This is a genomic window from Mesorhizobium sp. YM1C-6-2 (assembly GCF_003666685.1).
Lineage (GTDB): Bacteria > Pseudomonadota > Alphaproteobacteria > Rhizobiales > Rhizobiaceae > Mesorhizobium_K.
Window position 1 is genome coordinate 788,282 of the sequence record NZ_RCIZ01000001.1, and the last position, 229,003, is coordinate 1,017,284.

Annotated in this window: 209 protein-coding genes, 2 tRNA genes, 1 other RNA gene, 2 pseudogenes and 2 riboswitches (2 of these 216 cut by a window edge); of the genes and pseudogenes, 123 read left to right on the top strand and 91 right to left on the bottom strand. The window is 64.1% G+C overall.

Annotation, left to right across the window (positions count from 1 at the left end; translation table 11 throughout):
• A protein-coding gene (locus D8676_RS03815; protein WP_348628995.1) for a hemerythrin domain-containing protein crosses the window boundary here: on the top strand, positions 1–456 show its 3' portion. The gene continues 42 nt to the left of window position 1, outside the view; only the last 456 of its 498 coding nucleotides appear in the window; its start codon lies beyond the left edge, outside the window; its stop codon occupies positions 454–456.
• Between the two features lie 5 nt (positions 457–461).
• Here the strand turns inward: D8676_RS03815 and D8676_RS03820 are convergent, their stop codons facing one another.
• Complete coding sequence (locus D8676_RS03820; protein WP_183096963.1) at positions 462–1,184, bottom strand: Crp/Fnr family transcriptional regulator; 723 nt, start codon at positions 1,182–1,184, stop codon at positions 462–464.
• Between the two features lie 348 nt (positions 1,185–1,532).
• On the opposite strand from D8676_RS03820, the gene D8676_RS27210 reads away from it, so the two are divergent.
• The 5 genes from D8676_RS27210 (at position 1,533) to D8676_RS03840 (ending at position 5,034) form a co-directional block, all read left to right on the top strand.
• Complete coding sequence (locus tag D8676_RS27210) at positions 1,533–1,703, top strand: hypothetical protein (RefSeq protein WP_183096964.1); 171 nt, start codon at positions 1,533–1,535, stop codon at positions 1,701–1,703.
• A 70-nt stretch (positions 1,704–1,773) separates the two neighbouring features.
• Positions 1,774–3,009, top strand: coding sequence for an aromatic ring-hydroxylating dioxygenase subunit alpha (locus D8676_RS03825; protein WP_121579482.1), 1,236 nt, complete (start codon positions 1,774–1,776; stop codon positions 3,007–3,009).
• 61 nt (positions 3,010–3,070) lie between these two features.
• Entirely contained in the window at positions 3,071–3,268 is a 198-nt protein-coding gene (locus D8676_RS03830; RefSeq protein WP_121579483.1) for a ferredoxin, read from the top strand.
• A 42-nt stretch (positions 3,269–3,310) separates the two neighbouring features.
• Positions 3,311–4,513 (top strand): FAD/NAD(P)-binding oxidoreductase, encoded by a 1,203-nt coding sequence (locus D8676_RS03835; protein ID WP_121579484.1) that lies wholly within the window; start codon positions 3,311–3,313, stop codon positions 4,511–4,513.
• Between the two features lie 50 nt (positions 4,514–4,563).
• On the top strand, positions 4,564–5,034 hold the full coding sequence (locus D8676_RS03840) for a hypothetical protein (protein ID WP_121579485.1): 471 nt from the start codon (positions 4,564–4,566) through the stop codon (positions 5,032–5,034).
• A 25-nt stretch (positions 5,035–5,059) separates the two neighbouring features.
• Here the strand turns inward: D8676_RS03840 and D8676_RS03845 are convergent, their stop codons facing one another.
• Positions 5,060–6,007 (bottom strand): LysR family transcriptional regulator, encoded by a 948-nt coding sequence (locus D8676_RS03845; RefSeq protein ID WP_121579486.1) that lies wholly within the window; start codon positions 6,005–6,007, stop codon positions 5,060–5,062.
• A gap of 264 nt (positions 6,008–6,271) precedes the next feature.
• Between D8676_RS03845 and D8676_RS03850 the strand changes: the two genes are divergently transcribed.
• From D8676_RS03850 to D8676_RS03910, 13 genes are all read left to right on the top strand, one after another.
• The gene (locus D8676_RS03850; RefSeq protein WP_121579487.1) at positions 6,272–7,534 is read left to right on the top strand and encodes a DUF1116 domain-containing protein; all 1,263 of its coding nucleotides are present in this window, start codon (positions 6,272–6,274) and stop codon (positions 7,532–7,534) included.
• A complete protein-coding gene (locus tag D8676_RS03855; protein WP_121579488.1) occupies positions 7,534–9,102 on the top strand; it encodes an amidase family protein in 1,569 nt (522 codons plus the stop codon). Before D8676_RS03850 ends, D8676_RS03855 begins: the two co-directional genes overlap by 1 nt.
• Positions 9,099–9,479, top strand: coding sequence for a DUF2237 domain-containing protein (locus D8676_RS03860; RefSeq protein WP_121579489.1), 381 nt, complete (start codon positions 9,099–9,101; stop codon positions 9,477–9,479). The genes D8676_RS03855 and D8676_RS03860 overlap by 4 nt, the downstream gene beginning before the upstream one ends.
• A 47-nt stretch (positions 9,480–9,526) precedes the next feature.
• Positions 9,527–10,285, top strand: a complete 759-nt coding sequence (locus tag D8676_RS03865) for an enoyl-CoA hydratase-related protein (protein WP_121579490.1) — start codon at positions 9,527–9,529, stop codon at positions 10,283–10,285.
• A gap of 37 nt (positions 10,286–10,322) precedes the next feature.
• A complete protein-coding gene (locus D8676_RS03870; protein ID WP_121579491.1) occupies positions 10,323–11,057 on the top strand; it encodes an aspartate/glutamate racemase family protein in 735 nt (244 codons plus the stop codon).
• 69 nt (positions 11,058–11,126) lie between these two features.
• Entirely contained in the window at positions 11,127–12,509 is a 1,383-nt protein-coding gene (locus D8676_RS03875; RefSeq protein WP_121579492.1) for an amidohydrolase, read from the top strand.
• A 46-nt stretch (positions 12,510–12,555) separates the two neighbouring features.
• Positions 12,556–15,699: a molybdopterin cofactor-binding domain-containing protein gene (locus D8676_RS03880; RefSeq protein ID WP_245426545.1), complete on the top strand. Its 3,144-nt coding sequence runs from the start codon at positions 12,556–12,558 to the stop codon at positions 15,697–15,699.
• Positions 15,696–16,199, top strand: a complete 504-nt coding sequence (locus D8676_RS03885; RefSeq protein WP_121579493.1) for a (2Fe-2S)-binding protein — start codon at positions 15,696–15,698, stop codon at positions 16,197–16,199. The genes D8676_RS03880 and D8676_RS03885 overlap by 4 nt, the downstream gene beginning before the upstream one ends.
• A 676-nt stretch (positions 16,200–16,875) precedes the next feature.
• Positions 16,876–17,991, top strand: coding sequence for a BMP family ABC transporter substrate-binding protein (locus D8676_RS03890; protein WP_121579494.1), 1,116 nt, complete (start codon positions 16,876–16,878; stop codon positions 17,989–17,991).
• Between the two features lie 21 nt (positions 17,992–18,012).
• Entirely contained in the window at positions 18,013–19,608 is a 1,596-nt protein-coding gene (locus tag D8676_RS03895; protein WP_245426590.1) for an ABC transporter ATP-binding protein, read from the top strand.
• A gap of 2 nt (positions 19,609–19,610) precedes the next feature.
• Positions 19,611–20,657 (top strand): ABC transporter permease, encoded by a 1,047-nt coding sequence (locus D8676_RS03900; RefSeq protein WP_121579496.1) that lies wholly within the window; start codon positions 19,611–19,613, stop codon positions 20,655–20,657.
• Positions 20,658–20,672: 15 nt separating this feature from the next.
• Positions 20,673–21,608, top strand: a complete 936-nt coding sequence (locus D8676_RS03905) for an ABC transporter permease (protein ID WP_121579497.1) — start codon at positions 20,673–20,675, stop codon at positions 21,606–21,608.
• A 164-nt stretch (positions 21,609–21,772) separates the two neighbouring features.
• Positions 21,773–23,125 carry an 8-oxoguanine deaminase gene (locus tag D8676_RS03910; protein ID WP_121579498.1) on the top strand — a complete coding sequence of 451 codons (1,353 nt, stop codon included), beginning with the start codon at positions 21,773–21,775 and terminating at the stop codon, positions 23,123–23,125.
• Between the two features lie 83 nt (positions 23,126–23,208).
• On the opposite strand, the gene D8676_RS03915 is transcribed toward D8676_RS03910, so the two are convergent.
• Positions 23,209–23,937, bottom strand: coding sequence for an SDR family oxidoreductase (locus tag D8676_RS03915; RefSeq protein ID WP_121579499.1), 729 nt, complete (start codon positions 23,935–23,937; stop codon positions 23,209–23,211).
• Positions 23,938–24,236: 299 nt separating this feature from the next.
• On the opposite strand from D8676_RS03915, the gene D8676_RS03920 reads away from it, so the two are divergent.
• Positions 24,237–24,809, top strand: a complete 573-nt coding sequence (locus D8676_RS03920) for an NADPH-dependent FMN reductase (protein WP_121579500.1) — start codon at positions 24,237–24,239, stop codon at positions 24,807–24,809.
• A 62-nt stretch (positions 24,810–24,871) separates the two neighbouring features.
• Here D8676_RS03920 and D8676_RS03925 read toward each other — a convergent pair whose 3' ends face one another.
• From D8676_RS03925 to D8676_RS03975, 11 genes are read right to left on the bottom strand one after another with little or no spacing between them, the layout of a single operon-like run.
• Positions 24,872–27,238 carry a xanthine dehydrogenase family protein molybdopterin-binding subunit gene (locus D8676_RS03925; protein WP_121579501.1) on the bottom strand — a complete coding sequence of 789 codons (2,367 nt, stop codon included), beginning with the start codon at positions 27,236–27,238 and terminating at the stop codon, positions 24,872–24,874.
• Between the two features lie 3 nt (positions 27,239–27,241).
• Positions 27,242–27,700, bottom strand: a complete 459-nt coding sequence (locus D8676_RS03930) for a (2Fe-2S)-binding protein (RefSeq protein WP_121579502.1) — start codon at positions 27,698–27,700, stop codon at positions 27,242–27,244.
• Positions 27,701–27,728: 28 nt separating this feature from the next.
• Entirely contained in the window at positions 27,729–28,592 is an 864-nt protein-coding gene (locus D8676_RS03935) for an FAD binding domain-containing protein (protein ID WP_121579503.1), read from the bottom strand.
• 46 nt (positions 28,593–28,638) lie between these two features.
• Positions 28,639–29,670 carry an ABC transporter permease gene (locus tag D8676_RS03940; RefSeq protein ID WP_121579504.1) on the bottom strand — a complete coding sequence of 344 codons (1,032 nt, stop codon included), beginning with the start codon at positions 29,668–29,670 and terminating at the stop codon, positions 28,639–28,641.
• Positions 29,670–31,181 (bottom strand): sugar ABC transporter ATP-binding protein, encoded by a 1,512-nt coding sequence (locus tag D8676_RS03945; RefSeq protein WP_121579505.1) that lies wholly within the window; start codon positions 31,179–31,181, stop codon positions 29,670–29,672. The genes D8676_RS03940 and D8676_RS03945 overlap by 1 nt, the downstream gene beginning before the upstream one ends.
• A 59-nt stretch (positions 31,182–31,240) precedes the next feature.
• Positions 31,241–32,311 (bottom strand): TMAO reductase system periplasmic protein TorT, encoded by a 1,071-nt coding sequence (gene torT / locus D8676_RS03950; protein WP_121579506.1) that lies wholly within the window; start codon positions 32,309–32,311, stop codon positions 31,241–31,243.
• 56 nt (positions 32,312–32,367) lie between these two features.
• On the bottom strand, positions 32,368–33,339 hold the full coding sequence (locus tag D8676_RS03955; RefSeq protein ID WP_121579507.1) for a biotin-dependent carboxyltransferase family protein: 972 nt from the start codon (positions 33,337–33,339) through the stop codon (positions 32,368–32,370).
• Positions 33,329–34,204 (bottom strand): allophanate hydrolase subunit 1, encoded by an 876-nt coding sequence (locus tag D8676_RS03960; protein WP_121579508.1) that lies wholly within the window; start codon positions 34,202–34,204, stop codon positions 33,329–33,331. Before D8676_RS03960 ends, D8676_RS03955 begins: the two co-directional genes overlap by 11 nt.
• Complete coding sequence (locus D8676_RS03965; protein WP_121579509.1) at positions 34,204–35,586, bottom strand: acetyl-CoA carboxylase biotin carboxylase subunit; 1,383 nt, start codon at positions 35,584–35,586, stop codon at positions 34,204–34,206. Before D8676_RS03965 ends, D8676_RS03960 begins: the two co-directional genes overlap by 1 nt.
• Positions 35,586–35,825: an acetyl-CoA carboxylase gene (locus tag D8676_RS03970; protein WP_121579510.1), complete on the bottom strand. Its 240-nt coding sequence runs from the start codon at positions 35,823–35,825 to the stop codon at positions 35,586–35,588. Before D8676_RS03970 ends, D8676_RS03965 begins: the two co-directional genes overlap by 1 nt.
• The gene (locus D8676_RS03975) at positions 35,822–36,628 is read right to left on the bottom strand and encodes a 5-oxoprolinase subunit PxpA (RefSeq protein WP_121579511.1); all 807 of its coding nucleotides are present in this window, start codon (positions 36,626–36,628) and stop codon (positions 35,822–35,824) included. The genes D8676_RS03970 and D8676_RS03975 overlap by 4 nt, the downstream gene beginning before the upstream one ends.
• Before the next feature lie 287 nt (positions 36,629–36,915).
• Between D8676_RS03975 and D8676_RS03980 the strand changes: the two genes are divergently transcribed.
• Positions 36,916–37,821, top strand: a complete 906-nt coding sequence (locus D8676_RS03980; protein WP_121579512.1) for a LysR family transcriptional regulator — start codon at positions 36,916–36,918, stop codon at positions 37,819–37,821.
• A 45-nt stretch (positions 37,822–37,866) separates the two neighbouring features.
• Here D8676_RS03980 and D8676_RS03985 read toward each other — a convergent pair whose 3' ends face one another.
• A complete protein-coding gene (locus D8676_RS03985) occupies positions 37,867–39,483 on the bottom strand; it encodes a trimethylamine methyltransferase family protein (protein ID WP_121579513.1) in 1,617 nt (538 codons plus the stop codon).
• Between the two features lie 334 nt (positions 39,484–39,817).
• On the opposite strand from D8676_RS03985, the gene D8676_RS03990 reads away from it, so the two are divergent.
• Both D8676_RS03990 and dmeF read left to right on the top strand, forming a co-directional pair.
• Positions 39,818–40,090 carry a metal/formaldehyde-sensitive transcriptional repressor gene (locus tag D8676_RS03990; RefSeq protein ID WP_121579514.1) on the top strand — a complete coding sequence of 91 codons (273 nt, stop codon included), beginning with the start codon at positions 39,818–39,820 and terminating at the stop codon, positions 40,088–40,090.
• Positions 40,087–41,055, top strand: a complete 969-nt coding sequence (gene dmeF, locus D8676_RS03995) for a CDF family Co(II)/Ni(II) efflux transporter DmeF (protein WP_121579515.1) — start codon at positions 40,087–40,089, stop codon at positions 41,053–41,055. The genes D8676_RS03990 and dmeF overlap by 4 nt, the downstream gene beginning before the upstream one ends.
• On the opposite strand, the gene D8676_RS04000 is transcribed toward dmeF, so the two are convergent.
• A complete protein-coding gene (locus tag D8676_RS04000; RefSeq protein ID WP_121579516.1) occupies positions 41,052–42,545 on the bottom strand; it encodes a PLP-dependent aminotransferase family protein in 1,494 nt (497 codons plus the stop codon). The genes dmeF and D8676_RS04000 overlap by 4 nt on opposite strands.
• 260 nt (positions 42,546–42,805) lie before the next feature.
• Between D8676_RS04000 and pgi the strand changes: the two genes are divergently transcribed.
• Both pgi and D8676_RS04010 read left to right on the top strand, forming a co-directional pair.
• Positions 42,806–44,440 (top strand): glucose-6-phosphate isomerase, encoded by a 1,635-nt coding sequence (gene pgi, locus D8676_RS04005; protein WP_121579742.1) that lies wholly within the window; start codon positions 42,806–42,808, stop codon positions 44,438–44,440.
• Between the two features lie 45 nt (positions 44,441–44,485).
• Positions 44,486–45,196 carry an HAD family hydrolase gene (locus D8676_RS04010; protein ID WP_121579517.1) on the top strand — a complete coding sequence of 237 codons (711 nt, stop codon included), beginning with the start codon at positions 44,486–44,488 and terminating at the stop codon, positions 45,194–45,196.
• Positions 45,197–45,211: 15 nt separating this feature from the next.
• On the opposite strand, the gene D8676_RS04015 is transcribed toward D8676_RS04010, so the two are convergent.
• The 5 genes from D8676_RS04015 to D8676_RS04035 all read right to left on the bottom strand — a co-directional run bounded on the left by D8676_RS04015 (position 45,212) and on the right by D8676_RS04035 (position 49,900).
• On the bottom strand, positions 45,212–46,141 hold the full coding sequence (locus D8676_RS04015) for a phosphatidate cytidylyltransferase (protein ID WP_121579518.1): 930 nt from the start codon (positions 46,139–46,141) through the stop codon (positions 45,212–45,214).
• Positions 46,138–46,821 carry a lysophospholipid acyltransferase family protein gene (locus tag D8676_RS04020; protein ID WP_121579519.1) on the bottom strand — a complete coding sequence of 228 codons (684 nt, stop codon included), beginning with the start codon at positions 46,819–46,821 and terminating at the stop codon, positions 46,138–46,140. The genes D8676_RS04015 and D8676_RS04020 overlap by 4 nt, the downstream gene beginning before the upstream one ends.
• Entirely contained in the window at positions 46,818–47,453 is a 636-nt protein-coding gene (locus D8676_RS04025) for a CDP-alcohol phosphatidyltransferase family protein (protein ID WP_121579520.1), read from the bottom strand. Before D8676_RS04025 ends, D8676_RS04020 begins: the two co-directional genes overlap by 4 nt.
• A gap of 76 nt (positions 47,454–47,529) precedes the next feature.
• On the bottom strand, positions 47,530–48,081 hold the full coding sequence (locus D8676_RS04030) for a flavin reductase family protein (protein ID WP_121579521.1): 552 nt from the start codon (positions 48,079–48,081) through the stop codon (positions 47,530–47,532).
• Between the two features lie 64 nt (positions 48,082–48,145).
• Positions 48,146–49,900, bottom strand: a complete 1,755-nt coding sequence (locus D8676_RS04035) for a long-chain-fatty-acid--CoA ligase (protein WP_245426547.1) — start codon at positions 49,898–49,900, stop codon at positions 48,146–48,148.
• A 335-nt stretch (positions 49,901–50,235) separates the two neighbouring features.
• Here D8676_RS04035 and D8676_RS04040 point away from each other — a divergent pair, with 335 nt between their 5' ends.
• The 6 genes from D8676_RS04040 to D8676_RS04065 all read left to right on the top strand — a co-directional run bounded on the left by D8676_RS04040 (position 50,236) and on the right by D8676_RS04065 (position 58,716).
• Positions 50,236–51,831 (top strand): ABC transporter substrate-binding protein, encoded by a 1,596-nt coding sequence (locus D8676_RS04040; RefSeq protein WP_121579523.1) that lies wholly within the window; start codon positions 50,236–50,238, stop codon positions 51,829–51,831.
• A gap of 114 nt (positions 51,832–51,945) precedes the next feature.
• On the top strand, positions 51,946–52,950 hold the full coding sequence (locus D8676_RS04045) for an ABC transporter permease subunit (RefSeq protein WP_121579524.1): 1,005 nt from the start codon (positions 51,946–51,948) through the stop codon (positions 52,948–52,950).
• Between the two features lie 8 nt (positions 52,951–52,958).
• Positions 52,959–53,873 (top strand): ABC transporter permease subunit, encoded by a 915-nt coding sequence (locus D8676_RS04050; protein ID WP_121579525.1) that lies wholly within the window; start codon positions 52,959–52,961, stop codon positions 53,871–53,873.
• Between the two features lie 3 nt (positions 53,874–53,876).
• On the top strand, positions 53,877–54,749 hold the full coding sequence (locus D8676_RS04055; protein ID WP_121579526.1) for an ABC transporter ATP-binding protein: 873 nt from the start codon (positions 53,877–53,879) through the stop codon (positions 54,747–54,749).
• Positions 54,746–55,579, top strand: a complete 834-nt coding sequence (locus D8676_RS04060; RefSeq protein WP_121579527.1) for a dipeptide ABC transporter ATP-binding protein — start codon at positions 54,746–54,748, stop codon at positions 55,577–55,579. Before D8676_RS04055 ends, D8676_RS04060 begins: the two co-directional genes overlap by 4 nt.
• A gap of 89 nt (positions 55,580–55,668) precedes the next feature.
• Positions 55,669–58,716, top strand: a complete 3,048-nt coding sequence (locus D8676_RS04065; RefSeq protein ID WP_121579528.1) for a PAS domain S-box protein — start codon at positions 55,669–55,671, stop codon at positions 58,714–58,716.
• A gap of 232 nt (positions 58,717–58,948) precedes the next feature.
• Here D8676_RS04065 and D8676_RS27215 read toward each other — a convergent pair whose 3' ends face one another.
• From D8676_RS27215 to D8676_RS04090, 5 genes are all read right to left on the bottom strand, one after another.
• Entirely contained in the window at positions 58,949–59,110 is a 162-nt protein-coding gene (locus tag D8676_RS27215; RefSeq protein ID WP_183096965.1) for a hypothetical protein, read from the bottom strand.
• Between the two features lie 142 nt (positions 59,111–59,252).
• Complete coding sequence (locus D8676_RS04075; protein WP_245426549.1) at positions 59,253–60,155, bottom strand: mechanosensitive ion channel family protein; 903 nt, start codon at positions 60,153–60,155, stop codon at positions 59,253–59,255.
• 274 nt (positions 60,156–60,429) lie between these two features.
• The gene (locus D8676_RS04080) at positions 60,430–60,714 is read right to left on the bottom strand and encodes a helix-turn-helix transcriptional regulator (protein WP_281034270.1); all 285 of its coding nucleotides are present in this window, start codon (positions 60,712–60,714) and stop codon (positions 60,430–60,432) included.
• A gap of 141 nt (positions 60,715–60,855) precedes the next feature.
• The gene (locus D8676_RS04085; protein WP_121579531.1) at positions 60,856–61,815 is read right to left on the bottom strand and encodes a DMT family transporter; all 960 of its coding nucleotides are present in this window, start codon (positions 61,813–61,815) and stop codon (positions 60,856–60,858) included.
• A gap of 186 nt (positions 61,816–62,001) precedes the next feature.
• A tRNA-Thr gene (locus tag D8676_RS04090) sits at positions 62,002–62,077 on the bottom strand.
• Positions 62,078–62,245: 168 nt separating this feature from the next.
• Here D8676_RS04090 and D8676_RS04095 point away from each other — a divergent pair.
• The 3 genes from D8676_RS04095 to D8676_RS04105 all read left to right on the top strand — a co-directional run bounded on the left by D8676_RS04095 (position 62,246) and on the right by D8676_RS04105 (position 65,384).
• Complete coding sequence (locus tag D8676_RS04095) at positions 62,246–63,031, top strand: ThuA domain-containing protein (RefSeq protein WP_121579744.1); 786 nt, start codon at positions 62,246–62,248, stop codon at positions 63,029–63,031.
• Between the two features lie 10 nt (positions 63,032–63,041).
• A complete protein-coding gene (locus D8676_RS04100; protein WP_121579532.1) occupies positions 63,042–64,175 on the top strand; it encodes a Gfo/Idh/MocA family oxidoreductase in 1,134 nt (377 codons plus the stop codon).
• A 78-nt stretch (positions 64,176–64,253) separates the two neighbouring features.
• On the top strand, positions 64,254–65,384 hold the full coding sequence (locus D8676_RS04105; RefSeq protein ID WP_121579533.1) for a hypothetical protein: 1,131 nt from the start codon (positions 64,254–64,256) through the stop codon (positions 65,382–65,384).
• A 15-nt stretch (positions 65,385–65,399) separates the two neighbouring features.
• Here the strand turns inward: D8676_RS04105 and D8676_RS04110 are convergent, their stop codons facing one another.
• Together D8676_RS04110 and D8676_RS04115 are read right to left on the bottom strand one after the other, a co-directional pair.
• Positions 65,400–67,001, bottom strand: coding sequence for a cisplatin damage response ATP-dependent DNA ligase (locus tag D8676_RS04110; RefSeq protein WP_121579534.1), 1,602 nt, complete (start codon positions 66,999–67,001; stop codon positions 65,400–65,402).
• Positions 67,001–68,011, bottom strand: coding sequence for a ligase-associated DNA damage response exonuclease (locus D8676_RS04115; RefSeq protein ID WP_121579535.1), 1,011 nt, complete (start codon positions 68,009–68,011; stop codon positions 67,001–67,003). Before D8676_RS04115 ends, D8676_RS04110 begins: the two co-directional genes overlap by 1 nt.
• 129 nt (positions 68,012–68,140) lie before the next feature.
• Here D8676_RS04115 and D8676_RS04120 point away from each other — a divergent pair, with 129 nt between their 5' ends.
• From D8676_RS04120 to pdeM, 4 genes are all read left to right on the top strand, one after another.
• Positions 68,141–69,052 (top strand): methyltransferase domain-containing protein, encoded by a 912-nt coding sequence (locus D8676_RS04120; protein WP_245426553.1) that lies wholly within the window; start codon positions 68,141–68,143, stop codon positions 69,050–69,052.
• Positions 69,053–69,123: 71 nt separating this feature from the next.
• Positions 69,124–69,603, top strand: coding sequence for a hypothetical protein (locus tag D8676_RS04125; RefSeq protein WP_121579536.1), 480 nt, complete (start codon positions 69,124–69,126; stop codon positions 69,601–69,603).
• Positions 69,604–69,675: 72 nt separating this feature from the next.
• On the top strand, positions 69,676–72,213 hold the full coding sequence (locus tag D8676_RS04130; protein ID WP_121579537.1) for a ligase-associated DNA damage response DEXH box helicase: 2,538 nt from the start codon (positions 69,676–69,678) through the stop codon (positions 72,211–72,213).
• Positions 72,214–72,227: 14 nt separating this feature from the next.
• Positions 72,228–72,929, top strand: a complete 702-nt coding sequence (gene pdeM / locus D8676_RS04135; RefSeq protein ID WP_121579746.1) for a ligase-associated DNA damage response endonuclease PdeM — start codon at positions 72,228–72,230, stop codon at positions 72,927–72,929.
• Here the strand turns inward: pdeM and D8676_RS04140 are convergent.
• The 3 genes from D8676_RS04140 to D8676_RS04150 form a co-directional block, all read right to left on the bottom strand.
• Entirely contained in the window at positions 72,926–73,774 is an 849-nt protein-coding gene (locus D8676_RS04140) for a TIGR02186 family protein (protein ID WP_121579538.1), read from the bottom strand. The two genes, pdeM and D8676_RS04140, sit on opposite strands and share 4 nt — an antisense overlap.
• Position 73,775: 1 nt before the next feature.
• The gene (locus D8676_RS04145; protein WP_121579539.1) at positions 73,776–74,696 is read right to left on the bottom strand and encodes a sulfite exporter TauE/SafE family protein; all 921 of its coding nucleotides are present in this window, start codon (positions 74,694–74,696) and stop codon (positions 73,776–73,778) included.
• 189 nt (positions 74,697–74,885) lie between these two features.
• Positions 74,886–78,641, bottom strand: a complete 3,756-nt coding sequence (locus D8676_RS04150) for an SEL1-like repeat protein (RefSeq protein ID WP_121579540.1) — start codon at positions 78,639–78,641, stop codon at positions 74,886–74,888.
• Positions 78,642–79,124: 483 nt separating this feature from the next.
• On the opposite strand from D8676_RS04150, the gene D8676_RS04155 reads away from it, so the two are divergent.
• From D8676_RS04155 to D8676_RS04205, 11 genes are all read left to right on the top strand, one after another.
• Complete coding sequence (locus D8676_RS04155; protein WP_245426555.1) at positions 79,125–79,583, top strand: MerR family DNA-binding transcriptional regulator; 459 nt, start codon at positions 79,125–79,127, stop codon at positions 79,581–79,583.
• 231 nt (positions 79,584–79,814) lie between these two features.
• A complete protein-coding gene (locus D8676_RS04160; RefSeq protein ID WP_121579541.1) occupies positions 79,815–81,611 on the top strand; it encodes an acyl-CoA dehydrogenase C-terminal domain-containing protein in 1,797 nt (598 codons plus the stop codon).
• Positions 81,612–81,637: 26 nt separating this feature from the next.
• Entirely contained in the window at positions 81,638–81,877 is a 240-nt protein-coding gene (locus D8676_RS04165; RefSeq protein WP_121579542.1) for a hypothetical protein, read from the top strand.
• A 4-nt stretch (positions 81,878–81,881) separates the two neighbouring features.
• Positions 81,882–83,051, top strand: coding sequence for an acyl-CoA dehydrogenase family protein (locus D8676_RS04170; RefSeq protein WP_121579543.1), 1,170 nt, complete (start codon positions 81,882–81,884; stop codon positions 83,049–83,051).
• 8 nt (positions 83,052–83,059) lie between these two features.
• Positions 83,060–83,545, top strand: coding sequence for an OsmC family protein (locus tag D8676_RS04175; protein ID WP_121579544.1), 486 nt, complete (start codon positions 83,060–83,062; stop codon positions 83,543–83,545).
• Positions 83,538–84,746 carry an acetyl-CoA C-acetyltransferase gene (locus tag D8676_RS04180; RefSeq protein WP_121579545.1) on the top strand — a complete coding sequence of 403 codons (1,209 nt, stop codon included), beginning with the start codon at positions 83,538–83,540 and terminating at the stop codon, positions 84,744–84,746. Before D8676_RS04175 ends, D8676_RS04180 begins: the two co-directional genes overlap by 8 nt.
• Positions 84,747–84,755: 9 nt before the next feature.
• Positions 84,756–85,424, top strand: coding sequence for an FMN-binding negative transcriptional regulator (locus D8676_RS04185; RefSeq protein ID WP_121579546.1), 669 nt, complete (start codon positions 84,756–84,758; stop codon positions 85,422–85,424).
• Positions 85,421–87,640, top strand: a complete 2,220-nt coding sequence (locus D8676_RS04190) for an FAD-dependent oxidoreductase (protein ID WP_121579547.1) — start codon at positions 85,421–85,423, stop codon at positions 87,638–87,640. The genes D8676_RS04185 and D8676_RS04190 overlap by 4 nt, the downstream gene beginning before the upstream one ends.
• A 143-nt stretch (positions 87,641–87,783) precedes the next feature.
• Positions 87,784–88,341, top strand: coding sequence for a thioesterase family protein (locus D8676_RS04195; RefSeq protein WP_121579548.1), 558 nt, complete (start codon positions 87,784–87,786; stop codon positions 88,339–88,341).
• A 104-nt stretch (positions 88,342–88,445) separates the two neighbouring features.
• Positions 88,446–89,099 carry a helix-turn-helix transcriptional regulator gene (locus D8676_RS04200; RefSeq protein ID WP_121579549.1) on the top strand — a complete coding sequence of 218 codons (654 nt, stop codon included), beginning with the start codon at positions 88,446–88,448 and terminating at the stop codon, positions 89,097–89,099.
• A gap of 27 nt (positions 89,100–89,126) precedes the next feature.
• Positions 89,127–90,119, top strand: a complete 993-nt coding sequence (locus D8676_RS04205) for a thermonuclease family protein (protein ID WP_183096966.1) — start codon at positions 89,127–89,129, stop codon at positions 90,117–90,119.
• 6 nt (positions 90,120–90,125) lie between these two features.
• Here D8676_RS04205 and D8676_RS04210 read toward each other — a convergent pair whose 3' ends face one another.
• Positions 90,126–91,778, bottom strand: a complete 1,653-nt coding sequence (locus D8676_RS04210) for a lysine--tRNA ligase (RefSeq protein ID WP_121579550.1) — start codon at positions 91,776–91,778, stop codon at positions 90,126–90,128.
• Between the two features lie 163 nt (positions 91,779–91,941).
• On the opposite strand from D8676_RS04210, the gene D8676_RS04215 reads away from it, so the two are divergent.
• Both D8676_RS04215 and D8676_RS04220 read left to right on the top strand, forming a co-directional pair.
• Positions 91,942–92,355 (top strand): tellurite resistance TerB family protein, encoded by a 414-nt coding sequence (locus D8676_RS04215; protein ID WP_121579551.1) that lies wholly within the window; start codon positions 91,942–91,944, stop codon positions 92,353–92,355.
• Positions 92,356–92,448: 93 nt separating this feature from the next.
• Positions 92,449–92,799, top strand: a complete 351-nt coding sequence (locus D8676_RS04220; RefSeq protein ID WP_147448147.1) for a hypothetical protein — start codon at positions 92,449–92,451, stop codon at positions 92,797–92,799.
• Positions 92,800–92,811: 12 nt separating this feature from the next.
• Here the strand turns inward: D8676_RS04220 and D8676_RS04225 are convergent, their stop codons facing one another.
• A complete protein-coding gene (locus D8676_RS04225) occupies positions 92,812–93,660 on the bottom strand; it encodes a transporter substrate-binding domain-containing protein (RefSeq protein ID WP_121579553.1) in 849 nt (282 codons plus the stop codon).
• A gap of 280 nt (positions 93,661–93,940) precedes the next feature.
• On the opposite strand from D8676_RS04225, the gene D8676_RS04230 reads away from it, so the two are divergent.
• The 4 genes from D8676_RS04230 (at position 93,941) to D8676_RS04245 (ending at position 97,898) form a co-directional block, all read left to right on the top strand.
• Entirely contained in the window at positions 93,941–94,666 is a 726-nt protein-coding gene (locus D8676_RS04230) for a LuxR family transcriptional regulator (RefSeq protein ID WP_121579554.1), read from the top strand.
• 102 nt (positions 94,667–94,768) lie between these two features.
• Positions 94,769–95,407: an acyl-homoserine-lactone synthase gene (locus tag D8676_RS04235; RefSeq protein WP_121579555.1), complete on the top strand. Its 639-nt coding sequence runs from the start codon at positions 94,769–94,771 to the stop codon at positions 95,405–95,407.
• Entirely contained in the window at positions 95,404–96,189 is a 786-nt protein-coding gene (locus D8676_RS04240) for an enoyl-CoA hydratase-related protein (RefSeq protein ID WP_121579556.1), read from the top strand. Before D8676_RS04235 ends, D8676_RS04240 begins: the two co-directional genes overlap by 4 nt.
• Positions 96,190–96,347: 158 nt before the next feature.
• Positions 96,348–97,898, top strand: coding sequence for a glycosyltransferase family 2 protein (locus tag D8676_RS04245; protein WP_121579557.1), 1,551 nt, complete (start codon positions 96,348–96,350; stop codon positions 97,896–97,898).
• A gap of 124 nt (positions 97,899–98,022) precedes the next feature.
• Here the strand turns inward: D8676_RS04245 and D8676_RS04250 are convergent, their stop codons facing one another.
• Together D8676_RS04250 and D8676_RS04255 are read right to left on the bottom strand one after the other, a co-directional pair.
• Positions 98,023–98,562: a thermonuclease family protein gene (locus D8676_RS04250; RefSeq protein WP_348628996.1), complete on the bottom strand. Its 540-nt coding sequence runs from the start codon at positions 98,560–98,562 to the stop codon at positions 98,023–98,025.
• Positions 98,563–98,733: 171 nt separating this feature from the next.
• On the bottom strand, positions 98,734–98,988 hold the full coding sequence (locus D8676_RS04255; RefSeq protein WP_281034267.1) for a NirD/YgiW/YdeI family stress tolerance protein: 255 nt from the start codon (positions 98,986–98,988) through the stop codon (positions 98,734–98,736).
• Positions 98,989–99,629: 641 nt separating this feature from the next.
• Here D8676_RS04255 and D8676_RS04260 point away from each other — a divergent pair.
• The 4 genes from D8676_RS04260 to D8676_RS27220 all read left to right on the top strand — a co-directional run bounded on the left by D8676_RS04260 (position 99,630) and on the right by D8676_RS27220 (position 100,661).
• On the top strand, positions 99,630–99,839 hold the full coding sequence (locus tag D8676_RS04260) for a GNAT family protein (RefSeq protein ID WP_348628998.1): 210 nt from the start codon (positions 99,630–99,632) through the stop codon (positions 99,837–99,839).
• Positions 99,840–99,942: 103 nt separating this feature from the next.
• Positions 99,943–100,182, top strand: coding sequence for a hypothetical protein (locus D8676_RS04265; RefSeq protein ID WP_121579560.1), 240 nt, complete (start codon positions 99,943–99,945; stop codon positions 100,180–100,182).
• A gap of 15 nt (positions 100,183–100,197) precedes the next feature.
• Positions 100,198–100,428 carry a hypothetical protein gene (locus D8676_RS04270; protein ID WP_121579561.1) on the top strand — a complete coding sequence of 77 codons (231 nt, stop codon included), beginning with the start codon at positions 100,198–100,200 and terminating at the stop codon, positions 100,426–100,428.
• A gap of 65 nt (positions 100,429–100,493) precedes the next feature.
• Positions 100,494–100,661 carry a hypothetical protein gene (locus tag D8676_RS27220; protein ID WP_183096967.1) on the top strand — a complete coding sequence of 56 codons (168 nt, stop codon included), beginning with the start codon at positions 100,494–100,496 and terminating at the stop codon, positions 100,659–100,661.
• Positions 100,662–100,904: 243 nt separating this feature from the next.
• Here the strand turns inward: D8676_RS27220 and D8676_RS04275 are convergent, their stop codons facing one another.
• Positions 100,905–101,213 (bottom strand): hypothetical protein, encoded by a 309-nt coding sequence (locus D8676_RS04275; RefSeq protein ID WP_121579562.1) that lies wholly within the window; start codon positions 101,211–101,213, stop codon positions 100,905–100,907.
• A 130-nt stretch (positions 101,214–101,343) separates the two neighbouring features.
• On the opposite strand from D8676_RS04275, the gene D8676_RS04280 reads away from it, so the two are divergent.
• The 4 genes from D8676_RS04280 to D8676_RS04290 all read left to right on the top strand — a co-directional run bounded on the left by D8676_RS04280 (position 101,344) and on the right by D8676_RS04290 (position 102,622).
• On the top strand, positions 101,344–101,670 hold the full coding sequence (locus D8676_RS04280; RefSeq protein WP_121579563.1) for a hypothetical protein: 327 nt from the start codon (positions 101,344–101,346) through the stop codon (positions 101,668–101,670).
• Positions 101,670–101,789 carry an SOS response-associated peptidase gene (locus tag D8676_RS27615; protein WP_245426559.1) on the top strand — a complete coding sequence of 40 codons (120 nt, stop codon included), beginning with the start codon at positions 101,670–101,672 and terminating at the stop codon, positions 101,787–101,789. Before D8676_RS04280 ends, D8676_RS27615 begins: the two co-directional genes overlap by 1 nt.
• A gap of 87 nt (positions 101,790–101,876) precedes the next feature.
• Positions 101,877–102,362 carry an SOS response-associated peptidase gene (locus tag D8676_RS04285; protein WP_245426561.1) on the top strand — a complete coding sequence of 162 codons (486 nt, stop codon included), beginning with the start codon at positions 101,877–101,879 and terminating at the stop codon, positions 102,360–102,362.
• Positions 102,359–102,622 (top strand): hypothetical protein, encoded by a 264-nt coding sequence (locus tag D8676_RS04290; protein ID WP_121579564.1) that lies wholly within the window; start codon positions 102,359–102,361, stop codon positions 102,620–102,622. Before D8676_RS04285 ends, D8676_RS04290 begins: the two co-directional genes overlap by 4 nt.
• A 165-nt stretch (positions 102,623–102,787) precedes the next feature.
• On the opposite strand, the gene D8676_RS04295 is transcribed toward D8676_RS04290, so the two are convergent.
• Positions 102,788–103,030, bottom strand: coding sequence for a hypothetical protein (locus D8676_RS04295; protein ID WP_121579565.1), 243 nt, complete (start codon positions 103,028–103,030; stop codon positions 102,788–102,790).
• Positions 103,031–103,032: 2 nt separating this feature from the next.
• Positions 103,033–103,896 (bottom strand): RNA ligase family protein, encoded by an 864-nt coding sequence (locus D8676_RS04300; RefSeq protein ID WP_147448148.1) that lies wholly within the window; start codon positions 103,894–103,896, stop codon positions 103,033–103,035.
• 105 nt (positions 103,897–104,001) lie between these two features.
• Between D8676_RS04300 and D8676_RS04305 the strand changes: the two genes are divergently transcribed.
• Positions 104,002–104,217, top strand: a complete 216-nt coding sequence (locus D8676_RS04305) for a DUF3606 domain-containing protein (protein ID WP_121579748.1) — start codon at positions 104,002–104,004, stop codon at positions 104,215–104,217.
• Between the two features lie 214 nt (positions 104,218–104,431).
• Positions 104,432–104,641 (top strand): hypothetical protein, encoded by a 210-nt coding sequence (locus tag D8676_RS04310; protein WP_245426563.1) that lies wholly within the window; start codon positions 104,432–104,434, stop codon positions 104,639–104,641.
• A 674-nt stretch (positions 104,642–105,315) separates the two neighbouring features.
• Here the strand turns inward: D8676_RS04310 and D8676_RS04315 are convergent.
• Positions 105,316–105,633 carry a hypothetical protein gene (locus tag D8676_RS04315; RefSeq protein WP_121579567.1) on the bottom strand — a complete coding sequence of 106 codons (318 nt, stop codon included), beginning with the start codon at positions 105,631–105,633 and terminating at the stop codon, positions 105,316–105,318.
• A gap of 282 nt (positions 105,634–105,915) precedes the next feature.
• On the opposite strand from D8676_RS04315, the gene D8676_RS04320 reads away from it, so the two are divergent.
• Both D8676_RS04320 and D8676_RS04325 read left to right on the top strand, forming a co-directional pair.
• Positions 105,916–108,714 (top strand): PAS domain S-box protein, encoded by a 2,799-nt coding sequence (locus D8676_RS04320; protein WP_183096968.1) that lies wholly within the window; start codon positions 105,916–105,918, stop codon positions 108,712–108,714.
• 207 nt (positions 108,715–108,921) lie between these two features.
• Positions 108,922–109,461 (top strand): recombinase family protein, encoded by a 540-nt coding sequence (locus D8676_RS04325; protein ID WP_121579569.1) that lies wholly within the window; start codon positions 108,922–108,924, stop codon positions 109,459–109,461.
• An 18-nt stretch (positions 109,462–109,479) separates the two neighbouring features.
• Here the strand turns inward: D8676_RS04325 and D8676_RS04330 are convergent, their stop codons facing one another.
• Entirely contained in the window at positions 109,480–109,923 is a 444-nt protein-coding gene (locus tag D8676_RS04330) for a MucR family transcriptional regulator (protein ID WP_121579570.1), read from the bottom strand.
• A 651-nt stretch (positions 109,924–110,574) separates the two neighbouring features.
• Complete coding sequence (locus tag D8676_RS04335; RefSeq protein ID WP_121579571.1) at positions 110,575–113,427, bottom strand: autotransporter outer membrane beta-barrel domain-containing protein; 2,853 nt, start codon at positions 113,425–113,427, stop codon at positions 110,575–110,577.
• Positions 113,428–114,277: 850 nt separating this feature from the next.
• Between D8676_RS04335 and D8676_RS04340 the strand changes: the two genes are divergently transcribed.
• Positions 114,278–114,913 carry a recombinase family protein gene (locus D8676_RS04340; protein ID WP_121579572.1) on the top strand — a complete coding sequence of 212 codons (636 nt, stop codon included), beginning with the start codon at positions 114,278–114,280 and terminating at the stop codon, positions 114,911–114,913.
• A gap of 412 nt (positions 114,914–115,325) precedes the next feature.
• Complete coding sequence (locus D8676_RS04345; protein WP_121579573.1) at positions 115,326–115,994, top strand: response regulator transcription factor; 669 nt, start codon at positions 115,326–115,328, stop codon at positions 115,992–115,994.
• Positions 115,995–116,195: 201 nt separating this feature from the next.
• Here D8676_RS04345 and D8676_RS04350 read toward each other — a convergent pair whose 3' ends face one another.
• The 4 genes from D8676_RS04350 to D8676_RS04365 form a co-directional block, all read right to left on the bottom strand.
• Entirely contained in the window at positions 116,196–117,527 is a 1,332-nt protein-coding gene (locus tag D8676_RS04350; RefSeq protein WP_121579574.1) for an HlyD family type I secretion periplasmic adaptor subunit, read from the bottom strand.
• A gap of 35 nt (positions 117,528–117,562) precedes the next feature.
• Positions 117,563–119,905, bottom strand: a complete 2,343-nt coding sequence (locus D8676_RS04355) for a cadherin-like domain-containing protein (protein ID WP_121579575.1) — start codon at positions 119,903–119,905, stop codon at positions 117,563–117,565.
• On the bottom strand, positions 119,902–121,671 hold the full coding sequence (locus tag D8676_RS04360) for a type I secretion system permease/ATPase (RefSeq protein ID WP_121579576.1): 1,770 nt from the start codon (positions 121,669–121,671) through the stop codon (positions 119,902–119,904). The genes D8676_RS04355 and D8676_RS04360 overlap by 4 nt, the downstream gene beginning before the upstream one ends.
• An 80-nt stretch (positions 121,672–121,751) precedes the next feature.
• Positions 121,752–129,098: a peroxidase family protein gene (locus D8676_RS04365; protein ID WP_121579577.1), complete on the bottom strand. Its 7,347-nt coding sequence runs from the start codon at positions 129,096–129,098 to the stop codon at positions 121,752–121,754.
• 406 nt (positions 129,099–129,504) lie between these two features.
• On the opposite strand from D8676_RS04365, the gene D8676_RS04370 reads away from it, so the two are divergent.
• Entirely contained in the window at positions 129,505–130,815 is a 1,311-nt protein-coding gene (locus D8676_RS04370; protein ID WP_147448149.1) for an ATP-binding protein, read from the top strand.
• Positions 130,812–131,459: a response regulator transcription factor gene (locus D8676_RS04375; protein ID WP_121579579.1), complete on the top strand. Its 648-nt coding sequence runs from the start codon at positions 130,812–130,814 to the stop codon at positions 131,457–131,459. The genes D8676_RS04370 and D8676_RS04375 overlap by 4 nt, the downstream gene beginning before the upstream one ends.
• A 295-nt stretch (positions 131,460–131,754) precedes the next feature.
• On the opposite strand, the gene D8676_RS04380 is transcribed toward D8676_RS04375, so the two are convergent.
• The 8 genes from D8676_RS04380 to D8676_RS04415 all read right to left on the bottom strand — a co-directional run bounded on the left by D8676_RS04380 (position 131,755) and on the right by D8676_RS04415 (position 136,507).
• Positions 131,755–132,276, bottom strand: a complete 522-nt coding sequence (locus tag D8676_RS04380; RefSeq protein ID WP_147448150.1) for a hypothetical protein — start codon at positions 132,274–132,276, stop codon at positions 131,755–131,757.
• 120 nt (positions 132,277–132,396) lie between these two features.
• Complete coding sequence (locus D8676_RS04385; RefSeq protein ID WP_121579581.1) at positions 132,397–132,618, bottom strand: hypothetical protein; 222 nt, start codon at positions 132,616–132,618, stop codon at positions 132,397–132,399.
• Positions 132,602–132,808, bottom strand: a complete 207-nt coding sequence (locus D8676_RS27225) for a hypothetical protein (RefSeq protein ID WP_183096969.1) — start codon at positions 132,806–132,808, stop codon at positions 132,602–132,604. Before D8676_RS27225 ends, D8676_RS04385 begins: the two co-directional genes overlap by 17 nt.
• A gap of 29 nt (positions 132,809–132,837) precedes the next feature.
• Complete coding sequence (locus D8676_RS04395) at positions 132,838–133,581, bottom strand: hypothetical protein (protein ID WP_121579583.1); 744 nt, start codon at positions 133,579–133,581, stop codon at positions 132,838–132,840.
• Positions 133,578–133,952: a hypothetical protein gene (locus tag D8676_RS04400; protein ID WP_121579584.1), complete on the bottom strand. Its 375-nt coding sequence runs from the start codon at positions 133,950–133,952 to the stop codon at positions 133,578–133,580. Before D8676_RS04400 ends, D8676_RS04395 begins: the two co-directional genes overlap by 4 nt.
• Position 133,953: 1 nt before the next feature.
• On the bottom strand, positions 133,954–134,136 hold the full coding sequence (locus D8676_RS04405; RefSeq protein WP_121579585.1) for a helix-turn-helix domain-containing protein: 183 nt from the start codon (positions 134,134–134,136) through the stop codon (positions 133,954–133,956).
• A gap of 86 nt (positions 134,137–134,222) precedes the next feature.
• Positions 134,223–135,032, bottom strand: a complete 810-nt coding sequence (locus D8676_RS04410) for a hypothetical protein (protein ID WP_121579586.1) — start codon at positions 135,030–135,032, stop codon at positions 134,223–134,225.
• Positions 135,033–135,235: 203 nt separating this feature from the next.
• Complete coding sequence (locus D8676_RS04415; protein WP_121579587.1) at positions 135,236–136,507, bottom strand: integrase family protein; 1,272 nt, start codon at positions 136,505–136,507, stop codon at positions 135,236–135,238.
• Between the two features lie 177 nt (positions 136,508–136,684).
• Here D8676_RS04415 and D8676_RS04420 point away from each other — a divergent pair, with 177 nt between their 5' ends.
• Complete coding sequence (locus D8676_RS04420) at positions 136,685–137,119, top strand: hypothetical protein (RefSeq protein WP_121579588.1); 435 nt, start codon at positions 136,685–136,687, stop codon at positions 137,117–137,119.
• Position 137,120: 1 nt separating this feature from the next.
• Here the strand turns inward: D8676_RS04420 and ppk2 are convergent, their stop codons facing one another.
• Positions 137,121–138,020 (bottom strand): polyphosphate kinase 2, encoded by a 900-nt coding sequence (gene ppk2 / locus D8676_RS04425; RefSeq protein WP_121579589.1) that lies wholly within the window; start codon positions 138,018–138,020, stop codon positions 137,121–137,123.
• A 47-nt stretch (positions 138,021–138,067) separates the two neighbouring features.
• Here ppk2 and D8676_RS04430 point away from each other — a divergent pair, with 47 nt between their 5' ends.
• Positions 138,068–139,336: an ATP-binding protein gene (locus D8676_RS04430; protein ID WP_121579590.1), complete on the top strand. Its 1,269-nt coding sequence runs from the start codon at positions 138,068–138,070 to the stop codon at positions 139,334–139,336.
• Between the two features lie 3 nt (positions 139,337–139,339).
• Here D8676_RS04430 and D8676_RS04435 read toward each other — a convergent pair whose 3' ends face one another.
• On the bottom strand, positions 139,340–140,086 hold the full coding sequence (locus D8676_RS04435) for an SDR family NAD(P)-dependent oxidoreductase (protein WP_121579750.1): 747 nt from the start codon (positions 140,084–140,086) through the stop codon (positions 139,340–139,342).
• A 227-nt stretch (positions 140,087–140,313) separates the two neighbouring features.
• On the opposite strand from D8676_RS04435, the gene phoU reads away from it, so the two are divergent.
• Complete coding sequence (gene phoU / locus D8676_RS04440) at positions 140,314–141,042, top strand: phosphate signaling complex protein PhoU (RefSeq protein ID WP_121579591.1); 729 nt, start codon at positions 140,314–140,316, stop codon at positions 141,040–141,042.
• Positions 141,043–141,131: 89 nt separating this feature from the next.
• Here the strand turns inward: phoU and D8676_RS04445 are convergent, their stop codons facing one another.
• Entirely contained in the window at positions 141,132–141,641 is a 510-nt protein-coding gene (locus D8676_RS04445) for a GcrA family cell cycle regulator (RefSeq protein WP_121579592.1), read from the bottom strand.
• Between the two features lie 403 nt (positions 141,642–142,044).
• On the opposite strand from D8676_RS04445, the gene D8676_RS04450 reads away from it, so the two are divergent.
• The 3 genes from D8676_RS04450 to D8676_RS04460 all read left to right on the top strand — a co-directional run bounded on the left by D8676_RS04450 (position 142,045) and on the right by D8676_RS04460 (position 145,284).
• Entirely contained in the window at positions 142,045–143,241 is a 1,197-nt protein-coding gene (locus D8676_RS04450; RefSeq protein WP_121579593.1) for an aspartate aminotransferase family protein, read from the top strand.
• A 13-nt stretch (positions 143,242–143,254) separates the two neighbouring features.
• Positions 143,255–144,172 carry an ornithine carbamoyltransferase gene (gene argF, locus D8676_RS04455; RefSeq protein ID WP_121579594.1) on the top strand — a complete coding sequence of 306 codons (918 nt, stop codon included), beginning with the start codon at positions 143,255–143,257 and terminating at the stop codon, positions 144,170–144,172.
• A 101-nt stretch (positions 144,173–144,273) separates the two neighbouring features.
• Positions 144,274–145,284 carry an Hsp33 family molecular chaperone gene (locus tag D8676_RS04460; protein WP_121579595.1) on the top strand — a complete coding sequence of 337 codons (1,011 nt, stop codon included), beginning with the start codon at positions 144,274–144,276 and terminating at the stop codon, positions 145,282–145,284.
• 99 nt (positions 145,285–145,383) lie between these two features.
• Here the strand turns inward: D8676_RS04460 and D8676_RS04465 are convergent, their stop codons facing one another.
• The 3 genes from D8676_RS04465 to D8676_RS04475 form a co-directional block, all read right to left on the bottom strand.
• The gene (locus tag D8676_RS04465) at positions 145,384–145,842 is read right to left on the bottom strand and encodes a GFA family protein (protein WP_121579596.1); all 459 of its coding nucleotides are present in this window, start codon (positions 145,840–145,842) and stop codon (positions 145,384–145,386) included.
• A 19-nt stretch (positions 145,843–145,861) separates the two neighbouring features.
• The gene (gene apaG, locus D8676_RS04470; RefSeq protein WP_121579751.1) at positions 145,862–146,254 is read right to left on the bottom strand and encodes a Co2+/Mg2+ efflux protein ApaG; all 393 of its coding nucleotides are present in this window, start codon (positions 146,252–146,254) and stop codon (positions 145,862–145,864) included.
• 113 nt (positions 146,255–146,367) lie between these two features.
• On the bottom strand, positions 146,368–147,825 hold the full coding sequence (locus D8676_RS04475; protein WP_121579597.1) for a hypothetical protein: 1,458 nt from the start codon (positions 147,823–147,825) through the stop codon (positions 146,368–146,370).
• A 118-nt stretch (positions 147,826–147,943) separates the two neighbouring features.
• Between D8676_RS04475 and D8676_RS04480 the strand changes: the two genes are divergently transcribed.
• Positions 147,944–148,273 (top strand): MmcQ/YjbR family DNA-binding protein, encoded by a 330-nt coding sequence (locus D8676_RS04480; protein ID WP_121579598.1) that lies wholly within the window; start codon positions 147,944–147,946, stop codon positions 148,271–148,273.
• 731 nt (positions 148,274–149,004) lie between these two features.
• On the opposite strand, the gene D8676_RS04485 is transcribed toward D8676_RS04480, so the two are convergent.
• Complete coding sequence (locus tag D8676_RS04485; protein WP_121579599.1) at positions 149,005–150,192, bottom strand: O-succinylhomoserine sulfhydrylase; 1,188 nt, start codon at positions 150,190–150,192, stop codon at positions 149,005–149,007.
• 56 nt (positions 150,193–150,248) lie between these two features.
• Positions 150,249–150,326, bottom strand: a riboswitch (SAM riboswitch).
• A 98-nt stretch (positions 150,327–150,424) separates the two neighbouring features.
• On the opposite strand from D8676_RS04485, the gene D8676_RS04490 reads away from it, so the two are divergent.
• On the top strand, positions 150,425–151,534 hold the full coding sequence (locus D8676_RS04490; RefSeq protein ID WP_183096970.1) for a 2'-deoxycytidine 5'-triphosphate deaminase: 1,110 nt from the start codon (positions 150,425–150,427) through the stop codon (positions 151,532–151,534).
• A gap of 32 nt (positions 151,535–151,566) precedes the next feature.
• Here D8676_RS04490 and D8676_RS04495 read toward each other — a convergent pair whose 3' ends face one another.
• From D8676_RS04495 to D8676_RS04510, 4 genes are all read right to left on the bottom strand, one after another.
• Positions 151,567–154,242, bottom strand: a complete 2,676-nt coding sequence (locus D8676_RS04495; protein WP_121579600.1) for a sensor histidine kinase — start codon at positions 154,240–154,242, stop codon at positions 151,567–151,569.
• Positions 154,242–154,514 carry a hypothetical protein gene (locus D8676_RS04500; protein ID WP_121579601.1) on the bottom strand — a complete coding sequence of 91 codons (273 nt, stop codon included), beginning with the start codon at positions 154,512–154,514 and terminating at the stop codon, positions 154,242–154,244. Before D8676_RS04500 ends, D8676_RS04495 begins: the two co-directional genes overlap by 1 nt.
• On the bottom strand, positions 154,511–154,894 hold the full coding sequence (locus D8676_RS04505) for a response regulator (protein ID WP_121579602.1): 384 nt from the start codon (positions 154,892–154,894) through the stop codon (positions 154,511–154,513). Before D8676_RS04505 ends, D8676_RS04500 begins: the two co-directional genes overlap by 4 nt.
• A 182-nt stretch (positions 154,895–155,076) precedes the next feature.
• Positions 155,077–156,552 (bottom strand): XRE family transcriptional regulator, encoded by a 1,476-nt coding sequence (locus D8676_RS04510; protein ID WP_121579603.1) that lies wholly within the window; start codon positions 156,550–156,552, stop codon positions 155,077–155,079.
• A 189-nt stretch (positions 156,553–156,741) separates the two neighbouring features.
• On the opposite strand from D8676_RS04510, the gene D8676_RS04515 reads away from it, so the two are divergent.
• From D8676_RS04515 to D8676_RS04535, 5 genes are all read left to right on the top strand, one after another.
• A complete protein-coding gene (locus tag D8676_RS04515) occupies positions 156,742–158,073 on the top strand; it encodes a substrate-binding protein (protein ID WP_121579753.1) in 1,332 nt (443 codons plus the stop codon).
• Between the two features lie 74 nt (positions 158,074–158,147).
• Positions 158,148–159,173, top strand: coding sequence for a branched-chain amino acid ABC transporter permease (locus tag D8676_RS04520; protein ID WP_121579604.1), 1,026 nt, complete (start codon positions 158,148–158,150; stop codon positions 159,171–159,173).
• A gap of 3 nt (positions 159,174–159,176) precedes the next feature.
• On the top strand, positions 159,177–160,331 hold the full coding sequence (locus D8676_RS04525) for a branched-chain amino acid ABC transporter permease (RefSeq protein ID WP_121579605.1): 1,155 nt from the start codon (positions 159,177–159,179) through the stop codon (positions 160,329–160,331).
• 4 nt (positions 160,332–160,335) lie between these two features.
• A complete protein-coding gene (locus D8676_RS04530; RefSeq protein WP_121579606.1) occupies positions 160,336–161,097 on the top strand; it encodes an ABC transporter ATP-binding protein in 762 nt (253 codons plus the stop codon).
• Positions 161,097–161,846: an ABC transporter ATP-binding protein gene (locus tag D8676_RS04535; protein ID WP_121579607.1), complete on the top strand. Its 750-nt coding sequence runs from the start codon at positions 161,097–161,099 to the stop codon at positions 161,844–161,846. The genes D8676_RS04530 and D8676_RS04535 overlap by 1 nt, the downstream gene beginning before the upstream one ends.
• Positions 161,847–161,988: 142 nt before the next feature.
• Here the strand turns inward: D8676_RS04535 and D8676_RS04540 are convergent.
• From D8676_RS04540 to D8676_RS04550, 3 genes and pseudogenes are all read right to left on the bottom strand, one after another.
• Positions 161,989–162,062 (bottom strand) — tRNA-Gly (locus D8676_RS04540).
• Between the two features lie 339 nt (positions 162,063–162,401).
• A pseudogene (locus tag D8676_RS04545) lies at positions 162,402–162,521 on the bottom strand (IS3 family transposase); the annotation flags it as partial.
• Between the two features lie 80 nt (positions 162,522–162,601).
• Positions 162,602–163,267, bottom strand: coding sequence for a GntR family transcriptional regulator (locus D8676_RS04550; RefSeq protein ID WP_210210697.1), 666 nt, complete (start codon positions 163,265–163,267; stop codon positions 162,602–162,604).
• A 286-nt stretch (positions 163,268–163,553) separates the two neighbouring features.
• Here D8676_RS04550 and D8676_RS04555 point away from each other — a divergent pair, with 286 nt between their 5' ends.
• The 9 genes from D8676_RS04555 to D8676_RS04595 all read left to right on the top strand — a co-directional run bounded on the left by D8676_RS04555 (position 163,554) and on the right by D8676_RS04595 (position 173,285).
• Complete coding sequence (locus D8676_RS04555) at positions 163,554–164,183, top strand: DUF1989 domain-containing protein (protein ID WP_121579608.1); 630 nt, start codon at positions 163,554–163,556, stop codon at positions 164,181–164,183.
• 150 nt (positions 164,184–164,333) lie between these two features.
• Complete coding sequence (locus D8676_RS04560; protein ID WP_183096972.1) at positions 164,334–165,371, top strand: ABC transporter substrate-binding protein; 1,038 nt, start codon at positions 164,334–164,336, stop codon at positions 165,369–165,371.
• Between the two features lie 60 nt (positions 165,372–165,431).
• Positions 165,432–166,307, top strand: a complete 876-nt coding sequence (locus D8676_RS04565) for a branched-chain amino acid ABC transporter permease (RefSeq protein WP_183096973.1) — start codon at positions 165,432–165,434, stop codon at positions 166,305–166,307.
• The gene (locus D8676_RS04570; protein ID WP_121579611.1) at positions 166,304–167,326 is read left to right on the top strand and encodes a branched-chain amino acid ABC transporter permease; all 1,023 of its coding nucleotides are present in this window, start codon (positions 166,304–166,306) and stop codon (positions 167,324–167,326) included. The genes D8676_RS04565 and D8676_RS04570 overlap by 4 nt, the downstream gene beginning before the upstream one ends.
• Before the next feature lie 28 nt (positions 167,327–167,354).
• The gene (locus D8676_RS04575; protein ID WP_121579612.1) at positions 167,355–168,116 is read left to right on the top strand and encodes an ABC transporter ATP-binding protein; all 762 of its coding nucleotides are present in this window, start codon (positions 167,355–167,357) and stop codon (positions 168,114–168,116) included.
• A gap of 8 nt (positions 168,117–168,124) precedes the next feature.
• Positions 168,125–168,829: an ABC transporter ATP-binding protein gene (locus tag D8676_RS04580; protein ID WP_121579755.1), complete on the top strand. Its 705-nt coding sequence runs from the start codon at positions 168,125–168,127 to the stop codon at positions 168,827–168,829.
• 48 nt (positions 168,830–168,877) lie between these two features.
• On the top strand, positions 168,878–170,305 hold the full coding sequence (locus D8676_RS04585) for an amidase (protein ID WP_121579613.1): 1,428 nt from the start codon (positions 168,878–168,880) through the stop codon (positions 170,303–170,305).
• 62 nt (positions 170,306–170,367) lie between these two features.
• Positions 170,368–171,714: a malonyl-CoA decarboxylase gene (locus D8676_RS04590; protein WP_121579614.1), complete on the top strand. Its 1,347-nt coding sequence runs from the start codon at positions 170,368–170,370 to the stop codon at positions 171,712–171,714.
• Between the two features lie 53 nt (positions 171,715–171,767).
• Positions 171,768–173,285, top strand: coding sequence for a malonyl-CoA synthase (locus D8676_RS04595; protein WP_121579615.1), 1,518 nt, complete (start codon positions 171,768–171,770; stop codon positions 173,283–173,285).
• Positions 173,286–173,499: 214 nt separating this feature from the next.
• Here the strand turns inward: D8676_RS04595 and D8676_RS04600 are convergent, their stop codons facing one another.
• Together D8676_RS04600 and D8676_RS04605 are read right to left on the bottom strand one after the other, a co-directional pair.
• Positions 173,500–174,591: a helix-turn-helix transcriptional regulator gene (locus D8676_RS04600; protein ID WP_121579616.1), complete on the bottom strand. Its 1,092-nt coding sequence runs from the start codon at positions 174,589–174,591 to the stop codon at positions 173,500–173,502.
• Positions 174,592–174,764: 173 nt separating this feature from the next.
• Positions 174,765–175,115, bottom strand: coding sequence for a hypothetical protein (locus D8676_RS04605; protein ID WP_121579617.1), 351 nt, complete (start codon positions 175,113–175,115; stop codon positions 174,765–174,767).
• Positions 175,116–175,248: 133 nt separating this feature from the next.
• Here D8676_RS04605 and D8676_RS04610 point away from each other — a divergent pair, with 133 nt between their 5' ends.
• Positions 175,249–175,491, top strand: coding sequence for a hypothetical protein (locus D8676_RS04610; protein WP_147448152.1), 243 nt, complete (start codon positions 175,249–175,251; stop codon positions 175,489–175,491).
• Between the two features lie 286 nt (positions 175,492–175,777).
• Positions 175,778–176,257, top strand: a complete 480-nt coding sequence (locus tag D8676_RS04615; RefSeq protein WP_121579619.1) for an anthrone oxygenase family protein — start codon at positions 175,778–175,780, stop codon at positions 176,255–176,257.
• Here the strand turns inward: D8676_RS04615 and D8676_RS04620 are convergent.
• Positions 176,254–176,580 carry a SelT/SelW/SelH family protein gene (locus tag D8676_RS04620; RefSeq protein WP_121579620.1) on the bottom strand — a complete coding sequence of 109 codons (327 nt, stop codon included), beginning with the start codon at positions 176,578–176,580 and terminating at the stop codon, positions 176,254–176,256. The genes D8676_RS04615 and D8676_RS04620 overlap by 4 nt on opposite strands.
• The gene (locus D8676_RS04625; RefSeq protein WP_121579621.1) at positions 176,577–177,326 is read right to left on the bottom strand and encodes a YebC/PmpR family DNA-binding transcriptional regulator; all 750 of its coding nucleotides are present in this window, start codon (positions 177,324–177,326) and stop codon (positions 176,577–176,579) included. The genes D8676_RS04620 and D8676_RS04625 overlap by 4 nt, the downstream gene beginning before the upstream one ends.
• A 218-nt stretch (positions 177,327–177,544) precedes the next feature.
• Here D8676_RS04625 and D8676_RS04630 point away from each other — a divergent pair, with 218 nt between their 5' ends.
• Entirely contained in the window at positions 177,545–178,375 is an 831-nt protein-coding gene (locus D8676_RS04630) for an MBL fold metallo-hydrolase (RefSeq protein WP_121579622.1), read from the top strand.
• On the opposite strand, the gene D8676_RS04635 is transcribed toward D8676_RS04630, so the two are convergent.
• The gene (locus D8676_RS04635; protein ID WP_121579623.1) at positions 178,376–178,699 is read right to left on the bottom strand and encodes a metalloregulator ArsR/SmtB family transcription factor; all 324 of its coding nucleotides are present in this window, start codon (positions 178,697–178,699) and stop codon (positions 178,376–178,378) included.
• A 50-nt stretch (positions 178,700–178,749) separates the two neighbouring features.
• Between D8676_RS04635 and D8676_RS04640 the strand changes: the two genes are divergently transcribed.
• Both D8676_RS04640 and D8676_RS04645 read left to right on the top strand, forming a co-directional pair.
• On the top strand, positions 178,750–179,241 hold the full coding sequence (locus D8676_RS04640) for an SRPBCC domain-containing protein (protein ID WP_121579624.1): 492 nt from the start codon (positions 178,750–178,752) through the stop codon (positions 179,239–179,241).
• Between the two features lies 1 nt (position 179,242).
• Entirely contained in the window at positions 179,243–179,605 is a 363-nt protein-coding gene (locus D8676_RS04645; RefSeq protein ID WP_121579625.1) for a hypothetical protein, read from the top strand.
• A 23-nt stretch (positions 179,606–179,628) separates the two neighbouring features.
• Here D8676_RS04645 and D8676_RS04650 read toward each other — a convergent pair whose 3' ends face one another.
• The 4 genes from D8676_RS04650 to ssrS all read right to left on the bottom strand — a co-directional run bounded on the left by D8676_RS04650 (position 179,629) and on the right by ssrS (position 182,119).
• Positions 179,629–180,396 (bottom strand): TerC family protein, encoded by a 768-nt coding sequence (locus tag D8676_RS04650; RefSeq protein ID WP_121579626.1) that lies wholly within the window; start codon positions 180,394–180,396, stop codon positions 179,629–179,631.
• A 73-nt stretch (positions 180,397–180,469) separates the two neighbouring features.
• Positions 180,470–181,294: a TIGR00282 family metallophosphoesterase gene (locus D8676_RS04655; protein WP_121579627.1), complete on the bottom strand. Its 825-nt coding sequence runs from the start codon at positions 181,292–181,294 to the stop codon at positions 180,470–180,472.
• A gap of 7 nt (positions 181,295–181,301) precedes the next feature.
• Complete coding sequence (locus tag D8676_RS04660) at positions 181,302–181,889, bottom strand: 5-formyltetrahydrofolate cyclo-ligase (protein ID WP_121579628.1); 588 nt, start codon at positions 181,887–181,889, stop codon at positions 181,302–181,304.
• A 73-nt stretch (positions 181,890–181,962) separates the two neighbouring features.
• A non-coding RNA gene (gene ssrS / locus D8676_RS04665) (6S RNA) lies at positions 181,963–182,119 on the bottom strand.
• A 214-nt stretch (positions 182,120–182,333) separates the two neighbouring features.
• Here ssrS and D8676_RS04670 point away from each other — a divergent pair.
• The 5 genes from D8676_RS04670 to D8676_RS04690 all read left to right on the top strand — a co-directional run bounded on the left by D8676_RS04670 (position 182,334) and on the right by D8676_RS04690 (position 188,410).
• The gene (locus D8676_RS04670; protein ID WP_121579629.1) at positions 182,334–183,107 is read left to right on the top strand and encodes an outer membrane beta-barrel protein; all 774 of its coding nucleotides are present in this window, start codon (positions 182,334–182,336) and stop codon (positions 183,105–183,107) included.
• A 223-nt stretch (positions 183,108–183,330) separates the two neighbouring features.
• Positions 183,331–184,152, top strand: coding sequence for an outer membrane protein (locus D8676_RS04675; protein ID WP_121579630.1), 822 nt, complete (start codon positions 183,331–183,333; stop codon positions 184,150–184,152).
• A gap of 178 nt (positions 184,153–184,330) precedes the next feature.
• Entirely contained in the window at positions 184,331–185,503 is a 1,173-nt protein-coding gene (locus D8676_RS04680; protein WP_121579631.1) for a phosphoserine transaminase, read from the top strand.
• A 55-nt stretch (positions 185,504–185,558) separates the two neighbouring features.
• The gene (serA, locus tag D8676_RS04685; protein WP_121579632.1) at positions 185,559–187,157 is read left to right on the top strand and encodes a phosphoglycerate dehydrogenase; all 1,599 of its coding nucleotides are present in this window, start codon (positions 185,559–185,561) and stop codon (positions 187,155–187,157) included.
• A gap of 92 nt (positions 187,158–187,249) precedes the next feature.
• Positions 187,250–188,410, top strand: coding sequence for a fumarylacetoacetate hydrolase family protein (locus tag D8676_RS04690; RefSeq protein WP_121579633.1), 1,161 nt, complete (start codon positions 187,250–187,252; stop codon positions 188,408–188,410).
• Position 188,411: 1 nt separating this feature from the next.
• On the opposite strand, the gene D8676_RS04695 is transcribed toward D8676_RS04690, so the two are convergent.
• Positions 188,412–189,311 (bottom strand): DMT family transporter, encoded by a 900-nt coding sequence (locus D8676_RS04695; RefSeq protein ID WP_121579634.1) that lies wholly within the window; start codon positions 189,309–189,311, stop codon positions 188,412–188,414.
• Between the two features lie 190 nt (positions 189,312–189,501).
• On the opposite strand from D8676_RS04695, the gene D8676_RS04700 reads away from it, so the two are divergent.
• Both D8676_RS04700 and D8676_RS04705 read left to right on the top strand, forming a co-directional pair.
• Positions 189,502–190,797: an adenylosuccinate synthase gene (locus D8676_RS04700; RefSeq protein ID WP_121579635.1), complete on the top strand. Its 1,296-nt coding sequence runs from the start codon at positions 189,502–189,504 to the stop codon at positions 190,795–190,797.
• Positions 190,798–190,869: 72 nt separating this feature from the next.
• Complete coding sequence (locus D8676_RS04705; RefSeq protein WP_121579636.1) at positions 190,870–192,408, top strand: hypothetical protein; 1,539 nt, start codon at positions 190,870–190,872, stop codon at positions 192,406–192,408.
• A gap of 15 nt (positions 192,409–192,423) precedes the next feature.
• Here the strand turns inward: D8676_RS04705 and D8676_RS04710 are convergent, their stop codons facing one another.
• Positions 192,424–194,241 (bottom strand): ABC-F family ATP-binding cassette domain-containing protein, encoded by a 1,818-nt coding sequence (locus D8676_RS04710; RefSeq protein WP_121579637.1) that lies wholly within the window; start codon positions 194,239–194,241, stop codon positions 192,424–192,426.
• Between the two features lie 8 nt (positions 194,242–194,249).
• On the bottom strand, positions 194,250–194,894 hold the full coding sequence (locus tag D8676_RS04715; protein WP_121579638.1) for a thiamine diphosphokinase: 645 nt from the start codon (positions 194,892–194,894) through the stop codon (positions 194,250–194,252).
• Between the two features lie 99 nt (positions 194,895–194,993).
• Positions 194,994–195,096, top strand: a riboswitch (TPP riboswitch).
• A gap of 44 nt (positions 195,097–195,140) precedes the next feature.
• Between D8676_RS04715 and thiB the strand changes: the two genes are divergently transcribed.
• The 4 genes from thiB to D8676_RS04735 all read left to right on the top strand — a co-directional run bounded on the left by thiB (position 195,141) and on the right by D8676_RS04735 (position 200,191).
• Positions 195,141–196,142, top strand: coding sequence for a thiamine ABC transporter substrate binding subunit (gene thiB, locus D8676_RS04720; protein ID WP_121579756.1), 1,002 nt, complete (start codon positions 195,141–195,143; stop codon positions 196,140–196,142).
• Positions 196,118–197,788: a thiamine/thiamine pyrophosphate ABC transporter permease gene (gene thiP / locus D8676_RS04725; RefSeq protein ID WP_121579639.1), complete on the top strand. Its 1,671-nt coding sequence runs from the start codon at positions 196,118–196,120 to the stop codon at positions 197,786–197,788. Before thiB ends, thiP begins: the two co-directional genes overlap by 25 nt.
• Before the next feature lie 68 nt (positions 197,789–197,856).
• Positions 197,857–198,540, top strand: coding sequence for an ATP-binding cassette domain-containing protein (locus tag D8676_RS04730; RefSeq protein ID WP_121579757.1), 684 nt, complete (start codon positions 197,857–197,859; stop codon positions 198,538–198,540).
• Between the two features lie 214 nt (positions 198,541–198,754).
• Positions 198,755–200,191, top strand: a complete 1,437-nt coding sequence (locus D8676_RS04735) for a M48 family metalloprotease (protein ID WP_245426592.1) — start codon at positions 198,755–198,757, stop codon at positions 200,189–200,191.
• Between the two features lie 6 nt (positions 200,192–200,197).
• Here D8676_RS04735 and D8676_RS04740 read toward each other — a convergent pair whose 3' ends face one another.
• The gene (locus D8676_RS04740) at positions 200,198–201,058 is read right to left on the bottom strand and encodes an RNA polymerase factor sigma-32 (protein WP_121579641.1); all 861 of its coding nucleotides are present in this window, start codon (positions 201,056–201,058) and stop codon (positions 200,198–200,200) included.
• 261 nt (positions 201,059–201,319) lie between these two features.
• Here D8676_RS04740 and D8676_RS04745 point away from each other — a divergent pair, with 261 nt between their 5' ends.
• The 3 genes from D8676_RS04745 (at position 201,320) to D8676_RS04755 (ending at position 204,033) form a co-directional block, all read left to right on the top strand.
• Entirely contained in the window at positions 201,320–202,234 is a 915-nt protein-coding gene (locus D8676_RS04745; protein WP_121579642.1) for a sugar phosphate isomerase/epimerase, read from the top strand.
• Positions 202,235–202,323: 89 nt separating this feature from the next.
• Positions 202,324–202,590, top strand: coding sequence for a DUF6460 domain-containing protein (locus D8676_RS04750; RefSeq protein WP_183096991.1), 267 nt, complete (start codon positions 202,324–202,326; stop codon positions 202,588–202,590).
• 108 nt (positions 202,591–202,698) lie between these two features.
• Complete coding sequence (locus tag D8676_RS04755) at positions 202,699–204,033, top strand: MATE family efflux transporter (protein WP_245426567.1); 1,335 nt, start codon at positions 202,699–202,701, stop codon at positions 204,031–204,033.
• Here D8676_RS04755 and D8676_RS04760 read toward each other — a convergent pair.
• Positions 204,030–205,124, bottom strand: coding sequence for a quinone-dependent dihydroorotate dehydrogenase (locus tag D8676_RS04760; RefSeq protein ID WP_121579644.1), 1,095 nt, complete (start codon positions 205,122–205,124; stop codon positions 204,030–204,032). The genes D8676_RS04755 and D8676_RS04760 overlap by 4 nt on opposite strands.
• Positions 205,121–205,468, bottom strand: a complete 348-nt coding sequence (locus D8676_RS04765) for a DUF952 domain-containing protein (protein WP_121579645.1) — start codon at positions 205,466–205,468, stop codon at positions 205,121–205,123. The genes D8676_RS04760 and D8676_RS04765 overlap by 4 nt, the downstream gene beginning before the upstream one ends.
• Positions 205,469–205,615: 147 nt before the next feature.
• Between D8676_RS04765 and D8676_RS04770 the strand changes: the two genes are divergently transcribed.
• A complete protein-coding gene (locus tag D8676_RS04770) occupies positions 205,616–206,077 on the top strand; it encodes a hypothetical protein (protein ID WP_121579759.1) in 462 nt (153 codons plus the stop codon).
• A 102-nt stretch (positions 206,078–206,179) separates the two neighbouring features.
• Positions 206,180–206,842 carry a response regulator transcription factor gene (locus tag D8676_RS04775; RefSeq protein ID WP_121579646.1) on the top strand — a complete coding sequence of 221 codons (663 nt, stop codon included), beginning with the start codon at positions 206,180–206,182 and terminating at the stop codon, positions 206,840–206,842.
• A gap of 8 nt (positions 206,843–206,850) precedes the next feature.
• Here the strand turns inward: D8676_RS04775 and D8676_RS04780 are convergent, their stop codons facing one another.
• Complete coding sequence (locus D8676_RS04780; RefSeq protein WP_121579647.1) at positions 206,851–210,345, bottom strand: PAS domain-containing hybrid sensor histidine kinase/response regulator; 3,495 nt, start codon at positions 210,343–210,345, stop codon at positions 206,851–206,853.
• Positions 210,346–211,021: 676 nt separating this feature from the next.
• On the opposite strand from D8676_RS04780, the gene mscL reads away from it, so the two are divergent.
• Positions 211,022–211,447 carry a large conductance mechanosensitive channel protein MscL gene (gene mscL / locus D8676_RS04785; RefSeq protein ID WP_121579648.1) on the top strand — a complete coding sequence of 142 codons (426 nt, stop codon included), beginning with the start codon at positions 211,022–211,024 and terminating at the stop codon, positions 211,445–211,447.
• A 104-nt stretch (positions 211,448–211,551) separates the two neighbouring features.
• Entirely contained in the window at positions 211,552–212,718 is a 1,167-nt protein-coding gene (locus D8676_RS04790) for a pyridoxal phosphate-dependent aminotransferase (protein WP_121579649.1), read from the top strand.
• A gap of 114 nt (positions 212,719–212,832) precedes the next feature.
• On the opposite strand, the gene hemA is transcribed toward D8676_RS04790, so the two are convergent.
• Positions 212,833–214,110 carry a 5-aminolevulinate synthase gene (gene hemA / locus D8676_RS04795; protein WP_121579650.1) on the bottom strand — a complete coding sequence of 426 codons (1,278 nt, stop codon included), beginning with the start codon at positions 214,108–214,110 and terminating at the stop codon, positions 212,833–212,835.
• A gap of 276 nt (positions 214,111–214,386) precedes the next feature.
• Here hemA and galE point away from each other — a divergent pair, with 276 nt between their 5' ends.
• The 4 genes from galE to D8676_RS04815 all read left to right on the top strand — a co-directional run bounded on the left by galE (position 214,387) and on the right by D8676_RS04815 (position 219,598).
• Entirely contained in the window at positions 214,387–215,406 is a 1,020-nt protein-coding gene (gene galE, locus D8676_RS04800; RefSeq protein WP_121579651.1) for a UDP-glucose 4-epimerase GalE, read from the top strand.
• A 127-nt stretch (positions 215,407–215,533) separates the two neighbouring features.
• Complete coding sequence (gene speB, locus D8676_RS04805) at positions 215,534–216,487, top strand: agmatinase (protein ID WP_121579652.1); 954 nt, start codon at positions 215,534–215,536, stop codon at positions 216,485–216,487.
• A gap of 31 nt (positions 216,488–216,518) precedes the next feature.
• Entirely contained in the window at positions 216,519–217,769 is a 1,251-nt protein-coding gene (locus D8676_RS04810) for a D-amino acid dehydrogenase (RefSeq protein WP_121579653.1), read from the top strand.
• Between the two features lie 2 nt (positions 217,770–217,771).
• Positions 217,772–219,598, top strand: coding sequence for an alanine racemase (locus tag D8676_RS04815; protein WP_121579654.1), 1,827 nt, complete (start codon positions 217,772–217,774; stop codon positions 219,596–219,598).
• Between the two features lie 8 nt (positions 219,599–219,606).
• Here the strand turns inward: D8676_RS04815 and D8676_RS04820 are convergent, their stop codons facing one another.
• From D8676_RS04820 to D8676_RS04835, 4 genes are all read right to left on the bottom strand, one after another.
• Positions 219,607–220,038 (bottom strand): cupin domain-containing protein, encoded by a 432-nt coding sequence (locus tag D8676_RS04820; protein WP_121579655.1) that lies wholly within the window; start codon positions 220,036–220,038, stop codon positions 219,607–219,609.
• A gap of 386 nt (positions 220,039–220,424) precedes the next feature.
• On the bottom strand, positions 220,425–223,604 hold the full coding sequence (locus D8676_RS04825) for a multidrug efflux RND transporter permease subunit (protein ID WP_121579656.1): 3,180 nt from the start codon (positions 223,602–223,604) through the stop codon (positions 220,425–220,427).
• Complete coding sequence (locus D8676_RS04830; protein ID WP_121579657.1) at positions 223,601–224,788, bottom strand: efflux RND transporter periplasmic adaptor subunit; 1,188 nt, start codon at positions 224,786–224,788, stop codon at positions 223,601–223,603. The genes D8676_RS04825 and D8676_RS04830 overlap by 4 nt, the downstream gene beginning before the upstream one ends.
• A 198-nt stretch (positions 224,789–224,986) precedes the next feature.
• Entirely contained in the window at positions 224,987–225,322 is a 336-nt protein-coding gene (locus D8676_RS04835; protein WP_121579658.1) for a hypothetical protein, read from the bottom strand.
• 167 nt (positions 225,323–225,489) lie between these two features.
• Here D8676_RS04835 and D8676_RS04840 point away from each other — a divergent pair.
• A pseudogene (locus D8676_RS04840) lies at positions 225,490–225,629 on the top strand (F0F1 ATP synthase subunit A); the annotation flags it as partial.
• 97 nt (positions 225,630–225,726) lie between these two features.
• Positions 225,727–226,047 (top strand): multidrug efflux SMR transporter, encoded by a 321-nt coding sequence (locus D8676_RS04845; protein WP_121579659.1) that lies wholly within the window; start codon positions 225,727–225,729, stop codon positions 226,045–226,047.
• Between the two features lie 57 nt (positions 226,048–226,104).
• Here the strand turns inward: D8676_RS04845 and D8676_RS04850 are convergent, their stop codons facing one another.
• Entirely contained in the window at positions 226,105–226,656 is a 552-nt protein-coding gene (locus tag D8676_RS04850; RefSeq protein WP_121579660.1) for an NADPH-dependent FMN reductase, read from the bottom strand.
• A 64-nt stretch (positions 226,657–226,720) separates the two neighbouring features.
• Positions 226,721–227,668 (bottom strand): ring-cleaving dioxygenase, encoded by a 948-nt coding sequence (locus tag D8676_RS04855; RefSeq protein WP_121579661.1) that lies wholly within the window; start codon positions 227,666–227,668, stop codon positions 226,721–226,723.
• A gap of 138 nt (positions 227,669–227,806) precedes the next feature.
• Between D8676_RS04855 and D8676_RS04860 the strand changes: the two genes are divergently transcribed.
• Entirely contained in the window at positions 227,807–228,715 is a 909-nt protein-coding gene (locus D8676_RS04860) for a LysR family transcriptional regulator (protein ID WP_121579662.1), read from the top strand.
• Between the two features lie 57 nt (positions 228,716–228,772).
• Here D8676_RS04860 and D8676_RS04865 read toward each other — a convergent pair whose 3' ends face one another.
• Positions 228,773–229,003: the final stretch of a LysR family transcriptional regulator gene (locus D8676_RS04865; RefSeq protein ID WP_121579663.1), read on the bottom strand. Its footprint extends 723 nt past the window's final position; 231 of the gene's 954 nt are visible here — the last part of the coding sequence; its start codon lies beyond the right edge, outside the window — the gene reads right to left on this strand; its stop codon occupies positions 228,773–228,775.

A 229,003-nucleotide genomic window follows, 5' to 3' on the forward strand; every position in this document is an offset into this window, starting at 1 on the left:
GAATGCGTGGCGAGCGGCGCATGCTCGCCGGCGCGGTTCGTTCCGTGCATCGACATGGCGAGGGCGCATAGGCAGAAGCTGAAACTTTGCGATACGCTGGAGGCGATAGCGGACGATCTTCCGTCCCGGGTCGATCGGCTGCAATGCCTGGCGGTTGCGAACAGTCTCGTGCCGCTGCTCAGGGAATGCCATCGCTTCGAGGAGGAGATCGTCTTTCCGGCCTTCGCGCGAATGCACGGCGCCGACAAGATCGTCGCCAGGCTCATCGCGGAGCATCTCGAGGATGATTGCGCCGCCGAGGACCTCAGCGAGGTCCTGCTGGCGCACGGCCACGGGCAGCCGATCGAGAATCCGGAAGCCTTCGGCTACATGCTGCGCGCGCTTTTCGAATCGATGCGCCGCCACATCGCCTTCGAACGTGACCATGTGCTGCCCGCCGTGAGCAGCGTCGACTGAACGGTTCAGCCGCCGGCGCGCGCGGCTAGCCGTCCGAGGTCGTCGACGATTACGTGGCGGGTGTGCTCGATCCGGATCACGCCGTCGCTGCGCAGCCGCGTGAACTGCCGGCTCACCGTCTCGATCGTCAGCCCGAGGAAGTCGGCGATCTCGGCCCGCGACAGCGGCAGGTCGAATGCGGTGCTGCGCTGTCCGGCTTCGGCGGGGTCGATGTTACGGGCGATCATCAGCAGGAAGCTCGCCACCTTCTCCGCCGCCGTCTTGCGGCCGAGCGTCACCATCCAGTCACGCGCCTCGTCGAGCTCCTTCAGCGTCTGCTGCAGCAGACGGTGCTTGAGGTCGGACTGGTCGGCCATCATCCGTTCCATGACCCCGCGCGGGAAGGAGCACAGCTCGACCCCGGTCGCCGCCTCCGCGGTCACCACACTCTCGGTCTTGAACGGCCGGCCGAGGAAATCCGGCGCGAACTGCAGGCCGACGATCTGCTGGCGGCCGTCGGAGAGGGTCTTGGTCAGCTTCACCACGCCGGACAGGACGTTCGAATAGCTTTCGATGTTTTCGGCGTCGCCGATCAGCTCCTCGCCTTCGCCGGCCCTGTGCTTGGTCGAGGACTTGGCGAGCGAGACCAACTGGTCGGGCGTCAGCGCGCCACAGACTCCCCTATGCCGCGCCTCGCAGGAGGCGCAGAGCACGGGAATCCCTTTTGTGTGAACATCTTCACGCACCATGGTTTTCTTATACCGGGCTTGCCCGCAGCGCACCACGAGGGGTTGCATGCCGCGGTGTCGCAGGGCCTTGAGCGCTCGCCGCCTGCATCCAGGCTTGGGCGAAGGGCGCGTGCATTGCACTGCGTGTGGCATGGCGGGCGCGAGGAACGGCACGGATCTAGCACCGCAGTTTCCGTTCAGCCGATTCGAGAACGGCCTCGAGCGCCGTCGACGGCAATGCGATCGGAAGGCGCTCTGTCGTTCACATAACTGAACGCAACGTTCAATTGCGGCGACTATCCCGAACGCCCGATTCTCCCTAGTCTTCAATTGCCCGGACGTACTTCGGTTAGTCTCCGAAGGTTCCCGGTGCAGAAGTATGAAGTCTCGCAGGTCGAATATGGAAGCCAAGAAGCCACCTTTCGACGTTCGGTCGCGCCGTCTTTCCAGTCGCAGGGCTGGAGTCGCCGGGCCGCTCTCGACGCCATCCGCGATGACGGGCGCAACCGCATCGAGATAGAGGCGAACGGCGTCCGGTAGCCTCCGGATTTGCAACGCCTTCACCCGAAAAACACTAGCCAGCAGCACGAGAAAAATCTGGAGGAAGCAGGTGGACTGCAAGCACAACGGCAATGGGAGGGCCAGAAGCCCAGGCGTATCCGACCGCATCCTGAAGGTCCTCGATCAGATCGAGTCGGGCGTGAAAGACATGCAGAGCGGCTGGAATCTGCCGCGCGAATGCTACGTCGACCAGGAATTCTACGACTTCGAACAGGAAGCCATCTTCATGCGGAGCTGGCTGTGCCTCGGCCGGGTCGACGAGATCAAGAATCCCGGTGATTTCGTCCGCATCGACATGGGCGACGAGCCGCTCGTCATGGTGCGCGACCAGAACATGGAGATCCGCGTCTTCTCGCCGATCTGCGCGCATCGCGGCCATCTGCTTTGCGAGGGCTCCGGCAACACCGGCCGCCTGTTCCGCTGCCCCTTCCACGCCTGGGCCTATGGCCTGGACGGGCACCTGATCGCTGCGCCATCGATGAACGACACGGTCGGATTGAAGGCGCTCAAGGCCGAGGCGCATCTGCCCTCGCACAAGGTCGAGATCTGGAACGGGTTCGTCTTCGCCAATCTCGACCCCAACGCCAAGCCGCTGACGCCGACGCTGCACAAGCTCACCAAGACGCTCGAGCCCTATCATATCGACGAGATGGTCTCGATGCCGGTGGCCGAGATCAAGGGTTGCGACTGGAACTGGAAGCCGCAGCTCGAGAACGGCATCGAGCCGTATCACAGCGCCTATCTGCACGGCATGCTGCACGACTTCGCGCATGTGCGCCTGACCAGCTTCGTCGACTACGACGAAGATGACGGCGCGGTCTACCATCCGACCGGCTTCTACTACCCGGATGCCGGCTTCAATCCGACCGGCAAGGCGTTGATGCCGATCATCCCGACGCTCGGCGAGAAGGAGCGCAACGAGGTCATCTTCGCCAGCATTCCTCCGAACCTCGGCTTCGGCGCGGTGCCGGAAGGCCTGTTCTACTACCTCGTGCTGCCGGCCGGGCCGGGCGCCATCAACCTGCGCATCGGCCATCTCTATCCGGAGTCGAGCACCAAGCTGCCGCTGTTCGAGCATCTCTACAAGATCGCCCAGGATGGCCTCGTGGTCTTCCACAACCAGGACGCCGCCTCGACGGCCTCGGTGCAGCGCGGCAACCGCTCGCGGTTCCGCAAGCCGGGCCGGTATTCCTTCCAGGAGGAATCGCTGCTGCAGTTCTATCAGTGGCTGCAGAAGCGCTACCGCGAATACGCTCAGGAAGCCCGCCAGGAACAGCCTGCATAGGTTCCAAGGGGCCGCGCGTCAGGCGCGGCCCTGCCTTGCCAAAACTTAGGGAGAGAACAAAATGAAGATCATCGTCGATCGCCAGCGTTGCGACGGCAACGGCGTCTGCATGGGCATCGCGCCCGAGGTCTTTGACGTCGATGACGACCTCTATCTGCACGTGGCCGAGAACATCCCCGAGGATCCGGAGCTCCGTGCCCGGGTACGGCAGTCCGTCACCTCCTGTCCGATCCTGGCGCTGAAGCTGGTCGAGGACTGACATATCGACGCCGGCTCGACTGACGCAACGAAGGCAAACTCCATGGGCGGCATGAGGCAACGTATCGTCGTGGCCGGCGGATCGCTGGCCGGCCACTCCGCGGTGACGGAACTGGTCGGTCTCGTCCCCGAGGCGGAGATCGTCTGGGTGACGGGCGAACAGCACCGGACCTACAGCAAGCCGGCGCTGTCCAAGGAGTTCATGCAGGCGCGCAACGAGCTGTCGGAGCTCATGCTGCCTGACATCGGTGGCGATCTTAGCAACCTGAGGATCGTGCGCCGTTCATGTGCGTCGCTCGATACGGCGAACCGGACCGTCACTTTGGACGACGGCGAGAAAATCGCCTTCGACCAACTGCTGATCGCCACCGGCGCGCAGGCAAGGATGCCCGGCATGCTGCGCGGCGTCGGCGGCGTGTTCCCCTTGCGGACGCTCGACGATGCCGTCGCCATCCGCGAGAGTCTCGCCGGCAGACCCAAGGTTCTGGTGGTGGGAGGCGGGCTTATAGGCTGCGAGCTGGCTGCCTCGATGCGTACGCTCGGTCTCGAGGTGACGCTCGTCGAGCGCCTGGATACGCTTCTCGACAGGCCGTTCGGCGGCGCGTTCGGCTCATACTTCCTCGATCTGCACCGCGCCAACGGAGTCGATCTCGTCATGGACGCCATGGTCGAGCGGGTGTCGCTCAACGACGGCCGCGTCGCGGCGGTCGAACTGGCCGACGGAGCGAAGATCGAGACACAGCTTGTGGTCGTTGGTGCAGGCTCGGAGCCATGCACGCAATGGCTGGAGGGATCGGGGCTCATCGTTGCCGACGGCGTCGTGTGCGATTCCTATCTCGCGACATCGATGCCCGGCATCTTCGCAGCCGGCGACGTCGCGCGCTGGACGAACCCCATCTACGACCTTCAGATGCGCGTCGAACACTGGACGAACGCGTCGGCGCAGGGCCGCGCGGCGGCGCGCAACCTGGCCGCATCGGCGACCGGTCGCCAGGAACTGCGCAAGCCGTTCGCCGACGTGCCCTATTTCTGGTCGGATCAGTATGGCCAGAAGATCCAGATGGTGGGGTGGCACCAGGGCCATGATCGAGTCGAACTCGACCGGTCAGCCGATGCGCCCGGCCCGCTTGCGCGTTTCTACCGCGACGGCCGGATGATCGCAGCGGCGGGTGTCAATGTCCCGCGCATCGTCATGCGGTTGCGCAGGCAGATCGAAGAGGAAGCGCGCGCGCAGGAAGCGGCTTAGGCGCCCCATTCCGCGCCGACGGTTCCACACGCAAGTCAGGGAGAGCAAGGATGGCCGATCAGGCGGAGTTCGACGAGAAGGTTCGGGACGACATCTGGACGATCCTCAGCCGGAAGTACAACACCGTGCGCCGCGGCGGCCATCCGGTGGATACCGATGAACATCTGCACGAGCGCAGCTTCTGGCCCGACATGCGCTTCCACAAGGTCGAGACCATCGACGGCCCCAACGGACGTCAGATCCGATTGACTTTCACGCCCAAGGTCGAGCCGTCGGCGACCTACGGCTACAGGGTCGACGTGGACAAGGCGGCAGCCGCCTGGAGCGAGAAGGTTGGCATCCGCGACCCCCACCAGAACCCGTCGATGTTCGCCGCGGAACTGATCTGGTACATGGTCGCCTATATTGGCTCGATGAAAATCGAGACCTGTCCGGAAGACGATACCGGCGTGCGTTGGATCAACACCGGCGCCGACGTTTTCGAGCCGCTTCCGGATGCCGAAGCGCACCACCATCATTGACCGTCGAGCCGGCTGAATTGGCCGGCTATCCCTGGCCGTAGTCGATGCGGACCGCCCGATAGCCCGGCGAACGGACGAATTCGTCGAACTGGCTGCACATCGAATCGACCAGCTTCATGATGCGCGGGTTGCGGTGCCGGTGCTGCGGGTAGACGGCGTAGACCGGCGCGTCGTCGGAGCGCCACTCGGGCAGGATCGGCACCAGCCCGCCCTGCTCGACCTCGTAGCGGACGAAGAAATCAGGCAGATAGCCGATCACCAGGCCTTCGACGGCGAAATATTTGGCCATCCAGTATTCGTTGACGTTGAAGCGCGCGTGCGGGTTGAGATTGACCGATCTCTTGCCGTTGCGGACGTGCCAGCGCTCGGGCAGGCCATTGCGCATGTACACGACGCCGTTGCAGCCGTTCACTTCCTCCAGCGTTGCCGGCATGCCGTTCTGCTCGATGAACAGCGGGCTGGCATAGAGGCCGAACGAGACGTTGCCCATCTTGCGCCTGAGCAGGCTCGAGGTCGGCGGATCGCCGACGAAGATCATGCAGTCGAAGTCGAACTGGCCGGCGATGATCTTGTCGTTGGGATACATCTGCAGGTCGAAGTCGATCTGCGGATTGTGGACGGCGAAATAGTGCGCCGCCGCACCGATCAGCGAGGTGCCGAACGCCGAGCTGGCGACGATGCGGATGCGGCCGCTGATGGTGGAGTGGGCGCGCTGCGCGGCGCTGACGGCGTTCTCGCAGGAATCGAAGATGATCGAGGCGTGGTCGAGGAACTCCTTGCCGGCGTCGGTGAGTTCCAGGCCCTTGGCCTTGCGAACGAAGAGCTCGACATGCAGCGCGTCCTCCAGGCGGCGCAGATGGTGGCTAAGCGTCGCCTTGGGGATGTTGTAGGTCGCGGCAGCCCGCGAAATGCTTCCTGCACGTGCGATCGACAGGAAACAACGGATATCTTTCAGCTCGTATTGGTCGCTCATGATTGTCCAAGAATCGGAACGGTAGGTTCACTACTTCACTCTATCTTGGAACTTACCCGGACCTATAATCCGTATCAACAATGATGAGGCACCTAAAAGGCACCCAGGGGAAAAAATGCGCGCACGCACCACGCGTGCCCATCGCAACATCTTGTTTCAAATCAAGAAAAGCGCCTGTAGCGGCACAGTACGGAGATCGGGATTCCGGTGTCCGGCTGCGGGCGCCGTGACGTCGACCTATCGGACGGACTGGAACCAGCAGGCATGCCCGTGAACGCAGAACTTACCCTCACCACCACCGACGATGCCGCCGCGCAAAAGTCGGTCGCGGCCCTCGATTCGACGAAGGTCAGGCTGGAGCGCGTCTGCACGGCGCGCGAGGTGACGTCCAAGGTCGGGCCCCGCAGTTTCCTGCACGCCGGTCCGCCGATCCGACTGGACCAGATTCCCGGACCCATGCGCGGCGCCATCATCGGCGGGCTGCTGTTCGAGGGTGAGGCGAAGGACGTCGCCGAGGCGGAAGCCATCATCGACGGCGGCGACATCGAGATATCACCGTGCCACGACGCCGGCGGGCTTGGCGCGATGGCGGGGATCATCACGCCGAACATGCCGGTCGCCGTCGCGCGTTCCGACCGGCACACCACTTTCGCGCCGCTGAATGAGGGCACCGATGGGGCGGTGCGCTACGGCTCCTATGACGACAAGACGCTGGCGCGGTTGCGCTGGATGTCGACCGACATGGTGGCTGTCCTCGACGAGGCGGTGCAGGGCGGGGAGCCGATCGACCTGGTCGACCTGATCGCCGAAGGTCTGCGCCGCGGCGACGAATGCCACAACCGGCTGATCGCCACGACCGCAAATCTGATCGTCCGCTTCGCGCCCTCCTTCATCCGGTCGAAGCGCAGCGACGCGGCGGAGAAGGTCGCGGCCTTCATGGCCGGCAACGGTCATTTCGCGCTGCCTTTCGCGATCTCGATGGCGAAGGCGCTGACGCTGGCCGCAGCCGACGTTTCGGGCAGCCCGGTCGTTACCGCCATGTCGGCCAACGGCCGCGAGTTCGGCATCCGCGTCAGCGGCACCGGCGACCGCTGGTTCGTGGCGCCGTCGCCGATCGGCGAGCCGAAGCTCGTGCCCGGCGCCCGCATCGAGGACATCACGCCGACCATGGGCGATTCGATGATTTCTGAGACGGCCGGCTTCGGCGCTTTCGCGATGACCGCGGCGCCGGCGATCATGTCCTTCGTCGGCGGCACGGCCGAGCAGGCGAAGGGTTTTGTCGACGAGATGCGTAGTATCTGCGCCGGCACCAGTTCGCGTTTCCTGATCCCGGTCGAGGAGCATCGCGGCGCGCCTGTCGGCATCGACGTGCACAAGGTGCGCGAGACCGGCATCGCACCGGTGATCAACAACGGCATGGCGCACCGCCTGCCGGGCCATGGCCGCATCGGCGCCGGCATCACACGCGTGCCGATCGAGCCGTTCCTCGCAGCCAGCGAGGCGCTGTCGGCCGGAGCCCGCTCATAATGAGCACGAAGGCAGCCGACCGCGATCGCCTGCTGGCGCGCTGGGGCGTCGACGCCGATGGCATTGATGGGCTCGACGCGCTGCTCGACGGCACGCGCGCGACCTATGCTCGCGTCGAGGCACTGGCGGAAGAGCATGGCCCGGAAAGCCCCGCGACGCCTCCATGGGACGTTGAGAGGGTGGCCGGCGCGGATCCGCTCCATGCCTGGATGCACCGCACGCGCAGCCGCTCACAGAAGGCAGGGCAGGGTCTGCTCGGCGGCATGCGCCTGGCGGTCAAGGATTCCATCGCGGTCGCCGGCGTGCCGATGACCGCCGGCAGCGCGTTCCTGCGCGGGTTCACGCCGAAGCGCAGCGCCGTCGCCGTCGAGCGGGCGCTCGATGCCGGGGCGGAACTCGTCGGCACGGCGGTCTGCGAGGACCTCTGTTATTCCGGCTCGAGTTTCACGAGCGCGACGGGTCCGGTGCTCAACCCCTACGATCCCGAACGCTCGGCCGGCGGCTCGACCAGCGGCTGCGGCGCGCTGCTCGCCACCGACCAGGCGGATATTGCCATGGGCACGGATCTCGGCGGATCGGTGCGCAACCCGGCGGCCTGGTGCGGCGTGACGGCGCTGAAGGCCACCTTCGGCGTCGTGCCCTATGCCGGGGCGATGCCGACAGAGTTCAGCATGGATCACCTCGGGCTGATGGCGCGCACGCCGCTCCAGCTGGCGAAGCTGCTGGACGCGATGGCAGGGCATAGCGCGGAGGACCCGCGCCAGGCAGGCGTCGGCGCCCTGAAAGGTTCGGCGGACGGGATCGAGGGCGACATCTCCGGCTTGCGCATAGGCATCGTGCGCGATGGCTTCGGCTGGCCCGACCGCTCCGATCCGCGCGTCGACGCCGTCGTGAGGGAAGCGGCTGCCGCCCTGGCGCGGCTGTGCGCCGGCGCGGAGGACATGTCGATCGACCTGCACCGGCATGCCCGCGACATCCATGTGCCGATCTCGTGCGAGGGCGGCCTTGCGACCGTGTTCGAGCAGAACATGCAGGGCAGCAACCATGCCGGTTCCTACGATCCCGACCTCGCGCGCGCCTTCGGCGAAGCGCTGGACACGGGCATCGAGAACCTGCCGCTGAACGGGAAGGTCTCGCTGATCGCCGGCACCATGCTCAGGCACGAGACGAAGGGTCGCGTCATGGCGCTGGCGCAGGAGTTGCGGAAAAAACTCCGCGCGCAGTACGACGCCGCGCTGGAGCGCTTCGACCTGCTCGTCATGCCGACCGTGCCGATGCTGCCGCACCGGCTGCCGGCCGGCCCGCTCGCACCGGCGGCGCACCAGAAGCTCGCCTTCGAGATGCATGACAACAACTGCGCCACCAACCTCACCGGCCATCCCGCGCTCAGCGTGCCTTGCGGGATGATCGACGGGCTGCCGGTCGGCATGCTGCTGATCGGGCGCCACCTGGACGACCATAGTCTGATCAAGGTCGCGCACCGGTTCCAGAAGGAAGTCTTCACGCCGCCTCCGCCGCCCCGCTGGCAGGCGGAAAGCCACGACGCCAAACAGGGAGTTCTCGCATGACCGGCAGACGCAACATACTCGGCGGCCCGCTCGATCCGTGCGGTTTCGAGCCGATGACCGGCTATACGCGAAACGGCTGCTGCGATGACGGCCCTGATGATCCCAACCCGCATACGGTCTGCGCGATCGTCACCAAGGAATTCATCGCCTTCCAGGACGGCATCGGCAACAACCTGTCGGTTGCCGAGCCCGACAAGCGTTTTCCCGGCCTGGTGCCCGGCAACCGCTGGTGCGTGCTGACGGCCAAATGGTACGAGGCCTACCAGAACGGTGTCGCCTGTCCGGTCGTGCTGTCGGCGACCAACAAGGCCGCGCTCGACATCATTCCCCTCGAGGTGCTGATGGAACACGCCGTGGACAGGCCGGCCAAGGCCTGACGCCGCCGGAACCATAGTCCGGACGCAGACTGTCGAGGGAGGAAGACATGTCCGTTGTGCTGCTCGAGAACCCCCGTCCGGGGGTGGCGGTGATCAGGTTGAACCGGCCGGAGGTCAGGAACGCGCTGACCACCGAGGTCAGGCGGCTGATCGAGAAGCATGTCAACGAGATCGCCGAGGACGACGCCGTCAAGGTGATCGTGCTTACCGGCAACGATGCGGTCTTCGCCGTCGGCGCCGACCTTAGGGAACAGTCCGGCCGAGACGTGGTCGGCGCGATCAATACCTTCACCACCCATGCTCTCTGGCGCTCGCCAAAGCCGGTGATCGCCGCGGTCAACGGCGACGCCTTCGGCGGCGGCTGCGAGCTTGTCCTGCAATGCGATTTCGTCATCGCCTCCGACCGCGCGCGTTTCGCCCAGCCTGAGGTCAATGTCGGCTTCGTGCCGGGCGGCGGCGCCACCCAGCGCCTGCCGCGGGTGATCGGACGGCAGAACGCCATGTACGCGCTGCTCACCGGCACGCCGATCCCGGCAGCCGACGCGCTACGCATGGGGCTGGTCGCCGAGGTGGTCGAGGGGGATGCGCTTGTCCGCGCGCTCGACATCGCCGAGCAGATCGCCTCGCGGCCGCCGATCGCGGTCAGGCAGATCAAGGAGATTGTGCGCCTAGGTCTCGACGCGCCGGCGGATGTCGGACTCGCGCTTGAGCGGCGCGGCTGGCAGCTCATGTTCGGCACCAGGGACCTGCACGAAGGCATCAATTCCATTCTTGAGAACAGAGCGCCGACAGTCCGCGGCGAATAACGCCGCGCGGGCCTCGCATCGATCGGAGGAAGACACCATGGCTCTCAAGCGCACGCTGCTCGGCATGCTCACACCGTCGTCCAATACCGTGCTGGAGCCCTATATGGGCGCCATCCTGCACGGGCTCCTGCCGGAGGTGACGGTCCATTTCCAGCGCTTCACCGTCCGGGAGATATCGCTCGGCGACAAGGCGATGGCGCAGTTCAAGAACGAGCCGCTGATCGAGGCGGCCAAGACCCTCAGCGACGCCCGCATGGACGTGATCGCCTGGGCAGGCACGGCCGCCGGCTGGCGCGGCTTCGACGTCGACCGGGAACTCTGCGCCGAGATCACCGAGGCCACCGGCGCGCCGTCGACGACCAGCGTGCTCGCCCTGAACGAGATCCTCGACCGCACGAATGTGACGCGCCTCGGCCTGATCACGCCCTATCTCGACGAGGTGCAGAAGCAGATCGTCGCCAACTACGCGGCCGCCGGCCACCCCGTCACGACCGAACGCCATCTCGGCGACAAGGGCAACTTCTCCTTCTCGGAATATGACGAGCCGACCATCGCCGAGATGATCCGCGACGTCGCCAGGGACAAGCCGGAAGCCATCATCGTGCTCTGCACCAACTTCCGTGGCGCGCCTTTGGTCGAGGAACTCGAGAAGGAGATCGGCATCCCGATCTACGATTCCGTCAGCGCGACCGTCTGGAAGGCCCTGTCGATGACCGGCCACGACCCGGCCAGGATCACCGGTTGGGGCAGGCTGTTCCAGGAATTGCGCTGACATATCGGATAGGCAGGTCCGCCCGTGCTGCTGACGGCTGCGGGCGGGATTGAGAATAGAGGGTACGGAATGACACGCCAGAAGATGATCCTTGCCGCGGATGCGCTGCTGACCATGGACGCCGACAACCGCGTCCTGCGCAATGGCGCTGTGTTGGTCGAGGACGGTGTCATCGCCGCGGTGGGCACGGCGGCCGAACTCGGCGCCGCCAATCCCGGCGTCGAGACGAAGGCGCTGCGCAACGCCGTGCTGCTGCCGGGGCTGGTCAACACGCATGTGCATTCCGGCTTCCTGCGCGGGACGGCCGAACACCTGCCCGTGTGGGACTGGCTGACGCAGCACATCAACCCGATGCACCGCGTATTGCAGCCACACGAGGCGGAAGCCGCGTCTTGGCTGTGCTACGCCGAGTCGCTGCTCGGCGGCACGACCACTGTGGTCGACATGTGGCGCTACATGGAAGGCAGCGCCAAGGCGGCCGAAACGATCGGCAACCGCCTCGTCGCCGTGCCCTATGTCGGCGAGCATCCGGACTACAATTATTTCGACACGCTCGACATGAACGAGGCGATGATCGAGGCGTGGCACCGCAAGGCCGACGGGCGCATCAACGTCTGGGTCGGGCTGGAGCATCCCTTCTATTCGGACGACGCCGGTTATCGTCGTGCGATCGAAATGGCCAAGCGCCACCGGACCGGCTTCCACACGCATTGCAGCGAGGCCCGCGTGGAGGTCGACGGTTTCATCAAGCGCTACGGCAAGCGGCCGATGTTCGTTTTCGACGACATCGGCTTCTTCGATACGCCGCTCACCATGATCGCGCACGCCGTCTGGCTCGATCCCGAGGAGATCGCGTTGATCGCCGGCAAGCGCGCATCGGTCGCCCACAATCCCGTCTCCAACATGAAGCTCGCCAGTGGCATCGCCAATGTCCGCGAGATGCTCGACGCGGGCGTCCCGGTCGGCGTCGGCACCGACGGCGAGAAGGAGAACAACAATTTCGACATGTTCGAGGAGATGAAGGTCGCCTCCCTGCTCGGCAAGCTGCGCTACGACACGGTGCAGCCGCTCGACAGTTGGGAAGTGCTGCGCATGGGCACGATCACCGGCGCGAAGGCCATCGGCCTCGATCACGAGATCGGTTCGATCGAGCCGGGCAAGCGCGCCGACATCATCGCGGTGCGCACCGACACGCCGCGCATGACGCCCTTCTTCGCCGAGGGGCCGTATTTCAATCTCCACCACAACATCGTCCACGCTGTGCGCGGAGGCGACGTCACGCTCACCATGGTCGACGGCAAGATCCTGGTCGAGGATGGCGAACTCAGGACGGCGGACATCCAGGCGATCATCGCCGAGGTGCACAAGGTGGCGCCCGGCCTCTTCGAGCGCCGCGCCGCCTTCCTGGCCGCAAACCAGGGCGACATGGTGCAGTGGACGACCAGCAACTGAGCGGCGCGGGCCGACGCCGGAGCGCGACAGGATCGAACAGGTCGAGATGATGGAGGTTCTTCACCCGTCGACCCTTGAGGAGGCGCTGGCGCTCGCGGCGGGCGACGAAGACACCTATTTCGTGGGCGGCGGCACGCTCGTCCAGCTCGACTGGGCGCGGGGTCTGCGGCTGACCGACCGCATCGTGTCGCTCGGCCGTATCGAAGGGTTGCGTGACATCGAGGCCAGGCCGGATCACATCCGCATCGGCGCGCTGACGACGCTGGCCACGCTCGAACGGCACGTGCTCGTGGCGGAGAAGCTGCCGATGCTGCACACGGCGATCAAGGGCATCGCCGCGCCTTCGGTTCGCGGCATGGGTACCATCGGCGGCAATGTCGGCGGCCGCCGCGGATGCCTCGTTCCGGTGCTGCTCGCGCTCGACGCGCAACTGGACGTGGCGCGGACCGGCTTTCGCCAGCGCGTGTCCCTGGTCGACTGGCTTGCCATGCCGCGCGACCCCGACTGCATCATCGAAGCGGTTATTTTGCCGGCCTTGCCTGAGCCGGAGCGCTACGCCTACCGCAAGATAGGTCTTCGCGCCGCTTTCACGCCTGGCGTGATCGGCGTGGCGGGTCGGATATGGGTGTCGGAAGGGCGCGTAACAAACTGCCGCCTGGCCGTCGGTGGCGGCGTCGCCGCCATGCGGCTCTTCGAGGTCGAGGCGCTCCTGACCGGGGAAGTCCTGGACGCGGTAGACTGGCCGCAGGCCCACGACGCGCTGGTCGAGGCCATCAAGGGGCCGGAGGATGCGCACCGCAGCACCCGCTACCGCCGCAAGGTGGCGGCAAATGCATTGGTGCATGGCCTCAGCGGCCGCTTTCCTGGACGGCAGGTGTCGCGTTCGCAGCCGGCCCACGCGCCGGCCGACTGCCTTGCCGACGAGATCCGGCTTGGCCGTGCCGTCTCCGGCGAACGCTGGCATGTCCGTCCCGACGGTCCGGCCAAGATCGCCGGCCGGCTGACCTATCTCACCGACGTCCGCGAAGAAGGCATGCTGGTCGCCCGCATCCTGCGCGCGGGCGTTCCGCACGCCCGCATCATCGACATCGACACGTCCGAAGCGGAGGCGCTGCCGGGGGTCGCGGCGGTCGTCACGCACCGCGACATCAAAGGCAGCAACGGCTTCGGCATCGTCGTCCAGGATCAGCCCGCGATGTGCTCCGACAAGGTGCGCTACGTCGGCGATGCCGTTGCGGCGGTTGCGGCGGTCAACGCAGAGGTCGCGGCGCTGGCGTTGACCCGTATCAAGGTGTGCTACGAACCGCTGCCGGTGGTCACGGATGCAGAGCGGGCCCTCGATCCGGGCACCGAGGCTGTCCACAGTTCCGGCAACCTGCAGAGCGAGCTGCATTTCGAGCGGGGCGATGTCGCCGAAGCGTTCGCCGATGCGGCCCACGTGATCGAGGCCGAATACAATACGCCGCGGCAGATGCATGGTTTCATGGAGACGGAGGGCGGTTACGCCTTCGTCGACGATGCCGGAATGCTCAATGTCTGCGCCGGCGGCCAGCACGGCCGGCGCGATCAGATGCAGTTGTCACGCATCCTGGACCTCCCGCTCGAGAAGATCCGGGTCGTCAGCAGCCCGACCGGCGGCGCCTTCGGCGGCAAGGACGAGCTGACCGTGCAGCCCGCCCTGGCGCTGCTCGCGCTGAAGACGGGCAAACAGGTGCGCATCCAACTCGAACGGGCCGAATCCGTGGCGGCCGGCACCAAGAGCAGCCCGATGCGGATCCGTATGCGCACGGCCTGCGACGCCAAGGGTCGGCTGGTGGCTCAGCAGGTCGATCTGCTTGCCGATGCGGGCGCCTATGCCTCGCTCAGCCCCGCCGTGGTGGAGACGGCGCTGGAGCACGCCTGCGGCCCCTACGACGTTCCGAGCGTTCGCTCCCACGCCCGTCTCGCTTACACCAACAACGGCACCTGCGGCGCTCTGCGCGGCTTCGGTTGCAACCAGATGTCCTATGCGGTGGAGTGCCAGGTGGACCGGCTGGCGGCGGCCTGCGGTCTTGATCCGGTGGAATTCCGCGCCCGCAACCTGCGCAAGGCCGGCACCCGCGGCTATCTCGGCCAGGCCGTCGCTCCAACCGAGCGACTGAACGAGATGCTGGCTGCCGCAGCCGCCGATCCGATCTGGAAGAAGCCGCGCGGGATTTCGGCTGACGGCGCCGAATATATCGGTGTCGGCATGGGTATGAACTATCAGGGAAATGGGCTCGGCACCCTGCCGCCCGATCCGGGCGGCGGCGAACTCAGGCTGGCGCCCGACGGCATGATCGAGGCGGCCTACGGCCTCGACGAGCTCGGCCAGGGCCTTCTGGCTGCGATCCGCAACACCGTCGCCGCCGAACTAGGCTGCGGCTATGCCGACATAAGGCCGCTGGCCGGCGATACGGCCAAGGCGCCGGAATCCGGCTCCACCACGGCGTCGCGCGGAACCTACGTCGTCTGGCGCGTCGCCAGGGAAGCTGCGCCGCGCTTGGCCGAAGAACTCGTGGCCGCCGCCGCCCGCCTTCTCGGCAGGGCTCCGGACTCGCTGGTCGTCGTGCCGGGGGGGGTGGCCGAACGCGCCTCCAACAGCGGCGAATTGCTGATCAGCTTCGGTGATCTCGCGAAGGCGCTCGCCCCGCACGAACTGCCTCGCGCCGAGACGAAGTTCGACTTTCCCACCTCCGATTATTTCCAGGGCAATGCGCGACTGATCTTTGCCTTTGGCGCGACGCTGGCGCGCGTGGCGGTCGACCGCGTCACTGGGCAGGTGCGCGTGCTCGATGTCTCCCAGCATACGGCAGCCGGGCCGGTTCTCGACCATGCGGCCTATCTCGGCCAGATCGAGGGGGCCAGCGTGCAGGGCGTGGGATTCACAACGATGGAGGACGCGGTCCTCCTCGAGGGGGAATACCTCACCTGGAACCTCGACACCTACATGATCCCGAGCATCCGCGATGCGCCTCAGTCGATGGCGGTGTTCGCGCTCGAAGGGCTGGAGGCCGATGACGCGTTCGGCCCGCGGGGCGTCGGCGAACTGGGTATCGGCGCCGTCACGCCGGCGATCGCCAATGCGGTGGCGGACGCGATCGGCTTCTGGCCCGAGCGGGCGCCGATCGAGCCGGAACGGATACTCGATGCGCTGGAGAGGGCGTCATGACCCAGGCAATCCGCTTCAGCCTGAACGGAACGGCGCGCGAGCTGAAGGTTCCAGCCAGCAGCCGCCTGATCGACGTGCTGCGCGACGAGCTCGACGCCACCTCCAGCAAGAAGGCGTGCGGAATCGGCCGCTGCGGCGCCTGCATGGTGCTCAGGAACGGGACGCCGGCAAACGCCTGCCTGCTCATGATGTGGCAGGTCGAAGGGGCCGACATCGTCACGCCCGAAGGGCTGGATGCCGTGCCGGACAGTGTCTTCGTGCGGCAGGGGCTGACGGAAGAGAACGCGTTCCAGTGCGGCTACTGCGCTCCCGGCTTCACCGTCACCCTGACGGCGCTGCTGCGCGACGTTGCCAGTCCGACCGAGGCTGACATCCGTGAAGCGCTGAGCGGCAACCTGTGCCGTTGCACCGGATATCATTCGATCATCCGTGGAGCGCTTCGGGCGGCCGACCTCAAGCAGGCGGATTCGCGTGCCGGAGCGCCGGATTCACTGGCCTGACGGGCGCAAAACCGTTCCAAATCTCACATTCCTGTGAGGGCTCGGAGGCGCTTGCGCGCGCGCCGGGTCCGCCGGCATCGCTTTCGCGCAGTGATTGCGGCCGCGAACGTGCGGGCGGGCGAAAACCGAGGAAATCTGCGGAAAATCGGCGCTGGAAAGCCTATTCATCGTTCAAGAAAACAAACGGTACGTTCAAATCGACGGGCTATTCTGATCGCTCAAAGGCCCATACCGTTTGATAAATCCAAGCGGCCAACCTCCTCCGGCTCCCGCATCGGCGGGCCGGAGACAGCGAGCCGCCTGTCGAGGAACGACCATGGAAGCCATAGAGCCACCTGTCGATGTTCGCTGGACATTTGATCGTAGCGTCGACCTCGGCCGTTTCCTATCCTCGCATGCCGTGGGCTTCCAACAACCCGATTCGACTGCCGCGACGCCGCTGTCGGCTTGCGGCTCGTGGTTGTGATTTTGCCTGATTGAGTGGGCGCGCCGCCTGGCCGGCTGCGACTGGAACGACAAGGACCCCGGGGCCGGGATCCGCCGCAGGAGGTACCGGACTTTTATTTAGAGCCGCACGGGAGGAACGTCGCGTTTGGGGCGCGATGCCGGCGGTAGTCAACGGGCATAAGCCGCGCCAGCTGGACGGCCGATGCCAGACAAACACTGGAGGAGAACAATGATCGACATCCGCAATCTTTCCCGCCGCCGTTTTCTCGAACTGAGCGGCGCCGCCGGCGTCTCGCTGGGCCTGTCCCAGGCCGGCCTGATCGGCACCGCCCGCGCCGCCGATCCGCTGCCGGCCGTGGCCGAGGAGGACGCGGTCATCGCCTTTGGATATGTCGGGCCGACCTCCGACGAAGGCTGGACCTGGACGCACGAACAGGGCCGTCAGGCCGTGCAGGAAGCCTTCCCCAAGGCCAAGACCATCTTCGTGGAGAACATCCCGTATTCCGCCGACGCGTCGCGCACCTTCCGCCAGTTCGTTTCGGAGGGGGCCAACATGGTCATCACCAATTCGAACTACGGCGACTTCATGTACGATATCGCTAAGAACGCGCCGGAGACCGCCTTCCTGCATTGCGACGACCGCACGATGATGGACAATATGGGCGTGTTCTATCCGTCGCACTGGTATCCGAGCTACGTCACCGGCGTCGCCGCGGGCATGATGACCAAGACCAACAAGCTCGGCTACATCGCCTCCTTCCCGGTGCCGACGACCTTCACCGGCAGCAACGCCTTCCTGATGGGTGCCCGTTCGGTGAAGCCGGACGCGACGCTGCAGGTCATCGTCATCAACTCGTGGTTCGACCCCCAGGCCTCCACCCAGGCGGCTCGCGCGCTGCTCGACAACGGCGCCGACGTCCTGTTCGGCATCATGGACGAGCCCGGCTACCTGCAGGTCGCCGAGCAGCGCGGCGCCAAGGCGGTGATGCTGAACACCGACAGCCGCAAATACGGGCCGAACGCATATGTCAGCTCGATCATGTTCGACTTCCGCAAGTTCTACGTGGATCAGGTGAGGGCGCGCCTCGAAGGCAAGTGGACCCCGGGCCAGTATCTGCTGCCGTTCGGTGACGGCACCGATCGCGACGTGTGGGGCGAGACCGTGCCTGCGGATGCGGCAAAGGCCGGCGACGAGGCGCGCGAGAAGATCCTTGGCGGCTGGAAGCCGTTTGTCGGCGAGCTCAAGGACAACAAGGGCGAGGTCAAGATCGCTGCCGGGCAGGAAATGACCGAGACCGATCTCTATAATTGGAACTGGTCGATTGACGGCATCAGCGGTCTCTAGTTCGCTCGAGATCCGATGACGATGAATGTGATGCTGAATGCGGAGGAGACGATCGCGTCTGGATCGCCGATCCAGCCGATCGTCCGCCTCAGGGGAATTGCCAAACACTTCCCCGGAGTCGTGGCCAACCAGGACGTGGATTTCGACCTCCTGCCGGGCGAGATCCATGCCTTGCTGGGCGAGAACGGCGCCGGCAAGTCGACGCTGATGAACATCCTGACCGGTATCTACCGACAGAACGAGGGTGACGTCATCGTCGATGGCCAACTCGTGACCTTCGCGTCGCCGCTGGACGCGATCGCGGCCGGCATCGGCATGGTTCATCAGCATTTCAAGCTGGTGAAGGCATTCACCGTCGCGGAGAACATCCATCTCGGATGGAACGAAACGCCGCGCCGCATCAGCCGGGAACTGCTCGAGGCGAGGACGGCGGAAATCGCCGCCTCGCTGAACCTCGCCGTCAAGCCGGCAGCCCGGATCAGCGATCTCTCGACCGGCGAGCAGCAGCGCGTCGAGATCCTGCGCGTGCTGTCGCGCAAGGCGCGCGTGCTCATCCTCGACGAGCCGACGGCGGTGTTGACGCCGGCCGAGGCCGCCGAACTCTTCAAGGCGCTCCGTCAGTTTGCCGCGCGCGGCAACGCGGTGATCTTCATCAGCCACAAGCTCGACGAGGTGCTGGAGATTTCCGATAGGGTCACGGTGCTGCGCGGCGGCCGCAAGGTCACCACCAGGCCGACCCATGAATGCGACAAGCGCATGCTGGCCCGCCTGATGGTGGGCCAAGAGGTCGTGCTGAGCAACATGCGGGAACGCCGGCCAGACGCGAAGCCGGTTTCCGCCGAGCCGGTGCTCAGCCTGCGGGACGTCTCGGCGCATGACGATCTCGGCAACATGTCGCTGAAACGCATATCGCTCGACCTGAGGGCGGGCGAGATACTCGGCATCGCCGGCGTCGCCGGCAACGGGCAGAAGGAGCTGTCCCAGGTGCTGACCGGCATCCGGCCGCTCGTGTCCGGGCGCCTCCAGGTCTGCGGCAGGGATCTTTCGGCACGCGGAGCGGAGGAGTTCGCAGCCTTCGGCGTCGGACACATTCCCGAAGACCGGCTGCAAAGCGGGCTCGCGCCGGCGCTCAGCATCACCGACAATGCCGTCATCCGCGAATACGGCAAGGCGCCGCTGTCCAGGGGCTGGCTCTACCGTCCTTCGGCGGCCGCCGCCCTGGCGCGCTCCATCGCGGAAGCCGCATCGGTGACGGTGCCCGATTTCGCGATGCCGGTGCGCAACCTTTCCGGCGGCAACCAGCAGCGGCTGGTCGCGCGGCGCGAGATGCGCATCGCCTCGAACGTCCTGATCGCGGCCTATCCCTGCCGGGGTCTCGACGTCGGCGCCATCAATGCGATGATGCGTTATTTCACCGAATTGCGCGACGCTGGCGTCGGCGTGCTGTTCGTCTCGGAAGAACTCGACGAGCTGTTCAAGCTGTCTGACCGCATCGCCGTGATGTTCCATGGCGAGATAATGGGCGTCGTCGATACGTCCGACGTCGACATCGAAACGATCGGTCTGATGATGGGTGGGCAACGCCGTTCCGCGGCGGACCTCGCCGGGGAGAATTGACGATGGCCATCCGCATCCAGCGCGTGCCGTCCGAGAACCTCGGAGGCGGCGTCGCAGCGCGACTGATCGCGATCTTGCTGGCATTGCTCGTCGCCGCGGTGATCTTCTCGCTCAACGGCGCCGACCTCGGCGCGCTCGGCGCGCATGTCCTGAAGTCGACCTTCGGCTCGAGGTTCGGCCTGATGGATATCGGCCTGATCATGACACCGCTGATCCTGACCGGCCTCGCGGTGATGATCGCCATGAAGGTGGGAGCCTGGAACATCGGCGCCGAGGGCCAGTTCTGCGCCGGCGCCTTCGCGGCGACCGCCGTGGCGCTGTTCGTGCCGGGTCCGACCGTAGTGATCGTTCCCCTGATGTTTGTCGCTGGCGCGCTCGGCGGCATGGTCTGGATTCTGATACCCACTCTCGCGCGCGCCTATGCCGACGTCAGCGAGCTCATCACGACGCTGCTGCTGAACTTCGTCGGCGTACTGCTGATCTATTACGTCGCGACCGGACCATGGCTAGACCCGAGCGGTATGTCCTTTGCCGCCACCAAGAGGCTGCCCTACGACATACCGAGCTTCTGGGGCGACGTTCATTGGGGGCTGCCCATCGCCGTTCTGCTTACCGTGCTTGTCGCGGCCGTGCTGAACTATACGCGCTGGGGCTACGAGGTGCGTATCGCCGGCTCCAACCCGAGCGCCGCGCGCTATGCGGCTATCCCCTTTCGCCGCCACCTCATCGTCGTCATGCTGCTGTCCGGCGCCATCGCCGGCCTCGCCGGCATGTTCGAGGCGGTCGGGACGGCGCACCGGCTGCAGGGCGGCATCTCCAACAATTTCGGCTATATCGGCATCATGGTGGCGGTGCTGGCGCGCGGCTCGGCGATCGGCGTGCTGGCGGGCGCTTTGCTGATGGCTGTGATCCTCAAGTCGGGCATCGCCTTGCAGACGCAAGGGGTCAACATCTCCACGGTGCTGGCCCTCACCGGCCTGATCCTGTTCTTCACTGCGATCGGCGACGAGCTGTCGCACTACCGTATCGTCCGTTCCAAGCCGGCGTAATATCGGAGCCCGATGATGGACCTTATCGCTGGTCTGATCCAAACCTCTATCCTCGCCGGCGGCGTGCTGGCGCTGGCGGCTCTCGGCGAGGTGCTTGCCGAGCGTGTCGGCATCGTCAATCTCGGCGTCGAAGGGCTGATCGCGCTCGGTGCAATCACCGGCATCGCCACCGTCGTCGCCATCCCCAGCCCGACGCTCGGTTTCGTCCTGGCGCTGCTTGTCGGCCTCCTAGTGGGCATGGTCTTCGCGACCGCGACGGTGATCGTGCGCGCCAACCAGATTCTCTGCGGCCTTGCGCTTACGCTCATGGGCACCGGCGTCGCGGCGATGATCGGCAAGGCCTATTCGGGCATTCCTGCTCCGGCGACGTTTCCGCCGGTGGCAATCCCGTTCCTCAGCGACCTTCCGCTTGTCGGCAGGGCGCTGTTCACCCAGAACGTTCTGGTCTACCTGATCTATCTCGTTCTTCCCTTTGCGATCCATCATCTTTTGTTCCGGACCCGGCACGGTCTCGATCTCAGGGCGGTTGGCGAAAACCCGGCCGCGGCGGACGCTGCCGGCATTCCGGTCAGGCGCATCCGCTTCTGGTACGTCTCGGCGGGTGCGGCTCTCGCCGCCGGCGCGGGCGCCTATTTGACGCTCGCCTTCGTGCCGTCCTGGTCGGAAGGCGTCGTCGCGGGCCGCGGCTGGATCGCCGTGGCGCTCGTCATCTTCGCCGGCTACCGGCCGTGGACCGCCGTCGGCGCGGCGCTGCTGTTCGGTCTGATCACTTCGCTCGGCTTCGTCGGTCAGGCGCGCAACTGGCCGATCGCCGCGCCGGTCCTGTCGATGCTGCCCTATCTCGGCACGATCGCGCTGATGATCGTTCCTGTGCTCGCCTGGCAAAAGGTGCGCCGCCTGATGGCCGCGCCGGCAGCGCTTGGCCAACCCTATTTCCGAGACGTCCGTTAGGAGGCGGGAGCACGACGAATTAGGAAGTTCCCTGGCCGCCGGAAGCGGCGGCCAACTGCCCGTTCACTCATGATGACGATCCGCGGTCAGCACCTCGCGGGACAGGGCTCACAGCGAAGCAGGCCGGTGCGGTCTGCTTGTCGGCGCAAGGCCTGGAGGTGAATATGACGATCGAACTCGTGGTGCGCGATGCGCATGTCTATGTGAAGCGTGGCCGTGAGCTGCCCGGCGGCTGGGTGGCGATCAAGGACGGGCGGATCCATTCCGTCGGCCATGCCGGCGAGGAGCCGGAAGGCCTGCGGACCATCTCCGCCGGAGGGCGTCTGCTGACACCAGGGCTGATCAACGCCCATCATCACATGTACCAGAACCTGACCCGTGCCTATGCGCCCGTCACCAACGGCACGCTCTTCGAATGGCTGACCGGGCTCTACCCGCTATGGGCGAAGCTCGACGAGGATGCCGTCTACCTCTCGACCTATGTCGCCATGACCGAGCTGCTGATGGGCGGCTGCACGACTTCGATGGATCACATGTACGTCCATCCGAAGCCGTTCCTGATCGACGCGCAGTTCCGCGCCGCCAAGGACATCGGCTTCCGCTTCTACGCCACGCGCGGCTCCATGACGCGCTCGGTGGAGCAGGGCGGCCTGCCGCCTGCGTCGGTGGTCCAGTCCGAGGACGAGATCCTCGCCGACAGCGTGCGGCTGATCGAGACCTATCACGATCCCAGGCCCGGCTCGATGAGCCGCCTAGCGCTGGCGCCGTGCTCGCTGTTCTCGGTGACCGAGCGGATCATGGCGGAGTCGGCGAAGCTTGCCGATACCTACGACCTCAGGCTGCACACGCACCTCGCCGAGGATCCCGAGGAGGACGTCTACTGCAAGGAAGTCTACGGCTGCACGCCGGTCGAATATTTCGAGCGGGTCGGCTGGGCGAGCAAGCGGTCCTGGGTCGCGCATTTCATCTATCCGGGCGACGAGGAAATCGGCCGGCTGGCGCATGCCGGCGTCGGCGTCGCCCAGTGCCCCTGCTCGAACATGCTGATCGGCGGCGGATCGGCCGACCTGATGGGCCTGAGGCGGCGCGGCATGCGCGTTGGCCTCGGCTGCGACGGTTCGGCGTCGACCGACCACGCCTCGATGTGGCTGGAGGCGCGCACGGCGCTGCTTCTCGGCCGCTACCGCAATGGTCCGGCCTCGATGTCCGCGCGCGATGCGCTCGACGCCGCGACCATCGGCGGCGCCGCCTGCCTTGGCTGGGAGGACGAGATCGGCCATCTCGAGCCGGGGGCATGCGCCGACCTGGTGGTCTGGCAGATGTCGGATGTGGCGCTTGCCGGCGCCCATACCGATCCGGTCGAGGCGTGGCTGCGCTGCGGTCCTGCGGTCGCCGGGCTGACCATCGTCAACGGCGTGCCGCTCATCGAGGGCGGCCAGCCGCTGATGGGAGACCTGCCCGATGTGCTTGCCCGCCACGCGAAGCAGTCGCGCCGCATCCAGTGCCTGCCGGCCTGAGGAGACCGGCGGTCCGCCGGCCCGGAGTTTCGGGCCGGAGGGACTGTGACATGGCGGCATCAAAGGTGCACGCCTCGCCCTGATCAGACGTCCTCGTTCTGTGGTAGTATCACGAGATCGCGGATAGTCACGTGGGCTGGCCGAGACAGCATGAATACGACGGCTTCCGCCACGTCCTCGGAGCGAAGGCCTTCGTGCGCCTCGACCTTGTCTGCAATTGCTGCAGGGTCCCTATAGCCCCACAACTCGTTCAGCACGACACCCGGCGAGACCTCGCCGACGCGGATGTTGTAGCGCGCCACTTGCCGACGGAGTCCATGCACGAAGGACTGGATGGCATGCTTGGAAGCCGAATAGATCGGTTCCAGATGAATTGCCTGGTGGCCGGAAATCGACGAGGTGACGATGATGTGTCCCTGTTTGCGCTGTATCATGCCGGGCAAAACGCAACGCACGAGGCGGAATACGCTGCTGACGTTGATGGCGATCAGCTCGTCCCAGGCATCGGGGTCTCCCTCGGCAACTTCCCCAGGAATGTAAAGGCCGGCGTTTGGCAACAATACATCGATGCCGCCGAAGCGAGCTATCGTTTCGGCGACGGCGCGATTGAGATCGTCGGGCCGGGTCAGATCGGCGGGAGCCACCAATGTCTCGCCTTCTATCTCGTCTGCAACGGCCGTCAGTCTGTCCGCGGAGCGGCCGACGAGCGCGACACGCATTCCCTCCGCGGCGACCGCCCTCGCCATTGCGCGACCTATGCCCGAACCGGCGCCTGTGACCAGAGCCACCTTCCCCCTCAAGTCCTGCGACATGGTGCTGTCCTCCACGATGTATTGAAGTGACTATTGAATAGCAGTGGACCCGCTTGGTGAGGCAGTTTGGCGACTTGGCCAGGGTGGATGTGTTTTGTTTCTAAGCCGCCGATTGCTCCGTCGGTTCGGCCATAACATAGACCTTATCGGGCGTCCTGCCGCCGCCGGCCGAGTGTGGGCGCCCGCCGGTTGCAATAGTCGACCCGGGAACCGATGCCCGCCTGTGACACGGCGACATGAAAGGTGCATAGTCCGCCTCGGGTGGGGTCTGTCGCGCATGCGCTCGAAAGGAACCCTCCATGGCAAAATACGAGGTGGGCTATCTCGTCGGCAGCCTTGCTTCCAACTCCATCAACAGGAAGCTGGCGCTCGCCCTTGTCAATCTTTCTCCCCCGGAACTGGACCTCCGGGAAATCCCCATCCGGGACCTGCCGCTCTACTGCTATGACTACGATTCCGACTATCCCGATGTCGCCAAGCGGTTCAAGGACGCGATCGCCAACGTCGACGCGGTGCTGTTCGTCACGCCCGAGTACAACCGTTCCATACCCGGCGCCTTGAAGAATGCGATAGACTGGGCAAGCAGGCCGTACGGCAAGAACGCGTTCACGCGCAAGCCTTCGGCCGTGATCGGAACCTCTCCCGGCTCGATAGGCACCGCCGTCGGCCAGCAGCACCTGCGCAGTATCCTGAGCTTCTGCAATTCGCCGCAGATGAACGCGCCGGAAGCCTACATCCAGTTCACGCCCGACCTGATCAAGGACGACGGCGAGGTGACGCGCGATTCCACGGCCGAGTTCCTGACGAACTACATGGCCGAATTCCGCACCTTCATCGAAAGGGTTCTTACCGTCCTGCCGCGACAGCGCTGACGGGGAGGGCGGTCGCGAGGCTCACTCACGGTTGAGCGAGCCTCGAATGCCCTGAAGCCTCCTCAGCCGGGGCGCGTCATCAGCACGTTGTCCCACCAGCCGTCGGCAATGTGGGGCAGTTCGACCGCGGCTTCCTTGCCCAGCAGATATCCCAGCACGCGCGGCGGCGTCAGCGGGGTCTGCTGGATACGGCACCCGGTCGCGTTGGCGACAGCGCAGGCGATCGCCGCCGGCGGGTTCAGGATGGGAACCTCGCCTGCCCCCTTGACGCCCAGCGGCCCGATCGACGGCGCCCCTTCGTAGAGGTCGATCTCGATCGGCAGGGTGTCCTGCGCGAGCGGCACCCGGTAGGTTTCGAGGCTGTTCTGGCGGATGCTGCCATCCTCGCCGATCGTGTGCTCCTCATGCAGGGCGTAGCCGATCCCCTGCGTGACGCCGCCCTGGATCTGCCCATGGATTGCGCGGGGGTTGAGCGCCCTGCCGACGTCCTGCACGACCCGGTAGCTCAGGATGTCCACATGCCCGGTCTCCGGATCGACGGCGACCTCGCAATCGTGGACGCTGAAGACGGGGATGTCGATCGCGTCGATGAAGTGGCCTGCCGCGCAGCCCGGCATGGCGGCGACGCCGGGATTGGTGAAGGAGCCGCTGCCGACCACCGGCCCCGTCGCCTGATGCGCGTGCTGCACGACCTTCGCGATCGTCATGCCCGAACCTTCGATCCCGGCGATCTCGACGCGTCCATTGCGCAGCACCAGCCTGTCCGGTTGCGTCTGCAGCAGCTCGCTCGCCGTCTTCAGGATAGTCTCGCGGACATTCTGCGCCGCGGCCTTGCTGGCGGCGCCGACGGAGACCGTGGTGCGGCCGCCGCCGACGCCGAGGTCGAAGCCGGCTGCATCCGTGTCGGCGCTGCGCACGATCACATCATCCGGATGGATGCCGAGTTCGTGCGCGACGATCTGCGGTATCGCCTGCACCATCGTTCCCTGTCCGAGCTCGACGCCGGCCGTTATCAGCGTCGCGCTGCCGTCGGCGTTGAGATTGATGGTGGCGGTCGAAGGACCGACGAAGATGAACCAGGTGCCGACGACCGTCGCGCGACCATAGAGACGCTCGCCGGCGAGTTCTTTCTTCGGCGGCGATTTTTCGCGCAGCGCCTCCATGCGGTCGAGCATCGGGCCGAGCACGTCGCCCTCGAACACCTGGCCCGTGGCGCCGATGTCGCCGTCGCCGAGTACGTTGCGCCGCCGGAAGGCGAGCGCGTCCATGCCGATCGCTTCGCAGATCTCGTCGGTGTGCCGTTCCAGAGCGAAGGTGTTGTAGACGCCGTTGCATGCGCGGAAAGCGCCGTTCGGCGGCGTGTTGGTGTAGACGGCCCGGCTCGCAAGATTGACGGCGCCGAGCTTGTAGTTGCCGGTGAGCGTGTGCGCCGTCATCGTGGTGAGGAATATCTGTTCGCCGCCATAGGCGCCGCAATCCATCAGCACCACCGCCTCGCGGCCGACGATCTCGCCGTCACGCGTCACCGCCGAACGGATCTTGATGTCCGCATTCTCGCGGCACAGGCAGGTCAGCATCTCCTCCTGCCGCGAATAGACGAGACGGACCGGCCGGCCGGACTTGCGGGCAAGGATCGCCGCATAGGGCTCCAGCGTGCAGTCGAACTTCTGGCCGAAACCTCCGCCAACCGGCGGCACGGTGACGCGCACCTGCGATGCCGGGACGCCGAGCAGCTTGGCGGTCTGGTTCCGGACGGTCCAGGGCACCTGCGTCGACGTTTCGATATGGTAGCGGCCGTCCTCGAAGCTGGCGATCGCGGCGCGGGGCTCGAGCGAGACATGGTTCTGCCGGCCGACGCGGAAGCAGCTCTCGACAACGACCACGTCGTCGCGTGCGAACGCCGCCGCCGTGTCGCCGCGGACCACGGTCGCTTCCCAGGCCACGTTACCGCCGCGCGCGCCGCCTTCGAACAGCACCTCGTAGCTCTTCCAGTCGGGATGGACGAGCGGTGCGCCCGGCGCCAGCGCATCGGCCATGGTGAGCGCGGCGGGAAGCGGCTCGAGCTCGACCTCGATCGCCTGTGCGGCGGCCAGCGCCTGCTCATAGGTGTCGGCCGCCACCGCGGCGATCTGTTCGCCATGGAAGCGGATGACGCCGGAGGCGAAGAGCGGATGGTCGGCGATGCCGATGCCGTGCATGCCGGGCGCGTCCTCGGCCATCGCGATGGCTCTAACACCCGGCATCTGCCGGGCTCTCGATGCATCGATCTTCACGATGCGCGCCGAGGCGACTTCCGACCGCAGGATCGCGGCATGAAGCATGCCCGGCGCGGCCCGGTCGATCGTATAGCGCGTCCGGCCCAAGAGTTTGTCGCGGGCGTCGCGTCGCGGCAGGTTCATCGTCGCCTGGGAGGGATCGGGGGCAGCCATCGTTCAACCTCGTCTTGCAAGCGCGACCGCCGCGTCGACGACACGCTCGTAACCCGTGCAGCGGCAGATGTTGCCGACCAGCGCAGCCTTTATCTCGTCGCGCCCGGCGCTTGGCCTGTCCCGGAAGAATGCCGTCAGCGCCATAAGGATGCCCGGAAAGCACATGCCGCACTGAACCACGTCGTGCTCTTCCATGACCTCCTGAAGCGGGGAAGGCTTGCCGTCGGCGGCGAGCGCCTCGACGGTCTGGACCTCGCATCCCTCGACCGCGCCGAGCGGCACCAGGCACGAAACGACGGCGCGCCCGTCGATGTGGACGGTGCAGGCGCCGCAGATTCCTTCGCGGCAGACCGGTTTCGCGCCGGTCAGATGGTACTCGTCGCGCAATATGTCGATGAGCGGCGTCATCGGATCGCGGGCCGAGGTCCGGCTTTCGCCGTTGATCACGAAGCTTGTGGTCATGACGTTCCGCCCTCGACTGCTCTCATTCTCAATGGGCCGCGGCCAGCACGGCGCGCGCTGCCCGCCGGACGAGGGCCGGCAGGACCTGCACGCGATACCATGCCGGCGATTCGACGCTGTCGCGCCCGGTAAAGGACGCGGAGGCGGCCGCGGCGAAGTGATGCGCCGTTTCGGGATCGAGCTTGCGACCACCAAGCTGGTCCTCGAGCTGCGTCCATCGCCGTGCCGTGGCTTCCACGGAGCCCACCGCGATCCTGACATCGTCGACCGTATCGTCGGCGCCCAGGGATGCCGCCATGCTGACGATCGCCGCCGGATAGTCGCCTGCCTTGCGCAGCGGCAGCCGAATGTGAGCGGTCGACATCGGCTGGCGCGCTATGACGACGGCTGTCAGCAAGGTGCCGGCGGGAAGCGTGCGGCGGCGTTCCAGGAACGAGCCGATGGCAAGCCGCTGCATGCCGCCGGGTCCGCCGAGCTCGACCGCCGCGTCGAGCGACAGCAGCGCCGGCGCCAGGTCGGATGCCGCGAAATCGGCGGCGCAGAGGTTCCCGCCGACGGTCGCCATCTGTCGTATCGACGGGTTCGCCGCGCTGCCGGCCGCGATCGACAGGCCTTGGCACTGCCGGATGCCGGCCAGCGCCGCCGCCAGCCTTTCATGGGTCACGCATGCGCCGATGCGAATCTCGTCTTCGGTGATGTCGACAGCGTTCAGTTCCGGGATCGCGCCGATGCCGACATAGAAGGGCAGGTGGGTCTCCCCTCTGATCGGCGCCCGCATGATCCATGTCCCGCCGGCAAGCGGCGCGCCCTCGGTTCCCCTCTCGGCCAGGGCGGCCAGCGCGCCCGCCAGGTCGTCGGCGATGACTAGTCTCTCATGGCTTTGGGCTGGCACGCGCTGGCTCCTCTGATATGCCGACAGTGCGGGGAATGATCGAGTTTCAGCCCCGGCCGACCAGCATGCGGTAGCGGAACTGGTCGAGGATGACGGCAAGGATCAGCAGGCCGCCCAGCAGCACCATCTGCAGGTAAGAGCCGATCTGCGCGATGTTCATGCCGTTCTGGACGAGCATGATGAAGAATGCGCCCAGCACCACGCTCTCGACCCGGCCGAGGCCGCCCCTGAGCGAGACGCCCGCGATCACGCAGGCGGCGATGGATTCGAGGGCCACCGAGCCGCCGAGATTGGTCTCGCCCGATTCCACCCGCGCCGTCAGAAGCAGGCCGGCCAGCGAAGCGAGCAGCGCGCACATCACATAGGCGAGGAACAGCACCCGCTTGGTGTCGATGCCGGACAGGTGGGCGGCCTTGGTGTTGCCGCCGACCGCATAGATATAGGCGCCGAGCTTGGTGCGGTTCATGACGATCCAGATCACGATGATCGCAAGGATCGCGATGATCACCGGGACCGGCATGCCGAACAGCCGGCCGAAACCGAAGAAATTGCCGAATTCGTAGGGCAGGCGCGACACCGGCACGCCGCCGGTCAGGAAGAGCGCGGTGCCGGCGCCGACCGACTGCACGCCGAGCGTCATGATGAAGGGCGACACGCCGAACTGGGCGACGCCGATGCCGTTCAGGCATCCGACGACGAGGGCGGCCCCGAAGCCGGCGAGACATCCGAGGAAGATCACCAGCCAGACGTGGTCCGGCATCGCGTTCGCAAGCGCGACCATGGCAAGCGCGCTGACGACCGAGGTCAGCGCGATCGAGGTGCCGACGGCGAGGTCGAAGCCGCCGGTGATCAGCACGATCATCTGGCCGAGCGAGACCAGGATCAGATAGACCGACTGCCGCGCGACATTGGTCAGGTTCTCCATCGACAGGAACTGGCTGGAAACCAGCGAGAAAATGATCAGCGCGGCGACCAGGAAGAACGGCAGCACGCCGACCTTGAGGAAAAGCGTCCTGACCGCATCGAGCGCAAGCCGGCGTGACGCCGTACCGTTTGCGACTGTGTCTGGCGAGGTCATCAGGCGGAAATCCTTGTTTCACTGAAGAAGTGGCGCAAGACGGTCTCTTCGGCGATGTCCTGCCCTTCGAGTTCGGCCGAGATCCTGCCGCGGCAGAAGACGAGAAGCCGATGCGAAAGATGCATGACTTCCGGAAGGTCGGAGGAGACGATGACCACGGCCTTGCCGGCCTCGGCGAGGTCGCGGATAAGGAGATAGAGCTGACTGCGGGTGCCCATGTCGACGCCGACCGTCGGCTCGTCGAAGATGTAGACTTGGCGCCCTTCGCCAAAACCCTTGCCGAACAGCACCTTCTGCTGGTTGCCGCCCGACAGGGTCGCCACCGCTTTCGCCATGGTGCCTGGCGCTAGGTCCACCCGCTTGCCGATGGCGTCCGCCTCGGCATTGCTGCGGGCGGGGGAGGGCAGCCCCAGCGGCCCTGCGAGATCGCGGCGCCCGAGAAGGCTGAGACGAATGTTGTCCCGCGCGGACGCGGCGAGCACCAGTCCTTCCGTCTTGCGGTCGGGCGGCAGATAGAAGATCCCGGACTTCAGGAGCTTGCGTGTGGGCAGGCCGGTGACGTCCTTGCCGTTCAGCGTCACGGTACCTGCCTTCAACGGCTGCAGGCCGAGAATGCTGCGCCAGACGCGTGACTTGCCCGACCCGACAAGTCCTGCAAGCCCGAGGACCTCGCCGGCGCGCACGTCGATGTCGACGCCGTGGACGCCGCCTGCGACGACGCCGCGCAGCGAGAGCAGTGTCTCCCCGTCGGGCCGGCGTTCGATGTGAGGATAGACCTTGTCGATGGCACGGCCGGTCATAAGCTCGACCAGCGCGCTCTCCGACACGGTCCTTGCATCCACGGTTCCGATCAGCTTGCCGTCGCGCAGGACCGTGATCCGGTCCGCGATCTCGGCGAATTCCTGGATCCGGTGCGAAATGTAGATGATGCCGACGCCGCCTTCCTTCGCCTTGCGGATGAAGGAGAAGAGTTTTTCGGTTTCCTTCTCCGTCAGCGACGCGGTCGGTTCGTCGAGGATCAGAACGCGCGCCTTCGCGTGCAACGCCTTGGCGATCTCGACCATCTGCTGCTGCGCACGGGAGAGGCGGGCGACAGGCGAGCGGATGTCGATGTCGAAGCCGAGTTCACGGAACAGGGCTTCGGTGTTCTTCTCCATCGTCTTGCGGTCGACGAAAAGGCCTCGCCGCGGCTCCTGGCCTAGATAGACGTTCTCGAAGACGCTCAGCGTCGGGACGAGCGAGAATTCCTGGAAAACCGTGCCGATACCCGCCTTGCGGGCGTCCTGGACCGAACGGAACGTGACCTCCTCGCCGTCGATGCGCAGCGTCCCGGCCGTCGGGAGATAGACCCCCGACAGGATGGAGATCAGGGTCGACTTGCCCGCCCCGTTCTCGCCGAACAGGACGTGCACCTCCCCGCGCTCGACCTGGAAGTCGATATCCGATAGCGCCTTGACGCCCGGGAACTCCTTGGAGATCCCGGTCATCTCGACCAGCGGCTGTTGGCTCATGCCCCTGCTCCTTGACACACGGCCCCGCCGCTTGGGCGGGACCGTGCGAGGACGATAGCTCAGTTTACGCTGAAGACGGGCTTGTAGTCGTCGGGCGGCAGGATGTTGGTCTGCGGCACGTCGTTGACGTTTTCCGGATCGACCACGAAGATCTTCGGCCCGACATGCTTGATGAAGTCCTTCTTCTCAAGCGCGCGCACGGCCTGGTCTATCGCGATGCGGCCCTGGATGACCATCGAGTCGGCGGGCGAGGCGAGGATGAAGCCGCGCTTGATGCCCTCGTAGACGCCGGGGGTCATGTAGAAGGCAAGCAGGTCGACCTTGCCCTGGAGCCCGCGCTCGCGGATCAGCCCCTGGGCGGCTTCCGCGGTGACAGCGGTGCCGGCGATGTAGCGCACGTTCGGATTGGCCTGCAGCGCGTCCTCGACGAGCTTCAGCTGCACTTCCTTGCCGGTATCGCCGAACTTCGGCTCAAGCACCTTGATGGCGGAGCCTTTGACCGCCTCCATGAAGCCCTTGTGGGCGGCCTCGACCCAGCCGGCGCCGGCCGGTCCGGGGAACCATGCCACCTCGACCTCCTCGGAACCGGCGGGGTGCTTGCCGGCCAGGTATTTGCCGGTCTCGGCACCCATCACCTCGAAGGACACCAGCGACTTCGCGGTGACGTCCGGCGAGGAGATGCCGTTGATGACGTCGATGACCGGAATGCCCTTCTTCGCCACTTCGGAGACCAGGTTGTTGAGGCCGTCCAGCGAGATCGCGCCGATGACGACAGCCTCGGCGCCGCTCGCGACGCAGTCCTCGATCTGCGAGATCTGCTTGGCGAGTTCGGTGTAGCCGCCGGCTTCGGCGATGTTCATCTTCACGCCGAGCCTCGCCGCCTCCTCCGCGACGCCGTAGCCGACGCCGAGCCAGTAGGCGTCTTTCATGTGCGGGAAGGATACGCAGATATTCCAGGGTTTCTCGGCCTTCTCCAGCGGGACGTAGGAAACGTCGACCGACTTGCCGTCGGCGGAGAAGGGCGGCTCGATCTTCGCCGCATCATACGGATACCAGTCCGCGGCGAAGGCATGCGACAGTGCTGCCGTCGAAACGGCAGCGGCAAGCATCAATCCTGACAGTCTTTTCATCGTAGTTCCCCTTGCTATCTTGCCGCCGGGCCTGGTGGCGGCGGTACGCCCAGTAATCAGTCGAGTGATTCCCTTATCTTGCCGATCAGTCCCTCGCGGTCGGCGCGCGCCTTGAGCGCGTCGTCGATGGTGACCCTGACGAAGCGCGTCGGCGTGTTCGGCTGCATCTGGCCGATCAGGTCCATGTCGGCCGAGATCACCGTGCCGATCATGAAGTAGCCGCCGCCAGACACCGCATCGCGGTGCAGGATGATCGGCTCGGTGCCGCCAGGCACCTGGATGGAGCCGTACGGGTAGCAGCTGTCGACGATGTTCGACGGATCGGAGCCCGCCCCGAAAGGCTGCTCGCGCTCCACGAACTGGAGCTTGCGCCCGCCGCGGAAACGGTAGCCCATGCGGTCGGCTTCCGGCGCCACCTTCCAGTCGTCGTCGAAGAAGCCGTCCTGCGATGCTTCGGTGATCCGGTGCCAGTAGAGGCCGGGCAGGACACGAAGCTCCGCCGGCCGTCCCGGTCCTCGCCGCAGTGCTTCCGGCACGCTGCGCCCGTTTTTGGCGTTTGCGGCCGCGCCGAGCGGCAGCTCGTCGCCGGCTGCGATGGCGCGTCCCTTGAAACCGCCGAGCGCACCGATCGGATAGGTCGAGCGGCTTCCGAGAGCCACCGGGACGTCGATGCCGCCTGCAACGGCGATGTAGATGCGTGCGCCGGTCTTGAGGAAGTCGAAGGAGAGAACCTGTCCCTTCTTCACCGCGAAGGCGGTCCAGCCCGGCTTCTCCTCGCCGTCGAGCTTGATCGGCATGTCCGCGCCGGTGACGGCGACCGCGGTGTCGGACGTGAATTCGATTTGCGGGCCGATAAAGACCGCTTCGAGCCCTGCCGCTCCTTCGTCATTGCCGACGAGGAGGTTGGCCGCGCGCATGGCGAGGCGGTCCATCGCGCCTCCGATCGGGATGCCGAGATGGAAATAGCCCGGACGTCCGAGGTCCTGGACCGTCGTCGACAGGCCCGGATTGATGACCCTAGCGCCCATGGATCGCCCCCTCCAGCTTGGCGTTGTAGCCGTCGATGTCTTTCTGGAATTCGGTCAGGTCGAAGGTCACGTCGCTCATCGGCGGGGCGAAACGGCCGGCCTCCACGTCGGCGACCGTCTGGTCGTATTCCTCGCGTCCGATGGACCTGAACTTGACGATGTCTCCCGGCCGGAAGAACACCATGAAGTCGCGCAGGTAGCTTACCTTCTGTTCCGGATCGAAGATCGGTATCGGCGTGATGCCGAACATCTGATAGCCGCCGGCGCCGCGCACCGAATAGATCGCCGTGAAGCAGCCGCCGTAGCCGACCGTCAGCTTCGGCGTGTCCGTCCGCGGCCGCAGATATTTCGGCACCTGAAGCTGCCGCGGCCGGTCGACCATCTGATACATGAACGGCAGGCCGGCGACGAAGCCGACCATCGATACGAACCACGGCGCGCCGGAATGGGCGGCGATGAAGTCGTCGACGGTCGCGTAGTTGTTGACGCGCGCCGCATATTCGAGGTCGGTCGCCTTCGGGTCCTGATGCCGCTCGCGGAAGCGCATCAGCGTCTCGTGCGTCCACGGATCCTGGTAGAAGACCGGGATCTCGATGATGCGGGTGCCGATCGTCGGTTTGGCCTTCTCGGCCGCGCTCTCGATCGCCTGGACTTCCTTCAATATGTCGTCCGGCCGGATCACGTCGGGATCGAACTTGATCTGGAACGATGCGTTGGCAGGGCAAATCTCGGTGATGCCCTTGATGCCGCTGTCCTTGATCGCGCTCGTCATCGAGAGGCTTCTGAAGAACGCCTCCAGCGACATGCTCTCGTCGCATTCGACGAACAGGTGCTCGTCGCCTCCGAAACTGTATCGGTTCTTCATCAGGCCACCTCTTTGTCGCTGTCGGGTCGCGCGAAACGTGTCTCAAGCCATCCTTCGAGGAAACGCGTGTGGATGTCGCCCGCGGCCACGGCCGGGTCGGCGGCCAGCGCGCGGTGCAGCGGCGTCGTCGTCGGAATGCCCCGGATATCGAGGGCTGCAAGGGCGGCGGAGAGCCTGGACAGGCACTGTTCGCGCGTGTCGCCGTGAACGATCAGCTTGCCGAGCAGCGAATCGTAGAACGGCGGGACGACATAGCCCTCGTAGAGCATGGTGTCGAAGCGGACGTGGTCGGCTTCCGGAACGCTCAGCGTCTCGACCGTTCCCGGCCCCGGCTGGAAGTCCTTGAACGGATCTTCCGCATTGATGCGGCACTCGATCGCGTGACCCGAGATGACGATGTCGTCCTGGCGCACCGACAGAGGGGCGCCGCCGGCGATCTTCAGCATCTCCTGGACCAGGTCGATGCCGGTGATCATCTCGGTGACCGGATGCTCGACCTGGATGCGGGTGTTCACCTCGATGAAGTAGAAGGCCTCGGTCTTGTCGTCGTAGAGATATTCGACCGTTCCTGCCCCGACATATCCGACCGAGCGGGCGAGGTCGACGGCGCTGGCACAAAGCCGTTCGCGCACCTTCTGCGGCAGGTGGAATGCCGGCGCCTCTTCCCACACCTTCTGGCGGCGGCGCTGGAGGGAGCATTCGCGCTCGTAGCAATGGACGAAATTGTGGCCGTCGCCGAGAATTTGCACCTCGATGTGCCGGGCGGCCGGGATGACCTTTTCGACATAGAGGCCGCCGTCGCCGAAAGCCGCTTCCGCCTCGGCCGAGGCCTGCAGGAACTGCCGCTCGAACTCCGAAGGTTCCTGGATGATGCGGATGCCGCGGCCGCCGCCGCCCGCCGCGGCCTTGATCATGACGGGAAAACCGATCCTGTCGGCAATGCCGGCAGCCTCTGCCGCGTTAGAAACGCGACCGTCGCTGCCCGGAACGGTCGGCACGCCGGCTTTGTCGGCCTCGCGGCGCGCCGCGACCTTGTCGCCGAGCAGGCGGATCGAATCCCCTGAGGGTCCGACGAAACGCATCCCCGCCGCGACGACCGCGTCGGCGAATTCGGCATTCTCGGCAAGGAAGCCGTAGCCGGGATGGACCGCATCGGCGTTCGTCTTGCGCGCCGCCTCGATCACATTTGCGATGTTCAGGTAGGATTTCCTGGCCGTCGCCGGCCCGATCTCGACCGCTTCGTCTGCCAGGCGCACGGCGAGCGAATCCGCATCGGCCGCGCTGTAGACCTGGATCGTGCGCAGGCCGAGGGCCTTCGCGGCACGATTGATCCGCACCGCGATCTCACCCCGATTTGCGATGAGCACGGAGCGGATGGACATCACTCGACCTCCGCGATGATATCGCCGGCCATGATGGCGTCTTCGTTTTCGGCGACGAAACGGATCGCCTTGCCTGCGACGCCGGCCTTCACCTCGTGGAACGACTTCATCACCTCGACGAGGCCGATCACGTCGTCCTTGGCGACGGCATCGCCGTCTTCCTTGAACGACGGGCTGTCCGGCGTCGGCTTGCGGTAGAATACGCCTGGAAGCGGCGACCTGATTTCCTGCTTGCTCATACGGCTCTCCTCGAAACACTGTCCGGGCTGACGACGATCTCCGAGACCGGGACGATGCGGATCCCGTTGGCGGTGAGCGCATCGCGGATCGCAGTCCCGATCTCGACGGCGCCCGGCGTATCGGAATGAAAGCAGATCGACTCGAAGCCGATGTCGATATCGCCGGCGTCTACGGTGCGAACCTTGCCCTCCAGGCAGGCGCGGACCACCTTGTCGGCGACCGCCTGGGGATCAAGCGCGCCGACCCGCCGCGCGAACACGATCGATCCGCTGCTGTCGTAGTCGCGGTCGGCGTAGAATTCCCTGACGACCGGCTGCCCCATCTCGCGCGCCACCCGATAGGTGAGCGAGGACTCCATGCAGAAGACGTAGGAATCCGGCGCCGCGCGGCGCATGAAGTCGATGAAGCTGCGCGAGAACTCCTCGTTGCGCGCGATCTCCATGTAGAGCGCGCCGTGCGGCTTCACGTGCTGGAGGTTCACCCCGTGGCGGCGTGCGAACTCGCGCAGCGCGCCGACCTGGTAGATGAGGTCGTTGAGGATTTCCTCGTTGCTGCCGCTGATCTTGCGGCGGCCGAAACCCTGGAGGTCGCGATAGCCGGGATGCGCGCCGACGCCCACTCCGTGCTGCGCTGCAAGCCGGACGGTCTCGTCCATCAGCATGGGGTCGCCGGCATGGAAGCCGGTCGCGATGTTGGCCGAACTGATGAGCGCCATGATGCTGGCGTCGTCGGCGTCGGCTATGGTCCAGCGACCAAAACCCTCGCCCATATCGCAATTGAGATCGACCGCAGACAGCCGCATGACGGCCCTTCCTCCTGCGTTTGCGGCGCCGTGACGCGCCGGTTTCCCCTTGTTGATCGTGACGGTAGCAACCAAAGTCAGGATTGAAAAATTCTATTCTTAGATTCTGGATTTCAAAAAATCAGATACATGCGTAAGCTCTCTCGGCCAGAAGCTTTCCTCGAAAGCCAGGGGATTCCAGAAGAGCTGAAATGGGAATGGCGCCCTGGTCAACTCAAGGGTTGGCAAATCATGGAAAAACCAAGGATGATGCGATATCGTTCTGAAAATCAGAATGAGATGATCGTATGCCGATAAGCCTCAAGCAGATCAGATATTTCGTCTCCACGGCGGAGAGCGGCCAAGTCTCGCAGGCGGCGGTCGCGCTTTCCATATCGCAGTCGGCGATCACCACCGCGATCAAGGAGCTCGAGGCGGACGTGGGGGCGAGGCTGTTCACGCGTTCCCAGCAGGGCATGGAACTCACCGCCGCCGGCAAGGAGTTGCTCTTCCACGCATATGAGGTGCTGGCCAAGATCGACGAGATGACCGGCATCAGCGTGCCCGGCAGCGATCTGCAGGACACGCTGAGCGTCGCGGCGTCCTACACGGTGATCGGCTACTACCTGCCGCACCATCTGGAGCGTCTCAGGCGCAATTTCCCCCGGCTCGAGATACAGCTCTTCGAGTTGAACCGCGAGGCGATCGAGGAAGGCCTGCTGGCCAACCGGTACGACATAGCGGTGATGCTCACCGCCAACACCAACAATCCCGACCTTGCGACCGAGACGCATCTGTCGTCGCGGCGACGGCTGTGGCTGCCGGCGCGCCACCGGCTGCTCACGCTCGGATCGGTCGGACTGAAGGAAGTCGCGCAGGAACCCTACATCATGCTGACGGTGGACGAAGCGGCGCATACCTCGCTCAAATATTGGAGCATGACGCCATATCGTCCGTCGGTGCAGTTGCGCACTTCGTCGGTGGAGGCCGTCCGGTCGCTCGTCGCAAACGGGCAGGGCGTCGCCATCCTGTCCGACATGGTGCATCGGCCGTGGTCGCTCGAGGGCAGGCGCATCGAGACGATTTCGCTGAGCGACCGGATACCGGCCATGGATGTTGGGCTGGCCTGGAAACGCGGCGCGGCCTTCACCCCGGCCATGCAGGCGTTCCGCGACTATTTCCGCCAGACCTATCATCTTCCGACGGGACGGTAATACGTCCGCAGCGTCGTCGCGCCGCGAACGCCGGGGATATCGCCGTCAGCTCGGCTTCGGTCCCGTCATTCCGCTGCGGGGCAGCTTGACGAGCTCGCCGAAGCGGGCGCGCAGGCTGTCGTCGACCGATCTCGGTATGTGGCGGGGGAAGCGCTCGGCGAGGATGCGCTTCTTCTCCGCGATGGCGCGGCCGAGGATGTCGGGCTTGCCCTTCTCGTTCCATTCCTTGGGCGAGAAGCGGTCGCCGACCGCGGGATAGAAATATTCGGTCTGCATGAGCCGCAGCGTCTGCTCGTTGCCGAGATAGTGGCCGGGGCCGTTCAGGCAGACTTCGGCGATCGTGTCGATCGACAGCGCGGCGTCGCTCACCTCAATGCCGCGCACGCAGCGCTGGCACATGCCCAGCATGTCGTTGTCGATGATCAGGCTTTCGAGGCAGAAGCCGAGCAGCGAGGCGTGCATGCCGGCAGATTCGTAGACGAGGTTGAGGCCCGACAGGCCGGCCATCACGTTGGTGATGCCCTTTTCGAAACCGGACTGGATGTCGGGGAGCTTCGAATCGGCCATGCCGGCCGCCGAGCCGCCCGGCAGGTCATAGAACTGCGCCATCTGCGCGCAGGCCGACGACAGCAGCGCCTGTTCGGCCGAGCCGCCCGACATGGCGCCGGTCCTGAGATCCGAGACGAAGGGCCAAGTGCCGAAGATCGCGGGATGGCCGGGTTTTATGGCGTTGACGTAGATCAGGCCGACAAGCACTTCCGCCACCGCCTGCACCACCGCGCCGGCGATTGCCGCAGGCGCCGTCGCGCCGGCCTGGCCGGCCGACAGAAGCAGGATCGGGATGCCGCCCTCGACGCAGGCCTCGAGCACGCCGCAGGCATCCTCGGCGAACTTCATCGGCGGCACGACGAAGCAGTTGGAGTTGGAGATGAAGGGCCGTGCCCGGAAATTCTCCTCGCCGCCGGCGATGGCGTAGAGCATCTCCAGCGCCGGCGCGACGTTTTCGCGGACGGTGAAGGACGTGCCGACATGCTTCGACGTGCCCATCACGCAGGCGTAGAGCGTGTTGAAGTCCATATCAAGCGGGTCGGGAATGTCGCGCGGCACCATCGGCCGCTGGAAGAAGTGGATGTTGTCGAGGCCGTCGACGATGCGGGCGGCATCATAGATGTCCTGCAGCAGGGACTCGCGGTATTCGCGTTTCTCGACGTCGACGAGATGGACCGCGGCGCCCGCCGTGCCATAATGCACGCGCTTGCCCTGGATCAACATATCGTGTTTCGGATCCTGGCCATGCAGGGTGAAGTTGCGCGCCGCCCGCTTGATCGTGTCCTCGACCAGTCCGCGCGGGAAACGCAGGCGGCCGTCTGCCCCAAGCGTCGCGCCGACCCGCGTCAGCGCCTCGATGCAGGACGGGATGGCGTTGGCGAAGCCGACGGTTTCGAGCAGCGTCAGCACCGCCTCGTGGATGCGGCCGAGGTCGGATTCAGCGAGCGCCTTGTAGCTGCCGCCTTCAAGGCCGGCGCGGATGGGGCGGATGTCGTCGGCCAGCGGCGCCGATCGGAGCGCGCGTCGCGCCTCGCGTCCGCCTGACCGTCGCGGGCCGCGCTCGGCCGTTGCTTCCTGCTTCCCGGATTCCTGCTTTTCCAATGCGACCGACATCCGAATTCCCCGTTGCCGACCCTGGCGCGCTCTGTTGGTCCAGAGCTTGGCGCTTGATGATCTCGCTTCTCGGGCGACTATGCAACGGCCGTGGACGGCACCTAGGGCCAGCGGATTCCGGCGGATATGCCAGGAAGGCCGCCCGCAGACGGCCTTCCTTAAGGGAATTTCGCATGGTTCAGGCCATCGCAGGACGGCGTCCGATGGCCGTTCAGAGCTTGCGGATTCCCGGTTCGGTATGCCGTGGGGACGGGAAGGGAACCTGGCCGGACGAAACGCCGACTTGCCGAAAGACGCTGGACGAGAATGCCTGGATAGGGTACCCCCCTATCCTATGAGCCACACCACGCGCAAAAAGCGAAGCCTGCTTGCCAGGGTTCGTCGACTGAAGGGACAGATGGAGGCGATCGAGCGCGCGCTCGAGGCGGAGGCCGAATGCGCCGAGATCCTGAACCAGGTTGCTTCGGTGCGCGGCGCCATATCGGGGCTGACCGCAGAGCTCATCGAGGACCACCTGCGGGAGCATGTGCTGGAGGCGACGGAAGACGCGGCCCGCGCCAAGGGTGCTGCCGAACTCATGAATGTAGTGAGGACCTATCTGAAATGACCTCGACGCATGTGCAGCAAGGCGGCCATGACCACGTCTTTCTCGGTGACGATCACGACCGCAACGAACACAGGACATGGCTCGTCATTGCGCTGACCGCCACGATGATGGTGGCCGAGATCGCGGCCGGAACCATATTCGGCTCGATGGCCCTGGTGGCGGACGGCTGGCACATGTCGACCCACGCGGCCGCGATGCTGATCGCCGTTCTCGCTTATGGCTTTGCGCGCAGGAACGCGCACAATCCGCGCTTCACCTTCGGCACCGGCAAGGTCGGCGACCTCGCTGCGTTCGCCAGCGCGATCGTGCTGGCGCTGGTCGCGGTCATGATCGCCTGGGAAAGCGTCCTCCGTCTGCGGACGCCCCTGCCGATCAACGTGACGCAGGCGATGGCCGTTGCGGTGCTGGGGCTGGCCGTCAACCTGATAAGCGCATGGCTCCTGCGCGGCGACCACCACCATCATCATGGTCACGACCACGGACATCATCATGACCATGAAGGGCATGATCACGACCATCACGCTTCCGGTCATCGTGCGCGCGACAACAATTTGCACGCCGCCTACATGCACGTTCTGGCGGACGCGCTGACCTCAGTGCTGGCGATCGTCGCCCTGCTGGCCGCCGGCCTGTATGGCTGGGTGTGGCTCGATCCCGCGATGGGGATCGTCGGCGCGCTGGTGATCGCGCGCTGGTCCTGGGGGCTGATCCGCGACGCCGGCGGCGTGCTTCTGGACTACGGCGCTTCCGACGCCGAACTTTCCCGCGAGATCCGGGAGGCGGTGGAGACGTCCACCGAACGCATCACCGACCTGCACGTCTGGCAGCTCGGCCCCGGACATCACGGCGCGATCATCGCGCTCGCCTCGTCGGAGCCGCAGGCGCCCTCCCACTATCGCGAAAAGCTTGCCGCCATCCACGAGCTGTCGCACGTGACCGTCGAGGTGGAGCCCCTCCGCGCCTAGGCTGCCGCGGGACGGCGTCCTGCGGCGGTCGCGAGCTCGCGGATTCCCGGCTCGATATGCTGCAGCGCGATGGACGAGATGCCGAGCCGCATGAAGCGCGCCGGCTTGTCTGCGCGGTCGAAGAAGCGGTCGCCGGGCTCGATGATGACGCTGCGAGCCGCCGCCTGCGCGGCGAGGTCGCGCGCATCGGTGCCGCGAGGGCCTTCGAGCCAGAGCGAGGTGCCGCCGGCCGAATCCGTGGCGCGCCAGTCGGGCAGGAAGGCCGAGATCGCCTGCACCAGCCGCTTGCGCCGCTCGTCGAAGGCCGACGACAGCCGCCGCACCAGCGCCTCGTGGTGGCCGAGCGACAGGAACAGCGCGACGGCGCGCTGGTTGTTGGCCGGCGGGTGGCGCAGCATGAAGCGGCGCAGCGCGCGAAGCTCCGCGATCAGCCCGGCGGAGGCGACGATGTAGCCAAGCCGCAGGCCCGGCGCCAAAGTCTTCGACATCGAGCCGACATAGATGACGCGGCCCGAGCGGTCGATGCTCTTCAGCGCCTGCTGCGGCGCCTCGTCGAGCAGCTGGCTGTCATAGCCGTCCTCGATGATGATCTGGTTGTTGCGGGCGGCGCGGGCGAGCAGGTCCTGGCGGCGCTCGTTGGAAAGCGGCACCATGGTCGGGCAATGGTGACTGGGCGTCACGAAGACGAAGTCCGCGTCGCTGGCGATGGAGGAGGTGACGATGCCCTCTCCGTCGACCGGCGTCGGCAGCGCGTCGGCGCCGGCGAGCCTGAAGATCGAGCGCGCATCGGGATAGCCCGGATCCTCCATCGCGACCTTGGTGCCCTTGCTCATCAGCAGCGTGGCGAGCATGTAGAGCGCGTTCTGGGCGCCGAGCGTCACGATGATCTCGTCGGGATTGGCGAAGATGCCGCGCCGCGGCAGCAGCCGCGCCTGGATCTGCTCGATCAGCAGCGGATCGTCGCGATCCACCATGTCGGCCGCCCAGTTGCGGATCTCGAGCACGGCGAGCGCCATGCGGTTGCACTCGCGCCATTCGGCGGTCGGGAACAGAGCCGGGTCGAACTGGCCGTAGACGAACGGATAGGACGACTTGATCCAGTTGCCGTGCTTGGCCGGCGGCGGCATCTCGCTAGCCGCGATCTTGCGGCGCGCCTTCCAGTCGATGTCGTTGGAATTGTCATTGGCCTTCTGGGCAGGCCTTGCCGGCGTGGCGAGCACTTCCGGGTTGACGAAGTGGCCGCGCCGCTCGCGGGCGACGAGGAAACCCTGGTCCACCAACTGCTGGAAGGCGAGCACGACGGTGCCGCGGGCGACGCCAAGCTTTTCAGCGAGGATGCGGCAGGAGGGCAGCGGCATTGAGGCGGCGATCTGGCGGTCGAGGATCGCGGCGACGATCGCCTGACGAATCTGCGCCTGAAGTGTCTGCCCGGATTCCGCCGAGATGCGGAACAGCCCGGACCATATCGCTGCGTCGTTTCGCTGTGGCATGGTGTGCTCCTTGCCTAACGCTCCCAGGAATTGGCCCCAGTGATTAGTAGTCGTGGTCCAAACGGTTGCGCCAATGAATTTTTCTAATCGTTACGATTTATGCCAGTGATGCATCCCTCTCTGGCACAGACAAAGTGCCACATGGGATATCGGGACCGCCGCATCCTCGCCGGCGGCCTCGGCAAGGCTGGAGCTCGCCTTTCGCAGTTGCGAAAAGCTCTGCTATGGTGGCGTCGGGCGAAAATCTCGAGGAGTTTCCAGTGGCAGACAGCTCGTTTCAGGCCAGGCTTGCGGCGCTCAAGAACCATCACGTGGATGTGCCGAGCGATATGCGCGCAGCCTTTGCCGCCGATCCCGAGCGATTCGAAAAGTTCTCACTCGCCGACGGCGACCTGCTGCTCGACTGGTCGAAATGCGCGGTGACCGAGAAGACGATGGAGCTGCTCGCCGCGGCGGCCGCGGCCGCCGGTGTCGAGAAGCGGCGCGAGGCGATGTTTTCCGGCGAGAAGATCAATATTACCGAGAATCGCGCCGTGCTGCACACGGCGCTCCGCCAGCCGAAGGGCGCGAAGGTGCTGGTCGACGGGCACGATGTCGTGCCTGATGTCCACGCCGTGCTCGACGCGATGCAGAAATTCTCCGACGCGGTGCGCTCCGGCGAGGCCAAGGGGGCGACCGGCAAAAAGATCACCGACATCGTCAACATCGGCATCGGCGGCTCCGACCTCGGCCCGGTCATGGCGACGCTGGCGCTGGCGCCGTGGCATGACGGGCCGCGCGCCCACTACGTGTCCAACATCGACGGCGCGCATATCCACGACACGCTGAAGGGCCTGTCGCCGGAGACGACGCTTTTCATCATCGCGTCGAAGACCTTCACCACGGTCGAGACGATGACCAACGCCGAGACTGCCAAGCGCTGGATCGTCTCGAAGCTCGGCGAGGGCGCCGTCGCCAACCATTTCGCTGCCGTCTCGACCGCGCTCGACCTCGTCGCGAAATTCGGCATCGCGAAGGACCGAGTCTTCGGCTTCTGGGACTGGGTCGGCGGCCGCTATTCGCTGTGGGGCGCCATCGGCCTGCCGATCATGATTGCCGTGGGCGCGAAAAACTTCCGCGACTTCCTCGCCGGCGCGCATGAGATGGACGAGCATTTCCGCACCGCGCCGCTGTTGAAGAACCTGCCGGTGGTCATGGGACTGGTCGGCTACTGGCACCGGGTGGTCTGCGGCTATCCGGCGCGCGCCGTCATCCCTTACGACCAGCGCCTGTCGCGCTTTCCCGCCTATCTGCAGCAGCTCGACATGGAATCGAACGGCAAGCATGTGACGTTGCAGGGCAGCAAGGCGGCGACGCCGACCGGGCCGCTGGTCTGGGGCGAGCCCGGCACCAACGGCCAGCACGCTTTCTTCCAGCTCCTGCACCAGGGCACCGACGTTATCCCGATCGAGTTCCTGGCCGCTGCCGTCGGCCACGAGCCGGACCTGAAGCACCACCACGACCTCCTGCTCTCCAACGTGCTCGCGCAGTCGGCGGCGCTGATGAAGGGCCGCACGCTGGATGAGGCCAGGAAGCAGATGCTGGCCAAGGGCATGAAGCCGGAAGACGTCGAGAAGATCGCGCCGCATCGGGTGTTCACCGGCAACCGCCCCTCGGTGACGATCCTCTACAAGTCGCTCGACCCGAAAACGCTCGGCCGGCTGATCGCGCTTTACGAGCACCGCGTCTTCGTCGAGGGCACGATGTTCGACATCAACTCCTTCGACCAGTGGGGCGTCGAACTCGGCAAGGAGCTGGCGACCGAACTGCTGCCCGTCGTCGAGGGCAAGGAGGATGTAGCGAGCCACGACGCCTCGACGGCGGGGCTGGTGCAGCATATTAAGCGTCTGAGCTAGGACAGGTGCGGTCGTCGCACCGCATCAATCTCGGGACATTCGAACTTGGCGGAAATAAAAGGCATCCTGTTCGACAAGGACGGGACTTTGGTCGACTTTCAGCAGACCTGGTACGCGCTGGCGGACCTGATGGCGTTGCATGCCGCCGACGGCGACCGCACGCGCGCCGACGCGCTGATGGTCAAGGCCGGCTACGACTATGACAGGCATTGCTTCCGCGCTGATTCCGTCTTCGCCGCCGGCACCAACGCCGACATCGTGGCGCTCTGGTATCCGTCGGCCGACGAGGCCCGCCGCAGGGAGATGACAACCTATTTCGACACCTTCACGGCGGAGCAGGGCGCGCTGCAGTCGGTGCCGCTGCCGGGCAGTCAGGAGGCGATCGCCAGCCTGCATCGCGCCGGCTTCCGGATGGGCGTGGCGACCAACGATTCGACCGGCGGCGCGGAGAAGACGCTCTTGGCGTTGGGCATCGCGCAGATGTTCGACGCGGCCTACGGCTATGACGCGGTCGCCAACCCGAAGCCGGCGCCCGACACGATCCAGGCTTTCAGCGACCTGACCGGACTGAAGCCCGCCGAGATCGCCATGGTCGGCGACAACAGGCACGATCTCGAAATGGCCAAGGCCGGCGGTGCCGGGCTCGCAGTCGGCGTGTTGTCGGGCACCGGCACGCGCGAGTCGCTGGCGCCGCTCGCCGATGTCGTGCTCGACTCGATCGTCGAACTGCCGGGATATCTCAACGGCCGCGGCTGACCTTCCCCGGCCCGCTCACGAGGTGAACCAGTAGCGGGTCACGTGGAAGAAGAGCGGCGCCGCGAAGGTGAGCGAATCGACACGGTCGAGCACGCCGCCATGCCCTTCGATGATGTAGCCCCAGTCCTTCGCCTTGAGGTCGCGCTTGATGGCCGAGAGCACGAAGCCGCCGAAGAAGCCGGCGACCACGATGACGGTGCTGACTGCGGCGGCCTGCAGCGGCGAGAACGGCGTCATCCGGTGGAGCATCGTGCCGACCAGGATGGCCGAGAGGCCGCCGCCGACCAGTCCTTCGATGGTCTTGTTGGGGCTGATGTTGGGCGAGAAGCGGTGCTTGCCGATCAGCTTGCCCCAGACATACTGGAAGACGTCGCTGAGCTGCACCACGATGATCAGGTAGACGATGAGCAGCGCGCTCGGCACGCCGGTGTCGAGCATCAGCAGCGCCGGCGCGTGGCTGATCGCGAAGACCGTCAGCATCAGTCCCCATTGCACCTTGGCGCTGCGCGCCAGGAACTCGTTGGTGTCGCCCATCAGCGTGGCGACCGCCGGCAAAAGCAGGAAGGCGTAGACCGGGATGAAGATGATGAACATGCCGTACCATTCGATGGCGAGCAGATAATAATGGTAGGGCAGCACGACGAAGAAGGAGAGGAAGAGCGCGTAATGGTCGCCGCGCCGCGACGGCGTCAGCGTCCAGAACTCGCGCAGCGCCATGAAGGAGAGGATGGCGAAGAGGACGACGGTGGCTGTGTGCCCGGCGAGGATGGCGCCGCCGACGACCAGCACCATCACCCACCAGGAGCGGGTGCGGGCATTGAGGTTGCGCACGGTGGCGATGGATTCGGGTTTCGTCGCCCGGTGTTCGAGCACGGCGCCGACGAGCGAGGCGAGCGCGAGCAGCACGACGATGCCGGCCAGCACTCCGAACAGGGTTTCCTTCACGGGCGCACCGCCTGGCTGTTGTCCACGGGGGCTGCCGGGACGGGACGCGTCACGTCGAGCGCCAGCACTGCCGCGCGGGCGCGGCCGAGGAAGGCCGCCTTCTCCTCGCCGGGCTGGAGGCGCAGCGGCGCGCCGAAGCGCGCCGTGCAGGTGATGGGCACAGGCAGCATGCTGCCCTTGGGCAATATCCGCCTGAGATTGTCGAGATAGACCGGAACCAGCTCGATGTCGGGGAAGCGCTGGGCGAGGCGGAAGATGCCCGAGCGAAACTCGGCGACCTCGTCGCCCTCCGCGCGTGTGCCTTCCGGGAAGATGAGGATCGACTGGCCGCGTTCGAGCAGGCGTTCCACCGGCTCCAGCGGATTGGTGCCGGGCTCGGGCTTGCGGTCGATCAGCACCGCGCGGACGATCGTCTCGGCGATGAAGCGGTGGACCTTCGTCTTGCCCCAATAGTCGCGCGCGGCGACGGGATGGGTGCGGCGGCGCACCTGCCAGGGCAGGGCGGCCATGACGGCGACGGTGTCGACATGGCTGCCATGGTTGGCGAAATAGATGCGGCGGGTCGGCTTCGGCGTGCAGCCCAGCCATTCGCTGCGCGCGCCGACGGCGATGCGCACCAGCGCGATCAGGAAGCGCCTGAAGAATACGGCCGCTTCGGTTTTTGCGGTCGCGACGTTCATGGCGTCTTCTGCTCGAGCTTGCGGGCGATGGCCACCGTGCGGGTGACGCAGGTGACCAGCGAGCCGGCGGCGATGACAGCGGCAGTGACGGCCAGAGGCCACAGGGACGCGGTGAAGAACGAGAGAACCGCCTGGGCGACGAGGCCTGCCGTGAGCGCCGCCATGCGCCGCTGCTTGGCCATGACGCCGCTGAAATCCTGCGGGAGGCCGAGCGAGCCGCCGAAGACCCGGACATAGGCGGTGAGCGCCGCGAGCAGCGCACAGGCCCAGCCGAGCCAGGGCAGGCCGGCGGCATAGCCCAGCGGCACCAGGAAGAGCGTGTCGGCGATGCGGTCGGGGAACTCGTTGTAGAGCGCGCCGACGGCCGACTTGCGGCCGCCTTCGATCGCCACCATGCCGTCCAGCAGGTTGCAGACGAGGCGAAGCTGGACGCAGAGGGCGGCGCCGAGCAGGGCCAGCCAATGATCGGGATGGAGGATGAGCGCCCCGCCGATCGCGGCAAACAGGACCGACGTCACCGAGATCGCATTGGGCGTCACGCCCGAGCGCGCCAGCCACGCCGAGAGCGCCACCGCCCACCCGGACGACCGCGCCGCGATCGGGCGGCGCGCGGTTTCTTCTTGCAGCGGCATCGACACCCCTCGCCAACGCAGGCTTACTATATTGAAGGGCCGCACCGGAGCAAGCAGGCGAGGCCGCGCCAGTGCCTCACAACATGCCTGGCCGGAACTGCGATCTGCGGTGGATGATCTTGCCCGACACCATGAACACGCCGTCGCCGGTATAGTGCAGCGTCTCAGGGTGCTTCGGCGACTTGGCGACATGCGCCTTCACCACCTCGAAAATGAAGAGATTGTACTTGTCGACCAGCGCGTCGTCGTGGATGCGGCACTCGAAGCTGGCGTGGCACTCGCTGATTAGCGGCGCATCGACCTTGGCGGCCGTCTGTGCGGTCAGGCCGAATTCCTCGAACTTGTCGATCTCGGCGCCCGACGAATTGCCGATGGCGATGACCTCGTCGGTCAGCTTCGTCGTCGGCAGGTTGATGACGCATTCGCCGCTCTTGCGGATCATCTCGTGGCTGTGGTTGCCGCCGGAGATCAGGCAGCCGAGCAGCGAGGGCATGAATTCCATGACCATGTGCCAGCCCATGGTCATGATGTTGTTCCTGCCGCCCCACCGCGATGAGACCAGCACGATCGGGCCGGGCTCCAGATATTGGCGCACGCGCTCGACCGGGAAGTCTTCTTTTCTGGGCATTGCTACTCCGCTGGGCAGGTTCGCTCCCATGAACCTGCCGCGGCGAACCCTCTTTTCAAGCCCGCTATCCCCTCAGCTCCCGACGCAGGATCTTGCCCACCGGCGTCTTCGGCAGTTCGGTGCGGAACTCGATATGCCTGGGGCGCTTGTAGCCGGTGAAGTTCTCGCGGCAGTAGGCCATCAGGTCCTCGCTCGTGAGATTGGGGTCCTTGCGCACCACGAAGATTTTCGGGACCTCTCCGGAATTCTCGTCGGGCACGCCGATTGCCGCCACCTCGAGCACGCCGGGATGCAGCGCCACGACCTCCTCCAGCTCATTCGGATAGACGTTGAAGCCGGAGACCAGGATCATGTCCTTCTTGCGGTCGACGATCTTGGTGTAGCCGCGCTCGTCCATGAAGCCCATGTCGCCGGACTTGAAGAAACCGTCCGCCGTCATGACCTTGGCGGTCTCTTCCGGGCGCTGCCAGTAGCCGACCATCACCTGCGGCCCACGGATGCAGATTTCGCCGACCTCGCCGAGCGGCATCGGGTTGCCATCGTCGTCGCGGATCGAGATGTCGGTCGACGGCAGCGGCAGGCCGATCGTGCCGGTGAACTCGGAGCCGCTCACCCTGTTGGCGGTCGCCACCGGCGATGTCTCGGAGAGCCCGTAGCCTTCCGTGATGTTGTTGCCGGTCAGCTTCCGCCAGCGGTCGGCTACGCCCTTCTGGATCGCCATGCCGCCGCCGAGCGACAGCACCAGATGGCTGAAATCGAGTTTTCTGAAATCCTCGTTGTTGAGCAGCGCGTTGAACAGCGTGTTGAGGCCCGGGAAGATGTTGAACTTGTACTTCGCGAGTTCCTTCACGAATCCCGGAATGTCGCGCGGGTTGGGGATGAGCACGTTGAGCGCGCCCTGCTGCATGCCCATCATCGCGTTCACCGTCAGCGCGAAGATGTGATAGAGCGGCAGCGCGCAGACGAAGACTTGGTTCTCCGGCTTCGGCCTCGCCGTATAGGCATCCTCCACCCAGACGCTGAGCTGCTCGACATTGGCGAGCACGTTGCGGTGGGTGAGCGTCGCCCCTTTCGAGATGCCGGTCGTGCCGCCGGTATATTGCAGGAAGGCCACCGCCTCGGCGTCGACAGGCACCGGGCTGAGTTGGCGCGCCGCGCCGTCCTTCAGCGCCGCGTTGAAGGCGACATGGCCGGGCAGCGACCAGGCCGGCACCAGCTTCTTCACCCGCCTGACCACCAGATTGACGAGCAGGCCCTTGAGGCCGAGCATGTCGCCCATGGTCGCGACGACGACGTGCTTGACCGGGGTCTTGGCGATCACCGTCTGCAGGGTCTTGGCGAAGTTCTCCAGGATGACGATCGCCTCGGCGCCGGAATCCTTGAGCTGGTGCTCCAGTTCGCGCGGCGTGTAGAGCGGATTGACGTTCACCACGGTGTACCCGGCCCGCAGCGTGCCCATCATGACGACGGGATATTGCAGCACGTTGGGCATCATGATCGCCACGCGAGCGCCTTTGGCGAGCCCCTTCGCCTGCAGCCAGGCTCCGAACGCCGCCGAATACCGCTCGAGTTCGCCGAAGCTGATCGATTTGCCCATGCAGGCGAAGGCAGGACGGTCCGCATGCTGCTTGCAGATGCCGGCCAGGAAGTCGCCGATCGAGCCCGCCGGAGGGGTGATCTCGGCCGGTACGTTGGCCGGATAGCTTTTCAGCCAGGGCTTGCCGGGATGGGGGGCTGGCGCGCCCGCCGAAGCCTGCGCCTTGCCAGCCTCGGGCTCGCCTGCGTCCTTGCCGGCGCCCATGCTTGTCGTTTCCGCCAATTGCTCCTCCCTCGCGGTTTCCGCATTGGCCGCCCGGGCGCCGGTTCCCTGTGTTTTCCGGCCAGCTCCGGGAGGATTCCGGAAACGGCTGCTTCCACTATGTATGGCTATGGGCATCGGACAAGCAAGTCTCGCCGGGAAAGGCTTGCGACAAAGGAATGTGATCGGCCTGCGTGCGACGAAAAGCGAATTTCGACCGCGAAACAACGGGTTTAGAGAAAATTTTTCTGTTGACCGTGCGGCATCGGGCGGGGAGTTCCAATAGTGGCGAAAGGATGATTATATGCGCGCTTTCCGGCCTAACGGGGCTTGGAACAAAGATCAGGGAGACCTTAATGTTCAAGAAAACCACTTTTGCGGCCGCGTTGCTGGCCGCAACCGTGATGAGTGGTATGGCGAGCGCAAAAACGTTCGTCTATTGCTCTGAAGCTTCGCCGGAGGGTTTCGACCCCGGCCTTTACACTGGTGGCAACACGTTCGACGCGACCGCCCACCCGATCTTCAACCGTCTTCTGGAATTCAAGAAAGGCACGACCGAAGTCGAGCCCGGCCTGGCTGAAAGCTACGAGGTTTCCGACGACGGTCTGCAGTATACCTTCAAGCTTCGTCCGGGTGTGAAGTTCCACACCACCGAATACTTCACGCCGACCCGCGACCTCAACGCCGACGACGTGATCTTCTCCTACGAGCGCCAGTGGAAGGCGGACAATCCCTGGAACAAATATGTCGAAGGCGGCTCCTGGGAATATTTCGCTGGCATGGGCTTCCCTGACCTGCTGCAGTCGATCGAGAAGGTCGACGACCTGACGGTGAAGTTCACGCTGAAGCGCAAGGAAGCGCCGTTCCTCGCCAACGTCGCGATGCCCTTCGCCTCGATCGTCTCGAAGGAATATGCCGACAAGCTGCAGGCCGACGGCAAGATGAACCAGATGAACCAGCTGCCGGTCGGCACCGGCCCGTTCACCTTCGTCGGCTACCAGCAGGACGCGGTGATCCGCTACAAGAAGAACGCCGAATATTGGGGCGAGGCTCCGAAGATCGACGATCTCGTCTTCGCCATCACCACCGACGCCTCGGTGCGCTACCAGAAGCTCAAGGCCAACGAGTGCCAGCTGATCCCCTATCCGAACGCGGCCGACGTGGCGGCGATCAAGGCGGATCCCAACCTCAAGGTTTCCGAGCAGGAAGGCCTGAACGTCGCCTACCTCGCCTACAACACGCTGACGCCGCCCTTCGACAAGGTCGAGGTGCGCAAGGCGCTGAACCAGGCGATCAACAAGCAGGCGATCGTCGACTCGGTGTTCCAGGGCGCCGCGACGGTGGCCAAGAACCCGATCCCGCCGACTATGTGGTCCTATAACGACGCGGTCGAGGACGATAAGTACGATCCGGAGGCGGCCAAGGCTGCTCTCGAAGCCGCCGGCGTCAAGGATCTCCAGATGAAGATCTGGGCGATGCCGGTCGCGCGCCCCTACATGCTGAACGCCCGCCGCGCGGCGGAGCTGATCCAGTCCGACTTCGAAAAGGTCGGCGTCAAGGTCGAGATCGTCTCCATGGACTGGGGTGAGTATCTCGAGAAGTCGAGCGCCAAGGACCGCGACGGCGCCGTGATCCTCGGCTGGACCGGCGACAACGGCGATCCGGACAACTTCCTCGACACGCTGCTCGGCTGCGACGCCGTCGGCGGCAACAACCGCGCCCAGTGGTGCAACCAGGAGTTCGACGACCTCGTCACCAAGGCGAAGGAAGCGAGCGACCAGGCCGAGCGCACCAAGCTCTACGAAGAGGCGCAGGTCGTCTTCAAGCGCGAGGCGCCGTGGGCCACCCTCGACCATTCGCTGGCGATCGTGCCGATGCGCAAGAACGTCGAGGGCTTCGTGCAGAGCCCGCTCGGCGACTTCACCTTCGCGACCGTCGACATCGTCGAGTGATGGTCGTCGGATAGACGGGAGGGGCGTTCGCTGCGCGAACGCCCCTTTTCGTTATAGTTTCTTGGTCCGGCCGGCGTGACGTCGGCCTCCGCAGATGCGGTTCTGGGGCTCTCTATGTTTCGCTTTTTCCTTGGGCGGCTCGCGGTCCTGATCCCCACCTTCATCGGGGTCTCGATCATCGCCTTCTCCTTCATCCGGCTGCTGCCGGGCGATCCCGTCGCGCTGCTGTCCGGCGAGCGCGTCATGTCGCCGGAGCGTCATGCCGAAATATCGCATCAGCTCGGTTATGACCGGCCGATCGTGATCCAGTATCTCGATTATCTCTGGGGCATCCTGCACGGCGATTTCGGCACTTCTATCACCACCAAGAGCCCCGTACTCGACCAGTTCCTCGACCTGTTCCCGGCAACTCTCGAACTCTCGCTTTGCGCCATCCTCTTCGCCATCCTGCTCGGCATCCCGGCCGGCGTCTTCGCCGCGATCAAGCGCGGCTCGATCTTCGACCAGATGATCATGGGCACGGCGCTGATCGGCTTCTCCATGCCGATCTTCTGGTGGGGCCTGCTGCTGATCATTCTCTTCTCCGGCATCCTCGGATGGACGCCGGTTTCCGGCCGCATCTCGCTGATGTTCTTCTTCCCGTCCGTCACCGGTTTCATGCTGATCGACTCGCTGCTGTCGGGCCAGGAGGGCGCCTTCAAGTCGGCGGTGAGCCACCTCATCCTGCCGACCATCGTGCTCGGCACCATTCCGCTCGCTGTCATCGCTCGCCAGACCCGCTCGGCCATGCTCGAAGTGCTGTCGGAAGACTATGTGCGCACGGCCCGCGCCAAGGGCCTGTCGGCCTTCCGGGTCGTCGGCATGCATGCGCTGCGCAACGCCATGATCCCGGTCGTCACCACGATCGGCCTGCAGGTCGGCGTCATGCTCGCCGGCGCGATCCTCACCGAGTCGATCTTCTCCTGGCCGGGCATCGGCAAGTGGATGGTCGATTCCGTCTTCAAGCGCGACTACCCGGTGATCCAGGGCGGCCTTCTGATCATCGCCGGCATCATCATGCTGGTGAACCTTCTGGTCGACCTGCTCTACGGCCTGATCAACCCGCGCATCAGGCACTGAGAGGACCCATGGCAGACGCTGTAACGAACACTCCCGGTCCCGTCTCGGTCGATCCGTCGCGCCGCGCCCGGCTCGCCGAGTTCTGGTACTATTTCTCCGAGAACCGCGGCGCGGTGATCGGCCTCTTCTTCTTCCTCTTCCTGATCCTGCTGGCGGTCTTCGCGCCGCTGATCGCCCCGCATGCGCCGCAGGCGCAGTACCGCGACGCAACGCTGGTGCCGCCCTTCTGGCAGGAAGGCGGCAGCACCACCTTCCTGCTCGGCACCGATCCGGTCGGCCGCGACATCCTTTCCAGGCTTATCTACGGCACCCGCTTCTCGCTCTTCATCGGCGTCATCGTCACCACGCTCGCGCTGATCGGCGGCATAGTGCTCGGCGTCGTCGCAGGCTATTTCCGCGGCTGGGTCGACACCGTGATCATGCGCCTGATGGATATCATCCTGGCCTTCCCGTCGCTGCTTCTGGCGCTGGTGCTGGTCGCCGTGCTCGGGCCTGGCCTGATCAACGCGATGATCGCCATCGCGCTGGTCTTCCAGCCGCATTTCGTGCGCCTGACGCGCGCCGCGGTGATGACGGAGAAGAACCGCGACTACGTCGTGGCGGCGAAGGTCGCCGGCGCCGGGCCGCTCAGGCTGATGTTCAAGACCATCCTGCCCAACTGCATGGCGCCGCTGATCGTGCAGGCGACGCTCTCCTTCTCCAACGCCATCCTGGACGCTGCCGCACTCGGCTTCCTCGGCATGGGCGCGCAGCCGCCGACGCCGGAATGGGGCACCATGCTTGCCGAGGCGCGCGAGTTCATCCTGCGCGCCTGGTGGGTGGTGACGCTACCCGGCCTAGCCATCCTGGTCACCGTGCTGGCGATCAACCTGATGGGCGACGGGCTGCGCGATGCGCTCGACCCGAAGCTGAAGAGGAGCTGAGCCATGGCGCTTCTCGAGATAGAAAACCTGGTTGTCGAGTTCGAGACGGCGAGCGGCATGTTCCGTGCGGTCGACGGCGTCTCGATCAAGGTCGACCGCCACGAGGTGCTGGCGATCGTCGGCGAATCCGGTTCCGGCAAGTCGGTGTCGATGCTGGCCGTCATGGGCCTGCTGCCATGGACGGCCAAGGTCACCGCCGACAGGATGACGTTCGACGGCGCCGACCTGCTGAAGCTCTCGCCCAGGGAACGGCGCAAGATCGTCGGCAAGGACATGGCGATGATCTTCCAGGAGCCGATGGCGAGCCTGAACCCGTGCTTCACCGTCGGCTTCCAGATCGAGGAAGTGCTGAAGGTGCATATGGGCATGGAGCGCGCGGCGCGGCGTGCCCGCGCCATCGAGTTGCTGACGCTTGTCGGCATCCCCGAGCCTGCGCAGCGCCTGTCGAGCTTCCCGCACCAGATGTCGGGCGGTCAAAGCCAGCGCGTCATGATCGCGATGGCGCTCGCCTGCAATCCGAAGCTGCTGATTGCCGACGAGCCGACGACGGCGCTCGACGTGACGATCCAGAAGCAGATCCTCGACCTGCTGGTGCGTCTGCAGGCCGAATACGGCATGGCGCTGATCATGATCACCCACAATATGGGCGTGGTCGCTGAAACCGCGGATCGGGTCATCGTCCAGTACAAGGGCAAGAAGATGGAGGAGGCCGACGTGCTTTCCCTCTTCGAGAACCCGAAAAGCAACTACACGCGGGCCTTGCTCTCGGCGCTGCCCGAGAATGCGACCGGCGACCGGCTGCCGACCATAGACGGCTTCCTGATGGAGGCCGAGCAGGCGGCCGTGAACACGCCGATGATGGAGCCGCCGCTATGACCGCCACCGTTCTCCAGGCGAAGAACATCGTCCGCGATTATCATGTCGGCGGCGGCATGTTCTCCAAGCCGCGCACCATCCATGCGGTGAAAGGCGTCAGCTTCTCGGTCGAGAAGGGCCGGACGCTCGCCATCGTCGGCGAGTCGGGCTGCGGGAAATCGACGCTGGCCCGCATCATCACCATGATCGATGCGCCGACCGCAGGCGAACTCTTCATCGACGGCCGGCAGGTCGATATCGCCAAGGACGGGCTGACGCCGGAGATGCGCCGCAAGGTTCAGATCGTCTTCCAGAACCCCTACGGCTCGCTCAACCCGCGCCAGAAGATCGGCGACGTTCTCGGCGAGCCGCTGCTGATCAATACCCATGTCGGCGCGGAGGAACGGCGCGAGCGGGCGATGGCGATGCTGAAGAAGGTCGGCCTGCAGCCCGAGCACTATCACCGTTACCCGCACATGTTCTCCGGCGGCCAGCGCCAGCGTATCGCGATCGCACGCGCGCTGATGCTCAATCCGAGCCTGCTCGTGCTCGACGAGCCGGTGTCGGCGCTCGACCTTTCGGTGCAGGCGCAGGTCCTCAACCTGCTCGCCGACCTGCAGGACGAGTTCCAGCTCACCTATGTCTTCATCAGCCACGACCTTTCGGTCGTGCGCTACATCGCCGACGAGGTGATGGTCATGTATTACGGCGAGGCGGTAGAGTACGGCTCCCGCGACGAGGTCTTCTCCGACCCGAAGCACAGCTATACCAAGACGCTGTTCGCGGCGACGCCTCGGGCCGACGTGGAGAGCATCAAGGCGCGGCTGGCCAGGAAGAAGGCGGCGGCCTGAGTTTCGGATAATTCCTTCCGGCCTTTGGAACCCGATCGCCCCTCAGGCATTTACACCCTCGGGTCAGTCGACCGGTCGGGGGGTGCTGTTTGCCGGAACATCATGAAAGACATCCGTTTCTGACAGGAGGCGGTGAGGCGGCGGATATCATCGCGGGGTTTGACTGGGCATCGACTTCGATCGGACCGATCGAAGCCTGGCCGCTCAGCCGCAGATCGGCGATCTCGTTCATCCTCCGCTCGCCGGTGCCGATCGTCACTCTGTGGGGCGAGGACGGCATAATGATCTACAATGACGGCTATTCCGGCTTCGCCGGCGGCCGTCACCCCAGCCTGTTCGGCTCCCGGGTCCGCGAGGGCTGGCCGGAGGTGGCCGACTTCAACGACAACATCATGAAGGTCGTGCTGGGCACGGGCCGGACGCTCGCCTATCGCGATCAGGTGCTGACGCTAGCGCGCCACGACGGCATGCCCGAGCAGGTCTGGCTCAACCTCGACTACTCGCCGCTGCTCGACGAGGAGGGGAAGCCGGCCGCCGTCATGGCGATCGTCGTCGAGATCACCGACAAGATAAAGGCCGAGCGCGAGCTCGAGGCCGAGCGGGAAAGCCTGCGCCGGATGTTCGAGCAGGCTCCCGGCTTCATCGCGGTGACGGCCGGCCCGAAGCACAAGTTCACCATGGTGAACAATGCCTACGACACGCTGGTCGGCCATCGCGACGTGGTCGGCAAGACGGTCGCGGAAGCGCTTCCGGAGGTGACGGCGCAAGGCTTCGTGTCGTTGCTCGACCAGGTCTACCGCACCGGCGAGCCTTTCGTCGGGCGCGCCGCCAGGCTCGAACTTCAAGGGCAGGGCGGCGACATAGACGAGCGCTACCTCGACTTCATCTACCAACCGATCGTCGCCGACGGCGGGCGGATCACCGGCGTCTTCCTCCAGGGCCACGACGTCACCGAGCAGAAGCGCATCGAGACCGCGCTGCGCGAGAGCGAGGAACGCTTCCGGCTCGTCGCCGAGAATGCGCCCGTCATGCTGTGGATGGGCGACCAGCAGGGACGCTGCGTCTATCTCAACAAGGCGCAGCGCGACTTCTGGGGCGTTGCCGCGGACGGGGTCGACGCCTTCGACTGGTTTGCCACGGTGCATCCTGACGACCACAAGCTGATGGCCCCGTTCCAGGATGCCATGCGCACGCATACGCCCTTCACGGTCGAGACCAGGATGCGGCGGGCCGACGGCCGCACGCGCACCGTCCGCACCAATGCCCAGCCGCGCTTCGGGCCGCGCCGCGAGTTCGTTGGCATGATCGGCGTCAATGTCGACGTGACGCGTTCGCGCCGGACTGAGAATGCGATCCGCAGCGAGTCGCGCAAGCTGACGATCCTCAACCGTTCCGGCGCGGAGATCGCGGCCGAGCTCGACATCGACCGCATCGTGCAGATCGTCACCGACGCCTGCACCGAGCTGGTCGGCGCGCAGTTCGGATCGTTCTTCTACAATGTCACCGACGACAAGGGCGAGAGCTACATGCTCTACGCCCTGTCGGGCGTGCCGCGCGAAGCCTTCTCGAAATTTCCGATGCCGCGCAATACGGCGGTCTTCAGCCCGACCTTTAAGGGCGAGGGCGTGGTGCGCTCGGACGACATCCTGCTCGACCCGCGCTATGGCCGGAGCGCGCCTCATTACGGCATGCCGGAAGGCCATCTGCCGGTCAGGAGCTATCTCGCCGTTCCGGTGACCTCGCGCTGGGGCGAGGTGATCGGCGGTCTGTTCTTCGGCCATGCCGAACCCGGCAGGTTCAAGGCCGAGCATGAGGAGATTTTGAGCGGCATCGCCGGCCAGGCGGCGACGGCGATCGACAATGCGCGTCTCTTCCAGGCGGTCGAGCGCGAGCTTGCCGAAAGGAAGCGCGCCGAAGGGGCGCTGCAGACCCTGAACGCGACCCTGGAGCAGCGCGTTCTGGAAGAGGTGCAGGAGCGCTCCAAGGCCGAGGAGCAACTGCGCCAGATGCACAAGATGGAGGCGGTCGGGCAGTTGACCGGCGGCATCGCGCACGATTTCAACAACATGTTGGCCGTCATCATCGGCGGCCTGAACCTGCTGCAGCGCAAGCTTTCCAAGGGCGAGACCGATGTCGAGCGCTTCGTCGAGGGGGCGATCGACGGTGCCCAGCGCGCCGCCGCGCTCACGCAGCGCCTGCTCGCCTTTTCGCGCCAGCAGCCGCTGTCGCCGGAGCCGCTCAGCGCCAACCGCATGGTGTCGGACATGTCGGAGATCCTTGTGCGCACGCTCGGCGAGCCGATCGCCGTTCAGACCGTGCTTGCCGCAGGGCTTTGGCAGATCAAGGCCGACCCCGGCCAGTTGGAGAATGCGATCCTCAACCTGTCCGTCAACGCCCGCGACGCCATGCCGGCGGGCGGCAAGCTGACGATCGAGACCTCGAACGCCTTTGTCGACGACGCCTTCGCGCGCGAATTCGCCATACCGCCCGGCCAATATGTGCTGATCGCGGTCGCCGACAGCGGCGCCGGCATGGCGCCGGACGTGATGGCGAAAGCCTTCGACCCGTTCTACACGACCAAGGGGGTTGGCAAGGGCACCGGGCTGGGATTGAGCCAGGTCTACGGTTTCGTCCGCCAGTCGGGCGGCCATGTGAAGATCTATTCGGAAGTCGGCGTCGGCACCACGGTCAAGATCTACCTGCCGCGCCATTATGGCGAGACGCCCGCCGACGACGCCAGGGAGAGCATGGCCGCAACGCATCGCGGCCTGGCCAGCGAGATCGTCATGGTCGTCGAGGACGAGGACCGCGTGCGCGCCGTTTCGGCCGAGGCGCTGCGCGATCTCGGCTACACGGTGCTCGAAATGTCCGGGCCCTTGGAGGCGCTAAAGATGTTCGATGCGGGCAGGAAGGTCTCGCTTCTGTTCACCGACGTGGTGATGCCCGAGATGTCGGGGCGCGAACTGGCCGACCGGGCCCGCGCCCTGCAGCCGGACCTGAAGGTGCTCTACACGACCGGCTACACGCGCAACGCCATCGTGCACAACGGCATCCTCGATCCCGGCACCAACCTGCTCACCAAGCCGTTCAGCATAGACGAACTGGCGTTGAAGGCGCGGAAGCTGCTCGACGAGTAGCGCCGACGAGCTGTGGTTTGGAAGGGGCCTGAAAAAGGGCGGCGGGAGCCCTCGAGATAACGGTTGGGAGCGTCCGCGGACCACCCGTAGGGACGCTCCCACACCGCCCCTCAACCCCCCGCCGAGTCAGGGAACCGGGATCAGTTTGGTGGCGCGCATATTTGCATCGCCGCTATTCGACCAGCAGCCCCCAAATGGGTTAGGCGGGGCTGATTTTTCGCGGAAAGGCACGTCATTCTTGTGGGGTTGCCGACTCCGGCCTGCCGATCACCGTCCAGAACAGCGGCGGCCCGCCCTCGACCCGCACCTCGATATACTCGGCTCCGATGTCGGGAGGCTTTGTCGTCACGCCGAGCGCACGGGCCAGATACCAGGACCGGATCGTGACCTTCACGGGGTGGTCCTGCGCTCCGGCAGGGCCTTGCGGCGGCAGATTTTTCATGAAGGACAATGCGCCTTCGGCTGCCGGGTTCCATTGGATGCGCCATCGGTCATGCGCCGTCGTCTGCGCAAATGCGCGCCGGTATCTCGGCCTTTCATTCGTCCTTCCCGGATTCCTGCGGCACCAGCTTGATCCTGCTGTAGGGAGGCGGAAGGCCACGTTCGCGGATGGCGGCGTCGGCGGCCACGAGCATCTCGTCCCGGCAATCGATATCGTCGACGAAGCTCGGAACCCAGTACCGGACCGTATAGCGCACGCCGTGGGTGTCGTAGGAAAGCGCGCGCACGTCCGGCTTCAGGGATTTCATCACCGACTTCGTCGAGGCCGCCGCCGTCGCCAGCAGTTCCTTGCCCTGGCTCACGGATATATCGTGGCCGAGCACGATTTCCAGCGTGGCCCGATAGTGCCTCTTCGGGGCGCTGAAATTGGTCATGCGTTGCCGTGAAATCTGGCTGTTGGGAAGGATCATGTAGGTGTCGTTGCGGGTCAGGAGGCGTGTGGTCCTCCACCCGATCTCGATGACCTTGCCGCGAATGGTGCCGTCTATCTCGATCCAGTCCCCGATCCTGAACGGGGCTTCGAGCCCAAGCGCGACCCCCGACAGCACGTCGGCGAGCACGTTGCGGATGGCAAAGCCGAGGATGGCGATTATCAATCCCGAGCTGGCGAGCGCGCCGCCCGCCGACTGGCCGAGCAGCATCGCGATCGTGGCGGCCGTTGCGGCGAGAAAGAGGGCGGCCGTTATCAATTCTCCGAGGAGCTTTGGTACCTTCCGGCTTCCGTTCCTGTTCTTTCGAAGGACGGCCACGATAATTCGCGCCAGCAGCCAGGCGCCGGAAAAATAGAGGAAGGTCATGCTGATGCGGTGCGCCAGCATCCTGTCTGCTTCCGGCGCGAAATGCTGGAACAGCGGCTCCAGGGACGCATATGCGGCGATCGACGCGGCAAACAGCAGGACGGGCCACAGGAAGTAGCGAAACTGGCTCAGGTTCTTCACGCGGCAGTTTCCTTCTCATCAACCGTCCGTCGGAATGGACCGGCTTCCCATGGGCGGCGATGAAAGACAATCACGGAAAGCGACATGGCGGTCGCGGGAAAGCCGTTCGCCAGCTTAGCGGCGTCGACCGTCTTTCAAAACTGCCGGCTGACGAATGGAACGACCCTGAAGCACCGCGTTCCATCGACGATGGTCAACGCACTCTGCGGCGACCGAGGTCAGCCCTGGAACGCCGCTAAGGCATTGGTTTTGTGTGGTGCTTGCCTAGGCGAACCTAGTGAAACGCTGGCTGTTTTTTGGCCGTCGCGGTCGAAGCAGGCTCGGTCAGCGTACCGTCGATGGTGCTGTAAATGCCGATTACGTCCATCAAAAGCGCAAGCGGCAGCGCCATCGGTTCCCCGCCGGCGCGGGCAACCCTGGCCATTGCCAGACGCTCGACCGCGAGAGCATGCAGCCGCAGGATGGCGCACCTGCCACTCTCGAGATTCCGATAGTCGGCAAGCGACAGGCCCAGTTCCTCAGCCATTTCAGTTTGGCTAAGGCCCAGGCTCTTCCGCATGGACAACAAGTGAGCCGGCGTCACGGCGAACAACTCCCGCCAAGATCCTACTATTGCGCAGAGATGTCGGTTACAAAATTGGACTAACGTCGATAGTATTATCGGGCCAAAGTCAGGTACGGCAGACGACGGCGAGGCGCGTTAGGGTCGCGAACGGTAATCCTTCCGCGGCTTGACCAGATTGGCCAGCAGCAGGCCGGCGACGATGAAGCCGGCGCCCGCCAGGTCGAAGCCGTGCGGGTTTTCGCCGAGCAGCAGGTAGGCGAGCAGCACCACGAAGACCGATTGGAGATAGAGCAGCATCGAGGCGCGGCCGGCGCCCAGCGTCTCCACGCTGCGGTTGTAGAGGTAGTACATCAGCGCGCCGCCCGGCCCCGCGACATAGGCGAGCGCGATGAGCCCGTCGGCATGCAGCGCCGAGCGTTCGCCCTGCGCCAGTTCCCAGAGATAAAGCGGCAGCGCCGCCAGCGCGCCGGCGCCCAGCAAGAGCACCACCAGCGGCAGAAGCTCGAGCTGGAACTTCGATCGGCGCAGCATGACCGTGTAGACCGCCCAGCAGAGCGCGCTGCCCGCCACCAGCAACTCACCCCGGTTGAGCTCCATGCGGAACACCGCGGCCGGGTCGCCGCGCGTCACGATCACCAACATCCCAGCGAGCGCCAGCACCGCGCCCACCGCCTGCCACGGGCCTAGCGCCTCGCCCAGAACGATGCGCGCCAGCACCATGGTCATGACGGGCGATAGCGCCATGATGATGCCCGCCGTGGTGGCGCCGGTGTAGTTGAGCCCGGTGAAGATCATGCCCTGGCAGAGCGTCAGGCCCACCGCGCCGATGACGATGATCTCCAGGGCGCGCGTCCTCACCAGGCCGATCATGTCGGCGTGGTGGCGGTGGACGATCGGCAGCAGGATAGCGCAGGCCAAAGCCAGCCGCCAGAAGCAGAGCGCCCAGGGCGGCATTTCGGGGGCCGCCCATTTGGCGGCGATGTAGACACCGGCCGACAGCAACCAGCCCAGCACGGCGGTGGCATAGGCGGACGCCATCCGCGGCGAGGCCGTCATCCCCGGCGCGGCGGGCTGGGCAATCGGAACCGCGTGCATGGCCGTCCCCCTGACGACGACAAACGGCGCCAGTCTATCGCGACTCCGTTCCGCCGACGAGGGGGAGCGGGAGGCCAACGCGCGCAAACGAGTGCGGCCGGTTCAGGATGGTCAGGGCGTATGAAGTGCAGGACAAAAGGGCGTCGACCCTGGATCATCGCGCCGATGTGCGGAACATTGGTTGTCTGGTGCCGCTTGCGTGACTCGAACACGCGACCCCATCATTACGAATGATGTGCTCTACCAACTGAGCTAAAGCGGCCCGCGCACGGCGCGAGGCCGGCGGAGTGCGCGCGTGATAGCCGCATTGCGGCGTGAATTCAAGTCGAGCGCTGCTGCTGTTCGAAAAATCACGTTGACGCTCGATTTCGCCGCTTAACATCTGGCTCGCGTCGATCTATGGAACATCCAAAGCGCTTTGGAGAAGAAGATGACGATCAGGGCGGTGGTCTGGGGCGAGAATGTCCATGAGCAGACGAGCGAAGTGGTGCGCTCGATCTATCCCGACGGCATGCACGGGACGATCGCTTCCGCCCTGCGGCAGGACAAGGCCATAGAGGTCTCCACCGCGACCCTTCAGGAGCCCGAGCACGGGCTTTCAGCCGAACGGCTCGCCGGGACGGACGTGCTGCTCTGGTGGGGACATGCCGCGCATGGCGACGTCGAGGACGAGGTCGTCGAGCGGGTCGCGCGCCGCGTCTGGGAGGGGATGGGGCTGATCGTGCTGCATTCCGGGCATTATTCGAAGATATTCAAGCGGCTGATGGGCACGCCCTGTTCGCTGAAATGGCGCGAGGCCGGCGAGCGCGAGCGCGCCTGGGCGATCAATCGCGGCCACCCGATCGCGCAAGGAGTCGGCGAGTGCATCGAGATCGCCGAGACCGAGATGTATGGCGAGCCCTTCGCCGTGCCGGAGCCGATGGAGACGGTGTTCGTGTCCTGGTACGAAGGCGGCGAGGTTTTCCGCTCGGGCATGACCTGGCAGCGTGGCGCCGGCAGGATCTTCTACTTTTCGCCCGGCCACGAGACCTATCCGATCTATCACAACGAGGGCGTGCGCCAGGTGCTGCGCAATGCCGTGCACTGGGCCTGCAACCCCACTCCGGCCTGGACTGCCATCACCGAGGCGCCGAACGTGCCGGTGGCGAAGGCGAAGGAAAAGATCGTCCAGAAGGGCGCGCGCCTGCATGCCGACGGCGACAAGGGACTGAACTGAGCGCCCCCGGATGAAGCGGCTCCTCCTTCTCGGCACCGGCGGCATCGCCGCCCATCATGTCCAGGAGTTCGCGGCGATTCCCGAATGCGGGATCGTCGCCTGCGTCGATCTCGTGCCGGGCAAGGCTGCCAAATTCGCCGCGGAGAACGGCATAGAGCGTCATTTCGACAGCCTGGAGGAGGCGCTTGGCTGGGGCGGTTTCGACGCCGCCGTCAACTGCACGCCTGATGGCGTGCACAAGGCCACCACGCTGGCGCTGCTGGCGGCGGGAAAGCATGTCTTCTGCGAGAAGCCGCTGGCGCCAAGTCACGCCGACGCTCTCGCCATGACCGAAGCGGCGGAAGCCGCCGGGCTGGTCAACATGGTGAACCTCACCTACCGCAATTCCCCGGCGCTGCAGCAGGCGCGCAGGATGGTCGAGGCAGGCGAGATCGGCACGCTGCGCCATGTCGAGGCGGCCTACCGGCAGAGCTGGCTGGTCTCGAAGGCCTGGGGCGACGCGATGAGCGAGCCGCAATGGCTGTGGCGCCAGTCCACCGCGCACGGCTCGACCGGCGTGCTGGGCGACGTCGGCATCCACATGCTCGACTTCGCGAGTTTTGGCGCGGCAGACGACTTCGCCAGCCTGAAGGCGGAGCTGGTGACCTTCCCGAAGGTCGAAGGCGATCGCATCGGCGACTATGTGCTCGACGCCAACGACAGCGTGGCGATGACGGCGCGGCTGAAGTCCGGTGCGCTGGCGACGGTCCTCGCCACGCGCTTCGCCACCGGCCACCTGAACGACCTGTCGCTTTCGCTGCACGGCACCAGGGGCGCGCTGAAGGTCGAGACGGACGGCGGCGCCTCGCGGCTCTCGGCCTGCCTCGGCGCCGACATCGACAGGAACCGTTGGGTGCAGCTCGAGACGCCGCCGGTCAAGCGCAACGCAAGGCGCTTCGCCGACGCGCTGCTGGCCGGCGTGAACGGCGATCCGTCCTTCCGGCGCGCCGCCGACATCCAGAAGCTGATCGACGCGGCCTTCCAGAGCTCCGCATCGGACCGCACGGTCGTCGTCGCCTGGAGCACTTCCGGGGAAAGCGGGAACCGGTTTCGGCCGGGATTGCGGCCGGCACGGCCTGCCGCGGCGGTAATTTGCGGGGCATAGCGGCCACCAGACGTTGCCTCATCGTCCGGCTGACGCTAACGATCAACGACGCGAACTGCCGCAATGGGAAAACCGTCATTGGATCCGGTCGAAAAAGCGATCCGTAGCGCACTTGAGAAGGGGAATGCCGAGGATCGCGCCTTCCGCGAGAAGGTCTATCGCTCGGCCTTCGCCGCGCTGGATCGTGCGACGGCCTCGCAGCCCCAGTTGACCGTCGAGATGGCGATCAAGCGCCGGCAGAGCCTGCAGGCGAAGATCACCAGCATCGAATCGGAATATCTGCCGGCAGCCCCCGCTCTGCCCGTCCATCCCGGCGAGGTGCCGGTCGTCTCGCTCGACGAGTCGCAGGGCGTGTCCGAGGCTCCGGCCGTGGAAGCGCCCGCCATGGACGCCGGTGGCGAGCCGGAGGCGGCGCCTTCGATTGCGCTGGACCGCGAAGCGGAGCCCACGGCGGCGGCTCCGGAGGTGGATTTCGGTCCCGGCCCTGCGGCCGAGCCGGTGCTTGCCGGTCCCGCCCCCGCGGCGGCGACGGTCGCGCCGGACCGCGACGAGAGGCGGGCGAGGCGGCGCCGCCCGCTGGCCGCGATGTTCGTTACCGTGACGCTGCTCTGCGCGGTCGCGATCGGCGGCTGGTGGGCCTATGAGCTCGGCCTGTTCAAGCTTCCCTCGGGGCCGCCGCCCGCCCCGCCGCAGATCGTCCACGAAGAGGATTTCGATCCCGTCGACGAGGTCCCGCTGCAGCCCGGCGAGCCCGGCGGCACGCAGGAGCTGCGCAACTGGATCACCGTGTTCTCGCCCGACGATCCCTCGGTAGCGAATGCGCCGAGCGGCGCCAGCGCGGAAGTGAGCGAGGATGAATCCGGCCAGTTCATGCGCATCCGGTCCGGCACCACGGGCTCGGCGGTGGTGTTCGACGTCGGGCAGGGCATCCTCGAGCAGATCGTCGGCAAGAAGGCGGTGTTCGACATATCGGCGCGTTCCGAGGACGGCACGCAGACGCAGATCTCGATAAGCTGCGATTTCGGCGAGCTCGGCGACTGTGGCCGCAAGCGCTATGCCGTCGGCTACGAGCGCGGCGAATATCTCTTCGACGTCCAGTTGCCGGCCAACCGGCCAGGCGCCGCCGGCTCGATCGCCATCAATTCCGACTTCTCCAACGAGGGCAAGGCGGTCGACATCTACGAGATCAAGGTCTCGGTGGTAGAGTAGGGGCTCCGGCGCCCTTCAATCCAGCAGCGCCTGCAGCGTCTCGATGTGGTCGGCCTCGGCGGTCGGCTTGTCCCAGCGCAGGCGCGAGATGCGCGGAAAGCGCATGGCGACGCCCGACTTGTGCCTTGTCGAGCGGTTCAGCCCCTCGAAGGCGACCTCCAGCACCAGCCCGTTGTCGCGGTCGGCGCGCACCGAGCGAACCGGCCCGAAACGCTCGATCGTGTTGTCGCGCACATATTTGTCAATCTGCTTCAGTTCCTCGTCGGTGAAGCCGAAATAGGCCTTTCCGACAGGCACAAGCTCTTCCTCGCCCGTCGGGCCCGACCACACCCCGAACGTGTAATCGGAATAGAAGCTGGAGCGCTTGCCGTGGCCGCGCTGCGCATACATCAGAACGGCGTCGACCGTGTGCGGGTCGCGCTTCCACTTGAACCACGGGCCCTTCGGCCGTCCTGCGAGGTAGGGCGAATCCAGCCGCTTCAGCATGACGCCCTCGATGACAGGATGCGGCGGATGGGTGCGCATGTCGTTCAGCGCATCCCATGAGGAGAAGGGCGCCAGCGGCGAAAGGTCGAAGCGGGCCGGGTCGAGCGTCGCGATGAAGGCTTCCAGGCGTTTGCGCCGCTCGGTGAAGGGCAGGGGCCTGAGGTCCTCCTCGCCGAACTGCAAAATGTCGTAGCAGCGCATGAAGGCCGGAAACCTGTCCCGGATCTTCGGCGACACCGTCTTGCGGTTCAGCCGCTGCTGCAGGTCGGAGAAGGTGCCGGTCGCGTGGACCGGATCGCCGACCAGAAGCTCGCCGTCGAGCGCGGCGGAAAAATCCATCGCGTCGACGAGGTCGGGGAAAGCGCCTGACACGTCGTCGCCGGTGCGCGAATAGAGCCGGCGGATGCCGCTTTCCGACACCGCCTGCACGCGGATGCCGTCCCATTTCCACTCGGCGGCGTAGTCGGCGGGATCGAGCTTTTCGAGGTCGCGGTCCTCGACGGGATTGGAGAGCATGACCGGCCGGAACAGCGCCTTTGCCGCTTTCTCGGGCTTCGGCGCCTTGCCTTCCAGCCAGGCGAAGAGCTCGGTGTAGGGGGCCTTGAGCCCGTGCCACAGTTCCTCGATCTCGGACACGTCGACCTTGCCGAAATCGGCGAGCGCCTGCTTCGCCAGCCTTGCCGAGACGCCGATCCTGAGGCCCCCGGTGACCAGCTTGATGATGGCGAAGCGCGCCTCGATGCTGGCGCTGTCCAGCAGTCGCGCCAGCACGGTCGGCCCGTCCGAGCGGCTGGCCGATTGCAGCGCGCTAACCACCTCGCCGAGCGTCGGCTCGTGATTGGGCTTCTGATGCGGCGGCGGATCGGGCCAGACCAGCGACACGGTCTCTGCGAGGTCTCCGACATAGTCGTAGGAATATCCGAACAGCACCGGGTCCATGCGTTCGGTGATGAGCATCCTCAGCATGGCGGGCTTCACCGCGGCGATCGACAGGTCGCCGGTGATGGCCGCCAGCGCATAGCCGCGGTCGGGGTCCTCCACGGTGCGGAAATAGTCGGTGAGCAGCGTCAGCTTGCCGTTGCGCGCCGGCGTCAGCACGAGGCGGTCGAGGAGTTCGGCGAAGCGGTTCATCAATCCGCCTCGTCCTCGTAGCCGACGAGATGCAGCGCCTTGGCCGAGATGCCCTGCAGCTCGCACCAGCGCACCAGCGCCTCCTCGCGGCCATGCGTCACCCAGATCTCGCTCGCGCCCGTCTCGACGATTGTTTCCAGAAGCTCGTCCCAGTCGGCATGGTCGGAGATGATGAGCGGCAGTTCGACGCCGCCCTGCTTGGCGCGCTGGCGGATGCGCATCCAGCCGGAGGCGAAGGAGGAGATCGGGTCGGGGAAGCGCCGCGCCCAGCGGTCGGCGAAGGCGGACGATGGTCCCACGACGATGGCGCCGGCGAAATCGCTTTTCGAGCCGCCCTCGACGGTGGCAGGCCTGAGGTCGCCGAGATCGATCCCCTCCGACTGGTAGTATTCGCAGAGCGTCGCCATTGCGCCGTGGATGTAGATTGGCTTGCCGTAGCCGGAGTCGCGCAGCAGGCGGACGACGCGCTGCGCCTTGCCGAGTGCGTAGGCGCCGACCAGATGCGCGCGCTCGGGAAACTGCTCCGTCGATTTGATGAGTTTGGCGATCTCGTTTGTGTCGGGCGGATGGCGGAAGACTGGCAGGCCGAATGTCGCCTCGGTGATGAAGACATCGCAGCGGATAGGCTCGAAGGGCAGGCAGGTGGCGTCCGGCTGGCGCTTGTAGTCGCCCGACGCGACGATGCGCATCCCCTCATGCTCGACGCAGATCTGCGCCGAGCCCAGCACATGGCCGGCCGGGTGGAAGGTGACGGCGACGCCGTTGACGTTCACCGTCTCGCCGAGCACCGCTTCCTGCGTCGTGCCTGCGAACTCCTCGCCGTAGCGCAGGCCCATGATGTCGAGCGTCTGGCGCGTCGCCAGCACCGACCCGTGGCCCGAGCGGGCATGGTCGGAATGGCCGTGCGTGATCAGCGCGCGCGGCACTGGCCGCACCGGGTCGATATAGAAATCGCCGGGCGCGCAATAGAGGCCGCCGGGTTTGGGACAAAGCAGGTCGCGTGGACGCATGGCGCAAAGATAGGTGTTTTGCACCTGCCGGGAAGATGCGTTTGTCAGCAGTGACGTGCCCTGGAAAAAGCCGCTTGCGCTTTTTTTCGGGACGCAGCATAGACGCGCGTCCTTCCCGAGCGAGCTCCGATGAGCGTGATCTTCAGCCTGTCTTCCGGCGATCCGGCGGCCGACCGCCGCGTGGACTTCGCCCTTATGCTGTTCGCCGAAGGGGACTATCCCGGGGCCGCGGAGACGCTGCTTGCGGCCATGGAGATGGTGCCGGGCTGGGCGCTCGGCTGGTTCCAGCTCGGCGAATTCTACGAGGCGGCGGGCGACACCGCCGCGGCCATCGCCGCCTGGCGGGCCGCGCTGAGGCTCGATCCGGCGGACCACAGTGGCGCCAGCCTGAAGCTCGCTTTGGCGGGGGCCGAGAGCGACGCGGCCGCCATGCCCGGCGCCTTCGTGGAAATGCTGTTCGACCAGTATGCGTCGAAGTTCGACCAGGCGCTGGTCAACGGGCTCGGCTACCGCGCGCCGGTCCTGCTGGAGGCGGCAATTCGCTCGACGGGGCCCGAGCGGTTCCCGCTGGCGCTCGACCTCGGCTGCGGCACCGGGCTGATGGGCGAGCGGCTGCGTTCGATGTGCGACCGGCTGGAAGGCGTAGACATTTCGTCGGAAATGCTGCGCAAGGCGCGCGAGAAAGGCATCTATGACCGGCTGGAAAAGGCCGACCTCCAGAACTTGTCCCATGCCGGGCCGCTGCCGGATCTCGTCACCGCCGCGGATGTTTTCATGTATGTCGGGGCGCTGGACGGAATTTTTCCGACGGTTTCCCGCCTGCTCGCGCCCGACGGGCTGTTCGCCTTTTCGGTCGAGCGGCTGGACACGCAGGACGGCTTCGCCCTGCAGCCTTCGCGGCGCTATGCGCATTCGGAAACCTATCTGCGCCGCATCCTGTCGGACAGCGGCCTGACGCCGGTCTCCGTGAGGACCGAGAGGATCCGCGATGACCGCAAGGAGCCGGTGCAGGGGCTGATCGTGACCGCTTCCCGCGGTTGATGCGCGTTCATTGCTGACAAGCCTTGTCAGCAGCATGTCGCTATAACCTCCCTGCACTGCAGGAGGGACTGATGAGCGGCTTTGGCGATTTCGATTTCCTGATCGGCGGGTGGAATATCACCAACGAGTTCCTGAAAGGCCGGCTGGTCGGCTCGAACGATTGGGAGACGTTTCCGGCCACATCGAAGGTCGAGAAGGTCATGCCGATTACCGACGGCTCGAATGCGGGCGGCCATGGCGGCAATCTCGACACGATGTTCGTGCCGGCGCGCGGCTTCACGGGCATGACGCTGCGCCTGTTCGATCCCAAGACCGGCCTCTGGTCCATCTACTGGTCGGACACCAAGAGCTTCAGGCTGTTCCCGCCGACCGTCGGCCGCTTCGAGAACGGACGCGGCGTGTTCTTCGGCGACGACGTCGAGGGCGGCATGCCGGTACGCGTGCGCTTCGACTGGACGGCGGGCAACAGTCCGGTCTGGGAACAGTCCTTCACGACAGATGGCGAAAAAACCTGGGAGAAGAACTGGATCATGCGTTTCGAGCGCGCCTGACACTCGCGCCTCGATCCCCTTTTGTTCCATTTTTCGCTTGGCTAGGGTTGGCGCGCGCGCTACCTCTGGCGCGTGACGCGACAGTTCAAGCCCAAGGCAGATCCCAAAGCCGCGGCCGCGATCCTGCCGGACCAGTTCATAAAATGGTTCGCGGAGCGCGGCTGGTCGCCGCGCGCCCATCAGATCGAGCTGCTTGCCAAGGCGCAGGCCGGCAAGTCCGTGCTCTTGATCGCGCCGACCGGGGCGGGCAAGACGCTCGCCGGCTTCATGCCGACGCTGACCGATCTCGCCGAACGCCCGAAGCGCAAGCCGGGCGAAGCCAGGCGAGGCATCCACACGCTCTATATCTCGCCGCTGAAGGCGTTGGCCGTCGACATCCAGCGCAATCTCGCCAGGCCGGTCGAGGAGATGGGCCTGCCGCTGACGCTGGAGACGCGCACCGGCGACACGCCGGCGCACAAGCGCCAGCGCCAGAAGCTCGTGCCGCCCGACATACTGCTCACCACGCCCGAGCAGCTCGCACTTTTGATCGCGACGTCGGATGCAAAACGCTTCTTCGAAGATCTGCGCTACGTCGTTTTCGACGAGCTGCATTCGCTGGTGACTTCGAAGCGCGGGCATCTCTTGGCGTTGGGCCTGGCGCGGCTGCGCGCCATCGTGCCCGGCCTGCAGGCGATCGGCCTGTCGGCCACCGTCGCCGATCCGGACGAGCTTCGCCGCTGGCTGGTGCCGCAGGAGCCGCCGGGCGAGATGGCCGAGCTGATCACGGTCGCGGGCGGCGCCAAGCCCGACGTGTCGGTACTGGACTCCCGCGAGCGCGTGCCGTGGCAGGGCCATTCCTCGCGCTATGCGATCCCCGAGATCTACGAGCTGGTGAAACAGCACAAGACCTCGCTGCTTTTCGTCAACACGCGCAGCCAGGCGGAGCTTCTGTTCGCCGAGCTCTGGCGCATCAACGAGGATTCGCTGCCGATCGCCCTGCATCACGGCTCGCTCGACGTCAGCCAGCGCCGCCGCGTCGAGAAGGCGATGGAGACGAACAGCCTGCGCGCCATCGTCGCGACGTCGACGCTCGACCTCGGCATCGACTGGGGCGACGTCGACCTCGTCATCCATGTCGGCGCGCCGAAGGGGGCGAGCCGGCTGGCGCAGCGCATCGGCCGCTCCAACCACCGCATGGACGAGCCGTCCAAGGCTATCCTGGTGCCGTCAAACCGCTTCGAGGTACTGGAATGCCGCGCGGCGCTCGAGGCGTCGACGGTGGGCGCTCAGGACACGCCGCCACTCAACGAAGGCGCGCTCGATGTGCTGGCGCAGCATGTGCTCGGCGTCGCCTGCGGCGCGCCCTTCGACGCCGACGACCTCTACCGCGAGGTGCTTTCCGCCGCGCCCTATGCCGGTCTCGCGCGGGAGACATTCGACCGCGTCGTCGATTTCGTCGCCACCGGCGGCTATGCGCTGAAAAGCTACGAGCGCTACGCCCGCATCCGCAAGACCAAGGAAGGGCTCTGGCGGGTCACCCATCCGCGCATCGCCCAGCAGTACCGGCTGAATGTCGGCACCATCATCGAGGTGCCGGCGCTGAATGTGCGCTACGTCCGCTACGGCAAGGGGCCGGTCGCGCGCGGCGGCCCGGTGCTCGGCAAGATCGAGGAAGCGTTCCTGGAAACCCTGGTCTATGGCGACACCTTCCTGTTCGCGGGAAAGGTGCTGCGCTTCGAGGGCATCCGCGAGAACGAGTGTTTCGTCTCCAACGCGCCCGGCAAGGACGCCAAGGTGCCCTATTACGGCGGCGGAAAATTCCCGCTGTCGACCTATCTCGCCGACCAGGTGCGCGGCATGCTGGCCGATCCCAAGCGCTGGAAGGCGTTGCCCGAGCAGGTGGCCGACTGGCTGCGGCTGCAGGCCGAATTCTCGATCCTGCCAAAACGCGGCGATCTTCTGGTCGAGACCTTTCCGAACGGCAACCGCTTCTACATGGTCGCCTATCCTTTCGAGGGACGGCTGGCGCACCAGACGCTCGGCATGCTGCTCACCCGGCGGCTGGAGCGGATGGGGGCGAAACCTCTTGGCTTCGTCGCCACCGACTATGTGCTCGGCGTCTGGGCGCTGGGCGACATGGGCCACATGTTCAAGTCGGGCAGGATCAGGCTCGGCCAGCTTTTCGACGAGGACATGCTGGGCGACGACCTCGATGCCTGGCTGGCCGATTCATGGATGCTGAAGCGCACCTTCCGCGCCTGCGCGCAGATCTCGGGCCTGATCGAGAAGCGTTTTCCCGGACAGGAGAAGAGCGGCCGCCAGGTGACCGTCTCGGCCGATCTCATTTACGACGTTTTGCGCACGCATGAGCCAGACCACATCCTTTTGCAGGCGACGCGGGCGGACGCGGCGGCCGGGCTCCTCGATGTCAGGAGACTTGCCGGCATGCTGTCGCGTATAAAAGGCCGAATCGTGCACAAGGATCTCGACCGGATCTCGCCTCTCGCCGTGCCGATCATGCTGGAAGTCGGGCGCGAGCGGGTCGACGGGGAGGCGGGCGATTCGCTCCTGTCGGAAGCGGAAGAGTTGATCGCGGAAGCAATAGGCAAGGGAAGCAAGCGCAATTGAGAGGGGCCGAACCGATCTTCCTTCCGGGCGCGGGCAACGCTGCCGAGATCGCGGTGGCGGGCGAGGCCGCGCTCTGCGACCGCCGCGGCGCGCTCTTTTTCCCTGACCTAGGGCTGCTCTGCGTCTCCGACCTGCATCTGGAGAAGGGTTCGTCCTTCGCCCGCCGCGGCATGCTGGTGCCGCCCTATGATACCGCCGCGACGCTGCTTCGGCTCCAGGCCGTCATCGACTACTATAGGCCCAGGATCGTCGTCAGCCTCGGCGACAGTTTCCATGACGACGAGGGCTCGTCGCGGCTGCCGAGCCGGATGCGGCTCGACCTGTCCGCGCTGATGGCGGGACGCGACTGGTTCTGGGTGTCGGGCAACCACGATCCCAGCCCGCCGGCCGGCCTGCCGGGCGACACGGTCGAGGCGCTGGCGGTCGGCGCGCTCACCTTCCGCCATGAGCCGTCGAAGAAATCTCCCCCCGGCGAAATCGCCGGCCACCTGCACCCTTGCGCGCGCATCGTGCAGCGCGGCCGCTCGGTGCGCCGCCGCTGCTTCGCCTCCGATGGCGAGCGCATCGTCATGCCGGCCTTCGGCGCCTATACCGGCTCGCTCAACGTGCTCGACCGCGCCTATGCCGGCCTGTTCCGCCCCGATGGGCTGATCGCCTACATGATCGGGGCGAGCAAGGTGTTCGCCATCGCAGGCGCGATGCTCAGGCCGGGTTAATCCTTCCGGAAAACGATCCGTCCGAGCCATCCCGTCACCACCGCGAGCAGCGTCGCCAGGATGCCGTAGCTCGGTCCGTGGTTGGTGGAGAAGCGGTAGATCGTCTGCTCGAAGCCCGACTTCACGATCGACAGCTGCGCCGAGCTTTCCTTGATGAATACGCCGTTCTTGAACAGGAAGGCGCGCGCCTTGTGCGTCCCGACCGGCACGCTGGGCGACAGCGGCAGCGAGGCCCGGAACAGGCTCTGCGACAGGAACTCGACGCCGCCGACGCGCATGCTGAACAGCCCGGCGGCGGCCTTGCGGTCGCGCAGCGCCTGCCGGAACTGCTCGATCGTCTGCGGGTTGCCGTCGCGGTCGAGCGGCTCGATGTGCAGGTTGTCCGCGCCGAGCGACAGCCGCTTGTAGCTGTCGGTGTCGGTGATGTCCTGCGGCATGCGCGTGGTGGCGACCGAATAGGAGACCGGCACATTGGTGAAGGTTTCCGAATGCAGGTTGATCCACACGCCGAGCACGCGGTCCTTGCGGCGCACCACGATGTCCTGCGCCGGCCCTTCGAGGACGACGATGATGTCGTAGCGGCCCTGCCTTGCGACCAGCGGATCGGAATTGTCGACGGAGCCGAAGATGGTGAGGTCGGCTCCGCTGAAGTCGGCGGTGATCGTCACCCGGTTGGTGGAAAGGCCGATCTGGATCGCTTCCGGGTTGGGGGCAGGCTGCTGCGGCCCCTGTTCCGCGCCCCGGGCCGGCTCGTGCACGACGCCCTCCAGCTCCTCCTGCGCGGCGGCCGGCGCGATCAGGGTGGCCGTGGCGAGAAGCAGCGCGGGAAGGAAGAGCCGCGCCATCTCAAAATCCCGGCGTCGCAAGGGAGTAGATGGATTGCGGCTTCACGAAGAGGTCGAAGCCGAGCCTCAGCGCCACGGCGAGCACCAGCAGCGCAAGCAGTGCGCGAAGCTGCTCGCCGCGCAGCCGCTGCCCGGCCTTGGCGCCGTACTGCGCGCCGGCGACGCCACCGATCATCAGCATGAAGGCGAGCACGATGTCGACGGTGTGGCTGGTCGAGGCGTGCACGATGGTGGTGTAGGCGGCGACGAAGATGATCTGGAACAGCGACGTGCCGACGACGACGTTGGTCGGCACCTTGAGCAGGTAGATCAGCGCCGGCACCATGATGAAGCCGCCGCCGACGCCCATGATCGAGGAGAGGAAGCCGATGCCGGCGCCGAGCCCTATGACGGGAATGACGCTGACGAACAGCTTCGAGGCGCGGAAGCGCATCTTCAGCGGCAGGCGGTGGATCCAGTTGTGCTGGCCGGGCTTCTTGAGCGTCGGCGCGGCGCCGTCGCGGGCGCGGCGGATGGCGCGCACGCTTTCGACCAGCATCAGTCCGCCGACCGTGCCGAGCAGCGCGACATAGAGCAGCGAGACGAACAGGTCGAGCTGGCCGAGGCTGCGCAGCAGCGTGAAGACGTAGATGCCGACCGTCGACCCGACCACGCCTCCTCCGAGCAATACGGTGCCCAGCTTGAAGTCGATCGTCCCCTTCTTCATGTGCGACAAGGCGCCCGAGAAGGAGGAGGCGATGACCTGGTTGGCGCCGGTGGCAACGGCGATGGCGGGCGGAATGTTGTAGAAGATCAGCAGCGGCGTGATGAGGAAGCCGCCGCCGACCCCGAACATACCGGACAGGAACCCGACCGCTGCGCCCATCGCGAGCAGCACGAACAGGTTCACCGACAGTTCAGCGATCGGCAGATAGATGCCCACCCGCACTCATTCCAATAGCTAGAGGCCTCGGCCCTCCTGAAGCAGGATGGCAGAGGCGAGTTAGCCAGCACTTGCGCCGACAATGCGGCGAAGTCAAACCTCACCGAATTTGTAGAAATAAATTATATCTCAATCAGTTAATGCAGACGTTACTGGTCTGCCGAAGGTCGGTCTGCGACCTTTGCGCCCCTATTTGCGGGCAAGCAGCGTGCCGACCAGCGTCTGGTCGATCTCGCCGGTCGGCTCCATGCCATTGTCCTTCTGGAACTGGACGATGGCCGCCCTCGTCTTGCCGCCCATCACGCCGTCGGGATTGCCGACATCGTATCCGTTCTTGTTGAGGACCGCCTGGATGTCCTGCACGGCCTTCTTCATGTCGACGCTGGCGGTCTTCTCGCCGCTCTCCTGCCAGGCAGCCGGGATGTCGGCGGTGTTCGCCGCGGGATCGAGCGACTTCGGCTTCCAGAGCTCGGCGGCGGCGCGGGCGCGTTCGAGCTGCTCGGGGCGCAGCGCGTTGCCGATCTCGTCACGCTTGTTGGCGGCGTCCTTGTCGCCGGTCTTGGCGACCAGCGCGAACCATTTGTAGGATTCCTCCAGGCTCTGGTGCATGCCGACGCCCTTGGCGCTGAGGATGCCGAGGTTGAACTGGCTGTCCTTGACGCCGAGCTCGGCCGCCTGCGTGAACCACTTGGCCGCGGCGTCGTTGTCGGTACCGCCGTCGGCGCCCATCGCATAGAGCACGGCGAGATTGTGCATGGCGCTGGCATTGCCGTTTTCGGCCGCCTTTTCATACCAGCCGCGCGCCTTGTTCAGGTCGCGGGTGACGCCCAGCGCCTTCTCGTACATGTTGCCGATGCGATACTGTGCCGGCGCGAAGCCGGCTTCGGCCGCCTTCTCGTACCACTTGGCGGCCTCGGCCATGTCGGACTGCATGCCGCGGCCTTCGGCGTAGCGGGTAGCGATCTCGTAGAGCGCCTTCGCGTCGCCGGTGGCGGCCGCCTCGCGCAGCGGCAGCGGGCCGGCCTCGTTCGGAACCTCCATCGACGCCACCGGCGCCGGTACGGCAGCGTCGATGATTTCGGTGATGTGCTCGACCGGCGCCACGGCGGCGATCTTCACGCCCATCGGAAAGTCGTCGGCGGGAGCCTCCTCCACCAGCGCGTTCGCGGTGGAGGTCGGGTCCATGTCGGCCGCGCCCATGTCGATCGAGGCAGGCGCCTCGCCTGCCGTGACGTCGATGCTCTCGTCTCCGATCGCATCCATGGGTTGTTCTTCGATTGCATCGGCCGTGCGCACCGCGTCGGCTGCGGGCGAAGCCGTCGCCTTGTCGGCGGCTTGCTGCGTGCTGCCGAGCGGCGTGGCGTCGAACCGTGCCGCGACGGGCGCCGACTCGGCAGGCGCCGTTTCGCCAAAGCCCGCGATTTCCCCGCCGTCCTTCATGTAGGATTTGCCGAGCTGCAGCGCGGCGAGCGTAGTCAGTATGGCGGTCGCCGCCATCAGGATCGACTTGCGGCGGGTCTTCAATATGTCGCCGATCCGCAGCGCCTTCACCGGGCTGCCGACATCGGACTTGCGCTTCTTCACGTCGGCCTCGGCAGCGGCGGCCTGGGCGGCGCGCCGCGCCGCGGCGATGAAGTCGGACTTGCCGGCGTCGGTCTCGCTCGCGCGGACCGGCTGGCTGCGTTCGTCGCGCACGCGCCGCATGATCGCGTTGAGGTCGGGTCCGCCCGAACCCGGCTCCAGCGGCCGGTTGACGGCCTTCGGATCGAGCGGCATGTCGAGGTCCACCGTGGGCGCCATGTCGACGGCCGGCTCGGGGGCCGTGGAACCGGCGAGTTCCGGCTCTTCCTTGGCCTGCTTGTTGCCGCCGAAGGCGCGGGTGAGGCCGCCGAGCATGGAGCGGACGCGGCTCGCGCCCTGCTCGGGCTCGGCCGGCTGTTCCGTGCCGAGGGCGGCCAGCGCCGCCGCGGCGGCAGCCTGCGCGGGGGTGCGCTCGACCGAGGCGTGAACGGCGGCCGCTTCCTGGCCGGGATAGGCATCCTGCGCGTCGATCGAAGGCGCGTCCCTGAGCTCCAGCTTGCGCGCGGGTCCCGGAGCGGCATCGCGTTCGAGCGAGCTCATGCGGTCGACGATTTTCAGCAGCGTGTCGTGGATCGCCTCGAAAGTCTTGGAGTTGCGCTCGTCGGAGCGGCGCGTCAGGTCTTCCAGCGCCTTGAGCTCGTCGGCGAGCCCCGAGACGGCGCCCGTTTCCGGCTGGCCGAGGGCGAGCGAGCGCGCCGCGTTCTCGGCGGCGGTGCGCGCCGCCTCGATGACCGACTCGCGGCTGTCCGCGATCGTCTTCTCGATCTCCTTCAGCCGCGGCGAGATGTCGACGAATTCCGGCAGCGGCGCAGTCGGGCGGGCAAGGTGCGACGAGAGCCCGGCGACCTGCGCCTCCAGGCTCCGCACCAGTTCCGGATCGATGCCGGCAAACTGGCTGGCCGACTGGTCGAGGCGCTGCGAGATGCCCTCGAGCCTGGTCTCCAGGCCGCGGATGACCTCGTCGCCGACGCCGTCGCGCCGGCCGCTGTCCAGCGTCTCGGCAAAGGCGGAGAAGCGTGCGTCGATCGCCTTCATGATCGAATGTCCGTCCAGCGCGGCGTCTGCCTGGCGCTGCTCGAACCGTTCGGCGACGTCGTTCAGACGGCGCTCGAGTTCGCGAAACAGCGTGTTGCCCTGTTCGAGGGCGTCTTCCTGGCGGCGCTCGAACAGGTTGGACAGCACGTCGAAGCGCTGTTCGATCCCCGAGAATATCTCGCCGACGTCGGGCACCTTCGGAGCGTGGTCGACTTTGTCGGCGATGACCGAGATCTGGTAGGCGAGCCGCTCGATCGCCTCGTCCGGTATCGCGGTGCGTGCCGCAAGCTCGTCGACCCGCCGTGACAGCGCCTGCAGGTGCTCTGTCACCTCATTGCCGGGACGGTCCTCGGCGACTTCCTCGATCTGCCTGGCAAGTGCGGAGATGCGCGCCTCGATCCGCTCGAACGGCTCGGGATCGGCGTGATGCTGCTGGGCGGCGACGGTGGCGCCGACGATGGCGCGCGAGATCTCGTCCAGCCGCTCTTCTATATGGGCGAAGGTCTGGCTGGCGTGGCCGCCCTGCTGCTCGATGAAATGTTCGAGCGCGCCCGCGAGCGTGCGCACCTTCTCCTCCAGCGAGCGCAGCGACAGCGATTCGGGCAGGTTGCCCACCGCCTGGCTGATCTGTTCGAGGCGGTCGGTCAGCGCCGCCAGCTCGGCATTGTTCGTCCCGTCTCCGGCATTGGCCGAGATGCGGTGCTCGAAATCGTTGAAGCGCTGGTCGAAGGCGGCCCAGCGGCGGTCGACGGAAAGTACGGTCTCTTCCCGCGCCAGCGTGTCGAGCGCCGACTTCATCTGCTCGACCTCAAGCCGGAGCAGGTTGACGCTGCGGTCGTCGGCGCGTTCGCCGAGCGCTTCCATCGCGCCGGACAGGCGCTCGAGGTCGAGGCCGAGCTTGCCGGCCGCATTGCCGCCCGAAGCGGAATTGTGCTGGAAATCCCGGCGCAGCGTGTCGAATTCGCGGCGCAGGCTCGACGCCATCTGGTGGCGCAGCTCCTCGCGCAGGCCTTTCAGTTCGCCGGCGATCTTGCCGAAGGCGGCGACGCCGTCCTCGTCCCGGCGCACGCGCTCGATGTCGCGCGCGATAGACCGGTAGGGGAGGTCCTGGGCGCTGCGGGCTTCCGGCGCGCGCGGCGTTGTCGGCTGATTCTCGAAGCCGCCGGCGTTTCGCTGCGGCTGGCGACTATTGCCGGCCACCTCCTCGCGGTTGCGTTCGATCCGCCGCTCCAGCGTGTCGAGCGAGCGGTTGAGCTGCTCCAGCGATGCGTAGGATCGCCTCTGCCGGCCGGCATTGACTGCGTCGAGGTAGGACCGCTTGCTGTTCATCGAAACGCTCGTTCGCCTCTGGCTGGTCGGGGACCAGTTTCCCGTGATTCTCCCATGTCGGGCCGGAGGCGTGCCGCGAGCAAAGCGGCGGAAGCGGGCTCCCGGGCGTGATGCCCTCGCTCCGGAGAACCGTGAAAAAGTCGCTACGGATAGACACGGCGGTCCGACCCGCGCACAATTCCCCGAACGTGGTAAACAAGGCGTTAATCAGGTTTACGATTTGGCAAGATTCGTAAAGATTTTGGCTGCGGCGAGGGCGTCGGGCCCCTGAAAGCGGACACCCGGACTGGAACAAACTGCCGCAGCCGGCTGCAACCATCGCTTGCTTGCATCATAAAACCGCCAGGATTATAGGGCTGCCCTTAACGTAAGGGCGCTTTGGCGTCTGCTTACGATGCATTTTGTTGAAACCACGGCCGGAAGCCCACCCCGCTGCTTTCCGGTCAGGCGCTCTCCCGGCGCCCCAACGGGGAAAGCACAGTGATGATGACGTTTAATCAGGCCGGCGCAGCCGTGCCCAGCAATGACGATGCCGTTTCCGAGACGCAGGAGGAATATACCCGCATCGGCGAGATGGCGAAGACCTATGGCGTGACGCTGCGTACTCTGCGTTTCTACGAGGACAAGGGCCTGATCAGCCCCCTGCGCGACGGCTCGACCCGTCTCTACTCCCGCCGCGACAAGGCTCGGCTCAAGCTGATCCTGCTCGGCCGCAAGGTCGGCTTCTCGCTGCGCGACGTGAAGCAGATCATGGATCTCTACGATCCGAACGGCGCCAACACCAAGCAGTTGCGCCTGACGATCGACAAGTCCGAGAAGCAGCTCGCCCGTCTGCAGAAGCAGCGCGCCGCGATCGACGAGGCGATCTCCGAGCTTTCCGACACGATGGCGATCGTGCGCAAGCTCCTGGCCGAGCGCACCGCTCCGCCCGCCGCCGCCTGACCTGCACTGACTAAAGCGAACGACCGCCGAAGGTGGTCGCCTGCAATCAAGCCTGTTTGGCCCCAAAGCCAAGCAGGCTTTTTTATTCGGCCCCGAAAGGCTCGATTAGCTGCGGACGCAATATTGACGTTTACGCAAACGTCAATATTTTAGGGTGACGTTCCCCAAACGGCATAGGATAGCCTGATGAAGGCCGTCCGGCCCGCCGCAAGAACTGCCCTGGAGGAAGACATGCCGACCTACGCGGCCCCCGTGCGCGACACGCTCTTTGTGCTCGACGACGTGCTCGGCTACCAGCGCTACTCCAACCTGCCGGGCTTTGCCGACGCTTCGCCGGATGTGCTCGAGGCTATCCTCGCAGAGGCCGCGAAACTTGCCGAGAATGTCATCCAGCCCACCAATCGCGCCGGCGACCTCGAAGGCTGCGTGCGTCACGACGACGGCTCGGTGACGACACCCAAGGGTTTTCGCGAGGCCTTCGACGAATACCGGCAGGGCGGCTGGATGGGGCTCGCGGCTCCCGCCGAGCATGGCGGTCAGGGCCTGCCCTATGCGGTCCACACCGCAGTCTCCGAATACATGATCTCCGGCAACATGGCGCTGATGATGTATGCCGGCCTCACCCAGGGGGCCATCGCCGCGATCGTGACGCACGGCACCGACGAGCAGAAGGCGACCTGGCTGCCGAAGCTGGTCGAGGGCGGCTGGACCGGCACGATGAACCTCACCGAGCCGCATTGCGGCACCGATCTCGGCCTGCTGCGCACCAAGGCAGTCCCCAACGGCGACGGCAGCTACAGGATCTCCGGCCAGAAGATCTTCATCTCGGCCGGCGAGCACGACATGGCCGGCAACATCGTGCATCTGGTGCTCGCCCGCATCGAGGGCGCGCCCGAGGGCACCAAGGGCATCTCGCTCTTCATCGTGCCGAAATTCCTGCTCGACGCTGAAGGCGATCCGGGCGAGCGCAATGCCGTTTCCTGCGGCTCGATCGAGGAGAAGATGGGCATCCACGGCAACGCCACCTGCGTCATGAATTACGACGGCGCGACCGGCTGGCTGCTCGGCGAGGCCAATGGCGGCCTGAAGGCGATGTTCACCATGATGAACGAGGCGCGCCTCGGTGTCGGCCTGCAGGGGCTGGCGATGGGCGAAGCCGCCTATCAGGGCGCGGCAGCCTACGCCAGGGAGCGGCTTCAGGGCCGCTCGCTCTCCGGCCCGAAGGCGCCCGACAGGCCGGCCGACCCGATCATCGTGCACCCCGACATCCGCCGCTCGCTGATGACCATGAGGTCCTACAACGAGGCCGGCCGCGCGCTCGCTTTGTGGACGGCGCTGAAGTCGGACATCGCCCACCGCTCCGCCGACGATGGGGACCGCCAGGCGGCCGATGACGCGCTCGGCCTGCTGACCCCGATCGTCAAGGGCGTGCTCACCGACAAGGGCTTCGAGCATGCGGTGATGGCGCAGCAGGTGTTCGGCGGCCACGGCTATATCGAGGAGCACGGCATGAGCCAGTTCGTGCGCGATGCCCGCATCGCCATGATCTACGAGGGCGCCAACGGCATCCAGGCACTCGACCTCGTCGGCCGCAAGCTGCCGATGCATGGCGGCCGCGCCATCCAGGCCTTCTTCAAGGAGGTCGGCGAGTTCTGCGAGGAGAACCGCGCCGACGAAAACATGGCGCCCTTCACCAAGGCGCTGAAGAAAGGGCTGAACGACCTCCAGGCCGCGACCATGTGGCTGGTGCAGAACGCCATGGCCAAGCCCGACAATGCGGGCGCTGCCTCGACCGACTTCATGCATCTCTTCGGCCTTGTGTCGCTGGGCTATATGTGGGCGCGGATGGTGAAGGCTGCGCAGGCCAAGCTCGCCAACGGCGCGGATGACGCTGCACCCTTCTACGAGAGCAAGGTCGTCACCGGCCGCTATTTCATGGAGCGGGTGATGCCGGAGACCACGGCGCACCTCGCCCGCATCTCGACCGGCGCCGACACCATGATGGCGCTGCCGGCCGAGGCGTTTTGAGATTCCACGAATAAAAGGGGGGAAGAATGGCAACAAAGGGAGATTTGGTTGATTGGGTAGTGGAGGCTCTCAAAGCAGCGGGTGGAGCCGGCACTTTGCTCTATGTTGCAAAGTACATCTGGGAGCACCACGAAAAGGAGCTTCGTTCCACCGACCTGTTTTACACATGGCAGTACGACATGCGTTGGGCGGCGACCGAGTTGAGAAAGCGTGGAACGATGGTGCCTGCTGAAACTGATCGGCGCGGCAAATGGACCTTGAAGTGATTAAATGACCACCCCAGCCGCCATCCTCGACCTGCCGCCCGCCGCCTGGCGAAGCGAGGATGTCGGCATGCTCTACGACATGGCGCATCGCTTCATGTCGGAAGAGATCCTTCCGCGCTACGACGAGTTCGAAGACAACGGTATGGTCGACCGCGCGAGCTGGCGGAAGGCGGGCGCAGCCGGCCTGCTCTGCGCCTCGATGCCGGAGGAGTATGGCGGCGCGGGCGGCAGCTTCGCGCATGACGCCGCGATCATCGAGGCGATCGGCCATGTCGGCGTCGACGGCTTCGGACTTGGGCTGCACAACGCCATCGTCGCGCCCTACATCCTCCGTTACGGCTCCGAGGAGCAGAAACGGAAATGGCTGCCGAGGCTTGCGACCGGCGAACTGATCGGCGCCATCGCCATGACCGAGCCGGGCGCCGGTTCCGATCTGCAGGGCGTCAGGACCCGCGCCGAAAAGGACGGCAACCGCTACCGCATCAACGGCCAGAAGACCTTCATCACCAACGGCCAGCTCGCCAATCTGATCATCGTGGTGACCAAGACCGATCCGGAGAAGGGCGCCAAGGGCACCTCGCTGGTCGTCGTCGAGACCGACGAGGTCGAGGGTTTCGAGCGCGGCCGCAACCTCGACAAGATCGGCATGAAGGCGAACGACACGTCGGAGCTATTCTTCAACGATGTCCGCGTGCCGACCGCCAACCTGCTCGGCAGCGAGGAAGGGCAGGGTTTCGTCCAGCTCATGGAGCAGCTGCCGCAGGAGCGGCTGATGGTCGGCACGTCGGCCGTCGCCATGGTCGAGCGGGCGCTCGCGCTGACCATCGCCTATGTCAAGGAGCGCAAGGCCTTCGGCCAGAGGATCGCCGATTTCCAGAACACCCAGTTCAAGCTCGCCGAGCTGAAGACCGAGGCCACCATCGGCAAGGTCTTCCACGACGACTGCGTGGCGCGCCACCTGAAGAGCGGCCTCGACCCGGCGACCGCCTCGATGGCCAAATACTGGCTGTCGGAATTGCAGGGAAAAGTCGTCGACGAGTGCCTTCAACTCTTCGGCGGCTATGGCTACATGAATGAATATCCGATCGCGCGCATGTATCGCGACGCAAGGGTGCAGCGCATCTATGGCGGCACCAACGAAATCATGAAGCTGCTGATCGCGCGCAGCCTCTGAGGACAGCCATGTCAAACTATGTCGCTGAAATCGAGTGGACGGCCAACCCGGAAGAGGATTTCCGGTCCGGACGTTATTCGCGGGTTCATGAAATCTGCTTCGACAACGGGCTTTCCGTGCGGGCGTCCGCGTCACCGGGCGTCGTGCCGAAGCCCTATGCCGATCCGACCGCTGTCGATCCGGAAGAACTCATGGTGGCAGCACTTTCCTCCTGCCACATGCTCTCGTTCCTCGATCTGGCCCGTCGCGCCGGCGTCACGGTGCTTGCCTATCACGATGCGGCAGAAGGCATTCTGGAGAAGAGCGCGGAAGGCCGCGTCGCGCTGACCAAAGTGACGCTGCGGCCCCGCATTGATTGCGATGCCGACCGCGCCACGCTCGATGAACTGCATCACAAGGCGCATGACGTCTGCTTCATCGCCAATTCCGTCCGGACCGACGTGCGTGTCGAGCCCGTGTTCGAACCTGCAAGAAAGGAAGCACGTCATGGCTGAAGCCTATGTCTATGACGCCGTTCGCACGCCGCGCGGCCGCGGCAAGAAGGATGGCGCGCTGCACGAAGTGCCAGCGGTTCGTCTCGGCGCCAGGGTGCTGGAGTCGCTGCGCGACCGCAACGGGCTGGACACCGGCACCGTCGACGACATCATCTTCGGCTGCGTCGATCCGGTCGGCGAGGCGGGCGCGGTGATCCCGCGCGCCGCCGCCTTCGAGGCCGGTTACGACACCAAGGCGCCGGGCATGCAGATCTCCCGCTTCTGCGCCAGCGGCCTCGACGCCATCAATTTCGGCGCGGCCAAGATCGTCCAGGGTGCCGACGACATCGTGATCGCCGGCGGCGTCGAATCGATGAGCCGCGTCGGCATGGGCATGTCGGGCGGCGCCTGGTTCATGGACCCATCGGTCGGCCTGCCGGCCTGGTTCGTGCCGCAGGGCATCTCGGCCGACCTCATCGCCACCAAATACGGCTTCTCCCGCGACGACGTCGACGCCTATGCGGTGGAGAGCCAGAAGCGTGCCGGCAAAGCGTGGGACGAGGGCCGCTTCAAGAATTCCGTCATCCCGATCAAGGACCAGAACGGGCTGATGATCCTCGACCGCGACGAGCACATGCGACCGACCACGGACATGCAGGCGCTGGCCTCGCTCAATCCCTCCTTCGTCATGCCCGGCGAGATGGGCGGCTTCGATGCGGTCGCCGTGCAGAAGCATCCCGAGATCGAGGAGGTGAACCACGTCCACCATGCCGGCAATTCGTCCGGCATCGTCGACGGCGCCGCCGGCGTGCTGCTCGGATCGAAGAAGGGCGGCAGGATGATGGGCCTGAAGCCGCGCGCCAGAATCCGCGCCTTCGCCAACATCGGCTCCGAGCCGGTGCTGATGCTGACGGGCCCAGTCGACGTGACGGAAAAACTCCTGAAGCGCGCGAAGATGAAGCTGTCGGACATCGACCTCTTCGAGCTCAACGAGGCCTTCGCCTCGGTGGTGCTGCGCTACATGCAGGCTTTCGACATCCCGCACGACAGGATCAACGTGAATGGCGGCGCCATCGCCATGGGCCATCCGCTCGGCGCGACCGGCGCGATGATCTTCGGCACGGTGCTCGATGAGCTGGAACGGCGCGACCTCAACACGGCGCTGGTGACGCTCTGCATCGGCGCCGGCATGGGAACCGCGACCATCATCGAGCGGGTGTAGGAGAAGGCCATGTACATCCCCCAGCAGTTCCGTGAGGAGCGCCGCGACGTGCTGGTTGCGGCGATGCGCGACATCCAGTTCGCAGCGATTGTCACGCCGGGGCCTGACGGGCTCTGTGCCACCCACGCTCCGGTCGTCGTGCGCGAGGAAGGCGACGGGCTGCTGCTCGAGTTCCATGTCGCTCGCGGCAATCCGCACTGGCAGCTTGCCGGCGCGCAGTCGATGGTCATCTTCCAGGGGCCGCAGGCCTATATCCACCCCGGCTGGTATGCCAGCAAGGCCGAGCATGGTCGCGTCGTTCCAACCTGGACCTACGTCATGGTGCATGCGCATGGCAGGCTGGAAACGATCGAGACACCGGCGGAACTGCTCGCCCATCTGGTGGCGCTGACCGACCGGAACGAGGCCGGGCGCACGATGCCCTGGGCCGTCTCGGACGCCCCGGAGAAATACATCGACGGCATGACAAGGGCGATCGTCGGCCTGCGCCTGACGGTCGAGCGGTTGGAAGGCAGCTGGAAGCTCAACCAGCACAAGTCGGACGGCGATCGCCGGGGCGTGCAATCCGGGCTGGCGACCGAGACCGCCGAGAATTCGCAGTCGATCTCGACGTTGATGCGCGACCTCGAACAGGCGAGGGCCGCCGCAGCTGACAAGCAGAAGGTGAATCCGACATGAGCTACAAGAACTTCACGGTCGACACCGACGCCGACGGCATTGCGCTTGTCACCTGGGACATGCCCGACCGTTCGATGAACGTCTTCACCGAGGAGGTGATGGACGAGTTCGAGACGATCATCGAGCGGGTGGCTGCGGACGCGGGCATCAAGGGCGCGGTCTTCACCTCGGGCAAGGAGACCTTCTCCGGCGGCGCCGATCTCGGCATGCTGCAGAAGATGCTGGGCGTCTTCCATGCGGAAAAGGCGAAGGACCCGGAGAAGGCGACGAAGCTGCTCTTCGACGGGGCCGGCCGCATGGGCTGGCTGTGGCGCAAGCTCGAGACATCGGGCAAACCCTGGGTGTCTGCGATCAACGGCACCTGCATGGGCGGCGCCTTCGAACTGTCGCTCGCCTGCCATGGCCGGGTCGCCGCCGACGGCGACAAGGTCCGCATGGCGCTGCCCGAGGTGAAGGTAGGCATCTTCCCCGGGGCCGGCGGATCGCAGCGCGTGCCCAGGCTGACCGACCAGCAGCAGGCGCTGCAGATGCTGACCTCGGGCCAGACGCTCACCCCGCAGAAGGCGAAGGCCATGGGCCTGATCCACGAGATCGCGCCGGCTGACAGACTGGTCGAGACGGCGAAGGCGATGATCAGAAACGGCCTGAAGCCGGTCGCCCCCTGGGACGATAAGGGTTTCAAGCTGCCGGGCGGCCCGATCTATTCGGCGGTCGGCGCCAACCTCTGGCCGCCGGCGATCGCCATCCTGCGCCGCGAGACCTATGGCAACTATCCCGCCGCCGCCGCGATCCTGAAATGCGTCTACGAAGGCCTGCTGGTGCCCTTCGATACCGCGCTCCGCATCGAGCAGCGCTATTTCACCGAGATATTGCAGTCGAAGGAAGCCGCGGCGATGATCCGCTCGCTCTTCGTCTCGCTCCAGGAGCTCAACAAGGGCGCGCGCCGTCCTGCCGACATTCCCGAGACAAGGCTCACCAAGATCGGCGTTATCGGCGCCGGCTTCATGGGCGCGGGCATCGCCTATGTCACCGCCAAGGCCGGCATCCCGGTCGTGCTCATCGACCGCGACATGGCGGCGGCCGAGAAGGGCAAGGCCCATTCGGACGGGCTGATTTCCGACGCGGTGAAGAAGGGCCGCGCCAAGCCTGAGGAAAAGGAAAAACTCCTGTCGCTGATCACGCCGTCGGCCGATTACGCCGATCTCGAAGGCGCCGACCTCGTCATCGAGGCGGTGTTCGAGGATTCCGAGGTGAAGAAGGCGACGACCGAGAAGGCCGAGGCCGTGCTGAAATCAGGCGCGATCTTCGCTTCCAACACATCGACCATCCCGATCACCGCGCTGGCGAAGAACTCCGTTCGGCCGAAGGATTTCGTCGGCATCCATTTCTTCTCACCGGTCGACCGCATGATGCTGGTCGAAATCATCCTCGGCAAGAAGACCGAAAAGAAGGCGCTGGCCGTGGCGATCGATTATGCCCGCGCGATCAAGAAAACGCCGGTGGTCGTCAACGACACGCGCGGCTTCTACGTCAACCGCTGCGTGCTGCGCTACATGTCGGAAGCCTACAAGATGCTGATCGAAGGCGTGCCGGCGCCGATGATCGAGAACGCCGCGCGCGCCGCCGGCATGCCGGTCGGCCCGCTTGCGCTTGCCGACGAGATCGCGGTCGACCTTGCGCAGAAGATCATGAAGCAGACGATCCGCGACCTCGGCGAGAAGGCGGTCGACCCCGAGCAGGTGAAGCTCATCGACACGCTGGTCGACAAGCACGATCGGCGTGGCCGCAAGAACGGCAAGGGATTCTACGACTATCCGGCCAAGCCGGCCAAGAAGAAGCTGTGGCCCGGCCTCAAGGACCTCTATCCGCAGAAGCGGGCCGAGGACGTCGACTATGAGGAGCTGAAGCGGCGCTTCCTCGTCACCATCGCGCTGGAGGCGGCGCGCGTCATGGAGGAGGGCATCGTCACCGATCCGCGGGAAGCCGATGTCGGCTCGATCCTCGCCTTCGGCTTCGCGCCTTTCACCGGTGGCGCGCTCTCCTACATCGACGGCATCGGCGCCAAGGATTTCGTCGCCGTCGCCAAGGCGCTGCAGAAGAAATATGGCGCGGAGTTCAAGCCGCCGAAGCTTCTCATCGACATGGCTGCGAAGGGCGAGACCTTCTACCAGCGCTTCGACCCCTACGCGAAGAACGGCGAACGCAAGGCGGCATAGTTCAGCGTTCCTCTCCCCGTTCACGGGGAGAGGATGCCGGCAGGCAGGTGAGGGGCGGAGCCGCTTTCGAAGGTTCGCGCTGCCCCTCAGCCAACCCTTCAGCCACCTTCTCCCTGTAACGGGGAGGAGGAAAGGAGCTTCCAATGTATGTCTGGCTCCGTTTTGCCCGCATGGCGGCAACGGCAAGCAAGCGCGGTCCCTATCGCCCGGGCGGCGAGAGCCGCCTTTCGTTCCGCTGTCTGCCGACCGACATCGACTTCAACCTGCACCTCAACAATGCACGTTACCTGATGCTCGCCGACCTCGGCCGGGTCGACATCTTCTTCCGCTCCGGCCTGTTCGCGCTGATGCGGCGGCGCAACTGGGCGCCGATGCTCGGCGGCGTGCAGACGGCCTTCGTGCGCGAGGTCAGGCTCTGGCAGCGCTTCGACGTCGTCTCGTCGATCGAGACCTGGGAAGGCACGCAGGTCATCGGCAAGCATCAGTTCGTCCATGAGAACGGCGAGGTCGCCGCCCTCGTGCTCACCACCGCCGGCGTCTACGACCGCACCGCGCGGCGCTTCGTCGACATGGGCGAGGTGATCCGAGAACTGGGCTACGAGGTGACCGCGCGCCCGCCGAACGAGGCGGAGAAAGCTTTCATTACCTCCCATGCCAGCCTGCGCGCGGCGGCGAAGGAAGGGAGGATGCTGAAAGATTGATTCTGCCGGGCGAACTGACGTGGGATAGGCATATTTCGTCTGGACAGGCCCCGGCGGGCGGTCTAGAACGCCAAGGTATTTTTTCCTCTTGAAGGAGACGAGCCATGCTCTCGCATGAGCGCGTCTGGGCTGCGATCGACGCCTTGGCCGCGCGTTATTCGCTTTCGGCTTCCGGTCTCGCCAAGCGCGCCGGCCTCGATTCCACGGCCTTCAACAAGTCGAAGCGGCAGTCGGCCGATGGGCGTCCCCGCTGGCCGTCGACGGAATCGCTCGCCAAGATCATCGAGGCGACGAATTCGTCGCTCGACGAACTTTTCGCGCTGATCGAAGGTAAACCCTCGCGCTCCGCCGCAACGCCGCTGCCGGTGCAGGCTTCGACCGTGCCGTTGATCGGCTTCGCACAGGCGGGCGCCGGCGGCTTCTTCGACGACGCCGGCTTTCCGGCCGGGCAAGGCTGGGACCTGATCGAGCTTCCGGCGGCGGCGGGCGAGGGCTCCTATGCGCTCGAGGTGCAGGGCGATTCCATGCTGCCGCTCTACCGTCACGGCGACATGCTCGTCGTGCAGCCCAACGCCGCCGTGCGCAAGGGCGACCGCGTGGTGGTCAAGACGACCTCCGGCGAGGTGATGGCCAAGGTGCTGGAGAAGCGCACGACGACAACAGTCGATCTCGTCTCGCTGAACCCCGACCATCCGCACCGGCGGCTTGCCGCAAGCGAGGTCGAGTGGCTGGCCCGCATCGTCTGGGCGAGCCAGTAGGCGGCGACCCGGCATGAAGGTACACCGATGCGCGCGCTGATCCTGCCGGCAGTCGCGCTGGCGCTTGCCGGCGGGATTGTGCTCGTGGGTGGCCGCATGGTGGAAGGCCCGCCCGGCGGCGATCCCGTGGCGGTGGAAGCGCCCGACGCCGAGACGATCGCCGCCGCCGAGGCGCCTGTCGCCCCGACCGATGTCGCGCCGCCGCCCGCCGCTTCGTCAGACGTGGGCGAGCCGGCAGCACCGGCGGAAGAAACCCCGCCAGCCGCCGAGGGAACACCCGCATCCGGTGCGCAGGCCTTGCGTGCGCCGCAGGCGTCCGTGGAGCCCGACACGCAGGCGATGGAACTCCAGCCGGCCCTGCCGCCGTCGCGCACGATCGACCCGACCGTCATCGCGCCGCCCGAGCTTGCCGCCGGCGAGGAACTGCTGCGCGAGGCGCCGCGCGAGCCGCTCAGCCAGCTGAGCCTCGCGCTGCCACCGCCACCGCCGCCCAAGAACCCCTGGGCCGGTAAGCCGCTGTTCCGGCCGGTTGCCCTGGAATCGGCCGTGTTCGAATCCGGCGGTCACACGATCGCAATCGACGGGGTGGAGAGCGTCGCCCTCGATGAAAGCTGCACCTATGAGGGCACGTCCTGGCCGTGCGGCGTGAGGGCGCGCACCGCCTTCCGGTTCTGGCTGCGCGGCCGCGCTCTTGTCTGCCAGATCCCCGAGGCGGAGCAGGACAAGGAGGTCATGCGCGCAAGCTGCCGCCTCGCCAAGCAGGACGTCGGCGCCTGGCTGGTGTCGAACGGATGGGCGCTGGCCACGCCCGGCGGCCCCTATGTGCAGGCGGAGGAGACGGCGCGCGCGGCGCGGATGGGCATATTCGGCGCGCCGCCCGACACGTCCTCCATCGCCGACGTGCCCGATGCTCCGGCGAGTGCGCCGACGGACAGCCCGCCGATCATGACGGAGGAGGGGGTCGACCCGCAGCCGTCGCTTGGACTGGAGCAGGCGTTTCCGCCCGCGCCGCAACCCTGATCCGGATTACGCAGCCAACTGGCCGGCGAGCGCCTTGTCGATCAGCGCGCGCGTCTCGCTGACGCCGTAGAGCGCGGCGAAGGAGCCGAAGCGCGGACCCCGCTCCTGCCCGATCAGCACCTGGTAGATCATCTGGAAGAAGGCCACCGACACGCCGGGCCCGCCTTCCGGGCTCTGCTTGGAATGATCCTGGTAGCGCTCGATCTTTCGCGCCACGTTGAGCGCCGCGTTCTGGATCGCCTCGCCGTCGGCGTCGCCGGGCAGATCGCCGAGCGCCTTCTCCAGCGCCGCCAGAGCCTGCTGCTCGACCTCGTCGGGCGCGCGGTAGACCTTGGTCGGCTTCACGAAATCGTCGAAATAGCGGATCGCGTATCCCGTCAGCCGGTCGAGCTCCGGATGCGTCTCCGGCGTCACGCCGGGCGCATGGCGCGAGATGAAGCCCCACAGCACGCCCCGGTCATGCGCGTTCGAGGCGCTGACGAGGTTCAACAGCAGCGCGAAGGAGACGGGCAGTTGGATGTCAGGCGGGTTGCCGTCATGCATGTGCCAGACCGGATTGCCGAGCCGCTCCTTCCACTCCTGCCGCGGATAGGCCGACAGGAAGCTGTAGTACTCGTCCACCGCCTTCGGAATGACGTCGAAATAGAGCTTCTTCGCCTGCCGGGGCCGCTGGTACATATAGAGGCCGAGGCTCTCGGTCGGCGCGTAGGTCAGCCATTCGTCGATGGTCAGCCCGTTGCCCTTCGACTTCGAGATCTTCTGGCCGATCTCGTCGAGGAAGAGTTCGTAGACGAAATGCTCCGGCGCGCGCCCGCCGAGGATGGTGCAGATCTTGTCGTAGATGGCGGCGTTGGTCTGGTGGTCCTTGCCGAACATCTCGAAGTCGACGCCGAGCGCCGCCCAGCGCATGCCGAAGTCGGGCTTCCACTGCAGCTTCACGCGGCCGCCGGTGACTTCGAGCGTCGTCTCCTCGCCGTCTTCGTCGTCGAAGGTGATGGTGCCGGCCTTGGCGTCGACCTTCTTCATCGGCACGTAGAGCACGCGTCCCGACTTCGGCGAGATCGGCAGGAAGGGGCTGTAGGTCGCCTGCCGCTCCTCACCCAGCGTCGGCAGCATGACCTTCATGATCGCGTCGTACTTCTCGGCGGTCTTGAGAAGCATCGCGTCGAAGCGGCCGGACTTGTAGTACTCGGTCGCGCTGGCGAACTCGTAGTCGAAGCCGAACGTGTCGAGGAAGCGCCTGAGCATCGCGTTGTTGTGATGGCCGAAGCTCTCATAGTCGCCGCCGAACGGATTGGGCACGACGGTCAGCGGCATATGCAGGTAGGGCTTCAGCGCCTCCGGGTCCGGCACGTTGTCCGGAATCTTGCGCATCCCGTCCATGTCGTCGGAGAAGCAGAGCAGCTTGGTCTTGACCTTGTCCTCGGTCAGCACGCGGAAGGCGTGGCGCACCATGGTGGTGCGCGCCACCTCGCCGAACGTGCCGATATGCGGCAGGCCCGACGGCCCGTAGCCCGTCTCGAACAGCACCGTCTCCGGATAGTCGCGGCCCTTGTAGCGGGCGATGATCTTTTTCGCTTCCTCGAACGGCCAGGCGCGGCTCTCGGCCGCCGCCGCGAGCATTTGCGGATTGAGATCGATGCTGGCTGGAGCCGCCATGACTGAACTATCCCGAACGATATCGATTTTCTGCCGGCTTCCGCCTGGCTTTGCCGGCATGCTCTATGGAACGCTGCCCCGTGCGTCAACGATTCCGCTGTTTTTTCGTTGCGGACGCGCCGGCGGCTCCCTAGCTAGGCAAGGTCGATTGACGGAGAATGAGATGAAGAAGCCGACCGCCCACGAGGCGCTGATCTATCTGATGGTCGTGACCTCGGCGTCTGACCGCGACATGACCGACGTCGAACTGGCGCGGATCGGCGAGGTGGTGCAGACCTGGCCGATCTTCGAGGATTTCGATGCCGAAAAGCTCGTCAAGATTGCGCAGGATTGCCAGAAGTTGCTCCATCAGGATGGCGGTCTCCAGAAGGTGATATCCCTCGCGCAAGGCGCGATACCGCTGCATCTCCACGAGACGGCCTATGCCGCGGCTTTCGAGGTCGCGGCCGTCGATCTCGAAATGCGCATGGAGGAGTTGCGCGTTCTCCAGCTCCTGCGCAGCGAGCTTGCGGTCGACCCGCTGACCGTTGCGGCGATCGAGCGCGCCAGCAAGGCGCGCCACCGCAGCCTCACCTGAAGGCTGGCCGTCCCGCTGCCCGCGATTACGGTTGGCCTTGACGTCGTTTCCGGCTAGATTCCGCACTTGGTACCGCTGGAAGGATAGGGGACGATGGTGAGCCCTGCTTGTCGCCGTGCCTCCGGAATGCTGGTCGTCCCGCTCGCTGCCGGCATTCACCTGTTCCTGCAATCCGATGCGAGGGCGCAAGCCACTGACGCCTTGCCGGCGGCGGCAGAGCCATGGCTGGCCGAGCCGGGTGACTGGGCCGCTGACTTCAACGAGGCCCAGGTCGCCTGCTACGAGGGTTCCATGACGGCCTGCGACTCGATCTGGATGAGCGATCGGGTGTTGTTCGACACGTTCCTGGGCGACTACGGCCGATCCTGCGGCGGCCGCGTCGACATTCGCGAGATCAGGCGCGCAAACCTGACCTGCGCCGAGGCCTTCCCCGGCTACGAATAGCGGACGCCAGTTCTAGAAGAAGCTGACCGGAAAATAGCGCAGGTAGAGTTCCGCGAAGCGTCCCTTCACGGCGATCTGCTGCAGCGCATAGTCGAAGGCGGCGGCGAGCTGCGGATCGTCGATCTTGGTCGCCAGTGCGAGGCCGACGCCGAGATATTCGGGCGCCATGTAGGGGCCGCCGACGAAGCGGCAGCAGCCGCTCGCTTCCGATCCCGCGAGCCAGAAGGCGAAGCGCATCCCGTCGCCGAAGGCGCCGGCGATCTTGCCGGCCCTGAGATCGGCATAAAGCCACTCCTGGCGGCTATAGGTCACCACCTTCGCGTCGGGGAAGTATTCGCGCAGCATCCGCTCGTGGCCGGAACCGGCGATGACGCCGATCCGCTCGCCGTGGATCTTCTCGTGGATAGGCTCGGTGACGGCGCGCGTCTTCGGCATCATGAAGCGGGCGGGAAACTGCAGATAGGGGCGTGAGAAGGCGTATTTGGCGCGCGTCTCCTCGGTGATCGCTATTCCCGCTATGATCGCCTCGCCGCGGCCGCGCTCCAGTGCGTCGTCGAGCTGCTCCCACGGCATCGCCTGGATCTGGCATTTGTCGGGGATGCCGAGCTCGACGCAGATGGCGCGCAGGAGGTCGATGTGGAAGCCGGAAAGGCGGCCGTCGCGATCGAGATAGTTGAAGGGCGGGAAGTCGGTCGTCGTCAGGAAGCGCAGCCGCGTCCGCGCGCTGAGGTCCGGCTTCGGCAGCCGTTCCTTCATGTCCCAGAACATCGGGGCCGGGGGCTGCTCGGCGGCCTGCGCGCTGCCGTAAAGGAAAGCTGCCGCGGCGAGCGCCATGATTATGGGTCGAAGCTTGATTCGCATATTCGGCTGCACCAATGGCTCGCGCGTTTGCTCCGGGTCGGCCGGAAAAAATTTTTACGCGACCGGAAAGGCGCTTTTGCTATGAAAAGCGCCGGTTCACAACGAAATTCGCGCAACCCGTTCCACCTGGCCCTACCCCGTTCTCGCCTTGCACTGGACCATTAGGTATTCTACCCCAGAGCAACCGAATATGTTATCTTGCAATCCACGGTTAATGGTGTGGGGCAGTTCGCGCGGCTACGATGCCGCATAATGTTCGGCAACATGGGTGGATGTTGCAATGGGTCATTTCGATCGAACGCTGGCATATATCAGCGATCTCCAGCAGGCCGATACGCCGGACGCGATCGCCGAGAAGCTGCTTGGCGTGACGTCGGCCTTCGGTCTGACCGCGCTGATGGCCGGCACCGTGCCGCAGCCGGGAACGCCCACCGGCCGGCAGAAGGATCACGTGCTTCTGTGCGACTGGCCGGTCGAATGGCTGGAGCGTTACGTCGCGCGCAACTACGTCGACCACGATCCGATCGTCAGCCGCATGAAGCAGTTGCAGGCTCCCTTCCAGTGGCGCGACGCTTCCGAGATCAAGGTCGACCATGATGGCGAAGTGGTCATGGGCGACGCCGGCGAGTTCAAGCTCAAGGACGGCCTTGCCTTCCCGCTGGTGACGCTCGACGGCCAGATCGTCATGGTGTCGCTCGGCGGCGAGCAGGTCGAGATGTCCGGCCTGGAGTTCGGCATGATTTCGCTGGTCTCCACCTACGCCATCGGACGCGCCATGCAGCTGCTTACGGCTGAAGGGCGTGTAATCGATCACATCGAGCTTACGCCGCGTGAGCGCGAGTGCCTGAAATGGGCCGCCGAAGGCAAGTCGGAATGGGAGATTTCCCAGATTCTCGGCATATCCGAGCACACCTCGGAGAAGCATTTGCTCAATGCCAAGTTTAAGCTGGGCGCGGTTAACCGTGTTCAGGCCGTCGCCGAAGCGATACGTCGCGGTTATATTTAAATTTGGCGAAATATTCGCAGATCGTTACATTCCTAACCGATCGCGTAATTATCCATAAGGATACGCCTCTCTAGTCTGCCTTGAGTCATCAAGGAGACATATGTGCTTTACGCGCTTACCACCGAAGAGCTGATGCAGCGGCCCGATCTCTGGGAGGCCGTCCACCGGCTTCGTCATCGCATATTCGTCGAGGAGATGGGCTGGCGGGATATCGATCGTGGGGACGGACTGGAGATCGACCAGTTCGACCACGAGGAGGCGGTGCATCACGTCGTCATCCGCAATGGTGAGGTTGCCGGCTACCAGCGCATGCTGCCGACGACGCGTCCGCATCTGCTGACGGAGGTGTTGACCGATCTGTTCGTCGACGAGCCGCCCTCGGGCGAGAACGTCTGGGAGCTCACCCGCTATGCGGTGGCGCCGGGTTTCCGCGACGGCCGCCGCGGCGTCTCCACCGTCGGCACCGAGCTGATCGCCGGCTTCGTCGAATGGGGCCTGCCGCGCGGCGTCAACCAGGTCATCATCGAGTTCGAGCCGATGTGGGTGCTGCGCGCGCTGCAGCTGCATTTCCTCGCGCGTCCGCTCGGCTACCAGCGCACCTACGGCCGCCAGCAGGTCGTGGCGACGCTGCTCACCTTTAACGAGCGCACGCTGGAGGTGGTGCGCGAGCGGCGCGCCCACCATGCGCCCGTGCTTTCGCGCGGCTATCCCGACATAATCGGCCAGCGGCAGGCATCATGACCATAGCGCAGACATTTCCGTCCGATGCGCCTGCGGTGGACCTCCGTCCGCACACGGAGTTCCGCAATCACATACTGACGGTAACCGTCGTCGCCGAGGACGGCAGGCCGCTGCTCGACCGCGGCGCATATGACAGGCTCGCCGCCACGCTTCGCTCTGCGGCGGACGACGAGGAGGTCCGCGTCGTCGTCCTGCGCGGGCTCGACGGCTGCTTCTGCCTTGGCGGCGACCTCTCCGAATTCCTCGATGCGGCCAAGCACCCGGCGCTGATCGAGGCGGTCACCGGCATGTTCCGTGCGCTCGCGACCTTCCCGAAGCCGCTGCTCGCCTGTGTCGACGGCGATGCGGTCGGTGTCGGCTGCACTATCCTCTTCCATTGCGACATGGTGATCGCCTCCAGCCAGAGCACGTTCCGCGTGCCCTTCGTCGATCTCGGCCTCGTGCCCGACGCTGCGACCAGCATCCTTGCGCCGGAGCGCCTGGGCTACGCGGCGGCGTTCCGCTTCTTCTGCCTCGGCGACACGCTGGCGGCGACGGAGGCATGCAATCTCGGGCTGGTGTCGGAGATCGCCCCGGAGAATGCCGAACTCCGGGCATATGCGCGCGCCCGCCAGCTCGCCAAGAAGCCGGTTCAGGCGCTTCGGCAGACCCGCGAGCTGCTGCGCGGCGACGGCCACCATCTGTGTGACCGGATCGACGAGGAGATATCGCTCTTCCACAAGGCGCTGCAGGACGAGACCACGCTGCGCCGGCTGGCCAGGGTCGCCAGGCTCGCCGCCTAGGTGCGGTCCCGAACGTCTTGGCGCGCGAACATGGACCTTTGCGCGGCAGGAATTCCTTTCGTTTGACTGTCGCCTCTTTTCCGATAGGCTGAACCGGCTGCCACCATAGGTAGCAGACATCGTGCTGTGAGCTGATCGGGGGGTCGGCATGAAGCGCAATGCTGTTCGGTGAGCTGCCGCACCGGGACAATGCGGCGGTTCCTCAGGAAAGGCCGTTCGAAGGGACCTCCGCTTCGCTGGAGCAGGAGGCCGAAGACGGCTTTCAATTCGCGCTCTATCTGTTCCCCGAGCTTCAGGACTGGCTGCCGCTGCTCAGGCGTCTTGCCGTCTCGCCCGGCAACGCCGCTTACATCACCCTGGTCGCCCGCGGCAACGGCACGGATTTTCAGACCGAACTGCTGGCGTCCGGCCTGATCGACGAAGCCAATTTTTACCGTGCGCTGGCCGAGGAGATCGGCGTCGGCCACGCCGAAGCCGTCGAGCAGGACCGCCTGTTCATATCGGACGAGGCTGCCGTCTCCTGCCTTCGCCGCCGCGCCCGGCCCCTGACGGTGAAGCTCGCCGGGCGGGACAACACCACCAGCTACCTGCTCGTGCCCGACGGGATTCCGCTCGACCGTCTGCGCCAGATCGCCGACCATCCCAACGTTGCCGGATGGCTGAAGATCGTCTCTCCCGCCGCGCTGCACAGCGCGCTGTTTTCGCGGGTCAGGCTGCTGCTCGCCAGGCGCGCGACATCCGATCTCTTCGACCGCTTTCCCGACCTGTCGGCCCGCCTCGTCGCCAATGGCTGGCAGGGCTCGGTCCTGGGCGGGGGGCTGGTCGCACTGCTGATGGCGCTCTGGCTGAACCCCGCCGGCACCTGGCTGGTGCTGCACATCTTCTTCACGGTGTTCTTCATCGCCTGCGTAGGCCTGCGCTTCGCTGCCTTCCCGTCGACCGGAAGGCCGCAGGCGGAAGCGCTCGCCGCGCCGCCGGCGTCCGAGCTGCCGGTCTATTCGGTGCTTGTCGCCCTCCACCGCGAGGCCGAAATCGTGCCGGAACTCGTGGCTGCGCTGGAACGGATCGAGTGGCCGAAAAGCAAGCTGGAGATCAAGCTCGTCTGCGAGGCCGACGACCTCCAGACGCTCGACGCGCTCCGCTCGCTCGCCCTGCCGCGCAACATGGCGGTGGTCGAGGTGCCGGTATTCGGCCCGCGTACCAAGCCGAAGGCGCTCGCCTATGCGCTGCCGCTGGCGAGCGGCGAATTCGTCGTTCTCTACGACGCCGAGGACCACCCGCATCCGCAGCAGCTCCTCGGCGCCTGGCGGAAGTTCCAGGAATCGCCGCCGGAGGTTGCCTGCGTCCAGGCGCCGCTGGAGGTCTCCAACGGCGATGCCGGCTTCGTCGCGCGCATGTTCGCCTTCGAATATGCCGCGCTCTTCCGCGGCATGCTGCCGTGGCTCGCCTCGCGGCGCATGCTCGTGCCGCTCGGCGGCACCTCGAACCACTTCCGCCGCGCCGTGCTGGAGGAGGTCGGCAGTTGGGATCCCTACAACGTCACCGAGGACGCCGATCTCGGCATGCGGCTCGCCCGCTTCGGCTACCGCACCGAGACGATCGCCTTTCCCACCTACGAATCCGGTCCGGATGCCTTCGCCACCTGGCTGCCGCAGCGTACCCGCTGGTTCAAGGGCTGGATGCACCTTTTTAAGTTTTCAGTTATCTAACTGAAAATAAATAGAAATCGTAAATCAGCGACTATGAAATATCTAACAATAGCAACGCTATAGCAACATTTCGCCGGTCGAAAGGCTGTCGATAGGTTCGCACCGAGTTGCAACTCACGAACCGCTATTCGCGTCGATCAAGGCCGCGTCTCGGTTTCGCCTCCACTCCCAAGGTAGCGCGAACGACCCAGCCCAGATGCCCCCGGGCCACCCTGGCAGTGTTCTGGGCGTCGGCATAACACCCCTTGCTGTACCGAGGCCAATTGAGCGCGTGGCCGTTGCTGACGAGCCATTCGGCGACATCACGGCCGCCAGCGCTGCAAACGGCGATGATCCGCTTGAATCGGTCGCGATTGACCTCAGTGCAGGATGTCGGTCGGTGAGCATCCAAGAAGTCGGCCAGAGCAAGCGCCGCAACTTGGCCACAGCGGTATCTCTTGCCGGCCTCGTCCAGGCACAACTGACGTCCTTCCGGAGCGTCGATGCCGTTGAAGCGAATGCGCTTGCTGTGGATTTCAATGGTGTCTGCGTCGACGACCGATGCCCGGCCAACGATAGGCTCCCCGCTCGCCGGCAGGACGCCGGCAACGAAGCAGATCGAAAGTGCAGCAAGCCTCGTTAGTGGCAATGGACCATCCCCGTGCTGTTGTCCATGTGGCAGCATTGACCGGGTGGTGAACTCTTGCGGTAACCGCCGCCGTGGGCGGATGCCAGATTGGTGGCGAGCAAAAGGGTCGCGAGGGCGGCGGTGATTGGCTTCATTGTCCCCCTCCCAAGGTAACGAACACCAAACCACGGCGTGATCGGCGGAGCAACCTTAAGATGCAACGGCTAGTTAATCGAGAATCCGAAAGTAATACACGTCGACGAAACGACCACGAACATCAGTCTCGACCTTTCCCCTCAATTGGAGAACCGTCGTGCTGGTCACCTCTGGGCCTCGCCAAAATTTACGCTCGATTCGGACGCGAATATCTCCTGTCGCATCTCGGAACAAATACTGCGCTCTCCGCACCTCCTTTTTCAGCGAGCCCGTCAAGGACACGCGGCTGCCAACACGCGCGGTCCTCGCTTGTTCTACTATCGTCACATTGGACTGGACGGAACCCAGAGAACTGTGCAGATGCCGAGCCGTGGAGGGCTACGGTCAAGCAAACAGAAGCCAAAGACAGTTTTCCAAAATGCAATAGGCGAACGTCATTCTAGCGCATCTCATCCCTCCTAAGCCGACTAAGGCCTGTTGCTGACAATGACCTGCGTACCGGAGAATTGGCAAGCGGTTCGCTCGCTTCTGACGCTCAGGAATAGCGATGCTGTGTCCAGCTGCAACTCTTGGGAACCGGCGCTAACCTCCAGGCCGTGGCGGGGGGTCTTTGTCTGTGTCTTTTACGGGTTTATTGTCTTCACTCGGGCCCTGCGGTGGCGGAGCAACGTTTCCGTGTTCATCCCTGGGCACTTTCGTATTTTTCTCGTCGGGCATGGCAACCTCCTATCCAGCACAACCGCGGGCTTCAAACGGAGGTTCCAGCGAAGCGGGATGAATCGTCATTGCCAGCCGCGATAACGCCCTGCCTGCGTGACGGGAAGTAACTTTCAGAAGCATTGAAGATTGTTTCCTCCACCACTGGAGGTATTTGACATGCTGCACAGCCCCATCGATTTCTCCCTCATCGCTGGGTTCCCCTGATCGTCTCGGCGTACCTTGGGCGCTTTGTCGTCAGACATGGGAGCCTGGGCAGCGAAGCAATTCAGAGACTTCTGCAGCATGCCTTGGAGGGAATGAAGCTGCATCGGGTCGGGATCCGGGTGATTTCCTATAATGATCGCGCCATCCGTAGCTATGAGAAGTGCGGGTTCTCGATCGAAGGGCGCGAACGGGAAACGGCTTTCGTCAACGGCGCTTGGCACGATGATGTCATGATGGGAAGAACTTTCCGCTGACGAATCCTAGATCTGTCGGCGGCGCGGCACATTCCCTGCCCGGACTACTGTACTTGCGAGCCTCCACCGATTGGAGCATCCTGCCCTGGGTTGGGAGGAAAACATGCGAATAGCATTGGCTTTGGGCATTCTGATGGGCGCCACGTGCGCCGCGGTAGCCGAGGAATACCGCCTCGTGCACGCGGACAACAACGATGAGACTACCCTTCGAAAGGGGCTCACCGAGGAAGAGTGTCAGCGGCTGAAGGCGAATTTTCTCAAGAGCACAGTTATCGTCGTGCAAGTTTCCGAGAAAGACCCCAACTCGGGAACGCTAGCCTGCTTGCCCGAAGGCGAGCCCTGATGTTGGCAGTGTATTATGACGCGTGACCCTCGTCTCGATGCCCTTGCCGCCAGCGACCTTTCATCGGCAGCGATCCTTGCAGCCCTGATCGGCATGCTGGGCGCAAAAGGCACGCTATCGGACCGAGAGGTCCGTGAGATCTACGAACAGGCCCTGTTTCTGCTGGAAACTCACCAGCGCGGCGAGCCGGAAGTGGAGCCGATCTACGAAGCCGCGCGAGAAATTATAGAAGCGCAGTTGCGCTAGGAAGACGGAACTCCCAAACCCGTTTCTGCATTATAGCCACCCTCCTCCCCGGTACGGAGAGCGATGTGGCAAAATTCACCACGACCAAAGAGCGGCGGGAACGTTTCGAGCAGACCCAAGCGGAGGCCAAGGCTGCGATCGAAGCTGAGCACGCCGCGCGCCTAGCGAAGACCGCGAAGCTTCGCGAGGCTCGGTTGGCGGCCGAGAGGGACAAGAAGCAGAAGCCCAAATGAAAAGCCCGCCCCGGAGGGTTGGGACGGGCAATGCGAGCGGTCGGATTTTTTGGGGGTCGGGGCACCGACCGCTCTTCTATTTTAGCAGGTTGAGATAAAAGAAAAAGCCCGCCGCTTCGAAAGGCCGAAAGCAGCGGGCCTAGGATCGCCGTCTCGGGGGAAGCAAGGTGGTGATCCAACCTTCAAATTTCTAGCCGCGTCGGAAGTTCCACCAGCGGATTATGAAAGACCGAAGACGTACTCTCAGGCTCCATCTTCGCCTTGAGGTAGGCGGCCCGACTCTCGACACTTCCGCTCAAACTCATCGTGCCAAGCGACCTGCTGGGGAGACATGTGGCCGTTGTGGCGGAAATAGTCGGCCGGCCGGTTGTTAAGCAGGTTGACCGCCGTATTCAGATCCTTGCGAAGTTGCATCAGCGCTTGACCGTGAGGGCCTGAGTGGGTCAGCCTCAAATCCGTATCCCGGATGACCCTTTCCAAGGCGGAAACCTGAAACTCGATTTTCTGGAGATCGTATTCGCGGATCGTGTCGTAGTGCTTGCGCCGTGGCATTGGCGTTGCTCCTCAAGCCCCTGAGGTTTCAGCTACGCCCCAATGAGGGAGATGCCTCTCGCGCTGTCTTCCGTCAATGCCCGATTGACTCTTTTGTTCCATTTTTGTTCACCGTGGGGCGGAGGGCAGTTTGGAGTATGCCGCCATGAAGAAGATACAGCTTTTGGTGCGCGTTCCGGGCGCATCCCCTGAGGAAGTTCACAAGGGTGGCCTTGCCGCCGTGGCCGTTTTCAAGGAAGCGGGGGTAACGCCGCTTGAGGCCGTCGAGGCGTCATTCGCCCGCGAGGGTTGGGATTTGTCAGGCTTCGACCCAGACTATGAAGGCTACAGCGCAGAGGAAGCCGAAATTGCCGGCCTCTGGGATGAGGCGGCGGTCAATGCGGCGGAAGTAGCCTGCTCCGACTGGCCTGCTGACAGGAAGAGACCTGAATTCGCGGAACTGGAGATCCTGCACTAATGTGCGGCCGCTTCACCCGCTTCCACTCCTGGGCCGACATTCACGAGATGTATCGCCTACTGCCGGCGACGGAGGTCGGTCGCAACACGGAGGCGCGCTACAACATCGCGCCGACCTAGGACGTCTTTTTTGTCGCCGATGACGGGGAGGGCGGACTGAAGGTTCGCCAAGGCCGCTGGTGGCTGGTACCGTGGTGAGCGAAGGAGATGCCGAAGGGCGCGATGTTCAACGCTCGCATCGAGACGGCCGACACATCCAGCGCCTTTAAGGATGCATGGAAATCGAAGCGCTGCCTGATCCCGGCCGACGGCTTCTACGAGTGGACCCGAAATCAATCGGACGGCGGCCGAGATCCATGGTTCATCCATCTGACCGGGACGCAGCCCTTCAGCTTCGCCGGCCTGTGGGCGCTCAACAGCAAGCTCGACGTCACGAGCTGCACCATCATCACCATGCCGGCCAGCGAGCCCATGACACAGTTGCACGATCGCCAGCCGGCCATCCTGGCGCCGGAGGCTTATGACTCCTGGATGGACCCGGCAACGCCTGCGGCCGATGTGAAGCCGCTGCTTGCCAACAACCTCGACGGGGAACTGCAGTTCCATCGCGTCGACCGCCGCGTGAACGCGTCCAGCAAGACGGACAAGCCGAACGACGAAGCGTCCATGATTGGGCCGATCAACCCGCTATGAGCAACGGCCTGCTACATCAACAGAAGATGCCGAAGCTGATCGTCGCGGCGGCTTTCGACCGCGGCGAAGATGGCGAACTGTTCCCTGTGTACGGTCCCGCCGAGCAGCAGAGCGAAGAGCGTGCGGTGCGGGTTGCCAAATCGCTCGCGACGAAGCATGCCGGCGTTATCGCCTGGAGCCGCGAAGCGAACCCGGCAATCGGTGAATATGGACCGCCCACAACGCTGTTTCAGGCGGGCGAAGTGCCGGAGATGGAATAGATGAGCGACGAACTGCGACAGGGAGAACCAGCGCGGGCGCCGAGCGGCATTTTCGTGCACTATTGCGAGTATCCAGGCTGCACGGAGTGGGGCGGTTGGGGCTATTCCCGCACAAGGCAGTAGACGCGGTGGTTCTGCTATCCGCATAAAGATGCAGGCGAGATGCTACTGGGGCGATGACGTATCACGTTGCCTATGTTCCATGCGGTGCTGATTCAGCGCCTTACGGATTTGAACTTCAGCCTGTTCCCATTCGGCATTGACGTCGTCGAGTGAAAGTCCCGCCGCTACAGCGTCCGTCAGGTATCGGTACTGCATCGTTGACGCATCTCCATCAGGCTCGTGCGAGGCCTGCCGGATGTTTGCGTCTATCCAGTTTTGGAGAAAGTTGAGCACCTGTTCCTGCATCGCTAACTCTGCTCTCGGATGATTTCTTCCACGCTGGCGTGCCGCAAATCCTCCTCGCCGCGCAGATGGCGCACCGTTGCCATGACCCCCGGCTCGAGCCATTTGGCTTCCGGCTTTGCTTTCATCCCTTTCGGCAACGGTAGTCGTTTCGCCCTGACGCGGGCGAGCAATCTCTCCTTGATCCCGCGGTTGGTGATGAACGCGCCGCCCCGGTAGTTGTTTTGTCGATCCACCATCAGGGCCATTGTGGGCTTGCCGCGGCCTTCCAGGACACCAGCTACCTCCAGCTCGGATATCGCGTAGCTCTTGATTTTCAGCCAGGCGCGGGTGCGACCGCCGATATAGGAGGCCTTCGCACGCTTCGACACAATGCCCTCGAGCCCCATCGCGTCAGCGGCCTGATAGAAAGCCTTGCCGCCACCCTGTACAGCCTCCGAAAACTGGATTGCTGTGGGAGGATCATCCAGCACGATCTGGAGCCGCTCTCGCCGCTCGATCGTCGTCTCGCCACGGACGTCTTTGCCGTCGATCATGAGCATATCGAAGGCGATAAAGACCAGCCGACCGGGACTGCTTTTGATCGCCTTCTTGAAGGCCCGGTAATCAGATCTGCCATCCGCGTTCAGGACTGTCATCTCGCCATCGAGGATGGCGGAGCGAACCGGCAATCCCGCGACCTCACGTACCACGGCGCCGTATTTCGCCGTCCAGTCGGCGCCACGGCGAGTGAAGGCCTGGACCTTACCATCCTCCAAGGCGAGCAGCGTCCGGTAGCCGTCGTGCTTGATCTCGTGAATCCATTCCGCACCGTCGGGCGGCTGCTCGACGAGGGAGGCAAGCATAGGCTCTATGAACTGGGCACGCATGAACAGCACTCGACAGACGCGATTCAATCCGACCGAACGGATTCCGTTCCCCGGAACTGCACGACGTTATCTGTGTTGTAGAATTTTCTAATGGGAGGCAGCATCATGGCTGACGATAAGTCGAAAACCGGCCAGCAAGATCGTGACCGTGTTGCGGGCGGCCAGGACTACGAGCTGCAGCATCTGGCTAAGGAAACAGGCGTTACGCTCGAACAGGCTCTTCAACTCATCAGAGCCTATGGCAACGACCGGGAGAAGCTGATGAAGGCGGCCAAGGGGCTTGCAAACAACAAGCCGAGCCCCCGCTCATCGCGCCTGTGATGGTCGGCAAATTGTCGGGCACCTGACCACTGTGCCATCACGCGCTTTGTTTGCGAGGATCATCCGCGCCTGGCGTGGCCTGACGAGTGCAATTGCGGCGCCCCTGGTAAGCCATGCCCGGTTTGCAACGCGGCGCCAGGCAGGCCGCGACTGCCAGACGGCTTCGTAATCGACGAAGAGGCGGACCAGGAACTGCCGGGAGAGAAAGTCACCAATGGTTAACGAGACGATCTCTATGGGCATTCAGGCAAACGCGGTCCGTATTGAACGCGTCGACGGAATGTGGACCGTCTTTATCGTGATCGACGGCGAAACCACCCAACGGACCTTCGAGTCCAAGGAGTACGCGGAGAATTTCGCAGACGGGCAACGGGCACGACTGCTGATGATCAATGATAATGCGCGAAACAAAGGGTCATTGTGACGGCAGTTGCAAGGAGAGGATCGCCACGGGCCACGATACTAACACTTCCTCAATAGCTGACGTGTAGTAGTTGGCGCGCAAGGGGGAGCCACCCCGAGCGCACACCCTTGCAATAACGGCCGGCACCACCCGAAGCCACACACTTCCGGATCGAGCGCCGGCCGTTTCTCACCTCCGGAACCTGCGCCTTTTTGGCTGATTTCCGCCTTTTCGGTCCATGATAGGGTAGTAGCGCGATCATCCGCAGGGGGTGCTCATCGTGAAGCAAGACATGCTATATATAGCCGGCTTCGCGTGCATCGCTTTTAGTATCTTCATAGCGGCTTGTCTTATTGGTGGATTCTTCTTCCCCTCAACGCCGTCGGCAGCCTGGCAACCGAGACGTTCACGCAGCGTTCAGGAACGACATGATAAATCCCGCGCTTCTTCATGGCTTGGGATTTGCAGACGTGTCGCAGGAGATCGACCCGCTTACGAAACGAGCCCAGATTGCTCTCTATGCCAGCCTGGCGATCGGGTCGGCCCTCATGATTGCGCTGATAATCGTCTTGCTCGCCTACGAAGGATAACTTGAGGCGGCTAGGCTCCATTTTTTCGCGGTCAGCCCCGGAGAATATTAATCAAAGGCCCGGCGCGCAGTCGCGACAGGCCCTAGGAACTGCGGTCAACGACCGTCATTTGCAGTTGTCATCATCCGCCTTGGCCGCCGCAGTCTTCTCCCCGTCCTGTTGAGCCTCGACGTCTTGCTGCGAGGTCGCCAAATCCTTGTCGCCACCGCCCTCCTCGGTCGCGAGAGGCATAGTCCCGCCATCCTTGGCAGCCTTGTTCCCACTTGGCTCTGCGCCTTCCAGCGGTGCATGAGAGCCGTCTTTGGAGATGCCGGCAGTCTTGTTTACATCTTTGCCGGCCGAAGTATTCGGGCAAGCTGCTATGGCGGTGCCAGCGCCGAGCAAAAGCGATGCGGCTAGAAGCAATGCACTGGTGATTTTCATCTTATCCTCCTGTGAGGTGCCCGAACCCTAACAGACAGTGGCTTGGTTGGTTCCCGATGCAAAAGACGCGCCGCCGTTGCGCTGAACGCATAAAAAAGCCCGACAGCCATGAGGGCAGCGGGATCAGGGTTTTGCGGGTCGATCCGCCACCTCCGGGACGGCTGTGAGACCCCTTCCATATGGGAACCTGGAACGAGTTCGCGCGTTCCAACCACGTTTTGGGGGATTGCGACCATTCCTATTGACGAAAAGCTTGCCGCCATCTTCCCGGGCACCAGCGAGATGTCGCGGGTGATGAGGGAGTTTGACTGGAGTTCAACTTCCCTAGGAAACCCGGAAGATTGGCCCGAAGGGTTGAAGACTCCGCTGCGGATGCTGCTGACGACCCGCTTCGAGATGTGGCTCGGCTGGGGTCCCGAACTCAACTTCTTCTACAATGACGCTTACATTCCGACCTTGGGCATCAAACACCCTAGCATGCTGGGTCGACCGTTCCGGGAGGTCTGGTCGGAAGTCTATGACGATGTCGCAGATCAGGTTGAGCGCGTTCGGGCCGGAGAGGCGACCTGGAACAAAGCGCTTCTTCTTCGGCTGGAACGCAGCGGCTATCCAGAGGAAACCTATCACAGCTTCTCGTACAGCCCGCTTTTCAAGGCTGACGGCACGGTAGGCGGGCTCCTTTGCGTCGTCAGCGAGGAGACGGGCCGGATTATCAGCGAGCGCCGACTTGAGACCTTGCGCCAGATCGGCAGCGCTCTTACGCCGGTAAAGGATAAGGCTGGCCTTCACGCAGGCGTCCGACAAGCCTTTGCCACGAACCGTCGGGATTTTCCGTTTGTATCCCTCCAGTTCTCCGGCGACGAGCCGGTGGATTACGAAGATACGTTTGACCTGGAGGCTGCCTCTCTCCCGAACCGTGGAGTGGAGGAAGGTTGTATCGTGGACCTCCCCCCCAATGTCAAATGGCCAGTGGGTGATTGGGACCGACCTCCGGTCCGCGCGATCATCATCGGCATTCCAGGTCCCGAGGGGACGTCGACCGTGGGCAGGCTGGTTCTTGGCCTCAACCCACTTCGGCCTGACGATCCCGACATCCTGGATATCGCCCGCCTGATGGCCAGTCAGATCGGCGCGTCGTACGCCACGGTCAAAGCCCTTGAAAACGAGCGTCGCCGAGCCGACCGCATCTGGAGCGTTTCTAGGGACATCATGGTCGTGATCGACGCCACGGGCATGTTCCGCTCGGTGAGTCCTTCTTGGACTCGAATACTCGGGCATCCGATCGATCAGGTCGTCGGGCGTCACTTCGGCGACTTCATGGATCCTGACGATGTTGCAGCGAGTGCGGACGCACTTTCAGAAGCCTTCGCCGGCCAGGATCTATCGAACTACGAGAGCAGGTATCGTGCGCTCGACGGCAGCTTTCGCCTTATCGAGTGGCATACGACCAAGGAAGATGATCTGGTCTACGCTTATGGTCGCGATGTAACGGAACGTCGCCGCGTCGAAGAGGCATTGACCGACAGTCGGGAGCAGTTCCGTCATCTCGTACAGGGTGTCACCGATTACGCGATCTACATGATAGACCAAGAGGGACGGGTCTCCAGCTGGAATGAAGGAGCGCGCCGTATCAAGGGATATGAGCCCGAAGAAATTATCGGCGAACATTTCTCGCGGTTCTACACGGAAGAGGATCGGGCGGCGGGAGCGCCTGCACGCACGCTGGAGACTGCGAAAAAGGAAGGCCGCTTCATCTCGGAGGGCTGGCGGGTCCGTAAGAACGGCGAGCGCTTCCGAGCCAGCGTCGTTATCGACGCGATCCGTGACGACCAGGGTCGACCAATTGGCTTTGCCAAAATTACCCGCGACATTACTGAGAAGGAAGCGGCACAGCGTGATCTGGAGGCTGCCAAGGAGGCGCTGTTCCAATCGCAGAAGATGGAGGCGATCGGGCAACTCACAGGAGGCGTTGCCCACGACTTCAATAACCTGCTGATGGCCATCCTGAGCAGCTTGGAGCTGCTGGGCAAACACCTTCCTGATGATACGGCTTCCCGGCGCCTGCTGAACAATGCGGTAGAGGGCGCTCAACGAGGTGCCACACTCACTCAGCGCATGCTTGCCTTCGCACGCAAGCAAGAACTTACCCTGGAACATATCGAAATTCCCGCACTGCTCGCAGGGATGAGCGATCTCGTGCAGCGTTCGATCGGTCCAGAATGGCCGATCTCCACAAACTTTCCGCTGAAGTTGCCTCCCGTCCTCGTGGACTCGAACCAACTCGAGATGGCGCTGCTCAACCTGATCGTCAACGCTCGCGATGCCACGCCGGCCGGAGGTCCGATCGTCATCTCCGGTACGTGTGTGGATCTCGAAAGCAACGTCGTCCGTGGGCTTTCGCAAGGCAGCTACGTGCGGCTAATAGTTAGGGACCAAGGGGTCGGGATGGATGTCGACACCGCACGTCGCGCGACCGAACCCTTCTTCACGACGAAGGGCATCGGCAAAGGCACTGGATTAGGACTGGCGATGGTGCACGGGATGACACAGCAGATCGGCGGTACCTTCGAGATCATCAGCAAAGCTGGCCAAGGGACGAGCGCGATCCTGTGGTTGCCGATCGCGAAGCAGTCCGCCGTTGTCGAGCCAGCATCTCCTCCGCCAAAAACACCCGGCCCGGAACTCGACAGGTTGACAATCCTAGTTGTGGACGACGACGCCCTTGTCCTGATGAATACTGCGGCCTTGCTCGAGGATATGGGGCATGACGTGATCGAGGCCTATTCCGGCAAGGAGGCACTGGCGCGCTTCCGAGAGCGCGACGATATCGATCTCGTCGTGACCGATCAGGCCATGCCCAACATGACGGGAGTCGAACTGATCGCGGCGATCGAAGGCATCCGTACCGGGGTGCCGAAGATCATCGCCAGCGGCTACGGCGAGGGTGTCGAAGCCCCCGGGAGAAATGTCGTCCGCCTGGGCAAACCGTTCGGACAAGCGCAACTGGCTCGTTCCATCGCTTTGGTAATGGGGGCGGATAGTACGTCTGCCGAGGGCGGACGTAGTGCTAAGCTAAGCTGACCAACGTACGCGGGCTCAACGCCCGAACGCTCCTCAGCATTGCCGGATCAGGCGCGGCCGCTCAAACGGCGGCCGGCAGCCATGCAGCATGCTATTCGAGACGTACAACGACGTAACCGAGCATCCGAATCCGCGTCCGAATTGAATTGACTTCGGACTTATCGGACACTATTCCTGTTTTGTCTTAGACAATACCGGACTGGGACGATGAAGATCGGTTACGCGCGTGTTTCTTCCACAGGGCAGAATGAGGCTCAGGTCGACATCCTGAACAAGCATAACATTGAGGAGCTGTTCGTTGACATAGCGAGCGGAACGACGCGAGACGGGCGCCCCGCATTGGCCGATGCGATTAAGTTCGCTCGCAAGGGAGATGCTATCGTAGTGACCCGCCTCGACCGGCTCGCGCGCTCTGTCCTAGATCTGCATACGATCGCAAAGGAGCTTCAAGCCAAGAAAGTCGATCTCGTCGTTACCGAGCAAAGTATCGACACGAGCACGCCGACGGGCAGGCTGATGTTCAACATGCTCGGAGCGATTGCCGAGTTCGAAACAGACTCACGCCGGGAGCGCCAGTTGGAGGGCATCGCCAAGGCGAAAGCGGAAGGTCGTTACAAGGGCCGGCCGGTCTCGGTCGACGGCGAGGCCATCGTTGCGGCATTGGCTGGTGGCGAGAAACCGTCGGCAGTAGCAAAGCGGTTCAGCGTCGCCAGATCTACCGTCTACAGGGTGGCCGCACAGACTTGATGCTAGCCACGCAGGCAGCTAGCGCTTGCTCCGTTTGCCTGCTTTCGCCTTGACCTTCGTGCCCCGCTTGCGTCCCAGCCCCATCTTCTTGGCAAGCTCAGAACGTGCCGCCGCGTAGTTCGGGGCAACCATCGGATAGTCGGCGGGAAGATTCCACTTCAGGCGGTATTCTTCCGGCGTCATCCCATAGTGTGTCATAAGATGACGCTTCAGCGATTTGAAGCGTTTCCCGTCTTCGAGCGAAATGATGTAATCCGGATGCACCGAACGTCTTGGGTTCACTGCCGGAGTCTGGGGGTCAGCCACAAGTGCCGGCGGTTGCGAAAGACTGGATACAGCTAGATGGATAGTCGCAATCAACTCCGCGAGGTCCCCCGCTGGTACTGAGTTGTTTGCGACGTATGCCGATACGATGTCGGCAGTGAGTTCAGTGTAATTTGCGAAAAGTTCTGAAACGGACATGCGATTTCCCCAACGGCTGTCGCCGCTTACCGATTTTTAGGTCGGTGAGCAATATGTGAGGGGGAGGAAGGGACTTAAGCCGGACCCGAAGGCCCCTTATGCGACTAGGGGCAACTGGCTGCTTTGCGCCCCCATATCCGTCATTCGGCCGTTCCCTGCCGACCTCCAGAAGCAGACATAGCCGTGTCACGAGCGAGGTTGTGCCACAAGCGTCCCGTGGGAGACGCCGTCGAGGGGTACCACTCACCATTACCCGACCCACGGAACATCCTGCATAACTGCTGACCGGCGTTTTACCCGGCTCGCCAGCCATCATCTCCTGACGGCACACCTCGCGTTCCGACCCTTCATCTTCTCAGCACCGTAGGTCTGCGGCGGCACGGGAAGCCCGTTGCCTTGATCGGGGAGCGACGCGGCGCTTCTGGCTGCATTCCCGGAAGTCTACGGCCGATGGCCACCAAAGAGATGATCGGCCACTGCTGTGGAGGAAGTAAGCGCCAAATCGCGCGATTGCTGTTCACGCAACCTGGTCGACTGAGGCGCTCACGATACCGACGCGCGAGCTGCCGTAGGTGAAGTTGGTCGGGAAGCCGCCTCGAGAGGCCGCGTCCCAACCCATCACTATCCCGTCCGGTTAGGGGCCGTCACTGCCTAGAACGTCGTGCTGAAGCCGAGCGTGCCCTTGACGCCGTAGCTGCCTTCGAAGCTGGTGGAAGCGAGCGCTTCCCCGTAAAGCGCGTATTTGCCGCCGGCCCAACGATAAGTGCCGCCGAGGCCAAGCTCCGCACCGAAGGAATCCGGCTCGAACGCGACATTCACGCCAGCCACGTCGACCGCCGTTCCGTCGAGGAAGTCGTAGGTCAGGTTGGCGATGCCGTAGACATGGCTGCGATCCGTGCCGGCTCCCGCGTCGTAGTCCAGCGCAAGGCCGATCCGGCCCTTCAGGCTGTCTCCGTTATCGATTGAGACGGTCGCACCGAAGGGATCGGTGAAATCGTCGAAATCGACTGAGGTGTAGGCGAGTTGCGCCTGCGGCGTGACCGACCAGCTGCCGCCGACGGGCACCTTCCGGCCGGCCTCGATGCTGAAGGCGTAGCCGACGCCGTCATTGCCGTCAGCGAGCTCACCGACGCCATCGGCGGAAAGGTCGCTCGACAGGCGGGCTACCGAGGCCTGTCCGTCGACATAGATCCCGTCGTTACCGTACCAGGTCAGCGTCGCGCCGACGCCGTAGCTGTCGGTCGAGTTGTCGCCGCTGCCGAGGTCGGAAGAGATGTCGGCATCGATCCGTCCATATTGTGCGTTGAAGCCGCCGACCAGCATTCCCGATCCGTTCTCGGCGAGCAGTCCATCGATGCCAGCCTGCAGGAGGAAGCGGTTGCTGTCGTAGGAGGTGCCGGTCGTCGACTGCCCCTCGGCATGGCGGTGCGCGCCTTCGATGCGGGTCCAGAGATTGCGCGGGCCAGCATAACCCGCAGCGTCTTCGCTTCCGCCCGGCCAGTAGCGGTCGCCGACGCGCTGCTGCAGGGTCGGCAGTTCGGTCAGGCCAAGCAGCACGATCGGATAGTTCTCGTAGACCGGTACGGTCGGTGCGAGGCCGTCGGCGCGCAAATACCAGTCGCCATCGTCCAGTGTGCCGGTCAGGTCGTTCTGGAACAGATTGTACGTGTACGCACCCCCGATCGCCGGGCCGCCGAGCGCGAAGGCGCCGGCCGCGGACGCACCCTCCACGTCAACGATCTTGATGCCGTCGCCTGTTGTCTCAGCGCCGGCACCGCCGAGATTGGTGACGAAGACCTGTGTCGCGCCGCTCCCGAGGATCGAATCCCCGGTAATGAACAGGAGATCGGTCAGCGAGGTGTCGTCGCCGAGTTCTGCTTCGATCTGTAGAACGCCGCCATTGCCCGTGTAGTTGCCGTCGATAGTCAGCGTGTCGATGCCGTTGATACCCGGAGCGATAGACCCGCCAGCAAAGTTCTGCGTGTTGCCGACCGAACCGATGCCGGCGAGGATGCCGCCGCGGACATCCATAGCGCCGCCGAGGATGCCGTTCACCTCCAGCATGCCGCCATAGACGCTGGCGAGACCGGTGAAGCCGGTCTGGTCGGCGTTGAAGATGGTGCGCCCGGCGAGCTGGTTGATTTCACCGCCGCCATTGATCGGGAGGTCGAAGACATATCCGGTTTCGGTGTGGTTGAAATTGATCGCGCCACTTGCCGCAAGCGTGACCGCCGACGCTTCGAGAGTGCCGGCAGCTGCCGCCTCGCCAGCCGCCCCGCCAATGTTCAACGTAGCGTCGCTGTCCGCATCCGAGCCGCCCAGGACAAGGGCGGTGCCGCCGCCGCCCACCACCACCTTGCCGTCATCGGCGATGGTCAGGATACCTTTGCCGCCGGTTCCAACGGCGATGGTATCCCCTCTCAACTCCGACCCGGGGCCGGAAATGAGAGCGCTGAACTCGGTGGCACCGCGGCTCGGACGCGCAATGGTTATCCCCGTTCCGGTCATGACCCCGCCGTCGAGGATCGAAAGGGTTCCGCGAGAAAGTTCCAATATTCCGGTGGAGTCCCAACGCGAACCGTCGCCAACCACCTCTACCGTTGACCAGCCGCTTTCATATGTCACGGACGCGCCGGCGGTGCCGAGCCGCAGAGAACCCACGTTGATCTGGCCGCCGTCACGGACGGTGTAATATCCCGTCCCGCTGCCGGAAAAAAAAGACGAGACCGAAAGCGTTGATCCCTGCCCTGTCACAAGAAGGTTGGCTTCAGCATTGCTCAGACTGGTGGAAGTACCAAAAAACCGCAGCCCAGCACTCGCTGCGCCAAAATACCCGCCATCCTCGATGGTGATCGTTCCATAGGATTCACTCCCGGCGCTGACGTCAAGGAAACTGGTGCCGGTCGCTTCAAGTCGGGTTCCCTGCCCGGAAACGGTCAGACTCGCCGTTTCGCCGGTGCCCGCCAATTGCATCTGGCCCGCAGTGGCGTTCGTATTCCCGTACGTGATCTCGCTGCCGCCGGTGACGAGCGTGTGACCGCCGTTGAGATCGATTCTGGTGATGCCGGATCCAGTCACGCCGTCGAACACGAGCTGCCCCCCACCATCCTGGCGCAGTATGCCCGTATTCAACACGCCTGAACCGAGGACATTGCCGGACAGGGTCAACGTGGCATCACCGCCAACATCGAAGGCCTGGCCGGAGGCAAGCGTGAGCGTGTTGACGCCCGTTTCGATGGTGATCGCCTTTCCAGCGATCGAGGGCGGCGGGTTGGTGATCGCAAAGTTGCCCGTAAGCGTGATGGTGGATGCCGCATCGGAGCTTGCCTGGGCTTCCGCAATCGCCTGGTACAGCTCCGTTTCGTTCGAAGCCTCGAAGTTCGCCGCCCGTGCCGTCGAGATTGTAGCTCCCCCCGCGAGGGCCGCTGCGCACACGCCTGCGAGAAGTTGGTATTTTCGGTTGAATGTGGTGTTCGAAGCGCCCCCGCCCGAGCGTGTCTGCATTATTCCGATTCCTTGTATGCACTGCCTGAGATTCGCGACGATATATCTGTTTCAATATTTGACAAGCGACAATTCAGCGTCGTGTGGGCGGCATACTTAACGAATTACCTCCTATTCGACACAATACTGATTAGCCCCAGCTAAATAAGGGTTTGCTAGGAATAGCTTGAAGTATTGCTGCCTATACTCTGGCGTCGCCGCTTCGAGTGCTTGCACCTCCGAACTATTCACGGAACAAAAAGCAGGGCAGCAGCCCCTTGGATGTTTCTCGCCTGGCTCACTGCCTCCCATGGCAGCAAATTTGCATACTGTGCTGGGGTGGGCTGCATAGTTGCGCCGACACGTTCTCGCCAAGTCCTGAAGATTCCCGACTGCAACCAGCACGCTTGTTCGTAGAGTGGTCCTATCGCCCGACTACCTCATTGCCCAAGCTAGCAGCCAACTCATTTTCCCCCATCATCAGCCGGCTCAACCCGAGTTATCAACCAATGTTGCCAAGCGGGGCGACCATCCCTTTGAACAGTCCCATCCTGCTAAATGGGTCGGCGAACTCGACTGCTTCGATACTGCGGCACAGCGCGCGCCGGTGGATCAACTCCGCCTTGAGACCTCAATGCCGACGAAATTGATCGCAGCACGCGATCGGGCTTCTGGATGTTGTACGCGATCGTCGTTGCGAACGGCAGCTTGTCGCAGACTGCGCTCGAAAGCTGCCGGTCGGGTTCCGGCCCCTGACACGGCGTAGCAATGCGTACATAGCACGTGCGGTCGAATTGTGCGTACGCACGGGTTGATTTTGATCACGTACAGGCTAGCTAATGGACAACACTCTTCCGTACAGGAGTTGTCCATGACGAAGACCGTCCTCTATGCCCGCGTCTCTACCGCCGACCAGACGCTCGATCATCAACGCGACCAGGCTGAAGCTGCGGGGTTTAAGATCGACAAAGTGGTCGCTGACGACGGTGTCTCGGGTGTATCGACCAGGTTGGCAGATAGACCGCAGGGAAAACGCCTATACGACCTGCTGGCACCGGGAGACACTTTGGTGGTCCGATGGGTCGATCGGTTAGGCCGCGACTACCGCGACGTCTCCGACAGCATTCGACACTTCATGCGAGACGGCGTGGTGATCAAGACCGTCATAAATGGCATGACCTTCGATGGATCGACCACAGACCCTATTCAGCAGGCAGTGCGTGACGCCCTGATCGCGTTTATGGCTGCGACCGCAGAAGCTCAGGCCATGGCGACGAAGGAGGCTCAGCGGGCCGGTATCGCAGCAGCCAAAGGCGATCCTCGAACATATCGTGGTCGCAAGCCGAGCTATACGCGCGCGCAGTTCAACAAGGTCGTTACGATGCTCAACGCGGGTGAAGGTGCTTCTGTCATCTCAGCGGAAACCGGTCTGACGCGACAATCAATCTTACGCATCAGAACCGACCGTGCCGGTTCGGAAAAGGCTCTCGCGTTGTGGGGCTTGTAGCCGTCGTCGCCATGAACGCCACAAAGGGTCAACGACCGAAATGGGGCCGATTGCGGACCGGCCGGTTCTGGGCGCTCTCGGCGGATAGCTGCCGTTCAGCAAGCGACCTCATTGTCGCCGTTCGGGGTGCTTCCGTCGACGCTCGAAACTTGCCTTCGTTCGTTTCCAACCAACGGCAGAGCCGGGGCGGCTTGCCGACAGTCCGGTGCAAGAGACCGATTTCGATCTGGTTCACGACAATGAGATTCAAATCTTCGAGTAAAGTTTGAAGGCAATCCCTGCCGCTTCTCTCTAGTCGTCCTGAGTTCAAGGAACGCGCCTACTCCGTTTGGGTTAACCAATCATTTAGGATAATTGTTGCCTTGCGGATGTTGAATATTGTAATCTCACCCTGGGGTTTGGGGGAATCCACATGGTGGCAATCAAGAGAACAATTGCGTTACTGAATCACCAACCAATAATGCTCGAAGGCCTCATCCGCATCTTTGGAGGGGCCGATTCGCTGGCGTTGATGGATTTCGGTCTTCTTTCAGCAGAAACAATCGACAAGATCGTCAGAAGACGGCCGGATTTGGTCCTGCTGGATTCGGACGAGCAAGACCGTGGGACCCGCACGATCTCAAGAATCGTTCGGGAAAGTCCGGGTACCAAGGTTGGTGTCTTTGCGTCCGCGCCCAGTGTCGAGCATGCCGTGAGGTCGCTCGAGGCCGGTGCCGCGGGATATGTCTCGACAACCAGCACGGCTGACGAGCTTCGCGAAGCGGTGAAGTCCATATTGGACGGAGAAACCTTCATTACACAGAAGATCGCCACCAAGGTCATCACTTCCCTGAGGGCGGCAGCCATCCATAAGGCGGCGATCCGCTCCAAAGGACTGACCGTCCGTGAAGTCCAGATCGGCAACCTTCTGATGAAGGGAAGAACCAACCGGCAGATAGCGGAAGGGCTGGGCCTGAGCGAGAAGACGGTTAAACACTATTTGACTATCCTCATGCAGAAACTCGAGGCCAGCAACAGGCTTGAACTGGCTCTCGTCATGCGGAACGTCAACCCTGCAGCAGGTCAGCACCTGCTCAATTGAAAGTCATCCCGAAAGTCTGTTGGACTTGGGCTTCTGGTCCGGGGCCCGGCATGTCCGCGTGGTCCTACCACGCCTTGTCGCGCAGAGAGCGGCCGCCCGCTGCGCGACAAGGCGTGGAGGTTCCCGGCTTTTGCAGTGATGTGGGTGTCCGAAAGGTCGAAGCTGGGCGGCTATCGGGGGGAGTGACTGCCGCCCAGCTTCCTACCGCTCCCTGAGGGCTCTGTTGAACTGGTCAGAAAGCGGCTTTGCCAGATACGAGATTGCGGTCCGTTCCTCGGTGGTCACGTAGACCTCGACGGGCATGCCTGGCAGGAGAGTATCGTCGCCAAGCTTCGCCAGCTCTTCCGCGGAAACATGGACGTCGCCGAGATAGTAAGTTTCACCCGTTGCCGGATCGCGTGACGTCGCGGGAGATACGTGAACGACCTTCCCATCCAGCTCCGGCGTCGTGCGCTGGTTGAAGGCCGAGAAGCGGAGCCTGGCGGACTGGCCGACTGCAACCTGGTCAATGCTGGCCGGGGCCAGCCGCACCTCAACCTTGAGCTTGGCATCGGCCGGCACGATCGTGACCAGCACCTCGGCGGGAGTAATCACGCCGCCCACGGTATGGATGTTGAGTTCGTTCACCGTTCCCGAGATCGGCGCACGGATGTCGGTCCGGGCAAGGCGGTCCTCGATCGCCGTGCGGCGGTCGTTGAACTCTGACATCTTCGTTTCAACGAGGCTCAGTTCGCGCTGCGCTTCGGTGCGGGCGTTCTCGTCGATGGAGATGATCTGGAGCCGGATCTCGCTCATGCGGGTTTTCGCGCGGGCAATGGCGGCATCGATCTCGCCGCGTTCGCCCATCAGGCGCGCCTTGTCGCGGTCGGATGTGTAAATCCTGTTGCCCTCTATCAATTTCTTCTCCGCGAGGCCCTTGATCTTCTTGTGCTCGGTTTCGAGCAGTGCGATCTCGTCGTCTTTCGACGTGCGCTGCGCCTCAAGTCCTTTGATCTCTTCGCCGATCTGCTCGATGCCAAGCTCCAGCTGCTGTTTCTGGCTTTCGCGGTTGGTGCGGTTGCCGTCAAAAAGCCTCCTCTCACCGTTGACCGTGAAGGCTGTGTCAGGATGGTCGAGATCCAGCGTTGCCGGAAATTCGATCCCCTCCAGCGCGTCGCGCTCCGCCAGCAGCCGGGCCTTCCTCGCTGCCAATTCGATCAGCTGTGAACGCACGATCGAGAGTTCGGCCTTGGTTTGCGCATCCTCGAGCCGGATAAGAACCTGGCCCGCCTTGACGACATCCCCTTCCCTGACCGCGATGTCGGAGACGATGCCGCCGTCGCGGTGCTGGATCGACTTCAGGTTCTGGTCGACGGTTACCGACCCCTGCGCGATCACCGCTCCCGTCAGTTGCGCGGTCGCGGCCCAACCACCGACGCCGCCTACGAGCAGGAAGCAGAGCGTCACTCCCATGACGACGCGCGGTACGACACTGAATGTTCTCTCCCGCTTCCTGGCGGGCGTTATCGCCAGCTCTGTCTTGTCGTTCTTCATGCCAATGCCCCCCCGTTTCGTCCACACGCTGGCGGTCACGCGTGTTCGACCATGATCAGGATATGGTTTCCGTTCAAAGTGATGGTTGTTTCGTAGATGTCGTCATTGTTGAGGTCGGCTTCGATGATGGTCCGGTCCACCTCGTCGGTGCGGTCATTGCGGTACCTTATGGCGACTTCATCGTCGTCAAAGCCGTCGCCGTAGATGTCCTCGAAACGGTCCTCGAATTCGTCACAGATCTTTTCGAAGATGTCGTATTTGGATATGCGGATGCGGTCGCCTGCCTTGAAGTCCATGATTTCGTGTATGACCGGGCTGGGCGAGGGAGCATCCGCGGGGACGAACTCGAAAGTATTTTCCCCGTCACCGCCGATGAACACCGCAGCTTCTCCTCCGGCCACGAAATGGTCGTCGCCAGACCCTCCTTGCACCGTCTCGAAGCCTGATATTGCGTCGTCGCCGATTTCCAGTCCGCAGGCGGTTCCGGAGACGAGATTGACGGTCACGCCCTCGGACGTCCCCGAATAGTCGAGCGTGTCGCAGCCCTCCCCGCCGTCATAGATATCGTTGTCGCCATCGAGGGCGGCGATCAGATAGTCATCGCCCGAACCACCAGAGACGACATCCTCGCCCGAACCGTCGATCAGGAGGTCGTTCCCGTCTCCGCCGGATATCACATCGTGACCGCATTGTCCGTCGATCCGGTCGTCACCGCCATTCCCGGAGAGGACGTTGTTGCCGCTGTTTCCCGTGATTTCGTCGTCGCCGCTGCCGCCGGACGCGGCCTCGAAACCCGATATCGTGTCGGTTCCCGTTTCTGCGCCGAAGGCGATCCCTTCTTCCAGGTCGATCGAGACGCCTTGCGTGGAGGCGGAATAATCGATGGTGTCGCAACCCTCCCCGCCGTCATAGACGTCGTCGCTTCCGTCGAGAGCCGCGATCAGATGGTCGTCGCCCGAGCCGCCGTAGACGGCATCCTCGCCTGATCCATCGACAAGAACGTCGTTCCCGGTTCCCCCATGCAGTTCGTCATTGCCATCGCCGCCGTCGAGGACGTCATCCCCGGCGTCACCCTTCAAGATGTCCCGCCCTGCGCCGCCCGACAAAAGATCGTCGCCCTCTCCGCCCCTCAGAAGGTCGTCGCCGGCGTCGCCAAAGATGACGTCGTCGCCATCGTCGCCGAAGAGCCTGTCATTGCCCGCGCCGCCGGAGATATGATCATTCCCGGCTCCGCCGAAGACGATGTCGTTGCCCGCGCCGCCGAACACGGTATCGTTGCCCGATCCGGCCACGATATGATCGTCTCCGCGTCCTCCGGCAATGACGTCGTTCCCTGCGCGGCCATCGATGTTGTCGTCTCCGTCGCCGCCGTCGATATCGTCCGCACACATGGTTCCGAGAAGCGTGTCGTCTCCGCCGGTTCCTCCGATGTATGACTTGACGACCGAGAAGTGGGCGGTCTGGGAGACCGTGAATTCGCCGTCGGTTATCTCGTAGGTGATTGTCACCGGACCCAACAGCTGCGGCCCGCCCTGGAAGACCCAACCGTCTCCAGATTGGGTCAGGGTGCCGGAAGACACGGTGAGGTTCCGGACCGAAAGCGTATCGCCATCGGGATCGACGGCATTGCGCAGAAGGTCCGTCAGTCCGATAGCGAGGATTGCGCAACCCGAAACGTCCATAAGATAGACCGGACCCGCCACCCGTGGGGTTCGGTTGCCGGATTGCGGGTCTTCGTCATCGTCACACGGGTCTTCGTCGGGGCATCCGCCGCAAGGTCCATTGCCGCCTGGGTCCGTGTCACCCGGATCGGTATCGCCGGGGCCGTTGCCTCCCGGATCGGTGTCCCCGTCGCCGGGGCCGTCGGTAACGGGCGGGAAATCGCCGCCGGGGATGGTTCCGCCGCCGGGATTGTCGTTGGCCGCCCTCGCAGTCCTCGCCCCAATCGCGGGTGGTGCCTTGAAGCCTGTCCAGTCGACGGTCACTTCCGGTTGGAAGTATCCGACCACCGGGGATTCGATGCGCGTGAATGTGGCGGGGGGCAAAAGTTCGACGTTCCCGCCGCCTGAACCTCGGGGGCTATCTCCCTCCGTCGCCGTGCCGCCGGTGGGTTCAGGGTCGAGGGCGGGACGGTCCAGTGAGGCGGTTTGTGCCATTCCCGGTTCGGGTTCTCCCTCGGGCTCCCCGTCGGCCGGGCGTTTGCCCTCTACCGCTTCAGTCAAGCTGGGGAACACCGACTTCAGGTAAAGCGCCACGCCCAGCAGGAACATGGTCACAATGGCGGGGGTCTTCGACTTCTTCTCCCCGTCCTTCAAGACGTACCGATCGGCGGGATCGGTTTCTTGCGCTTGCGCCTTCGCGCCTCTGATGTCGATCATGCCGATACCCGTGCGGACACCCTGGCGAGCGTCTCCTTCCTGGGTTGAGCTTCGGGGGAATGCGCTTCGCGGCGTGGCGCATTGCCGATGATCTCTTCCTTTGGCCCGAAGGCGGTCATCCGGCCGTTCTGGATCACCGCTATGAGGTCGACCGCCGCAAGCGCACTCGGACGGTGGGCGATCACCACGACGATGCCACCACGGGCCTTGATGGCCTCGATCGCCGATGTCAGTGCGGCTTCGCCCTCACCGTCGAGGTTCGAGTTTGGTTCGTCGAGAACGACCACGAACGGGCTGCCGAAGAGCGCGCGGGCAAGGCCGATGCGCTGCCGCTGGCCGCCCGAAAGCGAAACGCCGAGCGGTCCCAGCTCCGTGCGGTAACCTTCGGGCATCCGCACGATCATCTCGTGAACGCCCGCTGCGCGCGAGGCCTCGACGATCGCTCGCGCATCGGGCCGTTCCTGAAGACGGGAAATGTTTTCCTCGATGGTCGCGTCGAGCAGCGCCACTTCCTGAGGCAGATATCCGACGAACTGGCCAAGGGCCTCGTCGTCCCATTGCGTCAGTTCGGCATCGTCCAGACGGACGCTGCCGCGCAGGACGGACCAGATGCCCGTGAGTGCCCGCACAAGCGTGGTCTTGCCGCCACCGCTCGGGCCGACAATGCCAAGCGCCTGCCCGGCCTTCAGCTCGAAGCTCACTTCGCTGAGCAGCACGCGTCCCGATCCCGGCGCGGCAACGGTGATGTTTTCCACCTTGAGCGATGCCTTCGGCGCGGGAAGTTCCATCGGCTCGTTGCCGTCGGCGAGCGCCATGGCCGTTTCCTTGAGCCTGCCGAAGGCGGTGCGGGCCTGGACGACGTTCTTCCAGTTGCCGATGGCAAGGTCGATCGGGGCGAGCGCCCGGGCCGACGCGACCGACGCGGCGATGATCGCTCCAGCCGTAAGCTCTCCCCGGATCGTCAGGTACGCGCCCATACCGAGCACGGCCGATTGCAGGATCATGCGCAGGACCCGCGAGATCGCGCCGAAGGTGCCGCTGATGTCGTTGGTCCGCGTCTGCAGCTCCAGATGATCCTCGTTGGCTTGACCGAAGCGCGCGACCGCGCGGCCCGCGAAGCCCATGGCCTTGAGGATGTCTGCGTTTCTCGCGTTGGAATCCGCGATCGCGTTCCGGGTGACGGCGGCTTGATGCGTGGCGCTGCTCAGCCGCCTAGTCATCAGTTCGGTGGTGATCGTAATCGCTGTCAGCACGAAGGCACCGCCCAGGGTCAGGGCACCCAGCCATGGATGGAGCACGTAGACGAAGGCCAGGAAGAGCGGCACCCAGGGGAGGTCGAACAGCGCCATCGGGCCCTGGCTGCCGAGAAAGCCCCGAACTGTGTCGACGTCGCGACCACGCTCCAGCGCCTCCGCCGTCGAAAAGCCGAACCGTGGCATGTCGACGGCGACCTGGTGGGCCATCGGCGCAACGTTGCGGTCGAGGCGCGCGCCGATGCGCACCAGTATCTGCGAGCGGATGACGTCGAAGAGCCCTTGGAAGAAATAGAGACCGATCGCCAGCGCCGAGATGGCGAGCAGGGTCGGAATGCTGCCGCTCGACAGGGCGCGGTCGTAGATTTGCAGCATGTAGAACGCGCCCGTGAGCGCAAGGATGTTGATGATTCCCGACATCCCGAACAGGAAGACGAAGATGCTCGTGAAACCTTTTGTCAGCTTCTCCGCGCTCTTGCGCTTTGACGCCGTGACCGGATCCTTTGAACGCATGACGGCTTTCCCCCCGGATAGCCTGTTGAGCACAAAACCGGGGACCGGATTTAAACCGGCCCCCGGGACGGAACGCTCCGTCAGAGGTTGAAGTCGCCTGCAGTCAGGTCGTGCGACCCCTTGATGCTGAGCTTGAAGTCCGCATCGGCTCCGCCGGAGACGTTGCCCTGGACGACCGTGTAGTCCTCGCCTTCACGGATTTCATGGGTGACCATGAGCTGACCCCTGCCCGTGAAGCCGTCCGACACCAGGGTGAAGCTCTGCTTGCCCGTTTCGCACCAGTTCGCGTCCATGCCGCTGAGGTCGATCTTGTCGCCGGGCTGGAACCCGAGGATTGTATCGCCGTCGGCATGTTCGGCGGAGAGGAAACGGAACACATCGTTGCCGTCGCCGCCGTCAATGATGTTGACGGCACCGCTTGCGGTGATTGTGTCGTTGCCTGATCCGGTGATGATGTTTTCGATGCCCCAAATCGTGTCGGAACCAGTCTGAATGCTCGAGACGCTACCCCGGCCCAGGTGCCCTGTGCCGAGATCGGCGGTGATGTTGGCGGTGATCGCCGACATGTCGAGCGTGTCGTTGCCCGATCCGCCCACCATGTCGTCGCCGTAATAGGTGTCATTGCCGTCACCCGCTTCGGCCACGATGATGTCGTCGCCGTTTCCGCCGAAGACCGTGTCGTTGCCCGACCCGCCGTTGATAAAGTCGTTGCCGTTCTCGCCGAGTATGCGGTCGTTGCCGCCGTCCCCGTAGAGCATGTCGGCACCGCCACCGCCGAAGATGTTGTCATCCCCGCCATGGCCGAAGACAACATCGCGTCCACCGAGGCCGTCGATCGTTTCGCCTGCGGCGGTGCCGATCAGGGCATCCGCACCGGACGTCCCGACGATCGCTCCGGCGACCGTCGGTCCCGGGTTGGTATCCCCATCCGATGGCTGGCCGCACGAGCCGTCATCGCCGTCCTCATCATGATCGTCGTCATCATCATCGCCATCATGGCCATGATCATCGTCGTCATCGTGATGGTCATCGTCGCCGTGATGATCATCGTCGTGTTGGCTGTTGTCGTCGTTATCATCGTCGTCATTGCCGAGGACGAGTTCGCCAAGTCCGAACTGCGGCCCGCTGCCCGTGCTGAAGAAGGTAACGGTATGAGTTCCACTGGAGATGGTCGTCGAACCGTCAAGGTTGGAGGTGCGGGTATAGTCGTCGATCGTCTTGCCGTCTTCGAGTTCGACCACGTCCTGCGGACGGAGCGTGCCGATGATGGTGTCGTTCCCGCCCTTGGTCTTGAACACGATCCGGTGGGCCGAAGCGAGTTTGGAAATGTCGACCGTGTCGTCACCGTCCGTGCCGATGATTGTGATCGTGCTCGTGCGGAGGCTGGTCTCCTCGCCCTGCTCGGCGAAGTCGCCGATCAGCTCGAACCTGTCGCCACCCGCTTCGCCGACGCCGCTGGCCGACGTGCCGTTGATGACGATTTCCTCGATCTCCGACAGTTCGGCGATGACTTCCGTTGTCGTCTCCGCCCCGTTCACGACCAGCGTCCGGGTGACCACGATTTCGGTGGCGGCTCCCTTGAGGACCAGGTCGGGGTAAAGGGTCGTGGCGTCTTCGGCAGGATAGAAACGGAAGATTTCGTAGCTGGAGTTTCCGGTGATGACGAATGTATCGCCACCGATGCCTTCCGACCCGCCGTCGACGACATCCCATCCGCCGGTCCCGCCCTCAGGAGCGGTCCAATGGATGGTGTCGTCCCCGGTTCCGCCATTAAGGATATCGTCGCCGGTGCCGCCGTCGATCGTATCGTCCCCGGCCAGGCCGTTGACGGTGTCGTTGCCGCCAAGACCGTTGATGACGTCGTCTCCGGCAGTGCCGTTGAGCGTGTTGTCGCCCGCGTCGCCTTCGATCACGACATCGACGTCGTTGGCCAGGATGAAGTCCGTCCGGTCGATCGCGTTCGATCCCGTGCCGCTGACCCCTGTCAGGATGATGGTGCCACCCGCAACAGTCACATGGGTGTCGCCTCCAACGGTAGTTATCGCAACCGCAGTCCCGAAATTGGCGTCAGTTATGCCAAGGCCGCTGAGGTCGATCTTGTCCTGGCCGCCGCTCGGGTTGGCATCGAAGCTTGCGACGGTGTCCGTGCCGAAGTTGGCTTCGTTGTAGACGATGGTGTTGAAACCCCCGCCGACATTGATGGTGTCGTCGCCGGCACCGCCATGGATGGCATCGTCGCCGTTTCCTCCGTTCAGCGTGTCGTTGCCGTCTCCGCCGAAGAGAGCGTCGTCACCGTCACCACCGACGAGCCTGTCGTCGCCGAGACCGCCATAGAGACTGTCGGCACCAACTCCGCCGGTGATGATGTTGTCGAGCTCGTTGCCTGCCCCGGTGAAGTCGCCTGTTCCGGTATAGGTCAGCCGTTCGACATTTGCGTCCAGCGTGTAGCTCGCAAGCGAGGTCTGCACGGTGTCGGTGCCACCATTGGCAAGCTCCACCACGGTGTCCCCGATGTCGTCGACGATATAGGTGTCGCCCCCGGAGCCACCGACCAGAAGGTCTACGCCCGCGCCGCCGTCGAGGATGTCCGCGCCCGCGCCGCCGAACAGCATGTCGTCACCGCTGTTGCCCAGCAGGGTCGAGGCGACGCTGCCGCTGACATCGGCGAGGATCGTGTCGACATCGGCTTCCGCGGTGATCTGTCCATCGGCATTCGTATCGGTGCTCAGAGCGTAGGTGCCGCGGAAAATCTCGTCACCTTCGTCGTCGGCCAGGTAGAAACCATATCCGCCGTAGCTGCCGCCGTCGAAGCTGACCGTCTCGACCGTCCTTCCGTTGTTGTCGAAATGATCGGTCACGGTGATCCGCTGGCCGTTCAGGTCTATCCGCATGTCGCCGTCGGCTTCACGAACGAAGTTCAGTTCGCTCAGCGCGGCCCCGCCGAGGGCGATGCTGATCTTGTCATTGCCGCTCGCGTCATCGACCGTGTCCTGGCCGTCCGTCAGGCCGAAGACGTAGATGTCGTCGCCGCTGCCGCCGTTCAGCTGGTCGTTCCCGCTGCCGCCGATCAGGACGTCGTCGCCCGAGCCGCCATTCAGCGTGTCGTTGCCTTCGAAGCCCATGATCACGTCATGGATCAGGCCTGTCCCGGCGACGTTGCCGTTGAGGGTCTCGCCAGCGGCGGTGCCGTTGATGACGTTCATGGTTAGGTCGGTGAACTCGAGACGTTCGACGTTGCGGACCGTGTCGCGTCCGTCGAGGACCGGCTTTTCGGTCACTCCCTCGATGTTGTCGCCGAGAACGTCGGTTTCGTCGGCTGCGGGAGGCGTGTGGTCGACGTAGAGGCTGTCATCCGTGTTCACGCCGAAGCTGTAGTTCACCCGCAGGTCCGTGAAGACGGCGGTGTCGATGTCGCCAGCCTGGTTGCCGTCGACGATTTCGCGGACGATCCTGAGCTGGCCCGGATTGAGGGCGCGGCTGAGCATCGCCTGGTCAAGCGTCATTCCGGAGAAATTCGCGACGCCGCCCGGATTGTAAAGGTCGGCCGGATCCTGGGCCGCGAGTCCTTCCGCCGTGTTATAGAGCTTGCCCGTCATGCCGTCGGCGGTTGCGAGCAGCGTGTCGGTCTGGTTGCCGTTCGCGTCCAGCGCGAAGACCGCGATGCGCACGTTGAGCCATTTGTCGCCGTCGATTACGTCATTTCCGGCAAGGCCCATTATCCTGTCGCTGCCGCCGCCGCCCAGGATAATGTCCGAGGCGTCGTTGGTTTCGAAGGCGACAACCTCCTCGGTGCCGTCATTGCCGACCTGGGTGTGGCGGGCGCTGTGCGCAACGATCTGGTCGAGGCCGGAAATCAGCGAGATGTTCTTTTCCAGCAGTGCGTTGGAGTAGGAGTCCAGGATCGAATCCGGACCCGGTATGGCTGCCGTGCCTTCGAGTTCGGCGCGCGTGTTCGTGTTTTCGATGCGGCCGGTGAGCACGTCATCGAATTTCCAGCCGGAGAGGCCTTCGACCAGGTCGAAGCGGTCGCGCAGGATGAAGTCTTCCTGCGTCGCGAAGATCGGAATGCCCAAATCCGAGTTGGCCGCGACCTCGTCGCCCTTGTGGATCGCCCAGTCGAAGCCGGACATGCCGTTGTTGCGCTGGATGCCGACGCCCTGGAGCATGATGTCGTCGCCGGACTCCGCGTCGTAGTCGACGTCGCCCCGCTGGCCGTTCAGCACGTCGTGACCGATGATGGACGAATTGAAGAACAGCTCCGAATTCTCGCCTGCCAGCGTGTCGAAGCGGCCGCCGCCTTCCAGCCAGTCGTTTCCGGCTTCGCCCAAGAGGAAGTCCATGCCGTCGCCGCCAAGGATGAAGTCGTCGTCGGTGCCGCCCATGACCGTCTTGCCGTCAGGTCCGGCGATCAGGAAGTCCTGGCCCTGGTTGCCGAAAATCAACGACAGGCCCGAGCCGCCGTGGATGACGTCGTTGCCCTCTTCGCCGTGAAGGAAGTCGGCGGCTCCGATGTCGGTGCCGGAATTGGTGATGATGTCGTCGCCAGCACCGCCATGGACGTGGTCGACGCCATAACCGCCTTCCAGGCGGTCGTCGCCGTCGCCTCCCCAGAGAGTGTCGTCGCCTTCGCCGCCGATGATCGTGTCGTTGCCGGAGGTGCCCTGCATGACGACATGGTCGCCGCCGTTGTAGCGCAGGTAGTCGGTGACGCCGTCGCCGTCGGTGTCGCGACGGTCGACCATCTTCGAAATGGCTTCAAGCGTGGCATTCTGGTGGACGGGATCGGGAAGCCCCGTCATCGCCGCCTGCCTTGCCTCGTCCATATAGAGCACGAGGTCGGGACGCGAGAAGATGTCGCCGGGGATCGCGGTGCCGTCCGCGCCGAGATCGGTGTTTCTCAGCACCATCTTGGCGAGCGAATTGCCCTCGAGTTCCGAAAGCAAGTTGAGGCCCTGGACGCGCGACAGGTAGTAGAAGCGGTCGCCGTCTTGCAGGTTTTCCATCTGCAGTTCGAAAACGGCAGAGAAGGTCGAACCCAGCATGCCGCCGAAATCCATCTTCTTCTCGGCGAGGCCGCCCATCCAGAAGTCCACGGTGTCGAGTCCGCTGTTGGCGGCTGTCCACGTGCCCGTGCTGTTGAGGAAGTCGAGACGGTCGGTGATACTGGAAGCCAGGATCACCTTGTCCGTGTTGGTTATCCCGTCACGGAACGTCTGGTTGGTCCCGAAGACGATGGCCATGGCCGCGGCGCGCTTGCCCGCGACGCTTTCCTGCGCCTCGATCGCCTCATGCGTTCCATAGGCCGCGATGAAGTTGACGATGGAAGCCGGGTTTTTCAGATTGAGCGCGAAGTCGGCCCAGCTCGTATAGGGGTCGAGCTGGCTGTCGCCGCCTGCGGCCGCCTGAAGCTGGGCGCGTGCCTCGTTGAGCGTCGGCATGTTGGTGTCGCGGCCGCGGGCGATGTTGATGGCCGCCAGATCGAGGGGAATGCCGACCAGCTGGTTGCGCAGCACGTTGGTGACGAACTCGTCGATCTCGTTGCCGACTTGCCCGCTGATGCCGCGCATGACCGCTCCGGCCGCCATATCGTGCGTCATCGTTCCCGAATTGTCGTAGGCAAGCGGATTGAGGAAGGCCTCGAACAGGTCCAGGTGGTCCGTCGTCCCGTCCGTGTGCACGCGGTCGACAGTCTCCCGCAGCATCGAATGGCCGAAGCGGTAGATGACGTTGGCGAACTCGGCGAAGATCGCGGGGTTAATGTCCGGATCGGGTTCGAACAAGAACGCGTCGACGTCCGGCTGCATCTTGCGGGCGAATTCCTCGAAGACGAGGTGCTGGTATTCCATTTCGGTGGTGAAACGCCCGGCCTGGAAGAGGCGTTCGCCGTCCCACAACAAGCCTTCGGCCCATGCAGCGTAGCCGGGGTCGGTGGTCGCCGGAATGCCCGTGACATCGGTCAGCAGCCATTCGTTCAGGAAGTCGACATCGCCCGAGGCTATGATCACTTCCTTGGCGTGCTCGACGACACGGTTGTGCTCGGAATGGAAGATGTGGTGGATCGTCGTGAGGCCGATGTTTTCGTTGGCCCGGCCGTCGCCCGCGATGAAATGTGCGTCGAGCATTTCGTTGTCGTAGGTCAACGGATTGCCGTCGTCGCCGGTGACGGCGTCATCGTCGGCAACCAGTGGCAGCGCTGCGGTAGCCGGATTGTGGTCGTGATCGTATGTGCCGGGTGCCGCGTGGTGCGCGATGTCGAGAAGGAATGCCTGCGGGGTTCTGAAAGCTCCGGCCAAGGTCGGATCAATCGCGCCCGCTCCCGCCGAACCTTCGACGAGGTCGTCGACCCCGAGACCGACGACAAGCTGCGGAAAGCCGTTCTCGCCCGGGATGAAGTTGCCGTATTCGTCGGTTGCCAGAAGCGGGACGCTGCCCACGTCCATGTCGGTTAGCTTGATGCCGAGAATGTCGGCCGCCTGCGCCTTGACGTCGCCCCAGGTGGCCATGCCGCCCTGTTCGCCTTCCAGCAAGTGCCCTGTCGCCACGGGTTTGCCGTCGACGAGCTTGTATTCGCGCAGGAAGACCTGGATCGAAGCGTGCGACCCGTAGGTCTGGTTCTGGTCGACCCATGGGGTCGTCGTGTTCATGGCGTTGTCGCCGGTGCTGGCCCTCGACATCGGCATGAAATTCGTGTGCGAACCCGGCACGTAAAGCGGGTCGTCGGGCGAGAGCGGAATGTAGACGGTGCCATTGTTGCCCTTCGCCACGTGGTCGAGGCCGTGGTCGAAGAACTGCCCGAACAGCGTGAAGACCGAGCTGTAGGGCGCGGAATCGCCGATGTCCGGCGACACGTTCGGCAGGAAGACGGTGGTGCCGTCCATCTCGATGCCATAGGCGGCAACGTCCGCGTGCCAGGCGTCGCGGATCGGGGACAGGGCCGCCTCGTTGTCCCCCAGGGCCTCTGCGATCAGCTTGTACTGGTTGTATCCTTGCTGCAGCGCGGCGACCGCCGCCCCGAAGTCGCCCGTATATTCGGCGTGCTCCAGCGCGGCGATGATGACCGCCGGATTGTCCATGGTCTGGTCGACGATCAGGTTGGAGATCAGCCTGGGATCGGCGTCCGCGACATCTCCCGGAACGCCGTAGTCGGTGTTCGTCAGCACCATCCCCGGCCCGAACGCCATGCTGTCGCCGTCGGCGTCGTTCAGAGGCGCGCCAGGTTCTGTCAGCCGCGGGAACTCGCTGTCGGCAGCGCCCCATTCCACCCGTCCGGGAACAAGGTTGTTGTGGCTGCCGTCAACGGTGCGAAGTCCCCAAGGCGAAAGCGGATTTCCCACCAGTTCGGCAAGGTCTCCGCCCGCCGCATGTGCCTCGGCGATCTTGATCTGCTTCAGGATGAATTCCAGATCGTGTTTGACCAAGCTTACCATAATTACCCTCCCCTGGCGCGCTTCGCGCCCTTGCGTCCCGAGCAATTGCAGCAACCGTTCGGCGGCTGTCTTGCGGTCTTCGGGACCAGCCCAGATCGTGGGAGAAGATGCGAAATGGAAGGGGAGATGTATATTTCGGAAGGTCTGACGAAATTGCTTCCTTGTTCGTCTGAACGAACCTCGGCGATCGAATAGACTTGGGCTAGACCATGGTCGTGGTTTGGATGGGACCAAGTGCCATAGCCGGAATGCTTTTCGTCGGCTATACAGTCATCGCGACACTTGGCTGGGGGCTATTGTGGCGGATACGGCAATTCAGTACGCCGGGTGGCACTCCGCAAACTTGGCCAGGGGGTTCCGCGAATGGAGCCTGTCCAGGCAATTCGCCGTGGCCGGGGGGCTGGTCATGCTGGCGACGGCAGCCCTCGCCGGAATGATCATGTCCGGCATCGTGACCAAAGCTACGGTCGAACATACGGCGGCAAGGACCGCGTTATTCATGGACAGCTTCCTGTCTCCCCATGCGGGGAGCCTGGCTGAAAATGACACCCTGGCCCTTGAGGCCGCTGCTTCGCTCGACCGCCTTCTCGGTTCAGAAGATTTCAAGAAGAGGTTTCCGCATCTCGAAATATGGAAACCCGACGGCTTCGTCGCCTATTCGACTTCGAGCGAACTGATAGGGCAGAAATTTGCTCCGCCCGCTGGGTTGAAGGCGGCCTTGCAGGGCACGATTTCAGCCCAGTACACCGACCTCGAGGCGCAGGAACATGTGGCGAGGCACATCAACAAGAAATTCCTCGAAATCTATGTCCCCGTACGGGAAGACCATTCGGGACGGATCATCGCCGTCGCGGAAATCCATGAACTCCCCGGCCCGCTGGAGGAGAAGCTCATTCAGATCCGGCTCCAGACCTGGTTCGCGACGGCCGGGCTTACCCTGCTGGTCATGATGAGCCTCTACGGCATCGTCTACCGCGGAAGCAGGACTATCGCCGAGCAGCAGGAAAGACTCCGCGAAAATCTCGAGGAAGTCAGGGAATTCTCCGAACAGAACAGGATTCTCAGGGAGCGCTCGCAGCGCGCATCGAGCCGCGTCGCCGAACTGAACGCCAAATACCTGAGGAATGTCGGCGCGGAACTGCATGACGGCCCGGCGCAACTCGTGGGCTTGGCAAACCTGAAAGTCGAACATATCCGCCGCGCCCGGACGGATGCGAAGCGTAACGAAGAACTCGACTTCATGGATGCTGTGCTTACGGAGACTCTCCGTGACATCCGGACGATTTCCAAGGGATTGATGCTGCCGGAAATCGAGGAGATTCCACTTTGCGAAGTCATCGATCTTGTGGCGCGGACACACGAAAAGCGGACTGGGACACAGGTTGAGCTGGACTGCACACTTCGCGGCGAGCCGTTCGCCCATTCGGTAAAAATCTGCGTCTACCGCTTCGTGCAGGAGGGCCTCAACAATGCATTCAAGCACGCAGGCGGGATCGGGCAGTCGGTTTCCTGCCGGCTGGAGAGATCGTTGCTGACTGTCTCCGTGCGGGACGGCGGCGGCGGGCGGACACCGACGATGGCGGAGTTTGGCCTCGGTTTGACAGGGATGCGCGACCGCGTGGAGAGCTTGGGGGGAACAGTGAACATCAGGCAGAACAAAGCGGGAGGCACCGTCGTTGAAATGTGCCTGGAAATTGACAGGGGGAGCGTCAAGTGAGCGGGCGGACATCTGTAGTCATTGTGGACGATCATGCGCTGTTCAGGGTCGGAGTGGCGCAGACACTCAATCTTGATGACGACCTGGAAGTAGTGGGAGAAGGAGGGTCGGCGGCAGAGGCTCTGGAGCTTGTCGTCCGGCATCGTCCCGATGTCGTTCTGCTCGACATAAACATGCCAGGGAACGGCATCGAGGCAGCGAAGGAGCTTCTCGAACTGGACAATGCTCCGAAGGTAATGATGCTCACGGTCTCGGAAGAAGACGACGACATAATGCGTGCGTTGGAGACGGGAGCCGTCGGTTACGTGTTGAAGGGGGTGAAGGCGAACGACCTAATCGATGCGGTCAAGGGCATCGCGGCCGGAGAGTCGTTCGTGTCGCCAAACCTTACGCTGAGAATCCTCGGAAACGTAACTGGCAAGACACCGACAAGCGTATTGTCGTCACTGACAAGACAGGAAGAAAAGACGCTCCGCCTGATGGCTACGGGTTTGAGCAACCGTGAAATCGGAGAACAGTTGGGTATCGTCGAGAAAACTGTCAAATACCATGTCACGAGGATCCTAAAGAAGCTAAACGCCCGCAACAGGGTCGAGGCTTCTCTTGTTGCAGAACGGATTTGGGGGAAGGTTTCCGGGCGATAACCCGTACAGCAATCAAGAGGTACGCCGCCAAGCCCCACCTGCCTTGGTCAACGGTATCCTGGATGTCGGGGAAACAAACGGGCACTACGTCAACCAGATATTCCTGGGCGACGTGGCGGAGCGCTGTCATAGTGTCCCAACCACCGCTGCAGACTGACGGCTGCTTTTGGGATAACCAACTGCTCACCGGAATGGCCGAGATGGGGGCGCAAAACGGACATTGCTGCTCCCTTGCGCGCTACGAGCGAAGGACGTGTATTGCGCAATACAGCGGGATCGTATTGCGCAATACACGTTACTTCCTCGTTGGATCGTGCTCAATCACGCGCGGGCCGGCCAGGCGCTCCAGTTCTTGATGCACTCTCCCAAACTGCAAGACGTTCTTCTTCACCACCTCGGCCTGGCGCTCAGAGGTCGGCGGCGCCGCGGCCGTGTTAGCGCTACGATCGCCTAGCATCTCGTGGGTCAGCGTTGGGAGATCCTTGAAGCCGAAGCATTCCAGAATGAACATCTGGCCCTGCATTGCAGTCTTGATGTCGCCGGCCTCACGAGCGTCTCTGACAAGCGAACGCAACATTTGCATCTCTTCACGTGCGTTAATGGCAGCATGTTCGATGGTGCGGCTGACCTGCTTTTGCTGGATTTCCGCAACGCGGGCTTTGATGCGCTCATTTGCACTCAATCGAGCAGCGTTACCACGGTGCGGTTTGTAGCCCGCCTGCACATACGCTTTGTCAGCACTGAGGCCTTTGGCGAGCCCTTGGGCCATACGTTCGTGTTTGGCGTTCTCCACGACTGGCATCGTGTCACCCGCCATCGTCTGTTGCGCTAGACCTTGCATGCGCTGTCGAGCAGTTCGTTGCCGTCGCTACGCTTTCGATAGAACCCAGGCTCGGCCCTTGTCCGCGGACGGATGTGTCGAACTGCACCGAGATCTTCACAACAGCCCCTCCAAGTCGGTGAACATTTCGAATGCATCCTGCATCGCCAACTCCACCCAGTCGACGCTGGCGGTCGGGCTGCGGTCATAGCGCTTATGCATCATGACCAATGAGCCGGCTAGTAGGGTTGCGATGAGACGTCTGAACTCTTCACAGTTCTGCGTTTGGCTCGCGGCACCGACGATAAGACGCGCGAGCTTGCTATAGTCGGCTGTCATGCTGGGGGACCTTCTGGATTGGCTTTTTCTGCAATTCGGAAACGCGGCCTTGAAGCTCTCTTTGTACCCAAGCAGACAGCCATTCCGCGATGTGGCTGTAGCCAGCCTTCGCAGAGGCTTCATCAGCGCTACGTCCTTCGGCGAGTTCTTGAGCCATACGTTCGTGCTCGGCGTCTTTCAGGGCTGGCATCGTGGTCCTCAAAGGGTCGAGAGCGCGATCTAAGCCGCACGCTGCTTCTTCTGGAGCGTGCGCATCAGAGCATCGGAAACGGGACCGATTGCCTGCATCTCACTCAGCTGTGGACCGCCTCCGCGCGCTTGCTCGTTGGTCGGCTGCGCGCTCGGCGGTCTGCCCGCCTCATGTGGCATACTATATGTGTATGCTTCCGGCGTACCGTCGTTGGACTCAAATTTGTGGCCATCGTGCACTGGCGGCGTACCTGTCGTACGCTTCGAGCGTACCGTTGTGTCGGACTCGGTACCCCGTGGACGTACCTTGCGTGTGCTTTCGGCGTACCGGTTTTTTTTCTTGTCCGACAGAAGGGCCCTGTCATGAGATCCGAGATCAGCCGGTGCCCTCCAACGCATGAACTCTTTGGTTGGCACATCAGCAATGCGGATCGGCTCGTCGATTGCATACTCAGTCAATCGGTAAGTGCTCGCCCGCAGCGACCCATCTATACGGACTTTGTTGTCAAAGCTCCCACGCTGGACCAACTTGATAAAGCCCCGATCAAAAAGTTGCGCGAAAGCCAGAGGTATTGGCTTGTTGCTGCAACCAATCAAGGCGGCCGCTTCGCGACTGGACATCGAGATAGCGCCGTTATTCTGGCCGTTGTATTTGCGCTTGAACTCTATCAGGAGAGCACGTGCGTAGACGTTAAGCGAACGGAAGGCTTCGCTTTTGGTTTCCCACTCGTAGAAGCGGAGATGTTTGTCGCCTATTGACCTGCGTGTCCTCACGCCACCCCCCCTTCGATCCAGTCGGGCAGGCTTTCGAGGATAGCGAGCGCGGTGGCATCCACAGACCCACACAAGTCGTGGACAGAGCGCAAGCGCACCTGCCGGGTCTGGCAGTAGCGCTTGCCCTCCCACCTTGGTTGTCCATGCCTCTTTCCGGCGAGACGCTGTAGGATCCACTGGATGCCATCCCGACCTTCGATGATCCGGCAGACGGCGTTAATGTTGGCGACCACCGTCGGATAGTCGTCAGATTCCTCGCGCTGACGGCTCCTCGGCGGGGCAGCTTGCTCGGGATGGCGGATTTGGATTAGATCGTAGCCGCCGAATCCGCGGCCGAGCGCTTCGATATCCTGAGAGCCCGCCGGTTGCATCTCACGCGGCCTCTTTCGCCTTGTTTTCGATAAAGGCCCGCAGCGAGGCGACGGGGAGCAAGCTCTTGCGGCCGAGCTTGATGAGCGGGATTTCCTTCGCGGCGATCAACTCGTAAAGCTTCGACCGTCCGACCCCAAGCAGATGGCATGCTTCGGTGATCGATACTGCAAGCGGCTCCGTCATTGTCCGTCCTTCCTCGTTTGCGCCAGTCACTACTGGCCGTCGCCGGACAACATCGGACGTTGGGTGAGACTTTGCGCCTGATCGAATCAGATTTTTTTTTGTGCGTTACGGCGAAACCTCAGAAGCCGCAGAATGCGCTGGTCGATGCTGCGCGCCGACGCCTTGATGCCGACAATCTCGGCGGATGCCATAACGAATCTATTCAGAGGTCCACCTGGTTCCCTCGGCGTTCCCGTTGTGCTTCGGCCGGCATAGCGCCCAGTGATCTCCTCGTAGATGGTCATATGGGTCGCTATCCAAGTGTTGAGCGCCACATCTCCGGAATTTCCTTCTCGAACCGTGAGTTTCCTGACCCTTTCCAGTCTGTTCTGACCGCGGCGGGCCCGCTCTGCCAAATCGTCCACAGCCGCCACAGCGGCGCCGAGATCCGCTTGATATCCTTCGATTGCTGCCGCATGACGTCGAAGCGCGCTGTCCTCTAGTTCGTATTTAGCGGCCTCGTCAGAGAGCAACAATGCTAGCTTGCGATCCGGCAGCCTGTCGTCCCATGAGCCTTTGTCGGCGCCGAGTCGGCGCAGGATCGCTTTGACTGCCGTCGAGAGCTTACCGCTCAGATTGTGGGCTGCCGGACGCTGGTCGATGCCGCTGCCAATCTTGATGCTAGCGTGTTTTCTGAATCGCGCGCACGCGCTTGCCAGCGCTTCTATTGCCGACTTCTGTTCCTTGTCCGGGATCAGGCGGCTGCGGTCTAGCGAGGCGAAGTACCAAGACGCGGCATCCCTAAAGCGCTCGCGGAACGGCTTCAGCTTTTCCAGGTCAGAACCGTCTCCGATTGCTAAGGCAATCCGATCTAACTGTTGATCGTCGTAGCGAGGCGCGTGCGAACCGGCGAGCACTTACGTCCCTTCTAGACATGGGCATGCCAGGTCGTCCCTGCTCGACGCCGCTCGTTCGAGTGCGTAGCACGCGCCTGCGTCGTGCTTTCCGTTCGGTCGAGGCTCAGGCATCTCGTCTTCGATCGCAACATTCGCCACAGGGGCCGCAGGAAAATCAGGAGATGCTATCGGCTTGTCGAATGATTGTCCTATCCTGATGTTCGTCATGGCGTCGCGCGCAGGATCACCACGGTGCTTTGTTGTCGCTCAGCTTGACCCCCGATGATCTCCATCAACCGCCTATCCCAGGCGACAAGGGCAGCTTCAACCCGATTGTCCAGTCTCGGCCGGCTGTAGTGCCTGACAAGTGTGCGGGTGTCACGGGATCCACGTTGATGCCCCACAACTGCAGCAATGGTGTCGAGAGAAATTCCCAATTCGTCCATGACGCTGACCACTGTACGCCGAAGGTCATGGGTATTGAACTTCGGGCAGGGTAGGGCGCGTTTCTTGAGCGCATGCCCCACATCCGTGGAAGTGAGGGCGCGATCGGAAAGTGGAGTACGGAACACGTTGCCACGCTTGCGTTGCACCAGCGCCGCCTCAACCAGTTCCCGCGCCTTCCCTACAAGTGGCGTAACTCGCTCCTGTTTGTTTTTTGAACGGGGAGGCGGCAGCGTCCAGATGAGCTTGTCGCCATCAAATCGTAGTTCCGACGCATCGATGCCGGCAATCTCGCCGATACGGGCGCCAGTGCAGAGTTGGAGCCTCAAGGCAGTGACGCAGTCCAGCGGCATGCTTTCAGCGCCAGCATCGAGCCACGACCAGAAGGCCTTGATTTCGTCAGGCGTCAGAACCCGGTCGCGCGGATTGCCGCGCCCATAACCCTCGGTGCCGGCCGTAGGATCGGTTGTCGCATACCCCTTCGCTATGCCCCAGCGATACATCGCGCCGATCACCTGACGGCGCTTCTCCGCCTCGCGAGGATGCTCATCGGCAACCGGGTCGAGGAGACTGCTTATGTCCGCTCGTGAGAGGTCGTCGGCAGCCATCTGCAATTTGGACGCCAGTGCGCGTGTCAGGCGGCGCTCGATCTCGCCGGCGGTGCGCAACTGCCCTCCTCTTCGATTCGGGCTGCTAATAGCCTTCGCATAGCGCTCGATCAATTTCTCGAGGATGATGCGCCCTTCATCGGCTTTTCGGGCCTCGATCTCCTCCGAGAGGAGGTCCCGCCCTTGCCTGGCCGCCTTCACAATTGCGGAGGCTCTGTCACGGGCATTGGCCAGCCCAAGCCCATTGCGGCCATTTGGATCGCATAGGCCCAGCGACACGCTCTTCGTTGAGCCGCCCTTGATCCGATAAGCGACATTCCAGGTCATGACGCCGGAGGGGGCAACCCGAACGCGCAACCCGACCTGCTGGTCATCAGAGACGTAGTAGGCTGCCGCCTTCGGACGAAGGGCCGAGAGTACTGTCGCCGTGAGTCGCCTGTTCAAGGGTTCAGACTACCTCTGATGCCTGGGTCAGCTCCGTAGCAACACTATAGCAACATTTTTGGCGGAAGTCAGCGAACGATGATGGATGATCGCGACCATTATCCACTTGAAATCGTTGAAGCATGGAAACGGTAACGAACAGGCGCAAACAGTGGCGAACGCCGGTTCAAGGGCTGGATGCAGACCTGGTTCGTCCACATGCGCGATCCGATGCTGCTCCTGCGCGAGTTGGGGCCGGGCTCCTTCGTCATCGCGCAGATACTGTTCGCCGGCATGGCGCTCTCGGCGCTGGCTCATCCCTTCCTTCTGGTGACCGGGCTGGTCCTGGCCGTCGACCTGGCGCTCGCCAAGCCGACCGGCACACTGCGGGCCGCGCTGCTCACCATCGACTTCGTCAACATCGCCTGCGGCTATCTCTCCTTCCTGCTGCTCGGCTGGCGAACCCTGGCGCTGCGCGAGAAGCTCGGCTTCTGGAAAATCGTGCTGTTCACGCCGGTCTACTGGACGATGATGTCGCTGGCCGCCTGGCGCGCGGCCTGGCAGCTCTGGCGCACGCCGCATCTCTGGGAGAAGACGCCGCACCGGCCGCTCGGGCGCGCCACCGCCGCCTGACCTATTTCAGCAGCTTCGGCCCGGCGCCGACGATCTTCGGGTCCGGCTTGCCGATCGCCTCGATGTCGCGGCCCGCATAGTCGAGCGCCAGCAGCACGTGGCGGATGACCTCGATGCGCGCCCGCCGCTTGTCGTTCGAACGCACGACGGTCCACGGCGCATGCTCGCTGTGCGTCTCCTCGAACATCTCGTCGCGCGCCTTCGTATAATCGTCCCAGCGCACGATGCCGGCTATGTCCATCGGCGAGAACTTCCAGTTGGTCAGCGGGCTGTGACGGCGGTCATGGAAGCGCTCGAGCTGCATCTCCTGGCTCACGTCGAGCCAGAACTTGAAGAACCAGATGCCTTCGCCGACGATCATCTTCTCGAAGCGCGGCGTCTCCTTCAGGAAATGCCGGTATTGGTCGGGTGTGCAGAAGCCCATCACCGGCTCGACGCCGGCGCGGTTATACCATGAGCGGTCGAAGGTGACGAATTCGCCCTTGGTCGGGAAATGCGCGATGTAGCGCTGATAATACCACTGGCCCTGCTCGGTCTCGGTCGGCTTGGGCAGCGCCACGTTGCGCGCCGTGCGCGGGTTCATGTATTCGCGCACCGCATTGATGGTGCCGCCCTTGCCGGCGGCGTCGCGCCCCTCGAACAGGACCAGCACGCGGTTGCCTGAAGACTGCTGCCAGGCCTGCAGCTTGACCAGTTCGATCTGCAGCCGCTCCAGCGTCTTTTCGTATTCGTCCTCGTCCAGCTTCTTGTCATAGGGAAAACCGCCGGTCGCGACCGTCTTCTTGTCCACCCAGTCGGGCAGAACAGGGTTGTCGATGTCGAAAACCCGCTCCACGCCGGCCACCTTGATCTTCAGCGGCCCTGTTGCCTCGGGCTTGTCGTCCTTCTTCGCGGTTGCCATCCGTGATGCACCCTTTCCTGTGACATCAGTCATGCTATTGGAAGCCGATGGTCGATACCAGACGGGAAGAACGAACGCGCCGGTTCCTGAGCCTCGCCGCGGGCCGGCTGGCGCAGAGCCGCTGGATGCTGGGCGCGGGCTTTGCGGCGGTGCTGGCGGTCGCCATCGCCGGCGGCGCTCCCTGGGCGCTCGTCGCCGCAGCCCTTCTTTTCGTGCTGGTCGTCGCCTTGCTTGCGCCGCGCCGTACGCGCCGGCAGCGCGATGCAGAGCGCGCCGCCGCTGCCGAAAACACCCAGCTCGACGGCCTGTCCGCGCAAAGCCTTGCGGCGGCGGTCAGCGATCCGCTGATCATCTTCGATGCGGCGGGCACGGCGGTGCATGTCAACGACGCTGCCCGTTCCGCTTTCGGCGCCATCGCGCCCGGCCTGTCTCTGCTCATGAAGTTCCGCGCTCCCGAGATCCAGTCCGCGATCGAGCGCGTGCGCAGCGGCGCCGCCGCTTCCGAGGTGGTCGACTATGTCGAGCGCGTGCCCATCGAGCGGGTATTCAGGGTGACGGTCTCGGCGATCGGCCGCGGCACCGGTCTTTTCGTCGTCGTCTTCAAGGACCAGAGCGAGACCCGTCGCATCGATCGCATGCGGGCCGACTTCATCGCCAATGCCAGCCATGAGCTGAGGACGCCGCTCGCCTCGATTTCCGGCTTCGTCGAGACGCTGCGGGGACCGGCCAGGAACGATGCCGGCGCCCGCGATCATTTCCTGCAGATCATGCAGAACCAGACACAGCGCATGGCGCGGCTGATCGACGACCTCCTGTCGCTCTCGCGGCTGGAGATGAAGCCCTATTTGCCGCCCGGCGCCACCGTCGACATCGGCCAGATCGTGCAGAGCGTCATCGACTCGCTGTCGCCGCTGGCGAAGGAGTCCGGCGTCGTCATCGAACGGACCTTCGGCGACGAGCCGGTGGAGGCGAGGGGAGACCGCGACGAGCTGTTCCAGGTGTTCGAGAACTTGATGGAGAACGCCTGCAAATACGGCCAGGCCGGCGGCCGCGTCGTCGTCTCGATCGAGAAGCCCGCCGCGCCCGGTCACGAAGTCGCAGTCACCATCCGCGACTTCGGGCCCGGCATACCCGAGGAGCATATCCCGCGTGTCACCGAGCGCTTCTATCGCGTCGACATCGACAACAGCCGCAAGGGTACGGGGCTCGGCCTTGCCATCGTCAAGCACATCCTGACCCGCCACAACGGGCGGCTGACGATCAAGTCCACCCTCGGCGAGGGCGCGGCCTTCACCGTCCACCTGCCGGTGAAGTGAGCCTCAGTAGGTCGTGCGGCCCCCCGAGAGGTCGAAGGTCGAGGCGGTCGTGAAGCTGTTGTCGCGGCTGACCAGCCAGGCGACCATCGAGGCGGCCTCGTCGACCTCGAGGAAGCGCCCGCGCGGGATGCGCACCAGCATGTAGTCGATGAACTCCTTGGTCAGCGTCTCCAGGATGCGCGTGTTGGCGGTCGCCGGCGTCACCGCGTTCACGGCGATGTCGTATTTGGCGAGTTCCTTGCCGAGCGACTTGGTCAGGCCGAGCACGCCGGCCTTCGCCGCCGAATAGGCGGAGAGGTTCGGGTTGCCTTCCTTGCCGGCGACCGAGGAGATGTTGACGATGCGGCCGTAGTTCCTGGCCTTCATCGACGGGATCACCACCTTGTTCACGTAGAAGGTGCCGTTGAGGTTGATTTCGACGACGCGGCGCCATTCGTCCGGATCGTAGTCTTCGAGTGTGGCGTTGTTGCCGGCCACCCCGGCCGAATTGACCAGGATCGACACCGGCCCGACTTCCGCTTCGGTCTCGGCATGCGCCCGCTTCAGGCCCTCCAGATCGGTGATGTCCACCGTCTTGGCGGACGAACCGTCGCCGAGCGCCGAGACCGCCGCTGCAAGGGCGTCTGCGTTCATGTCCCACAGGCTGACCTTGGCGCCGGACGCCAGCAGGCGGCGGGCAATCGCGAAACCTATGCCCTGCGCGCCGCCGGTGACGACAGCGGTCTGGCCGCTCAGATCGATCTGGTTCATGAAATTCTTTCCTTTCATGTGCTCGGGATCGACTGGCAAAATGTTGTCGCAGTCGTCAAGAGCCAGCCGGGCCGCTTCTTTCGTCTTTCGCGGTCGATTGCCAGCTTAGCGTCTTTTCATTGCCGGGAGCGCGGATGCTTTGCTTTCCGGTTTCTTTTTTCTGTCATCCGGTTAGCCTATCAGCAAGTTTTGACGAACATGTCCTCCTTGAGTCTCCGTCGGCCGCCATGAACACGCATATTGTCCATTCCTATGACGAGGAGCTGAAATACCTCGCCAACCGTCTCGCCGCGATGGGCGGCCATGCCGAGCGCATGGTCGATCAGGCGGTGCTGGCGCTGGTCAACGCCGATCCCGGCCTGGCGCGCAAGGTCATCGCCGACGACGACTTCCTCGACGAGACGCAGCGCGAGATCGACGACAAGGCGATCCTTGTCATCGGCAAGCGCCAGCCCATGGCGTCCGATCTGCGCGAGGTGATCGGCACGATCCGCATCGCGGCCGATCTCGAACGCGTCGGCGATCTCGGCAAGAGCATCGCCAAGCGTGTCGTCGCCGTTACCGAGGGGCGCCAGCCGCTCAGCCTCTTCCGCGGCCTGCAGGCGCTGGCCGAGCTCGCCCTGACCCAGCTCAAGGAAGTTCTCGACGTCTACGCCTCGCGCTCGGTCGATCGCCTCGCCTTCATGCGCGACCGCGACGACCAGATCGACGCCATGTACACGTCGCTGTTCCGCGAGCTTCTCACCTACATGATGGAAGACCCGCGCAACATCACGCCCTGCACGCACCTTCTCTTCTGCGCCAAGAACATCGAGCGCATTGGCGACCATGCCACCAACATCGCCGAGACGATCTTCTACATCGTCACCGGCGAGCAGATGCCGCTGGAACGGCCCAAGGAAGACAAGAGCCACAAGGTGGTTCTGTCGGGCGGGGATGCCGACGGCAGCCAGTAGGCAGTCGGCTGCAGGAACAACAAAAAGAAGCCGCGGTCGCGCTGAGGCGACCGCGGCTTTTTCTATGCCTGATGCCGATTGCCGGCAGCTTACCTGCGGCGCCGTTCCGCCGCCGGCTGGAAAGCGACCTTCGAGTGAAAGGTGCAGTAGGGGCCCGTTTCGGCGGTGTCGTTGCCGCAGAACGAAAAATCCTCGGTCAGCGGGTCGCCGTTCGGCCACTTGCAGGTGCGTTCGGAAAGCTGCACGAGCTGCAGCCGACGCGAGATCGGCACCACCACGTCTTCCGCCGGCCGGTAGCGGACGACCGGCTCGACGTCGAACTGCGCCTGCAGCGCGGTCGCGCCGATCGAGGTGGTGGTCATGCGCGTGACGGTCGAGGCGCGGCTCACGCTCTTCGTTCCGCCGGCCGGCGCTGCGGCCTTCTTCTGCCGCGGGGCTGCGGTGGTGGTGCGGCCGCGGCTGGACAGTTTCAGCCGGTGCACCTTGCCGATCACGGCGTTGCGCGTGACCGAGCCCAGCTGAGCAGCGATCTGGCTGGCGCTCAGGCCCTCCGACCACAGTTTCCTCAGAAGTTCGACGCGTTCGTCCGTCCAGTTCATGGCTAGGGCGCTCCAGTGGACCGTGCGGAATCCGGAATCCATCGGCATCCCGGCGCTGCCGGGTTCGACACCACATATACGCTTAGGATTAGGGTTGCCGCACGAGATATAGTTTTTGTTGGCTTCAAATTACTCTATTGGCTGACTCGGTGACAAGAGTCCGAAATGCAACACGAATCGGTTTTTGCAGTTTTCCCCAACTTGCCCTCCTGTACGGTTGGACTAGCGGGGAAAGGCTTCTGTCACGCCAGCTTCGCGACGTTTCCGTTGACTTCACGATCGAAAGTCACAATATGGCCCCGGTTGGCCGCCGCTTGGGCGGCTTTTTTGATTTTTGGCCGCATCGCGGGCACGAAAGCCGCCTCGGCGGCAGGCCCGGATACCGGTTCCGGAGACGCATATAATGAGCGGTTCGGCGCTTTTCGATACCTTTGCGCGGGCGCCTTTGTCCTTCGAACGGGGCGAGGGCAGTTGGCTGGTCGGCAATGACGGCCAGCGCTATCTCGATTTCGGCGCCGGCATCGCCGTCAATTCGCTTGGCTACAGCCATCCGCATCTGGTCGCCGCGCTGGTCGAGCAGGCCGGCAAGTTCTGGCACCTCTCCAATCTCTACGAGATCCCCGAGCAGACGCGCCTCGCCGAGCGGCTGGTCGCCGCGACCTTCGCCGACAAGGTGTTCTTCACCAACTCCGGCGCCGAGGCGATCGAGGGCGCGATCAAGACCGCCCGCCGCTACCAATACGTCAACGGCCATCCCGAACGCTTCCGCACCATCACCTTCGAGGGCGCCTTCCACGGCCGTACGCTCGCCGCGATCGCCGCCGGCGGCCAGGCGAAATATCTCGAAGGTTTCGGCCCCAAGGCCGAGGGCTTCGACCAGGTGCCGTTCAACGACATCGACGCCGCCGAGAAGCTGATCGGCCCCGAGACCGCCGCGATCCTGCTCGAGCCGATCCAGGGCGAGGGCGGCATCCGCCCGTTCCCGGCGCAGTCGCTGAAGCGCCTGCGCGAACTCTGCGACAAGCACGACCTGCTCCTCATCTTCGACGAGGTGCAGACCGGCGTCGGCCGCACGGGCAAGTTCTTCGCCCATGAATGGTCCGGCGTCACGCCTGACATCATGGCGGTCGCCAAGGGCATTGGCGGCGGCTTCCCGATGGCCGCGGTGCTCGCCACCGCCGAGGCGGCCAAGGGCATGACGACCGGCATCCACGGCACCACCTTCGGCGGCAACCCGCTCGCCATGGCGTGCGGCAACGCCGTGCTCGACGTCGTGCTTTCCGACGGCTTCCTCGACGAGGTGAACCGCAAGGCGCTCCTGATGAAGCAGGGCCTTGCCGCGATCGCCGACGAGTTCCCCGACGTGATCGAGGACATCCGCGGCCAGGGCCTCCTGCTCGGCGTCAAGTGTAAGGTGCCGGCCGCGACCTTGAACGTGGCGCTGCGCGAGCAGAAGCTGCTTGCCGTGCCGGCCGGCGACAACGTGCTGCGCCTGATCCCGGCGCTCACCGTCACCGACGCCGACATCCGCGAGGCGCTCGACCGCATGCGCGCCGGCGCGAAGGCCGTCTCGGCGTCGCTCGCCGTCGCCGCCAAGTGATCCGGAGCGTCTGATGTCCGGTTCCGTGCGTCATTTCACCGACCTCTCAGCCGTTCCGGCGGCCGAACTGCGCGGCATGCTCGACGACGCCGCCGCCCGCAAGGCCAGGCTGAAGGCCGGCGAACGCTCCAGGCCGCTCGACGGCAAGGTGCTGGCGATGATCTTCGACAAGCCCTCGACCCGCACGCGCGTCTCCTTCGACGTCGGCATGCGCCAGCTCGGCGGCGAGACCATCATGCTCACCGGCACCGAGATGCAGCTCGGCCGCTCCGAGACCATCGCCGACACCGCCAAGGTGCTGTCGCGTTATGTCGACGCGATCATGATCCGCACCACCGACCATGCTCGCCTCCTCGAGCTTACCGAGCACGCCACCATTCCGGTCATCAACGGGCTGACCGACGACACGCATCCCTGCCAGCTCATGGCCGACATCATGACCTTCGAGGAGCATCGCGGCCCGGTCGCGGGAAAGACCTTCGCCTGGACCGGCGACGGCAACAACGTGCTGCATTCGCTGCTCGAGGCATCGGCGCGCTTCGCCTTCAAGCTCAACGTGGCGACGCCCGAAGGCAGCGAGCCGCAGCGCAGATATGTCGACTGGGCGCGCCAAAATGGCGGCGACGTGCGCCTGACGCAATCGTCGGAGGAGGCCGTCACCGACGCCGACTGCGTCGTCACCGACACCTGGGTGTCGATGAACCAGGAGCATCGCGCGCGCGGCCACAACGTCTTCGGCCCCTACCAGGTCAACGCCGCGCTGATGGCGAAGGCGCGTCCCGACGCGCTGTTCATGCACTGCCTGCCGGCGCATCGCGGCGAGGAGGTCACCGACGAGGTGATCGACGGGCCGCATTCGGTCGTCTTCGACGAGGCCGAGAACCGGCTGCACGCCCAGAAGGCGGTGCTTGCCTGGTGCCTCGGCGCTTGAAGCGGCGCCCGGTGATGCCTATCTCCCGCGCATCACTGAAAACCTGGGCGTAACCCCCATGCCTCCGCGACGGCGGCATCGCCGTGCGCCGGAGATATGTCATGTTGGAAACCGTGAACGTGCCTGACCACACCAGCAAAGGCGATAACAAGCAGCTCGGCGACTTCGGCTTTGCCGGCGACGACCATGTGATTCCGTTTGAGGTCGGCCCGCTCGACGCGCGCGGCCGCGTGGTGGCGCTCGGGCCGCTGCTCGACGGCATCCTAGGCCGCCACGACTATCCGGAGCCGGTGGCGCGGCTTCTCGCCGAGGCCTGCCTGGTCGCCGTCCTGCTCGGCTCCTCGCTGAAGTTCGAGGGCAAGTTTATCCTGCAGACGCGCACCGACGGCCCCGTCGACATGCTGGTCGCCGACTTCACCACGCCCGGCGCGCTGCGCGCCTATGCGCGTTTCGACGCCGACCGGCTCGAAGCGCTCACCGCCGCCGGCGAGACCGCGCCCGACACGCTGCTCGGGCGGGGCGTGCTGGCGCTCACCATCGACCAGGGCGCCTACACCCAGCGCTACCAGGGCATCGTCGAACTCGACGGCACCACGCTGCAGGAGGCCGCGCATACCTATTTCCGCCAGTCGGAGCAGATCCCGACGGAGATCAGGCTGCAGGTCGCCAAGCTGGTGCGTCCGGGCGAGGGCGAGCACTGGCGGGCCGGCGGGATGATCGCGCAGTTCCTGCCCGAGGCTCCCGAGCGCCTGCGCATGGGCGACCTGCCGGGCGGCGACGGGGCGTCCGAGGTCGAGGTCGAAATCGACAATGCCTGGCGCGAGGTGCAGGCGCTTGCCGGCACCATCGAGCCCGGCGAGCTGATCGACCCGACGATCGAGCCGGAGCGGTTGCTCTATCGCCTGTTCCACGAGCACGGCGTGCGCGTCTTCCCGGGCACGCCGGTCGCCGACGAATGCTCCTGCTCGCGCGAGCGCATCCGCGGCATCCTCGAGGGCTTTTCCGCCGAGGAGATCGTCGAAAGCACCGAGGACGGCCGGATTTCGGTCAATTGCGAGTTCTGCTCGAAGTCCTACGAGTTCGACCCGACCGAGTTCGTCGCCGCGAACTGAAGCGCGGCGACGACTTTCCTCTCCCCCGGGTCGGGGGAGAGGTGGATCGGTCCGGAGGGCAAGACGGAGTTGGGGGGCTTCCAGGCTCCAGCCGGCAGCCTACGCCCGCTCCCACTCCGCATATTCCTTGATCAGCCCCTCATAGGCGTCCATCGGCGGCAGCGCCTCGTAGCTGTGCACGGCGGCCGTGGTCACCCAGGGCAGCTTCTCGCCGGTCCATGTCTCCATGAAAGGCGTCGACCAGCTTGCGTCGTCGAGCATGGTCGGGCGGATGTTGACGAACCAGTCGATGCCTTCCGGCCGCGTGAACATCCAGCTCATGCACCAGCCGCAGAAATAATGTTTCGACGCGCCGTGCAGCCCGCCGATCACCGGCTCGCCCTGCGTGACCTCGAATCCGTCGGCGGGGATCGCGGCGCTCAGCGAGAACGCGCTCGAACTCATCCGCTGGCAGCCCTTGCAGTGGCAGGCCATGGTGAGCAGCGGCCGTTTGGTCACCCTGAACCGCACGCGTTCGCAGCGGCATCCGCCTTCCTTGACGATTGTGTCGGTGCTCATCTTTCCCTCGGTTTCCGCTTCAGTTCACCACCCGCGGCCTGCCCGGCAGGTCGAGCGAGAAGGCGGGAATGTCGACGTCGAACAGCTCGCCCTTGTCGTTCTGCATCGTATAGCGCCCGACCATGATGCCTGACGGCGTCGAGAGCGGACAGCCCGACGTGTACTGGTAGCTGTCGCCGGGATCGAGCTCGGGCTGGTCGCCGACCACGCCCTCGCCGCTCACCTCCTCGATCCGCCCGGCGCCGTCGGTGATGTGCCAGTAGCGTGAAAGCAGCTTCACCGGCTCGTCGGACTGGTTGTCGATGGTGATGCGGTAGGCCCAGACATACCGGTTCTCGGACGGGTCCGAGCGGTCCTCCAGATAGAACGGCACGACGCTGACGGCGATGTTGCGCGTGACGGCGCTGTACATGGGCAGGGACTCCTTGCGCCCGGTCTCATATGTCACGCCGCTGGTCACATTGTGGCAATGCAAGCGCATCTGTCCCGGGCGCGGCTCCTGGCCGCCGGATTCTCTGCCGGGCGTTACTGAGGCGCTGGCTGGTCGGCCGGCTTCACCATCGCGCCGTTGACCGTCACCGCGCCGTCCGGCGTCATCTCGATCACCCATTGCAGGCGCCCGTCGGAAAGGATCTTGGCAAAACCCTTGGCCGCCACCGCGACCATATAGGCCTGCTGCGCCTCGGGCGCCGTCGTCATCGCGTCCTGGATCGTCTGCATGGCCTTGTCGAAACCGGCCGCTTCCACCGTTGCCGTCAGCGTCGGCGCGGCTCCAACGAAAGTCACCGCGCCTTCTGCGGAAATCTCCGTGTCCTTGTTGCGGAGGATGCTGCGGTTGATGACCAGCTTTGGCGGCTCGGCCATGAACTGGGCCATGATCATGTCGCCCACCTCCTTGGAGATCGGCGTATCGCTGTTGAGATCGAGCGCGTCGATCGCCATCGTCGCCGGTCCCTCGAGGTCGAGTTCGGTGCCGGCGAAGTTCAGGTCGATGTCCTCGGGCAGCAGCGGCACGGTCCATCCCGGCAGCACGTCGTCCGGAACCTTCAGGGCGTCGATCTGGAGCTTGTAGGCCACCGAGCCGTCCTTGCGCACGCCGTCCATGGCGACGTCGATCCGTGCGTTGGCGGCGCTGAAGATGCCGATGGGCGTCCCGACCGACAGCTCGCGCCAGCCATAGGAGCCGGTCAGGTGGTTCCAGAGCGGCAACGCGTTGCGCAGCAGCGTCTTCAATTCGGGCTGCGCCGCCTTGAGCTTGGCTTCCTCGGCATTGGCGACGCCGAACGCCAGCAGATCCAGCAGTTGCTGCGACTGGAACCCGGTGGCGCCGGAACTGTAGGACAGTTCGGGTGACCGGATCACGACCGGCAGGTCCATTCCCGCCTCCGGCGCGCTGACCCGCATCGTCTGTGTCATGTCGGACACGGTCTGGAGCGCGGTGAAGTCCACGCCGCGCGTCGCGTTCTTGGTAGACTGGATGTCGAAGCTTCCCGACGCGGCGGTGAATTCGGTGCTCGACGTCGGGTCGGTCGAGGTTGACGACAGCGCCCCAAACTTGCCGCTGGCGGTCGAGAAGCCGGCCAGCGCCGGATCGTAGACGCCGCTGAACTTGTCGTCGGCGACCTGCCACTGCGCGGTGTGCGTGCCTTCCTCGGCCTTCATCTCCAGCTTGCCGTCAGGCGCCACGTCCCCCGACACGTCCCAGGTTCCGTCGGAACGCGGCTTGAGGCTGAGCACGTATGGGTCGACTTCGAGCTTCAGCGCTTCCTGCGCCGGGAAGAGCGCCAGCAGCTTGTCGAAATCGACCTCCAGCCGGTAGGCGTCGTCCTGCACCGTGATCTTCACGACGCCCTTGTCGAAGGCGGTCGTGCCGATATAGCGCGCGAAATTGGCGGTCAGCGTCTCAGCGCCGCTGACGTCCACCGTCTGGGCGAGGGCGGGCGAAGCGGAGAGGGCGAACAGGAACGGCAAGACGTAGCGCAATGGAACTCTCCTGATGGTGAAGCGCGACTATTGGGAATTCGCGCCAGACTGGCAAGACATAACGATTTGGCCGAAACGGCGATAAGATTGCGCTGCCTATACAGGCAGGAGACGGAAAATGCAGCAGGAAGAGTTTCGGGCACTCGCCCTGACATTTCGTGAAGCCGTCGAATCCAGCCATTTCGAGACCGCCGATTTCCGCGTGCGGGGGAAGATCTTCGCCACGCTGCGCCAAGCCGACGGCCGCGCGGTGCTGAAACTGTCGCCGGACGAGCAGCAACTCGTCATGGCGACCTCGCCCGGACTGTTCGAGCCGGTCAAGGGTTCCTGGGGGCTGAAAGGCTGGACGCGTGTCGTGCTCGACCGCGCCGACCCGGAAACCGTGCGCCACGCTATGGGCATGGCCTGGCGTTCGGTCGCGCCGAGAAAACTGGTCGAAGGGCGGTAGGCTGGCGGAACGCGATGCCATGGCCGCGTGAATGAATTTTGTTCGCTCATTCGCAACTGGCGATTTTTTCGCCCCGCCAACCTATGGGGCAAGCCACTGAAGCTGTTTTCTTTTCTGTCCGTCGGCGGCGACATCCCGGTCGACCTTTCCGTAAAAAGTTTTCGCAACTGCACTCACCCGCTCCGGCTCCCGGCGATACTTGGCCCATCGCTCTCGCGGGAACCCGGGTCATGGACCGGATGACGGGGAGGGCGGCGGTGACCTCCCACCCGTGGAAGCGGTTCCACGGTCCCGAGGGCGCCCGACAGGCCGGCATGCCGGGCGGACGAGCGACAGCCTATCGTCGCTGGTCTGCGACGGAGGCAGACGGAGCACCGTACGTCCCGGACCACTGGAGTATCTCGTGGCCGACAGGACGTGTGCCCGGCCGAAAGCGGCGACAGCCACCGGACGGGGGCGGAGGCCCAAAGCCTTCCGTCGCCTGACGCCAAGGGGTCAGGCTGGGTCGACAAGACCACCCATTACAAAATTTAGACTGGTGGTCACGACCCTCCCGTCTTCCCGACTTCTTTCAACGGCCAGATCGGAAACGAGGCGTGGCGATGACGAAACGCGTGGGTGGAGAGCTTTGCCTCTCCCCGTTCACGGGGAGAGGATGCCGGTAGGCAGGTGAGGGGCAGCGCCAACGTGTCAGAACGAAGCGCCGCCCATTCGACCGGAAAACCCCCGGCCTACCCCGCCCGGTCCAGCGCTTCGCCGATGTCGGCGATCAGGTCGTCCGTATCCTCCAGCCCGACCGACAGCCTGAGCGTGCCGCCGCCGATGCCGAGTTCGGCGCGCGCCTCGTCGGTCAGGTTCTTGTGCGTGGTGGTCGCCGGATGCGTGATCAGGCTCTTGGCGTCGCCGAGATTGTTGGAGATCTTGATGACGTCCAGCCCGTTCTGCAGCGCGAAGGCGCTCTTCTTGCCGCCCTTGAGGTCGATGCAGATCAGGGTGGAGCCGCCGCTCATCTGCTTCTTCACCACGGCAGCCTGCGGATGATCGTCGCGCCCGGGGTAGATGATGCGCGAGATTTCCGGCCGGCCGGCCAGGAAATCGGCGATCTTTCCGGCGCTCTCGGTCTGCTGGCGGACCCGGACCGGCAGCGTCTCCAGCCCCTTGAGCAGCGTCCAGGCGTTGAACGGCGACATGCTCGGGCCGGTGTGGCGGAAATAGTCGTGCAAATTCTTGTCGATCCACTCCTTGTCGGAAAGCACGATGCCGCCGAGGCAACGCCCCTGGCCGTCAATGTGCTTTGTCGCCGAATAGACGACGATATGCGCGCCGAGTTCGAGCGGCTTCTGCTGCAATGGCGTGGCGAAGACATTGTCGACGACCAGCCGTGCCCCGATCGAATTGGCAAGCGTCGCCACCGCCGCGATGTCGACCACTTCGAGCGTCGGGTTGGTCGGGCTTTCGAGGAAAAAGAGCTTCGTGTTCGGCTGCACCGCCTTTTCCCAGTTGGCGATGTCGGTTCCGTCGATCAGCGTGGCACCGATGCCGTATTTCGGCGCCAGCGTCTCGATCACCCAGCGGCAGGAGCCGAACAGCGCCCGCGCCGCCACGATATGGTCGCCGGCCTTGAGGCTGCACAGGATCGCGGCCGACACGGCGGCCATGCCCGACGCCATGGCGCGGGCGTCTTCCGCGCCTTCCAGTGCGCACATGCGCCGCTCGAACATGTCGACCGTCGGGTTGGCGTAGCGCGAATAGATGAAGCCCGGCTCCTCGCCCTTGAAGCGCGCTTCGGCGGCTTCCGCGGTCTCGTAGACGTAGCCCTGTGTCAGGTAGATCGCTTCCGACGTCTCGCCGTGCTGGGAGCGCAGCGCGCCCGAATGCACCAGCTGGGTGGCCGGTTTCCAATTGCGCGTCTTGGTCATCGCATGCCTCAAACAACAAAAAACCGGCCGCGAAAGTCGCAACCGGTCCACAAGGCCTTGGCGGGCCGACGGTCCTTTAGCGACTTGTTTAACGTGGCTGCAAGCCGACCGGCCAAATCACCACGGGATAACGGACCCTTTAGACCCGTCTCCGGCTTGCGTCAATCACGCCGATTGCTAAACCACTTGGCCAGCATGGACGTATGCGAAGCCTTCGGGCGAGCCATGCCGCATGGAGACGCATCGCTTGCGCCAGACAGGCATTCTTCCCGACATCGAGATCGCCGCGCTGTTCCAGTCCGGCGCGCTTGCCGCGCCGCGCCCGCTCGACCCCGACCAGATCCAGCCCGCGAGCCTCGATCTGAGGCTCGGCGAAAAGGCATGGCGCGTGCGCGCGAGCTTCCTGCCGGGCCCGACCAGCAAGGTCTCCGACAAGCTCGATCGGCTGAAGCTGCACGAGATCGACCTCGCGGCCGGCGCGGTGCTGGAGACCGGCTGCGTCTACATCGTGCCGCTGCTCGAAGGCCTGAACCTGCCGGCCGGCATCTCGGCCTCGGCCAATCCGAAGAGCTCGACCGGCCGCCTCGACATCTTCACCCGCGTCATGACCGACAATGGCCGCGAGTTCGACAAGATACCGGCCGGCTACTCCGGCCCGCTCTATCTCGAAGTCAGCCCGCGCACCTTTCCGATCGTCGTGCGCACCGGCTCGCGCCTGTCGCAGATACGCTTCCGCACCGGCAACGCCCTTCTCTCCGAAGGCGAGCTCGAGATCCTGCACCGCGCCGAGACGCTCGTCGCCACCGAGCCGCCCAACATCTCAGGCGGCGGCATAGCCCTCTCGATCGATCTCAGTGGCGAGAAGGGCGCTCTCATCGGCTATCGCGGCAAGCACCACACCGGGCTTGTCGATGTCGACCAGCGCAATGCTCACGATGTCCTCGACTTCTGGGAGCCGCTCTACAATCACGGCGCGCCCGAGCTCGTGCTCGACCCGGACGAGTTCTACATCCTGGTCAGCCAGGAGGCGGTGCACGTGCCGCCCCTCTATGCCGCCGAGATGACGCCCTACGATCCGCTGGTCGGCGAGTTCCGCGTCCACTATGCCGGCTTCTTCGATCCGGGCTTCGGCCATTCGGAGGCCGGAGGGACCGGGAGCCGCGCGGTGCTCGAGGTGCGCAGCCACGAGGTGCCCTTCATCCTCGAGCACGGCCAGATCGTCGGCCGCCTGGTCTACGAGCACATGCTGAAGCGGCCGAAGGCCCTTTACGGCACCGACCTCGGTTCCAACTACCAGGCGCAGGGCCTGAAGCTGTCGAAGCATTTTCGCGTTCCGGACTAGGATGGGGGCGTCCGCCGCTGAGTGCCGGCGGATCACGTGCAGGGGATGCGAACCACGAAGGCGGCTCCGGGTTTCGCCGTGTCGGCGCAAGAGATCTGCCCCCCGAACTGCTCGATGATCTGGCGGCTGATGGCGAGGCCGAGGCCCGCCCCGCCCTGGCGCAGCGTCGGCCCACGCGCGAACTTCGAGAAGATGCGTTCGCGCTCGCTCTCCGGAACGCCCGGACCGTTGTCGACCACGCGCGCCTCGTAGACCCCTTTGCGCAGCGAACTGGAAACGGTCACCGTCGGCTTCGGGCTGGTGTTGTATTTGACCGCGTTGGAGACGAGGTTGATGAACACCTGCGCGAAACGATCGCGGTCGCCGACGACGACGGCTCCGCCGATACTTCGCGTACGCGTGAGGGCCACTCCGGCGGCGCGCGCCAGCGCCTCGCAGCTTTCGATCGCCTGGTCGATGGCCGCGTCCGGATCGAACGGGGCGGCCTCCCACGCCGGCTTGCCGCTTTCCATCTGGCTGACGTCGAGAATACCGTCGAGCAGTCGGGTGAGGCGCAGGCTTTCGTTCTGGATGATGCCGAGGAAGCGGAGCTTCTCCTCTTCCCCGATATCCCGGTTGGTGAGCAGGATGTCGCTGAAGGAGCGGATCGACGCCATCGGCGTGCGCACTTCGTGGCTCACCTGGCTCAAGAACTCGTCCTTCTGCGTGTCGACCTCGCGCAGGCGCTGATTCGCCTGCGCCAGTTCGGCGGCGGTGGCCTCCACCTGCCGCGACTTGCGCTCCAGCTCGGCGGAGTAGGCGCGGATCTGCTCCGTCTCGTCGGCAAGCCGTTTCAACTCCTCCACGCCGATCGTCTCGCTGGTGACCACGCGCGACACCAGCGAACGCGCGGAGGCGGCGCCGACATTGGCAGCAAGGCGCTGCTCGACCAGGGAGATGAGTTCGTCGCTGGCGATCACGGCGCGTCCTCGCGCCTCGCCGTCGAAGAGTTGTACCGCCTCGACGGGTCCGAGCACGCGTTCGGCGATGCGGCGCAGGTCGGCAAGCCGCGCGGTGCGGCGGATGACGCGCAGCTCGCTTTCGGTCTGCCGGCGAAATACGTCAATGAACAGCGTCGACTGGAGCCGGGCAAGCGGCGTCGGTTCGGACAGCATGGAAACCACGACGAAAAGCACCGTATTGATGCCGACGCTCCAGAACGTCGCGTGCACGAGCGGGTCGAACTGGTCGAGCCCGAACAGCGCGTATGGTTTCAGCCAGGCCACGCCGAATGGTCCGTTCTCGATGACGCTGGCTGGCATCAGGAGAAAGCCTCCAAAACTCGGCAGGAACAGCGTGTAGGCCCAGATCGCAAAGCCCGCTGCGAGGCCAACGATGGCGCCGCCATGCGTGGCGGAGCGCCAGTAGAGCCCGCCGACGATGCTGGGCAGGAACTGCCCCACGCCGCAGAAGGAGATCAGCCCGATGGCGGCGAGCGCATTCGAGGTGCTGCCGCTCAGGCGGAAATAGAGGAAGCCCAGGAAGACGATGAAGACGATGCTGGCCCGCCGGGCCTTGAGGATGAAGCCGCGTACGTTCTGGGCGCTCGCCGCCGGCAGGATCGAGCGCAGCGCCAGCGGCATCACCAGGTGGTTCGAGATCATCGTGGAAAGCGCGATCGAAGCGACGATGACCATCGACGTCGCAGAAGAAAAGCCGCCGAGGAAGGCGAGGAGCGCGAGCGCGTTCTGGTCGGCGGCCAGCGGCAGCGTGAGCACGTAGAGGTCGGGATCGGATCCGGCCGGCAGCCGGTTCAGGCCGGCGATCGCGATGGGCACCACGAACAGGCAGATGAGGAACAGGTAGAGCGGGAAGAGCCACGAGGCGGTGCGGATCTGTCGCTCGCTCGAATTTTCAACGACGGTGACCTGGAACTGGCGGGGCAGACAGATGACCGCCGCGCCCGCGAGGAAACACAGCGTCACCCAGCGTGCACCGAAGGTGGGCTCCGGATTGAGAAGGCTGACCGGCGCGTTGGCAAAGACATCGGCCGGCACGCCGGAGAGGCTGGCGACCACCCAGATGCCGACGGCGAGCAGCGCGACCAGCTTGACGACGGCTTCCAGCGCAATCGCCGCGATGACGCCGTGATGGCGCTCGTTGACGTCGATGTTGCGGACTCCGAACATGATCGAGAAGACGCAGAGCCCCACCGCAAGCCAGAAGGCGATGGCATAGTCCGGCTCGATCTCGGTCCCTGCGGCAACGACCGCGCCGGCCGGAAAAGTCACCACCTGGAAGCTCGCGGTGAGCGCCTTGAGCTGCAGCGCGATGTAGGGTGCCGCCGCGACCAAGGCTATCAGCGTCACCATCGCGCCGAGTGCCGGGTTCTTGCCGAACCGCGCCGAGATCAGATCGGCGATCGAGGTGATGTTGTGGACCCGCCCGACAGTCACCAGCTTGCGCAGGAACACCCACCAGCCGGCGAAGACGATCGTAGGCCCGAGATAGATGGTGACGAACTCCATGCCGCTCGTCGCCGCCGAACCGACCGCGCCGAAGAAGGTCCAGGAGGTGCAGTAGATCGAGATCGAAAGCGTGTAGATAAGCGGCGAGGACAGCCATCCGCTGGGGTCCCGCCGCGCCCGCCGGTCCCCGGCGAAAGCCACGCCGAAAAGGATCAGAACATAGGCAAGGCAGACGATGACGACGAGGTTGACGTGAAGCATCAGCGTCGGTCAGGCGAAGACCGTGCTTCCGCCTTTTCCTCCATGCCAGCGTCGATCTCTACCGTCGCGAGATTGCGCGCCAGCAGCCAGGCGCAGAGCACGATGGCCGCCCAGACGCCGAAGACGTAGACGACGATGAGCGGTATCCCGGCAATCAGCACAGGCGCGGCAAAGACGACGATGAAGGGCGGCAGCAGCAGGATGGCCGCAGCGACGGGTAGCAGCGAGGCGGCGTCGCGCATCCCCTGCGGATCGGCCGTCCCGCGCCTCATTGGCGCGTCCCGCCCGACGCAAGGCGGGTGACGTGCTGCACCACCTCGGCGTTGGAGAAGGGTTTGGTGACGAAGATGTCGGCGCCGATCGCTTCTGCTGCCCTGCGGTCGCTCGCCTGGCCTTTGGCGGTCAGCACCATGACCGGCAGGATCGTCAGCGCTTGATCGGCGCGGATGGTTTTCAGTACGTCGAGGCCGTTCATGCCGGGCAGCATGATATCGAGGACAAGAGCCGAAAAGGACTGGCGCCGCAAACGGTCCAGCGCCTCGACGCCGTTGGCGACGGTGTCCACGTCGAAGCCGGCCCTCCCAAGGATGAAGCTCAGCGATTCGACGATATTTGGCTCATCCTCCACGATGAGTATGCGGGCCTTGGCCATAGATCGGTTCCCCGGCCATTTTTTGCCTCAACCTATACGGGCTTGGCGTCGCGTCGCCATAATCATTTCGACCTATGGTCGATTGAACTTCAGATCCCCGGGAATGGCAGGTTTCTACGGCTTAGATGCCGTTCTCCGCTCAAATATCGTGCTGGGGTTTCGAACACTCCAAGCGCACGGCGTTACACGATCAGCGGCGCCTCGTGCCGGTGCCTGCAGTCGGCGCGCGGGCACAGCCGGCAGATCGTGCCGACCGGCGCCATCGCGGCCACCCGGTCGATGCCTTCGGCATAGCAGACCCGGTCCGCCTCGGCGACGGAGCAGGCCAGCATGACCGACAGGAGATGGCGGGGCAGCGCGGCGGTTGGCGAATGCTTCTCGACCGCCCGGGCAAAGAACAGGAACTGGTCGCCGGAGGGCAGTTTGCCGAAGCTGCGGACGGTCGTGCCCGGCGTCTGGAAGGCCGAATTTATGACCCATAGAGGGCAGGCGTTGCCGTAGCGCGGCAGCGGCAAGCGCGGCAGGGGCAGGCGCTTGGTGACATAGCCCGAGGCATCGGACCGCATGAAGGCGAAGCGGACGCCCTCGGCGCTGGCACGCCGAAGCGTCGCGAGCCTGTGCGCGGCCTGCTCGTAGGACACATCGAACAGCCGGCACAGCGCGTCGATGTTGTAGCGCCATTTCTCGGCGGCCTCGAGAAATGGCTCGTATGGCATCAGCGCCGCGGCTGCGGCGTAAGCCTCCAAGGCCGCCGACGCCAGGCGCCGGGATTCCTCGGATGCGAGGGCGGGATGGGTGTCGACAAGCTCCCGGGTCGCTTCGGCGACTTCGGGCTGCAACGTTCCCCTGGTCCATGCAAAGCGCCGCGCTTCGACCGTGTCGGGAGCGGTCGGCTCGGAAGGGAGCTTGTTTCCTGCAGGCTGGAGGCGTTTGTCATGGCCGCCGCGCGTGAGGAAGTCCGCGGCGAGAGCTTCCAGATCGGGAAAGTGATTGTCGGTGGCTAGGATGAACGCATCCACATGCTCGGCCGGCGTGGCCGACCGCACGCGAATGCGGGTGCTGTCGAAGAATTCCAGCAGCGATTGCGCGGCTCCCGAGAGCTTTTGGGAGTCAGCGGCGACGATTGCCAGGAAGCGGCGGCGCTCCGCATCGCTCAGCCCGTTCTCCGTGTCCAGAATCTCGGATGCCGACCGGATCGAGGCGGCATGGGTCAGCATGCGATGCACGCTGTCTCCCAGGAACGGATCCCGGTTTAGCCGGTCGGCCAGCGCCGCGGCCGCTTCCTTCTGGTCGTGCCAGGCGCGGTGCAGCGCAAGGACCAGATCTGCCCAGCCGGGATTCCTGCCTATGAGGTCCGCAGCCGGGCCGGGAGGATCGATCGCGTTCGCTATCTCCGGATCGGCTGCGATCTCCTCCAGGTTAGCGACGACCCGCCGCTCCGCCTCGCCGTCGAGTTCGGATCGCTCCACGTCCAGACTGTTGGCGACACGCTCGACGAGCACGTCGGCGATCGCGCGTTTGTTGAGTTCTATGAGGTTCAGATAAGACGCCGAAATCCCAACGCGTCGCGCCAACTCGCCCTGCGTCATGCCGGCCTGCATGCGTCTGGCCCTTATCTTCAGGCCGGCCAGAGTATTTTTGGCGGTCGCTTTTCCCATCAATTGGAAATTATTGACAAATTCATTCATTCGCAAGCACAAGGATTTACAAAAAATGCGTGTTAAACCAATGGCTTATTGCGGTGATGACAAAATGGATCGAAAACGGGATCAGGCGAAATGCCTCGTTTGCATCGGCCGTTGGCCGGCGCGGCATCCACGGGAGGAATCCACATGAAGTTCAAGACCATGAACCGTCGCTTGTTTCTGAGGAACAGTGCAATCGCAGGTGTCGGCCTCGCCGCGCCGATGCATTTTATCCGCGGCGCCTATGCCCAGGATATGTCCTGCAACGTGCCGACGGGGGACACGGTGACGTTTGGCTGGAGCGTGCCGTTGACTGGCGCCTACGCCGACGAGGGCGCCGACGAGCTGAAGGCGTTCCAGTTGGCGGTCAAACATCTGAATGGCGAGGGAGACGGCGGCCTGATCGCGACGATGAAGCCGACCGCTCTTAAGGGCAACGGCATCCTCGGCAAGAAGGTCGCCCAGGTGCACGGCGATTCGCAGACCAAGACCGACGCGGCCCGCGACAACGCCAAGCGCATGATCGAGCGCGACGGTGCGATCATGATCTCGGGCGGCTCTTCGTCCGCCGAAGCGGTCGCGGTGCAGTCGCTGTGCCAGGACATGGGCGTCATCCACATGTCAGGCCTGACCCATTCCAACGACACCACCGGCAAGGACAAGAAGCGCTACGGCTTCCGTCACTTCTTCAATGCCTACCAGTCGGGCGTGGCGCTGGGACCGGTCATCGGCGAAGCCTACGGCAAGGACCGTCGAGCCTATCACCTGACCGCCGACTACACCTGGGGCTGGACCCAGGAGGAGTCGATCAAGGCGGCAACCGAAGCGCTCGGCTGGGAGACGGTAGCCGCGGTGCGCACGCCGCTCGGTTCGGCCGATTTCTCGCAATACATCACGCCGGTGCTCAACTCCGGCGCTGACGTGCTGATCCTCAACCACTACGGCAAGGACATGGTCAACTCGCTGACCCAGGCCGTGCAGTTCGGCTTGCGCGACAAGCAGGTGAACGGCAAGAACTTCGAGATCGTCGTGCCGCTGTTCTCGGAGCTGATGGCGCAAGGTGCAGGCGATGCCGTGAAGGGCATATTCGGCACCAGCAATTGGGATTGGAAGCTGGACGACGAGGCGACCAAGACGATCACCAAGTCCTTTGGCGCGGAGTACGGCACGCCGCCCTCGCAGGCGGCGCACACCTGCTATGTCCAGGCCCTGCTTTATGCCGATGCCTGCGAGCGTGCCGGCACGTTCTATGCACCAGAGGTCATCAAGGCATTGGAAGGCTTCGAGTTCGACGGCATGGGCAACGGAGCGACGCTTTATCGCGCAGAAGACCACCAGTGCATGAAGCCCTGCCTGGTCGTGCGCGGCAAGCAGGAGCCGAAGGACAAGTTCGACCTGATGGAGATCGTCCAGGTCGTGTCGCGGGATGTCACCACCTACGATCCGTCCATCTTCGGTGGCGAGCTTGGCCCTTACGATGCCAAGCAGTGCTGATCTTCTGGCTCCGGCCGCCACGGGCGGCCGGAGCCACTCCCCGTGAGGCATGATCGAACGGACCCGAGCGGACCATGGATGCCATACTGCTGCAAATACTGAACGGGCTCGACAAGGGCGGCGCCTATGCGCTGATCGCGCTCGGGCTGACGCTCGTCTTCGGCACGCTCGGCGTGGTGAATTTCGCGCATGGCGCGCTGTTCATGCTGGGCGCCTTCTGCGCCGTCACCTTCAACAAGCTGCTCAATCTCGAGAGCGTGGTCATCGACCCGGAGCAGACGACCGCCTGGGGCAGCCCGCTTGAAGTGCGCACGCCCTACGTCGAAGCCTGGCTCGGCGATTTCGGCGCGGTGCTCAACGATTATTCGGTTCCGGCCTCGATCGTGCTTGCCATCCCGGTGATGCTTCTCGTCGGCATCGCCATGGAGCGCGGGCTGATCCGCTACTTCTACAAACGGCCGCACGCAGACCAGATCCTGGTGACGTTCGGCCTGGCCATCGTGATCCAGGAGATCATCAAGCATTTCTTCGGTGCCAACCCGATTCCGCAGCCGGCGCCAGACGCCTTCGCCGGCACTGCCTATGTTGGGGAGATTTTCGGCCTGGGGCAGACGCTGGCCTACCCCTGGTGGCGCATCGTCTATCTGCTGTTTTCGCTCGCGGTCATCGGCGCCGTCTTCGCCTTCCTGCAGTTCACCACATACGGCATGGTGGTGCGGGCCGGCATGCATGACCGGCAGACGGTCGGTTTCCTGGGCATCGACATCCAGCGCCGCTTCACTGTCGTGTTCGGACTGGCGGCGGTTGTCGCGGGGCTTGCGGGCGTCATGTACACGCCGATCCTGCCGCCCGACTACCACATGGGCATGGAGTTCCTGGTGCTGTCCTTCGTCGTGGTCGTCGTCGGCGGCATGGGCTCGCTCGGCGGCGCTGTGGCCGCCGGTTTCCTGCTCGGCATCCTGCAGTCCTTCGCCTCGATGAACGAGGTGAAGGCCATCATCCCGGGCATTGACCAGATCATCATCTATCTGGTCGCCGTCGTCATTCTTCTGACCCTGCCGCGCGGGCTGCTCGGCCGCAGGGGCGTGATGGAGGACTAGAAGATGTTTGCTGGCCTCTCGCGCAACGACTGGTTCCTTTTCCTGGCGTTCACCGCCGTCATCCTGCTGATGCCGATCATCCTGCAGCCCATAGGTGCGGCCTATCCGGCGCTGATGCAGAAGATGTGCATCTTCGGCCTCTTCGCCATAGGCTTCAACATCCTGTTCGGCCTGACCGGCTATCTCTCCTTTGGCCACGCGGCCTTCGTCGGCGTCGGCTCCTATGCGGCGGTCTGGTCGTTCAAGCTTCTGACGATGAACATTGTCCCGGCGCTGATGCTGGCGGTGTTCTTCACCGCTATCTTCGCGCTCGTCATCGGCTATGTCAGCCTCAGGCGGTCGGGCATCTACTTCTCGATTCTGACGCTGGCCTTCGCCCAGATGAGCTACAACCTCGCCTATTCGGTGCTGACGCCGCTGACCAATGGCGAGACAGGGCTGCAGCTGTCGCTCAACGATCCGCGCGTCATTGACAGGCTGTTCGACGGAGCGGGTCCCGGTCTGCCGCGCGTGAACTTCTTCGACCTCTATATCAGCGGCGGCGGCTATGCCGGCTTCTACACCTGCGCGCTCGCGCTCATCGCCGGCTTCTTCATTTCGATACGCATCTTCCGCTCGCCTTTCGGCATGATGCTGCGGGCGATCAAGTCGAACCAGAACCGCATGCGCTACACCGGCTTCAACACGCGGCCCTACCTGCTCGCGGCCTTCGTCATCTCCGGCGTCTATGCCGGCCTTGCCGGCGGGCTGATGGCGGCGACCGATCCGCTTGCCGGCGCGGAGCGCATGCAGTGGACCGCGTCGGGCGAAGTGGTGCTGATGACGATACTCGGCGGCGTCGGCACGCTGGTTGGGCCGGTGATCGGCGCCGCGGTGATCAAATATTTCGAGAACATCTTCTCGTCCTTCGGTGATGCCACGCTGCACGACGTGTTTGGCTTCCTGCCCGACGCGATCGAAGACCCACTGGTCGCCTTCCTGTCCCTCTTCGTTGGCGATGGCTGGCATCTGACGCTCGGCGTCGTCTTCATGCTGATCGTCATCTTCCTGCCAGGCGGCATCATGGAGGGACTGCGCCGAATCTGGAATTTGTTCAACCGTCGTCGGCCAGGCGATCGCGAGGCGACGCCTGCCGCCCAACCCCAGCCGGCGGAGTAGCGCAATGCCAAGCAATGCCGTTCTTCACGTAGCCGACGTGCACAAGAGCTTCGGCGGCCTGCGCGCGCTGTCGGATATCGACCTGCAGGTGATGGAAGGCACCACCCACGCCATCATCGGACCGAACGGTGCCGGCAAGTCGACGCTGCTCAACGTCTGCATCGGACGGCTGGCGCCGGACACCGGAGCAGTCGTCTTCGACGGCGAGGTCATCACCGGCAAGCAGCCGTACGAGATCAATCAGATGGGCATCGTCAGGGTGTTCCAGACGCCGGAGATCTTTCCCGACCTCACGCTGCTGCAGAACGTCATGGTGCCGGCTTTCGCCAAGCATGACGGAGCGTTCAAGCTCAACCCGATGCAGGCCATGGCGAAGCGCACCGAAATAATCGACGACGCGATGCACTGCCTGAACGATGTCGGACTTGCGCATCAGAAGGACGCCGTAGCCGCCAGCCTGTCGCGCGGCGACAAGCGACGTCTGGAACTGGCGATGGGCCTGGTGCAGAATCCGCGGCTGCTGCTGCTCGACGAGCCGACCGCCGGCATGTCGCGGCACGACACCAATTCGACGATCGATCTTCTGAAGAAGTTCAAGGGGCGCGGGATGACCAAGGTCATCATCGAGCACGACATGCACGTCGTGTTTTCGCTGGCCGACCGCGTCACCGTGCTCGCCCAAGGCAGGATCATCGCCGACGGTCCGCCCGACCAGGTGAGGGGCAATCCGAAAGTGCAGGAAGCCTATCTCGGAGGCACCCACTGATGAACGCGATGACGATGCCGGACAGTTCCTCCGCGACCGCGGCGCCCGCCTATTTCAGCGTGCGCGACATCCATGCCTATTACGGTGAAAGCTATATCGTCCAGGGCGTCAGCTTCGATGTCGCCGAGGGCGACGTCGTTGCGCTCCTCGGCCGCAACGGGGCCGGCAAGACCTCGACGTTGCGCACGCTGGCGCGCGCCGCTGATCCGGAATTGAAGCGTGGCGAGATCTGGCTCAACGGCCAGGCGATACACAAGCTCAAGGACTTCCAGGCTGCGCGGCACGGCATCCAGCTCGTCCAGGAGGATCGCCGCATTATCCCCGGGCTTACGGTCGAGGAAAATCTCCAGCTGGCCCGGATCGCCGAGCCCAAGGGCTGGCCGCTGGAGCAGATCTACGAGCATTTTCCGCGGCTGGCGGAGCGGCGCAAGCAGGAAGGGGTGACCCTCTCCGGCGGTGAGCAGCAGATGCTGGCCGTCGCCCGCGCGCTGGCGCGCGACATCAAACTGCTCCTTCTCGACGAGCCCTACGAGGGGCTGGCGCCGGTCATCGTCAAGGAGATCGAGCGCATCGTGCACGAGATCAAAGGGCGCGGCATCACCACCATCATCGTCGAGCAGAATGCGGTGGCGGCGTTGGAACTCGCAAACCGCGCGCTCATTCTCGACATGGGCCAGATCGCCTTCGACGGCCCGGCCAATGCCGTTCTGGAGAACGCCGAACTGCGGACCCAGTATCTGGCGATATGAGGCTTTGCTGTCGGTTCCGCCTGCGAGTACGCTTCGCGGCTGAACGGGATACCCGTCGGGCAGAAGTCACGGTGAAGTTCGGGGACCCTGACTTGTCATATCGCGGTCCTGAAGCGGTCGCCATATCAGATAGTCTGAAGGCTGGAGCGGGTAGAGGGAATCGAACCCTCGCGTTCAGCTTGGGAAGCTGACAAGCTACCATTACATCATACCCGCAACGGTCGATTGACTATCATGGCCGGAGGCTGTTGTGCAATCGGCTCGGGCACGCTTTTGACACCAAGCGCGGCTGCTACGGTCGTGAATCTGCGCGCTTTTTGGCGAGCATCGTTCATTTGTTTGCCGCGATGCCGATCGCGGTGAAAGCAGGCAGCCGCCGAATTACTCAACTCGTCGGTACCGCCATTTTGGCCTTCTTATGTTCAATGGTGAGGCGAGTAGGACCGGTCTTCGTAAACTCCGCCTGCAATCACAGCATTTCCGCCCCGACGCTTGCGAAGCTGCCGACGCACCCATGCACGATATGGACACAAGGTTAAGCTAGCATAGTTTGTCCCGCCAGGTCGCCATGATGAGGACGCCGGTGTCGAGTTGGGCCGTCATCTCGGCCTTCATTATCCGGCCTACGGCGCGCGGGGAGAACAGATCGACGACGGCGGCAACGTAGAGCATTCCCACTCACCAGGTCCGTTAAACACCTTAGTCTCGGTGTCCGCGAAACCGGTATCAGCCAATGTGCCCATGATGTTCGGTAGTCAGTCGCTGACGCGGGGGGAGGGCAGCGTCGCGAGAAAGTCCGTGAAGGTATCACCCTGGATGTTCACATGATCATGCATGTGACGGCTTGCTGCTTCATCATCACTGTCCATGATGGCCCGGACGATGGCGCCGTGTTCGGCATAGGAGGCCGCTATGCGGCCCTTGAAGCTTAGCTGGTAGCGCCGGTAGGCAGCGAGCAGCGAGCGCAACCGCAGCGTTTGCTCCTGAAGATAGCCGTTGTGAGCCCCCGCGTAGATTGCTTCGTGGAACGTGACGTTCTTGTGGTAATAGTCATTGAACTCCCCAGCCTGTGCGGCCTCGCCGCAAATTTCATGGTACTGCTGGAGGTTTTCCTTTTCTCGTACGTTCATCCGGCGCGCGGCCAGTCTGGCGCAAAGACTTTCAAGTTGCGCCATCACCTCGAACATTTCGAGAATCTGCGGGATGGTAAAGGATGCGACGACCGCTCCCATGCGTGGCCGGACCTGAACTATGCCTTGCGCCTCTAGATGGCGGATCGCTTCTCGAACCGGCGTGCGCGAAACGTGAAAGCGAGAGGCGAGCTGCTGCTCGTCCAGCTTGTCGCCAGCGGTCAAGCGACCCGTAACAATGTCGTCTTCCAGTGCTGCGCGAATAAGCTGGCTCTGGCTCAGAACCATCATCAGACCTCATCTCCGTCCCGTTGCCAAGCGTCGCCGGCGGCATCTCTCGTGTATACACAGATTGTACCGGTAGCAACTATGCGAGAAAAGTCATTCCACGAAAATTCCGGCCTTTTTTTTCAAAAATGCCTTGATCCTTAGCAATTTCGGCTCGGATGTCGGAAATCAGCTTCCCATAAAAAACTCATGCTTTCATTTTTTGCATACATAACGTTGACATGTGTACACATTAGTAGCAACCATGCATGCGGCATTATGGAAATGCGGCCAACTGGGAGGATGGGAGATGTCGGATATCAATCCGCTAGCGGGCTTGGCCGGAAAAGACATTGTGCTGGACCAAATCGTTCCAGCGCGCATGCCGTGGGGGGGAATTGTACCCAAAGGTAAAACTCTGCGGATCATCGATCTGGAGGGTTCGCAGGCGGTGGATTTCCTCTGCTACAACGCCGCCGACACCGCGGAGCGATACAATGCCCCCAATACCATCAAGGCTGCGGGTACCCTGCTTCTCACTGCGGGACACAAGCTTTATTCCGACAGAGGGCAGGCGCTTTTTTCGATCGTTGCCGATACGTTCGGTGGTCACGACACCATTGGCGGTTGCTGTAGCGCTCCAAGTAACCGGATGCTCTATGGCGTCGAGGACAGCCCTGGTTGCCGCGAGAATTTCCTGAGCGCGCTTGAAGTTCATGGCTTGGGCTGGCGCGATGTCGTGCCGAACGTCAATTTCTTCATGAGCGTCCCGGTTGGTGCCGCTGGAGAGGCGGCAATTGCCGCCGGCAGCTCGCGCGCGGGCGAATACGTCGATCTCAGGGCCGAGATGGATGTGCTTGTAGCAATCTCAAACTGCCCGCAGGTGAACAATCCCTGCAACAACTACAACCCGACGCCCGTCCGCCTGATCGTTTGGTAGGCGGTCGGCAGAGCATTGATTCATTTAAGTTCTTACACGAAGCCAAAGGCCAAATCTGGGAGGAGACCAGCCATGCTTAGAAAGATGATAGCAGCCGCCGCCATGCTGCTTGCAAGTGCATCCTTTAATGCGGCTTCCGCCGAGGACATCGTGCTCGCCAGTGCCAATCCGATGACCGGCAATAGCGCGCAGTTCGGGCAGTACAAGGTCCGCGCGATCCAGCTTGCCATTGAGCAGGCAAACGCCGCAGGCGGGATCGACGGGCGCCAGATCCGCCTCGTCGTGCAGGACGATCAGGGAAACCCGAAGGAGGCGGCGCTGGTCGCCCAACGCATCGTCAGCGACGATAGCGTCATGGCCGTCCTCGGCCACTGGAACTCTTCTTCGACCCTTGCAGCGCTGCCGATCTACGACAAGGCCAACATTCCCGTTGTCACGGACTCCATCAATCGCAAGATCTCCGGCGCCTCGCGATGGAGCTTCCGCGTGGAACCAACCGACCTCCAGCAAGCCGAACAGTTGAGCGGCTATATCGTCGATACGCTGGGCTATAAGAAGATCGCCGTCATCTACGCCAACAATGATTACGGCCAAGGTCTCGCCACCGCCTTCGCAGATGCTCTTTCCAAGCGAGGGATCGAGCTAGCCGCGCAGGACGCGTACCTTGAAGGCGCGACCGACTTCACGCCGCAGATCAGCAACGTCCAGCAGGCCGAGCCGGAAATCCTCTTCATCATCGGCTACTACCGGGAGGGCGCCCTTATCGTGCAGCAGGCACAGCGGCTGGGGCTTGAACTGCCTATCCTCGGCTCTGATGGCTTCACGACGCAGGAACTCATCAAGCTTGGCGGCGCCGCGGTCGAAGGCGTGGTCTTTCCCGGCTTTTTTTTCCCCAACGACGAACGCTTTCCCGGATCGCTGGAGTTTGTCTCCGCCTATGAAGCCAAATACGGCGAGAAGCCTGAAAGCTACGGTGCGCTCGCCTACGACACCACCAACATGATCTTCGCCGCGATGCGCGAAAAGGGCGTCAGCCGCGAAGCTATCCGAGACTATCTCGAGCAGATGGACGGTTTTAGCGGCGTGACCGGGTCGCACAAGTTCAACGCCGACCACGATACCGAGGTGCGGATTATCCTGCTGACCGTCAAGGATGGCGAGATTGTCCTGGCTGGAAAGCAGCTCTGAAATCCAACCTCCAGGGGTGGGTTGGCCCACCCTACTTACGGACAACCAGCGGGGTGGATGGTGGATTACCTTCTCCAGCAATTGCTCAACGGTCTTGTCATAGGCAGCTTCCTTGCCCTCATGACCGTCGGGTTCTCGATGACTTACGGCGTCATTCGCCTGGCGAACTTTGCCCACGGCGACATTGGCTACATGATGGGCGTCTACGTTGCGGTCAGCGCCTACTTCGCCGGCGTACCGATTGCGCTCGCCCTGGTTGTCGGGCTGGGCTTTGCCGCCCTGCTCGGGCTTGTCGTGGTGCGCGTCGCCTACAAGCCCGTGTTCTTCGCACCGCGACTGGTCATGCTCTTAACGACCATCGGCGTTTCGATCTTCCTTGAAAACCTTGCCATGGTCATCTGGGGCGCGCAGGCGCGGCCATTTCCGGTTCCGGTGGACAATCCGTTTATCAAGGTCGGCTCGGTTAGGTTGTTTCTGCTTCAGGGCGTCGTGATCGCCGTCACCGTCCTGCTCGCGATCTCCATGCATGTGCTCGTCCACCATACCCGCCTCGGCAAATCGATGCGGGCGACCGCAGAGGACATGGAAACGGCCAAGATAATGGGCATCAACGTCAATCGTGTCGTCTACGGGACCTTCCTGCTCGGGACCTTTCTTGGTTCCGTGGCAGGCATCCTTGCAGCGGTTTATTACAACAGCATCTCCCCTCTAATGGGCTTCACGCCGACGCTCAAGGCTTTCTGCATCGCCGTTCTAGGCGGTATCGGCAGCCTGCCCGGCGCACTGGTCGGCGGGGTGCTGATGGGAATCGTCGAGGCGCTGGGCGCCGGCTACATCCACTCCGGCTTCCGAGACGGCTTCGCTTACCTGCTGCTGTTTGTCTTCCTCGTATTTCTGCCAAACGGTCTGTTCGGCAAGTCAAGGGAGCGGGCATGATGAACAATCCTGCTTCGGATACAGCCGTATCGCCCCACCAAAGCCGAGCGCTTCCCATTGCCTTGGCCACGGCAGCTCTGCTGGTGCTGCCGTGGCTGGTAACCAACGACTACTACCTGCGCATCATCGTGCTGAGCGGCTTCTATATCGTCCTGGCCGTCAGCCTCAACATCACCACCGGCTTCACGGGACTGCTGTCGGTCGGTCATGCCGCCTTCTTCGGCATAGGCGCCTACATAACGGCGCTGTTGACGGTCGGCGCGGAGTGGTCGTTCTGGCCGGCGTTCCTGCTCAGCGCGGCCGCCTCGGCCGCGGTCGGCGCCGCCCTTGGCTTCGTGTCTATCCGGCTGCGCGGCGACTATCTTGCGATCGCCACCATCTGTTTTGCAGAAGTGCTGCGCCTGCTTGCGCTGAACTGGATCAGCGTGACGCGTGGCCCGATGGGCGTACCGGGCATTCCGGCTCCCCGACTATTCGGGGTTTCGTTGGATAGCCAGCAGGCGTTCTACTACCTTATCGGCGTTGCCGTGGTCCTAGTCATCTATACGGCGCATGTCATCCAGGCTTCGCCATTTGGCCGAGCCTTGTTTGCGCTGCGCGATAATGAAATGGCTGCCGAGGCCATGGGCATCGACACCCGCCTCTACAAGGTCGCGGCCTTTACTACCGGTGCGATGTTCGCTGGGTTGGCGGGGTCGCTCTACGCGCCCTGGCTGACGTTCATCAGCCCGGACAATTTCAGCTATCTGGAATCGGTGATGATCTTGTGCATGCTCATCGTCGGCGGGCTGGGCAATATCTGGGGCGTCGCCTTCGGCGCGGTCCTTCTGACCTTCAGCCTGGAAATCCTACGCCCCTTCGAAACCTTCCGCATGGCCATATACGGCGCATTGCTGGTGGCGCTGATGATTTACCGGCCACAGGGCCTGTTCGGCAATCTGGGCTGGAAGGCCTTGCGCCAGAACATCGGCAGCCGTTTCGGCAAGGGCCGCGGTCCCGCCCGGGAACCGACGCCATGACAGCCTGCGGCATAAAGGGAGGCCCCAGATGACGCTTTTTCAGGTCGGCGGAGTCGGAAAACGTTTTGGCGGACTCGTAGCGGTCGATGGCGTGTCGTTCTCGATCGCGGCCGGAGAAGTGCTGGGCATTATTGGTCCGAACGGTGCAGGTAAGACCACCCTTTTCAACCTGATGACGGGCCTGCTCAAGCCGACACAGGGCGATATCGTTTTCCGTGGCGAGTCGATTGGCGGCCGTCGTCCTTCGCAAATCGCTGCCCGCGGCATGGCCCGTACCTTCCAGAATATCCGCCTGTTCAACTCGTTGACGGTCATGGATAACGTGCTAGTCGGCGGCCATACGCAGTTGGGCGACAAGTTCTGGGGTGCGTTTTTTCACACAAAGGCCTTTCAGCGCCAGCAGGAAAATCTGAGAAAGGAAGCCGAGCGCGTTCTGCGGATAGTTTCCCTCGATGACAAGCGGGACGACTTGGCCGGCAGCCTGCCCTACGGCGCACAGCGCCGCTTGGAGATTGCGCGCGCGCTGATGAGCAAGCCAACCCTGCTGCTGCTGGACGAGCCGGCGGCCGGCATGAACACTGGCGAGCGGGCCGGCCTTATCGAGACTATCCGTACCATCCAGGCAAGCGGGCTAACGCTCGCCCTGATCGAGCACGACATGAAATTCATCATGAGCCTGTGCGAGCGCATCGTTGTCATCGATCACGGGCAAAAGATTTTCGATGGTACACCGGAAGGCGCCAAGGCTGACCGGCGGGTGATCGAAGCCTATCTGGGAGCCGAGGAATGAGCAGCCACATGCTTGAGATCGAGGGCCTGTCCAGTTGGTATGGGTCCATTCGGGCGCTCGAAGACGTTTCGATCAACGTGCCGGCCGGCAAGATCGTGACGCTGCTCGGAGCCAACGGGGCCGGGAAATCGACGACCCTCAAGTCCGTGTTCGGTTTGATTGCCCAGCGCTCGGGGCGTATCCGCTTTGACGGAGAGGACATTACCTCAATGGAACCGGGGGCCATCGTGCGTCGTGGCCTGGCGATGGTGCCTGAAGGGCGACGGATCTTCGGCGATCTGACTGCTCGGGAAAACCTCGAGGTAGGGGCAGTGACCGTGCCCGATCGGCAAGAAGTAGGCCGTCGGCTGGAGCGGGTGTTCACGCTCTTTCCGCGCCTGAAAGAACGCGCCAGCCAGGCTGGCGGGACATTCAGCGGCGGGGAGCAGCAGATGCTCGCCATCGGGCGCGCGCTCATGGCCGGCCCGCGCTTCATTATGTTCGACGAGCCATCCATGGGACTGGCGCCTATCATCGTCAATCAGGTGTTCGACATCATTCGCACGATCGCTGCGCAAGGCACGACGGTCCTCCTGGTCGAGCAGAACGCGCGTAAGGCACTGCAACTGGCCGATTTCGCCTACGTGTTGGAGGTAGGCTGCATTGCCATGCAAGGCCCCGCACGCGAGTTACAAGACGATGATCGCGTCAAGCAGATCTATCTCGGGGGCTAAGGCAGGGATCGCTGCCTATGGCTGGCACGCAAAGGAAGGCAGGATGACATGAGCGGATCGCAGCCGCTATGGAGGCTGGCAGCTACGGATGCCGTCAAACATCTGCTCAGCGGTGAGGTCACGCCGACCGAATTGGTGGAAGCCGCCTACGCCCGTATCGAAGAGGTGGATGGCATCGTCAACGCTTTGCCCACGCGCTGTGTGGAGCGCGCGCAAGCTCGGGCTGCGGAACTGGAAAAGCAGGCGCCGGACGAGCGTGGATTGCTGGCGGGTCTGCCGATCGTCATCAAGGATTCGATGGAAGTGGCAGGGGTGCGGACGACGTTCGGCTCCAGGGCTTTCAGGGAGCATGTCCCGGCGATTTCGGATTACTGCGTCGAACGCCTCGAAGCTAACGGCGGGATCGTGATCGCGAAGTCCAACACGCCTGAATTTGAAGCCGGCGCCAATACCTTTAACGATGTCTTCGGCGCGACGCTAAATCCATGGGACACGCGGTTGACGGCAGGGGGGTCTTCGGGCGGCTCCGCTGTGGCGATCGCCACAGGTATGGCCTGGCTGGCCCAGGGATCGGATTTCGCCTGCTCGTTGCGCTGCCCGGCAAGCTTTTGCGGAGTAGTGGGACTTCGTCCGACGCCTGGCCTGCTTGGCCGCGGGCCTCGCCCGAACCCCTTCGACCCCTTATCGGTCGTCGGACCGATGGCGCGTTCGGTGGAAGATATAGCTCTGGCGATGGAGGCTATGGTGGGCTTCGAGCCGCGCGATCCACTTTCGGCTCCGGGTGCGCAGTCTTTATTCAGCAAGTCCAGTGCTAAGGGTACCCGGCCAGCCAGGATATCCGCTTCCGTGGATCTGGGCATAACACCCGTTAGCCGCTCAGTTCGTGCTTCTTTTGGTGAGGCTGTCGAGCGCATGCGCAGCGCAGACTTTACCATCGAACCTGCGGCGCCTGTTCTGGACGGGCTTCACGAGGCTTTCCGTACGTTGCGCGCCGCGCAGTTCGCGATCGCGTGGGGAGAGACGCTGCCGCGCTGGCAGGATGATCTGCGAGAAGCTGTAAGATGGAACATCGAGGCCGGCTTGAAACTGACCGGAGCGCAGATCGCCGATGCCGAGAGGATACGGGCGCAATTGCGGAAACGAATGCTGTCGTTTCTCGAACACTATGATTTTCTAGTGACGCCCTCGGCGATTGTGCCGCCGTTTCCGATCGACCAACAGTTCGTCACGGAGTGCGACGGGACTGCATTTCCTGACTACATCGGCTGGATGGCGATCGGCTACGCGGTGTCCATTGCCGGCCTGCCGGCGTTGTCGCTGCCGTGCGGCAAAACGAGCGACGGGATGCCGTTTGCGATCCAGATCATTGGGGCTCCCTATAGCGAGCCAACCCTACTGGCTTTTGCCCACGAATTACAAAACGTCTTCCCGCCGAACCTGACACCGATCGATCCGAGGGCCCCGCCTGCCAATTGAAGGGATGCATCCGCGCCGCACATTTTCCATAACCGGGCATCCTTGCCCATGGGAGCAGTGGAATGGCCACGATCTCGTTTTTCACGGACATGATCCAGCAAATCACCGAGCGCGGGCGCACCCTCATCGTTCGCTCTCGGGATGAATTGCGGACCCCTCCCGATCTTGCACAAGGCGCCGAAGATGTTTTGTCGAGCAAGGGAGAGGCTTCTGGTGTGGCGCGGTCGAAGTCCCTGCTCGAAGCCTACGCAGGAGCCGGCGCCGAAAAGCGCCAGATCTTCCTTCAGACTCTGGCGGGGGTATTCGGGCCGGACACAAAATGGATGGAAGAAGCGATCGAAAATTATCGCAGGGAACCCGGGCCGGCGACGGCGCTTGCATTGCATAAGGCAGCGGAGCCGCGCCGGCAGGAACTGTTCCGCCGTCTGAACCGGGTCCAGGGCGGCACTCTCGCGTTGGTGCGCATGCGCGAAGATCTGCTTGAGATTAGCAAGCAGCCGGGCATGGCGGAAGTCGATAACGATTTCTGGCACCTGTTCAATTCATGGTTCAACCGGGGCTTCCTGGTGCTTAGTCGCCTCGACTGGACGGCGCCTGCGCATGTCCTGGAAAAGATCATTCGCTACGAAGCCGTACACCGGATCGGCAATTTCGAGGATCTGCGCTTGCGCCTCGCTCCTCAGGATCGGCGCCTCTATGCGTTTTTCCATCCAGCCCTCGTCGACGAGCCGTTGATTTTCGTCGAAGTGGCGCTCATGCGTGAAATACCCGGCAGTATCGATGCTGTCCTGTCTCCCGAACGACAAGAACTACCAGCCGGAAATGCTACCACGGCCGTCTTCTATTCCATTTCGAACTGCCAGAAGGGGCTGGCCGGCGTTTCCTTCGGCAATTTCCTGATCAAGCAGGTGGTCGAAGAGCTTCGGCGCGACCTTCCGATCTTGTCAACCTTCGTTACCCTGTCGCCAATTCCGGGTTTTCTCGCATGGCTGGCGGCCGAACAGGCCGATGAGCAATCGAGATACCTCACCGCGCGCTATCGGGAACGCCTTGCCGACTTGGGGCCGTTCGACGGCAGGCAACTGCAGCCGGACTCGCACGACCTGTTTTCAGAACTGGTGGCCCTGTATCTTCTCAAGGCCAAGGACAAGCAGGGTCGGCCGCTCGATCCAGTTGCCCGTTTTCACCTAGGCAACGGAGCGCGGCTGGAACGCATTCATCCCCATGCCGACAATTCCCGCAAAGGGCTGCTGCAATCGGCCGGATTCATGGTGAGCTATCTCTACGACCTCGACGCGATCGAGCGTAGCCATGAACTCTTCGTCGAAACCGGACAGATCGTCACCTCCAACGAGGTCCGGCATCTGGCGCAACGCACAGGCGTATCGCACCTAGCTGTTGCTCTCTAGCGTCACGGTTCGACCCGAACTACCTGATTCAAAAAATCGCCAAGGACAGTTTCATGCCAAAGCACCAATTTTCCTCCCTTATCGGGCGAACAGATCGCGAAGGGAAAACCTTCATGCGAATGCTGGACGGCAAGGCCGTAACCTACGAGGATTTACGTGAGGGATCGGCGCGCTATGCGAATGCGCTACGCTTACTCGGAGTCAAAGTGGGCGATCGCGTCGCGGTGCAGGTAGAAAAGAGTGTCGATGCGGTCCTGCTCTATGCTGCCTGCCTGCGCGCCGGGATCGTCTATCTGCCCTTGAACGTAGCATATACTATGGCCGAGCTGGACTACTTCATCGAGGATGCTGAGCCCGCGCTCGTGGTGTGCAGGCCGCAGTCCATCGGAGCGATGCGTACGCTTTGTGCGAAAAGAAGTGTTGCGGCCTGTGAGAGCCTGGACGATCTTGGCGGCGGTTCGCTTGCGGAGCTGGCTGCCTCGCAGGATGTCCGGTTTTCCGACGCCCTCTGCGAGGAGCAGGACCTTGCTGCGATCCTCTACACTTCGGGAACGACGGGGCGTTCGAAAGGCGCTATGCTTTCATACGGCAACCTCGCCTCCAATGCCAAAGTTCTGTCGCAATACTGGGGGTTCCGCGAAGCGGATATTCTTATCCACGCCCTACCCATTTTCCACACCCATGGCCTGTTCGTAGCGATAAACGTCACTCTGTTTGCCGGCAGTTCGATGATTTTCATGCCAAAGTTCGAACTGGATCTTATACTGGCGGCTTTGCCCGAAGCTACGGTGCTGATGGGTGTTCCCACTTTCTATGCCCGCCTTCTGCAGAGTAGTGCTCTTGACCGCGAACGATGCGCGGGAATGCGGCTTTTCGTTTCGGGATCGGCCCCACTTCTGGCAGATACCCACAAGCAATGGCAGGCTCGCACCGGCCATGCCATCCTGGAACGCTATGGCATGACTGAGACGAATATGATCTCCTCCAATCCGCTCGAAGGTGAGCGGATTGCGGGTTCGGTGGGCTTTCCTTTGCCTGGGGTGGAATTGCGGATTGCTGATCCGGCTACCGGAAAGCCGCTGCCGCAGGGGGAGATCGGGGTCATCGAAGTTCGCGGCCCGAACGTGTTCAAGGGGTACTGGCGCAACCCGGAAAAGACCGCGATGGAATTCCGAGACGACGGCTTCTTCATCACGGGTGACCTCGGGACGATCGACAAGAAGGGCTATGTGCAGATCGTTGGCCGGGGCAAGGACCTCATCATCACGGGCGGCTACAATGTCTATCCAAAGGAAATTGAGACAGAAATAGACAATCTGGAAGGAATATTCGAATCCGCGGTGGTTGGGGTGCCGCACAGCGATTTCGGGGAGGGCATTGTCGCCGCCGTTGTGATGCAGCCAGGCCATGCGGTAACGGAAGCCGCCATCTTAACAAAGCTGAAAACCACACTTGCGGGTTACAAGATTCCGAAGCGTGTGTTCTTTGTTCCGGAGTTGCCCCGTAACACAATGGGAAAAGTCCGGAAGGAAACACTGCGAAATGACTTTTCTGAAGTTTTTTCGGTTTAGTAGCTGGTATGATTATAGAAGTACGGTGCTGGTTTCTGACACAGGGCCATAAAGTGGATTGCAGCTAAGCGCGGCTGCCAAATCAATTCTAGAAAAGCGAGAGGGCGATCACGCTCGAACTGTCGACGCAGGAATAGGTGTCGTCATAGCTAAGCGATGATGTCACGACGACCGCAAGCATATATAACGACAGCAGCAACATGCTTCTCCTCCCTCAATATTCAACTGAAAATTCGCCCAGTCGCCGGATCAGTTCCGCCTGCCGGATCACGCCCAGCTTGCCGAAGATCGTTTTGAGCCGCGTGCGTGCGGTCTCGTAGGCAATCTTCTCCGCGTCCGCCGCGTCGCGCAGCCGCATTCCCTGATCTAGCCGCAGCGCGAGCCGGATTTCGGAAGGCGTCAGGGCAAAGCGGTCGCGCAGGATTGTCTCGAGCGTCGTCTCGCGCGCCGGCTGGACTTCGATCGACAGCAAGACGTCGGCATAGGCGCGCAGCCCGCAATTCATGGTGCGCATGGGCAGAGCCCTGGCGAAGGCGATGTCGCCTGGCTGGCTGGGGCTATGCAGGGCCACCGTATCGTTGATCCGTTCACCGTTCGCCGCGGCCGAGATCAGTACCTGCAACCGGTAGTCACAGTTGTCGAGCGCATGGACCCGGCCGCTTCGGATGCCGACGAAACGACCGACCAGGGCAAGGAATGCGGGCGAACCATGCTGCAGGCGGCCGTCAACTCCCAGCCATGCATGTGCCGGACCGGCATCGCTGAGTACGTCGACAAGGCCCGTCGCCAGTTGCGCCTGGGCTTTCAGCGCATAGGCAACCGATCTGCGCACCTGCTCGATGTTGCGCGACACCAGATCGAGCTCGGAACCCCAGTATTCCCCTTTCCTGTGTGAACGTTCGAAACTGACGACCAGGAACGACTCCGGCGCGAAAGGGATGAACGTTCCCGCATAGTGCATACAATCGTACCAGCGCGCGAATTCTTGTTCGAAGTGATCGCGCGCGATCTCGACCGGGGTAAAAAGCCGCCAATCCGTCAGCAAGCCGACGGGGCCGGACCGCGCATGTTCGAGGCCCCGTCCCATACGCGGGTTCCGTTCGTGCCAGCCTCCCGCGACGACCTTGGCAAGGACTTCCTCGCTGCCGCGCGAAGCGAACGCATGCGTTCCCCGCGGCGTCACGAGATAGGCAAATCCATGATCGGCGTTAAATTGGCCAGCGATCGAACGCAAGGCATCCGGCCACGATTCAAAGTCCTGCGTGGCATCCAGAAGAATATCGGATGCCGACTCCCCCTGCTGCATGGAGCATTGTCCCCCCACAACGGCTCCAGCATTACATGACCGCCTGTCGAGAGCAACCGCGCTCGAGCCCACCCAACCGGGTCAATGCACGCCCATCTCCCGGCAAGTCCCGTCTTCGGATCGATGGGTGGATCGGAGCGGCCATTCACAAGCGCCGAGGCATCCCAGAATGGTCAGTTCGGGCACGGACCGGTGGCAAATCTGCATTGGTTGCTGTTGTAGGCAGAGGCTTCGCAGACCCACCATGTGATGTCGTCGTCGCCCGCTACGTTGGTTACGTAGATGGCTCCCGGTCCGATCTGGTCGGACAGGTTCCGGTGGGGCCGCCGCGTACCGCAATATTGCATTCTGACGGATGATTCGCAGACATTCACCACATAGATGTAGTCCCTCCGGCGATCCACCTTGATGCAATCGCCCATGCCGCCGGCCTGCGCGCTCTGTACACCTGTCAGCTCGCCGCCCGCGATCTGGCCGGTCAGAGTCAGGCCCGCCACACCGAGAAGCATCAACAACCTCTTCATGTCCCCCTCCGTCGATAATGCCGATTGGCGACATCTAAGGAGAACAGACGATCGCCACAGCTCCCATTTGGGGTGTCGGCGAGCGTGCCAGCCGCGCAATGTGACACCCGGGTTCCGATCAAGTGGAGGGTACTTGAGAAAACTGGCAATGATCGCTGTGTTCACCGCGGCCACACTCGCTGCTGCCGCACCTGCCGTTGCTGCAAGCTTTCGGCCAGAAAGACTGGTCGTTTCGAGTGTCGTCCACCAGGTCATCGTCGGCGGCGAGGCCGAGGACGATCCGGTCATCAAGCGAACTGTGGTGCATCTTCTGCGGAAGATCAGCAAGGGAACCGGCAACTGCACGACAGCTGCAATCGCGCCTCGCGTTTGCTGACGACCGCGCATTGCTTCATAAAGTTGGCGGCAGTCTGAATACGGTCCCGCCTGCGCGCTGCGCGTTGGCTGTCAGCTTCAAATGGAAACCTCGATGGCACGGTGGAACGAGGCTTGCGACAATCTCTACTGAAAGGTCAATCTTCAGGCCATACAATATCCTCACGATTCGTAGTATTCAGGCGTCTCGATCGACCCTTGGATGTGAGGTGTTGGCGCGCGGTGCGGTAAGGATACGCAGCTCGCGAAAATCCTGAAACTTCGTCGCTGACGGTTCGAGGAAAACCATGGTTAGCCCATTGATGACCGTCATTACCTTCGCAGCGACGCTTGGCAGCGGGCTGATGGCCGGCCTGTTCTTCGTCTTCTCAGCCTTCATGATGACGGCGCTGTCCAAGCTCGGCGCTTCCCAGGGCATCGCTGCGATGCAGTCGGTGAACGTCACGATCCTCAATCCGCTTTTCCTGATCGTGTTCATGGGAACGGCAGTGCTCAGTCTCGTGACGGCAGTCGCCGCCATCTGGAACTGGAGCGCGGATGGCTCGGGCTGGCTGCTCGCCGGCAGCCTGCTCTATCTCGTCGGCATCCTGGCAGTGACGATGCTTTTCAACGTACCGCTCAACGACGCGCTTGCCGCCGTCGATCCGGCGAGCGGGGAGGGCGCCGCCCTGTGGGAGCGCTATCTCGACGTGTGGGTGAAATGGAACCATGTGCGCACGGTCTCCGGACTTTGTGCACTGGCGGCATTCATAATGGCGCTGCGCTAGAGACCATCAGTTTTCGGCGGCTCCGACCGCTCGTCGCCCTTGCGGTCTGCATGGCCGAGATCACGCTCTGGATCGATCACGTCGCGCACGAGCTGCTTCAGCTTCGCGGCGTCGGGGAAACCGCCGTCACGCTTGCGGTCCCAGATCGTCCGGCCGTTGCATGTAATGATGAAGACGCCGCCGGTGCCGGGAACGAGCACAACCTCGCCAAGGTCGGTACCGAAGGTGGAGAGAAGCTCCTGGGCCATCCAGCCGGCGCGCAACAGCCACTGGCACTGCGTGCAGTAGGTGATGCGGACGACCGGCAGGGCGCTTTCGTTCATGCCGCGCTGAGCTTGGCCAGCGTCGCGTCGTCGACCTCGAAATTGGCATAGACGTTCTGCACGTCGTCATCGTCCTCGAGCGTAGCGACGAGTTTCATCAGCGATTGCGCGCGCTCCTCGTCGACCGGGACATTGTTCTGCGGCTTCCAGACGACCTTCACCGACTCGGCCTCGCCGAGCGTGTTCTCCAGGGCCTTCGAGACGTCGCCGAGGCTTCCGAAGGCGCAGAGGATCGTGTGGCCGTCTTCATCGGACTGCACGTCGTCGGCGCCGGCCTCGATGGCCGCGTCCATCAGCTTTTCCGCATCGCCCGCCGAAGCCGGGTAGTAGATCTCGCCCACGCGGTCCCACATGAAGGCGACTGAGCCGGTTTCGCCGAGCGCTCCGCCTGCCTTGGTGAAGGCGGCACGGACATTGGAGGCGGACCTGTTGCGATTGTCGGTGAGCACCTCGACGATGAGGGCGACGCCGCCGGGGCCATAACCCTCGTAGCGGACTTCCTCATAGTTCTCGGCGTCACCGCCGGCGGCCTTGTTGATCGCCCGCTGGATGTTGTCCTTGGGCATGGATTCGGCCTTGGCGTTCTGGATCGCCAGCCGGAGGCGTGGGTTCATGTCCGGATCGGGCATGCCCTGCTTGGCTGCGACCGTGATTTCACGCGCCAGCTTGGAGAACATTTTCGACCGCATGGCGTCCTGTCGACCCTTGCGGTGCATGATATTCTTGAACTGTGAATGGCCGGCCATCGAGCCCCCGTCGTCCTGGTGCAGGTTTTTTCGGAATGGCGCGCCTTATGCCAAGTCCGCAAAAAAGTCCAGCCGGAGCGCCGGTTTCGTCCGAACCGGTGGCTCCCGACACATCATCCGACGCTCGCGAAAACGTGACCGAGGCGAGGGGGCCGCGCCGGCTGGCCACAAGCGCGTCGCGCGCTATCGTGAGGCAACCGCGCTTCCCGGAGACCGCCATGCTCCGCCTTCTTGCCGCCGTGTCCCTTGCCTTGCTGTCTTGGCCGCTCCCTGCCCTGGCGCAGGGAGAGCCGCCGCCCTCCAAATGTGTCGCCATCGCCAATGCGCTGCCCTCGGCGACATACGCGAGCTTCAGCCCGTCCGCGACCGAAACGCCGATCCTTGCGCAGACCTTCGTCGAGGGTGACGTCACCATCACCTATGCCGGCCATTCGACATATGTCATCGAAACGCCGGCCGGCGTCAGGATCGCCACCGACTTCTCCGGCGTCTACGGCTACGAGCCACTGCCGCGCGTGGCCACCATGAACAAGGCGCATCGCACGCATTATTCGGATCATCCAGATCCCGGGATCGAATATGTGCTGCGCGGCTGGAATCCCGAGGGTGGGCCGGCCCAACACGCCGTTGTGATCGACGACGTCTACATCCGTAACGTGACCACCGACATCCGTGACTGGGGCGGCGGACTGGAGCGCGACGGCAATTCGATCTTCATCTTTGAGGTCGCGGGGCTGTGCATAGGCCATCTGGGCCATCTGCACACCAAGCTCAGCGATGCGCAGTTCGGCCAGATCGGCCGCCTCGACATATTGATGGTGCCGATCGACGGCGGCATGACGCAGTCGATAAGCTCAATGACCGAGATCACCACGCGGCTCTATTCGTCGATGATCCTGCCCATGCACCGGCATTCGACCCCGATCGGTCAGTTCACCGGCATGATGGGCGAAGGTTTCGCAGTCGAGTTCCGTCCGAGCCGTTCGCTGAAGGTCTCGCTGAAGACGCTGCCCGCGCGCCCGACCATTGTGGTGCTCGACGGCGTTTAGCTAGGCTTCGAGGTCCGATTTCAGCCGGTCGAGGACCGACAGCGCGTGCGTGGCGTACTGGCTGATCCAGCGGTCGTGAATCTGCTTGATCGGCATGGAGTTCAGGTGATTCCAGCGCTCGCGCCCCTCGCGCCTGGCGATGACCAGGTCGGCCTCTTCGAGCACTTTCAGATGCTGCATCACCGTGCAGCGGTCGAGCTCCGAAAACGCCTCGCACAGCATGCCGGTCGTGCGCGGCTCCTCCTTCAGGCAGTCGAGCATCCGCCTTCTGGCAGGGTTGGCGAGGGCCTTGAAAACGCTGTCTTCCATCGAGTCGCTTGACATGTTATAAATATATAACATATGTCGTACCCATGCAAGCGAAGGAGGACGGCATGAAGCCGGAATTCAGGGTCTCCGCGCGGATTTCGAAACCCGTCGGGGAGGTGTTCGACGCGGTCGTCGATCCGAACAAGCTCGGCGCCTATTTCGTCACCACCGGCGGCGGCGCCAGCGCGCCGCTCGTCGAAGGCTCGACCGTGATCTGGTGGGGCGACGTTCCCGTCGAGGTGGAGAAGGTCGTTCGGGACGAGAAGATCGTGCTTCGCTGGGATGGCGGCGCCGTCGAAGACCAGGACTACAAGACGCGCGTCGAAATGAAGTTCGACCGGCTCGACGACGGCGGCACGATGGTCACAATCGCGGAAGGCGGTTGGCAGGAAAGCCAGGCCGGATTGCAGAAATCCTACCTCAATTGCGAGGGCTGGACGCAGATGATCTGCTGCATGAAGGCGTGGCTCGAATACGGCATCAATCTGCGCGAGGGCTACTACCCGAGCGAGACGCGGGGCGAGCCCGCGCGCGAAAACAACAACCGAGGAGCATGAAATGACAGCCAGGATCGAAGGCGGCATCAACATCGCCATGAAGGTTCCGCCGCACCAGTTCGACGAGACCGTTCGCTTCTACCGCGACGTGGTGGGTCTGGAACCCTTCGAGGAGAAGGCGCCCGAAATCGGCTTCAAGCTCGGGCCGAACCGCTTGTGGATCGACAAGGCGCCGATGCTCTCCCAGGCGGAGGTCTGGCTCGAGCTCTTCACCGACGATTTCCCGGCCGTCGCGAAACATTTCGAAACGTCGGGCGTCACGCGCTGCGACGCGATCGAGCCGCTGCCGGATGGTTTTAAGGGCGGCTGGATCAGCAACCCGGCCAACATCGTCCATATGGTCCGCACGCCGGACGCCTGGTAAGCCGGCAACCCGCGCGGCGGGGCTCAATGCGCCCCGCCCGAATCCTTCTGCTTCTTGCGGCGCGCCAGCATGTTGAGGCCTTCGACGAGAGCGGAAAAACCCATCGCCGCGTAGATGTAGCCCTTGGGCACATGGAAGCCCATGCCGTCGGCGATCAGCGTCGTTCCGATCATCAGCAGGAAGCCCAGCGCCAGCATGACGATAGTCGGGTTCTTGGCGATGAAGTTGGCAAGCGGCGTAGCTGCCAGCAGCATCACCGTGACCGCCGCGATGACGGCGATATACATGATGGCGATCTCGTCGGTCATGCCGACTGCCGTGATGATCGAGTCGATCGAGAAGACGAGATCGAGCAGCAGGATCTGGAAGATAGCCCCTCCGAGCGAAAGCTGCAGCGTCCCGCCCAGCATGTTGTCCTTGTGATCCTGGGGATCGACCGTGTGATGGATTTCCTTGGTCGCCTTCCAGACAAGGAACAGGCCGCCGGCGATCAGGATCAGGTCCCGCCAGGAGAAGGCGTGATCGAACACCGTGAATACCGGGGTCGTGAGCTGAACGATGAAAGAAATCGTGGCGAGCAGCAGAAGTCGCATGATCAGCGCTGCGCCGATGCCAAGCCGCCGCGCATTTACCCGCTGATGTTCGGGCAGCTTGTTGGTGAGGATCGAGATGAAGATCAGGTTGTCGATGCCGAGCACGATCTCCAGCACGACAAGGGTGAGCAGCGCGACCCAGGCGGTCGGATCCTGCAGCCACACGAAGTGCGGCGTTAGGAAGTCGATGATCGGCATGTCTTTCGTCCCCAAGGCATGTCAGCAGGATCGGCTCGGCGGCAAGTAGGGTTCGTCGATCCCGTCGTCAATGTCAGTACCAGAAAGACGGTGCGCTTTCTTCGAGCCTGGGGCCGCGGCGAAACGGTGCGATCCTCTCGGCAAGACCGGTGCGGTCGGAGATGTCGATGCCGACGCCGCAAAGGGTCGCCGGTCCGTTGGCGGCCTCGAAGCGACCCTTGGGAACCTTGGAGAGGAAGCGGTTGAGTGGTTCCTCCTTGTCCATGCCGAGCGAGGAATCGTAGTCCCCGCACATTCCCGCGTCGGTGATGTAGGCAGTGCCGCCGTTCAAAATCTGGTGATCGGCGGTCGGCTGGTGCGTGTGGGTGCCGACAACGAGGCTGACACGGCCATCGAGGAAGTGGGCGAAGCACATCTTCTCCGACGTCGCCTCGGCGTGGAAATCGACCACTGCCGCGTCGGCCTGGTCGCCGAGCGGGCAGGCGGCCACCTCGCGCTCGCCGGCCATGAAAGGATCGTCGAGCTCGGGATGCATGAACACCCTGCCCATTATGTTGGCGACAAGCACGCGGGCGCCGTTCCTGGCGAGGTAGACGCCCGAGCCACGACCCGGCGTGCCCTTCGGATAGTTGACGGGCCGCAGGAAGCGATCCTCGCGCGCCGCGAAGGTCAGCGCCTCGCGCTGGTCCCAGACGTGGTTGCCGGTGGTGACGACATCCGCGCCGGCGGCGAGCGTCGTCTGGAAAATCTCTTCGGTGATGCCGAAGCCGCCTGCCGCGTTTTCGCCGTTCACGATGACGAAATCGAGCCGGAAATCGGAAATCAGGCCGGGAAGTTGTTCCCAAACCGCGGTCCGCCCGGATTTGCCGACCATGTCGCCCAGAAAGAGAAGCCTCATGATTCCTCTATAGAGACGCGGTGAAGCGGCGCAAACCGCTTTCGGTGAGGATTTCCGGAATGATCACGTCGTGCGGCTCGTCCGGGACCGTAGGCACTTCCTGGCAGTCGAAGGCGATGCCGATGAGACGCGGCGCATGGCCCGCGTCCGTCAGCCTGGAGATTGCCCGGTCATAGTAGCCGGCGCCGTAGCCGATGCGGTGGCCGCGTGTATCGAATGCCGCGAGCGGCACGAGCATGATCGACGGGTCGAGCGCTTCGGCCTCATCGCCGGGTCCGGCTGTGCCGAAACCCATGTCGACCAGCGCGGCGCCGCGGACGAGCTCGCGGAAGATCATGGTGGTCTTGTCGAGGATGGCGGGCAGGCAGAGGCGGGCGCCGTTCTCCCGCAAGGCAAACATCAACGGCCGCACGTCGACCTCCGAGCGCATCGGCCAGAACCCGGAGGCGATCGCACCGGGTTCTACCTCAATCGAATTTCTCGCGAACTCCGTCATCTCGAGTGCGGCCTCGATCCTGAACGACGGATCGAGCGCGTCGCGGCGAGCCAGCGCTTCGCGGCGCAATTCCCGTTTCAGCTCTCTTGGAGGTTTCATGCGAGAAGACGACCTGATGCTTTGTCCGGTGCCGGTTGATCCGAAAACCGGGTCCGCTTTCGGTCTATGCCAGTGGCGATCCACGACAACCGGTGGAGAAGTCGATCCCGGGAACCTACAAAGTAGGTGGGCGCCGTGTGACCAGACCCACGGGCCTGGTCAGGGACAGCTCCCTAGGGATCAATAAGGCCCCGGGGAAATGTCTCTCCTGCCGGGAAGCGCAGACCGCCACTGACGAATATAGGCGCGCGACGACCCGACCGCCATCCAAAAACCGACAGCGAGGAGGTTTTTGAACCTCCTCTATCGAGAGAGCGACGACCTGCCGCGGTCGGACACTATGGTTAAGCAACAGGGTTAAGCGGCCCTTAACCTTTGCAATTCATTATCCCTAACGATTTCAAACGGATTCGGGCGGGTCCCGACATACCAAGGGTGACGGGGATGTATCGATTTGCAAGGAAGACACTCTTCGCGGCGCTTGTTGCCGGGGTCGCCGGCCCGGCCTTCGCCGCGGACCTCTACGAGCCGATCGAAGTCGTGCCGGAGGTCGTCGGCGGATGGTACATCCGCGGTCACATCGGCATGAGCAACCAGTTCTTCGACGGGCTGGAATCCGAAATGTTCGACGAGCCCTTTGCCTTCGGCTGGTATGACGAGGGTGGGTTTTCCTCCGCGCCGATCTTCGGCGGCGGCGTAGGCTATCAGTTCAATGACAATCTGCGCGGCGATATCACGGTCGAATGGCGCGGCAAGTCCGATTTCTACGCGCTCGATTGGCTTCAGGCCGTCAGCCCCGCCAGCCCGGTCAGGACCAACGAATACACCGGCAAGAAGTCGGAACTGGTCTTCATGGCCAACGGCTACTACGACTTCGCCAGCTTCTCCGGCATTACGCCCTATGTTGGCGCCGGCATAGGTGCCTCCTACAATACGATCTCGCATTTCCGTGATGTCAACGAACTCAATGGCGGCCTTGCCTACGCCGACGACGAATCCGAATGGAACCTGGCCTGGGCGCTCCATGCGGGCCTCGGCTTTCAGGCTACGGAACGCATGACCATCGATTTCGGCTACAGCTTCATCTCGCTGGGCGACGCCAAGACCGGCAGGCTCACCAATGTCGATCCGAACTTCGACACCGATAATGACGGCATCAAGTTCAACGATATCTACTCGCACGACTTCAAGCTCGGCGTTCGCTATTCGCTGAACTGATCCTGCCCGCAACCTTTCTCGAAAAGGCCCCGTCATCGACGGGGCCTTTTCCGTTCGGATATCCTGAACGGGTTCCACGGTGGAAGGAGCTGCCAACCCATTGAAATTAAAGGGCTGGCATGCCCGGCGTAGTTAACCGGCATTTAACGACTATGGTTAACAATGCTTCCTGAAAATGGGTGGGCGGATCAGTTTCCGCCGCGCACTTCGGGGAGCACGCGCCATGAAACTGTCACTCCGCATCGCGCTGTCGCTTGCAGCGCTTGCGCCATTCGCCGCTGATGCCGCCGACTACGATCCGCCGATTATTGTCGAAGAGGCTCCGGAATATGTTCCGGTTGAAGTCGGCTCCGGTTGGTATCTGCGCGGCGATGTGAGCTACATCTTCGATTCCAGCATCGATGGGGTCGACTATACTGCATTCGACGGCGTTGACGATGTATCGGCCTCATTCAGGTCTGCGTCGCTCGATACCGACTTCGCCTGGAGCGGCGGCTTCGGTTACCGTTTTACCGACTACTTCCGTGCCGATGCCACGGTCGAAGGCTTTCGCGCGGACTTCAGCGGATCGACTTCGAGCGATACACCTTGCCTTGACGATGCGGTGGTCGGGACAGGCTGCCGCTCGACCAACGGCTCCGAAGTCTCCGCCGTCAGCCTCATGGCTAACGGCTATGTCGATCTCGGTACCTATGTCGGCCTCACGCCCTATGTCGGCGCCGGCCTCGGATACTCGTATCTGAGCTGGAAGGATCTGAGCGACACGACCTACTGCGTCGACGGCGGGGCGCTTTGCGCGAGCGACAATGCGGTCGGCGGATCGAACCATCGCGGGCAGGATGGCTGGGCCTTCACCTACGCGCTCATGGCCGGCGTCGCCTATGACATCAGCAAGAACTTCAAGCTGGACCTTGGCTACAAATACCGCAACATCGACGGCGGCGACATGTTCGGTTGGGATTCGTCTGACGAGTTCGGTAACGGATCGCACGGCAACATCGAGACGCATGAGGTCAAAGTCGGCCTGCGTTACGAACTCTGGTAGACGCATTAAAGTTTGCCTCTGACGGACGGCGGGCTCGGCCCGCCGTTTTTCATTATGCGACCGAGTGTCCGGCTTGCGACAAAAACAATCCTCTTGACGCCCTGGCCTGCAGGGAATATCGCCGTCCGTGGGACACTCCTCCCCAACGAGGAGCTTTCTATCTGGAAGGATAGCCACGATGACGACTACCAAGCCCGGACTCCGTCCGGCGAACCCCAATTTTTCTTCAGGACCCTGCGCTAAACGTCCCGGCTGGTCGCCGGAGGCGCTGAAGAATGCGCCCCTCGGGCGTTCCCACCGTGCAAAGATCGGCAAGGCCAAGCTCGAGCAGGCGATCGACCTCACCCGTGAGGTGCTCCAGGTCCCCGCTGACCATCGCATCGGCATAGTCCCGGCCTCCGACACCGGCGCGGTCGAGATGGCAATGTGGTCGCTACTCGGCGAGCGCGGCGTCGACATGGTGGCCTGGGAAAGTTTCGGCGAGGGCTGGGTCACTGATGTGGTGAAGCAGCTGAAGCTAGCCGACGTGCGGACGATCAAGGCGCCCTACGGCGAGCTGCCTGACCTTGCTTCGATCGATTTCGACCGCGACGTCGTGTTCACCTGGAACGGCACGACCTCGGGCGTGCGTGTGCCCAACGGCGATTTCATCCCCGCCGATCGCAAGGGCCTGACGATCTGCGACGCCACTTCGGCGGCCTTCGCCCAGAAACTCGATTTCCAGAAGCTCGATGTCGTCACCTTCTCCTGGCAGAAGGCGCTTGGCGGCGAGGGCGCTCACGGCATGCTGATCCTCAGCCCCCGAGCGGTCGCCCGCCTGGAAAGCTACAAGCCCGCCTGGCCGCTGCCGAAGATCTTCCGCATGACGTCGAACGGCAAGCTGATCGAGGGCATATTCAAGGGTGAGACGATCAACACGCCTTCGATGCTCTGCGTCGAGGACTACATCGACGCGCTCAACTGGGCGAAGTCGATCGGCGGACTGGAACAACTCGTCTCGCGCGCCGACTCCAACACCAGGGTGATTTCGGATTGGGTGGCGAAGACACCCGCCGTCGACTTCCTGGCGACTGTCGAAAACACGCGGTCCAACACTTCCGTTTGCCTGCGCTTCGCCGATCCCGCGGTCGCCAATCTCGACGATGCCGGCCAGCAGGCTTTCGTGAAAGGCTTCGTCGCGCTGCTCGAGGCCGAGAAGGTCGCTTTCGATATCGCCGGCTATCGCGATGCGCCGCCCGGCCTGCGCATCTGGTGCGGTGCGACCGTCGAAACCTCCGACGTCGCGGCGCTGATGCCTTGGCTCGACTGGGCCTACGCGACGCAGAAGGCCGCGCTCAAAGCCGCGGCCTGACCCTCAATCATCATTTTTATCGGGCTGCTTCGGTGGCCAATGCAAGGACAAGACCATGCCTCGCGTACTCGTTTCCGACAAGCTTTCGCCGACGGCCGTCCAGATATTCAAGGATCGCGGCGTCGAGGTCGACTATCTTCCCGATGTCGGTCCCGACAAGGAGAAGATGCTCGAAATAATCGGCCAGTATGACGGCCTCGCCATTCGTTCCGCCACCAAGGTGACCGAGAAGCTGATCGCTGCGGCGACCAACCTCAAGGTGATTGGCCGCGCCGGCATCGGCGTCGACAATGTCGACATTCCGGCGGCGTCGCGGAAGGGCATCATCGTGATGAACACGCCCTTTGGCAACTCGATCACCACCGCCGAGCATGCCGTCGCCATGATGTTCGCACTGGCGCGCCAACTGCCGGAGGCGAACGCCTCGACCAAGGCCGGCAAGTGGGAGAAGAACCGCTTCATGGGCGTCGAGATCACCGGCAAGACGCTCGGCGTGATCGGTTGCGGCAATATCGGCTCGATCGTCGCCACGCGTGGCGTGGGCCTCAAGATGCATGTCGTTGCCTTCGACCCCTTCCTTTCGGAAGCCCGCGCTTCCGAGCTTGGCGTCGAGAAAGTCGAACTGGACCAGCTTCTGGCCCGCGCGGACTTCATCACGCTGCACACGCCGCTGACCGACAAGACGAGGAACATCATCAACGCCGACTCGATCGCGAAGATGAAGAAGGGCGTCTACATCATCAACTGCGCGCGCGGCGAACTGATCGTCGAGGCCGATCTCGTCGCTGCCCTGAAAAGCGGCAAGGTCGCGGGCGCCGCGATCGACGTGTTTCCGGTGGAGCCAGCGAAATCCAGCCCCTATTTCGAGCTGGAGAATGTTGTGGCGACACCGCATCTCGGTGCCGCGACGACCGAGGCACAGGAGAATGTCGCTCTCCAGGTCGCCGAACAGATGTCGGACTACCTCATCAAAGGCGCGGTCTCCAACGCCATCAACATGCCCTCGATCACCGCCGAGGAAGCGCCGCGGCTAAAACCCTTCGTCAAGCTGGCCGAGGTGCTGGGATCGTTCGTCGGGCAAGTGACAGAAGACCCGATCAAGGAAGTGGAGATCATCTTCGACGGCGCCACCGCGCAGATGAACACGCGCGCCCTGATCAGCGCCGCGCTCGCCGGGCTGATCCGGCCGCAGGTCGCCGACGTCAACATGGTGTCGGCGCCGATCATGGCCAAAGAGCGAGGCATCATGCTGTCGGAGGTCAAGCGCGACAAGTCGGGCGTGTTCGACGGCTACATCATGCTGAAGGTGACGACCGAGCACATCACGCGCACGATCGCAGGCACCTGCTTTTCCGACGGCAAGCCGCGTTTCATCCAGATCAAGGGAATCAACCTCGACGCCGAGGTTGGCCAGCACATGCTCTACACGACCAACGCGGATGCGCCGGGCATTATCGGCCTGCTCGGCACGCTCTGCGGCGAGAACGGCGTCAACATCGCCAACTTCCAGCTCGGCCGCAACCGCCCCGGCGGCGACGCCATCGCGCTGCTCTACCTCGACGCTCCCTTCCCGGAGAATGTGCTTGCCCAGGTGCGGGCGCATGAAGCGATCGATTCCGCCAAGCGGCTGCAGTTCGACGTGGGAGTAATGTGAGGTCGACCGACAGAATTCTGCGCATCCCTTGACCCGGCGGGACAACCTTGCTTTCAGGGTAGTCGAACAGCAAGTCGAGGGATGAACAGACGATGTCGAATAGCGAGATTCAGCTGCCGGCCGATGGAGTTTTTCTGGGTCGCGCGATGGCCGAAGGCTGGGCGCATCCGGCGATCGTCACCGTGCGCGACGGGATGGTTCTCGATATCACGTCCGGATCAGCGCCGACCTCGCGGGACGTTTGCGAGCAAGCCGACCCGGCCGGCTACGTGGCGAGCGCCGAGGGAAGGCCGATTGGAACGCTCTCCGATATCGCTGCGAACAGCTTTGCGGATAAGCATGATCGGACGCGGCCCTACCTTCTTTCGCCGGTCGACCTCCAGGCCGTGAAGGCCGCCGGCGTCACCTTCGTCGTATCGCTTCTGGAACGCGTCATCGAGGAGCAGGCGCGCGGCTCGGCCGCAAAGGCCGACGCCATCCGGGCGGATATTGCGGCATTAATCGGCCACGACCTTTCCAAGCTGAAGCCGGGCTCGGACGAGGCGGCTGGCGTCAAGGCGAAATTGATCGAGCGGGGCGTCTGGTCGCAATATCTCGAAGTCGGCATCGGCCCGGACGCAGAAGTCTTCACCAAATGCCAGCCCATGGCATCGGTCGGCTTTGGTGCCGATGTCGGGCTGCACCCGATCTCGACCTGGAACAATCCGGAACCGGAAGTCGCGGTTATCGCGTCGAGCGAGGGCCGCATCGTCGGCGCCACGCTCGGCAACGACGTCAACCTGCGCGACGTCGAGGGCCGCTCGGCGCTGCTGCTCGGCAAGGCGAAGGACAACAACGCATCTGCGTCGCTCGGTCCGTTCATTCGCCTGTTCGACAAAGACTTCACGCTCGCCGACGTGAAATCGGCGGTGGTAGGGTTGAAGGTCGAGGGCGAGGACGGCTTCGTTCTCGACGGACAGAGTTCGATGGCGGAGATCAGCAGGTCGCCCGAAGAGCTGGTCGCATCGGCCATAGGTCCGCATCATCAGTATCCGGACGGACTTGCCCTCTATCTCGGCACCATGTTCGCGCCGGTCAAGGATCGTGGGGAGGCGGGCAAGGGGTTCACGCACAATGTCGGCGACATGGTCACCATCTCGTCGGAGAAGCTCGGTGCGCTGGTCAACCGCGTTCGATTGTCGCCGGACTGTGCGCCTTGGACCTACGGCACCAGCCACCTTATGCGGGATCTCGCCAAGGCCAGGCTGATCTAGTTCAGGCTTGGCGGGCCGCGGCTTTGCGTCCGCTCGTCTCGGCGAGCCATATGCCGCCGAGCACCAGCGCTAGCGCGATGGCGTGATAGGTATGGAACGCCTCGCTAACCACCACGACCGAAAGCAATGTCCCGAAGACCGGCACGAGGTTGACGAAGAGGCCGGCGCGGTTCGCGCCGATCAGTTCGACTGCCCGCACGTAGAAGATCTGAGCCAGGATCGACGGGAAGATCACGGTGTAGAGGATGACAGCCCATCCCATCGTGTCCGGCATGATGCTGGCGCCGGCCTGCGCCTCAACCAGTGCGAAGGGAACGGATGCGACGAAGGCTCCCGCCGTCAGCGCGATCATCAGGCTCTGCCAGTGGATGTCCGGCTTGAAGCGTAGCGCTATCGTGTAGCCGGCATAGCCGATGACCGCGCCGATCATCAGCATGTCGCCCACGTTGACATCGAGCGCGAGAAGCCTGGCCGGGTTGCCATGGCTGGCGGTGAGGGCCACGCCGACCAGCGACACGAGAAAGCCGGTGATCTGCGCCCAGCTGGCGTGAAGCCGGAAGAGCAGGAAGTTGCCGATGAAGATCAGCATCGGGATACCCGCTTGCTCGATGCTGACATTGATCGCCGAGGTGTAGACCACTGCGGAATAGAGCGCGATGTTGAAGACCGAGAAGCCGACCGCGCCGAGCGCCATGAGATAGACCGCATGCTGCCGCACCTTCGGCCAGTCGGCCACGAGCCTCGGCCAGCCGATAATGCAAAGGACAAGGAGCGCGATGCCCCAGCGCCCGGCAGTCAGCAGCATCGGTGAGACATGGCCGATGGCGAGCTTGCCGGCGACGGCGTTGCCGCCCCAGAAAAACGTGGTCAGAAGCAGGAGAACGTAGGCGGTCTTGTGCATGTCCGTCCCGATCGGCGGGTCTCCGGACCTAATCTGCGGGACCGACCAAGTAAAGCACGTGCAAACCGCGACTTATTGTGTCTGCCGGTTTTGAGCGCAAAGAAATGTCGCGTTCGAAAGGCCTTGTCGCTATAGAGGCCTGTCGTTTGCGTGGGCGGCACGCAGGCTTGGAAGATCGAAGGGAAGAATTATGGCCAATGTGGTGGTCGTCGGCTCGCAGTGGGGCGACGAAGGCAAGGGCAAGATCGTCGACTGGCTGTCTGAGCGTGCCGATGTCGTGGTGCGCTTTCAAGGCGGCCACAACGCGGGCCATACGCTTGTCATCGACGGCAAGGTCTACAAACTCTCGCTTCTGCCGTCGGGCGTGGTGCGGGAAAGCAAGCTGTCGATCATCGGCAACGGCGTCGTCTTCGATCCTCATGCCTTTGTCGCCGAACTCGAAAAACTCCGCGGCCAGGGCGTGGAAGTGACGCCGGATCGCCTGAAAATAGCCGAAAACACCGCGCTTATCCTGTCCCTGCACGGGGAACTGGACCGGATGCGTGAGGCGAACGCCGCCAAGGGTACCAAGATCGGAACGACCGGACGTGGCATCGGGCCTGCCTATGAGGACAGGGTCGGGCGCCGGGCGATTCGCGTCATGGACCTTGCCGACCCCGATACGCTTCCGGCGAAGATCGACCGCCTGCTCGCCCACCACAATCCGCTACGACGCGGCCTGGGCGAAAGCGAACTGGATCCGAAGGCGGTGCTCGAGGAATTGACTTCCGTTGCAGACAAGGTGCTGCCCTATATGGACCGCGTCTGGAAGGTGCTCGACGATCGCCGCCGCGCCGGCGAGCGCATCCTGTTCGAGGGTGCGCAAGGGACGCTGCTCGACATCGACCACGGCACCTATCCGTTCGTCACGTCGTCGAATACGGTGGCAGGGCAGGCTGCTGCGGGTTCGGGCGTCGGTCCGGGCGCGATCGACTATGTGCTGGGCATCACCAAGGCCTATACCACGCGTGTCGGCGAGGGACCGTTCCCGACGGAGCAGCAGAACGAGATCGGCGAGTTCCTCGGCACCCGCGGACATGAATTCGGTGTCGTGACGGGCCGCAAGCGCCGTTGCGGCTGGTTCGATGCGGTGCTGGTGCGTCAGGCCGTGGCCGTCAACGGCATCAAGGGCATTGCTCTGACCAAGCTCGACGTGCTCGACGGACTTGACGAGATCAAGGTCTGCGTAGGCTATCTGCTCGACGGCGAGGTGATTGATTACCTGCCCGCTAGCCAGGGTGCACAGGCGCGGGTGGAGCCGGTCTACGAGACACTGGAAGGCTGGAAAGGCACTACCGCCGGTGCGCGCAGCTGGAATGATCTGCCGGCGCAGGCGGTGAAATATGTGCGCTATATCGAGGAATTGATCGGGGCACCGGTCGCCCTCCTCTCCACGAGCCCGGAGCGGGACGACACGATACTTGTGACCGACCCGTTTCAAGATTAGTTAATGGGCTTCCCGGTATAATGCGTTCAAGGACTTAACGCTCGCCGGGAACCGGCTTATAGGTCGATTAGTATGGCAGATTTCGTAGCGGTTCTGAAAAAGACGCTCGACGGGATGGGCGAAACCACTCCGGCGATACGCGAGCGCGTTTACGAGAAGGCGCGTGCGACGGTAGCCGCGAAGCTGGCCGCCATCAATCCGCCGCCGCCGCCAAGCGTCGCCGACCGCCAGCGGCGTGCTCTCGAGGACGCTATCGCCTCGGTCGAGAAGGGGTATGCCGCGAATTCGGATCCGCTGTCCGAACTCGAGGATGTTTTCGCGTCTCTGAAGAACCCGCAGCCTAAGGCACTGGAGCAACCAGCGGCAAAAACCGGAGCCTGGCCGAAGGCCACGCCCGCGCCGGCCGCTCCTCGTCCTGCCGCCCCGGCCGCGTCCCGGGCTGCCGAACCGGCACCCAGGAGGGCACCGGCCCCGCCTCCTCCTCCCACACCCGCACGCCAGCAGGCTCCGGTCGCTGCGGCCGCGGAACCTGTCGATCTTGGTGCGGACGACGCGCCTGAGGAATTCACCCGGCATCGGCCGGACGCAGTGCGCAAACGCAACTACGGACCGCTGCTGGTCGCTGCGGTGATGCTCGCAGTCGTTGCCGGCGGCGGCTATGGCATATGGCTTAATCGCGACGCCTTTGGCGCCATGATCGGCCTCGGCGGTGATGCCGAAACGGTAGTGACCACGCCTTTGGTGACGGAGCCGGCGGAGGCGACGCCTGCGGCGGAAGCGCCGGCTGGGACGACCAGCGAAACCCCCAAATTCACCCAGCGCCTAACGCCCGAAGGCACCGAGACGGATCCCGGCCCCGCCAACGGCGAAGCGACCATTGGCGAAGGTACGTCGGTGGCTACGCTGACCCAGCCGCCGGGTGCGACGCCGCCGATCGGGGCGCAGCCTGGCCAGACGCCTGGCGAAGAGGCTATTCCCGGGGCTTCGGACGAAGCGGCTGCAGGTGCTGCGCCCGATTCGGGGCTCGCCGTCGGCCAGAAAGCGATCTTCTACGAGGAGCGCACCAGCGCGTCGGAAGGCTCTGCCGAGCCCGGCTCGATCGTCTGGTCGCTGGTGCAGGAATCGCCCGGCAACAATCTGCCGCCCGAACCGGCGATCCGCGCCGAAGCGACCATTCCCGGCAAGGACGTGCAATTGCGCATGACGATCAAGCGCAATGCCGATCAGTCGCTGCCGGCCAGCCACATCATCGAGATGATCTTCCTGACGCCCGAGGGCTTCCCCGGCGGCGGCATCGAGAACATCCTGCGAGTCGCCATGAAGGGGTCCGAGCAGGAGGCGGGCAACCCGCTGATCGGCATCCCCGCCAAGATCGCCGACGGCTTCTTCCTGGTGGCGCTGAATGACAGCAAGGCTGAAAGCCAGGCCAATCTGACGCTGCTGCGTCGCCAAAGCTGGATCGACATTCCGGTGGTCTATAAATCCGGCCGCCGCGCGCTCTTCACGATGGAAAAGGGCATCCCTGGGGACAAGGTGTTCGACGAAGCCTTGAAGGCCTGGGCCGCCGCGAGCGCAGGTTCGGAAGCCGCACCGGCCGATCAACCAGGTTGATCGGCCCCTTGGTAGCTAGCCCTCCAGCTCTTCCCTGAGCATTTCGAGTTCCAGCCATTCCTCTTCCATCGCCGCCAGCGACTGCCGTTCCTGGTCGAGTGCGGCGATGGTCTTGGCGAAAGATGCCGGATTCTTTTCGTAGAAGTTCGGATCGGCGAGCTGGTTCTCAAGCGTCTGTATGGAGGCGGACACGGCGGCCATCTTGTTAGGCAGCGTTTCCAGGGCGAATTTCTGCTTGTAGGACAGTTTTTTCGCAGGCGCTTTTGGCTGGGCGGAGGCTTCGGGCGTGGCCTTGGACGAGGTCTCCTGTTGGCCGCCGCGCGCCTTCCGGTCCTCCAACCTTGTTCCGCCGCGTTGCGCTAGCATGTCCGAATAGCCGCCGGCATATTCCACCCAGCGGCCGCCGCCATCCGGCGCGATGATGCTGGTCACCGTGCGGTCGAGGAAGTCGCGGTCGTGGCTGACGAGGAGCACCGTGCCAGCGAATCCCGCCACGAGTTCCTGCAGCAGTTCCAACGTTTCCATGTCGAGGTCGTTGGTAGGCTCGTCGAGCACCAACAGATTGGCCGGCCGCGACAGCACGCGTGCTAGGATCAGGCGCGCTCTTTCGCCGCCGGACAATTCACGGACCGGCGTCCGCGCATTCTCCGCCTTGAACAGGAAATCCTTCATGTAGGAGACGACGTGACGCTCCTCGCCGTTCACGACGACGGTCTCGCCGCGCCCGTCGGTCAGGAAATGCGCCAGCGTCTCGTTGGGATCGACGGCCGCGCGCTTCTGGTCGAGGGTAGCGATCTCGAGATTGACGCCAAGTCGCACCGTGCCGGAGTCCGGCTCGATCTCTCCGGTCAGCATCTTCAGGAGCGTTGTCTTTCCGGCGCCGTTCGGCCCGACAAGGCCGATCCGGTCGCCCCGCTGGATACGCGTAGAAAAGTCCTTCACGACAGTGAGATCGCCAAAGCTCTTGGAGATGGACTTCGCCTCGATCACCAGCTTGCCGGATTCGGCTGCGTCGCTCGCCGTCATCGTGGCTACGCCCTCAGCGCCACGATGCCCGCGGAACTTCTTGCGCATCGCCTGCAATTCGCCGAGCCGGCGCATGTTGCGCTTGCGCCGCGCGGTGACGCCATAGCGCAGCCAATGCTCCTCGCGCACGATCTGGCGACCGAGCTTGTGCTGCTCGCGCTCCTCCTCCTCGAGGATCGTGTCCCGCCATTCCTCGAAATGCGCAAAGCCCTTGTCCAGACGCCGGGTCTGGCCGCGGTCGAGCCAGACGGTCGCCTTGCTGACCCGCTCCAGGAAACGGCGGTCGTGGGAGATCACGACGAGGGCGGACGACGAGCGTGCAAGTTCGTCCTCCAGCCATTCGATCACCGACAGATCAAGGTGGTTCGTCGGCTCGTCGAGCAGCAATATGTCCGGTTTCGGCGCCATGACCCGGGCAAGGGCGGCCCGGCGCGCCTCGCCGCCGGACAGCTCGTCCGGCTTCTCGTCGCCGCTCAGGCCGAGATGTTCAAGCAGATAGGTCGCGCGGTGCGGGTCGTCGGCGGGACCGAGCCCGGCCTCGACGTAGGCGCGGGTGGTTGCAAAGCCTTCCATGTCAGGCATTTGCGGCAGGTAGCGCACCGTGGCGGAGGGATGGCGGAAGACCTTTCCGTCCTGCGGTTCGATCAGGCCGGCGGCGATCTTGAGCAGCGTCGACTTGCCCGAGCCATTGCGGCCGACCAGGGCGATGCGGTCGCCCGTCGAAACCGATAGTTCTGCGCCTTCGAGCAGCGGCGTGCCGCCGAAGGTCAGCGTGATGCCGTCCAGCGTCAGGAGTGGAGGAGCCATTCGTCTGTCTAGAGGCCCTCGGCTGGATAGGGGTGGGCAAGCAGCAGGGCGCGGCCGACCGCAAGCGAGATGCGCAGGTCGCCGCGCACTTCGTTGGACAAAGTGAGGGAAGTCCCGAATGGAACCTCGACGCTGTCGAGGGGCCATTTCGCGCCCATCACGGATACGCCCGACAGATGCGAGAAGCCAAGGATGCTGAACAGCGTCCCGTCGTCGAAGTCGAAATCGCGCGAGCCGGGCAGGAGCGGGTGCGCTTCCTGCTCGCCGCTGGTGATGATGACCGGTAGGCCCTCCTTGGCTCGGCGGATCGCCAGCGCGACATGCAGGAAGGCGTGGTCGGCCCGCGCTCCGCCGAAGGCGCCGGCCAGCACAAGAGACGTGGCGCCGCGGGCCAGCGCCTCGGCGACCGCGAGTTCACCGTCGGTGCTGTCCTTGTCCTGCGGGAAGCGGTTTTGCGGGATGGCCGGATATTCGGCGACCAGCTCATCGGAAACGGAATCGAAGTCGCCCACCCAGATCTCCGGCGTCACGCCAAGCGACTTGGCATGCTTTATGCCCGCATCAGCGGCAATCACGCGTGCGCCCGCAACCTGCGCCTCAAGGCGCGGCGTGCAGACCAGCTTGCCGCCGAGAAGGATGAGGAATCTGCTCATGGCGGCCCCTTACCACGCGGAATATCGGAAGTGGAAGGCGCAAAGCCGTGCTGGAACAACAAAAGCTTGCCTGCGCAGGGCTTGGGCACTATCTGTCATCTCGCTCTAACGGGGTGCCGGCTTGTTCCGGCTGAGAGGCTGACGCCAACCCGCTGAACCTGATCCGGTTTGTACCGGCGGAGGGATTAGACGCTTCGGAAGTACCCGGCGCCTGGTTTCCCTTCAACACGAACGAAGGAGGCGCCGATGCGCACGAAATTTTTGCCCCTGATCGTCCTTGCTCTCGCCGGGTTGCCTTTTCCCGCGGCTGCTCAGGACAAACTCAGGGTCTACACCTATGACAGCTTCACCGCCGAATGGGGGCCAGGCCCCCAGGTTGAAAAGGCTTTCGAGGCTGAATGCGGTTGCGATCTCCAGTTCGTGGCCGTCGCCGACGGCGTCGCGCTGCTTAACCGGCTGAAACTGGAAGGCGCCTCGACGAAGGCCGACATCGTGCTCGGCCTCGACACCAATCTGACGGCGGAGGCGAAGGCGACAGGCCTGTTCGTGCCGGCCGGCATTGACACCAGCGCGGTCAAGGTTCCGGGCGGCTGGAGCGACGACGTCTTCGTGCCCTACGACTACGCCCATTTCGCCGTCATCTACGATTCCGAGAAGCTGGCGAACCCGCCGAAGAGCTTGCATGAGCTTGTCGAGGGCGATCCGGACCAGAAAATCGTGCTTCAGGACCCGCGCACCTCGACCCCCGGCCTGGGCATGGTTCTGTGGGTGAAGGCGGTCTACGGCGACAAGGCTCCCGAGGCCTGGGCGAAGCTCAAGGGCCGTGTTCTGACCGTGACGCCCGGCTGGAGCGAGGCCTATGGGCTCTTCACCAAGGGCGAGGCGCCGATGGTGCTTTCCTATACGAGCTCGCCAGCCTATCACATGGTCGCGGAGAACACGGAAAGGTACAAAGCCGCTGCCTTCGAGGAGGGCCACTATCTCCAGATCGAGGTGGCCGGCATCACCACGACTGGCGCGAAAAACCCGCTTGCGGCGAAATTCATCGCCTTCATGACCGGACCCGGCTTCCAGGACGTCATTCCGGAGACAAACTGGATGTTCCCGGCCGGCAAGACCGACAAGCCGCTCAATCCTGCCTTCGGAAAGCTTGTCGAGCCTGAAAAGACACTGCTCTTTTCGGCGGAAGAGGTGGCGGCGAACCGCAAGGCCTGGGTCGACGAATGGCTCGCGGCGATGAGCAGGTGACAAGCCGCGCATTTCACGCTCCCCAAAAGGGCGCGGGCGGGCGTCACGCCGATTGGCGCGTCCTCGCCGGTATTCTCGCCCTTGCCGCGATAGCGCTGCTGATCTGCGGAGCCTTTGCCGGCCTGCTCATCGAAGGCTTCCGCGATCTTTCCGGCGCTGTCGACGCGTTCGACGCCTATCTCGGCAGGATCGTCCGCTTCACGCTCTGGCAGGCGGTCCTGTCGACGGCGCTTTCCGTGATTCCGGCGATCTTTGTCGCGCGCGCCCTGTCGCGCCACCCGGCCTTTCCCGGTCGGGCGATTATCCTGCGCCTGTTCGCGCTGCCGCTGGCGTTGCCGGCAATCGTCGCTGCGCTTGGCATACTGGCGCTGCTCGGGCGAGCCGGCTATCTCGCCGCGCCTCTATCGGCGCTGTCGGGCGGAACCTGGCCCGGCATATACGGCCTCTCCGGCGTATTGGTCGCGCATGTGTTCTTCAACCTCCCGCTTGCGACGAGGCTTTTTCTCGAAGCCCTCGATACGCTCCCGGCCGACCAATGGCGGCTGGCGAGCCAGCTCGGCATGGGGCCGGCCGCATCCTTCCGGCTGATCGAATGGCCGGCCATGCGAACGGCCTTCCCGGGAATCGCTGGGCTGGTCTTCATGCTCTGCATCACCTCCTTCACCATCGTGCTGACGCTCGGCGGCGGGCCGGCAGCGACCACGCTGGAGGTCGCCATCTACCAGGCGCTGCGCTTCGATTTCGACCCAGCGCGGGCGGTGACATTCACCCTGCTGCAGATCGTGCTGACAGTCATCGTTGTGCTCGCGCTGACCCGCCTCGGCGCCAATGCCGCAATCGACGCCAGCCTGCCCGTGGCCCAGCGCAAATTCGTCATGATCCGTCCGGCGGAGGCTCTCTTCAACGCCGCGCTCATCGTCGTGGCGCTTGTCTTCGTCGCCGGGCCGATCGCAGCCACTGTCGCTGCGGGGCTGGCAGCCGATCTGCTGCGCCTGGCCGGCGATCCGGCGGTCCAGCAGGCGACGGCGACGAGCATCGTCCTGGCCGTCATTTCCGCAATTCTCTCGGTCGCGATCGCGCTGTCCCTGGCGGCGGCGAGGCAGGGTCTGGCGCGGCGGCGCGGACCTCGCGCAGGCTTTCTCGAAAGCCTGGCGGGCACCGGCGCCGGCTTCGTTCTCGTGGTACCGCCGATCGTCATCGGCGCCGGCTGGTTCGTGCTGCTCCGGCACACCGATTTCCTCTTTGCCGCGGCGCCTGTCATGGTGGCGACCGTCAACGCTGTCATGGCCATGCCCTTCGCGATCCGCGCCATCCGCCCGGCCTACGACGCAGCGGGCGAGCGCAACGACCGCCTCTGCGCGCAACTGGGCATAGCCGGCTGGAATCGGGTTCGGTTGATCGACTGGCCGGTGCTGCGCCGGCCGATTGCCACCGGCTTCGCCTTCGCCATGGCACTGTCGTTGGGGGATCTCGGCGTCATTGCGCTGTTCGGCAGCGATTCCGTGCAGACCCTGCCCTATCTCCTCCTGGCGCGCCTGGGTTCGTACCGCACCGACGATGCGGCGGGTTTGGCGCTGCTGCTCGGCCTGCTCTGTCTGGTACTGGTGTTCCTCGCCGACCGTTTGGGAAAGGAGAAACCGGCTTGAACGGGGGACGACAGAACGGCACGCCGGTCCGCCTTGACAAGGTGAGCTTCAGCTATGGCGAGGCGGCCATGCGTTTCGATGTCGAGTTCAGGGCCGCGGCGATCACCGCGGTGATGGGCCCCAGCGGCTCGGGGAAGTCGACACTGCTCAACCTTGTCGCCGGCTTCGAGACGCCGGATACCGGCCGGGTGATCATCGGCGGAGAAGATGTCACCGGCCAGCGGCCGGCAGCCCGGCCGGTTTCGATGATGTTCCAGGAGAACAATCTCTTCGCCCATCTCGACGTCGGCGCCAATGTTGGGCTCGGCCGATCGCCTTCCCTGCGCCTCACGCCGGCCGACCGGACCGCCGTCGCCGAGGCGTTGGAACGCACTGGGCTTGCCGGCAAGGAACGCCGCCTGCCGCGTGAACTCTCCGGCGGCGAGCGTCAGCGTGTGGCGCTCGCGCGCATCCTGGTGCGTGATCGCCCGGTGCTATTGCTTGATGAACCTTTCGGTTCACTCGGCCCGGCGCTCCGCACCGATATGCTGGAGCTTCTGGCCGGCGTGCAGGCCGAGCGGCGCATGACTGTGCTTTTCGTGACGCATCAGCCGGAGGACGCGCGGCGGGTCGCAGACGACATGGTTTTTCTGGAGGATGGCCTGATTTCGGCTACCGGCGCGACCGAAGCCTTCTTCAGCGAGGGTGGTCCGGAAGCGTTCAGGCGCTATATCGGAACACAGATCACGGAATTTGCCCGGAAGCGGACATAATTTACGATCAAACCGCCACTTGGGGGCCATTATGTGGTAATGGCGGTCCAAGAGAGCAGATTGAGGTCGCCCGGAACTCCCAGGCCGGCGCGCCGCCAACCGGAAGGACATTGTGCCAGCGTTTCGCAAGATCAGCCGAGGAGGGGCCGATACGCGGCCGTCCCGTCCGCTGAGCCACACCGCGCGTCTCCTCGCGGCGGTAGGCTTGACGGCGCTGCTTGCCGGCTGCCAGGCGCTATCCAGCCTGTCGACCGGCGGTCAGGTCAAGGAATCGGCCTTCCGCCCGTCCGAAACTCCAGTCACCGTCGATTCCGTATCGCGCAACGATCGGCTTGCCGAACTGGCGCGCGCGCAGCACCCGCGCATTCTGGCCACCTATGGCGGCGAATACTCGGATCCCAAGCTGGAGCGGATGGTCGCCAAGGTCGTCGGCAACCTCACCACGGTCTCGGGCAATCCCGGCCAAGCCTACCGCATCACCATCCTGAACTCGCCCAATGTGAACGCTTTCGCGCTGCCGGGCGGCTATCTCTACGTCACCCGTGGCTTGTTGGCGCTGGCCAATGATTCGGCCGAGCTTGCAGCTGTCGTCGCCCACGAGATGGGGCATGTCACGGCCAATCACGGCCTGCAGCGCCAGCAGCGTGAGGCCGAGGAGGTGCTTGCCACCAAGGTGGTGACCGATGTTCTCGGCCAGACCCCGAGCGCCAACATGGCGCTGATCCGCGGCAAGCTCAGGCTTGCGCAATTCTCGCGCAACCAGGAACTGGAAGCGGACGCCATTGGCATCAGGGCGAGCGGGCAGGCAGGGTTCGATCCTTACGCGGCGGGCCGCTTCCTGCAATCGATGTCGGCCTATACCGATTTCCGCTCCGTCAGCGGCGCGACCGACGCCAGCCTCGATTTTCTCGCAAGCCACCCCAACGCGCCGCAGCGTATCGAACTCGCGCAACGCCATGCGCGTCAGTTCGGCCCGCCGGGGCAGGGCGCGCGCGATCGCGACTCCTTCCTTGCGGGCATAGACGGCTTGCTCTACGGCGACACGCCGGAAGAAGGCTATGTGCGCGGCAACACCTTCCTGCATCCGCGCCTGGGCCTGTCCTTCTCGGTGCCGCCAGGCTTCGTCATCGACAACAGCGCCGCTGCCGTGACCGCCACCGGTCCGGGTGAGCTTGCCGTCCGTTTCGACGGTGTCGCACTCAATCCCCGCACGCAGCTTGCGGACTATATCCGCTCGGGCTGGGTCGCCGGGCTAGACCCCTCCAGTGTCCGTAACGTTACGATCAACGGCAATGAGGCGGCGACCGCGCGTGCCGCTGCCGATGGCTGGAAGTTTGACATTACCGTGATCAGGGCCGGCGGTCAGGTCTACCGGCTGCTGACGGCCGCGCCCACCGCGAGTGACCAGCTCGACGCGACGGCGCAGACGGTCGGCGGCAGCTTCAAGCTGCTTTCGGCGCGCGAGAAAGCGAGCCTGAAGCCGCTGAGGATTCGAGTGGTGACGGTGAAGCCCGGCCAGACGGTCGGCTCGATCGCCGCCTCGATGGTCGGCGTCGACCGCAAGCTGGAACTCTTCCGGGTCCTGAATGCGCTTGCTCCCGGCGCTACGGTCTCGGCCGGCGACAAGGTGAAGATAATCACCGACAGTTGATGGAGTTCAGGCGGCGAGGAAGCCGGATCCCTGCTTGATGAGGGCGGATTTCAGCTTTTCCAGCGCCCGGCTCTCGATTTGCCTGACACGCTCCTTCGATATGCCAAGCGTCTCCCCGAGAGACTCGAGCGTGGCGCCGTCCTCGGACAGGCGGCGTTCCTCGATGATCTTCATCTCGCGCTCGTTGAGAACGCCGAGCGCGTTCTTCAGCCAACCGGCGCGACGCTCGACATCGATCGTCTCCTCGACGATCTCGTCGGGCAGCGGACCGTCGGAAACCAGGAAATCGGATCGTTCCGCCGTAGAGCCGCTGTCGTCGAGCAAGGGCGCGTTGAGCGATGTGTCGGACGCCGAAAGCCTGGAATCCATCAGCGCGACATCTGCTTCCGATACGCCGAGCGCCATCGATATCTGTCGGCGGATGGCGACGTTCGACAGGGTTTCAGGACCCTGCGCGAGCCGCGCCCTCAATCTGCGGAGATTGAAAAACAGCGCCTTCTGCGCCGAACTGGTGCCGCCGCGCACGATCGACCAGTTGCGCAGGATGTAGTCCTGGATCGATGCGCGTATCCACCAGGTCGCGTAGGTCGAGAAGCGGACGTCCCGTTCCGGCTCGAAGCGCGCTGCCGCTTCGAGCAGACCGACATGTCCCTCCTGGATGAGATCGCCCATCGACAGGCCGAAATGGCGGAACTTCGAGGCCATCGAGATGACGAGCCGCATATGCGAGGTGGTGATGCGGTGCAGCGCCTGCTGGTCGTGCTTCTCCTTCCAGCGGATCGCGAGGTCACGTTCTTCCTCGCGCTCGAGATAGGGAGCCCGCATGGCAGCTTTTACCAGGGTCCGGTCGAAGGTTTCGTGAACCACGCTGCGCTCCTATTGCCTGGCACACCGCCGGCGAAGCCGACGCCGCGCCCCGCGCAGCACTCAAGGTCCGCGCAAAAATCGCAAACGTTCCAGAGACGGAAAATGTTCCAAGGCAGGCGCGTCGGGGCCAGAACGTGCCTGCAGGCGGCGACGCAAAACCGCCTTGCCAGCGGCGCAGCCACATCCGATAAGCGTGCCCCGGTGGGAGGCATCGCGCTCCGCACCCCGTGCCGTTGCGAAGAATCGATGGGGAGAACGATTGTGAAACTTGGTTTGCTGACCGCACCTTTTCCTGAAACGCCGCTCGATGGCGTCGCCGACTGGGCAAGCTCCGAAGGCTTCGAGGCGCTGGAGATCGCGTGCTGGCCCAAATCGGCCGGTCCCGCCCGACGCTACGCCGGAACCTCCCATATCGATGTCGCCGCGATCTCCGCCTCGGAAGGCAAGGAGGTCGTTGCCAGGCTGCAGGGCAAGGGTCTCGTCGTTTCCGCGCTCGGTTATTATCCGAACCCGCTTCACCCCGACGCAAACCATCGCCAGACGGTCATCGATCACCTTAAGAAGGTCATCGGCGCGGCCGGCAGGATGGGTGTCGGGCTGGTCAACACCTTCTGCGGCGGCGACGCGGCGCAGACCGTCGACGCCAACTGGCAGGAGGCACAGAAGGTCTGGCCGGAAATCATCGCCTTCGCCCGCGACAATGGCGTCAGGCTCGCCTTCGAGAACTGCCCGATGATCTTCAGCTACGACGAGTGGCCGGGCGGTCACAACATCGCCTATTCGCCCTATGTCTGGCGCCGCATCATCGAGGAATGGAAGGGTGAGGTCGGCATGAACTACGACCCGTCGCATCTCGTCTGGCAGATGATCGACCAGGGCCGCTTTATCAGGGAGTTCGGCGGGCACATGTTCCACGTTCACGCCAAGGACCTGATGATCGACCGTGACGGGCTTTACGAGCGCGGCATCATGTCTTCAGGCATGGGGTGGCAGATTCCGCGCATGCCGGGGCTGGGCGAGGTCGACTGGAACGGCTTCTTCTCGGGCCTCTACCGTGTCGGTTATGACGGCCCCGTCGTCATCGAGCACGAGGACCGCCGCTTCGAGGGCAGCGACGAGGCCGTGAAACGCGGCTTCCTGCTCGCCCGCGACGTGCTGAAACCGCTGGTGAAATAGGCCGACCGCCGGGGAAGCGCTCCGGCCGCGGCTTGAACGCGGCCGGACAAATGCGTATCTCGTGACGGCTGCTGCTGTTCCGGAGAACCATCTTGTCGGCACTGGACCGTTTTCTTGGCGACTCGCCGCTTCGCGTGCTTATCAAGCTCGTCGTCATCTCGTTCCTCGTCGGCGTGGTGATGCACGCCTTCGGCTGGTCGCCCTTCGACGTGCTTTACGGCATCCGCGACTTCTTCCTCGACATCTGGAACATGGGCTTCGCGGCGATCGAACGCTTCCTGGGTTATTTCCTGCTCGGCGCGGCCATCGTCGTGCCGGCCTTCATCCTGCTCAGGCTCTTCAGTTACAGGCGTTGATCCACGGTCTCGACTGAACCACCGCCGCCTTTCGCTTGGCCGCGGTAGGCCGGACGATTGCGCCATGCCGCGGACTGATGCAGACGGGTCGGTCAAAGAGGCGACTCCGTGGACCACACTTCCCATCCGGCGATCCGGCCATTCTCGGTGACCCACCATTCGGTGCTGGCGATCGCCGTGCCGATGACGCTCGCCTATCTGACCACGCCGCTCCTGGGTCTGGTCGATACGGCCGTCGTCGGCCAGTTTGGCGATGCGGCGCTGATCGGAGGCCTCGCCGCCGGCGCACTGGTGTTCGATGTGGTGTTCACCACCTTCAATTTCGTGCGCTCCGGCACCACCGGCCTTGTCGCCCAGGCGTTCGGCCGGGGCGACACGGCGGAAGAGCAGGCCGTGTTCTGGCGCGCCTTCGCCATCGCGGTGACGGCCGGCGTCATCCTTGCCGCGCTCGCCCCATTCCTAGTCTTCGTCGGGCAGTGGTTCATCAATGCGGGCGGCCGCGTCGACGAAGCCATTGCGACCTACGTCCGTATCCGGCTGCTGGCGGCGCCCATTTCGCTCGTCAACTATGCCGTGCTCGGCTATCTGCTCGGACGCGGCGAAGGCACGCTGGCGCTCCTGTTGCAGCTTGTGCTCAACGGCATCAACATCGTCCTGTCGATCGCCCTCGGTCTCCATCTCGGCTGGGGCGTCGCCGGCGTCGCCTGGGGCACTTTCGGCGGTGAACTTGCAGCGGCATTGCTCGGCATGGCGATCGTGCTGCGCCGTTTTGCCAAGGGGCCACGGCTGGACCGCGCGCACCTGTTCGACCGCAAGGCCTTTATCCGCATGATCTCGCTCAACCGCGACATCATGATCCGCTCGTTCACGCTGCTCGCCGCCTTTGCGCTGTTCACCCGACAGGGCGCGCAGTTCGGCACCGTGACGCTCGCTGCCAACGCCGTGCTGATGAATTTCTTCATGGTCGCGAGCTTCTTCCTCGACGGCTTCGCCACCGCCGCCGAACAGCTTGCAGGCCGGGCGGTCGGCGCGCGCTATGCCGAAGCCTTCAGGCGTGCAGTCCGGCTAACCGCGTTCTGGGGCTTTGCGCTTGCCGTTGCCGCTTCGCTGATCATGCTCTCGTTCGGCAGCGAACTGATCGCGGTCATCACCACCGCCGAAGAGGTTCGGGCCGCCGCGGCGCTGTACCTTCCATGGGCTGCATTCGCCGGGCTGAGCGGCGTGCTTGCCTTCCAGATGGATGGCGTCTTCATCGGCGCGACGTGGTCGCGCGACATGCGCAACATGATGCTGGCGTCGTTTCTGGTCTTTGCGGCGGCGCTCTTCGCGCTGGCCCCGGCCTTCGGCAATGACGGGCTTTGGGCGGCGCTGCATATCTTCCTGCTCTGCCGCGGCCTGAGCCTGCTCGCCACGCTGCGCGTCAGGGTCAGGACGGCATTTTAAAGCGATCTGTCGGCCCAGTGCACCACCCGGCTGTCGCGGATTTCAGACAGCGAGGATATGCGTTCCTTGTCGAGGAATTTCGAAAAACCCTGCACGATGCGGCCGGGCAGGGCAGGCCCGGCATAGATCATGCCGGTGTAGAGCTGCACGAGGTCGGCGCCGGCCCGGATCTTCTCCAGCGCGGTGTCGACGCTGTCGACGCCGCCGACGCCGATAAGCGCGGCATCAGGGCCGAGCAGCTTGCGCATCCTGGCAAGCGCGACGGTCGAGCGTTCGAACAGCGGCCGGCCCGACAGTCCGCCGGTTTCAGCCTTGTGCGCCGAGGATTTGAGGGCAGGGCGGGAGATCGTCGTGTTGGAGACGATGACCCCTTCGACCTGCTTCTCGAGCACCTCGGCGGCGATGTCCTCGAGGTCAGCCTGATGGAGGTCGGGCGCGATCTTCAGGAACAGCGGCACCTGGTGTCCGGCCTTGGCGATTGCGGAATCCCGCGCCCTCACCACGCGGGACAGCAGCTCGGAAAGGCTCTCGCGCGCCTGCATGTCGCGCAGACCCGGCGTGTTGGGCGAGGAGATGTTGACCGTCAGATAGGAGGCGAACGGCGCGAAGCGCTCGACGCCGAGCGCGTAGTCGCCGATCCGGTCGGTGCTATCCTTGTTGGCGCCTATGTTGACGCCGACGACACCCGCCCTCCATGCGCGCGCGGCAAGCCGGCGTTCGGCGGCATCGTGGCCTTCATTATTGAAGCCCAGCCGGTTGATCACCGCGCCGTCCTCGGCAAGCCGGAAGATGCGCGGCTTCGGATTGCCGGACTGGGGGAGGGGCGTCACCGTGCCGACCTCGGCGAAGCCGAAGCCTAGCGTCAGCAATGCATCCGGTACCTCGGCGTTCTTGTCGTAGCCTGCGGCCATGCCGAGCGGGTTGTCGAAGGTGACGCCGGCGACGGTGGTGCGGAGCCTGGGGTCGTGGTGCGGTGACTTGGCCACGGGAAGACCGGCCTTCAGCGCCTTGATCGACAGTCCGTGCGCGGTCTCGGGATCGACGCAGAAAAGCCCCTTGCGGCCGATTTTCTCCAAGACGTCGAGGATCATGCGAGATCTGCCGGGAAGACGTGGTGTCCGTCGCCGCCGAGCGGCAGCGGCTTGACCCAGAGCACTTCTGAAGGGTCGAGCGGTGCGTAAAGATGCGGGAAAAGTGCGCCGCCGCGCGAGACCTCCCACTTCAGCGCTGCGCCGAGCCGTTCGGCCTCGACAGCAACGAGCAGGAGATTCGCCTGTCCGGCAAAGTGCTTTGCCGCGGTTTCCCGGACCTGCCCGGCGGTAGAAAAATGGATGAAGCCGTCGGCAAGATCGACCGGGGCGCCGTCGAAGCGACCTGTCTTCCCGGCTTCGTGCCACAGAGCGTCGGGACAAATCTTGTAAATGATGGTCGCCATGAGGGCGGCTATAGGCCGATTGCGGCGCAGGTAAAAGCCAGCCGGCCGGGCATGTCCCCAATTTAGGCGCAAAGCGGGTCGAGAATCGGATAAGCTGCTGCCGAGGTGGACTATGGCTTCGGCCAGAATCAGCGAGTGGAGGTGGCCATGCGCCCGATCGCCCTCACATTCCCCGTCCTGCTTGTTTCCTTGACCGCCGGCGCACTTGCCGCAGAGCCCGACCGCTACCGGCTTGAAAAGTCGCCGGACGGCTATGTCCGCATGGATACGCGCACCGGGCAGATGTCCATCTGCGAGGAGAAATGGGGCGAACTCGTCTGCAGGATGGCGGCTGACGAACGGACCGCCGTACAGGATGAGATCGAGCGGCTGCAAACCGAAGTGAAAGCCCTGAACGACCGGCTGGCCGGCGTAAAGGCGCTGGAGGATCGCGTCTCCAGGCTGGAAAACTCGGTCGCGGCCAAGATCGAGAACAGCCTGCCGACCGAGGAGGATTTCAACAGGACGATGAGCTATATGGAGCGCTTCTTTCGCAGCTTCATGAACATCGTGAAGGACTTCGAAAACGAGAATTCCAAGCCTGCGGAACCGGGTACGGGCCGGACCTGACCCTGGGATACCGGCATTGTCGCTTGAAAAAGCCGGCCGCCGCCGCATAATCGGCGCGCGCGTCCACTCAGGCCATGAGGCGCGGCGCAGCGGGAGGGGCATTTGCCGTCTGGCTACAAGTTCGTGATCGCGGACGATCATCCGCTTTTCCGCGGTGCGCTGAAGCAGGCGCTGAGCGGGGTAAGCAACGTCGCGACGATCCTGGAGGCCGGCGACTTCGACAGCGCCAAGGCGATCGTAGCCGGCAACGACGACATCGACCTCGTGCTGCTCGACCTTGCCATGCCGGGCGCGGCGGGCCTTTCCGGCCTGATCTCGCTGAGAGGCATCAACGCCACCGTGCCGCTGGTCGTGGTGTCGGCGCATGACGATCCCGAAACCATCCGCCGCTCGCTCGAACTCGGCGCGTCGGGTTTCATCTCGAAATCGGCGAGCATGGAGGAGATCAGGACGGCGGTAGAGACGGTGCTGGGCGGCGGGGTCACCGCGCCGGCGGGGATAGACCTCGGCGTCGAGCGCGATCCGGAGATATCGGACCTGATCAAGCGGCTCCAATCGCTGACGCCGCAGCAGACACGCGTGCTCGGCATGCTGGCCGAAGGGCTCTTGAACAAGCAGATCGCCTACGAGCTCGGCGTGTCGGAGGCGACCATCAAGGCGCATGTCTCGGCCGTGCTGCACAAGCTCGCCGTCGACAGCCGCACCCAGGCCGTCATCCTGCTCTCGCGCATTGGCGCCGATCCGCTGCAGACAACCGCCGGCTGACCCCTTTCTCATTCGGCCGCCGCCGGCGTCATGCGCCGGAGCCGCGTCATCAGCGAGCGCAGCACCGCGGGCTTCAGCGGCTTGTTGATGACCGAGACATCCATCTGGTCCGCCATCTCGCGCACCTCGTTCGAGCGGTCGGCCGTGACCAGCACCGCCGGTGTCGCTTCGCCGAAGCGGGCGCGCAGCTTGCGGACGAGATCGAGCCCCGTCTCGCCGTCGAGATGGTAGTCGGCGAGGATGATGTCGGGGGTGGGAAGGCGCCCCGCATCCTCGATCGACTTCGAGCCAGAATGGGTGATGACCGTGCAGCCCCAGCCTTCGAACAGGAGGCGCATGCCTTCGAGGATACGCAGGTCGTTGTCGATGCAGAGCAAAGCCATGCCGTTCAGCGCGGTTTCGGGCTGCAATGGCAGGGCGGCTTCGGCTACCGCCGGCGGCTCGACCGCATTGCTGACCGGCAGGACGACGGAGAAGCGAGTGCCCGCGCCGCGCCCGGAATCGACCTGCAGCTCGAGCCTCAGCACCCGGGCGATGCGGTCGACGATGGAGAGGCCGAGACCCAGCCCCTGCGCCTCCCTGGCGCCTTCCTCAAGGCGGGTGAACTCGCCGAAAACCGAGGAGAGCTTGTCCACCGGTATGCCGATGCCCGTATCGAAGACCTGGATCTCGACAAGCTCTCCGCGCCGACGCGCGCCGACAAGGATGCGGCCGGCGCGGGTGTATTTCACCGCGTTCGAGACGAGGTTCTGGATGAGGCGGCGCAGTAGATTGCGGTCGGTATGGACCGCGATCGAGGAAGGCACGATGTTGAGTTCGAGCTTCTTCGCGGCGGCCAGCGGCTGGAAGTCTGTTCCGATCTGGCGGAGCAGGCCATCGAGCTGGAACACCGATTCGACGGGCTTCATCGCGCCGGCGTCGAGGCGGGAGATGTCGAGCACGGCGCCGAGGATCGTCTCGACCGATTCCAGCGACGATTCGATGTTGGCCGCCGCGTCGCCGGTCGGCCCCCTGCCGGCCTTCTCGATCAGCGACGAGCAGTAGAGGCGGGCGGCATTGAGCGGTTGCAGGATGTCGTGGCCGGCAGCGGCCAGGAAGCGCGTCTTGCCGAGATTGGCTTCTTCCGCGAACATCTGCGCCTGCGCCAGTTCCTCGTTGACGCGGGTCAGTTCCGCCGTGCGGCGCGCTACGCGCTGCTCCAGCGATTCGTTGGCGCGCTTCAGCGCGAGGTCTGCCTCGACGCTCTGGGTGATGTCCGCATAGGTCGCGACGATGCCGCCGTCGGGCATCGGGTTCGACCGCAGTTCCAGGATGCGGCCGCTGGTCTTCAACTCCATCTGCCAGGGCGTGCCGAAGGTGGTCATGCGGCCGAGAATCGCGACCTGCATGTCGGAGGCAATGTCGCCGCGCCGCGCCAGATAGTTGAGGATATGGTTGAGCGAGACGCCGACCTGGCCCATTTCGTCAGGCAGGTCGAACAGCAGGCGATACTGCCTGTTCCAGCAGGTGAGCCGGAAATCCCTGTCGAAGACGGTGATGCCCTGCTCCATCTGGTCGAGCGCGATCTGCAGGAGGTCGCGGTTCTGCTGCAGCGCCTCGGTCGCGTCGTCGAGCAGGCGGAACGTATCCTTCGACGCGCTGTCACCGCGCTTGAACAGCAGCGACAGGATGAGCCGCGCGGAGGAGGAGCCGACGGCGCTTGCGAGCAGTTGCTCGGAGAAGCGGATGACATCCATCCCCGCCTGCTCGTTGCCGTTCAGCGCGCCGTTCTTCGCCTCGAAGCTCTGGAAGGACCGCTCGGTGCGCTCGACGCCGAGATAGCGCGAGATCGTGTCCTTGAGATCGTTGACGGTGATGGTGCTGCGGAAGCGTTTCAGGTTCGGCAGCGGCCCGGAGTCGCGGGGCACGAAGATCGCGGCCTGGATGCGCTCCAGCGGCACCGAGGCGCGGGAAAGCGAGCCGAGCACGAAGAAGAGGAGATTGATGGACAGGCTCCAGATGACGCCGTGGACAAGCGGATCGGCCTCCATCCCGAACAGCGCCTGCGGATGCAGCGCCTCGATGCCGAACGGGCCGTCCTCCAGGACGCCGGTATCGGGCGCGGCAAGCGAGGGCAGGAGCAGCGTGTAGGTCCAGACCGCGATGCCGGCGAGCATGCCGAGCGCCGCACCCCTGGCGTTGGCGCCGCGCCATATCAGTCCCCCCAGGAAGGCCGGCGCGAACTGGGCGACCGCGGCGAAGGACATCAGCCCGATCGACGCCAGCCGCGCATTGTTGGTGCTCTCCCGGTAGTAGAGGAAGGCGACGAACAGGATCATGAAGATCGATGCGCGGCGGATGTTGAGGATCAGGCTCGACCAGTCGCCGTTCTCCGCGGGCTGGCCCTTCAGCAACCGTCGCCGCACGAAGAGCGGTATGACGAGATCGTTGGACACCATGATCGACAGCGCCACGCTGGCGACGATCACCATCGCGGTCGCCGCCGACAGCCCGCCGACGAAGGCCACCATGGCGAGCACGTCGTGGCCGGTGAGCAGCGGCAGCGACAGGACATAAAGGTCGCTGCTGGTGGCACCGCCGACCAGCACCAGGCCGGCGAGCGCGACGGGCAGCACGAACAGGTTGATGGCCACCAGGTAGAGCGGGAAGACCCAGGTCGCGGTGCGCAATTCGCTCTCGGCGCGGTTCTCCACGATCATCACGTAGAACTGCCTGGGCAGCATGACGATGGCGAAACCGCTGAGGGCGGTCATCACCAGCCAGGTGCCGAGCGAGGTGCGGTACTCGAACGAAGCCTGGACGCGGCTGTCGGCGGAGAGCTCCTCGACCAGCCGCTCAGGGCTGTCGAACAGGAAGAAGGTGACGAAGATGCCGACCGCCAGAAAGGCGGCGAGCTTGACGACGGATTCGACGGCGATCGCCAGCACCAGCCCGTCCTGATGCTCCGTCGCGTCGGCGTGGCGGGTGCCGAACAGGATGGCGAAAAGCGCCAGCAGCATGGCAATGACCAGCGATATGTCGCTGACGAACGGCTCAAAACTGAATGGCGCGCCGCTGTAGTGTCCGATCATCAGGCTCACCGAGCCGGAGATCGCCTTGAGCTGGAGCGCGATGTAGGGGACGGTTCCGACAACGGCGATCAGCGTGGCGATGCAGGCGACGGCGGAACTCTTGCCGTAGCGCGCGCCGAGGAAATCGGCGATCGAGGTGATCTTCTCGGACTTGGCGAGCTCGATGATGCGTTTGAGCAGCGGGAAGCCGAACAGGAAGACAAGCACCGGACCGATATAGATGGTGAGGAACTCGAAGCCCCGTTCGGTGGCGAGGCCGACCGAGCCGAAGAAGGTCCAGGAGGTGCAGTAGATGGCGAGGCTGAGCGCGTAGATATAGGGCCGCGTCCGTGCCGGGTCGCGCCTTGCCGACCAGCGGTCGCCCAGGCTGGCGATGACGAAGAGCAGCGTCACATAGGCGACCGCTATGAAGACGACGAGAAAGCCCTGCACGCCCGAAAATTTCCTCCCTGTGCGGCCCGGCCGGCTATCCGGCAAAGGCAATCATAGCTTGGGGTTGGTGTCCATGGGGAGGGTTTTTCCTCTTGCAGGGGGAGGGGTACCCGCGCGTTTCGTCGTCGCCACGCCTGCTTTCGCATCTGGCCATTGCCGGAAAAGGTGGGAAGCGGGGCACGAGGCCTAGCCTCTCAATAGTATTACGTGGCCGGTTTCCCGTGCCCCGCCGGCATGCTTGCCCTACCTGGAGGGGACGCAGAATCGTTTCACCGCGCGACCTCGGTCAGGGCCCGGTCCTCGGGGCTCATCACCCAGCCGCGCCACCTCCGCGCGACCGAACCGGTACCGTCCCCTCCACGCTCATCCGGTTCATGACCCGTGTTCCCGCGAGGGAGATGCCGCCATTGTACGGAAGGCCCGAAGGCTGTGAATCGAATTCCGCCAACTATTTTAATCTTCGAGCGAAATCAGGGGTTTGGCGCGGGGAGGACGGAAAATCTGTTCACGTAAATGCACCTCTTACGGGCGCCGAAGCGTTTCGCAGCCCGGTCGAAATCACCAAGGCGCGGTTCCTGCCGCGCCATGAACATTTCCGGTTTTGCAACCGGAGATATTTGCTAAAGTTCCACCGGTGCCGATTCCTGCCGGAGCGTCGGCAACTCAGGAGGGTTTTATGATCAAGGAATTCCAGGAGTTCATCTCCAAGGGCAACGTCATGGATCTCGCCGTCGGCGTGATCATCGGCGGCGCCTTCGGCCTTATCGTCAATTCGCTGGTCGGCGACATCATCATGCCGATCGTCGGCGCGATCTTCGGCGGCTTCGACTTCTCCAACTACTTCCTGCCCCTCTCCGGGAACGTCACGGCCGTCTCGCTGGAGGAAGCCAAGAAGCAGGGCGCCGTGTTCGCCTACGGCAACTTCCTGACCGTGGTCATCAACTTCCTGATCCTGGCGTGGATCATCTTCCTGATGGTGAAGGGGGTGAACACGATGCGTAAGAAGCTCGAAAAGCAGAAGGAAGCGGCCCCGCCCGGCCCGCCGCCCGCCGACGTGCAGCTCCTGACCGAAATCCGCGACCTGCTTGCCAAGCGGGCGTAGGCTCTGGATCAAGAACCCGGTCGCGCTGGCGGCCGGGTTTCCGGTTTCCGATGGAGGAAAAACCGGCTAAGTCCGGCTTCCAGCCAATCTGACGGAAACCCTTCATGTCCCTGACCGAAAAGCTGCGGGCCGAAGCCCTGCGCGCGCCCGTGAGCGGCATCGAAGCCGTCGCCAACTATGGCCGCGGGCGACCCGGCCTGATCCCGCTCTGGTCCGGCGAGAGCGACCTGCCGACGCCTGATTTCATCAGTTCGGCCGCCAAGCGCGGCCTCGACGCGGGCGAGACCTTCTACACCTGGCAGGGCGGCATACCGGAACTGCGCGAGGCGCTGGCCCGCTACCACAAGCGCCATTTCGGCATGGAATTCTCGCCGGACGAGTTCCTCGTCACCATCGGCGGCATGCAGGCGATCACGCTGGCACTGCAGGCGACGGCGGGCGCGGGCGACGAGGCGATCTACCTGGAGCCGGCCTGGCCGAACTTCGCCGCCGCGGCAGGCGTGGCCGGGGCGACGCCGGTGCCGGTGCCGCTCGAGGAAGGCGACAATGGCTGGTATTGCGACGTCGCGCGGGTCGAGGCGGCGGTGACGCCGAAAACCAAGGCGATCTTCGTCAACACGCCGGCCAACCCGACCGGCTGGACCGCCGACGTCGAGACGCTGAAGGCGCTGCTCGACCTGGCGCGCCGCAAGGGGCTCTGGATCATCGCCGACGAGATCTACGCGCTGTTCCACTATGGCGGCCGCCGCGCGCCTTCCTTCATGGACATCATGGAGCCCGAGGACCGCATCCTCTTCGTCAACACTTTCTCCAAGAACTGGGCGATGACCGGCTGGCGCATCGGCTGGCTGCGCACGCACCCCTCGCTCGGACGCATGTTCGAGAACCTGATCCAGTATTCGAGCTCGGGCGTGGCGCAGTTCCTGCAGCGCGGCGCAATCGCCGCGCTCGACGAGGGCGATGCGTTCCTGACGGCGCAGATCGCACAGGCGCGGGCCGCGCGGGACCTGATCAGCCGCAAGCTGGGCGAGACCGGCAGGGTGCGCTTCAGCGTGCCGCCCGGCGCGTTCTATTTGTTCTTCGCGGTCGACGGTATGAAGGATTCGACCAAGGCCGCCTTCGACATCGTCGACAAGGCCAATGTCGGCCTGGCGCCCGGCACCGCCTTCGGCAAGGCTGGCGAGGGCTATCTCAGGGCCTGCTTCCACCGCCGCCTCGACCATGTCGAGGAAGCGGCAAACCGGCTGGCGGATTGGATCAGCAAGGGGTGAGGCGCGGGTTTTCAACGTCGCCCGGCCGGGTTCCCGCTGCTCCGCAGCGTCCCCGCGTTCGCTAGCCTTTCGTCATGCCACCGGCATGACGAATTCGTTTCGCGAACCGGCTGCTCAACCGCCGGACTTCGGCACCAGCAGCGGGATGATGCGGTCGGAGCTGGCGACGGCCGGACGGCCGGCTGCTCCGTAGGGGATGCCGAGCGCGTCCCAGGTCTCGACCAGCGCGTCCTTGAGGCGGTCGATCAGCAGAGCGTCGTGGAAGGGCGTCGGCGTGATGCGCAGGCGCTCCGTGCCGCGCGGCACGGTCGGGTAGTTGATCGGCTGGATGTAGATGCCGTGCACGCCGAGCAGGCGGTCGGTCGCCATCTTGCAGAGCTCGGGGTCGCCGACCAGTATCGGAACGATGTGCGTGTTCGATTCCATGACGGGCAGTCCGGCGGCGGTGAGCACGTCCTTGGTGCGCGCGACCTGGCGCTGCTGCGCCTCGCGCTCGGCCTGCGAGGTCTTGAGATGGCGGATCGAGACGGTGGTCGCGGCGGCGATTGCCGGCGGCAGCGCCGTCGTGAAGATGAAGCCCGGCGCATAGGAACGCACGGCGTCGACCACCGTCGTGCTGCCGGTGATGTAGCCGCCGAGTGTGCCGAACGCCTTGGCGAGCGTGCCTTCGATGACGTCGATGCGGTGCGCGAGGCCTTCACGCTCGGTGATGCCGCCGCCGCGCGGGCCGTACATGCCGACCGCATGGACCTCGTCGATATAGGTCATGGCGTTGTACTTCTCGGCGAGATCGGCGATCTCCTTGATCGGCGCGATGTCGCCGTCCATCGAATAGACGCTCTCGAAGACGATCAGCTTGGCGCGCTCGCGGCCGGCGGCGGCGAGCAGGCTTTCGAGATGGGCGACGTCGTTGTGGCGGAAGATCTTCTTCTCGGCGCCGGAGCGGCGCACGCCCTCGATCATCGAGGCATGGTTGAGCTCGTCGGAGAGGATAAGGCAGTTGGGCAGCAGCCGGCCGATTGTCGAGATCGACGCCTCGTTGGAGACGAAGCCCGAGGTGAAGACGAGGCCGGCTTCCTTGCCGTGCAGATCGGCGAGCTCATGTTCGAGTTCGACCAGCGGATGGTTGGTGCCGGAGATGTTGCGGGTGCCACCGGCGCCCGAGCCCATGCGGCCGGCTGCCTGCTGCATGGCTTCCACAACCTTGGCGTTCTGGCCCATGCCGAGATAGTCGTTGGAGCACCAGACGGTGATTTCTTCGGCCCGGCCATTGGAGCGCCAGATCGCGCGGGGGAAGGAGCCGGCTATTCGCTCGAGATCGGCAAAGACGCGATAGCGCCGTTCAGCGTGGACCTGATCGAGCGCTTCCTCGAAAAAACGCGGGTAGTTCATTTATGGCTTTCCGGTTTGGATGGCTTCCGGTTGGCGTGGATCATAATTGCTAGGTCAGCCTACGTCTATTCCGGCATAAAGGTCAAAATGCCACGCCCGTCCGCCATATAACGACTGAGTTCCGCTGTTGCTTCCTTGATCCCGGTCAATTTCAATCCGATTGATGCACCGATCACGTAACCGTCCAATGCCTTCGCGATATTTTACTGGTTTCGGGCCGGTTGCCTTGGCTATCAACCCATTTTTTTCGAACGCACGATCTTCTGGAGAGCCCGAATGAGCCCCCATGGAAGTGTCCTCGTCACCGGCGGAGCCGGCTATATCGGCAGCCACATGGTCTGGGAACTGCTGGACCACGGCGAGTCGGTGGTGGTGCTGGACCGGCTGTCCTCCGGTTTCGACTGGGCGGTGCCTGCCGAGGCGAAGCTCTATGTCGGGGATGTCGGCGACAGCGAACTGGTGACCAGGATCATCAGGGAGCACAAGGTGAATGCGATCATCCACTTTGCCGGTTCGCTGATCGTATCCGAATCGGTGTCCGATCCGCTGCTCTACTACGAGAACAACACCTGCAAGACGCGCAGCCTGATTGCCGCGGCGGTCGCCGAGAAGGTGCCGCATTTCATCTTCTCCTCGACTGCCGCCGTCTACGGCACGGCCGGCGTCGAACCGGTGCGCGAGGATGCACGTACTGTGCCCGAATCGCCCTACGGCACGTCGAAGCTGATGACCGAATGGATCCTGCGCGATACGGCCGCCGCCCATGAAGGCTTCGACTACACCGTGCTGCGCTATTTCAATGTCGCCGGCGCCGATCCCAAGGGCCGCACCGGCCAGTCGACGCCGGGCGCGACGCTGCTGATCAAGGTGGCGGCCGAAACGGCGCTGGGCAAGCGGCCCTTCATGCAGATCTACGGCAACGACTATCCGACCCCGGACGGAACCTGCATCCGCGACTACATCCATGTCAGCGACCTCGCCGCGGCGCACCGCCTGGCGCTCGACCGTCTCAGGGCGGGCGGCGGCAGCCTGGTCGCCAATTGCGGCTACGGCCACGGCTATTCGGTGCTCGAGGTGATGGAGAGCGTGAAGCGCATCTATGGCGGCGAGATCGACGTGCGCATCGCCGGCCGCCGGCCTGGCGACGCGGTGGCGGTGGTGGCGAATTCGGACCTGGCAAGGAAGGAATTCGGCTGGGTGCCGCAGCTCGACGATCTCGACCGGATCGTTTCGGACGCGCTGTCCTGGGAGCGGATTCTCGCGACGAAGAACTGGCCTAACCGCACCGGAACCTGAGACGGGCCCGGCCAAGGCTGGACCCTGCGAAGCCGGCAGCGTGGCGATTGCTTTTCGGCCTGCGCTTTCCGACAATCGGAGGTGGCCGGAGTTTGCGGTCCGGCTGCCGAAAAATGGAAAAGCGTGAATGGCGAAGAAATTCAACCAGCCGCTCGGCGGCAACGAGATGCCGCGTTTCGGCGCGCCGGCAACCTTCATGCGGCTGCCCGCCCAGCCGACGGCCGAGGGGCTCGACGCCTGCTTCGTCGGCGTGCCCATGGACATCGGCACCTCGAACCGGCCCGGCACCCGTTTCGGGCCGCGCCAGATCAGGGCCGAATCGAGCTTCATCCGGCCCTACAATATGGCGTCCCGCGCCGCCCCCTTCGACAGCCTGCAGGTGGCCGACATCGGCGACGTGGCGATCGACACGTTCAACCTGCCGAAATGCATGGACATCATCACCGGGGCGTACGACGCCATCCTCGCCCATGACTGCATCCCACTGACGCTCGGCGGCGACCACACCATCGCCTATCCGATCCTGCGCGCGATCGCCAACAAGCACGGGCCGGTCGGGCTGATCCATGTCGACGCCCATGCAGATATCAACGATCACATGTTCGGCGAGCCGATCGCCCATGGCACGCCCTTCCGCCGCGCGGTCGAGGCCGGCGTGCTCGACACCAAGCGCTGTATCCAGATCGGCCTGCGTGGCACCGGCTACGCTGCGGACGACTTCGACTGGACGCGAAGCCAGGGTTTTCGCGTCGTGCAGGCGGAGGAATGCTGGCACAAGTCGCTGACGCCGCTGATGGAGGAGGTGCGCACCCAGATGGGCGACGGGCCGGTCTACCTCTCCTACGACATCGACAGCCTCGATCCCGGCTTCGCGCCCGGCACCGGCACGCCCGAGATCGGCGGCCTGACCACCATCCAGGCGCTGGAGATCATCCGCGGCTGTTGGGGACTGAACCTCGTCGGCGGCGACCTGGTCGAGGTTTCGCCGCCCTACGACACGACGGGCAACACGGCGCTGACGGCGGCCTATCTGCTGTTCGAGATGCTCTGTGTGCTGCCCGGCGTCGAGCGGCGGGCATAGGCCGGGACAGCATCATGCGGGGAGGGGCGGCATGAAGATCGTGGTGCTTGGCGCGGGCGTGGTCGGCACGGCTGCGGCCTACTGGCTGGCGCGCGACGGACATGAGGTAACGGTGCTGGAGCGTCATGCGGGAGCGGCGCAAGGCACCAGCTATTCCAATGCCGGGCTGGTGTCGCCGGGAGACGCCACGGCCTGGGCCTCGCCGGATGCGTTGCGCACCTTCTTCAAGGGGCTCTACCGGCGCGATCTCGGCATCCGCGTGCGGCTTCAGGCCGATCCCTATTTCTATCTCTGGACGTGGCGGTTCCTGCGCGAATGCACGACGGCGAAGATGCGCGCCAACACGCTGGTGAAGCTGAGGCTGGCGCTGCATTCGCGCGAATGCATCAACCGCATCGAGGACGAGATCGGCATCGACTACGACCAGCGGAAGAAAGGCATCGTCTACTTCTTCCGCACGCAGCAAAGCCTCGACACCGGCGCCGACAACTATCGCTTCCTCGGCGAAAACGGCTTCCCGATCGAGATCGTCGACCGCAAGCGGCTGGTCGAGGTCGAGCCGGGGCTGGCGGATGCGGCGGACAAGATCGCCGGCGGCGTCTATTCGCCGATCGACCAGACGGGCGACTCGCGCCTCTTCGCCACAAGGCTCGCGGCTCATATGGCGGAGAAACTCGGCGTGACGTTCCGGTTCGGGACCTCGGTCGAAGGGTTGGATATCGAGGGCGATCGCGTAACGGCCGTCCGCACCTCGGCCGGTCCGGTGCCTGCCGATGCCTTCGTGCTGTCGCTCGGGCCGGAGAGCGGCGTCTTCGCGCGCAGCCATGGCATCGACCTGCCCGTCTATCCGGTCAAGGGCTACACGGTGACGATGCCGCTGGCCGATCCGTCCAAGGGACCGACCATGGGCGGCGCGGACGAGGACAGCCTGATCGGCTATTCCAGGCTGGGCGACCGGCTGAGGATGTCGTCGACCGCGGAGTTCGCCGGCTTCGACCGCAGCCACCAGCCACGCGACTTCGCCACCATCTTCCGCACGGCGCGCGATCTCTTCCCTGGCGCCGCCGACGAGAAACAAGCGGAGATGTGGGCAGGGCTTCGGCCGATGATGCCAAACTCGGTGCCAGTGGTCGGGCAGGCCCGCTTCAGAAACTTCTATCTCAACACAGGCCATGGCCATGTCGGCTGGACGATGGCGGCGGGCTCGGGACAGTTCGTCGCCGACCTCGTCGCTGGGCGCAAGCCGGAGATCGATCCACAGGGGCTTCTGTACAAGGGCTGACCATGTCCGGACCGGAAGTCGCCATCGATCTCGGCCGCATCGAGCGCAACGCGCGGACGGTCGTCGCGCGCTGCGCGGAGGCCGGCATCAAGGTGTTCGGCGTCACCAAGGGCATGTGCGGCATGCCGCAGGTGGCGCGCGCGATGCTGCGCGGCGGCGTGGCCGGGCTGGCCGAATCGCGCTTCCAGAACATCCGTCGACTGCGCGACAGCGGCATCGCGGCGCCGATCATGCTCCTGCGCAGCCCGCCGATCTCGCGCGCCGAGGAAGTGGTGCGGTCGGTCGACATCAGCCTGCAGTCGGAACTCGCCATCATCCGCGAAATCTCGCGCATCGCCGAGCGCATGGGGCGCGTGCACGACATCATGCTGATGGTCGACCTCGGCGACCTGCGCGAGGGCATCTGGCCGAACGACCTGCTGCCGACAGTCGAGCGGATATTGGAGATGAAGGGCGTGCGCATCGCCGGCATAGGCACCAATCTCGGCTGCTTCGGCGCCATCATGCCGACGCCGGACAATCTCGGCCAACTGGTCGCGCATGCCTACAAGATAGAGAGGCTGGCCGGCATAAGCCTGGACTATGTGTCGGGCGGCGCCTCGTCGTCATTGCAACTGCTGCTCGACGGCACGCTGCCTTCCGGGATCAACAATCTCCGGGTCGGCGAGGCGATCCTGCAGGGCGGCGTCGAGACGTTCCGCGAAACGCCGTGGAAGGAACTCGAAGCCGACGCCTGCCGGCTGACCGCCGACGTGATCGAGGTGAAGATGAAGCCGTCGCGGCCGATCGGCCAGTCCGGCTACGACGCCTTCGGCAACCAGCCTTATTTCCCCGACGACGGCGACCGGCTGCGGGCGATCGCCAATGTCGGCCGCGAGGACGTGATGGTCGAGGGGCTGACGCCGATCCACAAGGGTGCGCGCGTGCTCGGTGCGTCGAGCGACCACCTGATGATGGACGTCACCGACGCCGATCCGCCGGTCAGGGTCGGCGACCGCGTCGCCTTCCGCATGAACTACGGCGCGATGCTGCTGGCGATGACCTCGGAATATGTCGAGAAGGTGCCGCTGCACGGCGTCGAGATCACGCCGCGCGGCAAGATGGTGCAGATCGTCGCCGACCGTGGTGCGGCGGCGATGCTGGCGAGGCTCGACGCCGGCGCGCGGCTGGAGGCGATGGACTACGACGTGGTCGAGCCCGGCGACGCCGCGCGGCTGCCGGCGGGGCTGATGCGGCTCTCGGCGGGCACCGACCGGCGCGTTGCGCTCGAGGCGCTCGCAGCGACGGTCGAGGAGACGCATTCGGTTGGCCTGATCCGGTTCGATTCCAGGGCGTCGCTCGGGTCGGAGCGGGATGCCGGTGGGGCAGCCACGGAAAATTCGGTGCTGTCCCAGGTGCTCGGACTGATGGACGAGCAGGGCCCGCTGCAGCCGCAGCTCTCGCCCGAGAATGTCGTGTTGATCGGCCTGCGCGAGGCAAGCCCTGCCGAGGCCGCAGTGCTGAAGCAGTCGCGCATCACCGTGTTCACCATGGCCGACATCGATGCGTCGGGAATGCGCCAGGTGGTGCGCGAGGCGATACGGATCGCCACGACCGGCACCGCCGGATTCCACGTCAGCTATTCGCCCACGGCGACCGAGATTCCCGGCTGGGCCGACGGTTCCGGCGGCATGACGGTGCGCGAGACGCACCAGGCGATGGAGATGATCGCGCTGGCCGGCGGCATGATCTCGATGGACGTGTCGGCGCTGTCCGCGACGCTCGACGAACGGGTGACCGCGGAGACGCTCAGCTTCGTCATGTCGGCATTCGGCAAGCGGATACTGTAGCAAGCGCCCTATTGCCTGAGGACCGTCGCCTTTGCGCCGGCCTCGATCTGGTCGATCACCAGGAGCTTGACCGGGTCGAGGCCGATATTGGAACCCTGGTGCCACTGGTCGATCATCTCGACGATGAAGTCGCCGGTCTTGAAGACGTCGCTCTTGCCGGTGTCGACATTGGTGACCTGCAGCGTGCCGGCGAGCACATAGGCGTAGCGGGCGAACGGGTGCTTGTGCACCGGCAGCGTCGCGCCGGGAGCGATGTCGTAGATCGAGGCGGTCACCTCGACGTTGTTCTGCGGCAGCGTGAGGGGTTGGCCCGTCGAGGTGGTCGCGGTGGTCTTCACCGGCGTCACCACCACCGGCGCCGCCGCGCCGCTGTCCAGCGCATGCGCCGGGTTGAATGAAACGCAGGCCAGCAAGGCCGCGACCGTCAGCATTTTCCGCATTGTCCCCTCCGTCGGATGCGGCGGAGCTTAGCAGAACCGGCAGACGCGAGAACTGCGGAAGTCGTTGGCGCGAAGAGTTTCCCGCTGACGTGGCGGCCGAGGATCCAGCGGCCTGCTGGCCAAATTTCTTCTGGGAGGAAAAAGCCCCGCGAGGGCCGGCGCCTAGCTGGGGGCTTGGGAGTGGGCGGCGCCGGCCGTGCGGAGGGTGGTCCGCCGCAAGAGGATGGCACCACAGTACGCGTCCCGGCGCTATTACGTTATCGCACCATATGGTTAAATCGGCGTGCAGCAGCAGATTCTAACTTAAGCCATTTTGAATGCAATTTTTGATTGCATTAGTCGAGGCAAGCCACTGTTTTGGCTGCATTATTCTGAATTCCAATCGGTTAACCCGGATGAGTTTCAACCACCGGTGCCCCAGCCTTGATCCGGGCCGGGAACAGCCTTCTGAGCACGACGTAGAAAACCGGCGTCAGGAAGAGACCGATCAGCGTCACGCCGAGCATGCCTGAGAAGACGGCCGTGCCGAGCGAACGGCGCATCTCGGCGCCTGGACCGGTCGCGATGACCAGCGGCACGACGCCGAGGATGAAGGCGAAGGCCGTCATCAGGATGGGCCTGAGGCGCAGCCGGCTGGCCTCGGCGACGGCATTGACCAGGGTCTCGCCGCGCTCCTGCGCCTGCCTTGCGAATTCGACGATGAGAATCGCGTTCTTGGCCGCCAGGCCGATCAGCACGACGAGGCCGATCTGGACGAGCACGTTGTTGTCGAGCCCGCGCGTGGCTACGCCGATCAAGGCCGCGAGCACGCCGAGCGGAACCACCAGGATGATCGCCAGGGGCATGGTCCAGCTCTCATACTGCGCCGCAAGTGCGAGGAAGACGAAGAGCACGGACAGGCCGAAGATGAAGATCGCCGTGTTGCCGGTCTGCTTCTCCTGCAGCGCGAGCTCGGTCCATTCGTAGGAGGTACCCGGTGGCAATGTCTCGGCCGCGATCTTCTCCATGGCGTCAAGCGCATCGCCGCTGGCGACGCCGGGCGCGGCGTTGCCCTGCACGGGCACCGATACGTACATGTTGTAGCGCTGAACGAGCGTCGGGCCGGCGACATCGCGGATCTCGACCAGCGTGCCGAGCGGCACCAGCTGGCCGCTGGCGGAGCGCACCTTCAGCTTCAGTATGTCCTCGCGGTCGATGCGGAACTGCTGGTCGGCTTGCGCCTGCACTTGGTAGACGCGGCCGAAGGCGTTGAAATCGTTGACGTAGGCAGTGCCGAGATTGATCGACAGCGTCTCGAAGATCTGCGGGATCTCGACGTTCAGCATACGTGCCTTGTCGCGGTCGATCGCCAGGAAGAATTGCGGGCTCGATGCGGAGAAAGTGGTGAAGACGCCGGTGAGGCCGGGGGTCTGGTTGGCCCTGCCGGCGATCTCGTAGGCGAGGCCCAGGATCGACCGCATGTCGGCGCTGTTGCGCTCCTGGATCTGCATCTTGAAGCCGCCGGAATTGCCGATGCCCGGCACCGGCGGCGGCGGCACCGCGATGATGAAGGCTTCCTGGATCGCCTGCATGGAGCCGAACAGCGTGCCGATGATCTGGTCGGCGGAATGGCCGGCGGCGAGCCTTTCCTCGAAGGAATCGAAGGCGGCGAAGATGACGCCGGCATTGCTGGCGTTGGTGAAGGTGGCGCCCGAGAAGCCGGCGAAGGCCACCGCATCCCTGACGCCCGGCGTGTTGCGGATGATCTCGGAAGCCTCGAGCACGACCTTGTCGGTGCGCGACAGCGAGGCGCCGTCCGGAAGCTGAACCACGACGATGGCGTAACCCTGGTCCATCGCCGGGATGAAGCCGGTCGGCACCGTCTGCATCATGTGCACGGTTGCGTAGATGAGCGCGCAGAAGACGGCGAGCATGACGAGCAGCGCCGTCCATGTGCCGACAAGGAGACGGACAAGCCGGGCATAGGCCGAGGCCATCCGGTCGAAGCCGTTGTTGAAGCCGTCCGCGAGGAACCGGCCTATGCGCGCCGGCCAGAAGCGCGATGGCGCGGCATGCGCCTGATGCGGCTTGAAGAGAAGGGCGGCGAGCGCCGGCGACAGCGTCAGCGAATTCAGCGCTGATATGATCGTGGCGACGGCGATTGTGATCGCGAATTGCAGGTAGAACTGTCCGGTAATTCCGGGAATGAATGCAGTCGGCACGAAGACGGCGGTCAACACCAGCGAGATAGCGACGACGGCCGCACCGACCTCGTCCATCGTTCGGTGCGAGGCGGTCGCCGGATCGTAGCCGAGGCGGATGTTGCGCTCGACGTTCTCGACCACGACGATGGCGTCGTCGACCACGATGCCGATCGCCAGGACGAGACCGAACAGGGTGAGCATGTTCAGCGAGAAGCCGAGCGCGAAGAGAATCGCCAGCGTGCCGATCAGGGACACCGGGATCGCCACGATCGGCACGATGGCCATACGCCACGACTGCAGGAACACGATGATGACGATGATGACGAGCGCGATAGCCTCGAGGATCGTCTTGTAGACCTCGTTGATGGACTCGGCGATGAACTCGGTCGGGTTGTAGACGATCTCGTAGGTGAGGCCCGGTGGGAAGTCCTTGGCCAGCTCGGCGATGGTTTTCTGGATCTCCTCGGCGGACCCGAGTGCGTTCGTTCCCGGCCGCTGGAAGATGCCGAGCGCAACCGCCGGCTTGCCGTTGAGGTAGGAATTGGTGATGTAGTCCTTGGCGCCGAGCTCGATGCGGGCGACGTCCTGCAAGGTGATGAGGCGACCGTCCTCGGTCGACTTGACGATGACGTAACGGAAGTCGCGGGCGTCGTCGAAGCGGCCCTGCGTGGTGACGGTGTACTGGAACGCGGTGTCGCTGTCGTTCGGCGGCGCGCCGATCGAGCCGCCGGACACCTGCACGTTCTGGGCGCGCAGCGCTTCCACGATATCGCCCGACGTCATGCCGAGCGCTGACAGCTTTTCGGGATCGAGCCAGATGCGCAGCGAATATTCGCGCTCGCCGAAGATGAGGAGGTCGCCGACCCCGTCGAGACGCAACAGCACGTCGCGCACCCGCGAGCGCGCATAGTTGGAGACGTAGAGCTGGTCATAGGTGTCGTCTGGCGACAGCATATGGATGACCATCATCAGGTCGGGCGAGCTCTTCTCGGTGGTGATGCCCTGGCGGCGCACCTCCTCCGGCAGCCGGGGCTCGGCGATCGCGACGCGGTTCTGGACCAGCACCTGCGCCTGGTCGAGGTCGGTGCCGAGCTCGAAGGTGATGGTGAGCGACATCGCACCGTCGCCTGACGAATAGGAGGACATGTAGAGCATGTCCTCGACGCCGTTGATCTCCTGCTCGATGGGCGTCGCCACCGTCGAGGCGACGGTCTCGGCGTCGGCGCCCGGATAGACGGCGCGAACCACGATGGTCGGCGGCGCGATCTCGGGATACTGCGCGACGGGAAGCTGCGTGTAGGCGATGGCGCCGACGATCACGAGCACAATCGACAGCACCGACGCGAAGATCGGCCGGTCGACGAAGAAATGCGAGAATCTCATTGGGCGACCCCGGCGACCTCGCCCTCGGGCGGCAGCGTCACCACCTCCGCCTTGACCTTGACGCCGGGCCTGACCCGCATCAGCCCGTCGATGACGATCGTCTCGTCGCCGGTGAGTCCTTCGCGAATGACGCGGTAGCCGTGCTGGCGCGGGCCGGTGCGGACCGGCTTGGCGCTGACATTGCCTTCCGCGTCGACGACATAGACGATGCGGCGGTTCTGATCGGCGCCGATCGCCTGGTCGGGCACCATGACGCCCCTGTAGGGGAGGGAGCCCGGTACGTTGATGCGGCCGAACATGCCGGGCTGCAGGACGCCGTCCGGATTGTCGAAGCGGGCGCGCACGCGCATCGTGCCGGTGGCGGCGTCGATGCGGTTCTCGGCGAAGTCGAGCTTGCCCTTGAAGGAAGCGCCTTCGCGATCGGCGATGCGGACCGAGACGTCGAGCCCGCCGGCGCCTTGCTGCAGCGTGCCGCCGCGCTTGCGCGCATCGCTGGCGTAGGCGAGGTAGAGGCGCTCGTCGACATCGAAGTAGAAATCGATGGGGTCCGTCGCCACGATGGTGGTGAGCAGCGTCGTGTCCGACTGCACGAGATTGCCGACCGAGACGAGGCGGCGGTCGATGCGGCCTGAAAGCGGCGCCTTGATCTCGGTGAATTCGAGGTCGAGGCTCGCCGTCTGCAGCTCGGCCGTGGCGCCCTGAAGTCCTGCTTCGGCAGCCAGATATTCGCGCCGCCGGTCGTCGAGCGTGGAGGTCGGCAGATTGCCGCTTTTGGAAAGATCCTCGGCGCGCTCAAGTTGAAGTTTGCTGAAATCGAGCAGGCTCGTGGCGACACCCACCCGCGATTTGGCTGCATCATAGGTCGCCTGATAGGGGCGTTGGTCTATGGTGAAGAGCAGGTCGCCCTTCTTGACGAGCGCGCCGTCGGTGAAATGGATCTCCTGGAGATAGCCGTTCACGCGCGACCTGACCGCTACCTGGTCTACCGCCTCGAAGCGGCCGACGAACTCGTCGTCCTCGACGATGTCGCGCACCACCGGCTTTGCCGCGGTCACCGTCGGCGGTTCCTGCTGGGCGAAAGCCTGTGTCGAGAGAAGAAGGCCGGCAAGCAGACCAGCCGAGGGTAGCAGGCGCCGCAAGAGAGGCGCGGACGCGGCTGCGGAGGAATTGTCCTGTCGGCTCATTTATCCCTCATGACGCTCGGTCTGAAACGCAGGCTGACATATGGCGCCATGCGGCGCAACCGCCCAGCCGAGCGTCCCGACACCCGGGTGTCGGCAGCATTTATGTATCGGGACCGGCGCTGAAAAGAGGGGCCGCTGGAAAACCTCGCGGGCTACTGACATCAAATGGCGGGAGCGCCTTTCCGGCGAAGGCGGCGCTCACTGGCGCCGGGCGCAGACCTGGTCCCTCGCCGAGGAGATGGTGCGTTCCTGCTGCTGGAGCCTTTCGATCCTGGCGGTCTGGCGGTCGGTGACGGCCGTCGCGACGCGCGTTCCTCCCGGAACCCAGCCGGGAATGTTGGTCCGGGCGACCCTGCCGCGGGTGATGGCCGTCTGGGAAATGCTGCCGGCCACGCCGGACAACGTGTGGTTCAGTTCGTTGCAGTCCATCGTGGCGTAGGCGGACGGGTCGACCGACCCGCGCGATGCGCAGCCGGCGAGCAGGACCAGAAGGACGACCAAGCCGGTCGGCGGGATTGAGGCGGCCGATCTCATGCCTCCACTCTAACGCGGAGATCGCGGCCACGTCGAGGCATGGCCGGGTCATCGATGGACTCTCGAACCGGCACCCCCGGGCTTATGGCGGCAAGACGTGGTTGGAGGCTGGTTTGAAGGGCTTCGAGGGACGCACCGTCGCCAGGGGACCTTCTGCGACCGGATACGTCATGCAGGCCGTGTCCTGCCATTGGCGATGACGGTCGCGCTTACCGGGCTGGAACTGCTGATGTCGGTGATCCAGGCTTACATTTTCACAATGCTGACCTGCATGTACCTCAACGATGCGCTGCATCCGGGGCATTGACCGCAGACGCGTTCGGTCCCATCTAAGCGGAGAGGACGGCCTCTCCAATCCATATCAACCGACCGGGACGGCCCGGCCCTGAAAGGAGGGCCGTGTCATGGCCTGGATCTATCTCGTACTCGCCGGCGTGCTCGAAATCGTGTGGGCGTTCTACATGAAGAAATCGGCCGGGTTCACGCTGCTTGTGCCGAGCACCGTCACCATCGTCACCATGATCGCGAGCTTCGCGCTGCTGTCGATCGCGATGCGGACGCTGCCGCTCGGCACCGCCTATACGATCTGGACGGGCATCGGCGCGGTCGGCGCATTCGCGGTGGGCGTGATCGTCCTTGGCGAGGCGGCTACCCCGATGCGCCTCGCCGCCGGCGCCCTGATCGTCTCCGGGATCGTGCTGATGAAGTTGTCCAGCACGGCTTGATCGGCGACATGATCGCTACGGCGCGAACCGCCCGCGCCGTAGCCGGCAGGCTGGCGGTCAGCGTTCGATGAAGGCGGCGAAACCGGCCACGAAATCGCGCAGGCGCTCGCGGATCGCCTCGTCGGTCAGGTTGCCGTCCGCGTCGAACAGGGAGCCGGCGCGGCCGACCAGCAGCCGGCCGCCCGTCCAGTGCAAAGTGCCGAGCGTCCGGAGAACCGGCAGCCAGGCGGCCTGCGACATGACCGTGCCGAACGCACCCGGCGAGGCGCCGATGACAGCCACCGGCTTGCCGCCGAAATGACGGGCTATGTCGCTGGCCGGCCGGCTCATCCAGTCTATCGCGTTCTTGAACACGCCAGGGATGCTGTTGTTGTTCTCCGGCGTGGCCAGAAGCAGGCCATCGGCTGCCAGCAGGCTGGCCTTCAGCGCCTGCACCGGCGCGGGGATGCCCTCGGCCTGCTCGGCGTCGGCATCGTAAAGGGGCACGTCGCGGATCGATCCGATGTCGATGGTGACGCCCGCCGGCGCCAGTTCAGCGGCAGCCCTGAGCAGGCCGGCGTTGAAGGAGCCGCGGCGCAGACTGCCGGACAGTCCAAGTATCCTGGTCATGAAATCAACCTCCAAGGATGCGGCCCGCGGCAAACGCCGCAGGCCGGTTTGATTTTTCGGACCGTCAGCCCAAAGGCTTCAGGTTCGCCTCGATCGAGGCGCGCCGGCCTTCGAGGAACGGCGGCAGGGCCAGACGCTCGCCGAGATGTTCCAGCGGCTCGTCGGCGGTGAAGCCGGGGCCGTCGGTGGCGATCTCGAACAGGTTGCCACCGGGCTCGCGGAAATAGAGCGAGCGGAAGTAGTAGCGCTCGACCTCGCCGGAACTCGGGATTCGGAATTCCGAAAGCCGTGCCGCCCAATCGCGGATCGCCTGGATGTCGGGCGTGCGGAACGCGACGTGGTGGACAGCTCCGGCGCCCTGGCGGGCGATCGGCAGGTCGGGCTGGACGGCGACGTGCAACTCCGCTGCCGGCCCGCCTTCGCCCATGCGATAGACATGAACATCGCCCTGGCCGTCCGGCGAGGCATACTGCCGTTCCTGCTTCATGTTCAGCACGCGCGTCAGCACGTCGTCGGTGGGCTCCAGCTTAGGCACCGAAATGGTGATCGGGCCGAGGCCGCGGATCTGGTGCGCGGCGGGCACCGGACCGAGCGCCCAGGGGTGGGCGTCACCGGCGCCGCCGTCGTCGACCAGCCTGAAGCGCTGGCCCTCGGGATCCTCGAAATCGATCGTGGCGCGCCCGTCGACCGTTCTGGCCGGCTCGGCACTGACGCCGAGATCGTTGAGGCGGGCGGCCCAGTAGTTCAGGGCCTCCTCTCCGGAGACGCGCAAGCCCGTGCGGCTGATCGAATGCGTGCCGCGCCGCTCCGGCGCGACAGGCCAGTCGAAGAAGGTCAGATCCGTGCCCGGCGTTGCCTCGCCGTCCGCGTAAAAGAGATGATAGGCGCTGGTGTCGTCCTGGTTGACGGTCTTCTTGACCAGCCGCAGTCCCAGTGTGTCGGTGTAGAAGCGCTTGTTGGCGGGGGCGTCGGCGGTGATCGCCGTCAGATGGTGGATGCCAGTCAGTTGCATGTCGGCTACTCCTGTTTTGTGCTGGCGCCAATGTGGTCGCTCGCGGAAGGGATGTTCAGCCTCCATGCGACGAAGCCGGCGTTCGCGATTTGCGAACGGTTTTGCATCCTCGCGCGCAAAATGCGGTAGGGTGACGACATGCGATGGACGATCGAAGAAATCAGGACGTTTCTGGACGTCATGGATACGGGCACGGTGTCGGGAGCGGCCGCCCGCTCGAACCTTTCCAAGTCGGTGGTCAGCAAACGTATCGCCGATCTCGAAGCAGCCCTCGGAGCGGCGCTCTTCCAGCGGCACGCCGGCCGCATAAGCCCGACCGCGAGCGCCGAGGAACTGGCGCTCCGGCTTCGGCCGGCGCTCGCCGAAATGAACGATGCGGTGGAAAGCGCGGCGTGGGGCATGGCCGGCCTCAGAGGTTCGCTCGCGATCGCGGCGCCGATGAGTTTCGGGACAAGTCACTTGAGTTCGGTGGTCGCCGATTTTGCGCGGCAACACCCGGATCTGGACATCACGCTCGACTATGACGACCGGGTGATGGACCTCGTACGCGGTCGTTTCGACGTTGCGGTTCGCATCGGGCAGTTGCGCGATTCCGGATTGATCGTCCGCAAGCTCTGCGAGGACCCCCGGGTGATCGTCGCAAGCGCCGACTACGTCAGACGTCGCGGCGCGCCGGAGAGCCTCGACGACCTCCAGGCGCATTCCTCCATCGGCTATCTCAACGTCCAGGCGACCAGCGTCTGGCAGTTTCGGGGCGACGATGGAGCAGTGTCCGGCGTCCCCATGAAAAGCCGCGTGTCGGCCAACAACGGTGAGGCGATGCGCGACATGGCGATAGCCGGACTGGGCATCGCGCTTTTGCCGCTATTCGTGGCGCATGAAGCCTTGCGGAAAGGGCAGTTGATCAGGGTCGCCGAAAAGCTGAAACCGACGCCGCTGCCGATTTCGGTCGTCTGGCCGCCCGTCAAGCCGATGCCGATGAAGCTGCGGGCGATCGTGGATCACCTGGCGAAGGCCTTTGCCGAACAGCCGCCATGGCTGTCGTAACGATTGTCGTGATCGTTGGCGCCGTGCGGTCTCGGCGACTGAGCGAGACGTCTCCGGTCAGATCCGCGCGTCTCGCCTTAGCGCGTCGGTGCGGGTCGCATGATATGGGTAGGAGAAGACGTCGCTGAAGTTCTCGGTCAGCGAATTGATGAGCACCCGCAGGCCGGGATTCTGCAGCCGATGACTCGCGAAAAGAGCATACATGGGCACTTCCTTCGATCGCCAGGCGGGAAGGACAGGTTCCAGAAGCCCTGCTTCGACCTCCAGGTCGGCGAAGAATGTGGGTAT

Bases quoted from the DNA above. Each gene is read 5' to 3' on its own strand.
- D8676_RS04595 (WP_121579615.1), top strand. From the start codon at position 171,768: ATGCCAAAGCACCAATTTTCCTCCCTTATCGGGCGAACAGATCGCGAA.
- D8676_RS04655 (WP_121579627.1), bottom strand. From the start codon at position 181,294: ATGAGGCTTCTCTTTCTGGGCGACATGGTCGGCAAATCCGGGCGGACC.
- D8676_RS03870 (WP_121579491.1), top strand. From the start codon at position 10,323: ATGGCTCTCAAGCGCACGCTGCTCGGCATGCTCACACCGTCGTCCAAT.
- D8676_RS04350 (WP_121579574.1), bottom strand. From the start codon at position 117,527: ATGAAGAACGACAAGACAGAGCTGGCGATAACGCCCGCCAGGAAGCGG.
- D8676_RS04505 (WP_121579602.1), bottom strand. From the start codon at position 154,894: ATGGCCAAGGCCCGCATACTCATCGTGGAGGATGAGCCAAATATCGTC.
- D8676_RS04230 (WP_121579554.1), top strand. From the start codon at position 93,941: ATGGGTCATTTCGATCGAACGCTGGCATATATCAGCGATCTCCAGCAG.
- D8676_RS04675 (WP_121579630.1), top strand. From the start codon at position 183,331: ATGAAACTGTCACTCCGCATCGCGCTGTCGCTTGCAGCGCTTGCGCCA.
- D8676_RS04850 (WP_121579660.1), bottom strand. From the start codon at position 226,656: ATGACCAGGATACTTGGACTGTCCGGCAGTCTGCGCCGCGGCTCCTTC.
- D8676_RS04175 (WP_121579544.1), top strand. From the start codon at position 83,060: ATGTCAAACTATGTCGCTGAAATCGAGTGGACGGCCAACCCGGAAGAG.
- D8676_RS04120 (WP_245426553.1), top strand. From the start codon at position 68,141: ATGAGCGTGATCTTCAGCCTGTCTTCCGGCGATCCGGCGGCCGACCGC.
- D8676_RS03905 (WP_121579497.1), top strand. From the start codon at position 20,673: ATGGACCTTATCGCTGGTCTGATCCAAACCTCTATCCTCGCCGGCGGC.
- D8676_RS04165 (WP_121579542.1), top strand. From the start codon at position 81,638: ATGGCAACAAAGGGAGATTTGGTTGATTGGGTAGTGGAGGCTCTCAAA.
- D8676_RS03820 (WP_183096963.1), bottom strand. From the start codon at position 1,184: ATGGTGCGTGAAGATGTTCACACAAAAGGGATTCCCGTGCTCTGCGCC.
- D8676_RS04825 (WP_121579656.1), bottom strand. From the start codon at position 223,604: ATGAGATTCTCGCATTTCTTCGTCGACCGGCCGATCTTCGCGTCGGTG.
- D8676_RS04020 (WP_121579519.1), bottom strand. From the start codon at position 46,821: ATGAACGTCGCGACCGCAAAAACCGAAGCGGCCGTATTCTTCAGGCGC.
- D8676_RS04365 (WP_121579577.1), bottom strand. From the start codon at position 129,098: ATGGTAAGCTTGGTCAAACACGATCTGGAATTCATCCTGAAGCAGATC.
- D8676_RS04325 (WP_121579569.1), top strand. From the start codon at position 108,922: ATGAAGATCGGTTACGCGCGTGTTTCTTCCACAGGGCAGAATGAGGCT.
- D8676_RS04420 (WP_121579588.1), top strand. From the start codon at position 136,685: ATGCAGACCTGGTTCGTCCACATGCGCGATCCGATGCTGCTCCTGCGC.
- D8676_RS04770 (WP_121579759.1), top strand. From the start codon at position 205,616: ATGCGCCCGATCGCCCTCACATTCCCCGTCCTGCTTGTTTCCTTGACC.
- D8676_RS04625 (WP_121579621.1), bottom strand. From the start codon at position 177,326: ATGGCCGGCCATTCACAGTTCAAGAATATCATGCACCGCAAGGGTCGA.
- D8676_RS04860 (WP_121579662.1), top strand. From the start codon at position 227,807: ATGCGATGGACGATCGAAGAAATCAGGACGTTTCTGGACGTCATGGAT.
- torT (WP_121579506.1), bottom strand. From the start codon at position 32,311: ATGAAAAGACTGTCAGGATTGATGCTTGCCGCTGCCGTTTCGACGGCA.
- D8676_RS03960 (WP_121579508.1), bottom strand. From the start codon at position 34,204: ATGAAGAACCGATACAGTTTCGGAGGCGACGAGCACCTGTTCGTCGAA.
- D8676_RS04220 (WP_147448147.1), top strand. From the start codon at position 92,449: ATGGTGAGCCCTGCTTGTCGCCGTGCCTCCGGAATGCTGGTCGTCCCG.
- D8676_RS03885 (WP_121579493.1), top strand. From the start codon at position 15,696: ATGACCCAGGCAATCCGCTTCAGCCTGAACGGAACGGCGCGCGAGCTG.
- D8676_RS03830 (WP_121579483.1), top strand. From the start codon at position 3,071: ATGAAGATCATCGTCGATCGCCAGCGTTGCGACGGCAACGGCGTCTGC.
- D8676_RS04710 (WP_121579637.1), bottom strand. From the start codon at position 194,241: ATGGCTCCTCCACTCCTGACGCTGGACGGCATCACGCTGACCTTCGGC.
- D8676_RS04270 (WP_121579561.1), top strand. From the start codon at position 100,198: ATGACGCGTGACCCTCGTCTCGATGCCCTTGCCGCCAGCGACCTTTCA.
- D8676_RS04215 (WP_121579551.1), top strand. From the start codon at position 91,942: ATGAAGAAGCCGACCGCCCACGAGGCGCTGATCTATCTGATGGTCGTG.
- D8676_RS03945 (WP_121579505.1), bottom strand. From the start codon at position 31,181: ATGAGCCAACAGCCGCTGGTCGAGATGACCGGGATCTCCAAGGAGTTC.
- D8676_RS03980 (WP_121579512.1), top strand. From the start codon at position 36,916: ATGCCGATAAGCCTCAAGCAGATCAGATATTTCGTCTCCACGGCGGAG.
- D8676_RS04290 (WP_121579564.1), top strand. From the start codon at position 102,359: ATGAGCAACGGCCTGCTACATCAACAGAAGATGCCGAAGCTGATCGTC.
- D8676_RS04525 (WP_121579605.1), top strand. From the start codon at position 159,177: ATGTTTGCTGGCCTCTCGCGCAACGACTGGTTCCTTTTCCTGGCGTTC.
- D8676_RS04085 (WP_121579531.1), bottom strand. From the start codon at position 61,815: ATGCACGCGGTTCCGATTGCCCAGCCCGCCGCGCCGGGGATGACGGCC.
- D8676_RS04330 (WP_121579570.1), bottom strand. From the start codon at position 109,923: ATGTCCGTTTCAGAACTTTTCGCAAATTACACTGAACTCACTGCCGAC.
- D8676_RS04445 (WP_121579592.1), bottom strand. From the start codon at position 141,641: ATGAACTGGACGGACGAACGCGTCGAACTTCTGAGGAAACTGTGGTCG.
- D8676_RS04705 (WP_121579636.1), top strand. From the start codon at position 190,870: ATGGCAGATTTCGTAGCGGTTCTGAAAAAGACGCTCGACGGGATGGGC.
- D8676_RS03915 (WP_121579499.1), bottom strand. From the start codon at position 23,937: ATGTCGCAGGACTTGAGGGGGAAGGTGGCTCTGGTCACAGGCGCCGGT.
- D8676_RS04500 (WP_121579601.1), bottom strand. From the start codon at position 154,514: ATGAGGCGCGGGACGGCCGATCCGCAGGGGATGCGCGACGCCGCCTCG.
- D8676_RS04285 (WP_245426561.1), top strand. From the start codon at position 101,877: ATGCCGAAGGGCGCGATGTTCAACGCTCGCATCGAGACGGCCGACACA.
- D8676_RS04300 (WP_147448148.1), bottom strand. From the start codon at position 103,896: ATGCGTGCCCAGTTCATAGAGCCTATGCTTGCCTCCCTCGTCGAGCAG.
- D8676_RS04480 (WP_121579598.1), top strand. From the start codon at position 147,944: ATGCAGCAGGAAGAGTTTCGGGCACTCGCCCTGACATTTCGTGAAGCC.
- D8676_RS04205 (WP_183096966.1), top strand. From the start codon at position 89,127: ATGCGCGCGCTGATCCTGCCGGCAGTCGCGCTGGCGCTTGCCGGCGGG.
- apaG (WP_121579751.1), bottom strand. From the start codon at position 146,254: ATGTACAGCGCCGTCACGCGCAACATCGCCGTCAGCGTCGTGCCGTTC.
- D8676_RS04510 (WP_121579603.1), bottom strand. From the start codon at position 156,552: ATGGGAAAAGCGACCGCCAAAAATACTCTGGCCGGCCTGAAGATAAGG.
- D8676_RS04485 (WP_121579599.1), bottom strand. From the start codon at position 150,192: ATGACCAAGACGCGCAATTGGAAACCGGCCACCCAGCTGGTGCATTCG.
- D8676_RS04640 (WP_121579624.1), top strand. From the start codon at position 178,750: ATGAAGCCGGAATTCAGGGTCTCCGCGCGGATTTCGAAACCCGTCGGG.
- D8676_RS03895 (WP_245426590.1), top strand. From the start codon at position 18,013: ATGAATGTGATGCTGAATGCGGAGGAGACGATCGCGTCTGGATCGCCG.
- D8676_RS04600 (WP_121579616.1), bottom strand. From the start codon at position 174,591: ATGCAGCAGGGGGAGTCGGCATCCGATATTCTTCTGGATGCCACGCAG.
- D8676_RS04515 (WP_121579753.1), top strand. From the start codon at position 156,742: ATGAACCGTCGCTTGTTTCTGAGGAACAGTGCAATCGCAGGTGTCGGC.
- D8676_RS04605 (WP_121579617.1), bottom strand. From the start codon at position 175,115: ATGAAGAGGTTGTTGATGCTTCTCGGTGTGGCGGGCCTGACTCTGACC.
- ppk2 (WP_121579589.1), bottom strand. From the start codon at position 138,020: ATGGCAACCGCGAAGAAGGACGACAAGCCCGAGGCAACAGGGCCGCTG.
- D8676_RS04295 (WP_121579565.1), bottom strand. From the start codon at position 103,030: ATGCAGGAACAGGTGCTCAACTTTCTCCAAAACTGGATAGACGCAAAC.
- D8676_RS04670 (WP_121579629.1), top strand. From the start codon at position 182,334: ATGTATCGATTTGCAAGGAAGACACTCTTCGCGGCGCTTGTTGCCGGG.
- D8676_RS04355 (WP_121579575.1), bottom strand. From the start codon at position 119,905: ATGATCGACATCAGAGGCGCGAAGGCGCAAGCGCAAGAAACCGATCCC.
- D8676_RS03940 (WP_121579504.1), bottom strand. From the start codon at position 29,670: ATGACCTCGCCAGACACAGTCGCAAACGGTACGGCGTCACGCCGGCTT.
- D8676_RS04200 (WP_121579549.1), top strand. From the start codon at position 88,446: ATGCTCTCGCATGAGCGCGTCTGGGCTGCGATCGACGCCTTGGCCGCG.
- D8676_RS03875 (WP_121579492.1), top strand. From the start codon at position 11,127: ATGACACGCCAGAAGATGATCCTTGCCGCGGATGCGCTGCTGACCATG.
- D8676_RS04715 (WP_121579638.1), bottom strand. From the start codon at position 194,894: ATGAGCAGATTCCTCATCCTTCTCGGCGGCAAGCTGGTCTGCACGCCG.
- D8676_RS04810 (WP_121579653.1), top strand. From the start codon at position 216,519: ATGAAGATCGTGGTGCTTGGCGCGGGCGTGGTCGGCACGGCTGCGGCC.
- D8676_RS04590 (WP_121579614.1), top strand. From the start codon at position 170,368: ATGGCCACGATCTCGTTTTTCACGGACATGATCCAGCAAATCACCGAG.
- D8676_RS03855 (WP_121579488.1), top strand. From the start codon at position 7,534: ATGAGCACGAAGGCAGCCGACCGCGATCGCCTGCTGGCGCGCTGGGGC.
- D8676_RS04495 (WP_121579600.1), bottom strand. From the start codon at position 154,242: ATGCTTCACGTCAACCTCGTCGTCATCGTCTGCCTTGCCTATGTTCTG.
- D8676_RS04095 (WP_121579744.1), top strand. From the start codon at position 62,246: ATGACGATCAGGGCGGTGGTCTGGGGCGAGAATGTCCATGAGCAGACG.
- D8676_RS04050 (WP_121579525.1), top strand. From the start codon at position 52,959: ATGGCAGACGCTGTAACGAACACTCCCGGTCCCGTCTCGGTCGATCCG.
- thiB (WP_121579756.1), top strand. From the start codon at position 195,141: ATGCGCACGAAATTTTTGCCCCTGATCGTCCTTGCTCTCGCCGGGTTG.
- D8676_RS03900 (WP_121579496.1), top strand. From the start codon at position 19,611: ATGGCCATCCGCATCCAGCGCGTGCCGTCCGAGAACCTCGGAGGCGGC.
- D8676_RS04315 (WP_121579567.1), bottom strand. From the start codon at position 105,633: ATGAAAATCACCAGTGCATTGCTTCTAGCCGCATCGCTTTTGCTCGGC.
- D8676_RS04055 (WP_121579526.1), top strand. From the start codon at position 53,877: ATGGCGCTTCTCGAGATAGAAAACCTGGTTGTCGAGTTCGAGACGGCG.
- D8676_RS04585 (WP_121579613.1), top strand. From the start codon at position 168,878: ATGAGCGGATCGCAGCCGCTATGGAGGCTGGCAGCTACGGATGCCGTC.
- D8676_RS04490 (WP_183096970.1), top strand. From the start codon at position 150,425: ATGGAGACGCATCGCTTGCGCCAGACAGGCATTCTTCCCGACATCGAG.
- D8676_RS03930 (WP_121579502.1), bottom strand. From the start codon at position 27,700: ATGACCACAAGCTTCGTGATCAACGGCGAAAGCCGGACCTCGGCCCGC.
- D8676_RS03990 (WP_121579514.1), top strand. From the start codon at position 39,818: ATGAGCCACACCACGCGCAAAAAGCGAAGCCTGCTTGCCAGGGTTCGT.
- D8676_RS04695 (WP_121579634.1), bottom strand. From the start codon at position 189,311: ATGCACAAGACCGCCTACGTTCTCCTGCTTCTGACCACGTTTTTCTGG.
- D8676_RS04385 (WP_121579581.1), bottom strand. From the start codon at position 132,618: ATGACAGCCGACTATAGCAAGCTCGCGCGTCTTATCGTCGGTGCCGCG.
- D8676_RS04555 (WP_121579608.1), top strand. From the start codon at position 163,554: ATGTCGGATATCAATCCGCTAGCGGGCTTGGCCGGAAAAGACATTGTG.
- D8676_RS04345 (WP_121579573.1), top strand. From the start codon at position 115,326: ATGGTGGCAATCAAGAGAACAATTGCGTTACTGAATCACCAACCAATA.
- D8676_RS04400 (WP_121579584.1), bottom strand. From the start codon at position 133,952: ATGCAACCGGCGGGCTCTCAGGATATCGAAGCGCTCGGCCGCGGATTC.
- D8676_RS04680 (WP_121579631.1), top strand. From the start codon at position 184,331: ATGACGACTACCAAGCCCGGACTCCGTCCGGCGAACCCCAATTTTTCT.
- D8676_RS04645 (WP_121579625.1), top strand. From the start codon at position 179,243: ATGACAGCCAGGATCGAAGGCGGCATCAACATCGCCATGAAGGTTCCG.
- D8676_RS03880 (WP_245426545.1), top strand. From the start codon at position 12,556: ATGATGGAGGTTCTTCACCCGTCGACCCTTGAGGAGGCGCTGGCGCTC.
- D8676_RS04320 (WP_183096968.1), top strand. From the start codon at position 105,916: ATGTCGCGGGTGATGAGGGAGTTTGACTGGAGTTCAACTTCCCTAGGA.
- D8676_RS04380 (WP_147448150.1), bottom strand. From the start codon at position 132,276: ATGGCGGGTGACACGATGCCAGTCGTGGAGAACGCCAAACACGAACGT.
- D8676_RS04265 (WP_121579560.1), top strand. From the start codon at position 99,943: ATGCGAATAGCATTGGCTTTGGGCATTCTGATGGGCGCCACGTGCGCC.
- D8676_RS03850 (WP_121579487.1), top strand. From the start codon at position 6,272: ATGCCCGTGAACGCAGAACTTACCCTCACCACCACCGACGATGCCGCC.
- D8676_RS04340 (WP_121579572.1), top strand. From the start codon at position 114,278: ATGACGAAGACCGTCCTCTATGCCCGCGTCTCTACCGCCGACCAGACG.
- D8676_RS04185 (WP_121579546.1), top strand. From the start codon at position 84,756: ATGTACATCCCCCAGCAGTTCCGTGAGGAGCGCCGCGACGTGCTGGTT.
- D8676_RS03985 (WP_121579513.1), bottom strand. From the start codon at position 39,483: ATGTCGGTCGCATTGGAAAAGCAGGAATCCGGGAAGCAGGAAGCAACG.
- D8676_RS04275 (WP_121579562.1), bottom strand. From the start codon at position 101,213: ATGCCACGGCGCAAGCACTACGACACGATCCGCGAATACGATCTCCAG.
- dmeF (WP_121579515.1), top strand. From the start codon at position 40,087: ATGACCTCGACGCATGTGCAGCAAGGCGGCCATGACCACGTCTTTCTC.
- D8676_RS04690 (WP_121579633.1), top strand. From the start codon at position 187,250: ATGTCGAATAGCGAGATTCAGCTGCCGGCCGATGGAGTTTTTCTGGGT.
- D8676_RS04450 (WP_121579593.1), top strand. From the start codon at position 142,045: ATGAGCGGTTCGGCGCTTTTCGATACCTTTGCGCGGGCGCCTTTGTCC.
- D8676_RS03890 (WP_121579494.1), top strand. From the start codon at position 16,876: ATGATCGACATCCGCAATCTTTCCCGCCGCCGTTTTCTCGAACTGAGC.
- D8676_RS04155 (WP_245426555.1), top strand. From the start codon at position 79,125: ATGATGACGTTTAATCAGGCCGGCGCAGCCGTGCCCAGCAATGACGAT.
- D8676_RS27225 (WP_183096969.1), bottom strand. From the start codon at position 132,808: ATGCCAGCCCTGAAAGACGCCGAGCACGAACGTATGGCTCAAGAACTC.
- D8676_RS04790 (WP_121579649.1), top strand. From the start codon at position 211,552: ATGTCCCTGACCGAAAAGCTGCGGGCCGAAGCCCTGCGCGCGCCCGTG.
- D8676_RS04000 (WP_121579516.1), bottom strand. From the start codon at position 42,545: ATGCCACAGCGAAACGACGCAGCGATATGGTCCGGGCTGTTCCGCATC.
- D8676_RS04170 (WP_121579543.1), top strand. From the start codon at position 81,882: ATGACCACCCCAGCCGCCATCCTCGACCTGCCGCCCGCCGCCTGGCGA.
- D8676_RS04210 (WP_121579550.1), bottom strand. From the start codon at position 91,778: ATGGCGGCTCCAGCCAGCATCGATCTCAATCCGCAAATGCTCGCGGCG.
- D8676_RS04150 (WP_121579540.1), bottom strand. From the start codon at position 78,641: ATGAACAGCAAGCGGTCCTACCTCGACGCAGTCAATGCCGGCCGGCAG.
- D8676_RS03920 (WP_121579500.1), top strand. From the start codon at position 24,237: ATGGCAAAATACGAGGTGGGCTATCTCGTCGGCAGCCTTGCTTCCAAC.
- D8676_RS04730 (WP_121579757.1), top strand. From the start codon at position 197,857: ATGCGTTTCGATGTCGAGTTCAGGGCCGCGGCGATCACCGCGGTGATG.
- serA (WP_121579632.1), top strand. From the start codon at position 185,559: ATGCCTCGCGTACTCGTTTCCGACAAGCTTTCGCCGACGGCCGTCCAG.
- D8676_RS03835 (WP_121579484.1), top strand. From the start codon at position 3,311: ATGGGCGGCATGAGGCAACGTATCGTCGTGGCCGGCGGATCGCTGGCC.
- D8676_RS04245 (WP_121579557.1), top strand. From the start codon at position 96,348: ATGCTGTTCGGTGAGCTGCCGCACCGGGACAATGCGGCGGTTCCTCAG.
- D8676_RS04835 (WP_121579658.1), bottom strand. From the start codon at position 225,322: ATGAGATCGGCCGCCTCAATCCCGCCGACCGGCTTGGTCGTCCTTCTG.
- D8676_RS04535 (WP_121579607.1), top strand. From the start codon at position 161,097: ATGAACGCGATGACGATGCCGGACAGTTCCTCCGCGACCGCGGCGCCC.
- D8676_RS04620 (WP_121579620.1), bottom strand. From the start codon at position 176,580: ATGAACGAAAGCGCCCTGCCGGTCGTCCGCATCACCTACTGCACGCAG.
- D8676_RS04030 (WP_121579521.1), bottom strand. From the start codon at position 48,081: ATGCCCAGAAAAGAAGACTTCCCGGTCGAGCGCGTGCGCCAATATCTG.
- D8676_RS04080 (WP_281034270.1), bottom strand. From the start codon at position 60,714: ATGCGGAAGAGCCTGGGCCTTAGCCAAACTGAAATGGCTGAGGAACTG.
- D8676_RS04310 (WP_245426563.1), top strand. From the start codon at position 104,432: ATGGTTAACGAGACGATCTCTATGGGCATTCAGGCAAACGCGGTCCGT.
- D8676_RS04845 (WP_121579659.1), top strand. From the start codon at position 225,727: ATGGCCTGGATCTATCTCGTACTCGCCGGCGTGCTCGAAATCGTGTGG.
- D8676_RS04855 (WP_121579661.1), bottom strand. From the start codon at position 227,668: ATGCAACTGACTGGCATCCACCATCTGACGGCGATCACCGCCGACGCC.
- D8676_RS04195 (WP_121579548.1), top strand. From the start codon at position 87,784: ATGTATGTCTGGCTCCGTTTTGCCCGCATGGCGGCAACGGCAAGCAAG.
- D8676_RS04815 (WP_121579654.1), top strand. From the start codon at position 217,772: ATGTCCGGACCGGAAGTCGCCATCGATCTCGGCCGCATCGAGCGCAAC.
- D8676_RS04530 (WP_121579606.1), top strand. From the start codon at position 160,336: ATGCCAAGCAATGCCGTTCTTCACGTAGCCGACGTGCACAAGAGCTTC.
- D8676_RS04760 (WP_121579644.1), bottom strand. From the start codon at position 205,124: ATGATCCTCGACGTCTTGGAGAAAATCGGCCGCAAGGGGCTTTTCTGC.
- D8676_RS27615 (WP_245426559.1), top strand. From the start codon at position 101,670: ATGTGCGGCCGCTTCACCCGCTTCCACTCCTGGGCCGACATTCACGAG.
- D8676_RS04700 (WP_121579635.1), top strand. From the start codon at position 189,502: ATGGCCAATGTGGTGGTCGTCGGCTCGCAGTGGGGCGACGAAGGCAAG.
- D8676_RS04160 (WP_121579541.1), top strand. From the start codon at position 79,815: ATGCCGACCTACGCGGCCCCCGTGCGCGACACGCTCTTTGTGCTCGAC.
- D8676_RS04040 (WP_121579523.1), top strand. From the start codon at position 50,236: ATGTTCAAGAAAACCACTTTTGCGGCCGCGTTGCTGGCCGCAACCGTG.
- D8676_RS04190 (WP_121579547.1), top strand. From the start codon at position 85,421: ATGAGCTACAAGAACTTCACGGTCGACACCGACGCCGACGGCATTGCG.
- D8676_RS04430 (WP_121579590.1), top strand. From the start codon at position 138,068: ATGGTCGATACCAGACGGGAAGAACGAACGCGCCGGTTCCTGAGCCTC.
- D8676_RS04115 (WP_121579535.1), bottom strand. From the start codon at position 68,011: ATGCGTCCACGCGACCTGCTTTGTCCCAAACCCGGCGGCCTCTATTGC.
- D8676_RS04660 (WP_121579628.1), bottom strand. From the start codon at position 181,889: ATGAAACCTCCAAGAGAGCTGAAACGGGAATTGCGCCGCGAAGCGCTG.
- D8676_RS03845 (WP_121579486.1), bottom strand. From the start codon at position 6,007: ATGAGCGACCAATACGAGCTGAAAGATATCCGTTGTTTCCTGTCGATC.
- D8676_RS03910 (WP_121579498.1), top strand. From the start codon at position 21,773: ATGACGATCGAACTCGTGGTGCGCGATGCGCATGTCTATGTGAAGCGT.
- D8676_RS04615 (WP_121579619.1), top strand. From the start codon at position 175,778: ATGGTTAGCCCATTGATGACCGTCATTACCTTCGCAGCGACGCTTGGC.
- D8676_RS04570 (WP_121579611.1), top strand. From the start codon at position 166,304: ATGATGAACAATCCTGCTTCGGATACAGCCGTATCGCCCCACCAAAGC.
- D8676_RS04025 (WP_121579520.1), bottom strand. From the start codon at position 47,453: ATGCCGCTGCAAGAAGAAACCGCGCGCCGCCCGATCGCGGCGCGGTCG.
- D8676_RS04650 (WP_121579626.1), bottom strand. From the start codon at position 180,396: ATGCCGATCATCGACTTCCTAACGCCGCACTTCGTGTGGCTGCAGGAT.
- D8676_RS04110 (WP_121579534.1), bottom strand. From the start codon at position 67,001: ATGAACCGCTTCGCCGAACTCCTCGACCGCCTCGTGCTGACGCCGGCG.
- D8676_RS04765 (WP_121579645.1), bottom strand. From the start codon at position 205,468: ATGGCGACCATCATTTACAAGATTTGTCCCGACGCTCTGTGGCACGAA.
- D8676_RS04520 (WP_121579604.1), top strand. From the start codon at position 158,148: ATGGATGCCATACTGCTGCAAATACTGAACGGGCTCGACAAGGGCGGC.
- D8676_RS04820 (WP_121579655.1), bottom strand. From the start codon at position 220,038: ATGCGGAAAATGCTGACGGTCGCGGCCTTGCTGGCCTGCGTTTCATTC.
- mscL (WP_121579648.1), top strand. From the start codon at position 211,022: ATGATCAAGGAATTCCAGGAGTTCATCTCCAAGGGCAACGTCATGGAT.
- D8676_RS04360 (WP_121579576.1), bottom strand. From the start codon at position 121,671: ATGCGTTCAAAGGATCCGGTCACGGCGTCAAAGCGCAAGAGCGCGGAG.
- D8676_RS04405 (WP_121579585.1), bottom strand. From the start codon at position 134,136: ATGACGGAGCCGCTTGCAGTATCGATCACCGAAGCATGCCATCTGCTT.
- D8676_RS03955 (WP_121579507.1), bottom strand. From the start codon at position 33,339: ATGGGCGCTAGGGTCATCAATCCGGGCCTGTCGACGACGGTCCAGGAC.
- argF (WP_121579594.1), top strand. From the start codon at position 143,255: ATGTCCGGTTCCGTGCGTCATTTCACCGACCTCTCAGCCGTTCCGGCG.
- phoU (WP_121579591.1), top strand. From the start codon at position 140,314: ATGAACACGCATATTGTCCATTCCTATGACGAGGAGCTGAAATACCTC.
- D8676_RS03975 (WP_121579511.1), bottom strand. From the start codon at position 36,628: ATGCGGCTGTCTGCGGTCGATCTCAATTGCGATATGGGCGAGGGTTTT.
- D8676_RS04240 (WP_121579556.1), top strand. From the start codon at position 95,404: ATGACCATAGCGCAGACATTTCCGTCCGATGCGCCTGCGGTGGACCTC.
- D8676_RS03865 (WP_121579490.1), top strand. From the start codon at position 9,527: ATGTCCGTTGTGCTGCTCGAGAACCCCCGTCCGGGGGTGGCGGTGATC.
- D8676_RS04465 (WP_121579596.1), bottom strand. From the start codon at position 145,842: ATGAGCACCGACACAATCGTCAAGGAAGGCGGATGCCGCTGCGAACGC.
- D8676_RS04140 (WP_121579538.1), bottom strand. From the start codon at position 73,774: ATGGCGCGGCTCTTCCTTCCCGCGCTGCTTCTCGCCACGGCCACCCTG.
- thiP (WP_121579639.1), top strand. From the start codon at position 196,118: ATGGCTCGCGGCGATGAGCAGGTGACAAGCCGCGCATTTCACGCTCCC.
- D8676_RS04630 (WP_121579622.1), top strand. From the start codon at position 177,545: ATGCTCCGCCTTCTTGCCGCCGTGTCCCTTGCCTTGCTGTCTTGGCCG.
- D8676_RS04435 (WP_121579750.1), bottom strand. From the start codon at position 140,086: ATGAACCAGATCGATCTGAGCGGCCAGACCGCTGTCGTCACCGGCGGC.
- D8676_RS04100 (WP_121579532.1), top strand. From the start codon at position 63,042: ATGAAGCGGCTCCTCCTTCTCGGCACCGGCGGCATCGCCGCCCATCAT.
- D8676_RS04830 (WP_121579657.1), bottom strand. From the start codon at position 224,788: ATGAGCCGACAGGACAATTCCTCCGCAGCCGCGTCCGCGCCTCTCTTG.
- D8676_RS04060 (WP_121579527.1), top strand. From the start codon at position 54,746: ATGACCGCCACCGTTCTCCAGGCGAAGAACATCGTCCGCGATTATCAT.
- galE (WP_121579651.1), top strand. From the start codon at position 214,387: ATGAGCCCCCATGGAAGTGTCCTCGTCACCGGCGGAGCCGGCTATATC.
- D8676_RS03925 (WP_121579501.1), bottom strand. From the start codon at position 27,238: ATGGCTGCCCCCGATCCCTCCCAGGCGACGATGAACCTGCCGCGACGC.
- D8676_RS04580 (WP_121579755.1), top strand. From the start codon at position 168,125: ATGCTTGAGATCGAGGGCCTGTCCAGTTGGTATGGGTCCATTCGGGCG.
- D8676_RS03970 (WP_121579510.1), bottom strand. From the start codon at position 35,825: ATGAGCAAGCAGGAAATCAGGTCGCCGCTTCCAGGCGTATTCTACCGC.
- hemA (WP_121579650.1), bottom strand. From the start codon at position 214,110: ATGAACTACCCGCGTTTTTTCGAGGAAGCGCTCGATCAGGTCCACGCT.
- D8676_RS04370 (WP_147448149.1), top strand. From the start codon at position 129,505: ATGCTGGCGACGGCAGCCCTCGCCGGAATGATCATGTCCGGCATCGTG.
- D8676_RS04180 (WP_121579545.1), top strand. From the start codon at position 83,538: ATGGCTGAAGCCTATGTCTATGACGCCGTTCGCACGCCGCGCGGCCGC.
- D8676_RS04125 (WP_121579536.1), top strand. From the start codon at position 69,124: ATGAGCGGCTTTGGCGATTTCGATTTCCTGATCGGCGGGTGGAATATC.
- D8676_RS04635 (WP_121579623.1), bottom strand. From the start codon at position 178,699: ATGTCAAGCGACTCGATGGAAGACAGCGTTTTCAAGGCCCTCGCCAAC.
- D8676_RS04550 (WP_210210697.1), bottom strand. From the start codon at position 163,267: ATGATGGTTCTGAGCCAGAGCCAGCTTATTCGCGCAGCACTGGAAGAC.
- D8676_RS03965 (WP_121579509.1), bottom strand. From the start codon at position 35,586: ATGTCCATCCGCTCCGTGCTCATCGCAAATCGGGGTGAGATCGCGGTG.
- D8676_RS04460 (WP_121579595.1), top strand. From the start codon at position 144,274: ATGTTGGAAACCGTGAACGTGCCTGACCACACCAGCAAAGGCGATAAC.
- D8676_RS04305 (WP_121579748.1), top strand. From the start codon at position 104,002: ATGGCTGACGATAAGTCGAAAACCGGCCAGCAAGATCGTGACCGTGTT.
- D8676_RS04575 (WP_121579612.1), top strand. From the start codon at position 167,355: ATGACGCTTTTTCAGGTCGGCGGAGTCGGAAAACGTTTTGGCGGACTC.
- D8676_RS04045 (WP_121579524.1), top strand. From the start codon at position 51,946: ATGTTTCGCTTTTTCCTTGGGCGGCTCGCGGTCCTGATCCCCACCTTC.
- speB (WP_121579652.1), top strand. From the start codon at position 215,534: ATGGCGAAGAAATTCAACCAGCCGCTCGGCGGCAACGAGATGCCGCGT.
- D8676_RS04250 (WP_348628996.1), bottom strand. From the start codon at position 98,562: ATGCTGCCACATGGACAACAGCACGGGGATGGTCCATTGCCACTAACG.
- D8676_RS03840 (WP_121579485.1), top strand. From the start codon at position 4,564: ATGGCCGATCAGGCGGAGTTCGACGAGAAGGTTCGGGACGACATCTGG.
- D8676_RS03860 (WP_121579489.1), top strand. From the start codon at position 9,099: ATGACCGGCAGACGCAACATACTCGGCGGCCCGCTCGATCCGTGCGGT.
- D8676_RS04335 (WP_121579571.1), bottom strand. From the start codon at position 113,427: ATGCAGACACGCTCGGGCGGGGGCGCTTCGAACACCACATTCAACCGA.
- D8676_RS04225 (WP_121579553.1), bottom strand. From the start codon at position 93,660: ATGCGAATCAAGCTTCGACCCATAATCATGGCGCTCGCCGCGGCAGCT.